Origin of the sequence: Enterococcus sp. DIV0210g (assembly GCF_050559705.1) — a bacterium.
GTDB classification, from domain to species: Bacteria; Bacillota; Bacilli; order Lactobacillales; family Enterococcaceae; genus Enterococcus_B; species Enterococcus_B faecalis_A.
Window position 1 is genome coordinate 920,687 of record NZ_CP187903.1, and the last position, 230,686, is coordinate 1,151,372.

Genomic DNA, 230,686 nt, shown 5'->3' on the forward strand with positions numbered 1-230,686 from the left:
GCAGATATGGAAGCAAAAATTATTCTAGAACCTTTTCAGCGTATTTTAAGCGGTTACCAAAAAGTGGAAGAACTTTCCGTCAATATTTCTGATTGTTCGCAATTAGCACAACAATACGCAAAATACGGGGTAGAAGGATATCGTTTAGGCAATTATGTCGGTACTGGATATCTTAATCGTTATTTAGAGTGCTCAGTTGAACGTGCACCTATGCTGATCTATAAACGAAAATACTTGATTCCGCTGCTTTTCAGACGTTCAGATACGGCATTTCGGTTATTTGAAGAATCCTATCGAATGGATGCTTTTTTTCTTTTACTGGAATGGAGCTTGAAACATCAGCCAAGCAAAGTACTTGTCGTAAAGAATCCTGAAAATAGCAAAAGGAAAGAATATGTGATCGACAGTGCCTATCTTGCTTTTCGTGTGAGTGAGATTTTGGACAGCGGCGGCTATCCGATCAGCAATTTTCAGACAATCGAACAGTTCATGGATTGGAATCGTATTTATCGGCTGATCGATAATGGCGGAATCGGCCGTCACAGCAAGGTTTTTGATCCGGAATTTCCAGAAAACCTGGAAGAATTGCGAATGATCATCGAGCTGGTCAAATTGAAGTATCCGTATACGGAACTAAGTGTTTAGCGAACAGCAATTATTTATTTTTGATAAAAAGACCGAGCGTATCAAGCGCTTGGTCTTTTCTTATGTTTCGGAAAATTTACAGTAAAAAAACCGGCTAGTATTATCTAGCCGGTCAAATGATTTATTTCAATTTGCTTGGTTCTAATTGCTGCCAATCTTTACTATAGAAAGAACTATCCATCTTGTAAGTGCTTGGCTTTTGCTCATCTTCAAGGAATGGTCTGATTGCTTGATCAGCAGCCAACCAGCCTCTCCAACCTAAATGGATCGCATCTTCCATGAAATAATCAGTGTCAGCTTGGTCAGTAAAATCAGCAATATGATTGAACCCTTGACTATTTAATTGGTATTTTATCTTCTTAGCAAACTCTTGCATCATTGGATGAGATAGTTTCGTATAGTTATGCCATTTTCCATTAACAGGTGGAATGATAAACAATGCTTCTGAATGATTTTTTGCCAGTTGATCCAAAATTAATTGGAAATCAGAAAACTCTGGTGAAAAACGATAATCTTGGTTTTTATCGGAATCTTTCAATTTCTCTAATCGACTCTTGAGTCCGTTATAGTAGCTGTTTTTCAAACCATAGGAATTATTGCTTGTTTCTTTTTTACCGATTTCATTTGCTAACTGTATCAGCGTTTTTTCTTGGTATTCATTTGGCAAAAGATCAACAGATTGATCAATGATTTTTTGCTTGTTTTCTATACCGATATTGCTAAAAATCTCATCCTCTCGCTTGAGCATATTCCATTGAAGTTTTTGGTAGCTCAGGCTTTTGGCAGAAGGTGAGAGACCTTTTTCTATGTTTTCTAAAATCGTTTTTAATGAAATATTGGTATTTATCTTGGGATAATCCAACAATCTTTTGGCGAAATAACGATCAGCAGAAGTGATTTTTTTCAATGAGAACAACCAGTCATAGATTTGAAGTTCAGACGAGCGTTTGTCAAAAGAATTAGCGGACAAACCATTTTTCCCAAACCATTGGGGTGAAAGAACAACGATGACTTTTTTATTTTTTAATATCTCTCCTGTTGAGCCCATCATCATTGAGAGGATCAATGATTGTGTTCCAGGGGCGCCAAGTAAGAATGGCGTGTAGCCGCGTTGATATTTTTCAGCTAAAGGAGTAGGGTGCAAAGGGCTGATCCTGCTCAATTCACTCGAGCCGAAAAAGGGAACATATTCTTTTTCGGCCAAAGCTCGATTCTTGATTACATCCCCTTCAAGCACACTTTCTGACATTGAAGCTGAAGCACGTTTGATGACTTCAGGATTGTAAGTGTCTAGACGGTAAGGAGATGTAAAAAAGACAGCGAGCAGACCGAAAGCGACAACGATTGGTCCAAAAATCGCGAAAAGTTTCTTTTTCATAACTTAACCTTTCAGAGTTGCTACTTGTTCAATGATTTTATCAGGCGTACCCCATTCCTCTCTGTCAAATTCAGAAACTGGGACTTGGACGTCTAATTGTCCATCTAGTTCAACAAATAATTCGACAGAAGCTAAAGAATCAAGAAGTCCTTCATCAAATAAGTGGATATCTCTGTTATTTCTTACTTCATCTGTTCCTGTGATTTCTTCTAAAATAGTTAAAATTTGTTCTTCCATGTGTAATCTCTCCTTAATTTTTATATGATTAGTTGATTAATTTGTAAAAAAAAGTTTGTCTAAAAATCCTGAAAAAATCAGGAGGCTGAAACAGACAGCTTGGAATGTAAAGAAGATTGCCAAGCCATGGGTAAATTTATTTGAAGGTAATTGTTTTTTATGTTTTTTCTTGAAGCGCAGCCAAGCATCAGTGAAACAAATCAAGCAAGCATGATAAAGACCATATGCGATGTAATACCATGTCAATCCATGCCAGACACCCATTAAAAGAAATAGAGCGAAATAACCGATATTCGACGCAACAACTTTACTTTTGAATATCTTTTTCTTTATCAAGAAAAACATCAAACGCATATAGACGTAATCGCGGAACCAGAAGGACAATGACATATGCCAGCGATTCCAAAATTCTTTGATGTTCCAAGATAAAAATGGTTTGTTGAAATTGATTGGTGTTTCATACCCCATCAGATAACTCGTACCGATAGCAAACAAACTATATCCCGCAAAATCAAAAAACAAGTACAGACTATAGACATACATATAACCAACCAATGACCAAGAGATTCCGCCATGCTGCAGTGACATCTCTTGGAGTACTGGAAGCAGTAGTTGACCAAGATGATAACCAATAATAAATTTGTACAAGAAACCTATAAAAATATTTTGGATTCCTTTACCTAGTAAAACGACATATTTGTCAGGATCAGGAGGCGTCAATTGGTCTGCTTCAAATCTTCGGTACCGATCAATCGGACCGGAAGAAATCGTTGGGAAAAACAGCAGAAATTGAATATAGCGGAAGGGTTGATACGATTTGATCAATCCATCTTTTATTTCAATCAGCATTTGCACTGCTTTAAATGTTAAGTAGGAAATACCTAAAAAACCAATGAGTGAAGCTTTATCTTTGTCAAAGAAAGGCATCACTTTCACTAGGATCAAAGGAGCAATTGCTAAAATAACAGCTAAAAAGTAGTAGATTGACTGATTTTTCCTTTGCCGAAGAATGAAATAGAGCCACACAAGCGCTGTTTGCCAAAGGATATAAGCAATGAGTGTTACACCTTGTATCCAATAGGTTCCGCCAAAACTAATGAATAAAAAGAATAAGGTGACTGCTGTTTGATATAAAGGCAATCTTTTTCCACGAATCAATAAAGACAAAACGATTGGGGAAAGTGCCATGGCTAAAAGTAAAAAATAAAACGGTTCTGCATAAGGGATCATGTGAGGGATCGTCATGCAAGGTTCACCTCAGCTAATAGTTTTTTACGATCGATTTTTCCATTTACTGTCTGAGGCAAAAATTCAACATAATGGAATTTTTGAGGAATCATATAGTCCATGACGAAATGTGCAAGTTCTTCTTTGATCGATTTCGTTAATTTAAAATCAGGTTGCATCAGACTATCTTCTAATACAATAAAGGCGACTAGCTGCTGGACTTTTGTCCCTTGGTATTTTGGTATGACAACGGCTTGTTTGATGCGTGTATCTTTTAAGAGATTGTGCTGGATATCTCCAAGTTCGATCCGATAACCATGCAGTTTGATTTGCTGATCGATCCGTCCGTCATAGAATAAAAGACCATCTTTTGACAGGCTTCCTGCATCGCCTGTACGGTAGCTTGTCAATCCCTCTTTTTCAAAGAAAGCTGCGGCTGTTTTTTCTGGATTATTCAAATATCCTTTTGATACGCTTGGACCTGAAATAATGATTTCGCCAATTTCACCGAAAGGAACAGGCTTGTTATCTTGGATGATCGAAACAGTTGTGTCCTCTTTTACATAGCCAATTGGTAGTTTTTCATATTTTTCCAATAATTGCTGGTCAATTCGAATGCTTGAAATAGCTACGGTTGCTTCAGTAGGGCCATAAGTATTATAGATATTTGCATGAGGGAATCGTTTTAATAGATTCTCAGCAGTTTTTTTCGTAAGTTCTTCTCCGCAGAATAAGAAAGTTTTTAAACCTGGTACATGTTCTTCATCAAATGTCGGTTCCATCAAACAAATATCAATAAAAGAAGGGGTGGATACCCAGACATTTAAGTTTAATTTTGGCAATACAGAAAATAACTCTCGGAAATTTTGTACTGTTGCTTTTTCTAAAGGTTTCAGTACACCGCCAGAAACAAGTGCTGGATAGAGAGAAAAAACAGAAAGGTCGAAAGAAAAGGGGGCTTGTGCTAAAAAGTGCATGCCTGTTTCGATATCAAATTCAGTTAATACCCATTGAATAAAACTTATTAAATTATCATGGCTGATTTGTACTCCTTTTGGTGCGCCGGTCGTTCCTGAAGTAAAGATGATATAAAAGTTATCGGTACCGCTTACCATGTTTCGGGGAGAAAAAGCTGTTTTTTGTTTACTGATGGATTGTAATTCTTCTTTTGTCATAACAGGTATCGAATGTGTATTTTCTAAGCCGTCAGCAACACTGATGATCATCGCAGGTTTTGCAACATCAATGATTGATTCGATTCGTTCTTTCGGTGTATTTGCTTCGATAGGGAGATAGGCATGACCAGCTTTTACAGAGCCTAAAAATGCCACGATCATTTCGAATTCCAAATTGCCAAAAACAGCAATCGGTCCTTCATTTAGTTCTTCTAAGTAAAAGGCAAGTGCATCGGATGCCTGTTTTAATTCACCGAAAGTATAAGTTTCGTTATTTTGATAAGCGACACGATCTGGGTCAGTGACTCCCCAATAGTCGATTGCGTCGATGATTGATTTCATTTTCATAATATTCCTCCTAAAATTCATTGTAGATAAATGTTCCTCCCTGAATATTTTTGTAGTGGTATAAGTAAATCAAGAATAGCAGTACCGCACTATAAAAAATTGTTCGGGAGATAAACGTTCCCCAATCATTCAAAAACATCTTGGATAGCCATTTTTTCATTAAAATCCCCCTTGATTTGTTTTTGTATAAGTTATTTAATTATAGGTTTTAATAACGTTTGTAAATATTATAATAATTATTCGATTTTGACTAGTATGTTACATCGATGCGTTCCTGTCGTATTATCAAAACCGCCAAAAAAACATGATGAACTATGATTGATAAAACGATAAAAGAGATAAAAAAGAAGGGTTGATACCAAACCAACAAGAACGATTCGGAAAATAAATTTTTTCATCAAACGCCTCCTTAAATAACTGATTATTCTATAAAAATATTTCTCAATAATGTTCTAAATAACGTTTACATATTTTTTGATGAATGCTGATTTATGAATAGTATAATTAAGAAAAATAAGAGCAGTTAACAAATCAACCGCTTTCGTTGATTCTCCTATTTATATAAAAAACTGAGTGAGCGGCGGCTGCCCCTTACTCAGTTTTATGTTGTTTTTAATGAACGATGGTTTAAGCTTCTTCTAATTCGTCTGCTGTTACCCATTTATGATCTTTGACTGCATCATCGCCATTTGTTGGTGTGTAGTCGACCATGTACGCTGTTTCTGTTACAGCGTCTTCAATTGTTGCTTCTGCGCCTTTCATACCTTCCATATGATCCGCTTTTAATTTAACTTTGTCGCCTTTTTTCAAATCAGTTTGATCTGTGTCTAATTCTTCTTGAACGACCCATTTGTGGTTTTCAACTTTTTCACCGGTTGTTGTTGATTCATAGGTTACTTCATACAGTGTTGTTTCATATGCTCCTGTGACAGTTGCTTCTGCGCCATCCATACCTTCCATGTGATCTGTTTTTAGGATTACTTCGGAGCCTACTGGATATTTAGGATCTGTACTTTCCACCATGCTGTCGATCACGCTTGTTTCAGAAGCGCTTTCTGTACTTTCCTCAGAAGAAGTACTTTTATCTGTGCTTTCTGAGCTGCTTGATTCTACAGTTGTAGATGATGATGCTTCAGTTGTAGATGAATCTGTTTTTTCTTTTGCCTCTCCGCATGCACCTAAAAGTAATGCAGCACCTACGCCAAGACCGATTAATAAACTTGTTTTTTTCATTGTGATCCTCCTAATAATGTTTTTTTGTGAAGCTGTATATGTCGTTCACTGGCATAATAATAACCAAGATATCGAAAATTGAAAATCGAAAAGGCTTGGAAATTCATTTTAAAAAAACTGCTTATTTAATTGTTTCATATATATCATTTAATTTTATTGTTGATTTATCAAGGCTTATTTCTGTTTTTCTTGTTTTTTTGTTCTAAATGAAAAAAATAAAATAACTTTGAGGTTTTTTGTCTATTGAAGTTTTTCATAACGGAGGAAGATGGGCGTTGCGAAAGGTTTTACATTTGACTGTTGGATGTGTTGTTATTTTTTGGGAGGGTGAAATCTTATTTATGGAGGAGAATGAAATAAAAAACTGCCGCTGATTACCGTTGCAGTGCCTATTTTTTTAGGATAAGTAACATTGATTGTCATTTTATAGGGTTGTGATAAACTTTAAAAAACTTAAAAATCACTGCTGTTATAAACAGTGGATCTTGATGAACAAAAAGAAACCGTGGTAAGGAGGAACGTAAATGAAATCGTTTGCTGAAATCATTAGTAAAGGTTTGCTGATGCTGCTTGTATTTATCGTTATCAATTTAGCAACGATCTTGTTAGTTGTAGATGAAAATGAATGGAATATGTCAAAAAGAACTTCCGAAACGATATATATAAGCAACGAGAATGAAAAAATCGATAATGGCACAAAAATAGTAAAGAAAATCAACCATTTACTTTCTGTACAAATCAACCATCTACTGCACAAATTAGATCAGCTGCATATTATAAGTATGATCAAAGAATTTATGGGGATAATCGTCCAAAAATCGGTTTTTGATTTGACAGTTCCTCGAATAATCATCCGTTGAACAAGCTGAAGCAGACAAAATATAGAAAAAACAAGAGAGACTGAATCATTGTCCTCGTATTATAAAGGTGGGAAATTTTACTATGACACATACATTTGTTTATGCACATCCAATCAAATCTTATATTTTTAGACATTTAAAACTTTCACTCGAGCAATTTTGTGAGCGCTATAATTATAATCCGGAAATAATTATTAATTGGATTTCTTATGGGCAAAGAATCGAGTCTCTGCCTGCATCCTTTCTCTATGATTTATCTAACGCAGCGCAATCAAATATGTCTGATGTTTATCATGATCTCCTGATACTTCAAGATGATTATGATTACTTTACGAGTATGTATGGTTAGATTAAGGAGAATAAAAAGTGACGAAATCAAGAATAGAAGCTTTTACAGATGCTGTTGTGGCAATTATTTTAACTGTTACAGTACTGGACATCAAAATTCCCGATTTTGCCGGGTTACAATCTTTGCTGGAAATCAGAAGTACATTATTAGCCTATGCGGTCAGCTTTATTTTTATTTCAGTCATTTGGGTCAATCATCACCGAGTGTTCCAAATGACAGAACAAATAAATTATCGGGTAGTTTGGGCAAATATTTTTTGGCTCTTTTGGCTGACTCTTTGTCCTTCAGTGACAAGCTGGGTCGGTCGAAATCCAAATGCTTTTTGGCCAGAAATGAGCTATATCGTTGTGTATACGATGTGGAGCTTTTCTTTTTCGATACTGTTATACCAAGTAAAGAAAGCAAATCCGCCAGAATCTCATGTAGTCAAAGTTCTTTCCCAGGATCGCAGAAGCGTTTTATCAATCTTTATTAATTTGAGTTTGATCCTAGGTGTTTTTTTTATTCCGATTATCGGACTGTTTGGCCGTTTTATAGTTTCTGGAATATGGATTTTTTCCTATAAGAAAGCGGCAGACTATTACCAACGTGTATTTTCGAAACGATGAAACCGTCGTTCGATTGATAGTTAAATTATTGAAGAGGTGAGAAGATGGAAAAAAGTATCATGTATGACAAAGAAAATGGATTATTGCTGGATCTCTATGGAAGTGAAAATGCAAAAGCCGCTATTATCTTGATTCACGGGGGTGGTTGGTTTCGCGGGGATAAAAAGCCAGAAAAACCATTAGCAGAAAAATTAGCCAAGGAAGATTTCTTGGTTGTTGTTCCCAATTACCGTTTAGCACCTAAGGATATTTTCCCAGCAGCTAAAGAAGATGTTCTAAAGGTATTTGAATGGTTAAATGCAAGCTCGTATCGCTTTAATGAAAAGATAGCCGCAATAGGTGCTTCAGCAGGAGGAAACTTGGCTGTTGAATTAGCCTTGGAAAAAGGAATACCTGCAGCTTCTTGGTCTGGGATCATCGATTTGTATGATTGGATGGAGGAGCATCAACAAGTAGTGCCTGTTATGAATCAGGAAAGAAATCCTAAACAAACGAATGGCAGCGACATTGATCAAACAGGCAAAAACGATGCTTTTTATAAGTGGTTTATATTAAATTACGTTGACCAGAATCTAGAACTTTTAAAGCAAGCAGATCCATTACAACGTGTCTCTGAAAAAAGCGGTCCGCTCTTTTTAGCAAATTCTATCCAGGAATTCGTTCCTTTAAGCGGTGTTTATCATTTGCAGCAAAAACTTGCAGAATACGGTGTCTCTAGTGAAGTAAAGCTGCTTGAAGGGAAAAGACATGGAATAGGTTATGTTGATGAGGTGTACCAAACGACCTTGATATTTTTACAAAGATACTTATAAATCAATTATTGTTAGAGTTTTTTCTAGTCAAAAAGCACTTGCCATTTTAGATTGCTAAATGGCAAGTGCTTTTTGTTGTCAGTTTAATGATATAGACTTATTGAATATGCTGTTTAAAGAAAATCAGATACTGTAGAAAGAATGGAACTCTTTTTGATACAATCCAGCAATCAATTGGGCTTTCCTAAACTTCACTTTTCGCACACTGCGAGGTAAAAATCGTCGGAATTCTTCTTCATTGTAGCCAACTTGAAGAGCATTTTCAGCCACAATGAGAGGTCGTCGGATCAAACTAGGATAGACTTCCATTAGTTGAAGCAACTGGAACATAGAAAGCTCATCGATATCTACGTTCAATTTTTGGAAAACTTTCGAACGAATCGAAATGATATCATCTGTACCATTTTCAGCCACCGCTAAAATCGCTTTCAATTCATTTTTGTTCAGAGGTTCTGCGAAAATATTTCGTTCTTCAAATGGGATATCATGCGCATTTAGCCATGCTCGAGCTTTTCTGCAAGTAGTACAGCTGGGGGAAACATATAAGACTAACAATGTATATCACTCCAATTCTAATCAGTAATCGGTTGTTTGGTTTTTTGACCAATCAAAAGTTTAAGCGTTTTTATAATAGCGGAACTAGAAGAAAAGTAGGTATAACGTAAAGATACTCATATCAAAAATGTAATGGATAATATAACTTACCCAGATATTTTTTGTTCTGACATAAGCGTTTGTTAGAACGACACGAGTTAAAGATGTATTGATAATTCCTTGTACAACTCCTCCATAAGTCCAAGTATGAGCCATACCAAAAATGGTCGAAGACAACACAACAGCGATAAGAGTGGTCCATGAATCATTTAATTTTAGGTATTTTCCTAAACTAACAAGTGCTAAGAATGGTACGATCGCAATAAGTTCTTCGCCCATAAGCTGGAAGATGCTTTCAAATCCATGGATAAAAAATGTCGATACATCATGAGTAAGTGCAGGATTAGCAGTAGACGTCACGGAAGAACCAAAAAGAAGAGCATTAACGATAGCAGCTACCCAAGCTAAGATGGTAAAAACAACAATTATCTTTGCATCTTTCCAAGTCAGTTTCTTGAATAAAAGCTTCCAATTGTCTTTTGCTGCCCACTCAAGTCCGCCAATATTGATCAATAGATAAAGCATTCCTCCTAAAACCGAGAATTCCGGCCAATGTTTTTTAACTGCCTCTAAAAAGGAGCCGTGTAAAAGCAGTTCTAACATGTCACTATAGAAAAAGGTAAGGAAAAAGAAGGAGAAGAGAGTGATGGAAATTAGTTTGAACCATGCAAATAAATCAAAAGAAGATTTCTCACCGTAAGTGTATGGATAATGTAAATCATAATTTTTTTTGAACATTTAAAACACCTCTATTTTATTTTTTACGTTGCTAGCTAAACGTTAGTAGAATGTTATATTGTATTAAAAATTCTGTCAATGAATAACGACTTTGTTATTTTTGAGGCGGTATATCCATATTTATAGTAAACTAATCCCAATAAAATAACTGGAATTATGTGCTGTTTTACCCTTGGTTCTACTATATGTGGCTTTTTAAAAAATAACATTTTGGAAAACGTATATTTCTTGCGCTTTTTTTATGGTGTTTTTTTAATAAATCAATTTGCTTGGTGCAAACGGCGGTATAAGTTATACTTTCCTAAATTATCTAGTAAGTATAAGGAGGCAAGTGCAGACATGAAATTTATTGAAAATTTTTTATTTAAGAGAAAAAAAAGGAAAATAAAGTTTATTGGGGAAAATGTACGGATTTCTAGTGATGCTTTGCTTGAAAATCCCGAATCGATTCGATTTGAAAGCGATACCTACTTAGGTCCAGATGCCAAAATATTAGGCAAAGGAAGTCTTTCGATTGGCTCGGGAACAGTTATCGGACACGCATTCACTTGCTATACGACAAGATATAATTATGAATCGAATTTGCTGCCTTATGATTTCAATGAGCGCTACGAAACAATTACTATCGGAAAAAATGTTTGGATCGGGGGCAATGTGACCATCGTGAAAGGCGTAACGATTGGTGAAGGCGCGGTGATTGGTGCTGGTAGTGTGATCACAAAGGATATTCCAGAGTGTGCGGTAGCAGTCGGAAACCCTGCACAAATCATAAAATATAGAAACCAGCAAAATTATTGCCGAAACAGAGATTCAGGGAATGTCTATCTGAAAATCAAGAGCATCAAATAAAACTAAAAAAGAAAGCCTATCAAGCGGGCTTTCTTTTTTAGTTGAGTACCTAGGCAAAATAGAAAAACAATAGATGGTCGACCATAATATAGCATATAATATAATCAAAACTAATGAGATGAAATGAGGTGTTAAATTTGGAAAATGATACACTTAAATCAATGTTGTTGCATAAAAAGAATATCTTAGTAATTGGGCCTGGCGGAGCAGGAAAATCTACTTTGGCTTCAAAAATAGCGCAGTATTTAAAAATCCAAGTATACCATTTGGATAAAATATATTGGGAGGCTGGTTGGAAGGCAATAAGCAAACAAAAATTTGAAGCTGAGGTAGATAAAATAATGAAATCGCCAACTCCTTGCATCATTGATGGAGACTATTCTTTTAATTTGGAGAAGAGATTAAAACATGCTGATTTGATTATATGGCTCGATATTCCCTTATACATATGTATTTTTAATATTATAAAAAGACGTTTGAAGAATATCAATCGATCCCGTCCAGATGTGACAGAAGGATGTAAAGAGAGATTATCTTTATCTTTCTTCATTTATACATTAAAGTACAAACAACGATCTGGTCAAAAGACAAAAAAATTAATTGATGAACGATACAATAAAGAGCTTATTATGTTCAATAAATACAAAGACGTAAAAAAAATAAAGTTGTAGGAAACTTAAATATGGAAACGAACAAATCAGCAGAACACAGATTGAATCACCAGTTGTTTGTTCATCCTTACTATTATATAATAAAAAAACAACATTTCGTTATTTATTGTTTAAGTAAGCGCTTGTTCTAAGGTGAACACATCATCAAATTTATAGAAAAGAAAATGATATTTTATGAAAAAAAAGCTGCCGCTAATACTTTTACTGGTTATCTTACTATCAGGTATTCTTATCTGGGGTGTTTTACCAAAAATGAAACAAGAGAAGCAGAACGTCATCAAGACAACGATTATTGATAAGAATGGAAAACAACTAAAACCTGTTCCTATTACAGAGATTTCAGGAGAACTGGGGAAATGACAGAATGAAAGAAGAAAGTATAACAAGGTGGGACAGCAGATACATCATTGGATTATTTCTTGTACTGTTTAGTTTAAAAGGGTTTGGAGAATTTGTTTTGACAGGAAGTCATTCATTTACGCTCGAGGAAGTTATTTTTAGGGCACCGTTTATTCTTGTCGTCATGAATGAATCGTTGAGAATGTGGAATGTCCAGAAACCATTCCGTTTTCTTTTTGTCGTTTTTCTGATGGATTATTTACTAAAAGAAGTACTTGATCTTTCAGGAATCGAAAAAATCACTCTTACAGTAATCCCGTATCTTGGTACTTTGAGTACTCTTTTTATCGCGCTCTCTATGATGGATTTGTATTATAAGCGTGACAATAAAATCATGTAAATCTTTCTGTTTTTATTTCGGAAAAATGTTATTATTAATTATAGAAAACGCTTTCTTGGTGGAGCTGGAACGAATTATTGCAGCAATAAAAAAACATAATATATAGGAGGAAAATTTTATGGAAAGTCAAACACCTAAAGCAGTAAAAGCAGAAATGGCAAGTACGATCTTAAAAATCGAATTTGACAATGGACAAACAAAATATCTAAGATCCAATTTAAACAAAGTACTTACTGAGTCCTTTTCATTGAAGAAAGGAACCAAAAGAAATATGTTATTGACACCTCATGCTGTATGGCTGGGTGCAAATGTAGAAATAAAAAAAGATGGAACAGTCGTGGTTAATGATACAGATGAATATTCACCAGAAGAATTGTGGAATAACAGTAAAAATCATATACATGAATTGTGATTTTATAAAAATTTTGAGGAGCCATCAACTTGATAACAAATAACCGATTTATCAAATATATAACAAAAAATTGGGAAGTAAAAACTTTGAATCTGTTTGATTCCTTCCTTATTTATATAAGTGTAATTGGTATGACAGTGAGTTTACTGACTATTATATTCCCCGATTTTTACAATTATTATACCAATGCTGTCAATTTATTTTCGATTGGTCTGATCATGGTGTTTGCTGGGCTGGGAGAAGCAATAAAATCTAAATTTGGCAAACGCCTTTTTTTGTTGTTTGGCAGCATTTGGGTCATCTATCTTTGTTTATATTATTTTACAGGTTTCCACAATCCAGCTTGGGGGAATTAGGGTTTTTATTAAGGAAAATGAATGCCATTTAAGCAATGTATAACATTCCCTATGAAAATAGGCTTTAGTCACCTACATTAGGGTGACTAAAGTCTGTTTTCTATTTTTCACACATTTATGTATACGCATACAAAAATGTGTTGTGTTTCAAATGAAGGTGTGGTATTCTCCTAATTGAACCGGTTCAATTTTAAAAAATAAGGAGATATATCAATGAGTTTTGTAGACAAATTATCTGAAAAGCTATTGCCGCTCGTTTCAAAAATGAATAGTCAACGTCATTTATTAGCTATTCGGGACAGCTTTATCATCACTATGCCGTTAGTAATGGCAGCCTCGATCATGGTGCTGCTCAATGCGCTGATTTTTTCAAATGCAGCTGTACAGAGAATTGTTGATCTTAGTTCTCTTGCTGATTTAGCTTCAATTGTGAATAACGGAACAATGAGTATTTTGTCAGTAGTCGTTTGTTATAACATTGGTTGGAATCTAGCGAGTCATTATATTCGTTCAGGGGAAATGACTGATCCTTCGTTTAGCGCAGTCCATGCAGGCGTATTGAGTGTAGCGGTCTTATTTATTTTGATGCCTGTCCAAAGCATGGTCACGTTGGCTGACGGAAGCACAGCAGAAGTTACAGGAGTTTTTATGCAAAGCCTAACATCTTCTTCAGGATTAGCTACAGCTATGATCGCTTCTGTCCTAGGTACTGAGTTATTTATGAAATTAGCGAAAATCAAAAAAATCAAGATAAAAATGCCTGACGGAGTGCCGCCAGCAGTTGCAACTTCTTTTAATTCATTGATACCAGAAACAGCAGTTATTCTATTATTCGCTCTTTTTGTTTTTGCACTGGATAAATTAGCTGGCTTGGATTTCCCTAGTCTTATCGAACTAGCGATCCAAACCCCATTGAAAGCATTTGTGTTATCTGTTCCAGGTATTTTGTTCTTGCAGTTTTTCTCTGATTTTCTTTGGGTTTTCGGTATGCATGGTTCAAGTATCTTAGCTCCGATCAGACAAGCACCATTATTGCAATCGATCCAAGAAAATATGGATGCTTTTTCAGCCGGAAAAGAGATTCCTAATATTATTACAGAGCCGTTTACAAATGCTTTTGGTCTGATTGGCGGCGGCGGTTGTATCTTACCGCTTGTCATTGCTATCTTATGGGTTTCTAGAAGACAGGATCAGCGTCAAATCGCAAAATTTGGTTTAACGACTTGCTTCTTCAATATCACGGAGCCTGTGATGTTCGGTCTGCCCGTAGTAATGAACCCGATTTACATGATTCCATGCGCATTGATCCCCTCTATCAATTTGATCATTGCCTATTTTGCAACAAGTATCGGTTTAATTGATAAAACAGTGGCAGCAGCACCTTGGATCACGCCGCCTGTATTCCAATCATTCATTGCAACTGGCGGAGACATCAAAGCAGCTGTTTTGACCGTATTACTGATTATTTTAGATGTGTTCCTATTTATTCCTTTTGTCATCGCGACAAATAAAGTGAAACGTGAAGGAGTGACAGAACTTGGTTAACTATCCATACCAAGATCCAACGAAAACGATCCGCCAGCGTGTGACTGATTTGTTGAGCCGCTTAAGCTTGAGCGAAAAAGTGGGACAAGTAAATCAACACCTGTATGGCTGGGAATGCTATCAGCAGAAAGATAATGAGATCCGCTTGACGGAAAAATTTAAAGAACATGTGAAATGGGGAGGCGGTCTGGGCGCACTTTATGGATTATTCCGAGCCGATCCATGGTCAAAAGTCGATTATTCAAATGGAATACCGGAAGAAGAAAGCTGGAAAATAGCAAATGAAGTCCAAGCATATGTCATCCAGCAATCTCGCTGGGGTATCCCAGCGCTGCTTGTTGAAGAATGTCCCCATGGCCACCAAGCGCTCAATAGTATTTCTTATCCTACGAATATTGGGCGAGGCAGTACGTTTGATACAGAATTGATCAAACGAACAAGTCGTTTGATGGCAAAAGAAATGGCGGCAAAAGGTGTTCACTTAGCGTTGGTTTCCACACTTGATTTACTTAAAGATCCACGCTGGGGACGATCAGAAGAATGTTTTGGCGAAGATCCAATCCTTAGTGCGCGGATGAGTGAAGCAATCATCGAAGGGTTTCAAGGAACGTTGATTTCTGATGAAGCAGATTTTTGGGATCAAAGTGTAATCGAGATCAAAAAAAAACCAGATCAGATTGGTGTGGTCTTGAAACATTGTATCGCACAAGGAGAAGCTTTAGGCGGGCATAATTCCGGAACCGTACCAATTGGCAGACGTGAATTTTCTGAAGTTTATACACCGCTTTTACGCAGTGCACGTAATGCTGCTGGAGTAATGGCTGCTTACAATGATATCGACGGTGTTCCTTGTCATGTCGATCAACAGTTATTAGAAATCCAGCTGCGAGAAGAAAATGGCTTCAAAGGAGTAGTCATGGCAGACGGTGTTGCATTAGATCGGTTACGAGATGTTTATTCGGAACAAACAGAAGCTGCCGCACAAGCTTTATCTGCCGGAGTAGATCTTAGTTTGTGGGACAACACCTATACGATGATCGAAGAAGGAATCCTTGATGGAACAGTCGATGAAAAGATGCTAGATAAAGCAGTAAGCAGAGTACTTGCTGTCAAATTTTTACTTGGTCTTTTTGAAAATCCCTTTATCCAGATGGACACAGAAAAAAGAAACCACGTGTTAGAAGAATCAAGAAAACTAAACGAAGAAGTCGCTCAAGAAAGTTTGGTTCTTTTGCAGAACAATGGGATTTTACCACTAGCAGCTGACGGTAAAAAAATTGCTGTCATCGGACCAAATGCAGACAATATCTATCATTTGTTAGGTGATTATTCTGCGCCGCAAACAAAAGAGCAGCAGCAAAAAACGATTTTGCAAGAAATAAAACACGTCATGTCAGACTCAGAAATTCTTTACGCAGAGGGCTGTGAAGTCAGAAATGAATTCCAGCAAGAAGCAAAAATCAAAGAAGCGCTTGATTGCGCAAAAAAAGCGGATATCGTCATTATGGTATTGGGCGGTTCGAGTGCACGAAATTTTGATATGACTTTTTTACGAAATGGTGCTGTTTCTTCAAAAGGGATCAATATGGATTCCGGCGAGAATGTGGATGTTGCTTCGCTTACACTAGGCGGATATCAAGAGCATCTATTAAAGAAAATCTCTAAGTTAGGAAAACCAATAGTCAGCATTCTGATCCAAGGACGTCCCTATGATTTAACAGTAGTCAAAGAAGTATCAGATGCTGTATTAGTTGGCTGGTTTCCAGGACAAGAAGGCGGTCGGGCAATTGCCAAAATATTGATTGGTCAAAGTAATCCTAGTGGTCGATTGAGTATCAGTTATCCGAAAAACAGCCAACAATTACCCGTTTATTATTATCAGCGAGATGCCTCGATCAATACAGATTATTATGATCAAAGCGGTCAGCCGCTTTATCCGTTTGGCACTGGCTTAAGCTACACAGAATTTGTTTATGAAAACCTTCAATGTCAAAGAGATATTGACAATCTGCTGGTATCCGTTAAAGTTAAAAATAGAGGGCGTATTGCCGGAAAAGTAAGTACACTTCTGTTTGTCAAACTTCTAGGCGGTTCTGTGATCCAGCGCAAAAAACTATTAAAGGATTTTTGCAAAGTTCAGCTTGAACCAGGTGAAGAAAAAACACTTACTTTTACTTTGTCACCAGAAGATTTCCAATATATAGGTGCAGATAATCACTGGCATTATGCGAAAAAAACAAAAATTATGGTTGAGGATCTGAGAACAGAAATCGATCTTGATTGGTAGGAGTAGAGGATTATGGCATCAATAAGAGACGTAGCAGAGTTAGCAGGAGTTTCTACAGGAACTGTTTCGCGTTATTTGAATGGGCAGCGCTTGAAGCAATCAAATATGGAAAAAATCGCTTCAGCCATCCAAGAATTAGACTATAAAGAAAATATCATCGCGAAAGGCTTAAAAAACAATCGTAGTTTTTCATTAGGCTTACTGATGAACAGCATCTCCAGCAGATTTGGTTCAGAAGTGGTATCGGGGATAGAAAAAGTAGCAGAAAAAAATGGCTATAGCATCTTGCTTAGTGGTTTTTCTGAAAATCCTCAACAAAATGATGAAAAAATCGACCATTTACTAAAACATGCAGTTGATGGTTTGATCGTTTTTTTATCCGGCGAAGAAAAAGCGGATGCAATGAAATTGACACAGATCCATGTTCCTATTGTTTCTTTAAATAGTCCCGATATCGCGACTGTTGCGGATACTCTTTTATTGAATGACCGCCAAAGTGTTTTTGAAGCAATCACGCAGTTTATCAAAGAGAAGCACAAAAAAATTGGGTATATTTCTGCGCCAACAATTGATTATACAGCGCAAGAAAGGCTTTTAGGTGCGGAAGAAGCGGTAAGCGGAACCAATGTTGAATTGAAAGTAGTCGTTGGAAACTACACGAGACAAAGCGGATATCGAGCCGCAGAAGAATTATTGGACTGGGGAGCAACAGCGATTTTTGTCAGCAATTATAATATGTCGATCGGTACATTAGAATGTTTCAATCAAAGAAGGCTGTTGATTGGACAAGATATTTCTTTTGGCCACTATGATTATTTGTCAAAAGAAGAACAAAGTATGCTGCCTCAAATCACCATTAATCCACCCGCAGAAATAATGGGTGAAAAAGCAGCGCAACTGCTGTTAGAAAGAATCAAAGGATCTGAAAATGGTTCTGATTCACAGAAACAAGTGATTTTGCTGGAAAATCAAGTACTAGGAATAACGAAAGGGGAAAAATAAATGAACTATCAATTTCCAAAAGATTTCTGGTGGGGATCTGCTGCAAGCGGGCCGCAGACAGAAGGACGCGTTGAAGGTGACGGCAAAGGAGAGAACATCTTTGATTACTGGTATGCTAAAGAACCGGAAAAGTTTTTTGATCAAGTAGGTCCAGATAAGGCATCTGAAGTTTATCAAAAATACAAAGAAGATGTTCAGCTGATGGTGCAAACAGGTCACAATACATTTCGAACATCTATCCAATGGAGCCGATTGATCCCTGATGGTACAGGGGAAATCAATTCCAAAGCAGTGGCTTTTTATCATGACTATTTTGATGAATTGATCAAAAATGGTATCGAACCTTTTGTTAATCTGTATCATTTCGACATGCCTATGCCTTTGCAAGAAAAAGGCGGCTGGTTGGCTCGCGAAACAGTAGATGCGTACGTAAACTATGCGAAGACCTGTTTTGAATTGTTTGGCGGGAAAATCAAAAAATGGTTTACTCATAATGAACCAATCGTACCAGTTGAAGCAGGCTATTTGTATCAACTTCATTACCCAGAAGAAAGCAACATGAAACATGCCGTTCAAGTCGGGTATCATGAGGCACTAGCTTCTGCTTTAGCGGTCAAAACGTATCGAGAATTGGAACAAACAGGGCAGATCGGGATCATCTTGAACCTAACGCCAAGTTACCCAAGAGATGAAAAGAATCCAGCAGATGTCAAAGCAGCAAAAATCGCTGATGCGTTCTTTAATCGTTCGTTCCTAGATCCAGCAGTCAAAGGTATTTTTCCAGAAGAATTAGTCGAGATTCTGAAAGAGTTAACACTGCTGCCAGAAATGCAAGAAGGCGATCTGGAACTAATCAAAAACAATACGATCGATCTATTAGGAATCAACTATTATCAACCACGGCGGATCATGGCGAAAGAGACACCGATCGACGAGGCAGCTTCGCCAATGCCAGAAGATTATTTTGATATTTATGATATGCCGAATAAGAAAATGAATCCTTATCGAGGCTGGGAAATCTATGAAAAAGGGATTTATGATATTTTGATCAATGTACGGGACAATTACGGCAATCTTCCTTGTTTTATTTCTGAAAATGGGATGGGTGTAGAAGACGAGAGCCGCTTCTTAAAAGAAGATGGGATGATCCACGACGATTATCGAATCGAATTTGTCAGTGAGCATTTAAAATATGTCCATCAAGCGATACAAGAAGGCTCAAGTTGTTTAGGCTATCATATGTGGACATGCATGGACAATTGGTCATGGACGAACGCTTATAAAAATCGCTATGGGTTTATTTCCGTCGATTTGGCAAATGATAGAAAGCGGACAATCAAAAAATCAGGACACTGGTTCAAAAATGTTTCCGCAAATAATGGGTTTTGAGTGGGGAAAAACCTTATAATAAATAGCACTAAATCAGTATTTTCACGTTAATTAGGAATTTAGTAAAAGAACACATGCGAAACCTACTTAAGTAGGTTTCGTATGTGTTTTTATAGTATCAGTCACTTCATATTTTTGTTTATCGAAATCCTTATCATATTTAGCAGTATATATTGCTAAATTTACAACATCTTTTTTATGAATAGTCAAAAGGAGCTCATTGATTTTCAAAAAAGAAAGATATATATATCTTTCTATTCCAAGGACAGTACTCCCTGTTCAGTTTCTAAATGGATTAAACAAGTCTGAGGGGAGTCTTATTGATGAATATATAGAATAGGAATTGAATATTTATTTATAGACATTGTAGAAATAGAAAACTATAAAATAAATGGACAGTATTTCAAAGATACAATTATTTAAGAGCATTATTGCCAAACAAGTTATTCTTGGAAGCGGGTACATGTTATAATGAAACTAATATTAAGTTAATTGATTATTTGGTACTCTCGGGCATTAAGGGAAGTTTATAGAAAATAGAGAACCTATTTTTTATTACTAAGTAATCGATTTCAGAAGGAGGGATTTTTATGACATATTATTTGAAGAATTGTCAATGCATAAAAAAAATGGAGGATTTGAACAAATACCTCCATCATTAGGAGGAAGAGAAAAATAGATACTTTAAGACAAGATATTTTATCATTATTGAGAGAAAAAAATTTTTGTAGGTACTTGTTAGTGACCACATTATTGATGGCGGCTAGTAACATTCTTCAATTTGCATTATCGATATTTACATTAAGAGAAACAGGATCAGTGTTGATTTTTTCTACAGCACTTTCAGTAACGATTTTTCCCCGACTGGTTTTTACCCCTATTTCTGGAGTGATGGGAGATAGATTTAGGCGTAGTCGAATTATGGCACTAGCATGCTTTCTTTCAGGAATCACTAGTATATTGATTTGTTTCCTATATATTAATCAGATTGTTTCTTCAGTTTTTTTTATTTTTAGTCTGATTGTCAGCTTTGAAATATTTGAGATTTTCTTTTCAGCTGCCAGCGCTGCGATGTTACCACAAATTTTCGATAACGTGGAAGCACTTGGAAAAGCAAATACACTTGCATCGATTGATGATGAATTACTTGAATTGCTTTCTCCAGTCATTGGCGGGTTCATTTACGGGCTATTTACTTTAACACACATCGTTTTTTTCATATCGGTCCTGTTGTTATCAGGAGCTTTAATTTGTTTAACTATTGATGTAGAGAATCCAATAGAATCTATAAAGACAGAATCTTTTAGGGCAGCCTTTACAAATGGAGTGAAATACATCGGATCAAAAAAGCAGCTGTTATATCTTATTTTGGTTTGTGCAACTTCTAACTTTGTGATAGTACCAAGCTTCAGTATAAGTATTATTTATGTTTTTAACAATATATTGCTTACAGAGACCACATTGATAGGTATCTATATGAGCCTGATATCTGGTACGGGTTTATTGACCTCTGTTCTTCTAATAAAGTTTTACCCTAAGAAAAATGGATTGTTTATCATCACTTTAACTAGTATATCAACTGCTTTATTGTTTATTATTCTCTCGGCGGTTTTCGTTTTACAGCTGACTGAGTTCATGAATGTTATTACTGTTATAACATTTAGTTTTATTATATCGTCCAGTACGATTTTTAATATTATTCTTGTAACATATGTTCAATCGGCTACTGATAAAAAATATTTGAGCAGAACCATAACGATAATAAACTTCTTTGCTACACTTTCTATTCCTTTTGGTCAACTATTGTTTGGTTTTCTGATTAGACACTTTTCTATAACTTACACATTCTTATTAAGCTGTTTTATTTTTGTGTTCGCAGCACTCCTTACATTTAAAACTTATCAGATGGAGGTATCAGACAGTGGAGAAAATTGAAAAAGCACAGATAATATTCCAAGCCCAAGATATTTCTAAGGTAATGTTAAGTACTGGAGAGATAACAACTGCTAAATTATCAGGAAAGTTTCGCCATCAGACACAAAATTATAGTAAGTATCCTGTTGTAGGTGATTATGTTAAAGGGAAGTTGTTCGAGGATTTACTTATTATTGAATCAATTTTAGAGCGAAAAAGTTTTTTACAGCGGAAAGTCTCTGGTAATAGAGTAGAGGAACAAGGGATAGCAGCAAATATTGATCAGGTATTTATAATAACTAGTTTGAACGAAGAATTCAATCTTTCAAGACTAGATCGTTACGTCACGATTGTTTGGGATAGTGGAGCGTTACCAATAATTCTTTTAACAAAAAAAGATTTAATTACTAAAAAAGAGTTAGCAAAAATCGAAGGTAACCTAAAAAAGCATTTTAGCGGCATACCAGTATTTACGGCGACGATGTTTGAAGAAATAGGCATAGAATTGAAAGAGTACTTTGCACCATCAACAATAAGCGCATTTATAGGGTCTTCTGGAGTGGGAAAATCAACATTGATCAATAAACTACTAGCAAGTTATGAATCAACTACTAGCACTATAAGAGAAAAAGATGGAAAGGGGAGACATACAACAACCAACCGACAATTATTTTATCTGGAAAATGGAGCCATGATCATAGATACTCCTGGAATGAGAGAAGTTGGTATTGAAACCGTAAAAGCTAGTTCTTTAGAGCATCAGTTCGAAGAAATATCCATATTAGCAAAAAAGTGCCGCTTGTCAGACTGCAAACATTTATCAGAACCAGGATGTATGGTAAAAAAATCGATCAATGATGGCACCCTAGATGTTTCAATCTTTGTAAGTTATAAAAAGATGTTAAAAGAACTCACTTATTTAAAAGAGAAAGAAAAGTATCAAGAGATTCAGCTAAAGAAAAAGATGACGAAAAAGTAAATTTTTTTGTATTGTGAGGAAGAATAATGAAAATTTTATTTATAAATTTAAATGGAATACCTCCATATTCAAAATTTATATTAACAAGTATAGAGAATTAAACAAAAATCCATTTACTAAAGAAAAAACCTCTGTTTGTAAAAATTACAAACAGAGGTTTCAGTCTGTAGACACTTCCATATGTTCTCTAACATGGAAGTGTTTTTTTTATGGAGCAGCTGCTTCGTCAAGTTTCATTGACTAGGTAGCTGCTTCATACTTTATACTGAAGAAAATGACTTACTGATTGTATAAAGGGGAGAACGTTCGTTGGAAGATAGAGTTTTTATCGCATTGATTTTTTTGCAATATATTGTTTTTGATTTTTATATAAGCAGAAATTTTTTACATTATAGATACAAGCTGATTTTTTCCTTATCCTTGATCATTTTTGGTATGCTGTCATGGCAATTTGCAAATTTAGCTGGCGTTTTTATTTTGATTGCTATCAGTTTGAACTTCTGTTTGCTTGTCTGTTCTCTGAAAAAATATCTCTTCTCTTTTATCTATATATTAGGGATGTATTTTTTCATTCAAATGAATGTTGCTTGTATGCTCAGTCTATCTAGTTTTTTTAGTCAAATAGAAACTGTGAGAAATCCTTTTTTACTGTTGATCAGTCTGCAAATACTCTTGCTCTTCCTATATTTTGCTGGGATTTTAGGAATAAAAAAATGGTACAACAAAAATAAAATAAGTTTATTTATCTATGACAGAAGATTTACAAGAAAACAGTTCATTTTCTTTGGTGGATTTCTTTTTAGTTTGATCGTCTATTTCCAATTGATGTACTCGGTGTTGCATCAAGGGTTCTTTTGGCTTTTATTCATCGTCTTATTGATGAAAGGCATCCTTTTCTTTGGTATTTTTTTCTTTCTGAAATATTCGGCGGCATATTATAAAGATGTTTTCAATATCATAAATTTTTACGAAAAGAAATTAGAAAGAATCAATGAACTGGAAGATTTTAAACATGATTATGAAGGGATTTTATTTACATTGGCAGTGTTGTTAGAAAAAGGGGATACGGAAGGCGCAGTAGAACAGCTTTTGAAAATCAAAGACTATTCTAAAGATATTATTTTCTCAAAAAATAATACGGAAGAGTTAACGAAGGTCAGAAGTATGTCGGTCAAGAGTGTGCTTTTGATTGAAGTAAATAGAGCAAGAAATATGGGGATCAAAGTCAAATTATCTATTCATACAGAAATCAACGAACTGCCTATGAATCCTTTAGATTTGGCTAGGTGTCTCAAAATTCTTCTAGATAATGCAATTGAAGCAAGTATAGAAACAAAGAATCCGTTTATCGATTTAACAATCAACAAGCAAACAGATACTTATCAAATTTTAGTCAAAAACAATTATACTCGCACTGTGCTGCTGGATAATCTAGGCAAGCGGGGGATTACATCAAAAGAAGGACATTACGGATTGGGGCTCAGTAATTTACATCGAATCGCTCAAGAATATAAAAATTTGTCCTATACGATTTTTCAAGAGGAGACTATTTTTACAGTATTACTTTGTTTAAAAGAATAGGGGGAAGCTTGTTTTTATAGGATCTGTTCCAGTGCTTCTTCTATTTTTTTCATTACTTTGTGTCCAAAGTAAATTTCAGAGCCATTCTTAAATATAATGATTCCTAACTTTCGATTAAGTGCCTTTATCTGTCGCAAATTTAAGATATATGAGCGTAAAAACAAAAAATATCGAGGGAATTTAAGTTTTTTTATATCTGAAAAACTTTCATTTATCAAAAAATCTTGAGAGGTCGTTTGGAGGTATACTCGAAAACGATCCTCTTTTATTGTCTGTATGTAATTGATATAGGGTAAGGCGAATACCTGCTTTTCATTTTGTATTGAAAGAAGCAATATTTCTTCTGCATTGATTTGCAAAGTAAAAAACAGCTTTTTCAATGTAACATGGATTTTTTTGCGTACCTCAGCTAAATTGCTGTTTTTATGGATATAGTCAAATGGGATGATATTACGAGTAACGATAGCCATGCTTTGGTCTGTGTAATTAGTGATAAAAATGATTTTACAAAATGGATTTGCACGTCTAAGCCATTCGGCAATATCGATTCCTGTATATTGATTTTTTAAATTTATATCAATAAAAAAGATGTCAACATCTGTTATATCAAGCGCAGGAATCGCTTTTATAAATGAATTTATAGAGTTTATAGGTACGATTTCTGCAGAAATACCAGAATGTTGGATAAATTCGCTGATTGTTTCTTCGATAAATTTCTGGTGTAATAATTGATCTTCTATAATGTAAATTCTTTGCATCCTTTACCTCCAAATAAATTTTCCTATGAAACTAGTAAATGAAGTTTAACAAAGACTTGAATAATTTTATAGACTTATGACATTAAAATAACGTCAAAGGATGAAATCGCTACGTAAAAGAAATGAAAATAAAACGAAGATAAGACACAATGAGTCATGGGGGATAGATTAATAATATATAAAAGAGAAAGGAGAATATAGCTTATAAATAAGGAATATATGTAAAGGTAGAACGTTGGAGAAATCAAAAATATCTGAGAACTATTTTGCGAATGAATTTTTTTATGGGAGGAAAAAGGATTTTGAGATGTATAAAATAACTAATAATATTTATCTCGAAGAAAAAGGTTACGGCGTACTGATCATTGACCACTTAAAAAGTCCTTTTTTAAAGTATACGTTGAAAAATGGACGCCCAGTTTTAAATGAAAAGATTTATTTTGTTCATCCAGGAGCAGATAAAGTCAAAGTCAAAGAACTTAGTAAGCAATCACCTATGTTCATCCAAGTTTCGAAAGAGTTAAACAATCTTGTAGAAGATAAAAGGGGAGGAAGAAATGAATAAAAAGTTGGCAAAAAAATTTTTTACATTATCGTTGGTCGGGATTTCTTTATTAAATGCACAGGCACTGACTGCCTTTGCTGAAGATGTACAAAAAAATGACGGTACATTAGTGATGAATGATGCAACAAATCGTATTGAGGGATTGAATGCTTCTCATATGTGGTCAAATGATGGGGGAAACAATTGGACACGGGGAAGAGAAGGGCAATTATTCAGAGGAACCCAAGAAGTACGTGTAGCGGCATTTGATCAAATTGTCGTTGACAGTCCAGTATGGCAAGTAAGAAGTTATCCAGGAGGCGCAACTGTCATTTATAACGGCAGCGTTTGGCGCAATGCGTATTGGGCGGAGCCTTCAGATAGACCAGGCAGTGCTTCTGTTTGGCAAAAAGTAAAAGATTTGCCAACGCCTTCAAATATTTTTAATTTTAATCGTTTTACTGGCGAAGAAGCAGAACGATTGCAAAAAGAAGAAGCGCAACGAATTCAAAATGAGAAGAAAGTAATTGGTTATTTCTCAAACTGGCACGGATACAAAACAGACTATGAACCAGATAAACCAGACTATAATTATAGTCAAGGGATCATTGATGGAAAAGGATACGATCCAGTCGATGTTCCTTTTGATAAAATTACTCATGTGAATTATGCTTTTATGGTTATTGATCAAAACGGTGAATTGGTTTCAAACGATCCTTGGGCTGACTTTGATGATTCTCATGAAGGCGGGGGCAGAAACTACATCAATCAGATTACTCAATTAGCGGAAGAAAATGATGTTGCAGCAATGGTTTCGATTGGCGGTTGGACGAATTCAGTCGATGATCATGGGTTTGATCATGCCACAGCTACGCCGGAACGGATGGATCGTTTTACTACTCAGTTAGTTGATTTTATGCTGGACTATCATTTTGATGGGATCGATATCGACTGGGAATATCCAGAGAATGATGAACAAAAAGAAAAATTTGTGGCTCTGATCAAACAGCTGCGTGAAAAGATGACTGCAGCAGGTAAAGAAAATGACATCTACTATCAGTTAAGTATTGCAGTAACTGCAAATCACGAAAAAATGGAATTTATCGCACCAGAGATTACGAATGATTACGTTGATAACTTCAATGTAATGACATATGATTTCCGAGGCGGATTTGATAATCAGACAGGGCATCAATCCCCGCTGTATCCAAAAGCAAGTGATACAGATCAGAAATTCAATATCTCAGCAGCCATGGAAGAATACCATAAAGTTTACGGTATCCCTAAACATAAGTTGATGGTTGGTATGAGTTATTACTCAAGAGGCTTTGCTAATGTTGATGTAGCAGGAATTGGTGTACCAAGTCAAGGTGCTGCAAATGGCGGCAGCTGGGATGACCCTGAACAATTAGCCGGGTTGAAACCATGGTGGCAATTAAAAGAATTCGAAGCACAAGCGAAAGATCCAAATGTTGAAAACTTGTCTTACCATTGGGATGACGAAGCAGAAGCTCCGTTTATCTATGATTCAGAAAAGAGAGAGTTGTTCACTTACGATAATATTGCAAGTATTTCTAGAAAAGTGAACTATACAATTGATGAAGGTTATGGCGGAGCGATTATTTGGGAATTAGCACATGATACGCCAGATACTGCTGAATTAACTTCTTTGGTTGAAAATGTTCTTACAGGTACTCATGTAGACGGCGGTGAGGAAACAGAATCCGTTAAACAAAGTTTCGTGATTGGTGGTCAAGCTGTGGCTGCTCATGGTTCATCTCATCGATCAGGGTTTCCGCGGGTAGTACTAGAAGTACAAGACAGAAAAGCTTCATTAGTAAAACATTCTGACTATCAATTCCATTGGAGCCACTGGGCGAATCAACGATATGCTTCAATCAAAATCTCTGATCCTGCAGGTAAAGTGCTGTTTAATGAATCTTGGAATGCTAATCAGTCTGTAGTGGGGAATGGTCGTTACACATTCGGTACTTTTGCCCAATACGAGGTGCCAGAAGGAAGTACTATAGAAATTTATCATGCAGAAGGACCGTGGCACAGATTTTGGACGACTGATGATAGGGAATTAAAAACAAAATTAGGAAATAACAACTATACTTATATCTATACGATGAAAAATAATAAGTTAGAATTAACTTCTGCTAAATAGTTGAGTTTATATCAGTAAACTGATCATCTATGAATACTTACTTCATAGATGATCAGTTTTTTTAAAAGAAAGAGGGGGAAATTAATGAAGAAAATTTTTTCAATATTCATACTATTGTTTGTCGTTGGTATTCCTGTAACGGTAGAGGCCCATTATCATCCAGCCTATTTACGTTCCATTTCAGAGTTTCATTCTAGAAAACCAAATTGGATGTCAGAACTAAAGGACGATACGAGGTTATCACAGTTATCTATTCCAGGTACGCATAACAGCATGTCTAATGGTCCAGGAGGAGATATCGTTCAGAATCAAGGTTTATCATTGAGTGAACAATTAGAAGTAGGTATCCGTTTTATTGATATGCGTGTAGCTGCAAGACCAAATTGGCTTACGATCCATCATGGATTTGTTTTTCTAGCCAGATTTGAAGATGCTTTGAATACGTTGCGGACATTTCTTCAAAGGAATCCTAGTGAAACAATTTATATGAGGCTAAAACAAGAATACACCAGTGTCAATGATGCAGAGCTTAATCGTTTAGTAAATATATATATTAATGATCCTAATTATAGAAATATGTTTTACCTAGAAAACAATTCAAATCCTACTTTAAAAGAAACACGTGGGAAAATCGTTATTTTTCGTAATTTTGCCGGCTCTTCTTTGGGGATAAGCTATCCGGCTAACTTTGTGATACAAGATAACTACCATCTAAATACTAATTGGGATTTATATGATAAATGGCTGAGTGTAAAAGACCATTTAAATCGAGCACATACAGATAACGGTAACAGGATTTTTATCAACTATTTATCAGGATCAGGTGGCTCTTTCCCTTATTTTGTAGCTAGCGGCCATAGCAGCCCGGGAACCCATGCAGGTAGACTTGCAACGGGTATGACTCATCCGGGATGGGCAGGTTCTGTTCCAGATTTTCCAAGAATCGATTGGTTTTTAGGAATCGCAACGATTGCTTTTGAGGGTACAAATATATTAACTTCTGACTATATTAGGAATCAAAAACTAAGACATACTGGAATTGTTGCTGCTGACTTTCCTGGAGAAGCATTGATCAATCATGTGATTCAACTCAATGAACGTCATATAAATAAACAGTCTTTTTCAATTGGTGGAGATGCACAAGCAACAAATCCCTCTGGTTTTGCCAGGGTTACTGTAGAAGTAAGGGGGAGAAAAATTTTATTAGTAAAGAATTCTGATTATCAATTTCATGGAAGTGGATGGAACAATCAAAGATATGCGTCTGTTAGAGTTAATGACCCATCTGGAAGAGTATTATTTAACCAAATGTGGAATGGAAACGGTACAGTTCTAGGTAATGGCCCTCGAACATATGGAACATTTGCACAGTATGTATTATCTGAAGGAAGCACAGTTGAAATCTATCATGCAGAAGGACCATGGCATAGGTTTAGAACAAGTAATGATAGCGAATTGAAAACAAAACTTGGAAACAATAACTATACGTATAGCTATATACTAAGAAACGGAAAACTAGAATTACTATCTGCAAAATAAGCAGGAAATAAAGGAATTAGATCGATAAATTTCACTAGGATTTTTTTATAATTAAAAAGCATGACAAGTTTTCCATAATAAAAAGAATATAAAACATCAATAAGCCAACTGCTTCGGATCAAATAATTGGATGCAGTTGGCTGAATTTGTGTACAAAGAATTTCAATTTATAAGCCAACTCCGCATTTTTGGAAGTGTAAATGATTCTTTCTATTACGACTCAAATAAAAACCAGCATTTGTAATAATCGATTACTTTTCCTGTTTCTGATTTTCCTGAAGAAAGATATTGAGCAATACAAGTAGTATCTGCAGGGAAATTTGCTTGTTTTAAGAGCAGCTCTAAATTATTGTTTTGATAATTTAAGTTATCCACCTCAAGTAATCCGCCAAAAATGATTTTCTGTTTTTTTTTCTCAAATAATAAGTGATTACTTAATTTTTTGTCTACAATTATCCCCTCTTGATAAGCCTGTTCATTCCCTTGGAAAAATAAGACAAAATTTGTTGGACTTGTGGAATATTGACTAACATGTTCCATATAACTAAAGCTAAGTTGTTCTACATATGAAAAATTCATTGGAAAAGATACAGAAGCTGGATTTTTTTGCAATTGGACCAGCTCTTCTAAACTTTGCTTTTTGTGTTCAAGAAATTTCTTTTGTCTTGTTATTTTATTCAGTTCATCCATTAAATTTTGTTCTGATTTTATCAATGCTTCATAAGTGATTTCAGGCTTTTGATGTAAAATCGATTTTAATTTTTTTATTGGGATGTTCAGATTCCGATAAAAAACAATATCCAATAAATCGAGCAAGGTACGACTGTCAATGACTCGATAATTGTTGTCTTGATTGCGGTTAAAATTTAGTAATCCTTCACGTTCCCAATAACGAATAGTTGATTTTTTTAACTTTGTCAATTTTAAAACATCTTTGATATGAAATGTTTTCTTATCCATAGTATTCCCCCTTTGAAAAAATAGTTTAATAGCTAATATCTAAAAAGTACATAAAAACTTTTGACTGGGCACTTGGTGCATGCCTTACAATAACTAATGTCAAAGGGGGGATGAAAATGAAAGGAAGAAGAAATAAAAATAAGCTGTATGTCAAATTATGTATTTTAGCTTTTTTTCTTTTAGCCATTGAAAAAATTTATCATGTACCAGTTTTTGGAGATTCCAGCGCACCGTTCTCAGTCCGGAGTTTAAAAGAAGACGGGTCAGTAAATGAACAAGGCTATTATATCTTTGAAGGAAATCCAAATGAAGAAGAATCTATTACGATTGAAATAATAAATAACACCAATGAATCATTAAAGATCGGAGTAGAAGCAATTCCTGCTCAAACAAATCAAAATGGGATTACCTCGTTCATAAGTAAAGAAAATCTTGATGAAACACTGGAATTTCCTTTTGACACATTAGTAGAAAATAAAAAAGAAGCAATTGCGCTTAATGCAGGGGAATCAAAAAAATATACAACAAAAATCAATTATCCAACAAAAGAATGGGGAGGCGAGATCCTTGGAGGGTTTCGATTTTATCAAGAAAAAGCACTTCAAGATCAACAAGTCACACATCAATTTGCTTATACAGTCGAGGTGTTGTTACGTCAAAAAAATATAGAACTACCTGTTAACGAATTAATAGCCCGAAACGCTAGAATGGATCAGCGAAATTATAGAAATGTGGTTGAGATAAATTTACAAAATAAACAACCTATATCTATTCGATCCATGGAAATCAATTCGAAATTATATTATCAGGATGAAAAAGATCCAATCATTCAGTATGAAAAAGAAAATTTAAGAATGGCGCCAAATTCAAACTTTGATTTTGGGATACCCACTTTTTCTCAGCCAGTTCGTGCAGGGAATTATCGCGTTGAGTTAACAGTGAGAGCTGATACAGAAACCTACCATTTTGTAGAAAATTTTCACATCAGTTCTTCTGTTGCAAATTCACTGAATCAAACAGCTCTGGATATAGAATTACCGACACCTTGGTTGACCTACTTATCGATAGGAATCGGGATAGTCTTGATATGTTTGATTTTGTACTTGCTTCTAAAAAATAAATTTAAAGGGGGTGAGGAGAAAGAAAATAATTCAATGGCAACAAAATAAAATTGACTTTTATTAAAGGGAGAGAAAACGATGAAAAAAACAAACTTACTATTTGCAGCTAGTTTATTGGGAATCATGAGTTTAGGACAGGCGATGAATGTATTTGCAGCTGATTACGATGGGGCAACCAAAGCAACAACTGAAGGTTCAGTAACGATTGGCGCACCAGATCCAGACCAACCCGAGATTGTCGATCCGGAAAATCCAGAAAAACCAATCGAACCGCCAACGCCGCCGAATCCAAATCCAGGAGATTTAAAAATCAATTTTGTTGCAGATTTTGATTTTGGCGATATTGAACATACGAATTTAGCAATTAACCAAAATGCTCAGTTGATCGATGTTCGAGTAGATGGCCAGACGGAAAAACGAGTACCATTTATTTCGATTGAAGATCGCCGAGGTTTAGCTAGACAAGGATGGGAACTAAGAGCTTCACAACCTAGTCAATTTATTAATGAAGATGGTAAAGAATTAGATGGCGCAGAGATTTCGATTCAAAATATGCATTATGCAAACACAAATAATACACCACAAATCCCTAATTCAAGGGTGGTGTTGAATAGTAGTGAGCAGGTTATTTCTACAGCGAATGCTACTCAAGGGGCAGGTACTTGGTCATTGGCTTTGGGAAGCCCTCATGGAGATAGCACAACAGATGGTGTCAGCCTTCACATTCCTGCAAACACAATTAAATCAGATAAAACATATTCGACTTCCATCGTTTGGGAACTAGTTGCAGATCCAGGCGCAACGCCAACACCCTAATAGACCACAGAGATAGAGGAGATGACCAATGAAGAAGCTGATTACATTTTTAGGAATAGTGTGCATGCTGAGTCAAGCCATATCTCCTTCTATATATATGGTGTATGCTGAAAGTTTCTTAGAAGACAAAGATACCGAACCTGTTTCAGAATTAGAAGATACAGCAGACACTGATTCTTTGCCAGAAAATACAGTTTTGTCTGAAAATATTTCTGAAAAAGAAGATAAAAATGATTCTCCTTCTGTATCCCAAAGTGAAGAAAATTCGGGTAATTCTGAAAGTAAAAGTGAGGAATCAGCTGGCAGCACTGAGAAGACAACTGAAACTGATATAAAAGATATTCTACAAAATGAAAGTATACTACAGAGTTTCTCTGCTCCGCCTTCAGGGGGACCAGGACCAAACGATACAGTGATCACAGGAGGAGGGGTTATTATGGCTGCTCCGGGAAGACTGCGGCTATGGGACGGTGCGGGTAATTCAGCTTCACCCAACGCTCAAGCTTGGCGATCGGCATGGACGATCTGGACTGATAATGTGACCAACAGAGTAGTGTATCGTATAGGAGATTCGTGGGATCCTTTCCTGCCATTTAGGGACGCTGTTAGTCGTTCCGGAGCTGCAGCCGAGATTGTTAACAATAGAAGCCGACACATAGGTCATTTGGTAGGAATAGATAAATGGGTACTTACATCAGGCTATTCATGGATGGAACATACTTTTCCTCTACATTATCGAATTACTGAATTTCCAGAAGACGATATTGTGAATACATCGCCTGAAAGAGCAAGATTTACCGTTCGAGTTACAGATGAACAAGCACCTCATGGCTGGATTGATCTATATGGACGTGTTCAAGTACGATGGCCAGAAGGAAATAATAATGCTATTTATATGGGAGCAACACAAGGTTCAGGTGGCGTGTTTCTATATAATCCACAAACACGACAGATAGAATTCAAACGACATGAACGAAATTCTAATACTATGTCATCGAATGCTGCTGAAACATTCTATACGTTTTCGGTAAGACGACCAGATGCAGCCCAGTCAATAGAAAATATCAACTCGATTTTTTCATTTACTGCTAATGGTAGAGACACATTAGATGCTTTACGCACAAGATATAATTCAGCATCTAAACCAGCTTTTGCATATGGTGACGTAGTTGAAGTATTCCATGCACAACCGAATAGAGTCGGCACTCTTTCAAGCGGAAATGTACAAGGGTTAGGCTCTGTCGCGGATTCACGTGATGGAAATAGAGGCTATCTTGAACTAACAAGTTCAGGTTATAGACAATTGACTTTTAACCGAGCAACACCACGTCAAACAACAATAAGTACAAACACAACGAATGCACAATTAGATGCTAGTCTAGCAAATTACTTAGATATGAATCGTGCTGCTGGTGCGCAAATTGAACGGTTTATTACGTATCCTGATCGATCTAGAGCAGGTACAAGTACTGGTGTTATTCGTGTTCGTCAACAGTTGTCAACTGGAAACTTTGTCTATAGAGATTATCAGGTGCCATTTAATGTGCAGGATGGGATTCAAGCAGATATCACCCATCAGAATTTATTCGTAGGTGAAACATTTGATATTAATAAATCTATATCAAATGTCCGTTATAGGGGCACAACATTAAATAGTAATCAATATACCCTTGATTTTCAACTGGGAACAGTTTTAGATGTAGCTGGTACAAGGAATCTATCGGTGAAAATCACGCATACTGCTAGTGGAGAGTCTGCTGATTTCAGCGTACCAATAACGCTAAGATGGGGTAATACCGTTATGTTTAGAGGTGTTGATGATCGTGCTGGAGGCGCGCTTGCTTATGTTCCATCCGAACGACGATTAGGAATGACACGAGGAAGCTACGAAGTTCTTGCTCCTACACATCCTAACTTTCCAGATGAATACTTCAATATTTCTTTGTTGCGTAATTCGACTAATCGTCAAAACTTAACAGAATTACCTGAATATTATAAGTTTTCTTCACCAGGTACGTGGACTGCTGAACAAAATAAACAGAATTTCGGTAATCGCACGATAAATTACGGAGATATCTTGAAAGTGTATCATGCAGAAGCCCAAGGCCGGTTAAGAATCTTCAACAATGAAACAGAAGGCTCATTATCACATAAAGACAACGTTGCTTACCTAGAATTAACACCAGCAGGATACCGTCAAGTACTGCTTGATCGAGTGACACCACGGACAGGAACGATTAGTCGTCGAATGACTGACAGTCAATTGGACCAACAAGCGGCAACTTATTTAAATCTAGCAGATGCGTCAAACGTCGAGATAGTTGGATTTACTAGATATCCAGATCGATCAAGACTAGGGCAAACGACAGGGACAATTCAAGTTCAAGAAAAATTAAGTAATGGTAATTATGTTCAAATGTCCTATGACGTACCGTTTACTGTTCATCAAGGATTAGAAGCCGCTCCTGTGGCACAAACTTTAATTCTAGGAGAATCTCTTGATTTAGAAAAAGCAGTAGGTGAGGTAAAGTATAATAACGCTGTTTTAGCAAGGGATGCCTATGAATTAGAGTATGATCCTGGACTAGACCTCGATGTAGCAGGCAGTAGGAATACAACAGTAACAATCATTCATAAAGCGACAGGAGAGCGAATCCAAGTGAATGTGCCCGTTACAATTAGATGGGGTAATACCATCATGTTCCGAGGGATTGGCGACCGTTCAGGGGGAGCACTTGCATATGTTCCATCAGAGCGACGATTAAGGATGACGAGAGGAAGTTATGAAGGTCTTGCTTCTACACATCCTAATTTTCCAAATGAATACTTTAATATCTCGTTATTGCGTAATTCAGCCAATCATCAAAACTTAACAGAATTATCTGAATATTATAAGTTCTCCTCGCCAGGTACGTGGACTGCTGAACAAAATCGCCAGGGATTCGGTAATCGGACAATTATCTATGGTGATATTCTGAAAGTCTATCATGCGGAAGCACGTACTCGACTAAGAATTTTTAATAATGAAACAGAAGGTGCCTTGTCTCACAGCAATAATATTGCTTACTTGGAATTGACGCCTACAGGTTACCGACAAGTATTGATCGATCGAGTAACGTCACGTGCAGGAACAATTAGTCGGAATATGACTGATGCTCAGTTAGACCAACAAGCCGCATCTTATCTAAATTTGAGTAACGCACCAAATGTCGAAGTCGTCGGGTTCACTAGATATCCAGATCGATCGACAGTAGGGCAGACAACAGGGACAATCCAGGTTCAAGAAAAGTTAAGCAATGGCAACTATGTTCAAATGACGTATGATGTTCCGTTTACTGTGACGGCTGGTTTAGAAGCATCCGCTGTTACACAAACGTTAAACTTAGGACAAATACTTGATTCAAGCCAAGTAGTCAAAGACGTTAAATATAATGGCCAAGCCTTATCTAATAATGACTTTGAAGTAAAGATCAGCGAAAATGGAATCATGAATTTGGTTGGTAGTCGTACGCTTAATGCATCCATCACCCATAAAGCAACGACGGAGACTATTGAAGTGGAAATTCCTGTAACTATTCAATGGGGGAATACGCTGATTTTGAAAGGGACAGGTCGACATGAAAGTCTAGGGATTTCATTAGTAAGAACTGGCAATCAACTACAATTGGTTGGAACAAAGGGTTCAGAAGACAGAAATCTTCAGCTTCACACAGGGGTTTTCTTAGATGCTGCTTATTTGAAAATAGGCTTGATTTCAGGGCAACAAAATATAGAACTGAATTTACCAAACTATCAGAGAAACTTTACGTATTATGGACGAGACTATAAGTTTGATATCATAGATGATTTCGGTGTAAATGCTGTTCAAGTTGGAGATGTTGTAGAGGTATATCATCAAGAATCGTTGAGTGCTGGCAGAATGATCAGTTTGTACACCAATAGTGTTGAAGAGGATATTCACTCAGGCAATCGATTGGTAAATCAAACCACTTATTATGAGACAACAAATGATGGATTGAGATTGTTGTTTATCAATCAATTAACTCCTAAAAACACAACGATCTCACAAACGATGAGGGACCAACAATTGGACGCAGCAGCAGAAACATATCTTGAATTTGGTAATGCTAAAAATATCGAAGTTGTCGGGTTTACTAGATATCCAGACCGATCAAGACAAGGACAATCGCTAGGAACAATCCAAGTTCAAGAGAAATTAAGTAATGGCAACTATATTCAAATGACGTATGACGTTCCATTTACTGTGACGGCTGGTTTAGAAGCATCCGCTGTTGCACAAACATTAAACCTAGGAGAAACACTTGATCCAATCCAAGTAGTCAAAGACGTTAAATATAATGGGCAAACCTTATCTAATAATGACTTTGAAGTAAAAATCAGCGAAAAAGGGATCATGGATTTAGTTGGTAGTCGTACGCTTAATGCATCCATCACACATAAAGCAACGACGGAGACTATTGAAGTGGAAATTCCTGTAACTATTCAATGGGGGAATACGCTGCTTTTGAAAGGGACAAGTCGTCACGAAAGTTTAGGACTTTCATTAATAAGAGCTGGCAATCAACTACAATTGATTGGAACAAAGGGTTCAGAAGACAGAAATCTTCAACTTCATACGGGTCTCTTTTTAGACACTGCTTATTTGAAAATAGGTTTGATTTCAGGGCAGCAAAATATAGCACTGAATTTACCAAACTATCAGAGAAACTTTACGTATTATGGACGAGACTACAAGTTTGATATTGTAAATGATTTCGGTGTAAATACGGTTCAAGTAGGAGATGTTGTAGAGGTATACCATCAAGAATCGATAAGTGCTGGCAGAATGATCAGTTTGTATACAGATGGCGTTGAAGCAGATATTCATCCAACCAATCGATTGATAAATCCAACAACTTATTACGAGACAACAAATGATGGATTGAGATTGTTGTTTATTAATCAACTAAGCTCTAAAAATACAACGATCTCGCAAACGATGAGTGACCAACAATTGGACGCAGCAGCAGAAACTTATCTTGAATTTGGTAATGCTAAAAATGTCGAAGTTGTCGGATTTACTAGATATCCAGACCGATCAAGACAAGGGCAATCGCTAGGAACCATCCAAGTTCAAGAGAAATTAAGCAATGGCAACTATATTCAAATGACTTATGATGTACTATTTACCGTTCATCAAGGGTTAGAAGCCGCTCCTGTGGCACAATCTTTAACTTTAGGAGAATCTCTTGATTTAGAAAAAGCAGTGGGCGAAGTGAAGTACAATAACACTGTTTTGGCAAGGGATGCCTATGAGTTAGAGTATAATCCTGGACAAGATCTTGATGTACCAGGAAGCAGAAAAACGACAGTAACAGTCGTTCATAAAGCTTCTGATGAAAGAATTCAAGTGCAGATCCCTGTGACGATCACGTGGGGAGAAACACTTCTTTTTAGAGGGCATGCGGATCGTTCTGCAGGTGCCTTAGCCTATTTACCTGGGGAAAATAAATTGGTAGCTCGACGTGGCGATTATATTGCCGTGGCACCAATTCATCCTAGTTTTCCAAACTTATATTACTCATTAGCAGTATTGAGAAATACGGATTCAAAACAAGCACTTAATGAGTTGAATACAGTTACTAGTTATGAAGCTGCTGGAAACAGAAATGTAAACGATCATGTCCGTGATATTGGAACGATTTCCATTACACATGGAGATATTCTAAAGGTTTATCACGAAGAACCAAATTTCCGATTAAGGATTTTCAATAATGAAGTAGAAGGTGCGTTGTCTCACAGAAACAATATTGCTTACCTAGAATTAACGCCCACAGGTTACCGTCAAGTATTGCTTGATCGAGTAACACCTCGGACAGGGACGATCAGTCGAAACATGACCGATAAGCAGTTAGACCAGCAAGCGGCAACTTATCTGAATCTAACAGGTGCACCAAATGTCGAAGTCGTTGGATTCACTAGTTACCCAGATCGATCAAAACTAGGTCAAACGACAGGTACGATCCAGGTCCAAGAAAAATTAAGTAATGGTAAGTATGTCCAAATGTCCTATGACGTATCTTTTACAGTAGAAGGTACACGTGAGATAACAAATGTCTCCAATTTTGAATTTGGTACTATCAGAAAAAGCAACCGCCGCCAAGTAGTTACAGCTTTGAATGAAAAAGAGACGCCGCTGGGATTACAATTATCTGATTATATTGGTACAAGTAACTGGTCGCTTCAGGCATATCAAAGTTCTCCATTTCAAAATGCTAATGGAAATGAATTAAGAGGTGCAGAAATCAGTCTTAAAAATATCGTCAGTCAAAGTGATCAAGCTGCCAATCTTCATACACAAACCGAAGTAAACTTGAATACTCAACCTATAGAAATTGCAAACTATATAGTGAATAATTCAGCTGGGAACCATCCAGTAGGAAACACAACCATTTTATTTGGAACGGAAAATACATCTGGTGTGGAGCTTCAGGTGCCGAATTCATTAGAGGCAAGCGAAGATACCTATAGGACAACGATCAATTGGGAGCTAGTAGCAGATCCAAGTCAGGGAGTGAACTAACGTGAAGAAAAATATTAAGAAAAACGGCATTCTGCTTATGCTTGTTATGTTGTTCGTTTTTTTCACACCACAAAAGATGGATGCTGATACGATTAGCATGGGAGAAACATATGAAAACAATGTGACTGTGCGATTTATCCCTTCAAAAACTGATGTACTGCCTAAAACAGGTGAGCTAAGAATGGATCATCTAAAAAAAGCTGGATTCGTGCTTCTTCTATTAGTGTTTATTGGAATAAAAGATAAGCACACAAAGAAAAGCGAATGATTTTTTAAATAATAAAATAGTTTTTGAATGACCCTGCCTATCGTTTTACTAATAGGCAGGGTCATATTAATGATGAGTGACTTATCACAAAGCAAATCTTATTTCAATTAGGGTTAAACTATTGGAATATTGTAGGTCATGCACTTTTGCAATTGATAAGGTAAAGAATATAAGATACGCTTTTGTTCAAAAGAATACTGGAATACAAGATACATAGTGAATATCAGCTGAACTGTTTTATTTATGAATAAAATTCTTGATTTAAGTACTGCAATAGGGTGCCCCAAAAAAGAGTTTTTACAAAATAGTTTCAGTAAATTTATCAGATGCAGTTCATTAAAGCTGCTTAAAAAGGTGAGAAATTATGAAAAAAGAATGCGATGTAAAAATAGGTTCCAACGTTGAATGTAAAGCTGTAGGATTTTCTTTGCCTATTACAGGTACAGTAAAATATATTTATAATAATACTGCTGCTGTCTTTGTAGATAAAGTACAACCTGCAGATCAATCTCTAGCAAGTGAAAAGCACTATATGGCCCTTGCTTTAATTAAAGATATTCATATTATTTGAATCATCAAATAAATTATATAATGAGTAGGAGAGTACGAAAAAGTAAGGGAATCAAGACTAAAAATTGAAGAATCCGAACCCAATTTTATAAAATAAAAGAAGGTTTTGTTATTTTTAAATTTCTTTGATGACTTTCTTAGAGAGCTATGCTACTCTATTATTCTTTTTACTAAATAATATTTTTTGGTACCGATTATTGGAACATCTTCTAGTTCACCAAAGATTTTATAGCCTTGTTTCAAATAGAAATCTACCGCTTGGTAAGCTTTTGTCGTAAGAGTAATCGTTTTGATATTCTCTCTCATTGCCTGTTCTTCCATTGCTTTTATTAGTTTCGAACCAATTCCTGCTTTTTGATATACTTCTTGTACACCTAATAATGAAATATGCAGCGTATCATATTGTCGTTTACCAATAATTCCTCCTGCTAATTGATCATTTTCCCACGCACTAAAGGCCAATATTCTATTTGTTTCCTCCGATGAATGATTGTTAAATTGTCTTTCATGTTGTTGACGAAAAATTTCTTCTAAAAAAGGTAACAAGTCTGCTTTACTGCTTTGTTCTATCTTCATATTTTCCTTCCTTTCTAAACTTCCTATCTATCATCCACACTACAAAAAAGGCACCTGTTTGTCAAAATAACAAACAGGTGTCTTTTGTATGATCTTAAATCACCTTTTTAGTATAAGTCAATGGATCGATTCGCTGCAGCAATGGACTTTCATCATAAGTAGTCATCAAAGTCAATTCATGCATGGCGCGCGTACACATCGTATATAAAATCAATTGATCTTGCGAAGTATGGAAGTTTTCTTGATCCACGCCCCATAAAAAGACGCGGTCAAATTCTAATCCTTTCGCTAAGAAGGCTGGCAAGATAACGATTGAACGTTTCATGAAATCTTCTTCATCAACGATCAATTGGATCTCTTGCTGCGCCTGCTCGGAAAGCTGTTGGTACAACTGCTGGCATTCTTCTTGTGTTTTAGCGATGATCGCTGTTCGCCAGAAGCGTGCAGATTCTTTGGTCTCTGCAAAGGTTTTTTCCAACCAAGCCAATTGATCAGCAGTGTTTTCTGATTGGATCACTGTTGGAAGACCGCCTTTTCGGGCTGTAGTATCTACTTGATCTTCTTTTGAAAGAAAATGGTTCGCAAAATCAGTGATTTCCTTAGTTGAACGATAGCTGGTCGTCAATTGGAATCGTTTCGTTGTCTGATCTTCAAACAAGAGATCCAAACAACCAATGATTGTTTCATTCCCAAAGACATTTTGATTCAAGTCGCCGCAGAAAGTGAGGGATGCATTTGGGTAAATCGCTTGAAGAAGTGCTGCTTGAGCAGGTGCGAAATCTTGCATCTCATCAATAAAAATATACCGTGCTTTTTGTTGGACAGAAACAGGGTAGATCTTACGCATCAGCAAGAAGTAAAGAACAGCATCTTCTTGGTGAAGTTCTTTTTCCCGTAAATTATCACGAATCTCAAGTAAGTGATTTTCCCACATTTCTTTCGTTATTCCATGGCGTTTGCGGATTTCTTGAGGGATCGTCTGCAGAAAATGCAAATATTGTTTAGAAAGGTTCACAAATTGATAATGCATGATCCCTTGATGCAAGCGGCGGAATCTCTTCTGAACGATTCGTTTCGCTAATTTTTTCCGTAATGCTTTTTCTTTCTGCTCTGTATAATCCAAGTTTGGGTCACTGGCATAAAGTTCTTGCAGTTGTTCTTCTGCTTCGTCTTTGACCCATTGCTGGCGCATTTCATCTTTTTGCAGACCGCCGATTTTTTTCAGCAATTTGGTTTGCAGAAGAGACAATCTTTGATGGAGCGGCAGCAGCTGGTTGGTATCCTGATAATATTTGCGGATCATTTCTTTTGATAAAATCGTCCGGCCATTGATTTTCATTTCGCGGAACAGCGGACCAAAAGAAGTGATGGAACGTACATAAGGATCAATTTGATCAACAGCAGAAAGACCAGCTTTCATTTGTTGGATCGGATCTTTTTCGCCAGATAAAAATCCTTGTTCCTGTTTGGTTTCTTCAATAAGTGAAAAACGAGGCAGCAATTGTTCCGCAAACTGACGGAACGTAAATGTCGGCACACCGCTTTCGCCTAAGGAAGGCAGCACAGTTGAAATATAATCAGAAAACAAATGGTTAGGTGAGAAGAGCAAGACATCTTTTGAATCTAGCCATTTTCGGTGATGGTACAGCAGAAAAGCGATACGTTGAAGCAACGCCGATGTTTTTCCGCTGCCGGCGATTCCTTCAATCAAAAGGACTTTGCTGCTGGTTTCTCGAATGATCTCATTTTGTGCTTTTTGGATCGTGGAGACGATATTTTTCATATGGGCACTAGAAGCATCATCAAGGATCTCCAACAAGAAATCATCATTGATCACTTCAGACGTATCGACCATTGAAAGGATTTCGCCCTCTTGGATTTTGAATTGGCGTTTTAGCAACAAATCGACGTCGATTTTATCGACAGATGTTTCGTAATAAGCTTTTCCAAGCTCTCCTTCATAATAAAGATTGGCAATCGGCGCACGCCAGTCGATCACAATCGTTTCTTCCGTAGTATCACGTAAAGAGGCGATGCCGAGATAAAGGGTTTCGGGTTCTGTTTCTTCTTGGAAATCGATTCGGGCAAAATATGGGTTGCCTTCCATGACACCCAATGACTGGAGTCTTTTTTCTTGGGAAGCAGCAGTTTGGTATTTCAACAGTAATTCTTGTTCATGCTGACGGTATTCTACAGCTGATTCATAAAAGGATTCATTGCTTCCGCCACGAATCTTCTTTTCAGAGATTTCTTTTAGCTGGTGATTCATTTTATTGGATAACTCAGCTTTTTGCTGAGAAAGAATCTGTTGTTCTTGTCGAATGATTTTGATAGTTTCAGCAACATGGAGTTGTTCTTTTTTTCTTTCGTCCACGGGTGGGCCTCCTTAAAAAATGTGACATAAAATTATAGCACAAAAATGCTGAGATTTGTTAGCGGGAGGTGCCTTTATGTTACACTAGTTAAAAAGGAGAAAACAAGATGCGTACAGAAGAGGAAATGACAGCGCTTATCTTAAAAGTTGCGAAAAGTTTAAATGTCAAAGCCGCAGCAATCTCCGGTTCACGAATGGACCCAGAAGCAACCAAAGATCAATTCCAAGATTATGATATCGTTTATATTGTCGAAAACCTCAATGAGTTATTAGCAGATCGGCGCTGGATCGATCAATTTGGCGAACGAATGATCATGCAGACACCAGAAGAGATGTTGCTGTTTCCGCCGACATTGGGCCAGCGATTTACATTTTTGATGCAGTTTATGGATGGGACGAGGATCGACTTGATGCTTTGCCCGCTGATGGCAGCCAAAGAATTAGAACGAGAACCGCTGCTGACGCCGATATATGATCCAGATGGGTTGTTTAAACAATTGACGATTCCTTCATCAAAAGTATTTTGGGTGCAAAAACCAAATGAAAAATTATTCCAAGACAGCTGCAATGAATTTTGGTGGGTATCAACTTATGTTGTAAAAGGGATTGCCAGACAGGAACTGATTTATGCAGCGGATCATCTTTATGAAAATTGCTTTGCAGAACTGTTGCGTATGCTGAGCTGGGGAGTAGGAGAGCAAGACGGCTATCAAATCAGTACAGGGAAAAACTATAAATATTTGACAAAATTCCTGAAACCAGAAATCACAGAACGATTACTTGCGCTTTTAGATTTTTCTTCTTTGGAAAAATGTGCGCACGCGCTCCAAGGATGTCAGGAACTTTTTTCTCAAACAGCACAAGCTTATGCAGCAGAACGCGGTTTTTTCTATGATAAAGATACAGAGAAAAAGGTGCGTCAGTATACAAAAAATAATTTGGAGGTGAAATAAATGTCCATCGAACGATTTTGGCAAGAATGCTGCCAGCAAACAGGGATCGAAGAAAACTACAGCGATGCCTGGGCATTTGGGAACACACCAAAACAGGCCGATGAATTGTTAGAATTAGTCTTGGCGGGAAAGAAAACAGCCACAAGTTCTGCTAAAGAATTATATGAAAGAGACAATGAACCTTTTCCAACTGCTGGTGAATACAGCATTTTGCTAGATGGCAAAGAGGAACCAAAAGCAGTGATCCTCACCACGAAGATCGAAGAATATCCTTTTGATGAAGTACCTGCTGCGTTTGCTTATCGTGAAGGAGAAGGCGACCGAAGCCTTGCGTATTGGCGAAAAGTCCATGAGCAGTTTTTCAAAGAAGAATATCAGAAAGCTGGTCTAACTTTTCATGAAAAGATCCCTTGTTTATGTGAAACGTTTGAATTGATCTACTACAAGGAATAAAAGAACATTTTGCGTTCATAGACGCTTTGAAGTATACTGTTTTTGAATCAGGAAGTTAGTAAAAAATACTTCTAGATAAATGAAGGAGACGAGTAATATGCCATTTGTACACGTAGAATTAGTTGAAGGACGTTCAGCTGACCAACTAGAAAATATGATGAAAGATATCACAGACGCAGTCCATAAAAACACTGGTGCACCAAAAGAACATATCCATGTTATTGTCAACGAAATGAAAAAAGGAACATACGGCGTAAACGGGGAATGGAAAAAATAAGTTTGATTTCCCCCTTGCATTTTTTGGTTATAAGTGGTTAAATAAACACATAATTGATTGATGAGAAAGACACCTGAATTTGAGAGTCTTCTTTTAGAGAGGGAATGCGCGGCTGAAACGTTCCTAGAAGAAAACCAAAGGATGACCACTTTTTCCAACCTTTGTCGAAACAAAGGCGGTCGTTCCGTTATCACGCTCAAGGAACACACTTGTGTTTGAAATTAGGTGGAACCACGAACTTTTCGTCCTAGTATCTTTATTTTATAAAGATGCTGGGACTTTTTTGTTTTTGGCCGTGCCTGCTCATCAAAATCAAAAAGGAGGATATTATATGTTAAAAATTACTTTTCCAGACGGCGCTATCAAAGAATTCGAGTCTGGCGTAACAACGCTTGTTATTGCTGAAAGCATCTCTAAAAGCTTGGCTAAAAAAGCTTTGGCCGGAAAATTCAATGGACAATTGATCGATTTAGTTCGTCCAATCGAAGAAGACGGAAAAATCGAAATCATCACACCTGATCACGAAGATGCATTAGGTCTTGTACGTCACTCATCTGCACACTTGATGGCCCAAGCAATGCGCAGACTATATCCAAATATCCATTTTGGTGTAGGTCCTGCCATCGATTCCGGTTTTTATTATGATACAGATAACGGCGAACATCCTGTAACTGCAGAAGATCTGCCAGCAATCGAAGCTGAAATGATGAAAATCGTTAAAGAAAATCTGCCAATCGAACGCAGAGTCCTTTCAAAAAAAGAAGCATTAGAAGTTTTTGCAGATGATCCTTACAAAGTTGAATTGATCCAAGAATTACCTGAAGACGAAATCATCACTGCCTACCAACAAGGCGAGTTCATCGACTTGTGCCGTGGACCGCACGTGCCTTCAACAGGTCGTATCCAAGTCTTCAAGTTATTATCTGTCGCAGGTGCTTACTGGCGCGGAAATTCTGACAATCATATGATGCAGCGTGTATACGGAACAGCATTCTTTGATAAAAAAGACTTGAAAGAATTCATCCGTATGCGTGAAGAAGCAAAAGAACGCGACCACCGCAAACTAGGAAAAGAACTAGACTTGTTCATGGTTTCTCCTGAAGTTGGTTCTGGATTGCCGTTCTGGCTGCCAAAAGGTGCAACGATCCGCAGAACAATCGAACGTTATATCATAGACAAAGAAGTAAGTCTTGGCTACCAACACGTCTATACACCGATCATGGCAAATGTGGAACTTTATAAAACATCTGGTCACTGGGATCATTACCATGAAGACATGTTCCCGCCAATGGATATGGGCGACGGCGAAATGCTTGTTTTACGTCCAATGAACTGCCCACACCATATGATGGTCTATAAAAATGATATCCATTCTTACCGTGAATTGCCAATCCGAATCGCTGAATTAGGTATGATGCACCGTTATGAAAAATCTGGCGCACTTTCTGGTTTGCAGCGTGTACGTGAAATGACATTGAACGATGGACACACATTTGTTCGTCCAGACCAAATCAAAGACGAATTCAAACGTACATTAGAATTGATGGTTGCCGTTTATGCAGACTTCAATATCACTGATTATCGTTTCCGTTTAAGCTATCGCGACCCTCAAAATACAGATAAATATTTTGATGACGATGCAATGTGGGAAAAAGCACAGACAATGCTGAAAGCTGCGATGGATGAATTAGAATTAGATTACTTCGAAGCAGAAGGCGAAGCTGCTTTCTACGGACCTAAATTAGATGTCCAAGTAAAAACAGCTCTAGGAATTGAAGAAACATTGTCAACGATCCAATTAGACTTCTTGCTGCCAGAACGTTTTGATTTAACTTATGTTGGTGAAGATGGTGAAAACTCTCATCGTCCAGTCGTTATCCATAGAGGGATCGTTTCAACAATGGAACGTTTCGTTGCTTACTTAACAGAAGTTTATAAAGGCGCATTCCCAACTTGGTTAGCACCGATCCAAGCAACAATCATCCCAGTCTCTGTTGACGCACACAGCGATTACGCATATGAAATCAAAGAACGCCTTCAAATGAAAGGTTTGCGTGTTGAAGTAGACGACAGAAATGAAAAAATGGGTTATAAGATCCGTGCATCTCAAACACAAAAAATCCCTTATCAAATCGTTGTTGGGGACAAAGAGGTAGACGATGCAACAGTAAATATCCGTCGATACGGCAGCAAAGAAACAGCTGTCGAAGAGTTGAACCTATTTGTTGATTCGATTGCTGCAGAAGTACAAAATATGAGCCGTTCATAAGCATAACAAGTAAATTCATGTTGCTTATAATATAGAAGAAAGAGATCCGCAGATGATGTTCTGCGGGTCTCTTCTTTTGTTTCAAATAAAGAAAAAACAACTAAGATTTTGACATTCAGTCTTTGATGCTCAGTTATTTTTTGAAAAAATCCCCCGCAAGATATGGTATACTGTTTGAGATAGATTTAAAAAAATGGATGGTGGCTTATGAGTGTAGCAGGACGTATCGAAAGCATGATGGAAGAATACTCTTCAGCAGAAAAAAAACTTGCAGCTTATATAATTGATAATTTAGAGAAAATCCCTACGATGACCGCTATCGATTTGGCGAAAGCTGCAGGTTCCAGCGCGCCGACAGTGGTCCGTTTTTCAAAAAAAATTGGTTTTCAAAGCTTGACGGATTTCAAAATAACGATCTCTACAGAATTGCAAGCAGGACTCAATGATGGATTTAGTGATATTGACCCAAATGAAGCTTTTTACTCGATCAAAAACAAGTTAGGAAAAAATGCGCAGGTAGCAATCAGTGAAACGGTCGACCTTTTGGAAGAAGAAAAAATCCAAGAAGTGATCAAAGCACTGGATCAAGTAGAAGTCATTTATTCTTATGGTGTAGGAGCATCAGCACTAGTTGTAGAAGATATCTTGCATAAATGGTCGCGTGTCGGCAAACAAGTCGTGTTTGAAAAAGATATCCATGTGCTGCTTCCTCAATTGGTCAGCAATGAAAAAGCATGCGTGCTGTGGCTGGTGTCTAATTCAGGTAAAAGCAGTGATGTCGTTGCACTAGCAGACTTGGCAAAACAGTTAGGGATAACCGTTATCGCTTTGACACAATTAGGGACAAATCCTCTGAGTAAATCAGCAGACATCGTTGTCCAGACTTCTCGACCAAAAGAAATCACCAATCGAAGCGCAGCAACCAATTCATTGCTGGCTCAATTTGCAACGATCGATATTATTTTTTATTTTTATATGGCCCAGAATGAAGAATTGACGCAAAAAGTGTCTACGACCAGAAAAGCGATCCAAAAATATATCAAACAGATTTACAAATGAATACATGCACAAAGGCGGTAAAAATTTGTTGGAGTTTTCCACAAAAAGAAACTTGGTAAATGTGTTCCACGAAATTAGAAAACATTATTTTCAAAAATACGTTAATTTTTATATGTTTTTTAATTTGAATGTTAAGCATCATTCTATGTTCTGTGAAACAAATTATTTATTTTATCTTGATTTTATATAAAGAATTTCTTGCCAAATCGATTTTCGCTTTTTAATTCTTGCGATTTTCGGTAAAATGGAACACGAATGTAGAGATGCGGAAGGATAGGAATGATGAAGGATTTTATGAAAAAAATGATGAATAAGTCATGGTTCGACAAACTGAAAAAGAGCGGGCAGGAACCAAAGAACAAACCATATAGACGCTCACATGTTCCTTTTCGATTGAACTTTCTTTTTTTCATTATATTTGCACTATTTGTGTCATTGATTGCGCGACTAGGGTATTTGCAGATCATTGACGGAGAGAAGATGGAAGCAAAAGTAACATCGTCTTCTGTGATCACCGTTCAAGAACGGACACCGCGGGGAATGATCTATGATGCAAGCGGGACAGCGCTGGTAAAAAATAAGGCAAATCAAGCGATCACGTTTACTCGCGGCTCGCAAATGTCTTCTTCTGACCTGTTGAAAGTGGCCAACAAGCTGAATGAGCTGATCGATGTGCCTGTCGATGATAATTTGACGACACGTGATAAAAAAGATTTCTGGTTAGCGGACAAAGACAATTTAGAAAAAGCAACAGAACGCTTATCTGCTAAAGAAAAGCAGCTGGGTACAAGTGAACAATATCAAGCAACTGTTGATAAAGTAACGGACGAAGAGATCCAATTCAACGAAAGTCAGTTGAAAGCAGCGACAATCTTCAAACGAATGAATGCTGCTTCTGATCTGAATACGATCTATGTCAAAAATAGCGATGTCTCAGATAAAGAATTGGCAATCGTCGCAGAGCGTGCCTCTGAACTTCCAGGAGTTTCTACTGGAACAGACTGGACCCGAGAATATAACGCTGCAGATTCACTGAAAAGTATCTTAGGAAGCGTGACAACAGAAAAACAAGGTCTGCCTGCTGAACGTGCCGAAGAATTATTAGCGCAAGGATATGCAAGAAACGACCGAGTGGGACAAAGTTATTTAGAAGAACAATATGAAAGTGTCCTTCAAGGAACAAAAACACAATATGAAGTGAAACTTGATAATAAAGGAAACGTCTCAAGTCAAAGAGAGATTTTTGCTGGAGAAAAAGGTTCGAACTTGAAACTTTCGATCAATGCAGAATTCCAAACAAAAGTAGACGAGATCTTGCAACGGAATTTCCAAACATTGATCAACAGCGGCAAAGCCAAATATTCTCCTGGCGCTTATGCAGTTGCTATGAACCCAAAAACAGGTGAAGTCCTTGCGATGGCTGGATTTAGCCATGACCAAGGATCAGGTGAACTGCAAGAGAATACTTTAGGTACGATCACCAGTGCATTTACTCCTGGTTCTGTTGTTAAAGCAGGAACATTGGCAGCTGGTTGGGCAACAGGTGCAATCACCGGCGACCAAGTGCTGGTCGATGAACCGATCCGTCTGCAAGGTGCTTCAGAAAAGAGTTCTGTTTTTAATAGAAGCGGCCAAGTCTCATTGGATGTTGTCAAAGCGTTGGAACTATCTTCCAATACGTATATGATCAAAGTTGCTTTAAAAATGTTAGGACTTGAATATACGCCAGGAATGGGATTACCAGGTTTAAGTGAACAAGAAACAGCCTATGCAGAATTGCGTAAGTCATTCAACGAATTTGGTCTTGGCGCTATCACAGGCATCGATTTGCCAAATGAAGTGCAAGGGATCGCTCGTCCTGTTGACTACATGCAAAAATTCAATAAAGATAACGGAAAAGAATGGTATACATCAGGAAACTTTACCGATTTGGCCTTTGGACAGTTCGATACCTATACGCCGATCCAATTAGCACAATATGCGGCTACAGTAGCCAATGGCGGAAAACGAATCCAGCCCCATTTAGTCACAGGGATCTATGGAAATGACGAAAATGGAAATCTAGGCGAGTTGAAAAAATCAATCGAACCAAAAGTACTCGATGAAGTAAACATCTCTCCTGAAAATATGGCATTGATCCGCGAAGGGTTCCACCAAGCGGTTCATGGAACAGATGCCTATACAACTGCTAAAGGACTAGCCAGCGCGAAAATGGACGTGTCTGCTAAAACAGGGACAGCCGAAACTGTGGCAGAAGGACATCCTGATATTGCGACAGTAAACAGCAATATCGTGGCTTATGGGCCAACAGAAGATCCAGAAATCGCAATCAGTGTGGTATTGCCAAACTTAACAGACGAAAAAGACCACATGAACGTAACGATCGCTAAAGAGATTTTAGATGCTTACTATGATATGTTCATGGCAAACAGATAATCAAAAAGACCGCTGTATCAGCTTAAGCTGGTGCAGTGGTCTTTTTGTGTGAAACTATCAAGATTTTTCAAGTGTGCCGTCTTTTTTGTAGACTTTTAAAGTCGATTGTTTGTTTTCGGCGATTTCTTTTCCTCGTTCAACGGCTTCTTTTTTTGTATCGAAATGCTGACTTGCTTGTTTGGCACCTTCAGAAATGACGATCCAGTGGTCATTTTCGAATTTGACATCGACATCTGCATCCATCAATTTTCCAGCACGAGGATTTTCTTGATGTTTGTCATGTTTTGTAGGATTTTTTTCTTCAGAAAATTTCTTTTTTTCTGCTTCTGACGCATTGCTTACCCATTCTTTCGCTTGCTTCATAGCAATCGGGATAGCGCGATCATCAGGATAGTCCTCATCTAATAAGGCATTGGCGATGTCGATTGCTTTTTTTCGGGTCAATTTATCCATATTTTTCATTGAAGCAGGGTAGTCATTCATGTTCCATGGCATTGGCAGCATCCTCCTTGATTTCAATATTGAAGTGTTTCAAAAGTTCAAGTGATTCTTGTTGTTTTGTGTTAGCAGCAACAAGTGTCGGGTCGATGTAGATATCGGCCTCTGGAAATACGCTTTGCAAGCCTAAAGCATTCGAAAGCACACACAGATTCGTTTCCACACCAGCTAACTGAATCTTTTTTTCTTCTTTTTTGTCCGCAAAAAATTCTTCTTTAATTCGAATCAGCTTTTCAGGGGGAATGGTAAAGTAATATTTTTTGATTCGGGTATCAGATGTGTCCATTCCCAGACCATAGATCAGTTGAAATTCCAATGCGTTCTCTTCCTCGGTATCTTTATAATCGACTGGGATATCTTGAGTAAAAAGAACGAATTCATTTTTTTCATGTGCTTTTGCGACCCGTTGAGCGATTTTTGGTACAAGTTCCTCTGCCCCTGAAACGAATTGATTGCTCTCGGGATCAAGTATATGGTTTTGCATATCAACAACAACAAGCACGATATCACCTCCTGAATATAAGTGTAAGCCCATTCTGAAAAAAAGAAAAATAATATGAATAACTGATGTATTTCAGCTGGAAAAGGAGAGTCGGGTTGTCCATTTTTTCGTCAAGTAAAAATACTTAACAAAATCGGCAAAAAGGGTAGCATTCTCAGAAAAATCATGGTAAGATAATGAAGTCTGAGAGTCATCTTGGAGAATTCTAGTAATTGGGGAGGGAAAAACATGCGCGTAAACATCACTTTAGAATGTACTTCTTGTAAAGAACAAAACTATCTAACAAGCAAAAACAAACGTAACAACCCTGATCGTTTGGAAAAGAAAAAATATTGCCCACGCGAACGCAAAGTTACTTTGCACCGCGAAAAAAAATAAGCTTACTGCATAAGTTCCCATCCTTTGGTATTCCAATGGCTGGGGCTTTTTTTGTTTTAAAAAAAGAAAGTCCTGTTGGTTTTTATATGAAAAAACTGTTAGTATTCATAACATAAAAGAGTTGGAGAGGGCGAGTAGATATGTTTATTTCGATGTGGGCACAAGATAAAAATGGATTGATCGGCAAAGACGGCTTGCTGCCTTGGCGATTGCAAGATGATATGCGTTTTTTTAGAGAACATACCATGAATAGGATCTTGGTGATGGGAAGAAAAACATATGAAGGGATGGGCGAGTTAAGCAAACCGTACCGAAAAATCATTGTTTTAACAACGAGAAAAGACTTGCCGGTAAAAGAGAATGCCCAAGTTATGCATTCTATTGATGAGCTTTTAGCATTCAGCAAAACCGTGGATGAAGATATTTATATTTCGGGCGGCGGGGATATTTTTCGGGCGTTATTACCACAAACAGGAATCATTTGGCGGACATTGATCGATGAGGAATTTACCGGAGATACCTATATTGGAGAAATCGATTTTTCAGGATTTGAATTAGTCGAAGAACGCGAAGGAAAAATAGATGAAGAAAATCTGTATCCGCATCGTTTCCAAAAATGGGTTCGGACTTCTTTAACCGAATAAAAACTTGAAGAACACAAAAGAGGACGGAACAAAATGCCATCCTCTTTTGTGTTTTTCTTTAATATTCAAGTCATAATACTTGGTTCACGACCTCTATCCAAACGGTGCTCACGAGCTAGCTTCTTCGGTGATAAGCTTTTCTACTGTAAAATATAAAAAGCTATTTTTCAGTAGAAAAGAATCTTATCACTTGAAGCTGAACAGCTCGTTTACGACCTCTTAGTAAACGGTGTTCACAAAGCTGACTTTCGGTATTAATTCAAAAATCCGCAAAACATAAAAAGCTGTTTCGCGGATTTCTTCGTTAATACTCAAGTCATAACGCTTTGCTCACGACCTCTTTTTAAACGGTGTTCAAATGACTGCTCCTGCGGAATTAAGTCTGATAAATTAAAAATATGGAGAGCTATTTCTAATTTACCATTCTTAATTCTTGGAGCAGGACGTCATTTTCACGACCTCTCTATAAACGGTGTTCACTCAGCTGCTTCTCGGCACTAAGTCAAATTTTCGCAAAAGTCTGGGAAGCGACTTTCGAAAAATTCTCCTTACTGCTCAAAGCAAAACGCTGAGTTCACGACCTCTTTGGCTACAAATTCTCCTTGATATCCTCAATCATTTTCTTGCTGGCAATTGGTCCATTATACAACCAGCTTGATTCTGGTCCGAATTCCAACACATGATTTTCCTTGACTGCTTTTAGATTTTGCCAGACAGGCTCGTTGAACATGGCTGCATCTTTGTCGCTGTTGACTAAAATGATATAGTCCGCATCTAATTCTGCTAATTTTTCTGATGAAACAGCGGACCAGTCTGAAGTGGCGCTTTGTGTTATTTCATTAACTAATGCAGGTGTTTCAAATTTTAAATCGCCGTAAACGATACGGCCGCTTGAACGGTTTTCGCTGACCATAAAGGCTGAATTATTTGTTACCCATAAGATAGCTGCGCTTTTTCCGTCGATTTTATCTGCTAATTCCTCGCGGGTCTCTTTTGCGAAAGAATTGTAATCGCTGATGATCTCTTTTGCTTGATCTTCTTTATCTAACGCTTTGCCGATGTCTGTCAATTGTTCTTCCCAAGTGACGTCATTTCCATTTTTCACTACATATGTAGGGGCGATCTTGCTGTATTGTTCATATTTTCCTCCTTCAACCGTAGCAGATGAAGAAATCAATAATAAATCTGGTTCAAAACTCAATACTTTTTCATAAGGAAGGTCATAAGAAATCGTTGGGACACCTTCCAATTTATCTTGTAAATAGTGCTGGATCGAACCGCTGCCGACTGTCCATTGCGCAACAGGTTTTTCGTCTAAAGCAACAAGATAGTCTTCAAGATAGCTGCCGATAATACGTTTAGGATGATCAGGTATCTCTACTTTATTTCCCAATGTGTCAGTTACCGTATGTGTGCCTTGATCTTCTTTTGCTGTATTCGATGAAGAGCAGGCGCTTAATGCGGTGATCAAGAAAAGTGTACCAAAAAGTGCTGCTAATTTTGCTTGGATTTTCATAGTTTTCCTCCTGTGTGTTGAGAATGATTCTCAATAATCATTATTCCTGAGATAGCAAGCAGTGTCAATGCTTTTTTGTATAGTCATCTTTGTAAAAGAGAACGTTTTAAGTTTTGTCTCATGGAAATCAAAGTAAGACTTGACGAAAGCACAAAGCAAAGCGATAATTGAGAATGATTTTCAGTAAAAGGATGGTTGAGATGACAAAATTAAAAGCGGAAAGTATTGCTGCCGGATATCCAAATAAAAAAATCATAGAGCATTTGTCGGTCAAGATACCAGAAGGCAAGATCACTAGCCTGATTGGTCCAAACGGCAGCGGGAAATCAACATTGCTGAAAAGTTTTACCCGTTTGCTCCCAGTAACAAAAGGAAATGTATCTGTTGATGATCGGCCGATTGCTTCTTATCACCCTAAAGAGTTAGCGAAAAAAATCGCATTGCTGGCGCAGAGCAGCGAGTCGCCTTTAGGAATGACAGTAGAAGAGGTCGTCTCATATGGAAGATATCCCTATCAAAAACCTTTCCACGGCATCGATGAGCAAGATATCGCAGCAGTCGATTGGGCGTTAGAAGCAACAGGACTAAAAGCTTTCCGTTCAAGAGAATTAGCGACGTTATCTGGCGGTCAAGCACAACGAGTTTGGATTGCCATGGCATTAGCACAAGAAACGGATATCCTTATTTTAGATGAACCAACTACTTTTTTAGACCCGGCTCATCAGTTAGAGATCCTGCATTTGTTATCTGAAATCAACCAAATGAAACAAACAACGATTTTGATGTCTATCCATGACATCAATCATGCTTCTCGATTTTCGGACTATTTATTGGGTTTGAAAGAGGGAGAATTGATAGTTGAAGGGACACCAAAAGAAGTGATAACCAAACATTGGATGAAAGAGTTGTTTGAGATCGATGCGCAAATCACATTTTTGCCTGAATCTGAAAAACCGATTTTTTTGACGTATGATCTGCTGAAGAAACAGGAGGCAGAAGGATGAAAAAAATGTCAAAACCTGCTTTTCTGGTTCTATTGATTTGTTTATTGTTTCTCCTTTTTGGACTTGCTTTATTTTATGGAGCTGCATCTGTCAGCTGGTCTGATTTTTGGCAATCATTCATTCATTTTGAGTCAGGAAAACAAACCCATCAAATCATCCGAAATATCCGCTTGCCGCGTGTGCTGGGAGCTTTCGTGGTCGGCAGCAGTTTTGCACTGAGCGGCGCTTTGATGCAAGGGGTGACGAAAAATCCGCTTGCCGATTCGGGATTGCTAGGAATCAATGCTGGCGCTTCATTAGCGATGGCGCTTTGTTTTTCTTTTTGGCATACGGCTTCTTCGTTTATCGTGTTTTTGTGTTCGCTAGCGGGTTCTTTGCTTGTTACGCTGCTGGTGTTTGGATTTTTGCGTTTTTCAAGAGTGGGCTTGAATCCTGTCCAGCTCGTTTTAGCTGGGGTAGCAATTAGTTCATTTTTTACTGCGGTAAGCCAAGCGTTGGCTCAACTTTTCAATTTGCAGCAAGATCTTGCGTTTTGGTTTGTTGGCGGAGCAGCGAATATCACTTGGCAGCAGCTTCGTTTAATCCTTCCATTTTATGCAGCAGCAGTCTTGCTGTCTATGACTTTAGGGAAACAGATTTCTTTAGTGAATCTTAGTGAAGCACATGCTCTTGCATTAGGTGGACATCCGAACCGTACGCGTTTGGCGGCTTTTGGGATCGTGGCCGTTTTAGCTGCGATCGCTGTTTCTTTGGTCGGGCCTGTGGCTTTTATCGGTTTGATGGTACCGCATATCGTCCGTGGAGCAATTGGTACAGATTATCGTTTTGTCTTGCCGGCGTCTTTTCTTTTCGGCGGCGGTCTAGTGATGTTAGCAGATTTTATTGCTCGGATGATCAATCCTCCTTTTGAAACGCCATTTGGTTTAGTTATTGCCTTGATTGGCGTACCGTTTCTATTGAACCAAGTAAGGAGGGAACAGCTGTGAAAGTTGTCAAACCAATTGTTTTGTTATTTGCGGCATTGATTCTAGCAACAGCTGTCGTGAGTTTGATGGTGGGCACGCCTTTTTTATCAGGGAATCAATTGATCCAGGTGATAACAGGGGCAGGAAAACCGGTGGAGCAGCTTATTGTTTCTGAATTTCGGATGCCTCGTTTGCTGATCAGTTTGATTGCTGGTGCGTGTTTGGGTGTTTCCGGGTATCTGCTGCAAGGCGTGACAAGAAATGAGTTGGCCGATTCAAGTATTTTGGGCATCAATGCAGGGGCTGGATTTTTTGTTATGCTGTATCTGGGCTTTTTTTCACAAAATATCAATGCGCTTCTTTTGCCGTTTATCGCGTTTATGGGTGGTATCCTGGCTTCTGCTCTTGTTTATTTGACGGCTCGAAAGCATAGCGGACAAGTAGGGATGAATCGTTTGTTGTTAGCAGGCATCGCAGTTAATGCAGGTCTTTCAGCTTTAACGCTATTGTGTACGATCCAACTCTCTAAAGAAAATTATGGTTTCGTCAATGCTTGGCTGGCAGGGTCGATCTGGGGCTCTAGCTGGTCAAATGTTTGGTCGCTAATCCCTTGGGTAGTGGTACTTTTGCCGATTGCGTTTTTATACAATCGTAAAATACCGGTACTTTCTTTTGGTCAAGAACGTGCGCAAAGTTTAGGGATCAATGTACCAAGAAGCCAAAAAATACTATTAGCAGCGGCAGTCGCATTAGCTTGTGGAAGTGTGGCAGTTGCAGGAAGTCTTTCGTTTGTCGGGCTGCTTTCGCCTCACGCTGCCAAACTGATCGTCAAAAAAGAGAACAGCTGGACCTGTCTTATCAGCGCATTGATTGGCGCGCTGCTCGTCAATGCTGCGGATATCGGTGCTCGCTTGCTTATGCCGAGCGGCGAAATACCAACGGGGATCTTGATTGCATTAATCGGAGCGCCTTACTTTTTATATTTGTTGTTTGCGCGGCAAAAAAATATTTTTCATTAAAAATTACTGGGATAATAGCTGGAAAGGTTATTGTTCCAGTTTTGTTCTGTTATAATGAGAAAAGCAATTGCTATTTTACTGCTTTTCGGCTAACATCTAACCGGGGAAGAAAGGTGATTGTTTGGAGAAAGAGATTTTACGGGAAAAGGGTATACTTTCTTTGAAAAGTCTAGCTCTTGAGAAAAATAAAAAACAAAAAGAAGAACAAATCTATCAAAAATTGTTTGCTAGCACTATCTGGAAAAATGCTGAAGTCATTGGCATCACATTGTCTGGACCGTTCGAACTAAACACGCACCCAATCATCGAAAAAGCCTTTGAAGAAGGAAAAAAAGTTGCGGCACCGAAAACATTGCCGCAACGGCAGATGGAATTCTTCTTGATCGAAAAAGATTCGGAGTTCACAGTCTCTGCGTTTGGTGTGAAAGAACCGCCAGAAACAACGCATGTTCGTCCAGAAGAAATCGAACTGCTGATTGTTCCTGGAGTTATTTATTCCGAAAAGGGATTTCGTATCGGTTTTGGCGGCGGTTATTATGACCGCTATTTGAAAAGGTATCCAGGGAAAACGTGCAGCTTGGTTTTTCAAGAACAGTTATGCGAAGCATGGGAACCAGAAGTATTCGATATCGCTGTCCAGCAACTATTTATTGATGGGATATAGGAGGGATCTATGAACTATCAGCAGAAGATGCAGCTGAGACGCTGGCTGCATAAACCGCTCTGGACATACATTTTCTTAGGTATCCAGACCGTTGTTTTTTTATTAGCTTATTTAGTGCCGAATCTGCAGATTGAATCTGCAGGCGGGATGTTTGGACCGCTTGTCGTGTTTTATCATGAATATTGGCGGTTTATCACACCGATTTTCATCCATTTCGGATTGATGCACTTTGCCGTAAATTCTGTGATGCTTTATTTTATGGGCGAGCAGATGGAAAATGTGTACGGTCATTGGCGATTTTTCTTGATTTATATGCTTAGCGGAATCATGGGGAATATGGCAAGTTTTGCAATGAACCAGCCTGGTGTATTATCCGCCGGGGCAAGCACTTCATTATTTGGGCTTTTTGGTGCGATTTTTGCCTTAGCGCTCAATTTCCGCAATACGCCTTCAATCACGATGATGGCCAGACAGTTTTTGATGTTCATTGGGCTGAGCTTAGTATTTAGCTTGTTTGATTCGACGATCGATATCTGGGGGCACATTGGAGGAGTCGTTGGCGGTTTACTATTAGGGAACATAGTGGGCGTTGCTAACCGAAATGAACGTTATTCGGTACATCAGCGGATCATTTCCGCATTGATTTTTATTTTTATTGCTGTAATTTGTCTTTTATTGGGTTTAAAAAAATATGGTTTGCTTGTATAATATGAAGGAAGTGCTTAGAGATGGAAAGCTTGTATGATGTACAACAGCTATTTAAAAAATTTGGCATCTACATCTATGTAGGCGCACGTATTTATGACATTGAACTTATGATGATCGAGTTGAAGAATATTTACGACGGGCGCTTGATCGACCATGATACATACATGAATGCGTGGCGTATCTTAAAAAGAGAGCACCGAATCGAAGAAAGCCGAAAGAAAGGAAACATATGATGGATAAAAAAATTATTGGGATTGATTTAGGTGGAACAACAGCGAAATTCGCTATCTTGACTCCTGAAGGGGAGATTCAGCAAAAATGGAGTATCGATACCAATATTTTGGAAGATGGGAAACATATCGTACCTGAAATCATTGAATCGATCAACCACCGCATGAATCTATATAATATGAAAGCAGAAGACTTTATTGGTATCGGCATGGGAACTCCCGGAAGTGTCGACAGCGAAAAAGGAACGGTAGTCGGTGCCTACAATTTGAACTGGACAGAAGTACAGCCAGTGAAAAGACAAATCGAAAAAGGTACAGGAATCAAATTTGCTATCGATAATGATGCAAACGTCGCAGCGCTAGGCGAACGCTGGAAAGGTGCTGGCGAAAACGAACCAGATGTCGTCTTCATCACTTTAGGTACAGGAGTCGGCGGCGGGATCGTTGCTGCTGGAAACTTGATCCATGGCGTAGCTGGAAGCGGCGGCGAAGTCGGTCACATCACAGTAGATCCAAATGGTTTTGAATGTACATGCGGCAAACGCGGCTGTCTAGAAACAGTATCTAGTGCAACCGGTGTCGTACGTCTAGGCAGACATCTAGCAGAAGAATATGCTGGAAACTCAAAACTAAAAGCTATGCTGGACAACGGCGAAGAAGTAACAAGTAAAGATATCTTTGAATTAGCAGAAGACGGCGACGACTTTGCGTTGATGGTCGTAGACCGTGTATGTTTCTACTTGGGATTAGCTTGTGCGAACTTAGGAAACACATTGAACCCGTCAAGTGTTGTTTTAGGCGGCGGTGTTTCTGCTGCGGGTGAATTCTTGCGCAGCCGAGTAGAAAAATACTTCAAGGAATTTACTTTCCCTCAAGTTAGAAATTCAACAAAAGTCAAATTAGCTCAATTAGGCAACGAAGCAGGAGTTATCGGTGCAGCTTCATTGGCTTTGAAATTTGCTTAAAAAAGGAGTAAAGCACGTATGTTATTTTGGATCAATATCGTTTTAATAGTGATCTTGTTAGCTATTGGAGGAAATGAACTGTATTTGCGTATCATGGCGAAACGCTCTGCGACGACTTTGGAAGAAGAAGAATTCCGTGAAGGTATGCGTAAAGCGCAAGTAATCGACGTTCGCGAAAAAGATGCGTTTGATGCTAGTCATATCCTGGGAGCGCGCAATATTCCTTACACAGTATTGAAAGAATCACTGGTTTCATTAAGAAAAGACAAACCTGTCTACATTTACGATCAACGAAAAAGTATCAGTATCCGTGCAGCAAACAGACTACGCAAAGCAGGCTTCAAAGATCTTTATATCTTAAAAGGCGGCTTTGACGGCTGGTCTGGAAAAATAAAACATAAAAATTAAATAATCGTTTTTTAGAAAAACTTTTGTTTGCAGAAGCGTCTGGGATTTGTCAAAATCCCAGACTTTTTTGCGTTCATTCGCAGAATCAGCGTTCAAAACGCTTTTCCGAGCCATATCCATTGCCGGTTCCTTTGTTTCCTTGATAAAATTAGGATTAAAACAAGGGGAAGTGAGGAAAAGAGATGTTGAAACTAAAAAGAGCCTACGTGCCAGCAGAAAAAGCAGACGGTTACCGAATATTGATTGATCGTTTATGGGCAAGAGGTATTTCAAAAGAAGAGGCGCATGTCGATCTTTGGCTGAAAGAAGTTGCGCCAAGTAAAGAATTGCGGCAATGGTTCAATCATCAGCCTGACCGCTTTCCGAGTTTTGAAGAAAAATACCAGGCAGAATTGAAAAATAACGATGAAGCCAAAAAAGCCCTTGCACATTTGGAAGAACTCGTTCAGGAAAAACAAACTGTCACACTTGTTTATGGGGCAAAAGATGAAGTCCATAATCATGCAGTTGTCTTAAAAAAAATATTGCTTAAAGAAGGTTGCTTATGAAAATCGGTATTATTGGCGCGGGCCCACGCGGTTTAAGCATGGCAGAACGTCTTTTGCATAACGCAGAAAATGAAAAGATAGAAGTAGTTATTTTTGATCCGAACGGTCCCGGCGGAAAAGTCTGGCGTACAGATCAGCCGCTTGCTTTATTGATGAACTCTGTCTCTCAGCAAGTCACTTTATTCACAGATGAGACACTTTCTAGCGGAGGGAAAGTATTTAATGGACCCAATCTCTATGAATGGAGCCAAACAGAAGCCCATCGTTTTGTTCGTGAAAATCCGCATAAGAATCAAGGCTTTTTTCTAAAAGAAGCCAGCCATTTGACGCCAGATGAACAATCGACCCGTTGTTTTTACGGAATGTATCAAGAGTGGTTTTTTAAGGAGCTGCTGCAGGGATTTCCCGAACAGCTTCAATTGATTAAAGAATTGGTCCTCAAAGCGGAAGAATCAGAAAATGGGTTTGATTTGATTACAGAAATACAAACTGTCCATGTCGATCAGCTGATTATCGCAAGCGGACATAGCCAAAATGAATTGACTGGCGAAGAAAAAGAACTGGCGCTTCATGCGGAAAAAACGGGCTTGTTTTACCAGCCGCCAACGAATCCAGCCGATGTGTCTATCCGTGAGATCCCAGCAGGAGAACCTGTTATTTTACGAGGATTAGGGTTAAGTTTCTTTGACTATGTGGGCTTATTTACAAAAGAGCGGGAAGGACATTTTACGGAAGAAAATGGCCGTTATGTCTATCATCCTTCAGGCAAAGAACCCATCGTGTACTGTGGTTCCCGCAAAGGTCTGCCGTATTATCCAAGAGGCAAAAATCAAAAACAAGGCGGCGCATCAGCTTGGCCAAAATGTATCACTAAAGAAAATCTTGAAAAGCTCCACAGCGAAGGAAAACTGACCGGAACGCTTTTCTTTGACCTTTTGAAAAAAGATGTCGAATTGTTTTACTATAAAAAACTGATTGATGAAAAAGGGTTTGCTATTGATCGCAAAAAATTTGAAAAAGACTATCTTACAAAAGAACAGGAAAGTGTCCTAGATGATTACCCTGAATTGAAAAAATTTCGCTGGTCATGGGATAAAGCAGAAAATCCCGAAAAGTATTTTGGACAAGATTTTACAGCAGAAAGCCGAAAGTTCATTGACTGGCAAATCCAAGAAGCAGAAAAAGGGAATTGTACAGGTGCATTTACTTCTGCACTAGATGCGCTGAAAGATTGGCGCGACCCGATTCGACAAGTGATGGAATGGGGAGATTTTTCAGCGAAAGAATACAAAGAGCTATTGTGGGGCTGGTTTACCCACATGAATACGTTTTTGACGATCGGTCCGCCGATTTCTCGTACGAAAGAGCTGGCTGCGCTGATTGATGCGGGGATTTTCCGTCTGCTTCCGCCAAACTTTACCATTGAAAAAGGAAAGCAGTTTACTGCTGTCAAAGAAGAAGCAATTGTTTCCAGTAATTATTTGATCGAAGCAAGGTTGCCTTCCACGAATCTTACACTCTCTGAAAATCCTTTGCTGAAAAATCTTTACCAGCATCGTAAAGTTCGTCCGTATACCTTTGCCGACGAAACAGCGTCCTTCAAATCTGAAGCATTGGAAGTTGACCGCTTAACTTCACAAGTCGTCGATGCTAGCGGACACCGCTATACGAATCTTTATTGTTTCGGTATCCCAGTTGAAGGCGTCGATTGGCTGACCGCCGCGGCTGCCAGACCGTATACAGATCCATGGAATCTAAGACAAGCGGATAAAATCGCCCAAGAAGTTTTAGGAAAATAATTCTTTATATAGTAAAGAAAACTCGAAAATGAGTTATAACTTGTTATAATCAAATGAGCGTACGATGATTTGTGAGCGTCATCCAGAAAGCTCGTGGTCTAACAAAAACATTTCCAAAAATGTATGAAGAAGTTTCCCAAATATTTGGCATGGAAGAAACATATCGAATAGTAATTGGAAAGAGCTACGCGATCTTTTATCGAATCAACGAGGAGAAAAAAACAATATATGTAGGGCCGATATTTTTACAGAAACAAATGAAGTTAGATTTTTAGTATAGATATTCCGCCAGTTGATTTAAAATGATCCATAAAAAGCAGAAGAAAAATAAATGTAACTATGATTCTATGAGCATAAATAAGTAATAGATGTATTGGTACAAAACCAGACAAAAGGACCAGCTTCCTCTTTCTTAAGAGGTTAAGCTGATCCTTTTGTCTGGTTTTGTTTTAATGTGTTGCACCGTATTAACGGGCAACACGTTTGCGCATTGCTTTTTTACGATTTTCTTCAATCATAGATTCTTTTTCGTCGATTGGATCAATGACTGTTTTTTTAACGGAAGCCGCTAAACCAGCGACAGCTGCTGCAGTTGCCAAAGTACCTAGTAATAAACCGGACATAAATTTTTTCATTTGTTCCACCTCGTTTGTTTGATTATATATCTATTATGAAACAAAACCTTTAAAAACGCTAGCTATACGATTATATGAAAAAGCTTTCAAAAACACTTGAATTTATTTAGTAAATATTTTATTATATATTTACTAAAACGATTACTTAGAATTTTTTCAAAACTAAAAATGTTCACATCAGATTTTGTCTGTTTTTGAAACCGAATACGAAGATAATTAGGTGAAAAAGTACGTAAACAACCAATAAAACAGCCGGATTTCCTGTTTTGCCGTTTGATTTTTTGTTACAATCGTAAGGCAGGTTTATTCTAATTGATAGGAAAATAAAAAGGGGTGCAAGAGATGACAATATTGGTTTTAGGCGGAGCTGGCTATATCGGTTCCCACGCAGTTGACCAGCTGATCAGCCGCGGATATGAAGTAGCTGTTGTCGATAACTTATTGACAGGACACAGAGAAGCCATTCACAGCAAGGCTCGTTTCTATGAAGGAGATGTGCGCGACAAAGCGTTTTTGCGGAGTGTCTTCCAACAAGAAGCAATTGAAGGTGTGCTCCATTTTGCTGCAAGTTCTTTAGTCGGAGAGTCAGTAGAAAAGCCATTGAAATACTTCAATAATAATGTTTACGGAATGCAGATCTTATTAGAAGTAATGAAAGAATTTGATGTAAAAAATATCGTCTTTTCTTCTACTGCGGCAACTTATGGTGAGCCAGAAGAGTCGCCGATCAGAGAAACAACACCAACAAATCCGAAGAATCCATATGGCGAAAGCAAATTGATGATGGAAAAAATGATGAAATGGTGTGACAATGCATACGGTATGCGTTATGTTGCCCTTCGTTATTTCAATGTAGCAGGAGCTAAATCTGATGCTTCGATTGGAGAAGATCATGATCCAGAAACACATTTAGTGCCAATCATCTTGCAAGTAGCGTTAGGTCAACGTGAAGCATTAGCTATTTTTGGTGATGACTATGATACACCGGACGGCACATGCGTCAGAGACTATGTACATGTTGAAGATCTGATTGCTGCACACATCTTGGCATTGGAATATTTAAAGGCTGGAAACGAAAGCAATGTCTTCAATCTTGGCAGCAACAACGGCTACTCCGTAAAAGAAATGCTGGAAGCTGCGCGTAAAGTAACGCAAAAAGAGATTCCGGCAAAAGTCGCACCGCGAAGAGCGGGCGATCCAAGTACTTTGGTTGCTTCAAGCGAGAAAGCCAAAGAAATCCTTGGTTGGGAGCCAAATTATACAACAATCGAAGCGATTATTCAGACTGCTTGGGATTGGCATGTCAGCCATCCAAACGGTTATGGGGAGGAAACAAAATGACACTCAGTCAAGCAATTTGCGATTTTGCGACATTAGCTATCGAAGCTGGCGGCTGGATGGAAATGGACCGCATCTATATACAAAATCGACTGTTGAGCATGATCGGGGAAGAAGCATTAGAAGAAACACAGCCGCGTAAAGTCACAACAGCTTCTGTTGACTTGCTGGATCAGCTGATTGCTGCAGCAAAAGAAAACCAAGTGATTTCGGATCTTCCAGCAGAAAAAGAAATGCTTGAAGCACAATTGATGGACTTTTTGACACCGCCGCCGTCTGTCGTAAATGCTTTTTTTGCCCAACATTATTCAAAAAGCCCAGAAGAAGCGACCGATTATTTCTTTAATCTAAGCAAGCAAAACGACTATATAAAAACACGCGCTATTGCGAAAAACATCCAATTTCCTGCAGCTACAGAATACGGAGATCTAGAAATCACGATCAATCTGTCGAAACCAGAAAAAGATCCAAAACAGATCGCTGCGGAAAGAGAAGCGGAAAAAGTCGATTATCCAAAATGTATGCTGTGCATGGAAAATGAAGGCTACAAAGGTCGTTTGAATTATCCGGCTCGCACCAATCACCGGATCATTCGGATGAATCTGGACGGCGAAAGCTGGGGCTTCCAGTATTCGCCATATGCATATTATGAAGAACATTCGATCATTTTATCTGAAGAACACCGTCCGATGAAAATCAATAAAGAGACCTTCCAGCGTTTGTTAAGGATCACTGAAGTTCTGCCTCATTATTTTGTCGGATCAAATGCAGATTTGCCGATCGTCGGCGGTTCGATTTTATCTCACGACCATTATCAAGCGGGCAGACATGAATTTCCGATGGCCAAAGCACCAATCGAGCGCTTATTCAAATTGAATGACTATCCATTAGTCAATGCCGGCGTCGTAAAATGGCCCATGTCTGTGATCCGACTACAGTCACCAGATAAAGAATTGCTGACAGAAGCTGCGAACAGTGTGTTGGAAAAATGGCAAAACTATTCGGATGACACTGTGGAAGTTCGTGCGTTTTCAGAAGACGGAACACCGCATCACACAATCACACCAATCGCGCGTCATCGCGAAGGCTACTTTGAATTAGATTTAGTGTTGCGTGACAATAATACGTCTGAAGAACATCCAGATGGTATTTTTCATCCGCACCGTGATGTCCAACACATCAAAAAAGAAAATATCGGGTTGATCGAAGTCATGGGATTGGCTATTTTGCCGCCGCGATTGAAAGAAGAATTAAAAGAAGTAGAACACCATCTTTTAAATCAGGAAAACCACATCGCAGATTATCATCGTGAGTGGGCAGATCAGCTGAAACAAGAAAATGAAACAATCACTGAAGAAAATGCAGAAGCGATCGTCCAAACAGCTGTCGGAAATGTATTTTCAAGAGTCCTTGAAGATGCGGGTGTTTTCAAACGTGATCAAAAAGGACAAGAAGCGTTCGAACGGTTCACACAAACACTGTAAAGACTGGGGGAGAGACCATGGCTACGATCAAAGATATTGCAAACTTGGCAGGGGTTTCTCCTGCAACTGTTTCCCGTGTGCTGAATTATGACTCAGGACTTTCAGTCGGTCAAGAAACAAAGAAAAAAATATTTGAAGCTGCAGAAATGTTGAATTATACCAAACACCATAAAAATCAATTGGGGGACAAGCAGATCCTGCGTCTGATCCAGTGGTACAACGAAGAAGAAGAGCTGGAAGACCTTTACTATCTTGCTATCCGTCTGGGCATCGAAAAAAAAGCTCAGGAACTTGGGGCTGTTTTATTGAAAGAAACACTAGAGACAATGAGCAGCCAAGAAGCAGACGGGACGATTGCTTTAGGAAAGTTTGATGCAGAACAACTAGAGTCATTGAAGCAGACACAAAAAAATCTGCTGCTTGTCGATTCAGATGGAACGATGCTTGGAGTGGATTCGCTTGTCGTTGATTTTTATGCCAGTGTCAAAATGGTCGTAGAGTTTTTCTTGAAGAAAAAAAGAACGGACATCGTTTTTCTGGCTGGGAAAGAATACACGAAACAAAGCCGAAAAAAAGTGCCGGATCCTCGTCTTTCGGCTTTTGAATCAATCATGGCCGAAAAAAAACTTGCAGCATCTGTGATCGAAGCTGATTTTTCTGTCGATGCAGGCTATCAAGCAGTCCAGAAATTTCTGCAACAGTCAAAAAACGTTCCCAATGCGCTTTTTTGTGCAAATGATGCGTTGGCAATCGGTGCTTTGCGCGCCATACAAGAAGCAGGGATCAGTGTGCCGAAAGAGCTGTTTGTGGTCGGGTTCAATGATATCAGCGTGGCAAAATATGTAACACCTGCGCTGACCTCTGTCAAAGTTTATACAGAATGGCTGGGGGAAACAGCAGTAGAGACAGTGGTCGGTTTAGCGAAGACAGAAGCACCTGTAGCTAAAAAAATAATTGTTGGAACAACCCTTGAAATCAGAGAATCCGCAAAATAGACTGTTCCTACTAATCCAAGAATTAAAAGAGGCTGATCAATAGGATCAGACCTCTTTTTTCTGTTTGGATTCTAAGTCTGTTTCCTCCCTTTCTTTGCAGAAAAAATGTGCTACAATAGACAAATAGCAGCAGAGAGGAAGATACATATGATTACTTTAGGAATCGATACAGCCAACCAAACATTAGCGGTGGGTGTTGTTGAAGGAAAGACGGTTTTGGGGCAGATCCAAACAAATATCAAAAAAAACCACAGTACAACGCTTATGCCGGCGATTGACCAATTATTCAGCGACCTTCAGTTAACACCGGATCAAATCGATCGTATTGCTGTATCAGATGGTCCTGGTTCTTATACTGGTTTAAGGATTGGCGTGACGACAGCCAAAACTTTAGCAGATACATTGAACAAAGAATTGACAGGGATATCCAGCTTGAAAACAATTGCGGCAAATTGCACAGGGGTCGAGGAAATCATTGTTCCTTTGTTTGATGCCCGCAGAAAAAACGTCTATGCTGGCGCTTATCGTTTTAAAGAAGGAAAACTGGTCTCAGTGATCGAAGATACGCATATCGCATTGACTGATTTGTTTGCTCGCTTGAAGGAAATGGACGCTGTTTTTTATTTTGTCGGAAGCGACTGCCAAAAATTTGAAGCAGAGATCCGCGAGAATTTTCCGGAAAGCACCATCAACCAAGTGCCTCTTTGGGATATTCCAAGCGGAGCAGTTTTGGCGCAATTAGGTGCAGAAGCTGAACCTGTCCAAAACATCCAAGATTTTCTGCCGCGTTACTTGAAGCTTGTTGAAGCAGAGGAAAAATGGTTGGAAACACACCAGCCAGGAGCAGAAAGTTATGTTGAGAAGATTTAAAGACTTGACCAAAAGTTTTTTTAAAGAGAGAAGTGTATTTAGACAGAAAACGCTGAAGCGAGGGGATCGTGTTTATCTCTTGCGTCAGCTGGATACTTCGGATATCAAGGAGCTGCTGGCACTTGAAAGGGCGGTTTACTTTGGTGAACTTCCTTGGACTAAAAGCGCCTTTTTATCGGAACTTCGCTCGCCTTTTACGAATCTATACTTGGGTATTGAAGAAAATGGGAAATTGATCGGTTTCTCTGGTGCAAGAGTACTGGGAACGGATTGTCACGTGACGAATATTGCTGTTTTACCATCGCATCAGCGTTTAGGTCTGGGGTCAGTCCTGATTGACGAAATCGAAAACTTTGCTATAATGAATCGCTGTGAGACACTGTCTTTAGAAGTGCGAGTCAGCAATAAAGATGCACAGCGCCTTTATCGTAAGCTTGGTTTTCAATCACGTACAATCAAAAAAGGATACTACACAGAAAAAAACGAAGATGCTGTAGACATGATAAAAAGGATAAAAGATGCATAAACAAATGATTTGCAAAAAGAATGATTTTATTCAGGAACAACTAGCAGAAAGACTTTGGGAAATCTGCGAAGAAGCCTATACTTACGGCTCGCCGTGGACAAAAGAACAGTTTTTGTCAGATTTGGCGCAGCCGCACACGGATTATCTCGTGCTTGCAGAAAATACAGAAGTCCTTGGTTTTTTAGGCTATACAAAAGTTTATGATGAAATCGAGATCACGAATATCGCAGTAGCAAAAGCCGTACAAGGACAAGGTCATGCACGCACATTGCTGCAATTTTTGATCAATGAAGAAAAACGTAAAGAAGCAGTTCAATTATTTTTAGAAGTACGTACCTCAAATGAAGCAGCACAAAATCTGTATCGTTCTGAAAAATTTCGAGTATTAGGTGTTCGGAAAAATTATTATCAGAAACCGGCAGAAGATGCTGTGATCATGAGTGTACTGTTAAAAACGGAGACGATGAAATGAATGAAGTATTGATTCTAGCTATAGAATCCAGTTGTGATGAAACAAGTGTCGCAGTAGTAAAAAACGGCACAGAGATCTTATCGAATATCGTTGCTTCTCAAATCAACAGCCACAAACGTTTTGGCGGTGTGGTTCCTGAGATTGCCAGCCGCCATCATGTGGAACAGATTACTTTATGTATTAATGATGCATTGGATGAAGCAGGCGTTGCAAAAGAAGAACTGACAGCAGTAGCAGTCACTTATGGACCAGGGTTAGTCGGATCTCTGCTGATCGGTATCTCAGCAGCGAAAGCTTTTGCTTGGGCAAATGACCTGCCGCTGATCCCAGTAAACCATATGGCTGGTCATATTTATGCGGCGCGGTTTGTTGAACCTTTCCGCTTCCCATTGATGGCTTTGCTTGTCAGCGGAGGGCATACAGAACTTGTTTATATGGAAGAAGACGGTTCTTATGAAATCATCGGCGAAACACGAGATGATGCAGCAGGAGAAGCATATGACAAAGTTGGCCGTGTTTTGGGATTAAGCTACCCAAGCGGAAAAGAAATCGACGAGTTGGCGCATCAAGGTGCAGATAAGTATGATTTCCCACGGGCGATGATCCACGAAGACAATTTTGACTTTAGTTTTAGCGGATTGAAAAGCGCCTTTATCAATTTAGTCCATAATGCGGAACAGCGGGGCGAAGAGCTGGACAAAAAAGATCTAGCTGCCAGTTTCCAAGCGAGCGTTGTTGATGTACTGACAACAAAAACGATCCGTGCCTGTGAAAAATACCCCGTCAAACAGCTGATCGTAGCTGGCGGTGTTGCAGCCAACCAAGGATTGCGGACAACGCTTGACGAAAAATTGAAAGCCGTTCTGCCAGATGTGGAATTGGTGATTCCACCGCTGCGTCTATGCGGAGATAATGCAGCGATGATTGGTGCTGCTGGTTTTGTCGAATGGCAAAAACAACATCTCGCAGGTTACCAGCTGAATGCAGTACCAAGTTTGATATTGAAAAAAGAATTTAATCTATGATGTAAAAGAAAAGGCAGACACGATTCATCGTGTCTGCCTTTTCTGTTTCTAACGATTAGCGTATAGCAGGTGTTACAGCTTCTTTGCAGAAGATAAAATGCTTTTTATTATAGGTCAGTAAGCCTGAATCTTTCAGCTGTTTGATCACTTGCCCAGCTGTTTCTCTGGTTGTTCCGCTGTTGACGGCAAGTTCTTTCAATGTGATCGGATAAGGGATACAAGTATGTCCGTCCTCCGTTTCTTCACCCAGTTCTTCTTTTAAAATAAATAAGTTCTGTTTTACTCGATCAAAGGCACTGGATGTCAAACCAATCTGAATCCTTAATTCATGCATTTCGACCACTTTTGACAATTTATGGACCAGATACAGCAGCTGTGCAGGATTTTTCTTTGTCAGCTTTTCATAGTAGGAAACAGGAAGATAGAATGTTTCGATATCGGTCATCGCTTGCGCAGTATAAGCATAAGTTTCTGATTCGAATATGCCGGCTAGAGGGAAAAGGTTGTTTGGATTTACATAGTCATAATAGTAGTAAGTGGCACTTTCGTCATACCTTTCTAAGCGAATCAAACCTTTCGTCAACAAGTAGAGCCGACTGCGGTCATCTCCTTCATCAAAAAGTATTTGTCCCTTCTTATAAGAACGAATCACTGCATGTTCTTTGATAAGTTGGAACTCTTCATCTGTAAAATGTGCGAAATCCGGTTGATATCGGAGTTTGGAAAAATGGAAATCAAGTTTGTTTACACGCATCAGAAAATTCCTCTCCTTAGAATATCTATACCTCTATTGTTGCGTTTTTTTTGTTATTTGTAAAGGATAAACCCTAAGAAAACAACCGCCATATTTTTCATTAAAAAACTGTTATTTTGTTATATTACATAAATATATAACTATTCTTAAGAGAATAAGGGCTATTGCTTGACAAAAATGTATATTTAACGATAATAGCTTATAAAGTAAACGCTGACAACCTTGTTTTTACTTTGGTTTTTGCAATATACAAAAAATTTTTTTTCTTGAATAAATATTTTTTTGGGAGTGTATTTCAAGTGAAAAAATGAATAAAAGCTAATAAAATTTAGAAAAACGATTAATTATTTAATTGTAGTTTATTAATGTGAAGAATCTCTCTTTTTAGATGAGATGAAATTACGAAAGGGGTTTCAAAAAGAAGTTATTCTATGTATGTAATCAAAACGAAGGAGGCAACAACGACATGGAAAAACCTATTCACGTATTTTCTGAGATAGGAAAATTAAAAACGGTTTTACTGAAAAGACCTGGACAAGAAGTAGAGAACTTGACACCAGATATTATGGAGCGCCTTTTATTCGACGATATCCCATATCTTCCAATTGCTCAAGAAGAACATGACTTCTTTGCAAAAACATTGCAAGACCAGGGAGTAGAAACACTATATTTGGAAAAATTAGCTGCTGAAGCAATCGACGCAGGCAACGTAAAAGAAGAATTCTTGAACAGAATGCTGGATGAATCACACGTTGTTTCAAATGCTGTCAGAGATGGGCTTCATGAATATCTTTTAGCAATGGATACGCAAGCAATGGTTGATAAAATCATGGCTGGTGTTCGTACAAAAGAAATCGACGTTCGCTCGAAACATCTTTATGATCTTTCGGCAGATGACGAATATCCATTCTATATGGACCCAATGCCAAACTTATACTTTACAAGAGACCCTTCCGCATCAATCGGAAATGGTATGACTGTCAACCACATGACATTTACAGCACGTCAAAGAGAATCGATGTTTACAGAATATATCTTAAAACATCATCCTCGTTTTGCGAACAAAGGTGTCGAAGTTTGGTTGGACCGCAACGAAAATGAACACATCGAAGGCGGAGATGAATTAGTCTTAAGCGACAAAGTAGTAGCTGTAGGGATTTCTCAACGTACAAATGCAAAAGCATTGGAAACAATGGCTCGCCGTTTGTTCGCAAAAAATTCTGGCTTCGAAAAAGTCTTGGCAATCAAAATCCCAAACAACCGCGCAATGATGCATTTGGATACTGTATTTACAATGGTCGATCATGATAAATTTACGATCCACCCAGCTATCCAAAGCAAAGACGGCAAAATGGACGTTTACACGATCACACCAGACGGAGACGATATCAAAATCACTCATTCTGATGATCTGCATGGTACATTGAAAGATGCATTAGGATTAGACGATTTAGTATTGATCCCAACTGGTAACGGAGATGCAATCGTAGCACCGCGTGAACAATGGAATGATGGTTCAAACACACTAGCAATCGCACCTGGTGTCGTTGTTACGTACAACCGTAACTACGTATCGAACGAATTGCTGCGCAGCTACGGTATCAAAGTATTGGAAATCAACTCAAGTGAATTGTCTCGCGGTCGTGGCGGCCCACGCTGCATGAGCCAACCGCTTGTACGTGAAGATCTTAAATAAGACCATCAAAGAATATCTTCGGCAGCAGTCAAAACTGTCAACTGCTGCCGGGATTTCCTCTTTCAATTTAAATAAAACAAACTAAAGGAGAATGTTTAACATGAAAGAATCTGTATTCCAAGGAAGAAGCTTATTAGCAGAAAAAGATTTTACAAAAGAAGAATTACAATATTTGATCGATTTTTCTGAACACTTGAAAGATTTGAAAAAACGCGGTATCCCTCATCACTATTTAGAAGGAAAAAATATCGCGCTTTTATTTGAAAAAACATCTACTCGTACTCGTGCAGCATTTACAACTGCCGCAATCGATCTAGGTGCACACCCAGAATACCTAGGAGCAAATGATATCCAATTAGGTAAAAAAGAATCAACTGAAGATACTGCGAAAGTTTTAGGCCGTATGTTCGACGGAATCGAATTCCGCGGATTCAGTCAAAAAATGGTCGAAGAATTAGCTGAATTCTCTGGCGTTCCAGTATGGAATGGTCTAACAGACGAATGGCATCCAACACAAATGATCGCTGACTTCTTAACAATCCAAGAAAACTTTGGAACAGTAGAAGACATCACTGTTGCATACTGCGGAGACGGCCGTAACAACATGGCAAACTCTTTATTAGTAACAGGTGCGATCTTAGGTGCAAACATGCGTATCGTAGCGCCAAAAGAATTACAGCCAGAAGATGAAATCGTGAAAATTGCAGAAGGTTTTGCTGAAAAATCAGGTGCAAAATTGATGATCACTGATGATGTTGACAAAGGTGTTGACGGCGCAGACGTTCTTTACTCAGACGTTTGGGTATCAATGGGTGAAGAAGACAAATTTGAAGAACGTATCAAATTGTTGAAACCTTACCAAATCAACATGGAAATGATTGAAAAAACACACAATACAGATCGCTTGATCTTCTTGCACTGCTTGCCAGCATTCCATGATACAAACACTGTTTACGGTGAACAAATGAAAGAACGCTTCGGCATCACAGAAATGGAAGTAACTGACGAAGTATTCCGCAGCAAATATGCGCGTCAATTCGACCAAGCAGAAAACCGTATGCACTCAATCAAAGCAATCATGGCAGCTACTCTAGGAAACTTGTTCATCCCTCGCGTATAAGAGAAGAGAACTTGTCTTTAAAAGAGTTAGCAAGCAAAACATGATATGTTTATAAAGTTGTGTAAAACCAGCTTTTATGAACCCAAACAATTGATCAAAAAGTGAGGCTGGCTGACGAATGTCCCAGCCTCAACTTATTCAAACGACAGAGAGGAAGAATGGAATGGCAAATCGAAAAGTTGTAGTCGCACTTGGCGGCAATGCGATTTTATCTACTGATGCAAGCGCAAAAGCACAACAAGATGCCTTGCGTGAAACAGCAAAATACCTTGTGAAATTCATTGAACAAGGAGATGAGCTGATCATCTCTCACGGAAACGGACCTCAAGTAGGAAACCTATTGATCCAGCAGCGCGCTGCGGATTCTGAAAAAACACCAGCAATGCCATTAGATACATGTGTAGCAATGACAGAAGGATCAATCGGCTATTGGCTTCAAAATGCAATGGGCGAAGTATTGAAAGAAAAAGGAATCGAAAAAGATGTCGTTTCTCTTGTGACACAAGTAATCGTTGATGAAAACGACCCATCTTTCAAAAATCCAAGCAAACCTGTTGGCCCATTTTACACGGAAGAAGAAGCAAAAGAACAAATGGCAGCAGATCCGACTGCAACCTTCAAAGAAGATGCAGGACGCGGCTGGCGTAAAGTAGTTGCTTCGCCAAAACCAGTCACGATCAAAGAAGCAAGAGTCATTGAAAAATTAGTGAATGAAGGCGTTATCACTGTTTCTGTCGGCGGCGGCGGTATCCCAGTCGTTGAAACGCCTACTGGATTAGAAGGAAGAGAAGCAGTTATCGACAAAGACTTTGCTTCAGAAAAATTAGCAGAAATCATCGAAGCAGACCTTCTGATCGTATTGACAGGTGTTGATAATGTTTATGTAAACTATCAAAAACCAGACCAGAAAAAACTAGAGGTTGTTCCCGTTTCAGAAATGAAACAATATATCGAGGAAAACCAATTTGCACCAGGAAGTATGCTTCCTAAAGTTGAAGCGGCAATTTCGTTTGTCGAAGCACGACCAAACGCAAAAGCGATCATCACTTCTTTAGAAAACATTGAGAATCTTTTAGCTTCTGAAGAAGGAACGATCATCGTCGCTGATTAATTTTGCTAAGTCTTTCGTGGCTCACGAAATGATTTATGGATTGCTTTGCTTAGATGGAGTTTCTTCTCCTTTAGACCATCTAAGCAAAGTTTTTTTCAGAATAACTAAAAACCGGTAGCCAAGCGTTTTGTTTTCTGCTATAATTTTAGCCAGTTTAATACATTCATTTGATGAACAAGAGAGTACTTGTAGTTTTGTTTTTCTAGCGAGTCCGGGAAGGTGGAAGCCGGGCCAAACAGCTATAGGGAACCGCACTTGGAGAATTCTGCCTAGCAGACGGCTATCTACCGTTATCAGAGCGAGCAGGTCTTTTTTAGACAATTGGAGTGGTACCGCGGGTTATCTCGTCTCTAGTGATCAATACGATCATTGGGGGCTTTTTTTGTTTTATCAATGACTATTCAGGAGGAAAAAGGATGAATAATAAAGAAATCGTAGCAAAAGCTATTTTTGATGTTGTCAAAGAAGATTTGACATTGGAACAAGTAGCGCAATTATTGGAAAATCCAAAATCAGCTGACCATGGGGACGTAGCTTTCCCAGCATTTTCATTAGCAAAAATCTATCGCAAAGCACCACAGCAGATCGCTGCTGATTTAGCAGAAAAAATCGATGCTGCAAATTTTGAAAAAATCGAAGTAGTAGGACCATACTTGAACTTCTTTATGGACAAAGGCGCAGTCAGCCAAGCAGTCTTAGCAACTGTGGTCAAAGAAAAAGAACATTACGGCGACAGCACGATCGGAAATCATGGGAAATTACCAATTGATATGTCTTCACCAAATATCGCAAAACCAATCTCAATGGGTCACTTGCGTTCAACAGTTATTGGGAATTCGATTGGTTTCATCATGGAAAAAATCGGTTATGAACCAATCCGCATCAATCACTTAGGCGACTGGGGAACACAATTTGGTAAATTGATCGTTGCTTATAAAAAATGGGGTTCAGAAGAAGCAGTTAAAGCTGAACCAATCAACGAATTATTACGTCTTTATGTAAAATTCCACGATGAAGCAGAAACACAACCAGAATTGAATGACGAAGCACGTTCATGGTTCAAACGTCTTGAAGAAGGCGATGAAGAAGCAATCAGCTTGTGGCAATGGTTCCGCGATGAATCAATGAAAGAATTCAACAAGATCTATGACTTGTTAGAAGTTCGTTTCGATTCATTGAATGGTGAAGCATTCTACAACGATAAAATGGACGAAATCGTAACGATGCTGGAAGAAAAACACTTGTTGAACGAAGACAAAGGTGCAGAAATCGTTGACCTTTCAGAATACGATTTGAACCCAGCACTAATCAAAAAATCAGATGGTGCAACACTTTACATCACTCGAGATCTAGCTGCAGCACTTTACCGCAAACGCACATATGATTTCGCACAATCTTTATACGTCGTAGGGAACGAACAAAGCTACCACTTCAAACAATTAAAAGCTGTATTGAAAGAAATGGGCTTTGACTGGTCAGACGATATGCACCACATCCCATTTGGTTTGATCACACAAGGTGGTAAAAAATTATCCACACGTAAAGGGAAAATCGTTCTTTTAGAAGAAGTCTTGAACGAAGCAATCGAATCAGCAAAAGAACAAATCAGTGAGAAAAATCCTGATTTGGAAAACAAAGATGTCGTAGCAAAACAAGTCGGCGTCGGCGCTGTTATTTTCCATGATTTGAAAAATGATCGTCTAAACACATTTGACTTCAATTTAGAAGAAGTCGTTCGTTTTGAAGGCGAAACGGGACCATACGTACAATATACACATGCACGTGCCATGAGCTTGTTGGCAAAAGCAGACTTTGTTCCTTCAGAGTCAACTGCTTACCCATTGAATGATGAAGCAAGCTGGGAAGTAATCAAATTGATCCAAAAATATCCAGAAACAATTCTTCAAGCGGGAGAAAAATACGAACCATCAATCATTGCAAAACATGCAATCAAATTAGCGCAAGCATTCAACAAATACTATGCGCACACAAAAATCCTTGTAGAAGACGATCAAAAAGAAGCGCGCCTTGCATTGGTCTATGCAGTAGCGGTGTTGCTGAAAGAAGATTTGCGTCTGTTAGGATTGCATGCGCCAGATAAAATGTAAGAAAAGAGGTTGTTCGCAAAGCGTTTTGATCCGAGTATTAAGACTCTTTTATCAGAGAAAATGGCTTTTCACATTTTTTCTGATAAAAGCTTAATGCCGAGGATCAGCTTTGCGAACACCGTTTTAGAGAGGTCGTGAAAGAACCGTTCAGCTCCGAGCATTAAAGAAGAATTTCGTAAAATAGCTTCTCATATTTTGCGAAATTTTGAGTTAATGCCGAAGGAGTTGGTTCTTGAACACCGTTTGAGTAGAGGTTGTGAAAAAGCTGTTCAGCTCCAAGCGCCAAGTAGGTACTGTTCGACAGCGAATCAATTCTTTCTTCGTGTCTTACAGCAATAAGACTCTTTTCCCTCGCAAAATAGCTTTCTATATTTTGGGGATAAGAAGTTTAATACTGAGAGGCAGTTGTAAACAACCCTCAACTAAAAGGACAGGAAATCATCATTTCCTGTCCTTTTTTGTATTTGCACTAAAAAAAGTGCAAAAACTTTGTATTGAGGCAAATCCAAAATCACTTTATAGTAAGTTGTGTAAGGGGATACAATATGATGAGACTAACAAAAAGAGAAATACAATTATTACTTAAACTGCTGGATAGTGAACAAAGCTGCACAACGAAAGAATTAGCAGAAACTTTTCAAGTAAGTATTCGAACGATCAAATATGATCTGGATTCGATCCGACTTTGGCTGAAACCAAAAAAAATCAACCTTTGCGCTCAACGAAACAAAGGATTTTGGTTTGAGATCTCAAAAGAAGAACGAGCCAAGCTGAAACATGAATTACTGGAAAAATGGCGTTTTGAAGTTTATCCATCTGCGAATAAACGAATCGAACAAATCGTTTTGCACTTGTTGCTGACAGAAGGTGTGACAACGATTGCTCAATTAGCTGACCAGCTGGAAGTATCAAAAAACACGATTATTTCTGACTTGGAAAAAGTGAGACATTTTGTCAAAAGTCATCATTTATCGCTGAAAAGTCAAAGCGGCCAAGGGATATGGTTAGAAGGAGAGGAGAAACAATGCCGTTTTCTGATGGATCATCTTTTGCACCAAAATTTAACGGAATATGATATTTATCAAATCATGGATTCATTGAATTTTCCAGACAAAACGCTGCTGTCTATTGGGGCAAATTCGTCCTTTTATGAAATCTATCAAGTTGTCGTCCAAAAAGCTGCCCAGATCATGGAAAAAAACAAGCCTCCATTCGACTACACAGAACTATTGGCGCTTACTTTTCGCATGACGATCGCTATTTGCCGTTTGCGGATCAATTCTTCCATTGGTTCATTTTCTGTGATGAAAGAAAAACAAGATGTTTTGAAAGGAACGAATCTGCCTTTTCAGCTGATGAAAACTGTTTTTACTCACTTCGGTTTTCCGCTTTTAAAAGATGAGTATGACTATCTTTGTACGGATCTGACAAAAGAAACGCAACAGCAGGATATTTTGAAGCTGACAAAGAATTTGATCCAAACTGTTTCTACCGATTTAGGCATTCCTTTTTCAGAAGACGAGCAGTTGAAGCTGAATCTGTTTGCCCATTTGTCACTGTATACAGTACGCGTACATCATTATATGAATGAATACAATCCTTTTACCGAAGAAATCAAACAACGTCATCCACAATTATTTGAAGCAATTCGTAAAGCAAGCGGCAGCTGTTTGAAACAAACTTATTATTTGGTCAATGACTCATTTATCTCTTATATCGCCTTGCATTTTCTGGTTTCTATCGAAAAAAGACAAACAACGAAAGGAACAGTGAAAGTTGTCTATGTTTGTTCAACCGGTTTGGGCGTGACTAGTTTGATCCAAAAGAAATTTTCTGAAGAAATTCCGCAAATCGAAATCGTTCGTTTTGCCTCGGTCTTAAATGCAGATCAAGTTATTGCTGAATATTTGCCGGATATCGTCATCAGTATTTTTCCATTAGAAGAAAAAAATGGTTGTCCGGTAGTCAAAGTAAATGCGATCCCGACAGAAAAAGACATCAAGAAAATCAAGGAACTTTCTGCAATAAAGCAGCCGACCAGAAAGAAAAAGACAACAATCCCGCTTATTTCAGAAACAAATGCGGCGGAGCTGAGTTGCGAGATTATTATGAAAGGCTATCTCGTATATGAAGGACTGACAACTATTTTTGGTCAGCAGTTATCAGAAGAATACAAGGAAGCATTTCTGTTTCATCTTTTGCTGATGATTCATCGGCTCTTCTTTGATCAGCAATATCAGTTAGAAGGAGCGAATAATTTCGAAAGAAAAGTCGATCCTTTATTGATCCAAAAAGTTGAACGATTTTTTGAGGAAAACGGCTTGCCGATAAACCAAGCAGAGTTGTCGGCGCTTTTCAACTATATCCAAATTGACTAAGAGAGGTAGAAAAATGTCTGTGGCAGAAAAAAAACAGGAAATGATAGCAAAAAGTCTTTACCCAGAAGAATTGGATAAACTTATTTGTTATACCGAAACACTGCTGGAAAAAGAAGCTGTTTTTCCTACAGAACTGCAGTGGCAGATTTTAATGAACCACCTAAATGAAATGATTGTCAGAAAAAAACAAGCTGACCTGATTTCTGCTATCGATATGTCTGTTTTTTCGGAGATATCTCAGTGCTCATTAGTGTTGGCAGAACGAATAGCCAAACAGATAGGTGATTTGCCAAAAGCAGAGATCTATGTATTATCCATCCATTTTGAAAATGCAAACCAATAATTATTTTAAAAGGAGGAAACAAAATGATAACGGTTGTTATTGCGGATCGTTTAGGAAAAGGACAAAAGGTAGCAGAAGGTGTAGAAAGCGCAGGAGGACAAGCGTTTGTTGTTCCGGGAATGGGCGCAGATATGCGCTTGGGGGATGTCATGCAGGAAAAAAATGCTGATTTAGGTATCTCATTTTGCGGAAGCGGAGGTGCAGGGGCACTTACAGCAGCAACGAAATATGGTTATTCAGAACGCCATGGCATGCGCTCGATCGAGGAAGGGATCACAGCGATTGAAGATGGGAAAAAGGTGCTAGGATTCGGCTTCATGGATCAGGCAGAATTAGGGAAACGGCTGACAGAAGCTTATCGAAAAAAATATGGTGAGGAAGAGTGACGGTGAGTGAAGTAATAAAATGCAGACAAGCGGTCATGTTAGAGGGAAAAGGAAAAACAAAACAAGCAGCGTTTGCGGATGCCCTGAACAAAGTATCAAAAAGTGTGTGTGAAGAGCAAAAGGTTGTTTTGAGAATCGAACCTCTAGATATCCAAATTCTTTCTGCTGAAAAAAACCAGTACGACGAGCGTTTCCTCTTTTTCTTTATGCCGAGAAAGCGGGTAGAGTATTGTGTGACTCTTAAAATAGAAGTGGAGATTTTGCTGATTGAAGCAGAGGAAGTCGTTTTTAAAGAAAAAAATAGGAAATCACCAGATACGATCCAGTTGCCGTTTTTGAGCAGAAGGCAGTTTTGAGCAAAGGAGAAAAAAGATGGGGATTATTTTGTTGAAATCATTGATTATCGGCGGTTTGTTAGGTTTTTCAGCGGGAATGGGCGCCGCCAGGATGTTTCATGCGCCAAAAACGCAAGGGTTAGGAGCTTTTCGGACATTAGGCGAAATGAATGCCTGTGAAGGTGACCCGGCTTCACATTTTTCATTCGGCTTAGGCTTTTTCTTCAACGCATGGGCCTCAGCTGTCGGCGCCGGGGCATTTACCCAAGATGTCACGCATCGAATCATTCCAAACTGGGCAGCAGCATCCTTGCTGATCAAAAATAAATCTTTAGAAAAAACGATGCATGATCCGAGAAAAATGGGGCTTTCTGGTGCATTGATCGGCGCAGTTTCAGTTGCTTTTCTAAATACGACCGCAGCGGCGATACCAGAGTCGCTTCAAGTTACAGCAGTTGCTGTATTAGTACCTGCGGCCACGATCTTGATCAATACGGTCATGCCGGTCTTATTTTGGCTGGCAGCCATCGATGCAGGCAAACGTTCTGGTTTTTGGGGGACATTGTTTGGTGCAGTTGCTCAAATGATTATGGGAAATGCTGTTCCAGGTGTGGTATTAGGGATTTTAGTAGGAAAAGGAGTCGATGACCAAGGATGGACGAGAATCACAAAAATCATTATGGTTTCTGCTGTCCTGCTGTTTGTTTTCAGCGGCTTCTTCCGAGGATTTGACTTGGAACTCTTAGATAGTTTCCATTTGGATATACCAGATTGGCTGCAGCAGCTTCATGATGTATTTACTGTGAAATAAGGAGGAGCGTATATGGAAATAAAAAAAGAAAATACATTTTGGCTCGCTGACTGGTCGTTTCCGATTCTGGTGGGATTGATGTCTGCGGCAGTTTTTGCTGGAACGCATATGTATGTTGCGTATGGTGTAGGAGCATTCAATGAAGTATCTATCGTTGCTATGCTGAAAGCAGGTCTAGATGGTGATTCTTACGGCGCGGCGGCAGCATTCGGTGCAAGTTTTCTCTTTGCACGCATTTTGGAAGGTTCGCTCGTAGGTATTCTTGATTTAGGCGGATCGATATTGACGGGTGTAGGGATCGGTGTCCCGGCGATCCTGCTTTCTATGGGGATTGATGCACCAATCAATAACTTCGTATTAGCGCTGATGACTGGAGCGGTTTTGGGTCTGGCAATCGGCGGTATCATTATTTTGATTCGGAAAGTAACGATCAATCAATCCAATTCGACATTTGGCGCCGATATTATGATGGGTGCCGGTAATCAATCTGGCCGTTTTTTAGGCCCGTTGATTATTTTAAGTGCGGCTACAGCTTCTATTCCTATTGGGATCGGTGCAACGATTGGCGCTGTTATATTTTATAAATGGGAAAAGCCGATCGCAGGCGGGGCAATCTTAGGAGCAATGATCTTTGGTGCCTTTTTCCCAGTCGCTGTTTAAAAAACAAACCATCAACACCTTGCTAAAGAATTTTTGCATGTTCATGCAGCTTCTTTAGCAAGGTGTTGATGGTTTCTGTGTAAAAAATGCTCACAATCGCTCTAAACTATGTTCTTTGAAATACTGCTCGATTTTCTCCGCATCTTCTTCATTCTTAGAAATAACGATGACGGTATCGAAACCGGCAATCGTACTGACCATATGCGGCGGATGGATATCATCAAGGACGGAAGCGAAAAGATGTGCGTTATCTGGCAACGTATTGACGATCGTAAGAAAATGCACACGTTCTACGCTTAAAACGATATCTTCGATCATACGAATCAATCGTTTTTCCTCTTCATTTTTTGTCTCGCCATCTTCTTGTTCACCATGAAACAGCATGAAGCGGGAAAGTCCGTGTTCATCTGGCGACTTGACGATCTTCAGGTCTCGGATGTCGCGGGAAATCGTTGCTTGAGTTGCTGTTACGCCATAACTTTCTAATTTTTTCAAAAGGTCTTCTTGTGTCCGGATGGGGGATTCTTCGATGATTTGTTTGATAAGTAAATGCCGCTCTGCTTTGCGCATATGCTTTCTCCTTTGTATTAAAAGATTCCATCAACATCATAACAAAAATCGCCCAACTTGCCCATACCTCTAAAAAATTAATGAAAAACCGCAAAATCTGCTTGCTTCCAATAAAACCCAGCGCTATGATTCTGCTAGCGGTAAAATAAAAAACAGAAAGCGTGAATCTATGAAAAAACTGCTCATTCTAGTAGGAAGTCTTGTATTTCTGTGCCTTCTTTTCACAACACCGGTAGCAGCTGTCGCAGGAGGACATGGCGGAGGCAGTTCACACGGCGGTAGTTCCCGCGGCGGTTCTTCGTTCGGTGGATCGACTGGCGGCGGAAGCTCCTATCGTTCAAGTACAAATTACAGTAGTTATGGAAGCAGCGGAGCATGGATAAGAGGTGGGAGATCTTCGTATTTCGAGATTTTTCTTTTTGGAGGAATCCCTTTATTCATCTATCTAAGAAGAAAAAATGGGGAGCGTAAACAAAGAGTCCTTGCCAAAGAAGAACTGTTTCAAGCAATCCCAGGAACAGACAAAGAAAAGAAACAGTTATTGGCACACATTGAAACCAGCTTTATGCAGATCCAATGGGCATGGGATCATGAAAATCCTGAAGAAGCACGAGCGTTCAGTACAGAAAGACTGCTTGAAGAACACAAGCGTGTCATCGAAAAAAATCAAGCAGACGGTTTGGTCAACCGAGTCGAAAAACTACATATTGAAAGTTTGGAGAACTACCGGGCAATCGGCGACAACAGCTTTTCGATCCATATCGACTTTACTTGTTTGGATTATATGATCGACCGCCAACGAAATTCTCTTGTCTCAGGCAGTAAACATAAGAAGCAGCTGTTTGCGCAAACGTGGTATTTTGACTATGATCCTGAAAGCAAGACGTGGAAAGCCGACTTTATCCAGCCGATTTATTTAAATTAAGAAATTTCTTCTGCATGCTCATCTTGAAGAAGCAGTAATTTACGTAGCGGAATAAAAAGAAAGAACAGGAGGGACTGAACCTTACTGTTCTTTTTTCTTTGTTTTACGTGCAAGAATCTTCTTCTCTCTTTGTCTAGCTCTTTCTTCTATCCATATAGCAGGCTCAATGCCATACTTTATCCAGTCATTGGATTCTTGTTTGTACTGTCTTACTTTTTCAAGAGGTAATTCTACTTCTATAATATCCTCAATATGTGACACTCTAAGAGCAATCATCATTGCAAATAAGTGAGAAATATTTATAACTCTATTGTTCTGTTTGTTGTTCACGTAGTCAGTAAGAGTTCCGTTACGTATCCCTGTCATTTTAGCAAGATCAGAGTTTATTAGTCTGCGCTCCTCTAACAGTTCTTTCAGTTTGTATCTGATTGTAATGTCCTCAGATAGTACTATTTTACGCAAGATTTCATTGGATGAACCTGCAAAATCCTCTTCACTTGTAAACTTAATTGCCATAATACTTTCAACCTCCTGTTTGAAATAATCTTAGCAGTATTCCGTAAAAAAAGTAAATACAATTTTTTGAAAAACTGTCCAGTTTTCTGGTGAATAGCACAATAGACCTTATGTAAGGACAAAACAAATTACAGGAGGTAGCGTAGATGGACATGAAAGACTTAGTAGCATTAGTAGAAGTATGGGCAAAGGATAAAGGTTTGGATGAAGCTGATCCTAAAGCGCAGTACTTAAAAGTTTCAGAAGAATGCGGTGAAATTGCTGCAGCACTTGCATGCAGTGATGAGAAAGAGTTGAAATATGCAATTGGAGACACAATGGTTATGCTGATTATCCTTGCATTGCAGAAGGGTTTATCAGCAGAAGAGTGTCTGGAAAAGGCAAAATCTATTGAATTAACAAGTAGACTGAATTCACTTCTCATTGGGATATCACCTGAGATGAAAACAGATCCAAGGTACTATATCCATGTAGAATATGAGGACAGTGCTACGGGATTTTCTTACGTCAACTACAGTACTAGAAGTGGTAAATATCTATTTTCCGGGGGCTTTTCAACAGATGTCTATCAGACGCAGTTCACACAAGCAGAGATTGATGCGTCACCTTTCCTTAAGAAGCTAGAAGGATTCAAAGTATTAGTACAAGAATAAAGATCAGAGCCAGAGTGACCTAACAGTTATTCTGGTTCATTTCTGTTTGAATAACAGTAATGTACTGATTTGAACTGCCTAGAAACAAGTAGAAATACACAGGAAATTGGCAGTAATTTCCACTTTTTTCTTGTAAAACAGAATATCATAGTGTATTATGTTCTGAGTGGGAGAACTTAGTAGGTTTAACCACACAAATCCACATTCTCGTTGGATTGTCAGTAGGTGCTTTCTTTGTGAAAGTTTGCTGGCAAGCTGAAGACAAGAAGAGGAAAACAAACAACCAAACTGGAGGAAACAACAAAATGGCAGTAATCTCAATGAAACAATTGCTAGAAGCCGGCGTACACTTTGGTCACCAAACTCGTCGCTGGAACCCAAAAATGAAGAAATATATCTTCACAGAAAGAAACGGCATCTACATCATCGACTTGCAAAAAACTGTTAAGTTAGTAGACGCAGCTTACGATTACATGAAAAACATGGCTGAAGAAGGCGGTGTTGCATTGTTCGTAGGTACAAAAAAACAAGCACAAGAAGCTATCAAAGAAGAAGCTACTCGCGCTGGTCAATACTACGTTAACCATCGTTGGTTAGGCGGAACATTGACAAACTGGGATACAATCCAAAAACGTATCAGCCGCTTGAAACAAATCAACGCTATGGAAGAAGATGGAACTTTTGAAGTTCTGCCTAAAAAAGAAGTTGTGGGCTTGAACAAAGAACGCGAACGTCTTGAAAAATTCCTAGGCGGTATCGCTGATATGCCAAGAATCCCAGACGTAATGTACATCGTTGACCCTCGTAAAGAGCGTATCGCAGTACAAGAAGCGCATAAATTAAACATCCCAATCGTCGCAATGGTAGATACAAACTGCGATCCAGACGAAATCGATGTTGTTATCCCTTCAAATGACGATGCAATCCGCGCCGTTAAATTGATCACTTCAAAAATGGCAGATGCATTTATCGAAGGAAACCAAGGTGAAGATCAAGTAGTTGAAGGCGACTTCGCTGCTGAAAACGAAGGAAACGAAACTTCAATCGAAGAAATCGTTGACGTTGTTGAAGGCGACAATACTGCTGAATAATAACGAATGATGGGGCTGTTTCAAAGGCTAGGCGACAAGCCTCACTCTCCTTTGAAACAGCTTTTTTTAAAACAAGAACACTACTAGGAGGAAGTAGAAATGGCAGACGTAACAGCTAAAATGGTAAAAGAACTACGCGAAATGACTGGCGTAGGAATGATGGATGCTAAAAAAGCATTGGTTGAAGTAGAAGGCGACATGGAGAAAGCTGTTGATCTTTTACGTGAAAAAGGTATGGCTAAAGCAGCGAAGAAAAATGATCGTATCGCAGCAGAAGGTCTAGCATCAGTAGCTGTAAAAGGAAATGCTGCAGCAATCGTTGAAGTAAACTCAGAAACAGACTTCGTTTCTAAAAACGAAATGTTCCAAGACCTAGTAAAAGAAATCGCTGAACTTATCGCAGACAACAAACCTGCTGATATGGAAGAAGCAATGAAAATCAAAACAGAAAAAGGTACAATCGAATCTGACTTGATCGAAGCAACACAAGTTATCGGAGAAAAAATCAGCTTCCGTCGTTTTGAAGTTGTTGAAAAAGACGACAACGCTGCATTTGGCGGATACTTGCACATGGGCGGACGTATCGCTGTATTGACTGTTTTAGAAGGCACAACTGATGAAACTGTTGCCCGCGACGTTGCAATGCACGTAGCAGCAATCAACCCTCGTTATGTTGACGAAACACAAATCCCAGAAGCAGAATTAGAACACGAAAGAACAGTTCTAACTGAACAAGCATTGAACGAAGGCAAACCAGCAAACATCGTGGACAAAATGGTTGAAGGACGCTTGAAAAAATTCAAAGCAGAAATCGCTTTGGTTGACCAACCATTCGTTAAAGATCCAGATATGACTGTTGAAAAATTTGTTTCTTCTAAAGGTGCAACTGTGAAAACATTCGTACGTTTCGAAGTCGGCGAAGGTATCGAAAAACGTGAAGATAACTTTGTTGAAGAAGTAATGAACCAAGTGAAAAAATAATTCTGTTATACAGACAGATGGACAAAACGATCATTGACAGCAATAGCAGATTTATTCGATCATCTTTCATGGATGATGATTGAAAAGAGCATGCTGATGGATGTCGCAGATCGGCGATGTTTATTTGTAATGAAGGGCTAGGACGAAAAGCAAAACTGCTTTTTGTCCCCGCCCCTTTTTTTAAGCAAATGACAGAAAGTTTCATCCATTTTATGGCGAAATGAGTTGGATATGGTAAAATAGCAATAGAAAACATTGGAGGAATTAGCATGGTCACACCGAAATATCAACGTGTAGTTTTAAAATTGAGCGGAGAAGCTTTGGCTGGGAATGAAGGTTTTGGTATCAAACCGCCCGTAATCAAAGAAATCATCGAAGAAATCAAAGAAGTACATGAACTAGGCGTTGAAATGGCGATCGTTGTCGGCGGAGGAAATATCTGGCGCGGACAGATCGGCGCGCAAATGGGCATGGAACGCGCTCAGGCTGATTACATGGGGATGCTGGCTACAGTTATGAATGCTTTAGCACTTCAAGATACATTGGAGAATGTAGGAGTTCCAACACGTGTACAAACTTCGATGGAGATGCGCCAAATCGCAGAGCCTTACATCAGACGTAAAGCAGAACGTCATTTAGAAAAAGGCCGTATCGTGATTTTTGCAGGCGGAACAGGAAATCCTTATTTCTCAACGGATACAACAGCTGCATTACGAGCTGCAGAAATAGGAGCAGATGTTATCCTAATGGCAAAAAATAACGTAGATGGCGTTTACTCTGCAGATCCTAAAGTCGATGAGAGTGCAATCAAATTTGAAGAATTGACACACTTAGAAGTTATCGCTAAAGGTTTGCAAGTAATGGATTCTACAGCAAGCTCTCTAAGCATGGACAATGATATTCCTTTAGTCGTATTCAACTTGAATGAACATGGAAATATCCGCCGGGCAATTTTAGGCGAAAATATCGGAACAACTGTAAGGGGGAAATAAAATGGCAGACGCAATTATGACAGAAGCAAAAGAAAAAATGCAGAAAGCAGCACAAAATTTACAACGTGAACTTGGTCAGATCCGTGCTGGACGTGCAAATGCAAGTCTATTAGACCGCATCTCTGTAAACTATTACGGAGCACCAACACCAATCAACCAGCTTGCTTCTATCCAAATCCCAGAAGCACGTGTATTGATGATCACACCTTTTGACAAAAGTATTCTTCAAGAAATCGAGAAAGCAATCATGGCGAGCGATATCGGTATCAGCCCAGCGAATGACGGAAACGTGATCCGCTTAGTGATTCCTCAATTAACAGAAGAACGCCGTAAAGAATTAGCAAAAGACGTGAAAAAAGAAGCTGAAAATGCTAAAATCGCTGTTCGAAACATCCGTCGCGATGCGATCGATGACTACAAAAAACAACAAAAAAATGGCGACATCACTGAAGATGATCTGCGCGGACTAGAAAAACAAGTGCAAACATTGACAGATGACAGCATCAAAGAAATCGATAAAATCGCTGCTGATAAAGAACAAGAACTTCTTGAAGTTTGATGATGCAAAAGCGCGGAACTCTTTTTGAAAAAAGATAAAGGCGTAAGCCGAGCAGTTTCCCGCAAATGCTAAAAGCCTGGCTGAATGAATCTATGATCGATTTATTTAGCCGGGCTTTTCTTTTTTTGGTAAAAAATACAAGAAAAGATAAAAAAGCAGCAGATACCATAGGCAACAAAAAGAGATATTGCTATAATAGATACGTGTCAATTTTAAGCATAGGAGGAAAAAGAATGCTACGTTTTTTTCCGCAAAAAAATAAATATATCCAAGAAAAAAGCGAATTTGAATTCGAGCCGAACGGTGAGATACCGAAACACATTGCCGTTATCATGGATGGTAACGGACGTTGGGCACAAAATCGGCGTTTGCCAAGAGTTGCCGGTCATAAAGAAGGAATGGAAACAGTCAAGAAAGTAACCAAGAAAGCTTCACGTCTTGGGGTTAAAGTATTGACGCTTTATGCCTTCTCAACAGAAAACTGGAAACGTCCGCAAGATGAAGTCAGCTTTTTGATGCAGCTTCCTGTCGATTTTTTTGATACCTTCGTTCCTGAATTGATCGAAGAAAATGTAAAAGTCAATGTGATGGGTTATCAAGAATTTTTACCAGAACATACACAAGATGCAGTCAAACGAGCAATCGAGCAGACGAAAGAAAATACAGGTATGGTGCTGAACTTCGCACTGAATTACGGCAGTCGAGCAGAAATCGTTACGGCTGTTCAAGAAATCGCTGAGAAAGCTGCGGCAAAAGAACTTGAGCCAGAAGCAATCGACGAAGCAGTGATTGCAGATCATTTGATGACTCGTTTCTTGCCTGCGGAACTTCGAGATCCTGAACTAGTGATCCGAACAAGCGGCGAAGAACGCATCAGCAATTTTTTGTTGTGGCAGATTGCTTACAGCGAATTATACTTTACCAAAGCATTGTGGCCTGATTTTGACGGCAATCATCTGGAAACGGCGATTGCTTCCTATCAAAACCGTGATCGACGTTTTGGCGGAGTAAAAAAAGTGAATAAGGAGGATCAAAAATGAAACAACGGGTAATCACAGCGGTTGTAGCGCTTATTTTATTCATTCCCATCCTCTGGGTCGGCGGGATCGCCGTAGAATTAGTAGCGGCTTTGTTGGCGGTAGTAGGAGTCTATGAACTTTTCCGAATGAAAGGTTTGACATTACTGAGTTTTGAAGGGATCTTATCGGCGATTGGCGCAGTTTTTCTTGTCTTGCCTAAAGAACGATGGTTTTTCTTTTTACCGGAAAATACAGATACGTTCATGCTGTTTTATTTGATCGTCATGATTTTATTGGGAACGTCAGTGATTTCAAAAAATACGTATACGATCGATGAAGCAGGATTCCCTGTACTAGTCAGCTTATATGTAGGAATGGGCTTCCAAAATTTTGTCAATGCACGGACGGAAGGTCTTGTTGTGCTGCTTTTCGGACTTTTTATCGTCTGGGCAACAGATATCGGGGCGTATATGGTTGGACGCCGATTTGGTCAAAGAAAATTATGGCCGGAGATTTCTCCAAATAAAACGATTGAAGGAGCTTTAGGCGGAATCGCTAGTGCGGTCGTTGTCGCTCTGCTTTATTTGATCCTTTATCCCGGGAAAGAATTCTTCAACCATGGAACAATCGTCATGCTTTTATTGACAATTATCTTTTCGATTGTTGGACAATTCGGCGATTTAGTCGAATCTGCATTCAAACGTCATTATGATGTCAAAGATTCTGGAAATATTTTGCCAGGACACGGCGGTATTTTGGATCGTTTTGACAGCATGCTGTTTGTTTTTCCGATCATGCACTTGTTTGGTGTTTTTTAAAAAATCTTCCTGTGTTTTTTATATTTGCGCAAGCCGATATAGAAGATACAGGTTTTTTAATACCAAGCTGTTCAGAGTGGTTTGAAAGCAGGACGGTTTTTTCAATAAACGAAAAAAATAGAAACTGAGGCAAAGTGTTATATTTATTGCGGACTTTTGTCAGCTTTCCGGCAGCATGCTCTTGGTCTCTTAGTCAGTCTATGTTAAAATTATAGTGTTTTAACTTTCCTGAATAAAATCTTCGAATAAACTATTTAAAATGAAGGAGAACATCTATGAAAACAATCCTAACGTTTATCATCGTATTTGGTATCTTGGTGATTGTGCATGAGTTCGGCCACTTTTTCTTTGCAAAACGATCGGGGATCCTTGTCCGGGAATTTGCTATCGGGATGGGTCCGAAAATCTATGGACATCAAGCAAAAGATGGGACTACATATACTTTGCGGCTGTTGCCGATCGGCGGATATGTACGTATGGCCAGAAATGGAGACGATGATACAGAACTTGCCCCAGGGATGCCGTTATCTCTTTCGTTTGATGAAGCGGGTGTCGTCCAAAAAATCAATCTCAGCAAAAAAGTCCAGCTTGCAAACAGTGTACCGATCGAGCTCGTCAGCTATGATTTAGAAGATGAACTAACGATCACAGGCTTTGTCAATGGCGATGATACCGAATCAGTGACGTATTCAGTGAATCATGATGCGACAGTGATCGAAGCTGATGGTACGGAAATCCGTATTGCCCCGAGAGATGTGCAATTCCAATCTGCAAAATTATGGCAAAGAATGCTGACGAACTTCGCAGGGCCGATGAACAATTTCATCCTAGCGATTCTTTTATTCATTGTTCTTTCCTTTATGCAAGGCGGTGTCCCAGTAACGGATACGAATCAAATCGGTGAAGTACAGCCGGACAGTGCAGCAGCACAAGCGGGTTTGGAAAAAGGCGATCAAATCACAAGTATCGATGGTGAACCTGTGCATACATGGACAGAATTAACGACGAAAATCACCGAGAATCCAGGCAAAAAATTGACTTTGGATGTGAAACGAGGAGAAACGACAAGAGAAGTAGAAGTTACGCCTAAAACAATCGAATCAAACGGCCAAAAAGCTGGACAACTAGGGATCCAAGTCCCGATGCGTACAGGCGCTATGGATAAAATCACAGGCGGCGTGACACGTGCGTTCAGCAGTTCGATGGAAATCTTCAAAGCACTAGGCTCTTTATTTACAGGATTCAGTCTTGATAAACTAGGTGGGCCAGTGATGATCTTCCAGCTTTCTTCACAAGCAGCAAATCAAGGATTGACTACTGTCATCAGCTTGATGGCTTTGCTTTCAATGAATTTAGGGATCATCAATCTGCTTCCGATTCCTGCTTTAGACGGCGGAAAACTTGTATTGAATGTGATTGAAGGTATCCGCGGAAAACCGCTAAGCCAAGAAAAAGAAGGCATCTTGACACTTGTCGGATTTGGCTTCTTGATGTTATTGATGGTTCTAGTAACATGGAACGATATCCAACGTTTCTTTTTTTAAAATGGGTTGACATATAGGGTATAATTACAAAAGTGAATAATTTGTGGAAGAGGAGTCCAGAAAATGAGACAATCAAAAATGCTGATCCCAACATTACGGGAAGTACCAAATGATGCAGAAGTATTAAGTCATCAAATCTTGCTGCGTGCGGGGTATATCCGCCAAGTTTCAGCAGGTATCTATTCTTACTTGCCATTAGCAAACCGGGTATTAGAAAAATTAAAAACGATCATGCGGGAAGAATTCGAAAAAATCGGTGCAGTAGAAATGCTGATGCCAGCAATCTTGCCAGCAGAACTTTGGAAAGAGTCTGGACGTTATGAAACTTACGGACCAAATCTATACCGTTTGAAAGACCGTAACGACCGCGACATGATCTTGGGACCTACACATGAAGAAACATTTACAGAATTGATCCGTGATGAAATCAGTTCTTATAAAAAATTGCCATTGAATCTATATCAGATCCAAGCAAAATACCGCGACGAAAAACGTCCTCGTTTCGGCTTGCTTCGCGGACGGGAATTTATCATGAAAGATGCGTATTCTTTCCATGCTTCAGAAGAAAGTTTGGATGAAACATATAAAGATTACGAACAAGCATATACAGAGATTTTCAAACGCTGCGGACTTGAATTCCGTGCGATCATTGGTGATGGCGGAGCAATGGGCGGAAAAGATTCAAAAGAATTCATGGCCATCTCAGAAATCGGTGAAGATACGATTTGTTATTCAACAGAAAGCGACTATGCAGCCAATCTAGAAATGGCAACAAGTTATTATACGCCTAAAAAATCACATGAAACACAACTTGAATTAGAGAAGAAAGAAACACCAGATGTGAAAACGATCGAAGAAGTAGCAGCATTCTTTGAAGTCGATCCTCAAAAAATCATCAAATCTGTTTTGTTTATCGCAGACAATGAGCCTGTGTTGGTTCTAGTACGCGGCGACCATGAAGTGAACGATGTGAAATTGAAAAACTTCTTAGGTGCAGACTTCTTAGAAGAAGCAAGCGAAGAAGATGCACAAAAATACCTAGGCGCAGACTTCGGTTCTGTAGGTCCAATCGGTTTATCTGAAAAAGTACGTTTATATGCAGACCGCCATGTCCAAGACTTAGCAAATGCAGTAGCTGGTGCCAATGAAACTGGGTTCCATTATGTGAATGTCAATCCAGAAAGAGATTTTGAAGTAGCTGCTTATGAAGACTTGCGCTTTGTCCAAGAAGGCGACCCTTCACCAGATAACATCGGTGTTCTTGAATTTAAAAAAGGGATCGAAATCGGTCATATCTTTAAATTAGGTACACGTTACAGCGAATCAATGGGCGCAACTGTCCTAGACGAAAACGGCCGTGAAAAATTAGTGATCATGGGCTGTTACGGTATTGGTGTCAGTCGTCTGCTTTCAGCAATCGTTGAACAAAATGCAGACGAAAACGGCATCAACTGGCCAACAGGAATCGCACCATTTGATCTTCACGTTGTTCAAATGAATGTCAAAGATGAATATCAAACAAACTTGACAAAAGAAGTAGAACAAACAATGATGGCTGCAGGTTACGAAGTCTTAGTCGACGACCGTAATGAACGTGCCGGTGTGAAATTTGCAGATTCCGATCTAATCGGCTGCCCAATCAGAATCACGATTGGTAAAAAAGCAGTAGACGGCATCGTCGAAGTCAAAATCAAAAAGACAGGCGAAATGCTGGAAGTCCGTAAAGAAGAATTAGCAAATACATTGCCGATCCTATTTAACCAAGGAAAATAAGCAAGAGACCGGAACGAGTCTGCGTTCCGGTTTCTTTTTTATTGGCCAACACAGAAAGAGAAACCTCTTTCGCGATTTTTTAATGAAAAACGATCCAAAAACGAGTATACTAAAAGATACTGAAAAAGAATTTATCCCAGGATAAAATCAGAAAGGGCGTATTTTTTTGTCTGAAAAACGAGAGTTATTTGAAAAACTGCTGGATCAGATCCAGTTAGAAGAAGCAGAAAAAACTCATCCGTTGATCGCTGGCGGCGAACTAGGCGAAGTCATCGTGCATCGGAAATCTCGTTTATGGGAATTCACACTGCATGTTGCCAACATCTTGCCGCTGATGCTTTATCGTTCACTCCATCAGCATTTGGAGTTAGCGTTTAAAGAAATCGCACAAATCAAACTCAATGTGATCGCACAAGATCAAAATTTTGATGAACAACTGCTGCAGGATTATTGGAGCCAAGCACTTCAAAACCAACAATGTGATACACCATTAGCGCAAAAAGTCTTGAAAACACAAGTCCCGATCATTCAAGACCGAAAAATCATTTTGCCGGTAGACAGCGCAGCAACGATCGATTATTTGAAACAGCAATATCTTCCTTTAGTGGAAAAGCTGTTTGTGAGTTATGGATTTCCTAAATTCCACATCGAACCAGAAGTAGACGAGCAGCAAGCCAAACGTGTACTGGAATTGTTTGAGGAAAGAAAACAGGAACAAGCAGAAGCCTTTATGAAACAAGCGGCCGAGAGCCTGATCATCCATGAACAAAAGAAAAAAGAGAAGAAAGAACAAGCACCTGCACTTGAAGGCCCAATCCAATTGGGCAGAAATATCCCTAACGATGAACCAGTTACTCCAATGGCGAATATCTTAGAAGAAGAACGCAGAGTGACAATCGAAGGGTATGTTTTTGACAAAGAAGTGCGGGAATTACGTTCCAAACGTAAAATCCTGACATTGAAAATCACAGATTATACCTCCTCTTTCATTGTCAAAAAATTCTCGAATGGTGAAAAAGATGAACAAATCTTTGAAGCAATCAGCAAAGGCAGCTGGATGAAAGTCCGCGGAAGCATCCAAGAAGATACGTTCGTGAGAGATTTAGTCATGAACGCGCAAGATTTGATGGAAGTCAAACACGCGCCAAGAAAAGACTATGCCCCAGAAGGTGAAAAACGCGTTGAGCTTCATCTGCACAGCAATATGAGTACGATGGATGCGACAAACAGTGTTTCTGATCTAGTCGCACAGGCTGGAAAATGGGGACATCGTGCCATTGCTATCACAGACCATGGCGGTGCCCAATCGTTTCCAGAAGCGCATAGCGCTGGGAAAAAAGCCGGCGTCAAGATCCTTTACGGCGTCGAAGCCAATGTGGTAGATGATGGTGTACCAATTGCTTACAATGACGCGCACGAAAGTTTGACGGATGCTACGTATGTCGTATTCGACGTGGAAACAACAGGTTTGTCTGCTGTTTACGATACGATCATCGAGCTAGCGGCTGTCAAGATGTATAAAGGAAATGTCATTGAATCCTTTGATGAGTTTATTGATCCCGGCCATCCTTTGTCACGGACAACTGTTGATTTGACTGGGATCACCGATGAGATGGTCCGAGGCTCAAAATCAGAAGAAGAAGTTTTGCGCCTGTTCTTGGAGTTTTCAAAAGACTCGATACTGGTTGCCCATAATGCGGCATTTGATATGGGTTTCTTGAATACAAGTTATGCAAGATATGGTATTCCAGAAGCAGACAATCCAGTTATTGATACTCTTGAATTAGCTCGTTATTTGTATCCGCAATTCAAACGTTTTGGTTTAGGCGTCCTGTCTAAAAAATTCGGTGTCAGCTTAGAACAGCATCACCGGGCGATTTTTGATGCGGAAGCTACAGGGCATCTTGCCTGGATTTTCGTCAAAGAAGCAATGGAAAATCATGAAATGCTTTATCATGATCATCTGAATGCGCATATCGGAGAAGGAGATTCCTACAAACGGGCGCGTCCTTTCCATGTAACTATTTTGGCAAAAAATCAAGCCGGGCTGAAAGATCTTTTCAAATTGATTTCTTTATCCAATGTGAAATACTTTGAAAGAGTACCGCGGATCCCACGTTCGCAATTAAGCAAAATGCGGGAAAATCTGCTGATTGGTTCAGCCTGCGAAAAAGGCGAGATTTTTGAAGCAATGATGCAAAAAGGAGTAGAAGAAGCCGAAAAACGAGCAAAATTCTACGATTACATCGAAGTGATGCCAAAAGCTGTTTATGCGCCGTTATTAGAACAAGAATTGGTCAAAAACGAGCGTGACTTGGAAGAAATCATCCGTAATCTTGTCGAAATCGGCAAGAAGCAAGACAAACTGGTCGTAGCAACCGGGAATGTCCATTATTTGAATGAAGAAGACGGCATTTATCGAAAAATACTCATCAATTCGATGGGCGGAGCAAATCCTTTGAACCGCCATTCATTACCGGATGTCCATTTCCGTACAACGGATGAGATGTTGACAGCTTTTGCTTTTTTAGGCGAAGAAACAGCGAAAGAACTCGTTGTTGAAAACACTAATAAAATCGCGGACATCTGTGAAGAAGTCGTACCAGTCAAAGATGAGTTGTATACGCCGAAAATCCCAGGTTCCGAAGATGAAATCACAAAATTGAGTTATGATCGCGCGAAAGAATTATACGGCGATCCTTTACCTGAGATCATCGAAAAAAGACTGGAAAAAGAATTGAATTCGATCAATGGGAATGGGTTTTCCGTGATTTATTTGATTTCACAAAAACTGGTGCATAAAAGCAATCAGGATGGTTACCTTGTTGGTTCTCGGGGATCAGTAGGTTCCAGCTTTGTGGCAACGATGACCGGGATCACAGAGGTTAATCCTCTTGCGCCTCATTATTATTGTCCCGAGTGCCAATACTCCGAATTTTTTGAAGACGGAACGTATGGATCAGGATTTGATATGCCAGAAAAACAATGTCCAAAATGCGGTGCCCGCTTGAAAAAAGACGGCCATGACATTCCTTTTGAAACATTCTTAGGATTCCATGGCGACAAAGTACCCGATATCGATTTGAACTTTTCTGGTGATTACCAAGCAGAGGCCCATAACTACACGAAAGTCCTATTTGGTGAAGAATATGTTTATCGTGCGGGAACAATCGGTACGGTGGCAGACAAGACGGCCTATGGATTTGTTAAAGGATATGAAAGAGATCATAACCTTCAGTTCCGCAGTGCAGAAGTCGATCGTTTAGCAAAAGGTGCAACTGGTGTCAAACGTACAACTGGGCAGCATCCCGGCGGTATTATCGTTATTCCTGACTACATGGATGTATATGATTTTACGCCGATCCAATTTCCAGCAGATGATCAAAATTCAGAATGGAAAACGACGCACTTTGATTTCCACTCGATCCACGATAATGTATTGAAACTTGATATCCTAGGACACGATGATCCTACGGTGATTCGGATGTTGCAGGATTTATCAGGAATTGACCCGCAAACGATCCCGACAGATGATCCAGAAGTGATGCGGATTTTTGCTGGACCAGATGTTTTAGGTGTGACACCAGACCAGATTTATTCCAAAACTGGGACATTAGGGATTCCAGAATTTGGTACACGGTTTGTACGGGGAATGTTGGAAGAGACACATCCTACGACATTTGCTGAATTACTGCAGATCTCAGGTCTGTCTCACGGTACTGACGTATGGTTAGGCAATGCCGAAGAATTGATTCGACGCGGCGATGCGACACTGGCAGAAGTAATCGGTTGTCGTGACGATATCATGGTTTATTTGATCCATGCCGGTCTAGACAGCGGGATGGCGTTCAAAATCATGGAAACGGTGCGTAAGGGATTATGGAACAAGATCCCTGAAGAACTGCGTGAAACATACTTGACTGCGATGAAAGAAAACAATGTACCAGATTGGTATATCGACTCATGTTCGAAAATTAAGTATATGTTCCCGAAAGCCCATGCGGCAGCCTATGTATTGATGGCCTTGCGGGTGGCTTATTTCAAAGTGTATTATCCAATCCTTTATTACTGTGCATACTTCTCTGTTCGGGCAGACGACTTTGATCTTGTGGCAATGTGCAAAGGAAAAGACGCAGTCAAACAAGCAATGAAAGAAATCACAGACAAAGGTCTAGAAGCTTCAACAAAAGAAAAAAACCAGCTGACCGTTTTAGAGTTAGCAAATGAGATGCTGGAACGCGGTTTATCATTCGGAATGATCGATTTGTACAAATCCGATGCCGTCAATTTCGTGATCGATGGCGATACACTGATTGCACCATTCCGTGCGGTACCTAGTTTGGGTCTGAACGTAGCCAAACAAATCGTGGAAGCCCGAAAAGACGGTCCATTCTTGTCAAAAGAAGACTTGGCTACACGAGGAAAAGTGTCTAAAACACTGATTGAATACATGAATGACAACGGTGTATTGAAAGATCTTCCTGATGAGAACCAGCTTTCATTGTTCGACATGCTTTAAGCCGAAAAATAGAAAATGGGAGCATAACCATATGTTGCCGGATACTGTTTGTTTTTCGTTCTCCGAACAAGCGCAGCCTGAAACTTGAAACAGCTGCCATGCCTTATTTTTCAAGTCAGACCATTACTTGAACCTTTTGTATATCTGTGTTATAATTTGTTATGGTAATGATACTAATTGTGAGTGAGCGGATTTTTCGCTCACTCTTTTTAATGGAATTACGGATACAACTCTTAAGGAGGGAAATATGTGAGTAGTGTCGTTGAAACAGTGACAGAAATGGTCACACCGATTTTAGAGGAACAAAACTTCGAACTTGTTGAAGTGGAATTCGTGAAAGAAGGAAAAAGCTGGTTTTTACGAGTATTCATTGATAAAGAAGGCGGAATCGATATCGAGGAATGTGCCTTCGTCAGTGAGAAACTTAGCGAAAAATTAGACGCTGCCGATCCAGATCCTATTCCGCAGGCTTATTTTTTAGAGGTTTCATCTCCCGGCGCAGAACGTCCGCTGAAAAAAGAAGCAGATTATGAAAAAGCACTCGGTGACTATATCCATGTTTCTTTGTATCAGCCAATTGACGGCGAAAAACAATATGAAGGATTTTTACAGTCATTCGATAAAGAACAATTGACATTGAAGATTCGTATAAAAACACGGGAGAAAGAATTGACTTTCGACCGCAAGAATATTGCGAAAGCCCGCTTAGCTATTCAATTTTAATCACGGAAGGAATCAGAAAAATGAGTAAAGAAATGTTGAACGCGTTGGATGCCTTAGAAGCTGAAAAAGGTATCTCAAAGGAAATCGTGATCGACGCTTTGGAAGCTGCTCTCGTTTCTGCCTATAAACGTCATTACGGACAGGCACAAAACGTGGAAGTCGAATTTGATCAGAAAAAAGGAAACATCCATGTCTACGCAGTGAAAGAAGTTACGGAAGAAGTAATGGATTCGCAGTTAGAAGTCTCATTGAAAGATGCACTGCTAATCAACCCAGCATATGAGATGGGCGATAAGATCCGTTTTGAAGTAACACCAAAAGACTTTGGACGAATCGCTGCCCAAACAGCAAAACAAGTTATCATGCAACGTGTTCGTGAAGCAGAACGCAATATCATTTACGATGAGTTCAGCGCTTATGAAAAAGACATCATGCAAGGAATCGTCGAACGCCAAGACAAACGTTATATCTATGTGAACCTTGGAAAAATCGAAGCAGTTTTGTCAAAACAAGACCAAATGCCAAACGAATTCTACCAACCGCATGACCGCATCAAAGTCTATGTTTCAAGAGTAGAGAACACATCAAAAGGGCCGCAAGTTTTTGTAAGCCGCAGCCATCCAGATCTATTGCGTCGTTTATTCGAACAAGAAGTACCTGAAGTTTACGATGGTATCGTTGAGATCGTAAGTGTTGCTCGTGAAGCCGGCGACCGTTCAAAAGTGGCTGTCCGCTCAAATGATGCAAATATCGATGCAGTCGGCACATGTGTCGGACCAAAAGGACAACGTGTCCAAGCAATCGTCAATGAATTAAAAGGCGAAAACATGGATATCGTTGAATGGAATGAAGATCCAGCTGTCTTCATCACAAATGCTTTGAACCCAGCACAAGTCTTAGATGTTATCTTTGACGAACAAAATCCAAAAGCCTGCACAGTCGTTGTGCCGGATTACCAATTGTCTCTAGCAATCGGCAAACGCGGACAAAATGCTCGTCTAGCCGCAAAATTGACAAACCACAAAATCGACATCAAATCAGAATCAGACATGGAAGAATTCTATGCGAACAAGCAAAATGAAGCAGAAGTATCAGAAGTATCAGAAGTATCAGAAGAAGAAAGCCATGATGAAGCAATCATTACCTCTGATTTGACAGCTGATGAATATGAAACAATTGCTTTTGAAGATAACAAAGAGGAAACAGAAACAAATACAGATCAAGAAGCTTAATGGAGCAAGGAGGCAAAGAGATGAAAAAAAGGAAGATCCCTTTACGCAAATCTGTGGTTTCAGGTGAAATGAAGCCCAAAAAAGAGATGATTCGAATCACCCGTTCAAAAGAAGGGGAAGTTTCGATCGATCCGACTGGAAAGATGCCTGGACGAGGAGCGTATCTCGCTTTAGAGCCTGAAGAAGTCCAGCAAGCTTGGGATAAAAAGATTCTGGATCGTGTACTAGAAACCACACTGACAGATGAATTTTATCAAGAACTGTTAGAGTATGTGAGCCATCAAAAAGCTCGGAAAGAACTGTTCAACCAATGAATGAAGCCAACCGGTCAAAAGCCATGAATCTTTTAGGTCTAGCAATGCGAGCTGGCAAGCTCGTAACAGGCGAAGAGCTGACAGTAGCAGACATCCGCAAAAGCAAAACCAAATGTGTATTCGTTGCTGCAGATGCCAGCGAGAATACTCGGAAAAAAATAAAAGACAAAAGCTCCTACTATCAAGTCCCTTGCTACGATCTGTTTTCACAAATGGAACTCGCGCAAGCATTAGGCAAACCAAGGAAAGTCGTTGGGGTACTAGACAACGGATTTGCCAAGAAGATGAAGGAGTTAATTGAAGGTTAGGAAGGTGATTGCATGGGAAAAAAGAGAATCTATGAACTAGCAAAAGAACTCAATAAATCCAGTAAAGAAATCGTTGATCAAGCACAGCACCTAGGTATTGATGCCAAAAATCATATGGGTTCTCTTACAGGAGACGATGAGAAGAAGCTGCGCCAAGCTTTTGACAACAAAGCTGTTCAGAAACAAAACACTCAAAAGCCAAGCCAAAAACCAGTCAACCAGATAAAACCAGAGCATCAAAACACACAACAGAATAAAAAAAGCCGCAACTATCAAGAGCAGAAACGCGGTCAAGGGAGCGGTCAAGTGAACAAAGGAAAAAATCAAACACAAAACAATCAAGGGAAAACAACCCAAAGTAAAAATAATCAGCCAAACAAAAACACCCAAGCAAATAAACCAGCCAACAAGCCGGCGAATAAACCTGCAAACAAACCTGCCCAATCAAACAAAACAGGTCAAACTGCCCAAACTGGACAAGCAGGACAAAACAACCGCAGCAATCAATCTGGCGGTTCAAACAACCAAAAACGTAATAATAACAATCGTGGGAACTTCAACAATAACAACCGCAACAGATACAACAAAAAAGGGAAAAAAGGCAAACAGCAAACATCAAATAAACCTGCTGTACCGCCACGTAAATTCCGTGAACTACCTGATGTATTAGAATATACAGAAGGCATGAACGTTGCGGAAATCGCGAAAAAAATCCACCGCGAGCCAGCTGAGATCATCAAAAAACTCTTCATGCTTGGCGTAATGGTCAACCAAAACCAAGCATTGGATAAAGATACGATCGAGATCCTTGCAACAGACTACGGTATGGAAGCACAAGAAAAAGTACAAATCGACATTGCAGATATCGACAAATTCTTTGAAGCTGCAGAAGTTGATCCAGATAAATTGGTTTCTCGTCCGCCGGTTGTCACAATCATGGGACACGTCGACCACGGGAAAACAACATTGTTGGATACACTGCGTCATTCACGTGTAACAAGCGGAGAAGCTGGCGGAATCACTCAGCATATCGGTGCTTACCAAATCGACATCGATGGCAAACCAATCACTTTCTTAGATACACCAGGACATGCGGCCTTTACAAGTATGCGTGCCCGTGGAGCAAGTATCACAGATATCACGATTTTAGTTGTTGCCGCTGATGACGGTGTAATGCCTCAGACAATTGAAGCGATCAACCATGCGAAAGCAGCCAATGTTCCAATTATCGTTGCTGTTAATAAAATCGATAAACCAGGTGCAAACCCACAACATGTGATGCAAGAATTAAGTGAATACGAATTGATTCCAGAAGCATGGGGCGGAGAAACGATTTTTGTTGAGATCTCAGCGAAATTCGGCCAAAACATCGAAGAATTGCTTGAAATGATCCTATTAGTCGCAGAAGTAGAAGATCTAAAAGCAGATCCAACACAACGCGCAATCGGAACAGTTATCGAAGCACGTCTTGATAAAGGGAAAGGACCTGTGTCAACATTGCTTGTCCAAGAAGGAACATTGCATGTTGGTGACCCAATCGTTGTCGGTAATACGTATGGACGTGTCCGTGTAATGACAAACGATCTTGGCCGCCGCGATAAAGAAGCAGGACCAGCAACGCCAGTAGAAATCACTGGTTTGAACGATGTCCCTCAAGCAGGTGACCGTTTCGTAGTCTTCGAAGACGAAAAAACAGCACGTGCAGCAGGTGAAGAACGTGCAAAACGTGCGTTATTGGAAAATCGTGCTGCAAGCAGCCGTGTTACATTGGACAACTTGTTTGAAAGCTTGAAAGAAGGCGAGTTGAAAGAAGTCAACGTCATCATCAAAGCCGACGTTCAAGGTTCAGCAGAAGCATTAGCTGCTTCACTTAAGAAAATCGAAGTTGAAGGCGTGCGTGTGAAAATCGTCCATTCAGCTGTAGGTGCAATCAATGAAAGTGACGTAACACTTGCAGCAGCAAGTAATGCGATCATCATCGGATTTAACGTACGTCCTACACCTCAAGCAAAAGCGCAAGCAGAAGCTGAAGAAGTAGACATTCGTTTACACCGTATCATCTACAAAGCAATCGATGAAATCGAAACAGCGATGAAAGGAATGCTTGACCCAGAATACGAAGAAAAAATCACTGGTCAAATGATCGTACGTGAAACATTCAAAGTATCCAAAGTCGGCACAATCGCTGGTGCGTATGTAACAGAAGGCTATATCCGCAGAGACAGCGGTGTCCGTGTGATCCGTGACGGTATCGTTATCTATGAAGGCCAATTGGCAAGCTTGAAACGTTTCAAAGATGACGTGAAAGAAGTCAAAATGGGTTATGAATGCGGTGCTATGATCGAAAAATTCAATGACATCAAAGTTGACGATATCATTGAAGGCTTCGTGATGGAAGAAATCAAAAAAGACTAATATCTAAGGGAGGTTCCTCGATATGGCAAATTATCGCGACCGTCGAGTTGGTCAAGAAATCTTAAAAGAAGTCAATGCGATCCTGCGTAAAAAAGTAAGAGATCCTCGTGTGCAAGATGTAACGATCACTGATGTACATGTGACCGGCGATCTTCAACAAGCAACGATCTATTACAGCATCCTTTCTGACTTAGCGTCTGAAAAGAAAAAAGCGCAAGAAGGATTGGATAAAGCAAGCGGATTGATTCGCCGCGAATTAGGAAGTAAATTAAGTCTCTACAAGACACCTGAATTGACTTTCGAATTAGACGAGTCAGTCGGATATGGCAATCATATCGATGAATTGCTTCGCGACTTGAACAAAGACTAATCAAAAAGACTAATCAAAAAAGACTGCAACCCCTGTGAAAGCGGGGGATGTGGTCTTTTTTTGTTTTATTAAAATTTCTGTTAAAATTAGATATTTCAAAATTATTTATTCCGAAAAGTGGAAGAATAAGCAATAAAAAAACAGAAAACCTTATCAAACAGATAAAGCACTCTGTTCTTTTATACATTGCAAGTTGTTTAGCGGTAAATCATCCGCCGTAACACTTGGAGCAAGGAGTCAGACCACGAGCTAAAGCTTCGTCTAAAGTAGCTGGGGTATAAGTACCATTGCCGCATTTGTGTGTATGATATTTCGAACCAGTTGGCGTAACGTAAACAGTCTGTTCATTGTTTTGCTGTTCTAATTGCGCTTGTTCTTGTGCTAGCTGTGCTTCTGCCGCTTGTCTCGCTTGCTCTTGTGCAGCCGCTTCTTGCTGTCGTTGTGCCTCTGCTGCTTCATTCGCAGTAATTGTCGCGTTGATAGAGGCTAACCTGTTTGACAAATCTTGATTGCTTTCTGGCAGAGCTTGGACAGCGCTAGCTGCAACATTGTAGTTTTCTCTGGTAGGTGCTGCTTCCGCTTGTTGGACTGCCTGATTTGCTTCCGCTTTTTTTTGATTAATCTCAGCTTGTTTTTGTTCTTCTTCTTTTTGGCGGCTTTCCTCAAGTGCTTGCTGCTTTTCTTGTGCTTCTTTTTCTTGGCTTGCTGTTTCAGAGGTATCTGTGGACTCAATCGTAGTTTCTGTTGTTTCCGAAATCGTTGTTGTTGATTGAGAAGTGCTGTCTGCTGATTCAGCGGTTGAAGAAGCAGAACCGCATGCACTTAAAAGCAAACCAGCTGCCATCATCAATACCAATAATCTTTTCTTCATCTAAATTTCCTCCTCGGGTAAAAAGACAACGTTTTCATAAAGTAGTTTTCAATTATCTTTTTACTTGTTATAATAAAGTCGTAAAAAATGACTGCCGAGGAAACTTGGAAAAAAGACCTGTGTGGCTGCACAGGTCTTTTGTTTTACCAGAAAACGATTTATTTTTATTATATACTATCCGAGTTAAAAAAGCTTTTAATCTACATATTACTTCTTTATTTCACAGAACCCGAAGTAATCCCCTCGACATAATATTTTTGCATATAGATAAAGAGCAGAGTGATCGGGATCGCAATCAGGACACAGCCGGCAGTGAAGGCCATAAAGTAGGTATTCGCTGTCGATTTAGTCATCATCGAATATAACCCGATCGCAACAGTGTAATTTTTAACACTATCTCCCATGATGATCCGAGCAAAAATAAAATCCATCCACGGCACCATAAAAGCGATCATAGCAGTATAAACGATGATTGGTTTAGACAAAGGCAGCGTGATTTTCGTAAAAATCTGCCATTTGTTTGCGCCATCAAGCATAGCCGATTCATCTAACGCTAAAGGAATCGTGTCAAAGAATCCTTTTGCTACATAAAACGTAAGAGCTGCACCGGCAGAATAGACCAGTATCAATGCTAATAATGTTTGAGTAAGATCTAAGGCTTTTAGAATATAATAGATAGCGATCATACTCATAAAACCAGGAAACATATTTAAAACCAAAGCAAGTTTCAAGAAAGGCTGACGCAATTTGAAACGCAGGCGAGAAAGTGCATAAGCCATTGCAATCGTGATGAATGTCGATAAAAGACAAGTGACGACTGCAACAAAAAGGGTGTTAAAAAACCAGCGGACAAATGGATAACTGCCGGAAGCATCTGTCAAAAGTTTCGTATAATTATCTAATGTAAAACTTTTTGGGATGATGTAAGGAACAAACGCGCCGCCTTCCTCACGAAAACTTGTCAAAATAATCCAAAAAATCGGAAATAGCCAAATGATCGACAGAACGATCAAAATCGCGTAAATCAAAAGCTGTGTTTGTTTTTTACCATTGCGATAACTTTTCTTTTTTGTTGTTTCCATCTATTGCACCCCCTTGTAAGAATTCGTTCGAGTATAAGCAGCCAAACTAAAGATCGCTGATAGGATAAAGATCAAGATACCGATTACAGATGCTAGGTTGTAGTCCATTTTATTGACTGTCAGATTATATAACCAAGTAACTAATAGGTCAGTAGAACCTGCACCATAAAAGTTTGAATTTGTCGGTCCGCCGCCAGTTAAAAGGAAAATCACATTGAAATTATTGATATTTCCGATAAATTGCTGGATCAATGCAGGTGTCATCACAAATAAAATCTGCGGAAAAGTAATCGCGCGAAAGATTTGGAATTTGCTAGCGCCGTCGATTTCCGCTGCTTCGATTTGGTCACGATCCAAATTTTGGATAATCCCTGTAGAAACCAGCATAGTAGCAGGGATGCCGATCCACATATTGACAAAGATAACAGTGATTTTTGCATAAAGAGGATCAGTCAGGAAAGGAATTGCCCGCTCGATCCAGCCCCAATTTTCCAGCAACGTGTTGACTGGCCCAGCGTCATTCAGCAAATTACGCATGATAAGCAGTGAAACGAACTGCGGAACAGCCATCGTGATAACGAAAATCGTCCGCCACACTTTTTTGTATTTGATGCCTTTTGCGTTGATCAATAATGCAAGAATAATACCAAATAAGAAACAAGTAAGTGTCGCGAAAATCGCCCATGTTAATGTCCAGCCTAATACTGGAAAGAAAGTAGAAGCCATGTTTCCGGTGATCACATTTGCAAAGTTGCTGAAACCAACCCAAGTAAAAAGATTTTTCGGCGGCAAATGCTGATGATCATAATTTGTAAAAGCAATCGAAATCATGTACAAAAGAGGCAGGATAGTAAAGAATAACACACCTAAAAGCGGAATCGTCATCAACGTTGTATGGAACCGTTCATTGACTAAACTGACAAGATCATCTTTGAGTGTAGGGATCTTTGTACCTGCTTGTTTCAATTCGTAGATATTTCGTGCGCTTTTAAGATTGATTACATATAAAACAATTAGCAGAATACATACTAAAATAGCGGCAATCCCAAACAAAAGGATCAGCATGGAATTATCGCCAGCTTGAAGAATATCGATTCCCAGCGCTTCATCATAGATCAATCCTTGTTTATTTGTACCAAGCGTTTGGAGCATGGATAAGGCATGATAGCCGTTAATGACGAACCAAGTAATAAAACCGATTTGGGCACCTAAAAAAATCAGTCCTTTTACGATTTGTTTGTTGGCTAGGTTCGCTGCACCCATGATCAAAAAAGATAGTTTTTCAGGAATGCCGCCTTTTTTGAATAATTCTCTAAATGTGATGTGGTGTCTATCGTTTCGTTTGAACATCTGTCTTCACCTTACTTTCATTTTAAAAAAGAAAACACTGCTGTTTTTTAAACCCTTGTTCTCATCAGAATGAGATATGCTGAATCTAAGTAAAAAGTGTGTGGGGCTGTTCCAAGCCCCGCACACCATTTTTGCAAAATCAAACATTGTACTTTTGCTAAGAAAAGCTCAAAACAGCTTCCTTATTTAGAGATATCTTGGACAAGTTTATCTAAGCGGTCTGCATAATCAGAAGCTGGGATATTGCCTTTATAAACATCATTGATCACAGCATCCATTTGCGGCCAGAAAGAAACCATTTCCGGTAATTTAGGCATTACGACAGAGTGATCAGAATCAGACATTTCAATAACAGCTTGTGCAACTTCATCTGACTGTACTTTATCCGATTCTTGTACTTCTTTGTTTGAAGGGACAACACCGTTTTCTTCAAATTGGACTTCTTGTGTTTCTTTGTTACTTAAAAATTCAGCTAACGCCATCGCAGCTAGCGGCGATTTTGTTTGTTGGTTAACACCGTAAACTCTAACTCCTAAGAAAGCTTTCATTTGTTTTGCGCCGCTGCCGAAGTCGATGGTTGGATAAGCAGCTGCACCCATATTTTCTCCAAGTGCTTTTTCGACATCATTTTTTGACCAAGGTCCTGACAAGAAAGCATCTGTTTGACCAGATTGCAAGTTAGATAATGCGGACTCATTGGATTGGATAACGCCAGAATTTTCACGTTGTTTTGCGATCCATTCTAGAACTTGGACACCGTTTTCGTTATTGAAGTTTGTTCCTTGCAAATCCTCGCCATTTTCGCCGTATAAGACATCGCCGTTACTCATGAAAAGAGGAGTGAAGATATAGTTTGCACCTTCTTCCGCGAAGTTTGTGCCTAGTTTTCCTTTAGAAGTTAAGGTTTCCCAAGATTTGATATCGTCTTCTGAAAGGGTCGATTTATTGTAGTAAAGAACTTGTGATTCAACACCATAAGGATAGCCGTAAATACGATCTTTCCAAGTAACAGCTTCAACAGAGGTATCGACATTTTCTTCTTTGATCGTTTCGACTTGTTTTGTTCCGATTGGATAAAGAAGTCCGGCTTCAGCCATTTGACCAATTTGATCATGCGGCATCATAAAAACATCTGCTGCTTTTTCCGGATCTTTTGAAACATCTGCTTTTGCATCAGCAGAAGAACCGGCTTTCACTGTTACTTTTACGTCTGGATACTTTTCTTCAAATTTTTCGACTTGTCCTTTGATCGTTTCCATATGTTCAGTATCTATCCAAAGGTTCAAATCTCCTTTGACTTCCGCTGATGAACTTGTAGAAGGCTCCGCAGCACTGTCATTTTCGCTGCTGCCGCAAGCTGCAAAGGCTAGGGCGGTCATACCTAACACTCCGCCGCTGATAATCAATCTTTTCCAATTTGTTTTCATTTCTTTTCCTCCTAGAAATATAATGATTCCGCTTACATGTATATTATGCAACCGATTGCGCAAATAGTCAACGATGTTTTGTTCTGCTTTTATTTTTATAACAAAGATCTGTAGTATAGAAAGGACAAAAAAGTTAAAAAGACTATATTGTACTAGTCATTTTGGATGGGCTAAAAGTGGGCAGAAATAAGGTTTGTTCGTTGAAATAGAAACATCTAATGTAGAGTAAGAAAATAACAAAACTTTTTTCTTATATAAAGATTGCAGCACGTACTTTTTCTCTCTTTTAAAGAGACCATGAGAATCAGGGAGAGAAATGGTTTATACCAATAGCAAAGCATTTGATGATTTTTGTTGGTATTTTTTCAAAGTTTCTTTTATTTATAAAATGTAAAGCAACCGGTTGCGAAAAATGTGTTGAAAACGGTTTTTTGTTGTGCCATAATGAACACGACTTGACTATAAAGAAAAGAGGTTTGAGAAAAATGATTATTTCAGCAATCTATCATCGTCCAGACAGCGAATACGCTTATTTGTATAAAAAAGATTTGATGCATGTGCGTATACGAACAGCAAAAGGAGATGTGGTACAAGCTGCTTTGATCCATGGTGATCCGTATACTATTCATCAAGAGAATTGGTTTGAAAAAGCAACGGAAATGAAAAAATATCTATCTACTGAACTTCATGATTACTGGATCATAGAGCTTACTGAGCCGTTTCGTCGGATGGCATATGGTTTTCGTTTAACTGGGGAAGACGGTACAACTATTTTTTATGGCGATCGAGGAGTGTTTCCAGATGAACAGATGTATTTGGAAATGGCTAATAATTATTTCCGTGTTCCTTATTTTCATGAAATTGATCGTTTTAAGGCGCCAAAATGGGTAAAACAAACGATTTGGTATCAGATTTTTCCTGAACGATTTGCGAATGGCGACCCTGAAAATGATCCAGAAGATACCTTGGCGTGGGGATCAAAGAATCCAGACAGACAAGATTTTTTCGGCGGAGATCTTCAAGGTGTGCTTGATCATTTAGATCATTTTACTGACCTTGGTATCAATGGCTTATATTTTTGTCCGGTTTTTACAGCAACTTCCAACCACAAATATGACACAATCGATTATTTCGACATTGATCCGGCTTTTGGCGATAAAGAATTATTCAAGAAACTTGTCACAGAATGTCATAAAAAAGGAATCAAAGTGATGCTTGATGCAGTCTTTAATCACATGGGCGACTTTTCACCTCAATGGCTGGATGTCGTAGAAAACGGAGCCGATTCTCCTTACGCCGAATGGTTCCATATCCATGAATTTCCTGTTTCTTATAAAGAAGGAAAAGATTTTGAAGAAGCACAAAATATTACGTATGATGTGTTTGCCTTTACGCCTCACATGCCTAAATTGAATACAGCCAATCCAGAAGTACAAGAATACTTGTTGTCGATTGCTCGTTATTGGATTGAAGAATTTGATATCGATGCTTGGCGTTTAGATGTAGCGAACGAAGTAGACCATCATTTTTGGAAGAAATTCCGCCAAGTGTGTGATGAAACGAAAAAAGATTTTTATATTTTAGGAGAAATCTGGCATTCTTCTCAAAGCTGGCTTCAAGGAGACGAATTTAATGCAGTCATGAATTATGCCTATACAGATGCAATCATGGAGTATTTTGTTAAAGGAAAAATAACGATGGAAAAAATGATCTCGGAAATCAATAGTCAATTGATGATGTATCGAGATCAAACTAACCAGATGCAATTCAATGTCCTGGATTCTCATGACACGCCTCGCTTGCTGACAGAAGCAAAAGACGATAAAGTGTTAGTACAGCAAGTGTTAGCGTTTGCGTATCTGCAGCCGGGAGTGCCATGTATCTATTATGGAGATGAATTTGGGATGACAGGGGGAATGGACCCGGACTGCCGTAAATGTATGGTATGGGAACCAGAACAACAAGATCAAGAACTCTACAGCTATTTCAAACGATTGAACAACTTCAGAAAAAAATATCAAGAAATCTTATCTGAAGGTCAAGTTGAATGGCAAACAGCGGAAGAAAAAAACGGCTTGATTATCTTTACACGAAAAACATCTGTCGGACAAGTAACAGGATACTTCAACACAGGAAAAGAAAATCAGTCGATTAAAATCGAAGGAACCATTCAACTTAAAAGTTTTGTGCAAAAACAAGGAGAGAACATCGAGTTAGCACCAAAAGGATTTGTGATTGCAAGTGTGGAAAAAAGTGAGGAGCAGGGGTGAGTTCTTATATGGACTCAAAGCAAAGCGCTGAGTTTACAACCTTAATAAACGGTGTTCACAGCATTGCTTCTTCGGAATTAAGTTCAAAAAAGCGAAAAACATGAAAAGCTGTTTTTACTTTTTTGTCCTTAATTCTTGAAGCAGAACATGCTGTTCACAACCTCTAAAAACGGTGTTCAAGAACCAACTCCTTCGGCATTAACTCGAAATTTCGTAAAACATGAGAAGCTATTTTACGAAATTCCTCTTTAATGCTCGGAGCTGAACGGTTCTTTCACAACCTCTACAGAAAGGAGTTTATTCTTTGAAAAAACTTTGGTGGCAAGACATTGTCGTTTATCAAATCTACCCTCGCAGTTTTATGGACACAAATGATGATGGTATTGGTGATTTGCGAGGGATTATTGAAAAATTAGATTATTTAGAAAAACTTGGTATTGGCGCAATTTGGCTTTCCCCAGTTTATGAATCGCCGAATGACGACAACGGATATGATATTTCTGATTATGAATCAATCATGGCTGAATTCGGAACGATGGCAGACATGGAGGAACTTATTGACGAAGCGAAGAAAAGAGACATTGCGATTATTATGGATTTGGTGGTAAACCATACATCGGATGAACATCAGTGGTTTATTGAAGCAAAAAAAGGAAAAGACCAGCCGTTTCGTGACTATTACGTCTGGGCAGATCCTCAGCCTGATGGTTCGGCACCAAATAACTTAACTTCGATTTTTTCCGGTCCTGCATGGGAATACGATGAAACAAGCGGTCAATATTACTTGCATCTTTTTAGTAAAAAACAGCCGGATCTGAATTGGGCGAATGAAGAAGTACGACAAGCAGTCTATAAAATGATGAATTTTTGGATCGATAAAGGGATTGGCGGTTTCCGCATGGATGTCATCGATTTGATTGGCAAGATCCCGTCCGAAAAAATAACAGGTAATGGTCCAAAACTCCATGAATATCTGCAAGAAATGAATCAAGCAACATTTGGCGAAAAAAATCTTCTGACCGTAGGCGAAACATGGGGCGCATCTCCAGAACATGCCAAGCTGTATTCGAATCCGAAACGTCAAGAATTAAGCATGGTATTTCAATTTGAGCATGTCGGTTTAGATGAAGAACCAGGGAAAAGCAAATGGGATCTAAGGAAATTATCCTTGCGGGAATTGAAAGAAGTTTTTAAAAAATGGCAAGTAGAATTGGCGGATGAAGGATGGAATTCTTTGTTTTGGAATAACCATGATTTGCCAAGAATCATTTCACGTTGGGGCAATGACCACGAATACCGCGTACAAAGCGGAAAATTATTGGCTATTTTATTGCATATGATGAAAGGGACGCCTTATATTTATCAGGGAGAAGAAATCGGCATGATCAATCCAGTCGTTTATGATATCAGCGAAGTGACAGACATCGAAAGCCGCAATTTTTATGCAGAACGTTTGGCGCAAGGATGGGAACCTGAACAATTGATCGAGGCCATCAATACCAAAGGCAGAGACAACGGACGGACACCGATGCAATGGTCAGATGAAGAACAAGCCGGGTTTACTAAAGGAACACCTTGGATCACTGTTCATCCAGATTACAAAGAAATCAACGTCAAAGCCGCTTTGGAAGATCCAAATTCACTATTTTATACGTACCAAAAATTGATCCAATTGCGTAAGGAAAACCAAATCATGGTGTGGGGAACATTTGAATTATTGGAAACAGAAGAGGAAATTTTTGCCTTTTATCGGAAGTATGAAGGCGAAACATGGCTGATCGTCAATAATTTTTCTAACGAAGCTCGTGCATTCTCTTTACCAGAAAAGAAACCAGCAGAAACAATTATCCAAAATTATCCAGGAAACATCACGACGCTAAAAGAACGTGTGCTGCAGCCGTGGGAATCCTTTGTTGTGAAAGTGGTGGAACGATGAAAAAAACATGGTGGGAAAATGTCGTAGGTTATCAGATTTATCCTCGAAGTTTTAAAGACACAAATGGAGATGGTATCGGGGATCTCAAAGGTGTTATAGAAAAATTACCTTATCTGAAAGAATTAGGTATCGATTTTATTTGGCTGAATCCAGTTTATCCGTCACCAAATGTAGATAACGGATACGACATCTCAGATTATCAAGATATCCAAGAAGAATTTGGAACACTAGCTGATTTTAAAGAATTATTGAAAAAAGCACATGATTCTGGCATCAAAATCATCATGGATTTGGTGGTGAACCATACCAGCGATCAACATCCGTGGTTTATTGAAAGCCGCAAATCAAAAGATAATCCATACAGAGACTATTATCATTGGCATGATGCTGAAGCAGATCGTCCGCCTAATGAGTGGCAAAGCTTTTTTGGCGGCTCGGCTTGGACGTTTGACGAAAAAACAAAGCAGTCTTATCTCCATGCATTTGCGCCCGAACAACCTGATTTAAATTGGAAAAATCCTAAAGTAAGAGAAGAAATCCACCAAATGATCCGCTGGTGGCTGGATATGGGGATCGACGGTTTTCGTTTAGATGCAATCAGTCATATCCAAAAAGAACCCTGGGAATTTCGAATTGAAGATAATCCATGGGCGCCCTTTATGAATGTTGAAGGAATTGAAGAATATATGCTGGAATTACGCGATATTTTCAATGAATATCCTATTATGACAGTCGGAGAAGCAAGTGGCGTATCCAGCAATAAAGCCTCGGCTTGGACATGTCCAGGTGAAAAAGGCTACATCGATATGATTTTTGAATTGGAACATCAAGTAAAGGAAGGCAAACCAGGAGAGGAACGAATCAATCTTTTAGGATTTAAAACAGTGCTTGCACGTTGGCAAAAAGATTTGGAAACCAATGGCTGGAATGCCCTTTACGTTGAAAATCATGATAATCCGCGGATCAACTCGATTTTAGGAAATGAAACGGCAAAATCAGCGAAAGCAATTGGGCTTATTTACTTCTTCTTAAAAGGAACACCATTTATTTATCAAGGACAAGAGCTCGGAATGACGAACTACCCCTTTACTTCTATTGATGAAGTGGATGCAAGTGATTCGCACAACCGGTATGAAATTCTTTTGAAAGAAGGCCATTCGAAAGAAGAAGCTTTAGCGCGTGTGACACATTGGACGCGAGATCATTCCCGGACGCCGATGCAATGGACAGCGGAAAAAACAGGCGGATTCACAACTGGAAAACCATGGTTGACAATCAATCCAAATACAGCAGAAATAAATGCTGAAGCGCAGAAAAAAGAAGCAGATTCTGTGTGGCATTTTTATCAGGAAATGATCAAGATAAGAAAACAGGAATCCGCTTTTGCTCATGGGACATTTGATTTGATACTTGGAGATGACCCTGATATTTTTGCGTATTTACGCCGTTATGAAAATCAAGTATTCCTAGTACTAGCGAATATCAGCGGAAAAGAACGAAAAATTGTCCTGCATGAAGAATCGGTAAAGCAGGATTGGCAACTTATCCTAAGCAATACGGGATCAAAAACCATCGCTAAGAAAATGACGCTTGCTCCGTATGATGCCTTGTTATTCAAGGCTGTTTCAGCGACCCGCCAGGAAACTCCGAAACAGTCTTGTTAATCCAATAGACAAAACAAGAGAATTGTCTTTTCAACCTTGCAGTTTGATTCGATTGACTTTATGATAAAGTTTAAAAGTGTATAGTTGATCGAATCAAAAGCAGCGCGTGGAAAGGAAGAAACAGATGAAGATTTTAGTCATTGGAAGTGTATCGACTGATTTTGTCGTAACAACAACGGTTAAGCCAAAGCAAGGAGAAACAGTATTCGGAGAAGCGTTCGAAACTTCTTTTGGCGGAAAAGGGGCAAATCAGGCAGTCGCTGCAAGCCGATTAGATGCGAAAGTGGAAATGGCAGGATGTGTGGGACCTGATCTTTTTGGGGAAGAAATCATCGAAAACCTTCAAGCAAATAGTGTAGATACATCGAATATAGCAGTTGTTCCCCAAGCAGTTTCTGGTTCTGCTCATATCACGCTGCATCAAGGAGATAACAGTATCGTTGTTATTCCAGGAGCCAATAATGAAATGACGTTAGAACGGGTTTCAGCAATCAAAGAAAATATTCTGTCGTCTGATTTTGTCATTATTCAAAATGAAATTCCGCAAGAAACAAATGAAGCAATTATCGAATGGTGTTGGGAAAAGAAGATCCCGCTTTTGTATAACCCAGCGCCTGCGCGGGAAATCCGAGAAGAACTTCTGGCTAAAACTACTTATTTCACACCAAATGAGCATGAGTTTGAAGCGCTGTTTCCTAATCAGCGCCGTCAAGATATCTTGAAAAAATACCCAAATCAGCTCATCATTACTTTAGGAGCAGAAGGAGCTGTTTTTCATAATGGCGAAAAAGAAGTACTGGTTCCTGCGTATCAAGTAACACCAGTCGATACGACAGGTGCAGGTGATACGTTCAATGGTGCTTTAGCAGCCAAGTTATTGGAAGGAGCAAAGCTGGAAGCTGCTATCCGTTTTGCAAATCAAGCTGCGGCCATTTCGGTCCAAGGGTTTGGTGCCCAAGGCGGGATGCCGACAAGAGAACAAGTGAGAAGATTTTTCGGATCAATGTAAGAAACATCCGCGAAAGAGAAAAATTTCGCGGTTTTTTTGTATATAGACATAAACCTTAGTCAAATGAACTGAAATGCTTATTAGGTTTCAATTAGAAGCATCTGCGCTAGAATAAGAGTAAGAATGAAAAGGAGTGTTATATATGGATTATTCTAGTAAAGAATACTTTGATAAAATGACTGCTTGGTGGCGTGCTGCCAATTATCTTTCTGTCGGACAACTTTATCTTAAAGATAACCCCTTGCTGAAACGTACATTGAAACCAGAAGATGTCAAAAAACATCCAATCGGTCACTGGGGAACGATTCCTGGACAAAACTTTATTTATGTCCATTTGAACCGAGTCATCAATAAATATGATTTGAACATGTTTTATATCGAAGGTCCAGGACATGGCGGACAAGTCATGGTCTCAAATGCTTATCTAGACGGAAGTTATACCGAGATTTATCCAGAAGTTACCGAAGATGAGACAGGGATGCAAAAATTATTCAAACGATTCTCATTTCCTGGAGGCATTGCTTCCCATGCAGCACCAGAAACACCAGGTTCTATCCATGAAGGCGGAGAACTTGGCTATTCACTTTCACACGGTGTCGGAGCGGTCTTAGATAATCCAGAAGTTATTTCTGCTGTCGTGATTGGCGATGGTGAAGCAGAAACAGGTCCTTTAGCCGGCAGCTGGTTCTCAAATGTTTTTATCAACCCAGTAACCGATGGCGCTGTTTTGCCGATCCTTCATTTAAATGGTGCAAAAATAGCCAATCCAACGATTTTGGCACGTAAATCAGATGAAGAATTGACTAATTACTTTAACGGACTTGGCTGGGAACCTTTCTTTATTGAAGGAAATGACCCAGAAAAATTAAATCCTGTTATGGCTGAAAAAATGGATCAAGCAATCGAGAAAATCAAATCGATCCAAAAAGAAGCTCGTATGAAATCAGCAGCAGAAGCAGTGATGCCGAAGTGGCCGGTATTGATCGTACGCACGCCAAAAGGATGGACAGGACCAGAAGAATGGGATGGGGAACCAATCGAAGGCACCTTCAGAGCACACCAAGTACCAATTCCTGTAGACCAAGAACATATGGATCACGCAGATGCTTTACTTCGTTGGTTAAAATCCTATGAACCAGAGAAATTATTTGATGAACAAGGCCGTCTTTTAGAAGAAATCAGACAAATCGCGCCAACTGGTGACCAAAGAATGGCAAAAAATCCTATTACTAACGGCGGGATCAATCCGAAACCGCTGATTTTGCCAGAGTGGAAATACCATGCGCTGCAATTTGAAAGACCAGGATCAGTAACAGCAGAAGACATGACGGAGCTTGGCAAATTCGTTCGCGACATTATCGAGAAAAATTCAGAGAACTTCCGCATATTCGGTCCCGATGAAACAAAATCAAATCGATTGAATCAAGTCTTCAAAGCGACAAATCGTCAATGGATGGAAAAAATCGAGCCAGAAAATGACGAATGGCTTTCACCTTCTGGACGCGTCATTGACAGTCAGCTATCGGAACACCAAGATGAAGGATTCTTGGAAGGCTATGTTTTGACTGGACGTCATGGATTCTTTGCAAGTTATGAATCATTCTTGCGGGTCGTTGATTCTATGTTGACCCAGCACTTCAAATGGATGCGGAAATCACACGATCTTTCTTGGCGTAACGAATATCCTTCATTGAATCTCATTGCCAGCTCGACCGTTTTCCAACAAGATCACAATGGATATACCCATCAAGATCCAGGGATATTGACACATTTGGCAGAAAAAAAGGCGGAATTTATTCGTGAATATTTGCCAGCAGACGCAAATACATTGCTCGCAGTCATGGATAAAGCATTCCGCTCGTCAGAAAAAATCAATTTGATTATCTCTTCCAAACATCCCCGGGCTCAATTTTACTCAGCGGAAGAAGCAGAAATCTTAGTAAATGAGGGTTTGAAGATCATTGACTGGGCTTCGACAGCAAAAGATGAGGAACCTGAGTTGGTGATTGCCGCTGCAGGAACAGAATCCAACTTAGAAGCATTAGCTGCTGTTACTTTGTTGTTAGAAGAATTCCCAGACATAAAAATCCGCTTTATTAATGTCGTAGATTTATTGAAATTGCGCCATCCAAGTCAAGATCCTCGCGGGTTGAGCGATGAAGAATTTGATCGATATTTTACCAAAGATAAACCGATCTTGTTTGCTTTCCACGGGTATGAAACACTGGTCCGTACGATTTTCTTTGATCGTCATAACCACGATTTGATGATCCATGGCTACAAAGAAAACGGAGATATCACGACACCATTTGATATGCGCGTAGTGAATGAACTCGACCGTTACCATTTGGCAAAAGATGCAGCTTTAAAAATCAAAGGTGCACAAGCAGAAAAATTTGCAGAAAAAATGGATCAAAAATTACAAGAACACCATGATTATATCCGTGAAAATGGTATTGATCTGCCAGAAGTATTGGATTGGGAATGGAAAAATCTTGATCAATAAAACGATAAAATGGACCTTGCAAAACGAAAAATGTTTTGTGAGGATGTATACTAAAAAAGCAGAATTTTTTACGTTGATTAAGAAACTGAAAAAAACAACAGAAAAGACTGGAAGAAAATCCAGTCTTTTCTGTTGTTTTGGGGAAGTGAAAAACGATCTATTTTATTTACCTGTGAGCCACCCAAAAATCCAATCAAAGGGTGCAAAGAAAAGATCTTCCATAATTACCCCTCCTTATGCAAAGTAGAATAACACGTATTCGATTTACGTAACGATGAATTTTGTTACGTTTTGATGTCCAACATGCTAAAAACATTTCTCAAGAAGGAAAAAGCAAGTTATAGGAAGACAAAAATAGCAGGATCTTATTGGGCTGTGTTATAATGGTTCAGTTAAAAAGAATAGAAATGAGGAACAATGAATGGAAGGTCTACTGCCTTTATGGAAAGAGCGGGGCATGACAAGCCACGACTGTGTTTTTAAATTAAGAAAAATCGTACATACAAAAAAAATCGGGCATGGAGGTACTCTTGATCCCGACGTTGACGGCGTGTTACCGATCTGCATCGGAAAAGCAACAAAAGTCATCGAATATTTGATGGATTCTGGGAAAATCTATGAAGGCGAGATCACATTAGGCTACAGCACGACAACAGAAGACAAATCCGGTGAGACTGTAGAAGAAAAAGCTGTTGCTTCACCTTTGTCCGAAGAAATGATCGACGAAGCAATGCAAAGTTTTGTCGGAGAAATCACCCAGATTCCGCCAATGTATTCCGCAGTAAAAGTCAACGGTAAACGTTTGTATGAATACGCGCGCAATAATGAAGAAGTCGAGCGGCCAAAACGAAAAGCGATGATCTATGAATTCAATCGGACAAGTGAACCGATTTGGAATCAAGAAAAAGGAACCATGTCTTGGCGTTTCCAAGTCGTTTGCGGCAAAGGAACCTATGTCCGCACATTGGCTGTCGATACGGGCGCAAAACTAGGCTATCCCGCCCACATGTCAGATTTGACACGAACAGCGAGTGCCGGTATGTCAAAGGAACAAGCGTTGACATTGCAGCAAGTCCAAGAATACATGGATAATGGGACATTAGAAGAACATCTTTTGCCGATAGAACAGGGCGTGGCTCGTTTCCCAAGAGTCGATATCGATAAACCGACATGGGAAAAAGTCAAAAACGGGATGCGTTTGGATTATACAGTGTTTGGTTTGGAACAAATGCCAGAAGAGGAAATCGCATTATTTTATCAAGAAAAAGTAGTCAGCATCTATCAGCCAAATCCTAAAGAAAAAAATAAACTGAAACCAAGTAAAGTTTTAAGAACCGAGGTTTAATCATGAAAATCATAAAAATCAGACATCCATATGATAAAAAAGATATCCCAGAAGACGATGTTGTTTTAGTGTTAGGTTTTTTTGACGGTGTACATCGCGGTCATCAAGAAGTTGTCTCAATTGGACGAAAAGCAGCCGACGAAAAAGGACTAAAACTTGCAGTAATGACATTCAATCAGCACCCGTCTATCGTATTCAAAAAAATCAATCCTGATCATGTGAAATATTTGACGACTTTGGAACAAAAAGAAGAAAAGATGGCGCGTCTAGGTGTTGATTATCTGTATGAGGTCGATTTTACTTCTGCTTTTGCCAGCCTGCACCCACAAGAATTCGTTGATCAATATATCGTTGATTTACATGCCAAAGTTGCTGTCTCAGGCTTTGATTATACGTATGGACCAAAAGAAATCGCAGATGTGGCACACTTGCCTGAATATGCGAAAGATCGGTTTGAGATCATCACCGTCGAAAAGAAAGCAGCAGAAGGCGAAAAAATCAGTTCCACAAGAATCCGTCACGCATTGGATGAAGCCGATATGGAAGAAGTCACAGAACTCATGGGTTGTGTTTATGAAATCGAAGGTGTCGTCGTCCACGGGGATGCTCGAGGGCGTCTGCTTGGATTCCCGACAGCAAATGTCAAAGTCAAGAACACAACACATCTGCCGAAAGAAGGCGTGTATACTTCTGAGATCAAAGTTGGGGAAAAATGGTACCCAGCTATGGGATCTATTGGGCATAATGATACGTTTGGCGAAGGCAGAGAGCTGACAGTTGAATTGTATATTTTGGACTTCCATCAAGATATCTATGGCGAACATGTTGCTGTGCGTTGGAACCATTTTTTGAGAGAACAAGAGAAATTTGAAAGTGTCGAAGCATTGATTGCTCAATTGAAGCAAGACGAAAAAGAGACAGCAGCATATTTCGAGAACAAACAGTCTTAAGAAATCGTTCATTGCTGAGTAAAATTTCAAAGCACGAAACAATAAAAAAACTGATTATTCAGAGCCGCTCTTAAAGTTCAGATGACTTTTAAGAGAACGCTTAGGAATAATCAGTTTTTTGTTATTTGAAATAGCCGGGATTCTTTTCAACAACCATTTCTTGTTCTGAAAGCATCATATGGAGATGGACAGATGTTAGAAAATCTGCTTCTTCGGTATTTTTTGAAACTAATGCTTGGAAGAGTTGGTGGTGCTGAGCCAAAATCGTGTCCCAACGCAAGCCCTCTGTTTTGATCCGAAGCCAGCGGAACCGTTCCAAATGTGTATTGTTATGTTCCAGCCAACGCCAAACTTCTTTTCTTCCAGCAATCTCAAAGCATGTAGCATGGAATAAATTGTCTGTATGGAAAAAAGCACGTTCGTCTTTTTTTGAAACAGCTTTTTCTTGTTCTTCGATGATCGTCCGCAGCACAGTCTCAAGACGCGGATCCATTTTTGCGCAGCATTCCATCATGATTTTTCGTTCCAGCTGTTCCCTGACGAAGCGGGCATTTTTAGCCGAAACAAGATCGACTTGAGAAACGTAGGTCCCGCTTTGCGGAATCGTGTAAACAAGTTCCTGCTGTCTTAATTGGATCAAGGATTCTCTAATCGGTGTCCGTCCAATATGAAGCATATCTTCTAATGATTTTTCAGAAATCTTTTTGCCAGGTTCCAAGTCAGCGTAAATGATTTTTTTTCGTATGGCTTGATAGGCTTGTTCCTGCAAACTGTTTGCCGTCAAGAAATCTACTCCTTCCAACTGTTGTTCAATTCATTATAGCAGAAAAAAACACCACTTAACTAATATATTAGAAAACGGGCTGTTTATTCTAATATAGCTGATGTTATCGAAAATATTCGTTGACAAGCTGATTATACCTACATATAATACAAGTGGAAAAGTGAATCTGATATATCAGTTAGAGGAGGGAAAGACATGATTGATTTAAAGAACTGGCAAGATTCTGTCGATGAACTTAAACATCACCAAGTGGTATTACCAGTATTTGATACAACTTCTGTCAGAAATCAAGGCAAGAAAGCACCGGTTTGGCTCCATTTCGGCGGCGGTAATCTGTATCGAGGTTTTCATGCAGAAATCGCCCAGAGTCTCGCAGATAAAAAAGAATTGCGGGCAGGGGTCGTCGTTTGCGAAACGTTTGACGAGGAAGTGATTGAAAAAGGATGCCAAGCATTTGATAACCAATTTTTGGAAATCATTATGAAAGAAGACGGTACCTTAGAAAAACGATTGAATGTCATTACTGCAGAAAGTTTATATTGTCATCCAAATAATCAAGAAGAATATGAGAAAGCAGCGGCTCATTTCAAAAATCCTTCTTTGCAGTTCGCCACATTCACAATCACTGAAAAAGGCTATGCACTGAAAAACCAAGCAGGTATCTACTTCGATCAAGTAGCAAAAGATATTGCAAACGGACCTGAAAAATCAGCCCACACGATCAGCATTGTAACAGCTTTGCTTTACCAGCGCTTTTTAGCGGGAAAATTACCTATCGCGATGGTTTCGACTGATAACTTTTCACAAAATGGTAAGCGCTTTAAAAATGTGGTGCTGGAAATTGCTGAACAATGGGAGAAAAACGGCTTTGTCGAATCGGCTTTCCTCGATTATTTAAAAAACGATGATTACGTTAGTTTTCCTTGGAGCATGATTGATCGTATCACGCCAAATCCGTCGAACGAAATCAGCACGTTCCTAGAAAAAGAAGGCTTTGCCGACATGCAAGTGATCCATACAGCGAAACACACAAACATCGCACCTTTTGCAAATACAGAAACGACTCATTATCTAGTTATCGAAGACACGTTTCCAAATGGCCGTCCTGATTTGGCGGCAGCTAGTGTGATTTTGACAAATCAAGAAACCGTGGAGAAAGCAGATACGATGAAAGTTGCCGCTTGCTTAAATCCACTGCATACAGCACTTGCAATCTTCGGCTGTTTGTTGGGGCACACGTCGATTGCTGAAGAAATGAAGGACCCTGATTTATCGAATTTGGTAAAAGAAATCGGCTATGGAGAAGGATTGCCAGTTGTTGAAGATCCAGGAATCCTTGATCCAAGAAAGTTCATCGATGAAGTAATCAATAAACGATTTCCAAATGTTTATATTCCTGACACGCCGCAACGCATCGCAACAGATACGTCACAAAAATTAGCAATCCGTTTTGGTGGAACGATTCAAGCCTATATGGAAAATCCAGAAAAACAAACCAGTGAGTTGATTTTTATTCCTTTGACAATTGCCGCTTGGCTTCGCTATCTCATTGGAAAAGATGACCAAGGAAAGACGTTTGAATTGAGTCCAGATCCTTTGACTGAACCATTGCAAAAAATGTTAGAAGGAATAAAGCTGGGAGAAGATGATCCGCAAAAAATCCATGAAGCAGCCGCGCCGATTTTGTCAAATCCAGCTATTTTTTCTGTAGATCTTTATCAAGCAGGGATCGGGGAACAGATCGAAAAGGATTTTTGTAGTCTGCTTGCTGAAAAAAATGCAGTCCGGGAAACATTACGTTCTTATTTAAGTGAACACGGGAGGATAACAAACAATGGAAATGACATTTAGATGGTATGGTTCGCAAGAAGAAAAAATAACTTTACAGGAGATTCGGCAAATCCCAGCAATGAAAGGGATCGTTGGCACATTGATGGATATATCGGTTGGCGAAGTTTGGCCTAAATCACGTATCCAATCTTTAAAAGAAGAAATCGAAAAAGCAGGTTTGACATTAAAAGTGATTGAAAGTGTCAATATCCATGATGATATCAAAATCGGTTTGCCGACAAGAGACCGCTATATTGAAAACTATATCGAAACGATTCGGAACTTAGCTGCATTTGGTATCGAAGTGATTTGTTATAATTTCATGCCAGTATTTGATTGGGTCAAATCTGATCTTGATTACCGGCTGGCCGATGGTTCATCGACATTGGCATTTATTGCAGAAGATATTCCTGAAGATCCAGAAGTCATCATCAAAAAAATCGAAAATTCCAGCAGTAAATTTACATTGCCTGGATGGGAGCCAGAACGCCTAGCGCATGTAAAAGAATTACTTGCCGCTTATAAAGATGTCGATGAAGAAAAACTGCGTGAAAACCTTGCTTATTTCCTAAAAGCTGTAATTCCAGTTTGTGAGGAAGTGGGTATAAAAATGGCGATCCACCCAGATGATCCGCCATACTCGATTTTTGGCTTGCCTCGGATCATCAAAAACAGAGAAGATTTGGACTGGCTGTGCAATGTAGCAGACAGCCCAGCGAATGGAATCACGTTATGTACTGGAAGTATTGCGGAAGAACCAGGAAATGATGTCTATGCGATTTTAGCTGAATTTTGTGCGCGTGACCGTATCCCGTTTGCTCATGTACGAAATATCAAATTTTTAGAAGGAAAAAATTTCTATGAAGCGCCGCATAAATCAGAAGAGGGTTCCCTTGATATGTACAAAATAATCAAGGCAATGTATGACAATGGTTTTGACGGCTATATCCGTCCAGATCACGGCCGAATGATTTGGGGAGAAACAGGACGTCCAGGCTATGGTCTTTATGATCGGGCGTTAGGTGCTGTTTATTTGAATGGTTTATGGGAAGCATTGGAAAAAAACAGCCCGCGTTAAGAAACGCAGGCATAAAAAAAACCGAAATGATCCCCCAAAAAAAGAATAAAGATTCTTTGATCATTTCGATTATTCAACGGACATTTCCGTTAATAATATGGTAGCAATGAAGGGGAGATAAAGCGAATAATTGAACCGAAAACAAACGCTTCCTTGAGTTGCTGAAAAAGTTGCTCCAAACAAAAACCGTCTAAGATTTTTGCAGTTTCGTAAAATCTTAGACGGTTATTTTATTTAAATATCAATCTTCAAAACCGCAAAGCGTATATCCTTGGTCGATTGCCTGCTGCAATGTCATTGGTTGGATCTGATTAGCAGTCCGGAGTCCACGGCAGCTGCTGTCATAATGATATCTTCTCCCGGATTGCGGAGCGACATAAACAACTTGCGTCTGTTGATCACTTGGTGGAGCTGCTTGCTGTGCGGCTGCTTGCTCTGCTTGACGTTGTGCTTCCGCCTGCTGCGCAGCTTCAGCTTGTCTTTGCGCTTCTGCTTGTTGTGCTGCTTGTCTTTCTGCCTCTGCTTGTTGCGCAGCTGCTTGTTCTTGCTGTGTGATAGCTGATTCAACGGCACTTAAGCGACTGTTCAATCCATCGTTTGCTTCCGACAGACCAGCAACTGCTGCTTTAGCTGTATCGTAGGCAGCTCGAGTTTTCTGTGATTCAGCTTGAGAGACAAGACCATCTGCTTCTGCTAGCTGTTGTGCTTTTTCTTCGGCTTCTTTTTTCTCTTGTTCTTGTCGCGCCTTTTCTTCGGCTTCTTTTTTCTCTTTTTCCTGTTGTGCTTTTTCTTCGGCTTCTTTTCTTTCTTTTTCTTGCTGCTCTTTCAACTCAGCTTCTTTTTTCTTTTGCGCTTCCTCTTTGGTATCTTCTGTTTTCTGATTCGTGGTAGCAACAGTTTGGCTCTGTTCTGCTGAAGTGCTGGTTTCAGGCATCAGTGAACCGCCAGCAGCAAACAGCATGAGCCCTGCACCCATGAAGATAAGTCCTTTTTTAACAGAACGCTTTTTAAAGGCATAAACGACACAATACCCAATCCCAACAAAGAAAGCGATCATCCCTAATAACGCTATAAATACACCCAACTATACTCCTCCTTGGAAATCAAAATTTGATAGGAAAAAACAATGAAAAATGTCAAGATTGCTTTTTTTTAAAATAAAAGATATTATTCACAATCTTCTTGTTTTATCTATCTAAAAGTCATTTCCTACCATAAATAAGTGTAGCATAAAGCAATCAATATCTATAAATGTTTTTCAATATTCCTTTATTTATAATAAAAAACGGATGTATTCTTTGAAAAGTGAACAGTTATGATGCCAAAACGATATATTTTTACTAAATTCCCCATAAATTCATTTTTTCACTTATAATAAACAAAATGAAGTCAGCAAAGAAAATCTCCCCCACGAGACATGTCGCTTTGCTGGCTTCTTTTTGCTGTCATGCGAACGTATCAGTTGGTACAAAAAATGAAAACATTTATAATGAAAGTGAAGTTGTGAAAAAAGCTGCTTAGTTTCGCAGCCTATTTTTTTCCATAAATAATCCAGAAAAAAAGAAGTAATTATTAGGGAAAAAGATTTGATGCTGAAAACCAGTTTTTACACGCTGTTTATTTTGTTTTATAACGTCTGGGTGAATGTCATCCAGTAAATAGGAAGGAAAAAATATGCAAAATTTTATGGAACTTATTCGTGACCGAAAAGAAGAATTGATTACTGCGGTCATCCAACATATCTCAATCTCGCTGATTGCATTGCTGATAGCGATCCTGATCGCGGTACCATTAGCGATTTGGGTAGTATCACATAAAAAAATGGCAGAGATCTTGCTACAGACGACAGGCGTACTTCAAACGATTCCTTCATTGGCATTGTTAGGTTTACTGATTCCATTTGTCGGTATCGGAACAGTCCCAGCATTGATTGCGCTAGTTATCTATGCGCTGCTGCCTATTTTTCAAAATACGTATATCGGCTTATCAGAAATCAATCCTTCGATTGAAGAAGCAGCGATTGCTTTTGGGATGTCCAGAATGCGGCGTTTGATCAAAGTTGAGCTTCCGATTGCTTTGCCAGTTATTATTTCTGGTATTCGGACCGCTCTTGTCTTGATTATAGGAACGGCAACTCTTGCGGCGCTGATTGGTGCAGGAGGATTGGGTACGTTTATTTTGTTAGGAATTGATCGAAACAGCCCTATGCTGACATTGCTTGGCGCCATTAGTTCTGCGTTGTTAGCCATTATTTTCAGCAGTTTGATTCGATTGCTCCAAATGGTGAAGCCTAGATATACGATTGCTGGATTAGCAGCGTTTATCCTGCTTTTAGGCGGTTTGTCTCTTTACCGCTCAGGTGTATTTAAAGAAGAACCCATCACGATTGCTGGAAAATTAGGAGCAGAACCAGATATCTTGATCAATATGTACAAAGAATTGATTGAGGAAGAGGACCCAGATGCGACTGTCGAATTGAAAACGAACTTTGGTAAGACAAGCTTTCTGTTCAATGCGCTTACTCACGGACAAGTCGATATTTACCCGGAATTTACTGGGACAGTGTTAGAAAGTTTGGTCGATGTACCGGAAGCGGATAAAAACCAGGATCTCGATGAAGATGGAACGTATGAGCAAGCGAAAAAATTGTTGAGCGAACAAGATCAGCTTGCTTTCTTAAAACCAATGGCTTACCAAAATACCTATGCTCTGGCAGTGAAACGTACGTTTGCAGAAGAACATCAGCTTGAAACGATCTCGGATCTAGCAAAAATCAAAGACCAGATCAAAGCAGGCTTTACACTTGAATTTATTGACCGAAATGATGGATACAAAGGAATCCAAAAAGAATATCAGCTTGATTTCCCTAGTGTCCAAAGTATGGAGCCAAGTTTGCGGTACCAAGCAATCAACAATGGCGATATCAATTTGATCGATGCCTATTCGACAGACAGCGAACTCAAACAATATGATCTGGTTGCTTTGAAAGATGATCGCGGATTATTCCCGCCGTATCAAGGAGCGCCATTGATGTCTGAAACCTTTGCAGCAGAACATCCAGAAGTGGTTCGTGCCTTGAATCGATTGGCTGGAAAAGTGACCGAAGAGCAGATGATCGATATGAATTACCAAGTGAATGTAGAAAAGAAAGATCCTTCTGATGTTGCCCGTGCATTTTTGAAGAACGAAGGGTTGATTGGGGGATAAAAAAGTGACGAATATTATTGAATTTAAAAATGTCGGAAAAAAATATGACCAGAAAATGGTTATCGAAAATTTAGACCTCGCTATCAAAACAGGAGAAATCTTCGTCTTGGTCGGGCCTTCAGGAAGCGGAAAAACGAGCACATTGAAAATGATCAATGGTTTATCTGTACCAACAGAAGGAAATGTTTATTTCAAAGGAACCCGTATCAAAGATTACAACTTGCAAAAAATGCGTTGGCAAATGGGCTACGTGCTCCAGCAAATCGCACTTTTCCCAACGATGACTGTGAAGCAGAATATCGAAGTGATCCCTGAGATGCTTGGTTGGAAAAAGAACAAACGGGAAGAAGCTGTTGATCGGCTGCTGACGATCGTCGGTCTTGATCCTGAACAGTACAGGGATCGTATGCCGAAAGAATTATCGGGCGGAGAACAGCAGCGTATCGGTATCTTACGAGCTATTGCGGCCTCTCCCGAAGTTATTTTGATGGATGAGCCATTCAGTGCGCTAGATCCGCTTTCTCGCACATCGCTGCAAGACTTAGTTTTAGAATTGCACCAACAGTTGGGAACGACCATTGTTTTTGTTACCCATAATATGGAAGAAGCAATTAAATTAGGCAGTCGGATCGGTGTGATGAAAGACGGGAAATTACTTCAAGCAGATACCCCAGAAAAAGTTTTGACCGCACCAAAAAGCGAATTCATCAAGCGTTTCTTTGAAGAAACAAGTAAAAAAGAACCACTGATCGAAGAAATGATTTTAAATGGTTTTTATACAAAAGATACGGACGAAACAAGCGGACCGGAAATAACCATTGGCGCAGTTTTATCGGATCTTTATTCACTTTTAGCTGAAGCGCCTGAAGTAAAGGTAGTAAAAAACCAAGAAGTTATTGGCAAAATATCGAGACAAGATGTCTTTGCTTTTTTAAGCAATAAGGAGGAAAAAGAATGAAAAAATATGACGTGATCGTTATCGGTTCTGGTGTGGCGGGTATCAGTGCAGCTTATGGATTAAAAGAAGCTGGAAAAAATGTTTTGATCATTGAAGAAAATCTTTGGGGCGGGACTTGTCCAAATCGAGGCTGTGATCCTAAGAAAGTATTGTTAAGCGGGGTAGAAGCACGTGACCGTGTCAATCAATTGGCAGGCAAAGGATTCAAAGAAATGCCGCCAGCAGATTGGCAAGAATTACAAAAATTCAAACGTACATTCACCGATCCTGTTCCAGAAGAAAGAAAAGAAGGGTTAGCAGCGGCAGGGATCGACTTTTTGTCAGGTACTGCTCGGTTTGCAGATGAAAAAACGATCGAGATTTTAGACGAACGAATCACGGCTGATCATTTTGTACTTGCTACCGGTCAGCGCCCATCGATTTTACCAATTAAAGGAAAAGAATACATGCAGACAAGTACCGATTTTCTTTCACTAGATCAATTACCAGACAAAGTTGTTTTTGTTGGCGGCGGGTATATTGCGTTTGAACTGGCATCTATCGCCAATGGAGCAGGGGCAGAAGTAACAATCATCCATCACAATTCAAGACCTTTGAAAGCTTTTGACGCAGATTTAGTGGATGAAGCAGTAGAAGAAATGAAAAAACGCGGGATTCGATTTGCCTTTGATACAGATTTGCAAAAAATCGAAAAAACAGCAGAAGGCTACCATTTGATTGCAGAAAATTTCGATGAGACAGTGGGTGCCGTCTTCTGTGCAACTGGACGTATCCCAAATATCGAATCTCTTGACCTGGAAAAAGCAGGTGTCCAAGCAGACAAACATGGTATTGCTGTTAATGAGTATTTACAAACATCGAATCCAGCTATTTTTGCTTGCGGGGATATCATCAGCCGAAAAATCCCTAAATTAACGCCAGTAGCAACATTTGAAGGAAATCACGTAGTACGCAATATTGCAGAAGAAAACATGACACCAATCAGTTATCCATCTATTCCGACGATTGTTTACGCAAGTCCTAAAATCGCCTCCGTTGGAATAACACCAGCAGAAGCTGAAAAACAAGACCTGAAAGTTGTTGCACAAGATCTTACATCTTGGTTCAGCTATAGCCGCTTAAATGAACCAACAGCAAAAGTAAAACTTGTTTATAACGAAGAAAACTTGTTAGTGGGTGCTTGTACACTGAGCGGCCAAGCAGATGAATTGATCAACTTTTTATCAATCGCTATCGACAAAAAAATCTCAAATAAAGAGATCAGCCGCTATATCATGGGCTATCCGACGATTGCGAGCGATTTAAGCTATCTTTTATAAAAAAATACAAAAACCGAATCTGGTTATAAAAAAGCAAGACTCTGGCAAAAATCGCCAGAGTCTTTTTTGTTGTCTCAAGAATAACATTAATGATTTTATTTGTTATTTTTTGCGGGAAGTCAACAGTTTCATTTTTTTCTTTTTTAAGAAATAATCGGTTGCGGATTGTTGATATAGAGCCTCGCTTTTTGGATTTTGAGTTGTTATGATAAAAATAGAACTCGAATGAAAATCAGAATAACGTATTATTTAAATTTCCTAATATAAGGTAAAAAATGGATGGAAAAGCCAGCAAGGAGGTGGAACAGGTGACAAATTGTTTAGACAGCAGATTAAATAGGCAATTGAATATCCTAGAAATATTATGGCAGGGACGCTGGCTGACAGGAAGCGAATTGGCAGAGAAAACAGGCAGTTCGGAAAAAACGATTCGAACTGATATTGCGATGATCAATGGTTATCTTTCGCCGATGTCTATTGAAACATCACTTAAATGGGGCTACTTTTTGAAAAAAGACCGCTCCTTGCCGAAATCACATCTCTATTCTTCTATTTTAAAAGAGAGTCCAGAATATACATTGCTTGAACTTCTTTTTTTCTCACCAGGGATCACTCGGCCGGAATTGTGTGACCAGCTGTATATTTCCGAGACACAATTGGGCAGATGGCTGACAAAACTCAATCGCTATTTGCAGCCGTATGACTTTCAAATCAGTACCGATTTAACATATAAAGGAGAGGAGCAAAGAATTCGAGATTTTTTTGCTTGTTTCTTGAATGAAAAATATGGAGCAGCTGAACAGCGTTTCGACTCTCTAAAAACCGATTTGATCGATCAGTTGATAAAAAATTTCTTGAAAGAAACAGCTATTTTATCCTTTATCCATAACAAACAGCACCTTTTTATAGGAAAGCTGAAATTTCAGCTTTTGGCACGAATCGAAAGAATCAGACAGAGACATGAGGTGCAAAAACCATTGATCGTTTTTGATTTTTCATCTTTGCTGGTGTCAGATAAATTTTATGAACGATTTTATCGTACTTTTGGTATCGGTTTGACTAATGATGTTTTGTACCAGCTCTTTTATGAATTTTTTTCTCCGCTGACACTTATAGCTGCACCGCAAAATGATCGATATTCCGACCTTGAACAGTTGCGAGCGCTGATTGAAACGGCAATTAGGACGATTGAAGAAAGCTATCATATAAAAGCGGAACACAGCAGCCAGCTTGTGCAAGATATCTATCTTAGTTTAGTACAGACCAGTTTTCCGACACATATTCTTCATCATAAAAAGAAAGAATTTTTTGAAGCTTTCGTGGTGGATGATCCTGAATTGGCCGCTTTTTTGGAAAATCAGTTCACCGAGATTTGCGGCAGACTCCCTTTAACGAAAAGCCAGCGGGAAGAAAACGCATACCAAGGAATTTTTGAACTGCTGACTGCTTGGCGAGATCTTAAGAGGAATGTGAAGAATCCTGGGATGGTCGTTTCAGCCGTGCTGTTTCTAGACACTACCTATGAGCACATGTGTATGTTTAAAGAAGAAATCGAGATGCACTTTCGTAATAAAATCAAGGTGGACTTGGTTTCGCCGCGGGATCAATTAAAAGAATACTCTTTTGAAAAGTACGACTGCATCTTAACAGATATCTTGTTTGAAACAGAAGGGAATGTGCCGATTATCGGAATCGCTGATTATTTGGATGAAGAGACGATCACCAAACTTCTGGGCGTTATTCATCAGAAAAGAGAAATGATACAAAAAAAGCAGCGGATTTTGTCCTTTAGCATAGATATGACCGATCAGCAAAAATTACCGTTTGAAAGGTAAAAGTTGGTTGGTGTTCCTATGTTTTCGACTGATAGTATTGTATTGAGGGGAAATGCAAGGGGGTGAAATGTGTAAACATGGATTGATGTTTCTCTTTTGTTATGGCTTGAGAGTGAAGCAATGGCTTACTTCAAGAGATAACAAGCTTTAAGAACTAGTATATAGAGAAGGAAAAGTCCATCACCTTCATGATTAATACATATTAATAATGAAGTTTTTCCTGCTAAGCAAGTCTTGAGCTTGAGATTTTATAATCGGTTTCTTTAGTTAAAGAAGCCATCGATTACTGTACTTACAAAATATATTGTTTTAATTGGAAAGAGGAGAGAATAGTTATGTTGAAAAAATTACTTATCAGTTCATTAGTTTTAAGCGGTATCGCGGTGGCGCCGACAGCTGTCAGTGCTTGGACCCCAGGTGTTCCAGATCCTAATACGCCAATTAAAAACGTTGAGCGTGAAGACTCAGCTGACATCGAAGTAAGCGGCTGGATCGGCGAATGGGATGACACTGACATTGAAGGACCTGGACCGATCGATCCGGAAGATCCTTCGAATGTCAACGTTACGATCCCTGTCAGAGTATTTTTTGCAAATAGTGTAGACGAAGACGGAAATCCAGTACCGGAAATCATTTCGCCGCTATATACGATCAGCAACAACTCGCAAACACATGCATTGAGTGTTTCTATCGATGAGTTTTCTTTAACGAATAATGTACCGATCCGTCAGCACTTGTCGATCGTTCCGACGCGAGAAGCAGGTGTTACATTGCAGACAAGATCAGATTCGTTTTTGAATTCTAGACATTTTTTTACAAACGTACAAAGCAATACGGCAAAAACATTCTCATTCGAAGGGCAGATCGACCGTGCATCATTCCCAGCTTTGGGAACACCGGCATTACGTCCTACTTATAATTTGAAATTCCATTTTGCTGCCGTTTAAATAAACACAAAATGAAAACAACGCTGCGGCTGCATGTTTGAAAGACGATTTTCTCTCCTGTTCTGATGCTGTCAGATAGGCTTTGGGGCAAATCGACAAGAAGCATGCTGCCGCAGCAGTATTATTGATGAAAGTGGAGAGTTGGATGGATAAGTCAAACACAACAAAGAAAAAACGAAAATTGATGTGGTTCGTTCTTTTGATCTTCGCCGCGGTTGCAGGATACTTTATTTTTCAATCGTTGGAAGAACCGCCAAGAGTCATCAGCGGATTGCCTGATATCGATCAAAATTTAGAAGCAATGACTGATGAAGAGACACTTGCTTTGATGCAGGATGAGGTAGATCAAAACAATATCCAGGTAAATCTGAAACATGAGATCCAAGTCACAGAAGATGGAGTGGCACGAATCGATGTACTCAATCAGCCGACGAATGCCTACAATGTTCAAGTTGATTACATATTAAAAGATGGGAATCGGAGAGTCTTTCGTTCAGGATTGATTCCGCCGAACAACCAACTGCTTGAAGCAGAATTGACAGAGGAATTAGAAGCAGGTGAACACGAGGTAACGATTTACTACAAGATTTTTGATGAGGATCAAGAAATCAATACAGCGACATTTGATGGTGTGTTCTTAGTTGGTGATTAGATTTTTCTAGTCATCAATTAAGAAGTTTTTATGGGTAGTACATAACATTGATATACATAGAATAAGAATTGTTTATTAAAAAACTTACATAAAAAGGAGAACGCTGTCATGAATAAACATTTGATAAGATTTAGTATTTTTTTCTCGTTGTTGTTTGGTGTATTAGCAGGAAGTTCTCAAGTGCATGCAGGATTTAATAATCGAGATTGGACAAACAGCCGTGGGAACAGCAGAAACTGGATGGCAGGACTCCGTGATGATGTCAGAATGTCCCAACTCTCTATTCCAGGAACACATAATTCTGGGGCAGATCACGGGATTCCTCAAGTTCGAACACAGTCTACAAGCATTGCTCGTCAATTGAACAATGGTCATAGACTTTTGGATATACGTGTGCGGGAAACAAATGGTGTATTTGCTATCCATCATGGAGCAGTCTACTTAGGACAGATGTATGGAGATGTACTGAATACAGTAGGGAATTTTTTGCGGGCAAATCCAAATGAAGTCGTATACATGCGCTTGAAACAAGAACATAGTGCGGTATCAGATGCAGTATTTAATCGTGTGCTAAATGAACGATATTTGAACGATCCTAGATGGCGAGATTTTTTCTATTATGCAAATGGCAATAACAACCCAACCTTGGGGCAGACACGCGGGAAAATCGTCATTTTACGAAACTTTTTAGGGAATAGCGTAGGTATCCCTTATCCTGCAGCTTTTAATATCCAAGATAATTGGAATGTTAGTAGGTTTGGTGTTAAACGGCAGGCAATCCACGGACAAATGATCAACTCCAGAAACAGCTTAGGAGAGAATGGCATTACTTATATCAACTTTACAAGTGCTGCGCATGTGTTGACTCCACCTATCAGTTTTGCTCGAGAATTAAATGGAGTTGTTCTTAATCATATGATTCAACGATATAGAGGGCATATGGGGATGGTTGTCACTGATTTTGCAAATGAAGCATTTGTCAACTCGATTATTGATTTAAATCAACGTTTACGGGTAGGCGCCAATATGAACGCACTATTCAATGGTTATCGCGTGTCGATTCAAAGTGTGATGGATCCTTGGCAAGTTGTAGATTGGCGTCAACAAAGTTCAAATAATAATGCTGCTATGTTCCGTAATCTAGGTAGGAGGAACCAAAAATGGTATTTGGATCATATAGCTGGAACTAATAGATATCGAATCACTAGTGATGCAGATGGGAATCGTCGTTTAGCAGTTACTGGAAATAATGTAGTAGTTTCTAATCTTACCAATGAATCTGCACAATGGGAAATAGTCAGGAACGGCTGGCATACGAATGGTACGGTAGTCTTCCTTAGAAATGTAGCAAATGGAAATGTATTAGATATTGAAGAATCAGTCCTGCCCTACGGTAACTTAATCACCCATCCTCAAAAAAATACGAATAATAATAATCAACGATTTATCTTGCACATTGAAGGAAGAAGATAAGTAAAAAAAGACCTCGCTATCGATAGATAACGAGGTCTTGATGTTTTATTTTAAAAAGGCTTAGTACCAGCCGTTTGCCATCCAGAAAGCTTGCGCTGCTTCCCAAGAGCCGTAACGAGAGGTAACATATTGATCAGCAACACGTTCTTGGTTTGCTGCAGAGTAGTCGCCATTTAGGTAAGAAGAGTCTAATTGGTAACGACCAACGTAGCGTCCGTTAGTTGCTGTGTAAGAACCGCTTGATTCTTTTTGTGCGATCCATTCTTTCGCAGAGTTTGTAGTGCTTGCTGTAGCAGTAGTTTCTGTAGCAGCTGCTGCAGTCTCTGTCGTCGTTGTTGTTTCAACAGTTTGAGCTGTTTGAGTTTGTGTTGTTTGTTCCGTTTGTACTGTTTCAGTTTGTTGTACAGGTGCTGCTTGTTGTGTTTGCGCTTGAGCAGGAGCTGCTTGCGCTGTGTCACCTGTAGGAATTGTCAATTGTTCGCCTACGTAGATCATGTTGACATTTCCGATTGAATTTTTTTCAGCGATTTGTTGGACTAATTCATTGCTGCCAGCAAATTTGTTTGAGATTGTAGATAATGTATCGCCTGATTGTACTGTGTAAGTTGTATCAGCGAATGCAGAAGTTCCTAACATAAATGCCGCACCAGCAGCCAAAGTTGTTCCAAGTAGTAAAGTTTTAAGTGATTTCATGAATGATCTCCCTTTAAAAAAGTTTTTGTCTTTCTTTCAACGATGCCTACTTTAACACGTGAGAATATTTCATGGGTGAAGGTTAGATGACAGTTCGTAACAAAATGAAGTGTTTTATGACAAACTTATTAACGGACGTATTTTGAAATTGCTGGAAAGTGCATAGAAATAGGAAAAGTACCTTTTTTGTAAAGGTGAAAGATAACCACTGAAACTATCAATTTTTATTTTCAATTGCTTTATCTTTTCTTAATATTTATAGAGAAACCCTTGTAAATACTGACTTTTGGATAAAAAAATTATTTTTACAGTATATAACTTAGTTGAAGGTTGCTGGAAAAATAAATCGATTTGTTTCTGAGAAAGATAGTCGATCATAGAAAAAATACGTTATTTAAGGCCTGTGATTTTTCTTTTCAATCTTGACACTAATTCAAAATATCGATATTATTAATTTGTTATTTCTTTTTAAAAAAGCAGACGTGATGGAACGGCAGACATGCAAGATTGAGGGTCTTGTGAGCGTATGCTCGTGTGGGTTCAAATCCCATCGTCTGCATCAAAAAACATCTTAAAATGATGTGATAAAAGTGGAAAAACCCGGTTATCCGGGTTTTTCCACTTTTATGTTTTATAAATAGAAGATTTTGTATTCAGTGCTTTTTAGAAAGAATATTCATTGAATGTTGTTACTATCTTATTGTACAATTTTTCAACATTCAGCATACCGTAATCTTTTTTCGAAATAGCAATAACTGGTGTTTGGGGAAATTTTTGTTCGATCTCCTTTTTTGCATAGGCAAAAGTAGGGGTTAACAAAATGAGATCAGCTTGATCACCATATTGATTTATTTTATTTGAATCCTGCGTTTCTATTGAAATATGCTGTCCATTTTTCTCCATAAGCAGTGCAAGCTTTCTATTTAACGCTTGCGTTTGTAAAAGACCCTCATCTGTAACAAAGCTGAAGACGATATCAAAAATAATTACTTTTTTCATTTGCTGACGTCCTTTCACTCTAGAAAAAATAAGCTTTTCTTTTTCAGTATATAATAAAGCGGTTTCTTTATGGAGGATAAACAGAAAAAATATAAAAATATTCTTTTATCCAGCAGAACGTGTCAATTTTCTTATACCTTCACGGAAATTTACAGAATTCGGTGGTATATTTTTTTAGAATAGAGTATTATATGGAATAATCAAGTATCTTGAAGATAAACAACAGAAATTTTCAACTTTTTGAAATGAGGGATCGGCTAATGAAGAGTTTTGAAAAATCCAATAAATTAGAGGGCGTAAGTTACGATGTTCGCGGCCCTGTTTTAGAAGAAGCAGATCGAATGCAAGAAGAAGGAATCAGTATTTTAAAATTGAATACTGGTAATCCCGCGCCTTTTGGTTTTGAAGCACCAAATGAAGTGGTACGCGATTTGATCATGAATGTCCGAGAATCAGAAGGCTATTCTGATTCAAAAGGTATTTTTTCTGCCCGTAAAGCAATTCAGCAATACTGCCAATTGAAAAAATTTCCAGATGTTTCACTAAACGACATCTATACAGGAAATGGTGTGAGTGAATTGATCAGCATCTGTATGCAAGGATTATTGAACAACGACGACGAAGTCCTTGTCCCAATGCCTGATTATCCGCTATGGACTGCCTCTGTTTCTTTGGCTGGCGGTACTCCTGTTCATTATATCTGCGATGAACAAGCGGAATGGTATCCAGATATTGATGATATCAAGTCAAAAATCACAAGCCGAACCAAAGCAATCGTTATCATCAATCCAAATAACCCAACTGGTGCACTTTATCCAAAAGAAGTTTTGGAAGAAATCGTAGAAGTAGCTCGTCAATATGACTTGATCATTTATTCAGATGAAATCTATGATCGGTTAGTCATGGATGGTTTGGAACATATCCCGATCGCTACGTTAGCGCCTGACCGTTTTGTCGTAACGTTGAGCGGTCTGTCAAAATCCCATCGTGTTGCTGGTTTTAGAGTAGGCTGGATGGTCTTGAGCGGGGATAAATCCCGAGTGCAAGGCTATATCGAAGGTTTAAACATGTTGGCATCGATGCGTTTGTGTTCAAATGTCTTATCGCAGCAAGTCATCCAAACAGCGCTAGGCGGCTATCAAAGTTCCGATGAGCTTTTGCTTCCAGGCGGACGTATTTATGAACAAAGAGAATATATCTATAATGCAATCAATGATATCCCAGGACTTTCAGCAGTCAAACCAAAAGCGGCGTTTTATATTTTTCCGAAAATCGATACCAAACGTTTCAATATTTTAGATGATGAAAAATTTGTCTTGGATTTCTTGCATGAACATCATGTATTATTAGTTCACGGCGGCGGCTTCAACTGGCACCAGCCGGATCATTTCAGAATTGTTTACTTACCAAAAATGGATGATTTGAAATTGATGACAAATAAAATGCGCCAATTTTTATCGACGTATAAACAAAGGTAAGCATTCAAAAGCAGAACAATACTTTTTTGTTATTGTTCGTTTAAAATCAGGAGCGTCTGGATCTAATCCAGTCCTCCTTCTTTTTTTGCGAAAATAACATTGCAATATAAAGCAGGAGTTTCTTGAAGTTTCTAAATCAGTAAAGTAAAATATTACATAATGCGAATTTGCATATTTTGGGAGGCTTACTATGAAAACGTTCATCGATTCATTTGGAACGATCATTAAAACGATTCGAAAAGAACGACAAATGACGCAAAAGATGCTGTCGCAAGATATTTGTTCTCAAAGTGTTCTTAGCCGGATCGAAAATAATGAAGAGTTGCCCAATGTTGTAGTAATGGCACAGATTTGTCAGCGTTTGGGCGTGACGATCGATCAAGTCATGTCTTTATCGAATAAGGATATCCGAGGGAGTTTGAAACAGTTTGATCTGTTGGCATATTATTTCCGCAAGCGAGATTATCGAAAGTTGGAACAATTGCTGAAAGAACCGGAGATCATTGACAATCTTTTTTTGGAATCAGATTATCAGCGTTATTATTACTATTTGGGCACTTGCGAATTCGAATTATATGAAAATCTTTCTGATGCAATCTGTTATTTGAAACAAGCACTATCTTATTCTAGCCACATTGATAAGATATATGCTTCTGATATCGAGATCCAGCTGATCAGTTGTATCGGCAAAATTTACGGCGCAGCTGGAAAAACGGGAGAAGCTCGTTATTATCTTAATCGAAGCACGCAGCTTTTTGAACAGTTTGCTGAAGAACGTACAACAATCGAACTAACACAGATTTTTTTCAATCATGCCGCTTTTTTACTGGGGCAAGAAGAACATGAAGAAGCACTGGCTCAAATCGATCAAGGAATCCAATGGGCACAAGAGAAAAACAGCTATTATTATTTAGACGATTTATTTTTACTGAAAAGTCATGTTTTTGACCAGAAAGGTGACCAATCGAAAGCTGATTTTTACTTTGAATTGGCTCAATCTGTTCAACGGATCTCAAAAAATTCATAAATGGTGTATACCATTCTTGACTTCTTTAAAAAATAAGAGTACCTTAGGGATAGAAAAACCAAAGGAGCGAATAAAATGAAAACTTTTATCTACGCAGACAAATTCTTCTTAAAATCAGGAGTGAAAGAAGCAGGTTATCTTGAAGTCACAGACGGACTGTTTGGCGACTATTCAAAAGAACTTCCTGATAAAAAAGCAAAAGTAATCGATCAAACCGGTAAATGGATCGCGCCTGGCTTAGTTGACACGCATATCCATGGTTTTATGAATCACGATGTAATGGATAATGACGCAGAAGGTATCAAAGTAATGTCTGAAGGTCTTCTTTCTTGTGGTGTTACTTCATTCTTGCCTACAACATTAACTTCAAGTAAAGAACGCTTGAAAGATGTGGCTGAAACAATCGGAAAAGTACACCATGAGGTAACTGGTGCGAAAATCAAAGGAATCTACTTTGAAGGACCATTCTTCACTGAAGAACACAAAGGCGCACAAAACCCAAGCTACTTTGGCGATCCTGACTTGGACACTTTCAATGAATGGCAAGAAGCTTCAGGCGGTATCATCAAAAAAATCGCTCTTGCTCCAGAAAGAAATAACGTTCAAGAGTTTGTTAAACAAGTGACAGATGAAGGTGTTGTTGTAGCTCTAGGACACAGTAATGCAACATTGGAAGAAGCACAAGGAGCTGTTGAAGCAGGAGCAAGCGTTTTTGTTCATGCATTTAACGGGATGCGCGGATTGAATCACCGTGAACCAGGAATGGTCGGCGCACTTCTTTCATTACAACATGTCTATTCTGAATTGATTTGCGACGGACATCACGTTCATCCAAATGCTGCAGAAATCTTGATGGAAAAAGCTGGACACGAACATGTAGCATTGATCACTGACTGTATGATGGCTGGCGGAATGCCTGACGGAAACTACAATCTAGGAGAATTCCCAGTAGTAGTGAAAGACGGAACAGCTCGTCTAGAATCTGGAAACCTTGCAGGAAGTATTTTACGTCTGAAAGAAGCAATCAAAAACGTTGTTGACTGGGGAATCGCAACACCAGAACAAGCAGTTATGATGGCAAGCCTTGTACCAGCAATCAGCTGTAAAATCGACGACAGCTGCGGAATGATCGCAAAAGGCCGTGATGCAGACTTTATCGTATTGAACCCTGATATGACTTTAGAAGCAACTTATTTAGATGGAGTGGAACGTTACCACGCATAAATCTAAGCTTTAAAATATCTTGTAATAAAAAAGAGATCAGCAGAAATCTGCGGGTCTCTTTTTGTGTTATTTTTAGATATAACGCGGCAAGATCTCTTTTACTCGCTGCAATCCTGTCTCTAGAATCTCTAGTTCATTGGAAGAAAGGGCAAGTCTGATAAAAGGATCTGTTTGTTTTTGCGTAGTGAAACGATCAGAATGATAGACACGAACGCCGTGCTGCAAAAAATCTTCTTCAATACGAGTATGTGTGAATTCGCTTCGAACAGGAATATTTCGATAGTACGGTAAAGGATTCGAAGGACGCGGCAGTTCAAAGAGTTGATCGAATAATTGATTGGCTTCTTCCGTCAAAAATGCTTTCTTCTCTAAGATTTGTTGAGAAACAGGAGACTGTAAAAGCTGCGTGATCACTTCTGTATCAAAGCTGGATGTTTTTACGTTGATATTGAAAAGACTGCGTTGAATCAACTGGCGCACCTTTTTTGGGAAAACTAAATAAGCAACCCGCAATCCAGAACAAAGGAATTTTGTCATCCCCGCCAAGTAAAGTGTTTGTTCAGGAAGAAATGCTTGAAAAGGAGGAATGACTTTTTGTTGATGATAAGTCGTTAAAAAAGAATGGATGTCGTCTTCAATGATCCATAAACCTTCTTTTTCAAAGACAGCAGCTAATTCTTTTCTTCGTTCTAAACTGATTTGAAAACCAATGGGATTGTTGCAAGAAGTCATGACAAAAACACCTTGGATGTCTTTTTTTCGGCACTCGCTCAAAAGAAAATCAGGCAGCATTCCTTCTTCGTCATAATCGATCGGCACTAATTCAATATGAAGCAAGGCAGCCAATTCGATAAAATTAGCGTAAGTATAGCGATCAATCGCGATTCGAGAGCCAGGAGCGAAAAGGGCAGTCAGCGCAAGAGCAAGACCATTTTGGACCCCAGAAACGACAGCAATCATTTCTTCTGTCGCAAATACACCTTGTGTTTTCAGCCATTTCGCTGCAATACTAAGCTGAAAAGCAGTGCCGGATGGTTCCTGATAGCCCAAAAGCCCAGGCATGTTCGGCATTTGACTGACCATGTTCAAGAAAGGAAGGACAAGTTGATTGCACTCCTCAAACGAACTAACTAAACCTAAGTCAATGATATGACCTGCAACGCCTTCCGTGGAAATCGTGATGGAATCCAGCGCATTTTGAGAAATATAGGTTCCGCTGCCGACATTGGTATACAGCAGTCCTTGTTCGATCCCGTATTTATAGGCTTGGCCAACAGTTGTAAAGTTGATATCAAGATAATCCGCTAGTTCTCTTTGGGAGGGCAGGCGGATATTTTTTTGTAATTTACCAGCTAAGATATCTTCTTCTAATTGCTGGATCAGTGATTTGTAAATAGGACGTGTCAATTTAGTTTTATCAGGCCGCCAAGTCAGCGGATAGTTTTCATAAGAATTGATTGGCATGAAATCCCTCCTAAAAATTATAACCCATACAATTATATCATTGAATGATTGGTTTTGTGAGTATAAGATAACCCTATTGGAGGGAAGTACAATGAAAATCATACCATTTGATGAAGTTATCGAACATTTGTCCTTCGAGCAGGCAATCCAGACAATGAAAGCTTGTTTTTTTGATTATCAAAAAGGACTGATTTCTCAGACACCAAGAAAAGTTGAGATTTTGCCAGATGGAGCAAATCAGAATATTTTTGCGATGATGCCGGCTTATTTAGGAAAAGAGCGAGTATTTGGTGCAAAAATGATTACTGCTTTTCCAGAAAATCGACGATATGGACTGCCTTCGCATCTAGGAGAAATCCTCTTATTCGATTCAAGAACAGGACAACCACAAGCTTTGATCGATGCAAATGCAGTGACTTGGATCCGTACAGCAGCAGTGAGTGCACTAGCGACAGATTATCTGGCAAAGAAAGAAGCACAAAAATTGGCCTTGATCGGTGCTGGGCAGCAAGCTGTCTCTCACTTTGAAGCAATCCGCTGCGTAAGAGAACTGAAAACTGTATTTATTTATGACATCAATCAAGAAAATGCAGAGAAGCTGGCCAAACAATTAGGAAAAAAACATCCTTTTGTGACGTTTACAGCTTGCCTGTCTGTGAAGGAAGCTGTTGCTCAGGCAGATATTATTTGTACACTAACACCAAGTAAAGAGGCCTTTCTAAAGAAAGAATGGGTACAACCCGGCACACATATCAACGCAATTGGTACATTTACACCAGATACACGTGAAATCACTACGGAGTTGATGTGCGGCAGCGCTATTTATGTTGACGATTATGAAGCTGTACTGAATGAAAGCGGGGACCTCTTGATTCCTATGAATGAAGGACGTTTGTCGGAAGAGGATATTCGCGGGTCTTTAGGCGAATTAGTTGCAAAACAAACGCGAGGCCAGCAATTGCCAGGTCGGCAAACTCCAGAAGAAATCACGTTATTTGATGCTGTAGGTTTAGCTGTAGAAGATCTCTGCTGCGCAGAATCGATTTGGAACAAAGTGAAAGGAAGATAAAAAATGATCTATTATGTTGTAGATGCGTTTACTGATACATTATTTGGCGGAAATCCGGCTGCTGTTTTTGTCATGGATAAATGGCTCGACACAGAATTGATGCAAAAAATAGCGATTGAAAATAATCTGTCCGAAACAGCTTTTGTCGTAAAAGATGGCGAATCTTATGATCTTCGCTGGTTTACACCAGAAAGAGAAATTGATTTATGCGGTCATGCGACGTTAGCAGCTGCATTTGTCTTGTTTAACTATTACGGCGTTTCTGAGAAAACAATCCAATTTTTATCACAAAGCGGCGCCTTGTTTGTGACCAAAAAAGAAGACGTTTATTTTATGGATTTTCCAAGTATTTTACCAGAAAAAACAGCGATCCTTCCTGAGTACGAAGCAGCTATCGGTGCGGAGATCAAGGAAGCATATCTTGCACGAGATTTATTTTTCGTATTGAAAGATGAAAAAACAGTTGCTGAATTAAAGCCAGATTTTACTCAACTGAAGCATTTTGAAAAAGGAGTAGGCGTGATCGTCACAGCAGAAGGAACGAAAGAAGATTTTGTATCGCGTACCTTTTTTCCAAAACTAACGATTGATGAAGATCCTGTTTGCGGTTCCGCACATTCAAATCTTATTCCTTACTGGGGGCAAAGAATGAAGAAAAACAGCATGGATGCAAAACAATTATCTGCTCGCGGCGGACTTTTGAGATGTGAACTTAAGGAAGACCGTGTCATCATTGGTGGGAAAGCTGTTTTGTATGCAAAGGGAGAAGCCTTTATTTAAGCATTTCCTTCTATTATATAGATACACGAATTGTTATTCTTTAAAAAAACAGAATCGCGAGATGACTTTTTCAGCAGAGAAGCACCCCTGAAAAACAGCCATGTCGCGATTTTTTATTGTTGAGCGGAAGAAACAAATTTTTTTCGACAGATGCACAACTTTTTAGAAAAGCGCTACCAAACAAAAGAAAAACGGATTTAATTTTACTATAATTCTCTTTGTTTGTAATGTCTATTTTCTGAAAATTAATCAAATTTTTCATGAAAAGGAGGAGCTCATAAAACATATCGTTAAATCGAATGTTCTTGTTTCAACTGTAGACAACATGTAAATCAGCAAAAAGAGTACCTAAAAGCAAATTGAAAAGTAAGGTGAAATTTTGTGAAAAAAAAGAAAACAGTTCTCAGCAATTGGTTCATGCTTATTCTTTTGCTGGGGTCTTATCTGCAATTCCTTTTAAATGTTCCAGCAATCGTACGCGCAGATAACACTTCGGGATCTACGCAGACACTGATTGACACGGAAGGATTCAAAGCAGAAGCTGAAACACAAGAGGTCAAAGATGGCGTACAATTGACCATCCATTATCAAAAAAAGGCTTCAGAAATACCGGAAAGAATAAAGATCAATGTCCAGGCAGATGAAAAAAATCTGACAGCAGCGGACTTGCAAAACACGCCAAAAGAAAAAATGGAAGATGCTGAAAAACAAGAATGGATTCAAACAGCAGCATTTTCTGCAGAAGAAAGTCAAGATGAACTTGTTTTTCTTCTACCTGAAACAAGCACGAAGGTAACAGCACAGTTTCAAGTCGACCAACAAGAAGACAGCACTATCAAAGCAGATATTTTGGATAATAAAACAGCAGAACCAATCGAAATCCAGCTGCCTGTAACAGAAACTGCTGATTCTGCGGGATCTTCAACAACGAGCAATACAAGTACAAATGAGGCAGCAAGTGAAAGTCAAACTGCTGATTCAAGCACAACTTCGGTGGAAAAGACAAGTACAGAAACCACTGCGTCATCAGATTCATCCCAAGCAGAGGAAACAACGGAAGAAAGTTCTTCAGGAAAAATACCAGTACAAAGAGCAAGTGGTGAACCAAATGACGATATCCAAGAGCCGACAGGAAGTGCCATTTCAGCAATTGGTTTAAAACTTTCGACGACCAGCTTTGCTAACTTGAAAATAAATGTCGATAACAAAGACGGCGTAAACAGTTATATTCGTTCAAAAGCAAATCAACTGCCAAGTGGACAAAACTACGACCAAAATGATCAAAATTCGATGATGAATTATGCGAATGGATTGTATGAACCCGGAAGTTCAGCAAGAGTGGTTGTTTTTGATCATCAGCCAAGCGGTGATTTGAAGTCAGTGATCAAAGCTGATTATGACACTGTCGGAACAGTAGTCAGTCCATCTGGTGAAGCTATCCCGGTTGGTGCATATGTCGAAGTCAGCAACTTGCATCTGCGCAGTTCAGATTGGGGCAACGGCTGGAACCAAGCCAGTGCAGTAGGTATCGATTTTTCTAATAACTTTTATTCAGGTATCTCACTAGCGAATATCAAATATTTTGATTGGAAAGTTATTTTTTATGACACAGAAACACATCAGCCCATCGATTTTGAAACAGTTGATGACAATTATGCCCAATTAACGTTTACTTCATTGAATCCTGGCGAGTTTGTAAATAAATTTTCAACTGCAGATAACAATCCAGCTGAAACACCGATCGAAGACGAAGATGGCGATTCTTTTGTTGAACCGACTTACTTTAATGATGACACCGCAGTCCCTGGCGGAAAAGACGGATCAAATCATTTTTCTTGGCCGCAAAGCGGAGACAAGAGTCAAAAAGGACATTTTGGTTATACCGCTCATACGTGGGGAGATTACAACGATGGCGCACCAACAGATGAAGAAAACGATGAATGGAATGACCATATCGGTTCTTCAACATTCGGCAGAGGAGCTGTTGGTTACAAATTATCAGGAACGACTCACGAATTTACGCGTGGTACGTATAGTCAAAATCCAGCGACTTGGTTAGCGAATGCCAGCGGAAGTGTAAGTTTTATTATTCCTACAAATCCGCCGTTATTCAATGTAAAAAAAGTCAGCAGTCAAGCTGTAGCTGGCGGCGGGAGCGAGACTCCTGAATATAGCCGTCAAAGCGAAAAACCATCTGCGGATGACCCAGACTATCAAGAGAAATTAAAAGCATTCAAAGCGACAAAAGAGTATCAAGATTTTGCAGCTTCGTGGGTTCCGGATGCAGCAAGTATCAATGAACAAAATGTGAATGAACAAGCTGAGGAAAATCAGCCAATTTATTATTATGTCAGTCAAGGTCTCTACAGTCTGGTTGGGGATGCAATCATCAAGCCAAGCAAAATCACTTTTGAAGATACCTTGCCAGAAGGAACCAATCCGAAAGATGTCAAACTGTATGATACAAATGGTAAAGAAATCGATGTAGCAGACAAAACGATCAGCGGACGAAAAGTAACGATGACGATCAATGCAAAAGAAATCAACAACATCCAATTTGCCAGAGGATACATCACCGTGCGGATCGAAGCAGATTTGACAGAAAAACCTGAAACACTCGATGCAAAAAAAATCATGGATAACTCTGGTACCTTCAAAATGATGGACAGCAAAGACAGAGTCAAATACGACGAGACGACCAATATCGTGACTGTGGAAGAGACTCCGCCAAAACCAGCCGAGATCCCCATCAGTTTGGTTAAGAAAAGCAACATTGAAGGAATGGATCTTGAAGGTGCTGAATTTGAACTGTTGAAAGACGGAAAAGTCGTGGCAACAGCCGTTACGGATTCAAATGGTCAAGTCGATTTTCTAGCGGATGGACAACCGTATCAACTGACTGAAGGAGAATATTCGATCAAAGAAACCAAAGCGATCCCTGGTCATAAACGTGATGAAAAAGAACATACTTTTTCACTCGATAAAAATCTGGAAATTACTTCTGAAGATGGTTCGGTGACAAAACAAGACGACAAATTAGTTTTTACTGATACCAACTATTGGAAAAAAACAGATTTGACCTTCAAGAAAACAGATAATGAAGGAAATCCGTTAGCAGGGGCAGTCTTCCGCTTAACTGGTGAAAACTTGGACAGCGGCGAAATTACTACGGATGCAGACGGGATTCTTTCTTTCAAAGACTTGGATCTGCAGCCATCTGGAACCTATACCTTAGAAGAAATCAAAGCGCCAGCCGGTTATTTCCTTCCTGAAAATCCAACGTGGACATTAACACTGACGGAAGATGGACGCAAAGCAACACTGAAAAGCAATGAAGAAAATACAGAATATTCCGATACACAGCATATCGTTTTTAACGATGAAGGCAATAATCGCTTTGATTTTGAAAAAACGCCAATAACGAATGAAAAACAAACCGTTCGTCTTTCTGTTTTCAAAGAAGACTCCGTGACGAAAAAACGGTTAAAAGGAGCTGTCTTCACGTTAAGCTCAGCTTCAGGTACAACAGAGCAGACGACAGACGATTCTGGACTTGCGGTGTTTGATGATTTATCCACGGATCAAACCTATACATTAAAAGAAACACAAGCGCCAGACGGCTACATTCTTTCTCAACAGACCTATACAGTATCCTTTGATCAAGAGTCAGGAAACTGGATTATCCATGACGGTGAAAAAGAAACAAAGATCCCTTCTGGAAGTGACAAGGAACTTTCTCTATCAATAACAGTGACGAATGAAGCGAAAACACCGCTGCCGCATACAGGGGGTATTGGAAAAGGAATTTTCATGATCATTGGTTTCTTGCTGGTCAGCGGAGCAGCTCTTTGGTTTTATAAAGCAAGAACGAAACAGGAGGTAGCTTAGATGCTGAAAAAATTATTCACTTCTTTTTTACTAGCCAGTTGCTTCGCTGCTTTGATGATCCACAGTTCTTCTCCAGCTGAAGCTGATACAAATGGTTCAGGAAACGTAACTTTTACATTACACAAATTACTGTTCAAAAACGGCGAAGTTCCTGATGAAGTCTTAAATGATGGGTCCAGCAATCCGTTTGCTGACCAAACATTGTTGAAAGATTACGAAGGCCTAAATGGAGCAGCGTTTAGTGTTTATGATGTGACGTCCGAATTTTATCAAAAAAAAGCAGCAGGTCTTTCAACAGAAAAAGCACAGCAGGAATTAGCTGCTCTTCATCCAGAAAACGCATTGGATGAGCAGACGACGGCCACAGAAGGAACTGAAGACGGGATTGCGCATTTTACTTTGCCTGCAAATGAAGCGACTGGTAAAAGACGTCCGAAAGTTTATCTTTTCTTAGAGACAGCTTTACCAGAAAATGTTCAAGCAGCTGCAAAACCAATGGTCGTTGTTTTGCCGATAACGGATATGAACCAACAGCCAATGTCGGCAATCGACCTTTATCCAAAAAATGAAGAGATAACGTATCAAGATCCGCCTTTCAAAAAAGAAATCATTGGTTCATCAAACACAGAATATGGCGGCGAGATAACGTACCAGCTGACGACTGAAATACCTGCTGATGTTTGGAGCTACGAGAATTACCGCATTCAAGATGAAGCAGATCCTGCGTTATGGATGGAGCCGGAAAGTTTGAAAGTCCAAGTTGTAGGCGACGATACACTCTCTGATTTTTATCAAATTTCTGAAATGAAGGATCATGGATTTTCTCTTTCTTTTGATGGAAAAAAATTACGTTATTCGGTTGGAAAAACAATGAAAATCACTTATAAGATGCGCTTAGCAACTGATAGTTCACAAACAGCTTTTGATAATCAAGCCATTTTATATCCAGATACTCATGAAGAAATAAAAGATGACGCAGAGATTACTACTGGTCAAAAATCATTTGTAAAAGTTGACTTAGCAGACGGAAACCAAAAGCTACAAGGCGCCGCTTTTGTCATCAAAAATGACCAAGGCCAATATCTGGAACGCCAAAATGGAGAAAACCACTGGCAGAACATAGCACCTGCCGATTTTTCTGCCGTTCAAAATCAGCTGTTTACACTTCATTCTGATCAGCAAGGTCTGTTTTCAATCAACGGTTTAGCCTATGGTCAGTATCAGCTTGTCGAAATCAAAGCACCTGACAATTATTATCTAAGTCAAAAACCATTTGATTTCACAGTCGATGAAGCAAGTACCAGCACGACTTTATCAATAATGAACCAAAAAATGACACATACTTGGTCAGATAAAGTTTATAAAAAAGTCATTGGACGGTATCCAAAAACCAATGACGAAAACAATTATTTATGGATGATTATCGGACTACTGCTGATTTTAGTAGGAAGTTTCGTTTATATAATCAAGAACAAACACAAAAAATATTAAAAAAGGAAGTAAAAAAATGAATAAGAAATCTGCTATCCAAGTAGTATTCGGCTGGTTGCTAGCACTAATGATCGTATTAGGTGTAGGCAGCGCAATGCAAACAGTCAAAGTTTCTGCAGAAGGAAACGACACACAGAAAGTCACATTGCATAAATACGCATTTGAAACAGCACCATCTCCTGACTTGATCTTGAATGATGGTTCTGATCAAAGCAGTATTGCAACAGAAAATGGCGGTAAACCACTTCAAGGCATCGAATTTACTGCCTATGATGTCACTCAGTTATATACTGATTTGCGTCAAGCAGGTAAATCTGTAGATGAAGCTTTCGCTGAACTTGGTCAAAAACAAGTATCAGATCTAGGTGAGAAAACAACATCATTTGCTGCAACAGATAACAATGGTTTAACTTCAGCAAACTTACCTGTTACTTCAACTGTCAAATTAAGCGACGGTACTGAAAAAGAAGAAAATGCAGTCTACGTCATTGTTGAAAACCATGACAACGGAGATGTTGTAGCGGCAGCAAATCTAGTGGTTTCATTACCTTTTTATGAAGAAGATGGAACAACGCCTTTAAGCGAAGTAAACTTATTTCCAAAAAACACATTGAACCTAACTGATTTTGACTTTGTCAAAGAAGGTGTCAAAGAAGATGATTCGATTGCACCTCTTGCAAATGCAAAATTTGTATTGAAAGACCAAGATGGAAACTATTTAAACAAAGAATTGGCAAATGATGTTTTGCCTACTTTTGATGTAACGACAGCAACAGATGCCAATGCAGCAGTCTTCACTTCGGATGCAGATGGTAAAGTATCAACAAAAGAACTTTTCTCTCAAGGATTAGCTTTGCCGAACGGTACGTATACATTTGAAGAAATCGGAAGCGATGGAAATGCCATTCCAGCAGATGGAACAACCGTAGATGATTACCATGCGTCAAGCCATGCAGCAAATGCAATTACTTTTACTGTAGAAAATGGACAAATCACAAAAACAAGCAGTTTTGATAAAAACGAAGACCCATCAAGTGAAGCAAAAGTTTACAACTATCAAGTTCCTTCTCCTAAAAAAGAAGCAAATGATACAGATGTCGATGACAACCAAGCATTCAGTTTTACAGTTAAACAATTGATTCCAGACGATATCGACACATACACAGAATTTGCCTTAGTCGATACACCAGACGCACAATTAGAAATGTTATCTGATGATGAACTTTCTACGATCACAGCATCTATCGTCTCAGAAAATGGCGATGAGATCACTGCTTTAGAAACAAAAGCAGCTGCTGAAACACCAGGATTTAGTTTTGATTTCACTTCAAATGTAAATGATATGGCTGCTATCAAAGCGAATGCTGGAAACTATATTACATTTACTTACAAAATGAAATTAAAACCTGGTACAAAACCTGAAGTTGACGTAAACAATGAAATCGACTTTGACAACAATCATCATACGAAACATGACAATGAAACAGTTGATACTTACGGGAAAAAATTTGTGAAAAAAGATGCCTATGACGACAGCAAAACATTAGCTGGAGCAGAATTTTTAGTTCTTAACGAGAAAAAAGATGAGTACCGTACAATCAACGATACTTGGGCTAAATATGATGGAACATCTGTCCCAGAAGATGCAAAAATCTTAACTTCTGATGAAAATGGTGCTTTTGAAGTTATCGGTTTGGCAACTGGAAATTACAACTTGAAAGAAGTTAAAGCACCTGCAGATTATCAATTACCAGCACAACCATACACAGAATTCAAAGTAACAGAAACAAGCTACAGCGACGCACAACAAGTATTGACAGTCGTGAATACACAAAAAGGTATCTTACCTCATACTGGGGGCATCGGTATCTTTGCCTACGTACTTGGCGGACTTGCAATCATTGGTATTGCTGTTTTCTACTTCAAGAAACGCGATCATTTGAACGCATAAAATAGTACGAAAATAGAGTAAATAAATATAAGAGGCTGGCTGACGAATGTCCCAGCCTCTTTTAAAAAATAGATACAAACAGTAAAAAGAAGGGTGAAGCATGACCAAAAAAACAAAAAGCCGGAAAATGCGGCGTTTGCTGGATACACTGATGGTCCTACTTTTAGTCATTGGTGCAGGAATCTTTCTTTATCCATTTGTCCAAGATACCTTGAACGATTTTCTTGACCAGCAGCTGATTACTTACTATCAAGGAAAGGCCAATCAAGAAAACCATCAAGCGAGTGAAAAAGCAAAACAAGAAATGGAAAAGAAAAACAAAGAGTTGGCTGAAAAAGGCAACAATCCTGGTATGAGCGGCTTTGATCAAGCAGTGAACCAGGACAAAAAAGTAAAAAAGAAAAGTGTCGATTATTATAAAAAGCATACAATTGCTGTAATCCGTATCCCAAAAATCTCTGTGGATCTGCCGGTTTTTGACGAAACAAATGATTTTACCTTGCAAAAAGGAGCAGCTTTGCTCGAGGGAACGAGTTATCCAGTTGGGGGAAAAAGCACGCATTCCGTTATTTCCGCCCATCGCGGTTTGCCAGAAGCAACATTGTTCACTGATTTGCCGAAATTAAAAGTCAATGACCAGTTTTATATAGATATCAATGATGAACGCCATGCGTATCAAATCGAAAAAATCCAAGTAATCGAACCGACAGATACACAAACGATGGTCATCCAGCCTGGGCGTGATTTGATTACACTAATGACTTGTACGCCTTATATGGTTAATACACAGCGTTTATTAGTGACAGGTCACCGAATCCCATATAACGCCAAGAAAATGGATAAAAAGATCGAGAACAGCAGCTGGTGGAAAAAACATAAATTATTGCTGTTGATTGTTGGCGGGATTTTAGTTTTACTGGCGGCAGGCTGGGCTATTTATCGCCGTATCTTAGCTGCTCGAATCGCAAGTCGTAGAATCGATTTACGTTTTTATGCTATGGATGAAAAAAATCAACCGATGACTGGACAAGTTTTCTCGTTGATGAATGCTCGCGGAAAAAAACAAATGCGGCGAGATGGAAAACCAATTGATTTGACGACTGATCAATCTGGTTTGGCAGAAATCAAGCAGCTTAAAGGCGGAAAATATTGGTTGATACCAAAAGAAATGGACAAACAAGCAGCTGTACGAATCTTGTTGAAATCGCCGAAAGAAACACATTTCCACTTTATTTTCCGTAAAAAGTTCAATGGACAAGTAGAGATAAAAGACGATGAAATCTATTTGGTCTACCCGAAAATAGATCTAGAAAAAGAGAAGAAAAGTCATTAGGTCTTGCTGAAGAAATACACCCTGACTTTTTGTATCCTATAATTTATACTCCCAGAGACAAAAAACGACTTTATTTTTGTCTCTGGGATTTTTTGCGAAATCCGCAAAAAAATAAGATTGATAAGGTTTCGATAAATAGCGTCATTTTTACCTATACAGTTCTTTGAAGTGTTGGTATGATAGAAGAAGAGAGAGTAGGAGGTGTGGTCATGTTAGGGGGAATTCCGTACGAAACGATTTATTGGTATACATTGCTGATTTGTGCTGGACTTGCATTGCTTCTAGTTATTTTTGGCGATGTTCTGGACTTTGATGGAGCGCTTGACCCAATGCTGGTTGTTCCCTGGTTAGCTTTTACAAGTTTATTCGGCTACTTAGGAGAACATTTTACAGAGTTTTCATCAACGATTATTTTAGTGGTTAGTGTTATTATTTCGACGATCCTGGTTTTTTTATTGAATTTTTATGTGCTGATGCCGTTGAAGCATGCTGAATCAACCCTGTCTTCTTCAGAAAAAGATTTGGAAGGCCGAGTTGCTCTAGTCTTGACGCCGATTCCTGTAAGCGGGATGGGAGAAGTCCAATTAAAGAATGTAACCGGTTCAATCAGCCGACCAGCGTGTTTTTATTCTCCTCAAGAGACTGCAGCCGAACGCGGTACAGAAGTTTTGATCATCGAAGTGAATGAACGTATTTGTTATGTTGTACCTTACAAAGGAATATTAAAAGGATAGGAAGGAAGAAAGATATGATACCAAGTGCTTTGATACCTATAGGAATAGTTGTATTGATTTTATTGATGCTGCTGATCGTTTTTGTTTCAAAATATCAAACTGCAAAACCCGATGAGGCATTGATCATCAGCGGAAGTTATTTAGGAAAGAAGAATGTCCATGCTGACGAAAGCAATAACAAAATCAAAATCGTCAGAGGAGGCGGGGCGTTCGTATTGCCAGTCTTCCAACGGTCGAATCGAATCAGTCTTTTGTCAAGCAAACTGGATGTCTCTACGCCAGAAGTGTACACGGAGCAAGGTGTTCCAGTCATGTGTGATGGCACATCGATCATCAAAATCGGTTCATCCGTTGAAGAAATCGCGACTGCAGCTGAACAATTTTTAGGGAAAACACGTGAAGAATTAGAGAATGAAGCACGAGAAGTTTTAGAAGGGCATCTTCGTTCGATCTTAGGTTCGATGACAGTCGAAGAGATTTACCAAAACCGTGATAAATTTAGTCAAAGTGTCCAAGAAGTTGCTTCTGTCGATTTAGCTAAAATGGGCCTGATTATTGTTTCCTTTACAATCAAAGAAGTTCGAGACAAAAACGGCTACTTGGATTCGCTAGGTAAACCGCGGATCGCCCAAGTCAAACGAGATGCAGAAATCGCCGAAGCGGAAGCATTGAAGGAAACACGGATCAAAAAAGCAGAAGCTGAAAAAGAATCGCAAGCAGCTGAACTTCAACGACAAACAGAAATTGCGGAATCATTGAAAGAAAAAGAATTGAAACTGGCAGCTTACAAACAAGAACAAGATGTAGCCAAAGCGAAAGCGGACCAAGCTTATAATCTTGAAAGTGCTCGGGCACAACAACAGGTCGTTGAACAAGAGATGGAAGTCAAAGTCGTTGAACGACAAAAACAAATTGAATTAGAAGAAAAAGAAATCATCCGCAGAGAAAAACAATATGATTCTGAAGTGAAGAAAAAAGCAGATGCGGACCGTTATGCAAAAGAACAAGAAGCATTAGCTCAAAAAGCGAAAGAAGTAGCTGATGCCGAAGCAGAACGATTCCGTGTCGAAGCATTAGCTGAAGCAGAAGCTAACAAAACACGACTTTCTGGTCAAGCAGAATCTGAATCTATCTTGGCAAAAGGTCGAGCAGAAGCAGAAGCAAAACAAAAAATCGCCGATGCATTCAAAGAATATGGCGAAGCTGCTGTTTTAAGCATGGTGATCGAAATGCTGCCGCAATTGATGAAAGAAGCAGCACAACCACTGGGAAATATCGAAAAAATCTCTGTCGTCGATACAGGCAGCGGTTCTGGCAGCAATGGCGGAGCAAACCGCGTGTCGAATTACGCGACCAATCTATTAACGACAACACAAGAAACACTAAAAGAAACAACTGGTTTAGACATCAAACAATTGATTGAAAATCTAGCAACAGGAAGTACGTCGAAACCGACCGAAGTTTCGCCATCTGTTTCACCGGAACCCGAATATCCAAGTGAAGCCGATATGGAAGAATAAATAACAAAAGGGCCGCAGCTTTTGCTGCAGCCCTTTTTATTCTTTTGAGATAAGAGGTGATGATACATTGCAGAAAAAATATTGAGCTTATAGTTCTGCAAAGTTGGCTTTCAGATCCGTTAAAACATGGAAAGCTGTTTTACGAAATTCTTCTTTAATGCTCGGAGCGAAGCAGTTCTTTCACAACCTCTTCTCCGAATGCACTTGCGCAAACTCCGCCTTGATTTCGATAAAACTTCTGAAAGATTGCAGAAACTGGAACAACTCTGCCCGATCTTCAAACTCAGAACGATGGACAGGAAGCGGCATCTCACGATAACGTTTGTATACGTCATCGATCCGCGCTAAAATTGCTGCGCCATCATTTGCTTCTGCGAACGTTTCTGCTGTGAAAGCCAGCAGCTCGCTGATATATTTCCCATAGAGACCTGGTTCTTTGATGCGTTGGAGATTGCCCAGCATATTTTTTAAAACATTGATTTGAGCCCGCCGCATCGAGAAATAAGTCTCATAGTAAACATTACTTTTCAACCAGTAATTTTCTTGGTATTTTTGCGCTTCTGATTGGCTGTTCCGCACATAGACCAGCAGTTCTTCGCAATGTCCGCGAATCGTTCCTTTTTTCTCTGTCGATAAGGCAAAAGCCATTTCCTGCAAAATATCCCGGAACTTTTCTTCAATGATTTCCTGATTTTCAAGTAACTGTTTTCTTTTATCAGGCATATAGATGTTTGCTATCAATGCGAAACCTACACCAAGAACCATTAGACCCGCTTCATTGCCAATCAGCGGCCAGTTCATAGTTTGGGCACTTAAATAATGGGTGACTAAAACAGAATTGACGACGATTCCTTCTGTTAATTTCAGCTGAGCAGCGATAGGGATGAAAACGAGCAAAAAGAGCCCAAATCCTAACGTTGTATAGCCAGCCAAAGAAAAACTGATAAATGCTGCAATTGTTGCTAAAATAAACGCAGCTAAACGATAGACACCAACCATCAAGGAAGAACGTCTTGTATTTCCAACACTCAAAACAGCTATAATACCGGCTGAAGGCCAGTAAAGAAGTGAAAGCTCGCTTGCAACGAGCATTGCTAAGAGTGCGCTGATAACTGTTTTGATTGTACGCATACCGATTCGCACATACTTCTCCTCCTTTTTTAGGATTATACTAAACTTTACTAAAAACTAGCAATATTTATCGACTTTAGTTATGATATTAAAAAGGATGAAAGGGGATTTTTATGCAAATAGGCCGTTTTCGCTTAGGAATGCGAACCTTTAAAAGCGCATTTTCGGTTTTTTTATGTATTTTATTTTTTCATATTTTTCAACGCGGTACGCCCATGATCGCTGCTTTATCAGCGGTATTTTCTTTAAGACAAGATCTCACATCAACAGTTTCTTTCGGCAGGTCAAGAATCATCGGAAATACTTTAGGCGGCTTATTAGCGGTTATTTATTTCCTTATTTTAGAACACTTCCATAACGATTTTATGGTCGAATTGATCGTATTGCCGATTTTAGTCCTGGTTGCAATCGTTGTTTCTGACGGCATTGGAAATAACGCGGGTATCATCGCTTCGATTGCGGCGCTGCTTTTGATCACGTTGAGTATTCCGCAAGGGGAGTCGGTATTATATACGGTCCAGCGAGTATTTGACACCTTTATCGGGACATTTATCGCCGTTGGTATCAATTTCGTCGTACGGCCGCCGGAAGATGAAAAGAAAGAAGAACTGGCAGAAGATATTGCTGTTTTGCAAGAGAAAGAAGCCAAACTGAAAGAAGAATTGGGCGAAGTCCAAAAACAGATCGATGAACGAAATGGGAAATAAAGAGCTACATATCAAGGATTGCAGAATGTGATTTTTTAGTACACTTTCTATACAAAAATAACATAAAAAAGAAGCCGTTTTTCAAAAACAGCTTCTTTGTTTTTATTCTTTTTAAGCGTTCCTATCGGCTTGCCAAAGCTGATGCATCTTATCTAAAATGGTAATAACATCTTTCGTTAAGAAAAGCGAACGGTTCGGCAATTCTCCCTCGATCATTTTGACTATATTTGCTGCTTCATAGTTTAGTGCTTCTTGGCTGCTTCCGCTTTCGATCATTTCTTTCGTGCCATCTGTATAGATGATCTCAGCTTTGTCAGCACGAGGATAATCAGTGATCGTTATATAGCCGTTCTCAAAAGCTGCAATTCCGACTTTTGGCATTTTTGCTTGGAAAGTCAATGTGACAGAGGCCATTTCATTTTCTGTATTGCGCAAAATCGTCACAGATTGTTCATCTACACCTGTCTCGAAAGGCAGCATATTCGAAGCAATCACTTCTGGCTGCGAAGTCATGAAAAAGCGTGCAAATGAGACAGCATAAGTTCCGATATCCAATAACGCACCGCCGGCTAATTCAGGATTGAAGAAACGGTTGGTCGGATCTGGTTCTTTGTAACTGCCGAATGGTGCTTGGATCATTTTTAATTTGCCAAGTTTTCCAGAGTCAATCAATGAACGCAAGCTTTGATAAAGAGGCATATTGAAAATCGTCATGGCTTCTGCCAAAATCAGCCCGTTTTGTTCAGCTGTTTTCATAACTTCTGCCAGCTCGGCTTCATCCATCGTGATCGCTTTTTCGCATAAAACATGTTTGCCGGCGTTCAGCGCTTTCAAAATATGTTCTTTGTGTTGACGATTAGGAACAGACACGTAGATAATATCGATTTCTGAATCAGCTAGCATTTCCTCATAACTTCCGTAAGCTTTAGGGATACGATAGCTTTCTGCAAATTTTTGCGCTTTTTCCAGCGTTCTGGAGGCAACAGCGGTAAGAGAACTTGATGCTTGATCAAAACTGCTGGCAAATTCATGCGCGATACTCCCAAGGCCGATGATCCCCCATTGGTAATTCTTCATATAGACACTCTCCTTAAAAACAATTGATTACACCGTTAGTATAACAAATAAGCAGGTCAACTTTAGAAAGGAAGCTTTAAATCGTTAAAAAAATTGAAAAATGGACGTTGAAAGATGATTTTTACCTAGAACTTAAGTAGAATAAAAAGAAAGGAGGGATAGCTGTGCATCAAGTATATATCGATCTTATAATGAATGTTATTTTGGAACAGTTTGAGACTGAACAAAAATTTTTGACGGACTATCTTCTGGTAAATGAGGAAGAATGGAATCACTGGAAAAAAGGTGAAGGAAACTTGACCCCTGAAGCCATGCAAAAAGTGAAAAATCTTTTCAGCGATTATGAATGGATGCTTGTACAGAAAATGCTGCGCCAAACAATCATTTTTCCTGAAAAACGGACGACGGCGGTGGCAGAGTATAAGCAAACCAAAACAAAGATTGCGCAAAAATGGCTGACAAGCGGAGCTGGAACAGCAGAAATCTTGCCTTTAGAAGGAAATCAGCCTGTGAATTACCTTGACTTAAAAGTCAGTATTCAATATGATAAATGGGGTTATGACGATATTTTGAATTTCCGGCTGCCGGCAATCGTCCAGCAGCAGATCGAAGGAGAAAAAGTGGAGCTTTTAGATTGGGTGAACAACAATCTGGAAGAAACATATGTCCAATGATTTTTCTGGGATCGTAAAGAAAAGATGAGAGGTTTTATAAGTGAACAAAATTTTGGGAATCGCTTCTGTGGTCATCATGATCGGCGCGATGGGATATCTTGTAGTGAATGAATTTTCCTCAAGCGCAGAGGTAGACGCAGTGCGAGCAACGGACACAAAGCAATCAGAAACAACAGCAAAAAAAGATTCTTCAGAAGCAAGTACGACTGAATCAACCAAAGAAAAAGAATCAGATCTGCCAGATGTCTCACCAGATGATTGGCAGCTGGTATTAGTTGGACCAGATCATAAACTGGAAAAAGAAATCGATGAATCGACACAATTGGTTTCTCTGGACAACGGCTATTTGATCGACAAACGAGTGGAAGCAGATTACAAAGCATTTGCAAATGCAGCATCAGAAGCTGGTTTTCCTTTAGCTATGGTTTCTGCGTATCGTTCTGTTTCTTCACAACAAGAAGTCTTTACTCAGCACGTCCAAGAAGTGATGGCGCAAAAAGGTGTGACAGAAGAAGAAGCAACAACAGAAACAAAATTGACGATGACAGAGCCGGGCTACAGCGAGCATCATACAGGATTAGCTGTCGATGTTGTCGATCAAGACTGGTATAACAATTATACTTCGACAGTCCTAGATGCAAGTTACGGCGATCAGCCTGGTGCAAAATGGATTGCAGAAAATGCACCGAAATATGGGTTCATCGTGCGTTATCCAAATGGTCGGGAAGATATTACAAAAATCACCTATGAACCATGGCATCTGCGCTATGTCGGAAAAGAAAGTGCAAAATACATCACGGAACATGATTTGACGTTGGAAGAGTATCTAGACAAGTTGAAGAAGTGAGGAAGTGAATGAAGTTATAAAAAAGTACAAACGAAGAAAAGCGAAAGGTGCACGAAAGCTGGCGATTTTAGCTGGTGTCTTTCTGATCCTGCTCGCATTTGTTTTTTCATTGCGAAGTTTGATCAGTTCGCCGATCCAAGATCAAGAAGCGCAAGAACAGTTGTCGCATCAAGCATTTATTGACAAGTTGGTGCCGCATGCACAAGAATTACAGGCAGGATATGGTGTTTTGCCTAGTATCATTTTAGGACAAGCCATCTTGGAATCTGATTGGGGAAACAGTACTTTAGCCAGCAAATACAATAATTTGTTCGGTATCAAAGCTTACGGCAGTCAGAATAAAGTCAACCTTGAGACAAAAGAGTTCGTTAACGAAGAGTGGATCACGATCCAAGGTGATTTCAGAGTGTATGATTCTTGGGAAGATTCGATGAATGACCATACACAGCTTTTTGTCCAAGGAGTCGATTGGAATCCCGCATTATATGAACGTGTACTGACGGCTGCAAATTATCAAGAAGCAGCACAAGCGTTGCAAGATGCAGGTTACGCAACAGATCCGACCTATGCACAAAAAATCATACATGTAATCGAGACCTATCAGCTGGATAAATATGACCAGCGCAGTTAAAAGAAGGGCGTGAGGCAATGGCAGATCAATTTGTTCCAGAAATCATGACTGAATTAAGACGGGATATCGTGAGAGTTCCGGAAGTCATCTCAGAAGCGAGCGGGATCAAATTCTTTGGGAAAAAGATCCGCTCGATCATTTTTACGACAGATATCGCTATCGTGCGGAATACAAATGCAGATGCAGTGATTGCTGTCTATCCTTTCACACCGCATCCTGCCATTACGAAAAGCATCATTGAAGCTGCGGATATCCCTGTATTCTCCGGAGTGGGGGGCGGTTTGACGCAAGGTGCACGCTCTACGTATATGAGTATGTTTGCAGAAGCGCAAGGATCGCTAGGCGTGGTTTTAAATGCACCTACACCAGTCGATACTGTTCGGGAAGTCTGTCAAGTGGTAGATATACCAGTCATCAGCACTGTAGCTTCCAAGTATGCAGAAATCGGTGAAAAATTAGAGGCTGGCGTATCGGTCATCAATATCAGTGCGGGAAAAGAAACAGCAGAAACTGTTCGTTATTTCAGAGAAAAGTATCCTGAGCTTCCAATTATTGCAACAGGCGGTTCAGAAGAAAAAACGATTCTGGAGACGATCAAAGCTGGTGCAAATGCCATCACTTACACGCCGCCAAGCAATGGTGAACTTTTCAGCAGAAAGATGGAAAAGTATCGGGAAGCAGAAAAGAAGAATAAGAAGAAAATCTGATAAAAGTATTTTCTCAGAAAAAAGCAGAAGCCGGATGAAAAATCCGGCTTCTTTTTGTCTAAACCAAATTTTTCGAAATTTAGTCAGACGTCAATGTAAAAAAGTTTTGTTTTTTTATGCAGTTTTCCTTATTAAAAGGAGCGGTTTTTTGAGCTTGTTATTAAATTATTTTTTTGCTGGATTTCCTTGATTTATCAAAGCGCTTTCTATAAAATGAAAACGAATAGAAACTAAAAAAAAGGCACCCTCCAGCATAGTAAGCAGCTAAGCTGGAGGGCCTTGAAAAGTCAGCGGTAACTGACCAATCAAGTTGCCATAGTCAATGCTTGTGCATCAACGTGTATATTGTACCTAATTTTATACAGAATTACTAGCTGTTTTTGTATGTTTTTTAGGAGAATTTGCAGGTTGGCGCATGCTTATTTCGCTATGTCAAGGATATTGGACAGTTGTCTGATATCCTTTTTCTTTTTGCGTAAATATTCGAATAGGCCCCTCAGTCAATGCATGTGCAGGAAGACATTTCGCAAAAAGAAAACCAGCTCTGTCCGATCATCTGGCAAAAAGTGTTGGCATTTCTCATCCTAGGCAGAGAAAGCGCAAGCCTTTAGTTTTTATTCCTATGCATAAAAGTGTATAGCTGCAAACAACAAATTTATCCGTCTGCAGATGACGGTTTCGATCTGCTGTGCAGAAGGACTGCTTTCCTTACTGCCTGTGTATATTGCAACGGGCAATCCTATTCAGCAAAAGGAGAAAGAGTATGAAACGCAAACAAACACTTCTATTTTTACTAGCAGTATTAACGATTTTTTTAGTTGGGTGCCGCAGCGGAGATGACGGCAAAGTCACATTGAATATGGCTTGGTGGGGATCACAGGTGAGACATGATGCGACGGTCCAAGTGATCGAACTTTTTGAACAAGAAAATCCGCATATCTCAATCGAATTTGAATTTTATGACTATGAAGGTTATTACACGAAATTAGGAACTTTGGCAGCATCTGATGATATTTGGGATGTTTTTCAGCTGGATAATCAGTTTCCTCAATACATCAATCAAATCGAGCTGTTAGATGATTATGTTGCAGATGGTTTGATCGATATATCGAATACAGACGACACATATTTGGCAACAACGACATATGATGGTCAGCTTGTCGGGATTTCTGCAGGTGTGAATTCTTTTGCGATTGCTTATAACAAAGCGATATTCGACCAGTTAGGCATTCCTGAACCAGAAACGGACTGGACGTGGGAGGAATTTGAAGACATCAGTACCCAGATCGTTGATGGATTAGGAATCTATGCAATCTCGCGTTTCGAAGATTTTATCCCTGGTGCAATCTTGCAAGTAGCACAAGAAGAAAAAGGGTTGAATTTTTATGATAAAGAGAGTTTATCGCAACGACTCGGATTTGATGATCCAACTCTTTTGACCAATTATTTCGCTATGAGGAAAAATCTAGTAGACATAGGGGCATATCCGCTGCCGGGAGAAATCGATGTCAATATCGATCTGGCTTTTCAAGCGGTCAGAGATGGCAGAGCGGCAATGGTCTTTATTGCAAGCAATCAGCTTTCTGATTTGATGTCTGGGGCTCCGGAAGAAGCAGAGATCAAACTGATCAATCCGCCGAGAAGAAGAGCAGATGGCGAAGCTGGGCTGCCCGTCCGTTCTTCCCAAATGTTCAGTATCGCAGAAAACTCTGCTCATAAGGAAGAGGCGGCAAAGTTCATTGATTTTATCACCAATAATGAAGAAGCAAATCTGATTTTAAATGGGGAAAGAGGCGTGCCGATCATGAGTCATATCCGTGAGCGTTTAGCTGAAACCGGTGAACCGGCAATTATGGGGACGTTCCAATATCTTGAGACTGTGTCGGAATTAGACAATGGCGCAGTGAATGTCTTTGACAGCGCCTTGAATCCTGAAATCCAAAATCAGTATAATCTGCTGATCGAAAGAGTGATTTTTGAAGAGCTGACACCAGCAGAAGCAGCGGAAAGCATCTTTACCTTTGCTTCGGATCTTTTAGAATGAGGTGGCGGCAGTTATGGAAAAATTGAAAAAATGGATGAACAAAGATAACGTTGTCGGATATACATTTGCGGCACCTTTCATTATTGGTTTTTTACTGATCACGGTTATTCCGATGATGTTGTCGATTTATTATTCTTTCACAGATTACAGACTAGGAAATCCAGCCAACTGGATTGGTTTCGATAATTATATCCGAATGTTCCAAGATGAACGTTTTATTAATTCTATCAAGGTCACGTTTATTTTTGTATTGATTTCTGTACCTGTAAGATTGATTTTTGGTTTGCTGATCGCCTACTTGCTGACACGAGAAATCAAGGGAACGACTTTTTTCCGATCGCTTTATTATATCCCAAGTTTGATTGGCGGCAGTATCTCTGTTGCGCTTGTTTGGAAAGAATTATTTTCTAGGAATGGGCTGATCAACCTCCTTTTGGAACGGCTAGGAGTTGAACCCCTTGCTTGGTTTGGTGATCAGCGGTTAGTTATGATTCCTTTAGTTTTGATGTCTGCCTGGCAATTCGGTTCTGCCATGATTATTTTTGCCGCAGGAATCAAAGAAATCCCGGCTTCTTACTATGAGGCAGCGAAAATCGATGGTGCGAATCGACTTCATCTGTTTTTCAAAATAACCTTGCCGCTTTTGTCGCCGATTATTCTCTATAATCTAGTGATGCAGACGATTGCAGGTTTTATGACGTTTACGCAAGCGTTTATCATCACACAAGGCGGTCCAAATGATGCAACGAATTTTTACGCACTTTATGTTTACAATCAAGCGTTCTCCTTCAATTCGATGGGGTATGCAAGTGCGATTTCCTGGGTGATGCTTCTGATTATGGGAGCAGTCACGTTTCTTATCTTCAAATCATCTAAAAAGTGGGTAGTCGTGTAATGGCAGGAGGCAAGCAATGAAAAAAAGAATAGGAAAAGCAGCACAGTATACATTTATTTTAGTGTTAGGTTTTGTAATGATCTATCCGGTATTGTGGATGATCGCAGGTTCCTTCAAAACAGATAATGAGATTTTGAGCGGTTCTCTGAGCTTGATACCAGAATTCTTTCAGTGGGAAAATTATGCAGAAGGCTGGGCTGGTTTCGCTGGTATCTCTTTTTTCACCTTTTTTAAAAATTCATTTATTATCGCGTCGATTTCAACAGTTGCAACAGTGCTGAGTTCTGCATGTATCGCCTATGCATTATCGCGCATCGAGTTCAAAGGCCGCCGATTCTGGTTTGTTGTAATGCTCATTACGCTGATGATCCCGGCACAAGTTATTTTGATTCCTCAGTTTATCATTTATAACCAGCTGAATTTGGTAGGGACATATGTACCATTGATTTTGCCGCATTTTTTTGGACAAGCATTTTTTATCTATCAAATCATGCAATTTATGGTAGGAATCCCAAAAGAATTAGATGAATCTGCGATTATTGACGGCTGCAGCAAGTATACGGTATTTACAAAAATCATCTTTCCTTTGCTGAAGCCAGCTGTCATCACTACGATCATTATCCAATTTTATTGGAAATGGGATGATTTTATGGGACCGCTGATTTATTTGAATCGTCCGCGAAGCTACACAGTTTCTATTGCAATCAAGCTTTTTGCAGATGCGGGTTCCAGTACTTCTTATGCGAGCATGTTCGCAATGTCGACTTTATCGCTTTTACCAGTTTTCTTGATTTTTTTATTCTTTAATAAATATCTGGTACAAGGAATCAGTACAAGCGGCCTGAAAGATTAGGAGTTGTTCAGATGAAAGACAAGATGATCGAAGACATGCTTTTATATAAAATCACTGATCACATCAGCCGAATTTTTGTATCCAGTCTCTTGGGAAATGGTTTGTTCATGCTGCTTACACTAATACAAATGCCAGGACGAACGATGCCTATTTTGACTATTGGACTGTTATACTTTTGTTCACTTCTTATAAGTTCCTATTTGATCATCGTCTATCTTTCAGAGGAGAGACATCTGCTGTCAAAAGAAGGAGTCAAGAAATGGCTGATGATCCATTTGTTCGCGTGCATCGGTATTTTGATCTTAGTTGCTAATCTGTACTACTTTCTGCTGGTTCAGCGGCAATTCGTTTTTTTGCCGACACTGCTGTTTTTTGCACTTGTTTTGCTACATGTGTATCTAGGAACGCTTTTTGATTTATATGAAAAAAATGACGAAAAGCTGATCGTTTTGTTGAAAAGAAATGCTTGGTTTTTAGTGAAACAAAGAAAAATCGTTTTATGGTATCTCGTAATGCTGCTGGTTTTTTTCGGGATAGAACAAATCGATAGCTGGCTTTTGATTTTGTTCTATCCTGGAATACCGTTCGTTTTAACAGCACATATCAAGACAAAGGAGGCAGAAGGATGAAAAAGAGATATGTACAAGTCGGTGTCGGTGGGAGAGCTCGGTTTTTTTATGAGGCAATCGCTTCGATCTATAGTCAAACGAGTGAAATCGTTGGTTTTTGCGACATTTCCCAAACAAGGATGGATTATGCAAATAGGATCCTTTCTGAAACATACGGACAAGAAAAAGTGCCTGCATATAAATATACAGAATTTGAGAAGATGCTGGACGAACTTGAACCTGATTGTGTGATCGTGACCACAGTTGACCGCTCCCACCATGACTATATTATTCGTTCGATGGAAAAAGGATGTGACGTTATCTGCGAAAAACCACTGACGATCGATGAAGAAAAAGCGCAAGAAATCCTTGATGTGCAAAAGAAAACAGGGAAATCACTGCGAGTGACCTTCAATTATCGATATGCACCGCACAATACGAAAATCAAAGAATTGATCCATAATGATGTTATCGGAGAGGTGTTCTCGATCCATTTTGAATGGTTATTGAATACCCAGCACGGTGCGGATTACTTCAGAAGATGGCATCGTAATAAATACAACAGCGGCGGATTATTAGTCCATAAATCGACGCATCATTTCGATTTAGTCAATTTTTGGCTGAGCAGTCAGCCAAAAACCGTTTTTGCCTTTGGTGATTTGAATTTTTATGGTATGCAAAATGCAGAAAAAAGAGGCGTCGAAGAATTTTACAGCCGGAGTTTGGAAAATCCAGATGCTGAAAAAGATCCTTTTTCTATTGATTTAGAATCAAATGAAGAACTGCGGGAAATGTATCTGAAAGCAGAAAAAGACAGTGGATATATTAGAGATCGAAGTGTTTTTTCTGATGATATATCGATTGAAGATACATTAGGCGTAACGGTGAAATATGATTCTGGTACGATTTTGACCTATTCACTGAACGCCTACATGCCATGGGAAGGATTCAATGTTTCATTGAACGGCAGCAAAGGGCGAATCGAAATGAAAATCGTTGAAAAATCTTACATTAATGCAGGTGGCGAACAGGAGGATGAAGGCGCGTTGGTCAAACAAACGATCCAAGTCCACCCAATGTTTGCGGAGCCGTATGAAATCGAGCTGGAAGAGGGCAAAGGAGGTCATGGCGGCGGTGATCCGCTATTGCTGGATGATTTGTTCGGAATTGCTTCTTTTGACGAATGGAACCGTGCAGCCACTCATATCGATGGCGTGATGTCGATTTTGACAGGAATTGCAGCGAACCGCTCGATTGCTTCGGGTCAGGCGATACACGTCAAAGAACTGCTGCGGTAAATAAGTAAAGCATATTTATCCTTAGAAAAATAAACGCACGATCTGAAAGTCAAAATAGTGCAGATGAAGAAGAGAGAGGGGAATGAAACCCTCTCTCTTTTTTCTTTGATCCAGAAAAACCGAACGATTTCTCCGTAAAAAACGAACAAAACAAAGAATAAAATAAAAAACATTAGATTTTGGGAAAAAATTTCTGCAAATGTGTTGTCGATTTCAGAAAGTAATGTTAGACTAACCTCAATATTTGCTGAAAGCAGTCAAATAGAATGGTTAGCGGGAATCATCGTTAACCGGTTTACGTAAAGTTACATAAGATAAAAACTACTTATATATTGTCGTAATATGGTCGACAGTCTCTACCTGATGCCGTGAACATCGGACTATAAGTAAAAAAGGATCGCCTTTTTTACTTTGGATAGGTAAAAAGGTGTTTTTTTCTTTATTTAAGATAACAAGATTATCTAGTTGGGAAACAAGATAATTGGACTTTTTCTAAAAGAGTCGTTATTGTTTAGTTAATCATTACATGAAAAGGGGTAAATAAAAGTGAAAGAATTAGTAGAACGAATCCAGAAAGACGGCCGCGTGCTGGGCGAAGGAGTCTTAAAAGTCGATAGTTTCGTCACTCACCAAGTGGATCCTTTCTTGATGGAAAAAATGGGTCAGACATTTGCAGAAGTTTTCAAAGATCAAGGAATCACTAAAGTCGTGACGATCGAAGCTTCTGGAATCGCACCAGCTTTATTTGCTGCTAAAGAATTAGATGTACCAATGATCTTTGCCCGCAAAGCGAAAAGTTTGACGATGGATGAAGAATTACTGACAGCTTCTGTTTATTCATTCACCAAACAAGTGACTAGCACAATCTCAATCTCAAGAAAATTCCTATCAAAAGAAGACAAAGTATTGATCATTGACGACTTTTTGGCAAACGGACAAGCTGCTAAAGGATTGATCGAACTATGCCAACAAGCTGGAGCAAGCGTTGAAGGTATTGGGATCGTCATCGAAAAATCTTTCCAAGATGGACGCCAATTATTAGAAGATATGGGCTTGAAAGTCGTTTCCTTAGCTCGTATCGCTTCATTGACAAATGGTCAAGTTGAGTTTTTGAAGGAGGACGCGTAAGGTGGAGAACGAAACACAAAACGGCAAAGCCGCAGTCCTAGGTCTTCAGCATTTACTTGCGATGTATGCCGGAGCTGTTGCGGTTCCTTTATTGATTGGTACTGGATTAGGTTTTAATCAAGAACAAATGACGTATCTTATTTCGATCGACATTTTCATGTGCGGATTGGCTACATTATTGCAGCTGACAGTCAATCGATTTTTCGGTATTGGTCTTCCAGTCGTTTTGGGCTGTGCGATCCAAGCAGTAGCTCCTTTGATTTTGATTGGTTCAGATAAAGGTGTTGGAGCAATTTACGGCTCAATCATTGCTTCAGGTATTTTCGTTGTATTGATTGCCGGTTTCTTTTCAAAAATCAAAAAACTTTTTCCTCCTCTTGTCACAGGTACGGTGATTACAGTTATTGGTTTGACACTGATTCCTGTATCAATTGAAAAAATGGGCGGAGGCAGTGCAGCTGATCCATCTTTTGGAGATTCAACAAACTTGTTATTAGCATTTATTACGATTGCTTTGATTATCGGTGTACAGATTTTTGCTAAAGGATTTATGCGTTCGATTGCTGTATTGATCGGCTTGGCTGGCGGCAGTATTTTAGCTGGCTTGATGGGCGAGATCGATTTTACTGCGATTGGACATGCACCAGTTTTTCACGTTCCGCAACCTTTCTATTTTGGAATGCCGACTTTTGACGTTTGGTCGATCCTATTGATGATCATCATTTCAATCATTAGTATGGTCGAATCAACAGGTGTTTACTTTGCACTTGGCGACATTACTGGACAAAATGTTGGTGAAGAAGAATTGAAACGCGGCTATCGTGCAGAAGGACTTGCCGTTATTCTTGGCGGTATTTTCAATACATTCCCATACACTGGGTTTTCACAAAATGTTGGTCTTGTTCAATTATCAGGTATCAAAACAAGAAAACCAATTTACTTTTCAGCTTTCTTCTTGATTATCTTAGGTTTATTCCCTAAAATCGGCGCAATCGCTCAAGTCATTCCTGAACCTGTATTAGGCGGCGGGATGCTAGTGATGTTTGGGATGGTTGCAATCCAAGGTATCCGGATGTTATCAAAAGTCAATTTCGAAAATGATAAAAACTTACTGATTATTGCTGTTTCGATCGCTTTTGGTCTGGGATTCAATATCATGCCTGAACTATTCAGCAAATTGCCTGAAACAGTTCAAATGTTTACCGGAAACGGCATCGTTATGAGCAGTATCACAGCGATCGTCTTGAATCTGATGTTCAATGGTCTGAAAGAAGACGAAGAAATCATCAAAGAAGCGTTAAGCAAATAGGTTGATAAATAGTCAAAAAGCAAGAAAATTATTTCAGAAAAAGGTTGGATGCTTTTGCTTCCAGCCTTTTTTATTTCTTTTACGGAAAAATACGAACGATAAATATTATTGTTTGTTTAATATTCGATTTTTGTTTGACGTCAAAAAAGCACCTTGTTAAAATAAAGACGTAGAAAACGAGAGGAGAAAACAATGTCTGAAAAAGTTTCAGTGATTATGGGGAGTATCTCAGATTGGGATACGATGAAATTTGCTTGCGAGATTTTAGAAGAATTAGAGATTCCATATGAGAAAAAAGTTGTTTCTGCGCATCGTACACCAGATCTGATGTTCCAACATGCAGAAGAAGCAAGAGGAAGAGGCATCAAAGTGATTATTGCTGGTGCAGGAGGAGCGGCTCATCTTCCTGGGATGGTCGCAGCAAAAACGACATTACCAGTGATTGGTGTTCCTGTCCAATCACGAACATTAAATGGATTAGATTCTCTGCTTTCAATCGTACAAATGCCTGGAGGAGTCCCAGTTGCAACCACAGCGATCGGAAAAGCTGGTGCAATTAACGCTGGACTACTTGCGGCGCAGATGCTTTCAATGTATGATTTAGAGATAGAAGCTAAATTAGCCAAAAGGCGTTCAATGATGGCTGAAACTGTTAAGGAAAGTAGTGATCAACTTGGTTAAACCATTATTGCCAGGAGCGACGATCGGTATCGTCGGCGGCGGACAATTAGGCCGGATGATGGCGATCAGTGCAAAAGAAATGGGATTTAAAGTAGGAGTACTTGATCCAGTAGATGATTGCCCAGCTGCACAAGTAGCAGATTGGCATATTGAAGGAAATTATGACGATATGTTTGCTTTAGAAGAGCTGGCGCGTCGTACAGAAGTGATTACTTATGAATTCGAGAATGTCAGCGTAGAAGCGCTGAATGGTATTTTATCGCGAGCGGACGTACCTCAGGGGACAGATTTGCTGGCTATTACCCAAGATCGCTTATTAGAAAAATCATTTTTAGAATCCAATAATATCGTGATTGCTCCTTATTCAACGATTGTTAGTCCAACCGATATCCAAGATGCAATCGACGGTATCGGCTATCCTTGTGTTTTGAAGACAACAAGAGGCGGATACGATGGGAAAGGCCAATATGTTTTATACAGCCGAGCGGACTTAGCGCCATCAATGGATCTGCTTCGCGAAGGAACTTGCGTACTAGAAGCTTGGGTACCGTTTGAGAAAGAAATCTCTATCATGGTAGCAGGAAATGGACAAGGAGAATATACAACGTTCCCTGTAGTAGAAAATGTTCACCGCAACAATATCCTTCATGAAACGATCGCACCTGCGAGAATCTCTGCCGATGTTATCGAAGAAGCAGAACGAATCGCGAAAGTCATTGCGGAAGCTGTGGATCTTTCCGGTGTGTTGGCAGTTGAGATGTTCCTGACAAAAGCAGGCGGATTGTACGTCAATGAATTAGCACCACGTCCTCATAATTCGGGTCATTACTCGATCGAAGCTTGTTCTATGAGCCAATTTGATGCACATATTCGCGGAATCTGCGGCTGGCCATTGCCGAAAAAAGTCCGTCTTCTGAGCGATGCGGTCATGGTCAATATCTTAGGTGAAGATTTAAGAGACAGCCGTGAATTGATTAGTGAAAAGCCAGATTGGCAATTCCATTTTTATGGAAAAAGCCAAGCAAAAAAAGGCCGCAAAATGGGACATATCACTATTTTGACTGAAAATGTCTATGAGACTTTGGAAGAAATCTACCAAACAGATATTTGGGATTAAAGGAGAAAAACAAACATGTTAGAACGTTATACACGTCCAGAGATGGGAAATATCTGGACAGAAGAAAATAAATACCAAGCGTGGCTTGAAGTGGAGATTTTAGCAGATGAAGCTTGGGCTGAATTAGGAGAAATCCCAAAAGAAGACGTGAAGAAAATCCGCGAAAATGCTTCTTTTGATATCGAACGTATTTTAGAAATCGAAAAATCAACACGTCATGACGTCGTTGCATTTACGCGTGCAGTTTCTGAAACACTTGGTGAAGAACGCAAATGGGTCCACTATGGTTTGACAAGTACAGACGTCGTGGATACTGCTTACGGTTATTTGATCAAACAAGCGAACGACATTCTAAGAGGCGATTTGAAACGTTTCACTGAGATCATCGGCGAAAAAGCAAAAGAACACAAATATACTGTAATGATGGGCAGAACGCATGGTGTCCACGCAGAGCCAACGACATTTGGGTTGAAATTAGCGACTTGGTATTCTGAGATGAAACGAAATATCGAACGTTTTGAACATGCAGCAAAAGGTGTAGAAGCAGGGAAAATCTCTGGTGCTGTGGGAACTTTTGCCAACATTCCTCCGTATATCGAAGAATATGTTTGTGACAAATTAGGTATCCGCGCGCAAGAAGTGTCGACCCAAGTCCTTCCTCGTGATTTGCACGCAGAATATTTTGCAACAATGGCATTGATTGCAACAAGTATTGAACGCTTTGCTACTGAAATCAGAGGATTGCAAAAATCGGAAACAAGAGAAGTAGAAGAATTTTTTGCAAAAGGACAAAAAGGCTCTTCTGCAATGCCGCATAAAAGAAATCCAATCGGTTCAGAAAACATGTCTGGTCTAGCACGTGTAATCCGCGGCCATATGATAACAGCTTATGAAAATGTCTCTTTATGGCATGAACGTGATATCTCTCATTCTTCAGCGGAAAGAATCATTTTGCCAGACACAACGATTTTATTGAACTATATGTTGAATCGTTTTGGCAATATCGTTAAAAACCTAACAGTCTTCCCTGAAAACATGAAACGTAATATGCAAGCAACATACGGCTTGATCTATAGCCAACGTGTGATGCTGAAATTGATCGATAAAGGGATGACAAGAGAAGAAGCGTATGATCTTGTGCAACCGAAAACGGCTTATGCTTGGGATAACCAAACAGATTTCCGTCCATTGCTTGAAGAGGATACAGCAGTAACATCTGTTTTATCAAAAGAAGATTTAGATGATGCATTTGATTATAATCATCACCTGAAAAATGTCGATACGATTTTCAATCGTGTGGGACTTGGAGAATAATTTTTTCTAAATCAATAAAAAAAGGAAACGACCGCTGAGAAGCGGCCGTTTTTTTGTCTATCCGTTAGTGATTTTGGATTAAAGTAAGCCAAACAAATCAATGAATAATTAGGAATGCTTTTCGGCAACAAAAAAACCATCCGTTGGTTTTACGGATGGGTTAGGTTACGCATAAATTGGGTGAACAGGTTGAGAAGTGAAATAAGAAGAATCTAAAAAATTCAACATTTTCTCAACGAAATCAAAATTGAATTCTTGATCATCAAAAATGATTTGGATTCGATATTGGTTCTTGAACAATTTTTGTTCATGGATTTGATGGATCTTCAGCTCATGATTGGTCTGTGTAAGGTAATGCAATGTTCGTTTCCGGCATTCAGTATAACGTTTTGCCGCACGTTTCCATTTGCGGAAAGTATAGAAGCTGGTGTTTTTATTGCATTGATAGACCTCTTTGATTGCTAGAAGATCGTTATATAAACAAGCGCGCTCTTCCATGCTGAGTTCTTCTAAAAATTGTTGAGCTGTCTGTGCCGTATCGTTCATTGACGAATGCCTCCTTTAGCTATCGGGCTGTTATATGTACTATACCACTAACTTTTGTCTGTGTAAACGCTTTGTATTTCTAAAAATAGAAAAATGTGAAACACGAACGTTTGTGAAAATTTTATTATAATCGTAAAGAATTGTGTTGCTAAAAAAAAGAGTGATTGGTAAAATCAAAAGTGAAAAGACGAATGAATCGAAGGTCATCCATCTAAATGTAAGTGATTAAGGAGAGGTTTGCGTGAAAAAAGGGCAATTGCTGTATGAAGGGAAAGCAAAAAAACTATATGCGACAGATGAAGAGCAGGTAATCTGGGCAGAGTATCTGGATCAGGCAACCGCATTGAATGGTGCGCGGAAAGATGAAATCAAAGGAAAAGGTGAACTAAATAATCAAATCACTAGTGAAATCTTCCTCTATCTGTCAGATAAAGGGATAGAGAACCACTTTATCGAAAAGTTGTCTAAAACCGAACAATTAATCAAAAAAGTGGAAGTTATTCCCTTAGAAGTGGTGGTACGAAATCTTGCTGCAGGAAGTTTCTCTAAACGCTTAGGCATCACAGAAGGAACCGTTCTTCCTGAGCCGATTCTTGAATTTTACTATAAAGAGGATGCGCTAGATGATCCATTTATCAATGAAGCGCATATTGCTTTTCTGAAAATCGCTGCGCCGGAAGAAATCCGCTTGATCAAAGAAGCAGCTGAAAAAGTCAACCAAGAACTGATCCGTTTATTCCAGCAAATTGGTCTGGAACTTGTTGATTTCAAAATTGAATTCGGCAGACAAGCAGATGGAACGATCTTACTTGCTGACGAGATTTCCCCAGATACTTGCCGTTTATGGGAGAAAGAATCCGGCGCATCGATGGATAAAGATAATTACCGGAAACAACTAGGAGATCTTGTCCCAGTTTATCGTGAAGTATTGCAGCGTTTAACAAAAATCTCAGTATAAAGGAGCTTACCGCAAATGTATTTTGTCAAAATCTATGTGACTTATAAAGATTCAGTGTTAGACCCTCAAGGAGAAGCTGTCAAGCATGCCGTCCACAAAATGGGCTATCAAACGATCAATGATGTGAGAATCGGAAAATACTTTGAATTGAAAGTAGCGAAAACGGACGAACCAGTTGAAGAAGTAATCGAACAAATCTGTGATCGATTATTGGCGAATGTGAATATGGAGACATATCGTTACGAAATCGAAACATTGGAGGAAGTATAAGATGAAATTTGCGGTCATTGTTTTCCCAGGATCAAATTGTGATAGAGATATGCTTTGGGCAATCGAAGAAGTGATGGGCGCACAAGCAGAATATGTTCGTCATGATGAAGATTCATTGGAAGAATTTGACGGCGTATTACTGCCGGGAGGTTTCTCTTACGGGGATTACTTGCGATGCGGCGCTATTGCTCGTTTTTCAAAAATCATGGACGAAGTGATTCGTTTTGCAGAAGAAGGCAGACCTGTTTTTGGTACCTGCAACGGCTTTCAGATTTTAACAGAAGCCGGCTTGCTGCCAGGTGTTTTGCGCCGGAATGATTCGCTTCATTTTATTTGTAAAACTGTGCCTCTTCAAGTAAAGAATAATCAAACGGCTTTTACTTCGGAATACCAAGAAAATGAGATCATCCACTTGCCAGTTGCGCACGGTGAAGGAAATTACTACTGTGATGAAGAAACGCTTCAAGAGCTGAAAGAAAACAATCAAATCGTGTTCAGCTATGCAGAAGAAAATATCAACGGCAGTGTCGAAAAAATTGCTGGGATCACGAATAAAGCAGGAAACGTCCTGGGCATGATGCCGCATCCGGAAAGAGCGATGGAAGAATTGCTTGGGTCAGAAGACGGCATACGCTTCTTTGCTTCGATGCTGAAAAACTTTGGAAAGGTAGTCAACTAAAATGATGAATACGATGATCGAACCAACAGCCGCAGAAATCAAACAAAAAAAGATCTATGCTGAATGGGGATTAACCGATGAAGAATACCGCATGATCGAAGAAGATATTTTAGGAAGAATGCCGAATTACACAGAAACGGGTCTTTTTTCTGTTATGTGGAGCGAGCATTGTTCGTATAAAAATTCGAAACCTGTTTTGCGCAAATTCCCAACTACTGGCCCGCAAGTACTTCAAGGTCCAGGTGAAGGAGCCGGTATCGTGGATATTGGCGATGGGCAAGCGGTCGTTTTCAAGGCAGAAAGCCACAACCATCCATCTGCAGTAGAGCCTTATGAAGGGGCTGCGACAGGAGTTGGCGGGATCATTCGAGATATTTTCAGTATGGGCGCTCGACCAATTGCACTTTTGGATTCATTAAGATTTGGCGAACTGAATCAGCCGCGGACAAAATACCTATTTGAAGAAGTTGTAGCTGGAATCGGCGGTTATGGAAACTGTATCGGTATCCCAACGGTCGGCGGAGAGATTGCATTTGATCCTTGTTATGAAGGAAATCCCTTAGTCAATGCGATGTGTGTAGGTTTGATTGAACACAAAGATATCCAAAAAGGCCAGGCAAAAGGTGTGGGTAATTCAATCATGTATGTTGGCGCGAAAACAGGACGCGACGGCATTCACGGTGCCACCTTTGCCTCAGAGGAATTCAACGAGGAAGAAGAGCAGCAGCGTTCTGCTGTCCAAGTCGGCGATCCGTTTATGGAAAAATTATTGCTGGAAGCTTGTTTGGAATTGATTTTAGACCATTCGGAAATCTTAATCGGTATTCAAGATATGGGGGCAGCTGGGCTGGTTTCTTCCAGTTCAGAAATGGCTTCGAAAGCTGGTTCGGGTTTGATTTTATATCTGGATGATGTACCGCAGCGGGAAACAGGTATGACACCATATGAGATGATGTTGTCAGAATCGCAAGAAAGAATGCTGATCTGCGTGAAGCAAGGATGCGAAGAAGAAGTCAAAGAATTATTTGCCAAATACGAACTTGATGCTGTAACGATTGGAAAGGTAACTGATGATGGACAGTATCGTTTGTATCACCGAGGAACAGAAGTAGCAAATATCCCGGTTGATGCACTGGCAGAGGAAGCGCCTGTTTACCACAAAGAAAAAGCAGAGCCGGAAAGAATCAAAGAGTTCCAAAACATGGAAAACTTTACACCTGAAATCAATGATTTTACAGAAACATTTAAAAATCTGCTGCAGCAGCCGACGATTGCGTCGAAAAAATCAGTGTATGAAACATACGATTCCCAAGTGCAGACAAATACAGTCGTTTGTCCTGGAAGTGATGCAGCAGTTGTTCGCATCCGAAAAACAAACAAAGCATTAGCGATGACTACAGATTGTAATGCACGTTATCTGTATCTTGATCCTGAAGTTGGCGGACAAATTGCCGTTGCAGAAGCTGCACGAAACATCGTTGCTAGCGGCGGGAAACCTTTAGCAATCACAGATTGTTTGAATTATGGTTCTCCAGATAAACCAGAAGGATTCTGGGAGCTTTGGACATCTGCGGACGGTATTGCAAAAGCTTGCGAAGTACTTGATACACCTGTTATTTCTGGGAATGTTTCTTTGTATAACGAAACAGACGGGAAAAGCATTTACCCAACACCAATGATCGGGATGGTCGGACTGATCGAGGATCTTGCCCACATCACAACGCAAGAATTCAAACAAGCAGATGATCTTATTTATGTCATCGGCGAAACGAAAGCTGATTTCAATGGCAGCGAATTGCAGAAGATGATGAACGGAAAAATCGAAGGACGATTGATGGACTTTGATTTAACAACTGAAAAAAGAAATCAAGAAATCGTGTTGGAGGCAATCAAAGCAGGTGTGATCCAAAGCGCCCATGACTGTGCGGAAGGCGGTTTGGCCATTGCAGCAGCAGAATCAGCGTTCAAAAATGAGTTAGGGGCAGAAATCCAAACAGATTTTCCAACTGAATGGCTGTTTGCTGAAACGCAATCAAGATTTGTTGTCTCTGTTCGCCCAGAAAACCAAGCAGTATTTGAGAAAATCGCCGGCCAGCAAGCTGTTTACATTGGAAAAGTGAAAGAGGAAGCTTCTCTGATCCTGCGTGGTGAAGGTGGAAGCATCGAGTGCGCAACTCACGAAGCGAAAAAACTTTGGGAGGAAGCTATTCCATGTCTTATGAAGTGAAAAGTTTGAACGAGGAATGCGGGATTTTCGGCGTTTGGGGCCATCCGGAAGCAGCCAGTGTGACGTACTTTGGTCTGCACAGTTTGCAGCATCGTGGTCAAGAAGGTGCGGGAATCGTTTCGAACGATGGAGGCAAACTTTTAGGCTATAGAGACCTCGGGCTGTTATCTGAAGTTTTTAAAGATGAACGAAAATTACAAGGTTTATCAGGAAATGCAGCGATTGGGCACGTCCGTTATGCAACAGCTGGAAACGGCAGCGTAGATAATATCCAGCCATTTTTGTTCAAATTTTATGATTGGTCCGTCGGGTTGGCGCATAACGGCAACCTGACAAATGCCAAAACATTGCGAAGAGAATTAGAGAAAGACGGCGCAATCTTCCATTCCAATTCTGATACGGAGATTTTGATGCATCTGATTCGCAAAAGTGAGGAAAAAACATTTCTTGAACAGCTGAAATCAGCACTTAACCAAGTAAAAGGCGGTTTTGCATATCTGCTGATGACAGAAGATGCAATGGTAGCTGCACTTGATCCAAATGGGTTCAGACCTTTGGCAATCGGACAAATGAAAAACGGCGCTTATGTAGTTGCTTCTGAAACCTGCGCGCTGGAAGTAATTGGTGCAGAATTCGTCCGTGACGTCCGCCCGGGAGAAATCGTGATCATCAATGACGAAGGAATGACGATCACCCAATATACGACAGAAACACAGTTATCGATCTGTTCGATGGAATATATCTATTTTGCACGACCAGATTCAAATATTGCTGGTGTCAATGTACATACAGCTAGAAAAAATATGGGCAAACGACTGGCGGAAGAAGCGCCAATCGAAGCGGACATGGTAGTAGGAGTTCCAAATTCTTCACTTTCAGCAGCAAGCGGGTATGCCGAAGCAAGCGGGATACCGTATGAGATTGGACTAGTAAAAAACCAGTACATCGCGCGGACATTTATCCAACCGACCCAAGAGTTGCGAGAGCAAGGTGTTCGAATGAAGCTTTCAGCTGTGCGCGGTGTCGTTGAAGGAAAAAAAGTCATCATGGTCGATGATTCGATCGTTCGCGGAACGACTAGTCGAAGAATCGTTAATCTTCTGAAAGAAGCTGGGGCAAAAGAAGTGCATGTCAGAATCGCTTCGCCGCCATTGAAATATCCTTGTTTTTATGGAATCGATATCCAAACAAGAAAAGAACTGATTGCTGCAAATCATGATATTGAAGAGATTCGTCAGTGTATCGGAGCAGATTCACTTAGTTTCCTCAGCGAAGATGGTTTGATCCAAGCGATTGGGTTAAAAGAAGATGCACCGTATTCTGGCTTGTGTATGGCTTATTTCAATGGGGATTATCCAACACCTCTCTATGATTACGAAGAGAAGTACCGAGCATCATTAAAAGAAAAAACTTCATTTTTCTAAAAGGAGAATCAGGAATGGCAAATGCGTATACCAATGCCGGCGTTGATGTAGAAGCTGGTTACGAAGTAGTAGAAAGAATCAAAAAACACGTAAAGAGAACAGAACGTTTAGGTGTTATGGGTGCACTTGGCGGTTTCGGCGGCTGCTTTGATCTTTCTTCGCTAAATGTACAAGAACCTGTTCTTGTTTCAGGAACAGACGGTGTTGGCACAAAATTGATGGTAGCAATCGGCGCAAACAAACATGAGACGATCGGTATCGATTGTGTCGCGATGTGTGTCAACGATATTTTAGCGCAAGGAGCAGAACCGCTTTATTTCCTTGATTACATCGCTACTGGAAAAAACCATCCGGAGCAGCTGGAAAAAGTTGTCGCCGGCGTTTCGGAAGGTTGCGTACAAGCTGGAGCTGCACTGATTGGCGGAGAAACAGCAGAAATGCCTGGGATGTACGGCGAAAATGACTATGATCTGGCAGGTTTCGCTGTCGGGATAGCTGAAAAAGCACGCTTGATCACAGGCGAAAATATCCAAGCTGGTGATGTGTTGATTGGACTTCCTTCAAGCGGTATCCATTCAAACGGCTACTCTCTTGTACGAAAAATCTTTTTTGAGGATCATCAATTGACGAACGAGAGCAGATTACCAGGATTTGAAGAAAATCTGGCAGAAGTCCTTTTGACACCTACGAGAATCTATACAAACGCGCTGCTTCCGCTAATCAAAGAAAATGCAATCAAAGGAGCTGCGCATATCACGGGCGGCGGTTTTGTTGAAAATATCCCGCGAATGCTGCCAGAAGGTTTGGCAGCGCAGATTGAAAAAGGAACCTGGCCTGTTTTGCCGATTTTCGAACAATTGGAAAAATATGGCGAGATCCCAGAAATGGAAATGTACGAGATTTTTAATATGGGTATCGGTATGGTTTTGGCGGTGGCGAAAGAAAAAGCAGAAAAAATCATTGAGCAATTAGCAGAAAACGATGAAAAAGCATACAATATCGGTCAAGTAATCGAAAAAACTTCTGCGAGCGTCGTCATTACTGGAGGCATTCGATGAAGATAGCTGTTTTTGCTTCGGGCAGCGGAAGCAACTTCCAAGTTTTAGCAGAAACGATTCAGAACAGCGAGCTTCCGGCGTCAATCGAATTGCTTTTTTGTGATCAGCCAGCTGCGTTTGTTTTGGAACGAGCGTCGAGATTGGGTATCGAGAAGCTGCAATTTTCACCAAAAGATTTTGTAAATAAGTCTGCCTATGAACAAGAACTTCTTACGTGTTTACGTGAAAAAGAAATCGATTTGATTCTTCTGGCTGGTTATATGCGGATCATTGGACCAAATCTGCTTTCAGCATACGAAAAACGAATCATCAATATCCATCCGTCTCTTTTGCCGGCGTTTCCTGGATTGCACGGTATAAGAGATGCTTATGAAGCCGGTGTGGCAGAAACAGGTGTGACAGTGCATTATATCGATGCGGGAGTCGACACAGGACCAATCATTCGCCAGAAAAAAGTAGCGATTTTGCCAGAAGATACATTAGCGAGTTTAGAAGAAAAAATCCATGCAGCAGAACACCAGATCTATCCAGAAGTCATCACAGAAATAATAACTAATTGGGGGCATATAAAGTGACACGAGCATTGATCAGCGTATCAGATAAAACAGGAGTCGAAACGTTTGCGAAAGGACTTTCGGATAAAGGAATCGAAATCATCTCAACCGGCGGAACAAAAAAAGCGTTAGAAGAAGCAGGTATTTCTGTTCTTTCGATCGAAGAAGTCACAGGATTTCCTGAAATGATGGACGGCCGAGTAAAAACACTGCATCCGAACGTCCATGGCGGTTTACTAGGCAGACGAGACCTTCAAAGTCATGTTGAAGCGATGGAAGAAGCAGGTATCCAACCAATCGATTATGTTTGTGTGAATTTATATCCATTTAAAGAAACAATCAAAAAGCCGGATGTCTCTACGGAAGAAGCTATTGAAAATATCGACATCGGCGGACCAAGTATGTTGAGAAGTGCAGCAAAAAACTATGCGTCAGTCACTGTAGTCACTGATCCTGCTGACTATGAACAAGTTCTGGAGGAAATCGATCAATTTGGCAAAACGCAAGCTGAGACAAGACAAAAATTAGCCGCGAAAGTGTTCCGTCACACAGCTGCCTATGATGCGCTGATTGCAGAGTATATGACTGGATTATCAGGAGAACAATGGACCGAGCAACTGACGATGACTTTCGAACATAAACAAAATCTTCGTTACGGCGAAAACAATCATCAACTCGCTGGTTTTTACCAAACACCGATTCCAGCGCCGTATTCGATTGCTTGTGCGAAACAGTTACATGGAAAAGAACTTTCCTACAATAATATCCGCGATGCTGATGCTGCTTTGCGGATCGCTAGAGAATACGATGAACCAACTGTTGTAGCGTTGAAACATATGAACCCGTGCGGAATCGGTACAGCAGATTCTATTGAAAAAGCTTGGGACTATGCTTATGAAGCTGATCCTGTATCGATCTTTGGCGGCATCATCGTTTTGAATCGCGAGGTAGACCAGCAGACAGCAGAAAAAATGCACAAATTATTTTTAGAAATCATTATCGCACCTTCTTACACACCAGAAGCTCTTTTGATTCTTCAAGGTAAGAAAAATGTCCGGCTGCTGGAATTGGATTTCAGCCAAAAAAACCAAGATCGTTCACCAGAATTTGTTTCGGTATTAGGCGGCGTGCTGGTTCAGGAACAAGATCAAATCAATGAAGATCCGGAAAACTGGACAGTTGTAACGGAAAAACAGCCAACTGAGGAAGAAAGAAAAGCACTTGAATTTGCTTGGAAAGCAGTAAAACATGTGAAATCCAATGCTATCGTCATCGCCAATGCTTCGCAGACTTTAGGTGTGGGTGCTGGTCAAATGAACCGTGTGGGATCAGTAAAAATCGCGATGGAGCAAGCGCAAGATCGTTTAGATGGTGCTGTATTAGCGAGTGATGCCTTCTTCCCAATGTCGGATTCTGTCGAATATGCGGCGCAGCACGGGATCAAAGCAATCATCCAGCCAGGCGGAAGTATCAAAGATCAGGACTCCATCGATATGGCGAATCGATACGGAATCGCTATGATTTTTACAGCAGTACGTCATTTCAGACATTGATCAAAGGAGAAAGAAAATGAAACTTTTGATAATTGGTTCAGGCGGAAGAGAACACGCAATAGGAAAAAAACTGCTTGAAAGCTCACTAGTCGCAGCTGTTTATTGTGCCCCTGGAAATCCAGGTATGAAGAAAACAGGTATCCAAACAGTAAATATCGCAGAAACAAACCACGAAGAATTGATTGCTTTTGCTAAAAATGAAGGAATCACATGGACGTTTGTTGGTCCTGAAGTTCCTTTGCTGAATGGGATCGTAGATGATTTTTCAGCAGCGGGATTAAAGATTTTCGGTCCTAAAAAGAAAGCAGCGCTAATCGAAGGATCGAAAAGTTTTGCCAAAAAATTGATGGAAAAATATCAGATTCCGACAGCGGCTTCTGAAACATTTACCGATTATGAAAAAGCACGACACTACATTGAGAAAAAAGGCGCGCCGATCGTCATCAAAGCAGATGGATTGGCCGCTGGTAAAGGTGTAGTCGTGGCAATGGATAAAGAAACGGCAATGAATGCAGCAAAAGAAATGCTGGAAGACCAAAAATTCGGCAAAAGCGGAAGCAGGATCGTTGTTGAAGAATTTTTGACAGGTGAAGAATTTTCTCTATTAGCTTTTGTTCGCGGCGAAGCGGTCTATCCGATGGTCATCGCTCAAGACCACAAGCGGGCGTTTGACGGTGACAAAGGACCAAATACTGGCGGTATGGGTGCCTATTCTCCCGTACCGCAGATTTCTGAAGCTGTTGTAAATCAAGCGGTTGAAACCGTCCTAAAACCTGCAGCGCGCGGACTGGCAGCGGAAGGTCGTTCGTTTACTGGTGTTTTATATGCCGGATTGATTGCTACGAAGACAGGACCAAAAGTGATCGAATTCAATGCGCGTTTCGGAGATCCGGAAACACAAGTCGTTTTAGCAAGACTGACCAGCGATTTGGCACAAATCATTACAGATTTACTCGAAGAAAAAGAGCCCGAAATTACTTGGGATGACAACTTTCATGTGGGTGTCGTTGCTGCCGCAAAAGGCTATCCTGGCGATTATCAAAGAAATATGGTTTTGCCTGATTTTTCTGACCTTGAACATGCAGATGTCTATTATGCAGGTGTCGCAGAAAAAGACGGACAGCTGGTTAGCGCGGGCGGGCGGATCTTTTTGATCGAAGCACAAGGGACGACGCTTGGAGAAGCGCAGGAGAAAGCATATCAGGTCTTGATGGAACACGAGATGCAGCATATTTTTTACCGAAAAGATATTGGAGAAAAAGGACTGTTGCGTCAGAGAAAAAGTGAACAGAGTTTAGTAAGATAAAAGCAGAAGGCTGGATTTTTCCAGCCTTTTTTGTTTCGAAAAGAGCAGAACGTCTAAAAAAACAGCTGTTTTGTAAAGCCTTTTCATAAAATATGTGCTACACTTTTATTTGATAGGACTATCAAGGAGGAATCACGATGAAAAAAGTAACATTAGGCACGACCAATCAAGAAGTTTCTTCAGTTATTCTTGGCTGCATGAGAATCAATAATGCAAAAGACCCAGTAGCTGTGATCGAAACAGCTGTCGAAAACGGAATCGACTTTTTCGACCATGCGGATATCTACAGCGGCGGCGAATGCGAGACGATTTTTGCTGAAGCATTGGCGAAAAGCAGTGTCAAAAGAGAAGATATCTTTTTACAGACGAAATGCGGGATCGTTCCAGGAAAAATGTTCGATTTCTCAAAAAAACATATCATCGAATCCGTGGAAGGCAGCTTGAAACGTCTGGGAACGGATCATGTTGATGCCTTGCTGCTGCACCGTCCAGATACATTGGTGGAACCTGAAGAAGTAGCAGAAGCCTTCGACGAATTGGAAAAATCAGGAAAAGTTCGTTATTTTGGTGTCAGCAACCAAAAACCAATGCAGATCGAATTGCTGAAAAAAACAGTAAAACAGCCGCTTGTGGCAAATCAGCTGCAATTTGGTTTAAAACACACTGGGATGATCGATCAAGGAATCCACGTGAACATGACAGATACAGCGAGTGTCGATCATGACGGCAGCGTGCTGGATTATTCCCGTTTGAATGATATGACGATCCAAGCGTGGTCGCCTTATCAATACGGATTTTTTGAAGGTGTGTTCATCGGAAATGAAAAATTCCCTGAACTAAATGAAAAATTGACCGAAATGGCTGAAAAATACCAAACGACACCAACAGGCTTGGCTTCAGCATGGATTTTGCGTCATCCTGCGAACATGCAAGTGATTGCCGGAACGATGAACACCGGCCGGATCAAAGAGATCGCGCAAGCAGCTTCGATCGTTCTTTCTCGCGAAGATTGGTATGAACTTTACCGCGCAGCAGGAAATATTTTGCCTTAAATCTTAAAAAGAACCTAAAAGCGAACAATTTCTTTAAAACATTAACAAATTCCTCTTGATTTTTTGCGATAATTAAGGTAAATTACTTAGGGCGCCGAAAAAAGCACCCAAAAACAAATTAATGTTCGTGTTTTGCTGAATATTAACGCCAGGAGGACAATTTGATGAAAGTATTTGACTACGAAGATATTCAATTAATCCCAAATAAATGTATCGTGAACAGCCGTTCGGAATGTGATACAACGGTGACTTTAGGTAACCATTCATTTAAAATGCCCGTCGTCCCTGCAAATATGCAAACGATTATCGATGACACGATTGCAGAATTTTTAGCTGAAAACGGCTATTTCTATATCATGCACCGTTTTGATGAAGCAGCACGTATTCCGTTTATCGAAAAAATGAAAAAACGCGGATTGATCACATCTATTAGTGTAGGAGTGAAGGACACAGAATATACTTTTGTCGAAGAGCTGGCAGAAAAAAATCTAGTCCCTGACTATATCACGATCGATATCGCTCATGGACATTCAAATTCCGTGATCAACATGATCCAACATATCAAAAAACACTTGCCGGATACATTCGTGATCGCCGGAAACGTTGGTACGCCAGAAGCAGTCCGTGAATTGGAAAATGCTGGGGCAGACGCAACAAAAGTCGGCATCGGACCTGGTAAAGTATGTATCACAAAAATCAAAACTGGTTTCGGTACAGGCGGCTGGCAGCTAGCTGCATTACGCTGGTGTGCAAAAGCAGCCCGTAAACCAATCATCGCAGACGGCGGGATCCGTACACCCGGAGATGTAGCAAAATCTGTTCGTTTTGGTGCGACGATGGTTATGATCGGTTCTTTATTTGCCGGACATGAAGAATCACCAGGCGAAACAAAAGTAGAAAACGGCGTCGTTTATAAAGAATACTTTGGTTCTGCTTCTGAATTCCAAAAAGGCGAAAAGAAAAATGTTGAAGGGAAAAAAATCTGGATCCAACACAAAGGTTCATTGAAAGACACGTTGATCGAGATGCAGCAAGATCTTCAATCTTCTATTTCTTATGCTGGCGGACGCGACTTAGAAGCAATTCGCAAGGTAGACTATGTTATCGTGAAAAACTCTATTTTCAATGGAGATACAATCTAATCCAACACAAGAAGCTGGCGCGTCCAGCTTCTTTTTTTATTCCACCGAAGTTCCAGACTGAAAAAAGAGAAATTTGCTATAATAAGAAAAACAATAAAACGCTGGAACGAAGCAGAAAGGACAAGATATGTGGGAACCGATTGAAAAGGGAAAAGGCCCTGCCTACAAACAAATGATGGAACAGGTCATCCAGCAGATTGAAAAAGGAAACCTTGATCCAGGACAAAAATTACCGCCGGAGCGCAAATTTGCTGAAGCATTTCAGGTCAATCGTTCAACAGCTGTCCGGACTTTTGAAGAATTGAAGGCAAGAGGGATCTTAGAAAGCAGACAAGGCAGCGGCTGGTATATCAACCAGCGATTATGGGAAAATACAGCGGCTTCAAGAGTTGATTGGCGGCAGCTTTTTTCGCAAAAATACGAACAAAAACAAGATCGCTACAGCCAAAAAATCTTAGAAGCAAAAAAAGCAGATGCGGCTTTTATTGATCTTTATACTGGAGAGATGCCGCATGGGATTTTGCCGAAGTTCCATTTCCCGGAACTTTCGTGGGAAATGATTTTTGAACAAGAGGCAGCTATCAGTACCTTGGGCTATTTGCCTTTAAGAGAGCGCGTCAAAAACTATTTGGCGAAGGGTCAAGATTTATCTATTGATCAGCTGATGATCACAGCAGGGGGACAACAGGCGATTTTCCTTATTTTGCAAACGCTGCTTTCTGCTGGCGATGCCATTGCGGTAGAGTCGCCCTCCTTTTTTTATCAGAATCCTTTATTCGAGGCAGCGGGTATTCGGTTGTTTGGCATACCGATGGACCAAGAAGGGATGAAACTTGATTATTTGGAGAAAGCGATCATGAAACACAAAATCAAAATGGTGATGGTCAATCCAAATTTTCAAAATCCTACAGCTGTCGTCATGAGTGAACAGCGGAGAAGAGCGTTGATCGACTTGTGCCGAAAACACAGACTTCCGATTGTTGAAGATGATGTTTTTTCAGAATTGGATTTAACGAACGACCCCGTTTTGCCGCTGCGTGTCCTTGATCCGGAAAATGTCCTATACATTGGTTCTTTATCCCGTGTTTTAGGAAAAACGACAAAGATAGGCTGGATCACAGCACCTCGATCATTAGTTTCGAAGTTAGCTTCTGCTCAGGAGATGATGGAACTTTCTCTGGGGATTCTTCCGCAATTGGCAGCAGCTAGTTTGTTCGAAGAAGATTTCGCACAAAAAGTAGAAGAAATCAGAAAAATCCTTTTAATTAAGAAAAAACAGCTCCTTCAATGGGAGAAAACACAGGCGTTCTTCCAAGTCCAGCCGATTCCCGGAGGTTATTATGCTTGGCTAACTTGGAATGGGAAAAAGATGGATAAAATAGTTGCCGAACAAGCGCTGAAATTTGGATTAGGCGTAGCGCCGGGCTATTTATTCGGACAATCTGAAGGGATGAGGATCAATTTCAGCCGCTTAGAAAAAGAACTTTTGCCTGCTTTTTCTGAAAAGATGACACAGTTATCTGAACTGCTGTATTCTTGACTGGAAATAGCATAAAAGAACGATTTTGGACAAAATATCTATAGGCGAAGGCAAAAGAAACCAATACAGAACATTGGTTTCTTTTGCTTTTTTGCTGTTGTAATAAATAAATGACGCACCCGAAAAAAGCTGCTTATCCATTGTGTAGAAAATCACGAGAAAAATATAGTAAGCGGATTTTTTTATTTGTGTATAACAATGAGAAGTATTTAACAGACCTGTGCTATATTTTTGACAAAACGAGAATCTTATGGATGAAAAAGCTGATATAAACCGTTTTCTTATTTGTGACTATATTCACTAACGCTGTCATATCAACGAATAACGCATGAAATTTTTCTCGTGAAATTTTATGCTTTTAGCTTGTATTTCTCTTGAATACATGATAATTTATAAATGAAGCCGGTTAAATAGTGATACAGATTCGATTACTGTTTCAGTGGCAGAGTTGAAGAGAATTTCGGATAAATGAGAGAGGAATGTGTGATAAATGGCTAACAAGAAAACACCAATCGACTTCCAAGCGCTGCTAGATGAAGTCAATGCAGAATTCCCAGTATATCAAGCACTTGATCAAGATGGGAAAGTAGTAAACAAGGATTTAGTACCTGATTTGTCAGATGATGAATTAGTTGAATTGATGACTCATATGGTATGGTCACGTGTATTAGACCAACGTTCAACTGCATTGAACCGCCAAGGACGCTTAGGATTTTTCGCCCCAACAGCTGGACAAGAAGCAAGTCAGCTTGCAAGTCAATTTGCTTTTGAGAAAGAAGATGTACTTCTTCCTGGATATCGTGATGTGCCTCAGCTTGTTCAACATGGTTTACCTTTAACGCAAGCATTTTTATGGTCTAGAGGACATGTTGCCGGAAACTTCTATCCTGAAGAATTGAAAGCTCTACCACCGCAAATCATTATTGGTGCACAATACATCCAAGCTGCTGGTGTAGCTTTAGGATTGAAAAAACGCAATAAAAAGAATGTTGTGTTTACTTATACAGGTGATGGCGGTTCTTCCCAAGGAGATTTCTACGAAGCAATCAACTTTGCCGGTGCGTATCATGCGAACGCTGTATTTTATATCCAAAACAATGGATTTGCGATCTCTACACCAAGAGAAAAACAAACAGCAGCGAAAACATTAGCACAAAAAGCTGTCGCAGCAGGAATCCCTGGTATCCAAGTAGACGGCATGGATCCATTAGCAGTTTATACAGTATCTAAAATGGCAAGAGAATGGGCAGCAAACGGAAATGGTCCGGTATTGATCGAGACCCTTACTTACCGTTATGGTCCACATACATTATCTGGGGATGACCCAACCCGTTACCGTTCAAAAGACCTTGATGGCGAATGGCAGCAAAAAGATCCATTGATCCGTTTCCGTAAATATTTGGAAGAAAAAGGATTATGGTCTGAAGCAAAAGAAGAAGAAGTGATTGAAAAAACAAAAGAAGAAATCAAAGAAGCAATTGCTGAAGCAGATAAAGTGCCAAAACAAAAAGTTTCTGATTTCTTGAGAAATATGTTTGAAGTCCCACCACAAAGCATTAAAGAACAAATTGCAATTTATGAAGCGAAGGAGTCGAAATAATCATGGCACAAAAAACAATGATTCAAGCAATCACAGATGCCTTAGCACTTGAACTAGAACAAGACGAAAACGTATTGATTTTCGGTGAAGACGTTGGTAATAACGGCGGAGTGTTCCGTGCAACTGAAGGATTGCAAGAAAAATTCGGCGAAGACCGTGTGTTTGACACTCCTTTAGCTGAGTCAGGGATTGCAGGACTTTCATTTGGTTTAGCATTAGAAGGTTTCCGTCCAGTTCCTGAAATCCAATTTTTCGGTTTTATTTTTGAAGCAATGGATGAAGTAGTCGCACAAATGGCGCGTACACGTTACCGTATGGGCGGTACACGTAATTTGCCGATCACGATCCGTTCACCATTTGGCGGCGGTGTTCACACACCTGAATTGCACTCAGATAACTTGGAAGGATTGATTGCTCAATCTCCTGGTATCCGTGTCGTTATTCCGTCAAACCCATATGATGCAAAAGGATTACTGATTTCATCGATCCGCAGCAACGATCCTGTTGTTTTCTTAGAGCATATGAAATTATACCGTTCATTCCGTGAAGAAGTGCCAGATGAAGCATATGAAGTTCCTTTAGATAAAGCCGCTGTTACTCGCGAAGGGAAAGACGTTTCGATTATCACTTATGGTGCGATGGTCAGAGAAGCAGTCAAAGCTGCTGAAAATCTTGAAAAAGAAAACATCTCAGCAGAAATCATCGATCTTCGTACAGTTGCTCCATTAGATGTTGACACAATCATCAAATCTGTTGAAAAAACAGGCCGTGTCGTAGTCGTACAAGAAGCACAAAAACAAGCAGGTGTCGGCGCACAAGTCGTTTCTGAAATCTCAGAACGCGCGATTCTTTCATTGGAAGCACCAATTGGACGCGTATCCGCACCAGATACAGTCTTCCCATTTGGTCAAGCAGAAAACATCTGGCTGCCAAATGCTTCTGACATCGAAGCGAAAGCAAAAGAAATCGTAAAATTCTAAGAAGGGAAGAAAGATAACGATGGCATATCAATTTAAATTACCAGATATCGGCGAAGGAATCGCAGAAGGCGAAATCGTCAAATGGTTTGTAAAAGCAGGAGATACGATCAACGAAGACGATACGCTGCTTGAAGTACAAAATGACAAGTCAGTGGAAGAAATCCCATCACCAGTTACCGGAACAGTGAAAAAAGTTGTTGTTCCAGAAGGTACTGTCGCGAATGTCGGCGATGTATTAGTGGAAATCGATGCACCTGGACATGAAGACAATGAAGAAAGCGGAAGCGAAGGTGTTGCAGCACAAGAACAAACACCTGAACAGCCAGCAGCAGAACCAGCTAAAGAAGCAAGTGGTTCAGAAGGCGGCGTCTTCCAATTCAAATTACCAGATATCGGCGAAGGAATCGCAGAAGGCGAAATCGTCAAATGGTTTGTGAAATCTGGCGATACAATCAATGAAGATGATACTTTACTTGAAGTGCAAAACGACAAGTCAGTGGAAGAAATCCCATCACCAGTTACCGGAACAGTGAAAAACATCGTTGTTCCAGAAGGTACTGTGGCAAATGTCGGTGACGTATTGGTTGAGATCGATGCACCTGGACACAACAGCGCACCAAGTTCTTCAGCGGCTCCTGCAGCTTCAGCAGAAGAAGCTGTTTCAGAACAACCGCAAGCATCAGCAGAAGAAGCAAAAGGAGACAGCAAACATGTTTTAGCTATGCCTTCTGTTCGTCAATATGCTCGTGAAAAAGACGTAGATATTACAAAAGTTTCTGCTACAGGAAAAGGCGGCAGAGTCTTGAAAGAAGATATCGATCAATACGTTTCAGGTGGGGCTCAACCAGCGGCAGCTGCAGAAGCAAAACCTGCTGAACAAGCAGCAGCTCAAACAGAAGCACCAGCAAGTCAACCAGCTGCTGAACCAAAAGCGTTCAAATCAACACAAGCAGAACGCGAAACAAGAGAAGCGTTGACACCAACACGTAAAGCAATCGCCAAAGCAATGGTCAACAGCAAACACACTGCTCCTCACGTAACATTATATGATGAAGTAGAAGTTTCAAAACTTTGGGATCACCGCAAGAAATTCAAAGATGTTGCTGCTGAAAACGGCACAAAACTTACATTCTTGCCATATATCGTCAAAGCTTTGGTTTCAACAGTCAAAAAATTCCCTGTGCTTAACGCATCAATCGACGACAAAGCACAAGAAATCGTTTATAAACATTACTACAATATCGGTATCGCAACTGACACCGATCATGGTTTGTTCGTACCAAATATCAAAGATGCGAATACAAAGAGCATGTTTACGATCGCAGATGAGATCAATGAGAAAGCTGGACTTGCGCATGAAGGCAAACTAGCTGCTCAAGACATGAGAGAAGGTTCAATTACGATCACGAATATCGGTTCAGTAGGCGGCGGCTGGTTCACACCAGTTATCAACCATCCTGAAGTTGCTATCCTTGGGGTTGGAACAATCGCTCAACAACCTGTTGTCAACGCAGAAGGTGAAATCGTCGTAGGCCGAGTAATCAAACTTTCATTGAGCTTCGACCACCGAATCGTTGACGGCGCGACTGCGCAAAAAGCAATGAATAACATCAAACGCTTATTAGCAGATCCAGAATTATTATTGATGGAAGGATGAGTAAGAAATGGTAGTAGGAGATTTCGCCATTGAATTAGATACAGTTGTAATTGGCGCAGGACCTGGCGGCTATGTAGCCGCGATCCGTGCTGCTGAAATGGGTCAAAAAGTAGCAATCATCGAACGGGAATATATCGGCGGCGTTTGTTTGAACGTCGGCTGTATCCCTTCAAAAGCATTGATTGCTGCAGGTCATCATTATCAAGAAGCTTTGGACTCATCCACTTTTGGCGTGACAACAGAGAACGTAACACTTGATTTTGGCAAAACACAAGAATGGAAACAAAACGAAGTCGTAAACAAACTGACTTCTGGCGTCGGCTATTTGTTGAAAAAACACAAAGTAGAAACAATTGAAGGTGAAGCATTTTTCGTAGATGACCATACATTACGTGTGATCCATCCTGATTCTGCTCAAACATATTCCTTCAATAATGCCATCGTAGCGACAGGTTCTCGTCCAATCGAGATCCCTGGATTCAAATTTGGCGGACGTGTGTTAGATTCAACTGGCGGTTTGTCATTAAAAGAAGTTCCTAAAAAATTCGTTATCATCGGCGGTGGTATCATCGGTGCTGAACTAGGCGGCGCTTACGCAAACCTTGGTTCAGAAGTAACGATCATTGAAGGTACACCTTCAATCTTACCGACTTTTGAAAAAGACATGGTCAAACTTGTTCTTGATGATTTCGGTAAAAAAGGAATCAATATCGTCACTTCTGCTATGGCAAAAGAAGCCGTTGATAACGGTGACAGTGTGACTGTGAAGTATGAAGTAGACGGCAAAGAAGAATCAGTGACAGCAGATTACGTGATGGTCACTGTTGGACGCCGACCAAACACAGACGATCTTGGTTTGGAACAAGCAGGTGTCGAAGTTGGCGAACGCGGATTGATCACTGTTGACGAACAAGGCCGTACAAATGTGAAAAATATCTTTGCAATCGGCGACATCGTTCCAGGTGCTGCACTTGCCCATAAAGCAAGCTATGAAGCGAAAATCGCTGCAGAAGCAATCTCAGGTAAAAAAGTTGCCGTAGACTATCGTGCAATGCCGTCTGTTGCCTTTACTGATCCAGAATTAGCAACTGTCGGTATGACGATCGCTGAAGCCAAAGAAGCAGGAATCGAAGCGAAATCTTACAAATTCCCATTCTCTGGTAACGGTCGTGCTTTATCTCTTGCGAAAACAGAAGGCTTCATCCGTTTGGTAACAACAGTAGAAGACAATGTGATCATCGGTGCGCAAATCGGCGGAATCGGCGCAAGCGACATGGTTTCCGAACTAGCGCTAGCCATTGAATCTGGTATGAATGCAGAAGATATCGCATTGACGATCCATCCTCATCCATCGTTAGGTGAAATCGTGATGGACGCTTCTGAATTAGCATTAGGTTTGCCGATCCATATTTGATTTCTTGTATTCTAAAAGAAGCTGGCGACGAAAAGTCCCAGCTTCTTTTTTATGGAAAAATCCAACTGTTTTTGTAAGATGATCATTTTGTATACTATAAAATTATTATGTAAACCGATGGCGAGAACTCATTTTGAAACCACAAGCGTCCATCCTTTGTTTTGCCTAATCTGCTGTGGTAAACTAAGCGAGTAAACCAAGACAGGAGAGGTTTTTTATGCAAGAATATCAATATCCATTAGATTTAGATTGGACAACAGACGAAATGGTCATTGTGATGAATATGTGGGAAAGTTTAGAAAAAGCCAATGAAAAAGGAATCGATAATGCCGCATTTCTTGAAACATACCGACTTTTCAAAACTGTGGTCAAATCGATCGGAGAAGAAAAACGGTTAGGGAAAGAATTTGAAAGAGTCTCTGGTTATTCGCTTTATCGAACGGTTCAAAAAGCAAAAGAAAATCAGCGGAAAATACTGAATATGAAGGGATAGAACGAAGATGGAACCAATCTTTTCAGAAATCAAACAATGGCTGACAGAAGCAGGAGAAATCATCAAACAAACAAGTCGGGAAACCATGCAAGTCTCTGAAAAAACAAACAGAAAAGACTTAGTCACAAATATCGATCAAGAAATCCAGCGTTTTTTGATCGAAAAAATCCATGTTTTTGACCCAGAAGCAAAAATCTTAGCCGAAGAAGACGGCTTCAGCGAACTAACAGACTTCAGCGGCACAGTTTTTATTATCGATCCTATTGACGGCACATTGAATTTTGTTATGGAAGGCGAAAATTTCTGTATCATGCTGGCTGTCTATGAAGATGGCAAAGGAAAAGCTGGATTTATTTATGATGTGATGAGAGGTGAAATGTATTGGGGCGGGCCTTCTGTGGGTGTCTTTAAAAATGAAACCGAACTTTCAGCGCCTGAAAACAAATCGTTGAATGAAGGTTTGCTTGGCATCAATGGGTATCTTTACGGCCATGACCGCTACAATATCCGGACAATCGGCGACACCAGTATCGGCATCCGTATTACTGGCTGTGCGGGTTTGGAGATGATAGCGATGATCAAAGGGAACCATGTGGGCTATATCTCTAATCTAAGCCCTTGGGATTACGCTGCAGGCTGTATTCTCCTTGATAACTTTGGGATGCGCCACAGCGGCTTCTCAGGAGAAGAACTTCAATTTTCCGGACGAGAATATTTCTTAGCTGGAACACCAAAAGCATATGAAGAAATGCAGCGGCTGTTAAATTATTAATAGCCGTTTTTTCATCTTCAAAGTTAAAAAAGTATTAATTAGTGAATTTTCTCGAAAAAATGAAAACATTTCACTATATTTCATGAAAAAAGTCTGTTATAATTAGCAGTCGAGTAAATTGCCCTGTCATAACTAAATGATTAAAAGGAGTTAGTTACATTGAATTATAGAAACGATATTCGTAACGTAGCAATCATCGCCCACGTTGACCATGGTAAAACAACATTGGTGGATGAATTATTGAAACAGTCAGATACATTGGATGCCCACACACAATTACAAGAACGTGCGATGGATTCAAATGCTTTGGAAAAAGAACGCGGAATCACGATCTTGGCTAAAAATACAGCCGTAGATTATAAAGGTACACGCATCAACATCATGGACACACCAGGACATGCCGATTTCGGTGGTGAAGTGGAACGTATCATGAAAATGGTAGACGGTGTATTACTTGTCGTAGATGCTTACGAAGGTACAATGCCGCAAACACGTTTTGTATTGAAAAAAGCGTTGGAACAACATTTAACACCAATCGTTGTCGTAAACAAAATCGACAAACCATCTGCTCGTCCTGAACACGTGGTAGATGAAGTATTGGAATTATTTATCGAATTAGGAGCAGACGACGATCAATTAGATTTCCCAGTGATCTACGCTTCTGCTTTGAACGGAACATCTAGCGAATCAGATGATCCAAGTGAACAACAACCAACAATGGCACCTATTTTCGACATGATCGTTGACAAGATCCCTGCACCAGTGGACAACAGCGACGAACCATTGCAATTCCAAGTTTCATTGCTTGATTACAATGACTATGTAGGACGTATCGGTATCGGTCGTGTCTTCAGAGGAACAATCAAAGTTGGCGACCAAGTTTCCTTGATCAAACTTGACGGTTCTGTTAAAAAATTCCGTGTCACAAAACTATTTGGTTTCTTTGGCTTGAAACGTTTAGAGATCCAAGAAGCAAAAGCCGGCGACTTGATTGCTGTATCAGGGATGGAAGACATTTTCGTTGGTGAAACAGTAACACCTGTTGACCATCAAGATGCTTTGCCAGTACTGCACATCGATGAACCAACATTGCAAATGACATTCTTAGTAAACAATTCACCATTTGCTGGACGCGAAGGTAAATTTGTGACAGCGAGAAAAATCGAAGAACGATTGATGGCAGAATTGCAAACAGACGTTTCTTTACGTGTTGAACCAACAAACTCACCAGATGCTTGGACAGTTTCAGGTCGTGGTGAATTGCATTTGTCTATCTTGATCGAAAACATGCGTCGTGAAGGCTATGAATTACAAGTTTCACGTCCAGAAGTTATTGAAAGAATCGTTGACGGTGTGAAATGCGAACCATTCGAACGTGTACAAATCGATACACCGGAAGAATACATGGGAAGCGTCATCGAGTCATTAAGTATGCGTAAAGGTGAAATGCAAGATATGGTCCACACAGGAAACGGACAAATCCGTTTGACATTCTTAGCGCCTGCCCGCGGCTTGATCGGTTATACTACAGAATTCTTGTCAATGACACGTGGTTACGGCATCATGAACCACACATTTGACCAATACTTGCCTATGATCGCTGGCCAAATCGGCGGACGTCACCAAGGCGCACTTGTTTCTATCGATACAGGTAAAGCAACAACATACTCAATCATGAGTATCGAAGAACGCGGAACTGTCTTTGTTGAACCAGGTACAGAAGTCTATGAAGGTATGATCGTCGGCGAAAACAGCCGTGACAATGACTTGACTGTCAACATCACAAAAGCAAAACAAATGACTAACGTTCGTTCTGCTACAAAAGACCAAACTTCTGTTATCAAAAAACCAAAACAATTGACATTAGAAGAATCACTTGAGTTCTTGAATTCTGATGAATATTGCGAAGTAACGCCTGAAAGCATCCGTTTGAGAAAACAAATCTTGAACAAAAATGCGCGTGAAAAAGCAACGAAAAAGAAAAACGTCTAATTTTACAGCTCAAAATTTTGCTTAATTGAACAGATGAGAAGGACGGGCCCAGAAATGGACCCGTTCTTTTTTTTCTTGATAGCAGGATTGGTATTTTTCATCAACCGTTTTTTGAAAAAATCACAAATCCGGCTTTGCAAAAATTTTATAGGTGACTCTAAGGGGAAAGGTTTGCGATTTTTGAACACATTTTGATCCTCATTTTTGTGGAAAAGCCAAAAATAATTTGAGAGAAAATCCGAATATTACTGATAAAGACTTTTAAAAGACTTTTTGTAGACTTTGTTAATGTTTCATAAACGTAAAAAGTTTCACGAAAATAGATTTGTTCCTACTAGCAATAAAGAGTAAAATGATGAAAGAGGTGAGGAAGTTGAACGAACTGTTGAAACAATATTTTGGATATGACGATTTTCGCCCCGGACAGAAAGAAATCCTTGAAAAGATTGCTGCTGGCGAAGATGTATTGGGAATTATGCCCACTGGCAGCGGGAAATCTATTTGTTATCAGCTGCCGGCTGTTTTTTTAGATGGTTTGACGATTGTTGTCTCACCATTGATTTCCTTGATGAAAGATCAAGTTGACGCAGCAAATCAATTAGGAATAGCTGCGACATTTATCAACAGCTCACTGACTTCTTTTGAGACGGCGCAACGTTTCCAAGGAATTGCGCAAAAACAGTATAAGCTGTTGTATGTGGCGCCAGAACGTTTTATCATGCCAGACTTTATCCAAGCCGTTACACGCTGGAATGTGTCGCTGATAGCCATTGATGAAGCGCATTGTATCTCACAATGGGGCCATGATTTTCGTCCGAGTTATCTTCAGCTTGGGGCCGTATTAAACGAATTAGATCGTCCGCCGCTAGTTGCATTGACTGCTACAGCGACGATCAATGTAGCAAATGATATCAAGAAATTACTTGCTATTCCTTCAGAAAATCACATCCAGACGGGTTTTGCACGAGAAAATTTGAATTTTCAAGTGGTCAAAGATCAGAAAAAAGAGCAGTATCTGATGGAATATCTGAAAATGAATGCCGGTCAATCGGGGATCATCTATGCGGCGACACGTAAAGAAGTCGATCGTTTGTACAATTTGCTGGGGAAATTAGGTTTTCCTGCTGGGCGTTATCATGGTGGTTTGTCTGAAAAGGAGCGGACACAGATGCAGGAAGACTTCCTTTTTGACCGCAAACCGTTGATCGTTGCGACAAATGCATTTGGTATGGGGATCAATAAAAGCAATGTCCGTTTCGTCATCCACTATCAAATCCCGGGAACGTTGGAAGCTTATTATCAAGAAGCAGGGCGAGCCGGAAGAGATGGTTTGACCAGTGACGCGATCTTGCTGTTTGCACCGCAAGATATCCAGCTGCAGAAATTTTTTATCCAGCAATCGCAGCGGGAAGAGGACCAAAAAATCAAAGAATACCAAAAGCTGAAAGCGATGATCGAATATGTCCATATTGAAAACTGCCTGCAACAATACATCATGGACTATTTTGGCGAAAAAGGAACACCTTGCCAGCATTGCGGCAATTGTTTAGATGATCGTCAATTGATCGATGCGACAGTGGATGCACAAATGGTTCTTTCGTGTTTGAAGCGAATGGGCGAAAGCTATGGAAAACAGCTGTTGGCAAAAGTATTAGCGGGTTCCAAAGAGAAAAAAGTCAAAGAATTCCGGTTCGACCAGCTTTCGACATACGGTTTGTTGAAAAAATGGCCGCAAAAAGAAATCCTGCAATTCATCGATTATTTGATTTCCAGCGGCTATTTAGCTGCCAAAAACGGCGAATATCCTGTCCTGTTTTTGACAGATGCGGGTGTGCAAGTGCTGAAAGGCGAGCTGAAAGTTTACCGTAAAGAACCAAAACAAGTCCAAAGGCTCGCAGAAGACGATGAGCTGTTTGAAGCTTTGCGCGCGTTGCGGACAGATCTTGCTTCTGATGTAGGAGTTCCTCCGTATGTCGTTTTTTCCGATTCGACATTGAAAGAGATGAGCCAGATCAAGCCAAAAAATCGTTTGGAATTTCTTCAGATCAAAGGTGTCGGACAAAATAAATTAGACAAATACGGCGAAGCATTTATGGCGCTCTTGAATGTGGAAAAATAAGTCCTATTTCCCATTCCTAAAAAATAAAGAAAATCACCCGATTCCTTTGAGTTTTTCACCCGATGCAAAAACAAATATGCTATAATAATTAAATTAGAATGGGGGTTAGACTACGATGGATTCTCTATCAAAAGAATTCGCATTAGAGGTATTGAACCAAGACGCGGAACGAATCAAATTATTGATCCGCAATCAAAAAAACAGTCTATGTATTTCGCAATGCAAAGCATTTGAAGAAGTAGTAGACACACAGATGTACGGCTTCTCCCGTCAAGTCGGTTTTGCTATTCGATTAGGAATTATCGGAAAGCACGAGGGCCAGCTTCTTTTAAGCGAGTTGGAACGAGAGCTGAACCAGCTGTACAATGATGTCTACCAAGAAAACTATGATAAAAAAGAAATCGGCAAGGAGGAATAAACTTGCCTAAGAAAGTTAAAAAAAGGCATTTTTTAGACTATAGCATCTTGATCCCATATTTGATTTTATGTGTGTTGGGCTTGATCATGGTCTACAGTTCATCTTCATATCTTTTATTGGAAAATGGGGCGAACCCCACTTCCTCAGTCATCAACCAAACTATCTTCTGGGTGCTGAGTCTGATTGCAATCGGGCTTTTGTACAAGATGAAGATCGACGTGTTGAAAAACCAGCAGCTGATCATGATCGCTTTTGCAGTTCTGACGGTTCTGCTGCTCATCGTCCTTTTCTTCGGGAAAGAAAGAAACGGAGCGAAAGGTTGGCTTGAAATCGCTGGATTCTCGCTTCAGCCAGCCGAGTATCTGAAAATCATCGCTATCTGGTATATGGCTTATATTTTGTCAAAACGCCAGCATGCGATCCAAACTGATTTTTTTGGTTCTGTCAATGGACCATTGATCATGATTTTTGCTTTGACAGCGATTGTTGCTATTTTGCCCGATTTCGGGAATGCGGCAGTCATCTTTTTGATTGTTCTCGTCATGCTTCTTGCCAGCGGGGTCAATTACTTTTATACCTTGATCGTCGGGTTCGGAGGTGTCGGAGTCAGTGCCTTCGTGATTTGGCTGATCAATGTAACACATGGGAAGATCCTTCCAGAACGTTTGCAGTATATCTATAACCGTTTTGCAATCTATCAGAATCCTTTTGTCGATGAATTAGACAAAGGACATCAGCTGGTCAATGGCTACTATGCTTTCTTCAACGGTGGTCTTTTCGGCAGAGGGTTAGGAAATAGTATCCAGAAAAAAGGATTTCTGCAAGAAGCACAAACCGACTTTATCTTTTCGATCGTGGTCGAAGAATTAGGTGTGATCATGGCGATCTTGATTTTAGCTTTGCTGTTTTTCATGATCGTACGCATCTTTTTGGTAGGTATCCGCTCCACTAATCCATTCAACTCGTTGATGTGTATTGGTATTGGTGCGATGTTCATGATCCAAGTATTTATCAACTTAGGCGGTGTCACTGGTATTATTCCTTTGACAGGGATCACCTTCCCATTTCTAAGTCAGGGCGGGTCCAGTCTGCTGATGCTGTCCGTCTGTGTAGGCTTTGTCCTGAATATCAGTGCGGATGAAAAAAGAAAAAGTTTTGGAATAAAATAATAAAGATGTAGGAGTGGTACGATGGAGAAAGTTTTAGTTGCTAACCGAGGGGAGATCGCGGTACGTGTATTTCGTGCCTGTACAGAATTAGGAATTAAAACCGTCGGAATCTATGCAGAAGAAGATGAGTATTCTGTCCATCGCTTTAAAGCAGATGAGGCATACTTGGTTGGTAAAGGAAAAAAACCGATCGATGCATACCTAGACATTGAAGGGATTATTGAAATCGCAAAAGAATGCGGCGCTGATGCTATCCATCCGGGTTATGGATTTTTATCAGAAAACTTGACTTTTGCCCGCCGATGCGAAGAAGAAAACTTAATATTTATCGGTCCTAAACTACATCATCTGGATATTTTCGGAGATAAAATCAAAGCAAAAACAGCGGCGATCGAAGCTGGGATTGCTTCAATCCCAGGAACAGACGGTCCAGTAGAATCTATCGATGAAGTACTAGAATTTGCTGATACACACGGTTATCCAATCATGATCAAAGCAGCGCTAGGCGGAGGCGGACGCGGCATGCGTGTGGCTCATGACGAAAACAGTGCGCGTGAAGGCTACGACCGTGCGAAAAGTGAAGCAAAAGCGGCTTTCGGAAGTGATGAAGTCTATGTTGAGAAATATATCGCAAATCCGAAACATATCGAAGTGCAGATCTTAGGCGACCAGCATGGAAATATCATCCATCTTTTCGAACGTGACTGTTCGGTTCAGCGCCGTCACCAAAAAGTCGTTGAAGTCGCACCATGTGTTTCAATGTCAGAAGAACAGCGCCAAGAAATCTGTCAAGCTGCTGTCAAATTGATGAAACACGTGGGCTATGTCAATGCGGGAACGGTGGAATTTTTGGTGGAAGGCGATCATTTTTATTTCATCGAAGTCAACCCTCGTGTCCAAGTAGAACATACGATCACAGAGCTGATTACAGATGTAGATATCGTTACCACACAGATTTTGATTGCGCAAGGAAAAGACCTGCACAAAGAAATCGGATTGCCTGAACAAGATAAGATCATGCTGAAAGGTTCTGCGATCCAATGTCGTGTTACCACAGAAGATCCTTTGAATAATTTCTTGCCTGATACAGGTAAAATCGACACATACCGCTCACCAGGCGGATTCGGTGTTCGTCTTGATGTCGGAAATGCTTATGCCGGATATGTCGTTACTCCTTATTTCGATTCCTTGCTAGTAAAAGTCTGCTCATTTGGTGCGGACTTTGATACAGCTCTTTTGAAAATGGAACGCTCATTGAAGGAATTTCGGATTCGCGGCGTGAAAACAAATATCCCATTCATGCTGAATGTTGTGACACACCCTGAATTCCAATCAGGAGAAGCAAAAACAACGTTCATCGACAATACACCTAACTTATTCAAATTCCCAAGACTGCGTGATCGAGGCAACAAAACGATGAAATACATCGGAGAGATCACAGTCAATGGATTCCCAGGGGTCGAAAAATCAGAAAAACCATTCTATGAAGAGCCAAGAATGCCGGAAGATTTGGACTTGCGTTCTTATCGAACAGCTAAAAATATCTTGGATGAACAAGGTGCTGATGCAGTAACGGATTGGATCAAGTCTCAAGAAAATCTTCTTTTGACGGATACGACTTTCCGTGATGCGCATCAAAGTCTTTTAGCAACACGGGTCCGAACACAAGACCTTAAAAAAATCGCTCGTTTGACTGGTGACGGACTTCCTGAACTATTTTCAAGCGAGATGTGGGGTGGAGCGACTTTTGACGTTGCGTATCGTTTCTTAAACGAAGATCCTTGGAAACGACTAAGAAAAATCCGTTCTCTAATGCCAAATACACTTTTACAAATGCTTTTCCGCGGCTCAAATGCTGTAGGTTATTCAAACTATCCAGACAATGTGTTAGTTGAATTTGTAAAGGAAGCAGCGGCACAAGGAATCGATGTATTTCGGATCTTTGACAGCTTGAACTGGATTCCCCAAATGGAAAAAAGCATCCAAGCCGTACGAGATTCAGGTAAAATCGCCGAAGCAGCTATCTGCTACACTGGAGATATCAATGATCCAAGCCGTGCAAAATATAATGTCCAGTACTATAAAGACATGGCAAAAGAGTTGGAACGTTTAGGTGCCCATATTATTGCTATCAAAGATATGGCAGGCTTGCTGAAACCACAGGCGGCTTACCGTTTGATCAGCGAATTGAAAGATACAGTCGATGTTCCGATCCATCTGCATACACATGACACAAGCGGCAATGGTATTATTACTTATTCTGCGGCAACAAAAGCAGGCGTAGATATCGTCGACGTTGCAATGAGTGCGATGAGCGGGAATACCAGCCAGCCTAGCATGAGCAGTTTGTATTATGCATTGGTCAATGGTCCTCGTTTACCAGAGATCAATATCGAAAATGCCCAAAAACTGAACCATTACTGGGAAGATGTCCGTATGTATTACAAACCATTTGAAAACGGCTTGAATGCACCAGAAACAGAAGTGTATATGCACGAAATGCCAGGCGGACAATACTCAAACTTGCAGCAGCAAGCAAAAGCTGTTGGTCTTGGAAGTCGTTGGGACGATATCAAAAAAATGTATCGCACAGTCAACTTGATGTTTGGCGATATCGTAAAAGTGACACCATCTTCAAAAGTTGTCGGCGATATGGCATTGTTCATGGTCCAAAACGATTTGACAGAAGAAGACATTTACGAAAAAGGCGAAAGCTTGAGTTTCCCTGAATCGGTCGTAACCTTTTTCCAAGGGGAATTAGGACAACCAGCTGGCGGATTCCCAGAGAAATTGCAAAAAATCATTCTAAAAGGCAGAAAAGCCATCACTGAACGACCAGGCGACCTAGCAGCTCCTGTTGATTTTGAGAAAGTCAAAGCAGAATTAGCAGAAAAAATCGGCTATGAACCAAAACAAGAGGAAGTCCTAAGCTACTTGATGTATCCGCAAGTTTTCTTGGATTATCAAAAATCTTATGATCAATTTGGTGATGTTACTCTATTAGACACACCAACATTCTTCCAAGGGATTCGTTTAGGCGAAACAGTGAATGTCCAAATCGAACGAGGCAAAATCTTGATCATCCGTTTAGATGAGATCGGTGAACCAGATGATGAAGGAAATCGGGTATTGTTCTTCAACTTGAACGGACAACGCCGAGAAATCCTGATCAAAGACACATCGATCATCAGTACGGCACAAACAAAACGAAAAGCAGAACCAACAAGCCGTGAGCAAATCGGTGCAACGATGTCTGGTTCTGTCTTGGAAGTTCTGGTCAAAAAAGGCGACACAGTCAAAAAAGGCCAAACGCTTATGATCACAGAAGCTATGAAGATGGAAACAGCTGTCGAGGCACGTTTCGATGGAAAAGTGGAACGTATCTATGTAACAGCTGGCGAAACGATCACATCAGGCGATTTGCTGATTGAAGTAACGGAACAATAAAACAATGAAAGGCGGGGAGAGAATGAAACGGATTGGTTTGTTCAGCGTGATACTCTTAGGAACGATCGCAGCATTTTACATGCAGCCGGTCTTTTTCCCGCCAAAAGTTGAAGAAAAACAACCAGCAGAACAGCAATTTGAAGAAAAACAACGAACAGCGTGGAAATACCAGGAGATGAAAGCGACTGGTTTTTCCACTTACATAAATCATCCCATCGATGATTTGGAAAAAGTATTCGGCAAAGCAGCAGACAAAGCAGACAGCGGATTTGGGTTTGAGACCAGATATTATCACGATGTGTCGGGAGAATATTTTGAAGTGAATGTCGAAGGGGATAAAGTGACGGCTGTCAAATTCCTCAAAGGCAGCAATCAAATGATCGAACCATTTTCTTTTGGCATGTCGATGCAGGATCTAACAGCTTATACCACGATCTATACAAATTTTACATTTGATTATCATGGGGAAGAAGTGGGTCTCGAATTGATGGAAGAAGATATGAATTACCGGCCGCTGGTTGCTTTTGACAATGATACATTTGCAATCTTGTTTTTCGATCAAACGAGCGGAGAACTTTTTGCCGCCGTTTATCTAAACAAAGAAAGCTTATTGAAACTTCTTCCTTATCAAGTATTTGGAAGAAATCTGCCTGTGTATAAATTTGATTCATCTGCAGACTGGTCGGTGATCAATCAGAAAAAAACAGAAAAAAGTATCACCTTATTGAATTTTTTGCGCCGGAGAGACCAGCTTCCTACCTATGAGACATCTGTAGAACTGCAGCAATCGGCTTCGTCCATTCTTTCAAATTTCCTGACATCGCCAGAAGAAACATTGTCTGACGATCGAATGGCGGATTGGGAGAAAGCTTCGCAATCGATCTCAACAGCAAGAGAATTCAACTTAACGAATAACGAAATGCATGTATTGTTGGAAAATAACGATGCAGCAGATGCAGAAGGACTCTTTTCGCACCCAATCATCGATCCGGGATTTTCTTTCCTTTTTTGGTACAGCGATCCTTTTAACCATGACCGATTCATGGCCGATAATCAAGATAGTTTAAGCATTGCTTTCTCAAAAGAAAATGTGTTAGTCTTGATGAAAGAAGATCAAACGAAAGGCAGTGACAGCAGTGATTATCAATGAAAAACTTTTTCAGCTGGAAGATCAATGCCAAATAATCGTGGATCAAATCTGGGCCAGCAGTTTGATGCAAGAGTATCTAGAAAACAAAAAGCGGATGGTCGGCTGCCCGGAAGTTGAGGAATTGAAAAAACAATTCTTGGAAAAGAAAGCAGCATTTGAAAAAATCGCTGATTATGGGAAATATGCACCGGGTTTTCGGGAAAAGCAGCGCGAAGTCAGAGCGGCAAAACGGCAGCTGGATCTAAATGGAAAAGTTGCCGAATTTCGTGTCAGCGAAACAAAACTTCAAGAAATCTTAGACCAAATCGTCCAGCAGATCGCTGAGGAATTCTCCGAAGAAGTCAAAGTCGATGCAGGAAATCCATTTTTTGAAACAAAAAAACATTCTGGATGTGGAGGTAGCTGTCATGCAGGCAGATGAACAACAATTTGAACTAACAAAAAGAAGAGGGCTGATCGTGTGGGTCTATAGTTTGAAACAGCTGAAGAATCTAAAAAAATTCGGCTTGCTCCACTATGTTTCCCGCAAGATGAAATATGTCATTTTATATTTGAATGAAGAGACATTCGAGCAGACAGAAGAACGAATCAAAAAACTGCATTTTGTTCGAAATGTCCAACGCTCGTATCGTCCAGATATCGAAATGAATTTTGCAGATAAAATCGGTAAAAAAGAAGTACTTAAGAAAGAAGACGGCTTTGAAGTGGAAGAAATGAACACACAAATCCGTTTAGCTGATCACATCTGAAAGGCAAATTTTATGCCCGTCATTTTGCAAAAAGGATCTGGGACATAATGTGATTCAAGTTATGTTCATGGTCCTTTTTTCGTTTACCACTAAAAGATGAGAAGGAGAGAAATGAATGAGAGTCATTTCGGGAGAATACGGCGGACGCCGCCTAAAAGCTTTGTCAGGTGATAATACACGGCCGACAACGGACAAAGTAAAAGAATCGATTTTCAATATGATCGGACCTTATTTTGATGGAGGTGAGGTTTTAGATTTATTTTCAGGCAGCGGCGGTCTAGCTATCGAAGCAGTTTCTAGAGGATGCGAGCATGCTGTTTGTGTCGATAGAAACTTCCAAGCATTGAAAATCATCAAGGAAAACATCGCCATCACAAAAGAACCTGAAAAATTTACTGCATTGAAAATGGATGCAGATAAAGCCTTGGCTCATCTTGCTTCCGACCAGCAGAAATTTGATCTGATCTTTTTAGATCCCCCTTATGCAAAACAAAAAATCGTAGACCAGATCCAGCAGCTGATCAATCTTGGATTGACCTCTGACGAGACACGGATCATTTGCGAAACAGATCAGACCGTCGAACTGCCAGAAATAATCGACGGCTTCCAGATCAAACGCCGCCAAGTTTACGGAATCACAGCAGTTACTATCTACGGAAAAGAGGAAAAAGAATGAAAAAAGCTTTGTTCCCTGGAAGTTTCGATCCATTGACAATGGGACATTTAGATACGATAGAACGCGGTTCACGGCTTTTTGATGAATTGATCGTCGGTGTCTTTGTGAATACTTCAAAGAAGAGTTTATTTACAATTGAAGAAAAAATGGCTCTCATACAAGAAACTGTGGCTCATCTGCCAAATGTAAAGGTCATCCATCAAGAAAGCCAATTGACGGTAGAGACGGCCAAAGAATTAGGAGCAGGCTTTTTGATCAGAGGGATCCGCAGTGTCAAAGATTATGAATATGAGCGCGATATTGCCCAAATGAATCATCACCTTGATCATGAACTAGAAACGGTCTTTTTATTAGCAAGACCAGAATACAGCCATATCAGTTCAAGTATTTTAAAAGAAGTCATTTATTTTGGCGGAGATGTCAAAAAATACCTTCCGCCTGCAATCAATGAAGCTTTAGCTAGAAAGCGTGAAGCAGATGAAAAATAAACATATACTAAAAACGACTTTATTTCTTCTTTTAGGAATGCTGATCATCGGCTTCGTTGTTGTTCCGCTTCCTTACTATATTGAAGCACCTGGCGCAACCATCAACTTGAAAGAACTGATTACTGTCAATGGAAGCGAAGATAAGAGCCCTGGTTCCTTTTCATTGACTTCTGTAGGTATTCGCAGAGCAACAGGTTTTACGGCGCTCAAAGCGAAACTGACGCCCTTTGAAGACGTTATCAGCCAGAAAGAATTGACTGGAGGCGCTTCAAATGAAGAATACAACCAAATGCAGCTGTATTACATGGATTCTTCTCAAAATGCTGCTATCGAGCAAGCCTTGAAATTAGCAGGCAAGCCCTATGAAATGGAGTTTAGAGGAGTATATGTCATGGGGATCGAAAAAAATTCCAGCTTTTATGGGAAACTTTCGGTAGGCGATACTGTAACGAAAGCGGATGGAAAAAGCTTCAAGAGCACAGAAGAATTTATGGAGTATGTCCAAAGCCGGGAAGTAGGACAAGAAATGACAATCACTTTCTTGCATGGCGAAGAAGAAAAAGAAGCTTCTGGAAAACTGATCGAACTACCTACAAATAAAAAAGCTGGAATCGGCATTACGCTGACGGATCATAGCGAAATCACTTCAGATACAAAAGTCGATATAAATTCAGGTTCGATCGGCGGACCTTCAGCTGGATTGATGTTCACATTGGAAATCTATGAACAAGTTTCAGGTGAGAATATCCGTAATGACAGACAAATCGCTGGAACGGGTACAATCAACAGCAAAGGAGAAGTCGGCAGGATCGGCGGTATTGATAAAAAAGTAGCCAGTGCAGAGAAAAGCGGCGTAGAGATTTTCTTTGCACCAGATGATGAAATCGATCCTGAAGTCAAAAAAGAGAACCCAGAAATAAAATCGAATTATGAAGAAGCGAAAGAAGCAGCTGAAAAAATCGGAACGTCAATGAAGATCGTCCCCGTTAAAACGGTTCAAGATGCATTGGATTATCTAAAAGAAAATAAATAATTAAAATGGGCCCGTTTCTCTATCTCAAAGTAGTGCAGATAGAGAAACGGGCTTATTTTTTATTCGCAGAAAAATTTTTTTCGAAATTGGCGTATCTCTATGGTGAAAGGGGGAGAAATCAAATGGAAAAAATCAAAAGGATACCTAGACCTTGGTTGATTGGCAGCTGTATTTCTTTATTGATGCTTCTTTTTATGGGTTATTTTTTATGGCAAAGAACGACTGATAACGAAAATGAGATGGAAAATCTCTGGCTTTCACAACAGATAGAAGCGGCGGAAGAACCTACCACTGAAGGTATGGATGATGCACTAGACAGTAGTCCTATCCTGTACGTAGATATTAAGGGCAGTGTGCAGCAGCCAGGTATTTATCAAGTCGAAGAAGGAGATCGTTTGTATGATGTGATACAGCAAGCAGGCGGGTTGATCGAAGGGGCTGATGAACAGCAAGTGAATCTCGCCGCCAGGGTCGCGGATCAGCAGATGATCTACATCCCGCAGATTGGCGAAGAAATACCGATGCAGATGATAGAAACCGTGATGCCGCAACTATCTGCAGAAGAAACTGCAGATGGGAAGATCAATATCAATACAGCCGATGTGAATGAATTAAGAGGTCTATCTGGTATTGGCGAGAAACGAGCCCAGGATATTATTGCTTACAGAGAAGAAAATGGAAGTTTTCAAACCATAGAAGAACTTCAAGAAGTATCAGGAATCGGCGAAAAGACAGTTGAAAATCTAAGAAGTTCAGTTACAATAAAATAAAATAAGGAGTGAATGCTATGAGCAATGAACGTATACCATGGGATCAATATTTTATGGCCCAGGCGGTTTTATTATCTTTAAGAAGCACCTGCACACGTTTAGAAGTAGGAGCAACGCTAGTCAAAGAAAAAAGAATCATCGCAGGAGGCTATAACGGTGCTGTCAGCGGCGATGTCCACTGTACAGATGAAGGATGCTATGTCGTGGACGGCCACTGTCTGCGGACGATCCACGCAGAAATGAATGCATTGCTGCAATGTTCCAAACTTGGTATAGCGACAGAAGGAGCAGAGATCTATGTCACTCATTTTCCTTGTTTGGCTTGTACCAAAGCACTCCTTCAATCAGGAATCAAAAAAATCAATTATCTGCATGATTATCGAAACGATACGTATGCATTGGCACTCATCGAACAGTTAGGTGCCTCTGTCCATAAAGTAACGCTGGATTCTCAAAACTTTTCGAAACTTCAAAAAGAACTGACAGGCGAACATGTATGAGCTGTTTGAACGGACACGGAATCGGTTGATTTTTCCTGCCGCTGCTGCTGGTTTGTCCAGCTTGTTTTATTACGCGGAACACTGGCAGCCGCGAGCAGTATTTTTTGGTCTCTTTCTTTGGCTGTGTCTAAGGAGCAGCGGCGCAACGGCTTTACTCTGTATTTGCTGCAGTCTCCTTGTTTTCTTTTCTTGCTGGATCAAAGAAGTTCCTATGATCGACACAGAAGCTGCCCAAGCTGAATTCCAAGTTTACGCTGATACGATCAAAGTGAATGGGGACTTGATCACCTTTGATGCGCGTTTACTGGAACAAAATAACCAGAAAATCCGCGGAAGCTACCAAGTCTCCTCGGAAGAAGAGCGGGCAGCATTTCTCAGCTGGCGAAAAGAAACACTTTTTGTCCGTGCTTCGGGGGAATTCTATTTAGCAGAGCCGCTGAGAAACAGCTATGGATTTGATCAGGAAAAGCATTATCGAAATCAGCGGATCGCGGCGCAATTTCGGATCGCAGAGCTGAAAGACGTTCGATTTCAGAATTCTCTTTTTTCTTTTTTTCATCGTTTTCGCGGGAGACAAATCACAAGAATCCAAGAAAACTTTCCTCATAAAACAGCGGTTTATCTTAATGCGCTGCTTTTCGGCTATCGAGACCATACCTTTGAAGATTCCCAGCAAGTTTTCAGAGATACGGGTTTGCTGCATCTTTTTAGTCTTTCCGGGATGCATGTGCAGATTTATTTAGGCTGGATCTATTACTTGTTTCGCCGATCAGGTTGGGCGATTTCGCAAAGTGTCTTTCCTCTTTGTTTGCTAGCCTATAGCTATACTTTGCTTGCAGGGAGCGGTATTTCTGTTTTGCGGGCAGGTATTTTGTTTTCGCTGCGGCTTTTGATCAAAGCGGCAGGGCTGCATTTCTCCGAATTAGACCTTTTTGCTGTGACTTTGTGGATTTGTCTCATCATCGAGCCGCTCGTCTTGCTTCAAGTCGGCGGTCAACTTAGTTTTGCTATCACTTTTCTTCTAACATTCCTTTCTTCAAAACCTGACTTTTTGTCTAAACTCCACCACGCATTTCTCTTGAACATAGCAACCATGCCCTTGATTACGTGGCACTTTTTTGAATGGCCGCTGATCGGCAGTTTTCTGACACTGTTGTTTGTTCCGGTTTTTGCTTACTTGCTTTTACCGCTTCTTTTTGTTCTCTTTTTCTTCCAAGAATGGCTGCCAGCAGCTATTGTTTCAACGGTTGAAAAAGGCTTAGGTTATTTTGAAGCATTTTTACGACTTTTCCGTTTTTCTGTACAAGTAGTTGGACGTTTTCCCATTTGGATCTGTGCTGCCGCAATCATCAGTCTGCTGCTGATTACACATATTTATCAGAAAAAACCTTTCAAAGCGGGCTTTTTTTCTTTGGGTATACCGCTCTTTTTTTTCGCCAGCCGACACTTTCAAATGGAAGCATCGATCACTTTTATTGATGTTGGACAAGGCGACAGTATTTTTCTGAAAGCACCTGGCGGCCGAGAGACGATATTGATTGATACAGGAGGGAGGATCGATTTTTCTCCGCAAGATTGGCGCAGACGGCATACAGTTCCTCCTTCTGATCGTAATGTCGTTCCTTTTTTGAAAGGGCAGGGAATCAGCAAGATCGACAAATTGATTTTGACGCATGATGATACAGATCATACAGGTGAGCTGTCTAATTTAGCGAAACATTTCCAGATTGAAACGATTTATATTGGCTGGGGGGCGGCAGCTTCTGAATCCGTGCGTGAAATGCTTCATTTTTTGGCTTTGCAAGGGACGACAATCAAAGAATTGAGGCAAGGTGATCGGTTAACGGGGTATTTTGATTTGCATATTTTATATCCAGAGAAAAAGGCACAAGGAAAAAACGAAGACTCTATTGCTATCTGGCTGCAACAAGCACAAACTTCTTTTCTGCTGCTAGGCGATTTATATAAAGAATCTGAACTTGCGATTTTAAAAAGTTACCCTGGATTATCCGCTGATGTAGTGAAATTGGGACATCATGGCAGCAGGACCTCCAGTCATCCGATTTTTATTGAGGCATTAGAGGCAGCGGAAGGAATCGTTTCCAGCGGTCGAAACAATTCTTTTGGTCATCCCCATCAAGAAGTATTAGACGTTTTGGAAGAAAACCAAGTAGAAGTGCTGCGCACAGATGAATCGGGTATGATTCGTTATCGTTGGCATCCGCTGTTTTTCTCTCAAGGAAAACGTGAAGAAATGATAGACTAGCTTTTCTTCTCATGTTAGGATAAATGGGAAAGCGGTGAGGAAAAGTGAGTATACAAGCAGAACTTCAAAAAATACGTAAAGACAACTTGCAGCCTTGTTACCTTGTCTTAGGCACAGAGAAATTCTTGCAAAACCAAGTAAGAGATGAGATCTTGAAAAAAATCAAAATCGACAATGCAGATGATTTGAACTTTTTAAGCTTTGATATGGAGATGACTAGTTTAGAGGAAGTCGTTGCAGAAGCTGAAACATTGCCGTTTTTTGGTGATCAGCGATTGGTTTTTGTTGAAAATCCCTATTTTTTAACAGCAGAGAAAGTCAATAACGGGATAGAACAGAATACGGATCTTTTTGTGCAATATTTGAATAATCCTTTAGAGTCAACGATATTGGTCGTCTTTGCGCCTTATGAAAAACTGGATGAACGTAAGAAAGTTACGAAGCAGTTGAAAAAAGCAGCTGTATTGATCGATGTCAAACAATTGAGTGAGAATGAAGTGAGACAATATCTGATCCATACGTTAGAAAATTCCCCAGTTGAAATGGATAAACGAGCGATTGATCTCTTTTTGCGTTTAACAGACTTAGATTTGTCGAAAATGATGGGAGAGATTCAAAAATTACTGCTTTTTGGGAAAACAACAGGGAAAATAACTGTTCATGATGTCGAATCTCTTGTACCGAAAACGCTGGAACACAATATTTTCGATATGACGGAATATGTTCTCTCAGGCAAAACAGAGCCGGCTTTGCGTCTCTATGAAGATTTGATTCTTCAAGGAGAAGAGACCATCAAAATCAATGCTATTTTATTGGCTCAGCTGCGTTTGCTTTTGCAGACAAAGTTCTTGATGAAAATTGGTTATCAGCAGGCAAATATTGCTGATACCTTAAAAGTGCATCCTTATCGGGTGAAGCTGGCAATGCAGCAAGTGAAGAAGTTTCGTGAGGAATTACTGATCTATCTTTTTGATCAGTTGGTAGAAAATGATTATCAAATCAAATCAGGACAAATGGATAAAGAATTGCTGTTTCAATTATTTGTGTTGAAAGCAGGAGAGTTGATCCATTCGTAAAACAAAAAAAATCGGCATTAGCCGATTTTTTTATTTAGCAATTTTTTTGCTTAAACGAGATTTATCGCGATTTGCTTTGTTTTTGTGGATAAGACCTTTTGTTTCAGCCATATCTACAGCTTTAACAGCTTCTTGATATAATGCATCTACGTTGTCAGCACCTGAAGCTACAGCATCTTCAAATTTTTTGATAGCAGTACGCATAGCACTTGTTTGAGATGAATTTTTAATATTAGCGTTTTCGCTTGTACGAGCACGTTTGATTGCAGATTCAATGTTTGGCATTTGTTTCACCTCCGATAATTTAGGTTCTTATGCGTGTTACCGCATAATTCAACATTCATTATTATACCTAAACAACGCACGCTTTGCAATAACATTGACAAGTTTTTTTCCTTAACAGGAAGAAAAGAATTCGCACAGTTTCAAAAAATCTGGGAAACTGCGGAAAGAAGAAAAGCAGAGCTGCCGCTATGACTGCCCTGCTTTTTCGTAACCGAATAGGTATATGAAGTTGTAAAAAACAAAATTTGAATGGGATTGTTTAGTACTTCATCATTATATAACAAATAGAACCGTTTGCAAAGGTTTTTTGTAAAGGGATTCTATAAAATGTCAGCGTTTTTGCCGAAAACGGTTAGCTTCGGGAAAAAATAAAGAGTATCTATTTGTTTTCCGAAAATATACGTATTATTTCTGATAGTTTCTGAAAATAAAGCTTACAGCTGAAAATCATTCGGTTTTTAGAAAAGAGGGCAGACATATTAGGTAAAATAAGTTTTATAACATGAGTTATGTCTAGTGGCTAATCAGGTGTACCGACGATTTTGATATATTCGTCGATATTTTTGATGATCATTTTTTTGATAACCAATTGATTTCGGCGATTCCATTTGCCGCTGACTTCCAAAATATATTTATTTAAAGGGAGTCTCAAGATATATTTTGCTAAATAACGATCTTTTAATAACCCATTGATGACTTTATCTTCTGTTTGCAGATTGATTCCTGTCAGCATCATGGGCTGCTCCTGCAGTACATAAGTATCGATTAAAAGGCCTTCGAAAGTTTCCATAGTTTTCTTTCCTTTCTGCTAGAGGTTCTTTATTCAACATCCCTGCTGGCAAATCAATGAGGAGAAAGTTCCCATTGTCTGCGAGATAAATAGCTTAGGGCTGTTTGCCGAACCATATTCTGAAGAGTTCATGAAAGTACAGATTTCTTTACTCTACCGGTAAGTATATCAAAAAAAATTGTTAATCCAAAGTAAAACAAAAAAAGACAGCAAGATTGCTGTCCGAAGCTGCGATCAAAAATTGAATTGAAAAACATCTTGGATCAAGTTAGGGAACAATAGGTAAGATAGTCCAATGATCAAGAGAACCGCAAGAACAAACCATCCGATACTGCCTAAAAAGAACTTGAATTTTTCCATGTCGAATTCACCTCATCTATAGTATACCATGTATTATAGCAATTGTTTTATTAAGTTTTTATCAAAAGACCTCGACTTAAAAAAGAAAAAATAAAAGAATGCAAAAAACAGTCGCAGGCTTTATTTACCAAAGGAAAACAATTGAAGAATACAATAAGTGATTCCTGAAGCAATCACGGGACCAGCTGCGATTCCTTTTAAGAAAACCACACCTAAGATCGTTCCAAATACTAAAGCTACAGTGATTTGCGGATCTGTTGCAATCAAACCAACACCTTTTGATGAAAGTACTGCTACAAGTCCTCCGCAGAAGACGGCTACCCAGCCAATCGGAGACTTGAATGCTTCTGCTAAATCCTTCAGCCCGATATCGCCTGTTGCAATAGGAATCAAAATCGTGACCGTGATGATCGTTACACCGATATTAATTCCTTTTGCGTGAATCCAGGGGAAAACCGTTTTAGCAAACGGAAAGAGCTTCAAAACCAAAACGAACAAAGTAGCTATCAGCAAGCTTTGGTTTTTTGCAGCAAAAGCAATAAGTAAAATCAAACCTAAAAATATCCAGCTTTCCATTTCATGGACACCTCCTTTTCATACTCATTCATCATAACATGAGGAGAGGAGGCATAGAAGAAAAATCCAAAAAGCCGAGAGATCAAGCATCGATATCGATTGTTTGTTTCGTTTCTTTTGCAGCACGAGGATTTGGCACTGCATCAATGCCGCGCAATAAGCGCAACCCATTCAATATAACAAGGATCGTACTGCCTTCGTGACCAACGACGCCAATCGGCAAGTTCAATATTTGGATAAAATTCGAAAGAACCAGCAGACAGATTACTGATACTGAAAAAATAATGTTTTGTTTGATGATTTTTCGTAATTTAAGCGACAATTTGTGACTGTAGACGAGTTTAGAAAGATCATTTTTTACTAAGACCAGATCCGCTACGTCCATCGCGATATCGGTTCCTTTGCCCATAGCGATGCCGATGGAAGCCGCTGCAAGTGCCGGCGCATCATTGACGCCATCTCCAACCATGGCATTGACAGAAACTTCTGCTCGTTTTTCTTTGATCAATTCTGTTTTTTCTTCAGGAGTGCAGCCAGCATGATAATTTGTAATGCCGATTTGCTGTGCGATTGCTTTTGCAGTACCTGGATGGTCGCCGGTAATCATACTTGTTTGGACGCCATGTTCTTCAAAATAAGCAATGACTTCCTGTGCATTTTCTTTTGGCACATCCAACAAACCAAGAATAGCAGTCAGCTGGTCATCTCTTGATAAGTAGATCACCGTTTTTCCTTGTTCTTCCAAAAGTGCGATTTTTTCTTTGACTTCAGGCGCAACATCCATCGTTTCTGGATCATACGCATGTTTTCCAACTTTCCAAGTCGATTGCTGATAAGTCGTCAGCAATCCTGAACCTGTAACTTCTTGGATATCTAAGTCATGAAGAGGGGCCGGCAAAGAAAGATCAAAGGCTTGGACGATTGCTTGCGCTAATGGATGAGTCGTTTTGCTTTCCATCGCGACCAGCATCAAACGGGCGAGTTCTTCATCTTGTAAAAACATCGTATCAGTAACGATCGGTTTTCCTTTCGTCAATGTCCCAGTTTTATCAAAGGCCACCGCTTTTAATTCAGCCAGCTGTTCAAGGTGGATTCCTCCTTTGATCAAGATACCGTTTTTCGCAGCGTTAGAGAGAGCTGCCAAAGTAGCCGGTGTTGCAGAAGCTACCAATGCACAAGGGGAGGCAACAACTAGCAGGACCATTCCTCGATAAAAACTTTCTTGCAGACTCCAAGAAAAGATAAAATAGCAGACAAGCATCATCAACGGCACAGCAACTAATACACATTTGACATACGTATTTTCGATTCTTTCAATAAAAGAAGCGGTTTTTGTCGGTATATTTTGAGCTTCTTCAATCAATTGGATAATCTTTGAAAAAATCGTCTCATCGTTGTTTTTTGAAACTTCCAAGTCAAAAGGATCACCAACATTCAGAGTACCACCGAAAACTTCTTCGCCAAAAATCTTTTCAACGGGAATCGACTCGCCGCTGATAGCTGATTCATCTATTGCTGCTCGCGCATTTTGCAAAAAACCATCGATAGGCAAGCTTTGTCCTTTTGCGACAAAAATCCGGTCACCAATGGCTAAATCTTCAACAGGAATTGTTTCTTTTTCACCATTTGGCAAGTAGCGTTGGGCTGTTTTGGGTTGTAATTTCATCAATGAAGTTAGTTCTTTGCGACTTTTGTTCATCGTATACGTTTCTAATGCACCGCTTAGACAAAAAATAAATGTCAAGATCGCCCCTTCGCGGTAATCGCCGATCAAACAGGCACCAATTGCTGCTAAAGCCATCAAAAGATCGACATTGAATGTTCGATGAGTAAATAGTTCGATCAATCCTTCTTTGGTTTGGGCATAGCCGCCGAACAAAATAGCTAGAAGATAAAAAATCGGATAGACCGAGGAAGAAGCTTGTTCAAAAATAATTCCTAATACAATAAAAACGAAACAAAGAATCGGTGGTAAAAGTATCATGCTTTTTAACCGTTCCATCATAAATCCCTCCTTTTCAAATTCACTATAGCACATCGAATTTTGAAAAGATAACGAAATCCGCTAGTTGAAAACGATAATAGTTATCAATGAAAAAAAGGAAGATGAAACAAAAAAACTGGAAAAAGTCCTTTAAGACTATTTTTTCCAGTTCCTTTTTATTAAGAAAAAATTACATTGCAATAAACCAATAACCAATCAAAATCACACCTAAAACGATTCGATACCAGCCGAAGACAGTAAAGTCATTTCGTTTCAAGTAATTCATCAAGAATTTGATGGCAAAGATCGAAACAATAAAGGAGACAACCGTTCCGACAAGTAAAATCATCGTTTCTTCAAATCTGAAAGAATTTCCTTCAGCTAAAAATTTGACGATCTTCATCCCGCTGGCACCGAACATCACTGGGATCCCTAAGAAAAAGGAAAACTCAGTAGCGACGAAACGAGAAGCACCAATCAAGATTGCACCCAAAATCGTTGCACCAGAACGAGATGTCCCAGGAATTAAAGCAAGAACTTGGAATAACCCGACGATCAATGCTGCTTGATAGGTGAAGTCATTCAATGAAGTCCATCTTGGCTTACGATCTTTGTTGTATTTTTCAACAACAATAAAGGCAATACCATAAACGATCAGCATAATTGCGACAGGTAAAAATTTATGGAAGTTTGCTTCCAACCAGTCGTCAAGAGGCAAACCAAGAATAACAGCCGGCAAACAAGCAACAACAACTTTGAACCATAACGTCCAAGTGTCGCTTTTCTCGATTTTTGATTTTGTTGGCGAAAATGGATTCAATTTATGGAAATATAAGACGACCACTGCCAAAATGGCTCCTAATTGGATCACGACATTGAACATGGACATGAACTGTGAACTTACATCTAATTTAATGAATTCGTCCGCTAAGATCAAATGTCCCGTACTGCTGATAGGCAGCCATTCCGTGATTCCTTCAATAATCCCTAAAAGTACTGCTTTGATAATATTAGCAAAAAACATAATTCCCTTCCTTCCCAAATGAGATACAAGTTTTAGTATAACGTTATTTTATGAGAAAACCAAACAGTTTTATAAAGTTAAGAAAAAATTGAGAATTTGTTTTTCTCGTGTTTGTAAAAAAACAGAGAGAATAAAAAGCAGGCTTGGATTTCAAATCCAAGCCTGCCAAAATCAAAAGAAAAGAGGGAAGAGCAGAATCTTATAAATAAGATTCTTTGGTACGCTGTTTTCCTTTTTCGATATAACTCATATCATTGATCTCATTGATCGTAAAATGTCCGTTTTCGTAAGTCAATTTTGTGACACCGCCATTTTGCAAGCCAGCTCGTACGGGTTGCTTTTCATCGATCAGATTCAGCAGAAAGGCGATCGTCAAACCATGAGAGACCACGAGGACGTTGCCGCCGCCTTGTTTTTCACAATGATGGGCGATATCTTCGAAGCCGTTCCAGACACGCTCTCTTAGTGCATCATAGGTTTCAGCCCAGCCAGCTGTATCCAAATCATAAACAGCGTTTGCGATATCCTTGAAAGTCACGTTTGTAATGATCATTTCGTCATAAGTATGAAAATTCAATACACGAGGGATCACGCCCCACATCTCGGTGTCATAACCGCCTTCCAGAGAACCAAAACACCATTCGCGAATCCGCTGATCGATAGAATAAGGGATTTCACGTCCATTTTTGTGTTCACTCAAGATGATTCGAGCAGTCTCGATTGCTCGACCGCTGTCACTGGAATAAGCGAGAGAAAAGTCAACATCTTTTAACCCTTGTCCAGCGTAATGGATACCTTCGCGGCCTTGTTTTGTCAAGGGTGTATCACACCATCCTTGAACGCGTTCGATCGTATTGAACATCGTTTTTCCGTGTCTGACGATATAAAGTGTTGTTGCTGTCATATTCATTCCTCCTTACTGATTCTGTTGGTGCATTAATGATTAAAAAAAGGATTCGTCCTTTTTTCATGCTCGATCGTGGTTGATTCTCCATGACCAGGATAAACGGCAAATTCATTTGGCAAAGTAAACAGCTGAGTGGTGATACTTTCTAAAAGCTGTTCTAAATTACCAGTCGGAAGATCCGTTCGCCCAATACTGCCTCTAAACAAAGCGTCGCCGCTGATCACAAAGTCATCAAAAACGAAGCTTACGCTGCCAATCGAATGTCCCGGAGTGGGAACGACGGTGAAGCGCATATTTCCTAAAAGGTATTCTTTTTCTTCAAACTCATATTCTGCTGGGGAAACAAGAATATCAGGCATGTCTGCATGTCTCATCAAACCAGAAAGATTCATTACGGGATCGCTTAACCATGCTTGTTCTTTAGGGCTGACATAAACAGGGATCTGATAGTGTTTCCGTAATGCTTCAACCGCTCCAATATGGTCATAATGCGTGTGTGTCAATAATATAGCTGTCGGTTGCTGTTTTGTACGTGTAATCTCTTGGATAAGAAATTCTTCATCTGCTCCAGGGTCAACGATCAATAATGCTTCATCGTTATAGACTAAATAGCAATTTTCTTCAATTGCACCAGTTTTAAGTTGTTCAATCTGCATGGGTAACGTCCTCCAATAGTTCTTTCTTCCAGTATACTCTAACTTTACAAGGTTTATAAACAAAATCAACTTATTTGAATGTTCAGAATATATGAAAAGTATTTAGAGATTTTAAACAGAAGAATAGGAGATTCTCATGACGCTTTAATTGCTGCCTGTTAAATTGTACCTATCCAAAAATCCAATTTCTAAATCCTGTTGATATAGTAGTCGTAAGAAGGTTGTTTTAAACAACTGACTCCTGCGTCCTACCCTATTCCAGAAGGCTGTGATAAAAACGATTGTTTTTATCCAGCCTCCTTTTTTGTTCCGTTGATTTCAGGTTTTGCGGAATTTCGATTTTTCAGGTACTCTTAGAAGACAAAGGGGATATGCGTAGTGAAACAAACAAAAATCTCAGTCCGAAATCTGGTGGAATTTATTTTACGCCGCGGCAGTATCGATAACCGCAAAAAAAGCAGCCACACTGCGTTAGAAGGCGCAAAAATCCATCGCAGACTTCAAAAAGAAGCCGGAGAAGAGTATCAAAAAGAAGTCTATCTGAAAACGGAAGTAGACTTAGAAGAATTGACACTGATCGTTGAAGGCAGAGCAGACGGTGTTTTCCAAAAAGAAGAGATGTATTATATCGACGAGATCAAAACTTCCGAGATTCGTTTTGAAGATTTAGATGAAAGCCAAGTAGAACTGTTTTTCCATCAAGCACGTGTTTACGGCTATTTGTATAGTTTGGCAAATGATTTGTCAGAAATCACCCTCCAACTCACTTATTTTCAGACAACAGAAGAGCTGATTACGCGTAAAACAGAATATCAAACAAGACAACAGCTCGATGCGTTTTTCCAAGACTTAGTCGCTGCGTATAAAGAATGGGTCATTTTTAAAGAAAATTGGCGAACAGTTCGGAATGCTTCATTGATGGCATTGAAATTTCCTCATGACCAATACCGCAAAGGACAAAGAGAATTGGCAGTTGCGGCATATAAAACGATCCGAACCAAACAGAAGTTGTTCATCGAAGCACCAACTGGTATCGGCAAAACGGTATCAACGCTTTTTCCAGCGCTGAAAGCAGTCGGCGAGGAAGAAGGGGAGCGGATTTTTTATTTGACTGCTAAAACGATTACTCGACAAGTAGCGCAAGATGCACTCACTGCTTTTGCTGAAGTAGGCGGTGAAACAAAAAGTGTGACATTGACTGCCAAAGATAAAATCTGTTTTTTGGATGAAACGACGTGCAATCCAGATCAATGCCAATATGCTAATGGTTATTATGATCGAATCAATGAAGGATTATGGGATCTTTTGAACCATGAAAACCATATAACAAGAGAAGTTATCGAAACATATGCCAAAAAACACACGTTATGTCCGTTTGAACTTTCCTTAGATGTTAGTTTGTGGTGTGACGTGATCATTGGTGACTATAATTATCTGTTTGATCCAACAGTCTATTTGCGCCGTTTTTTTGAAGGAGAAAAAAATGAAGATCACTTATTCCTGATCGATGAAGCGCATAACCTTGTTAGTCGCTCAAGAGCTATGTATTCTGCAGAACTTTCCTATGAAAAAACAAAGCAGATCAAGAAGCTGATCCCGACAGAGTTCAAAAAACTCCGCCGCGGTATCAATAAACTAATCAAAGAATTCAAAAAAATAGAAGACATTGCTATCGGAGACAACTGGGAATACCATCATCAAAAAGCACCAGCAGAATCATTGACGAAAGCAGGCTTCTTGCTAAGTGAAAAAATCCAAGAATGGCTGGCAGAATTTCCCGAACATCCGCTCCAAGAACAAATGCTTCCTTATTACTTTGAATTGAGCCATTTTCTTAAAATCAGTGAATTTTACGATGATCATTATGAAACGACCATCGAAAGAACGTATCGAGACATGATTGTTAAAGCGTTCTGTATCGATCCAAGTCTGTTTTTAGAAAATTCTTTGGATAAAGGCCGAAGCAGCTTATTGTTTTCTGCGAGCTTCTCTCCATTATCTTATTATCAAGATGTATTAGGCGGAAAAGAAAGTTTAGCTTATCGCTTACCTAGTCCATTTCCAGTTGAAAATCAAAAAATATTGATCACCTCTTATTTGGAAACGACCTATAAAAAACGCGAACAAAGTCTGCCTAAACTAGTAGAGACAATTCATCAATTTGTCCAAAGCAAAGTCGGTAATTATTTTGTATTTTTCCCTTCGTATCATTATTTGGATTTAGCAGCGGAGCAGTTTAAAGAAAATCATCCTGAAATTGAAGTTGTTATCCAAGACAGTGTAATGAATGAAGAGGAACGAGAAGCATTTCTTGAAAGATTTCAGGAAAATCCTGAGAAAACATTGGTTGGGTTTTGTGTATTAGGCGGGATTTTTTCAGAAGGAATCGATTTGAAAGGGTCGCGTTTAATTGGCAGTATGATCGTAGGCGTCGGTTTGCCGCAAATCAATCATGAACAAGAACTGATCAAGGAATATTATGATGAAAAAGAAAATCTAGGTTTTGCGTATGCGTATCAGCTCCCTGGAATGAATAAAGTGCTGCAAGCAGCTGGCCGAGTGATTCGAGATGAGTCGGACAGAGGGGTAGTTGTTTTAGCAGATCGGCGTTTCCAATCGCCGCAATATCAACATCTGTTTCCTGAACATTGGCGTACGGCAGAAAATGTAACTTCAGTCCAGCAACTGACAAAAAAACTGGAAACATTTTGGTCAGATATGCCTTAACAAGGCGGTTTTTGCTAAAATTCTTCTCATTTGTTGCAGAAGTGTTTTATTTTTGCAAATAACCTGTTATTCTTACATTGAATTTACAGAAAAGGGAGAGGTGCTTGTGAGTAGGGTCATGACAGCTTATCAAAAAAATGAAGTTCTTAAAAAAATTGCGGTTATTTTCCTTACCGGGATCACGGCTGCTGTTGCATTGAATTATTTTCTGATTCCAGCTAATGTGTTTTCGGCCGGGATGAACGGAGTCGCCCAAATCATTTCCTCACTGATTTACGAATGGTTCCACTTTAAGACGGATACCGGGGTCTTTATCTTTATTTTGAATATTCCTGTTTTTATTCTTGGTTTTGTTAAATTAGGTAAAAGGTCAACGATCCTAAGCTTTATCAATGTCTTAGTTGTATCTGTGATGACAACGGTGATTCCTACTGGACAAGTGACAGATAATATCTTGATGAATGCTTTAGTAGGGGGCGTGCTGTTGGGTGTCGGTGTTGCTTTTTCCTTGAAAATGGGTTTCACTACCGGCGGGATGGATATTATTTCATTGGTTCTTTCACAAACGACAGGAAAGACAGTAGGAAATTATATGTTTATGCTGAATGGATTGATCGTCGTGGTCGCAGGTATTCTATTCAATTGGGAAAGTGCCCTGTACACCATCATCTCGATCTATGCCATGACCCAAGTTGTTGATACGATCCACACAAGCCATCAAAAAGTGACAGCAATGATCGTGACTGTCAAACCAGATGAGATCGCTTATGCATTATCAGAAAAACTTGTTCGTGGAATGACACTGCTTCCTTCTATCGGCGGCTATTCAAAACAAGAAGGCAAAATGATCATGATGGTCATCACTCGTTATGAATTATATGATTTAGAACAAGTGGTTCGTGAAATCGATGAGAATGCGTTCGTCAATATCACACCTACGCAATCTGTCTTCGGCCGTTTTGCTAATGAACAAGAGCAAAATATGTTCCGATCCACCGGTGTTTTTCCAGAAATAAAAACAACCAGTGTCAAGAAAATGAAAAATACAAGTAAAAAAGAGAGCGGCAAGAAGTAAGCATCAAACAGCTGCAAAATTCGTTATTTTACCAGAAAGTGCAAAGATCCTGACCAATGGATTTCTGCACTTTTTTTGCAGCTGGGAAAGGCGTATTCCCTTCAAGAACCATTTACAAATTCTCTGAAAAAGAGTATGATGAAAAAAAATATGAAGGAGTGGCATGTATGAGCGAAGCAAACCAAGCCTCTGCCCAAGAAATCGAAGGAATCAAAGAACAGATCCTTGCAGCATTAGAAACAGTAATCGACCCTGAATTAGGCATCGACATCGTCAATTTAGGTTTAATATATGATGTAGAATTCAATCCAGAAAACGGAGACACAGTCATCAAAATGACCCTAACAACTATGGGCTGCCCGTTAGCAGATATCCTAACCGATTCTATCCATGATGCACTAAAAGAAGTACCAGAAGTGAACGGAATAGAAGTCAAATTAGTTTGGTATCCAGCATGGACGACCGATAAAATGAGCCGTTATGCACGGATTGCGTTGGGTATTCGATAAGGATTTTCGTTGATTTAACAGCGTTTCTCACTCATTTAGTATGTAGTCTAAGCCGATTTTTCGGACTTCGGATACCAGATAAAATGTGGGTATTTTCGATACGGATAACATATCCAATGAGGAAATAAATTCTGAACTCTTTTATTAACTTTTAAAAAAGTTGATAAGGGAGTTTTTTATTGTGCAAAATTTTAAGTTAGATGAACTACTAGAAGAAATGTTATTCAATGAAAAAGCCAGAGGAATCTCACAAAAAACGATAAAGAAGCATCAGAAGTTTTTGAAACTATTCTTTGAATTTCTGAAAAAAGAGCAGATATATTTTCTTGAAGACGTGACACCAAAAAGCATTCGGCAATTCATGTTGATGAAATTAGAAGAGGGATGTGCTGAAACGTATGTGAATAGCCATCTAAGAAGCATCAGAGCGTATTTTAAGTATTGCGTAGATGAAGATTATATCCGATATGATAGAAACCCCTGTATGCGTGTTAAATGGGTAAAAGAGCGTAAGGTAATTATTCAGACATTTAATGATATGGAAATCAAAAAAATGCTGAAATTAGCAAAGAAGTTAACCTATTTTAAACCTCAGAAAATGGATAAGCAACACACTGGTTATCAAACAAAATTCACGAATCAAAGAGATTATTTGCTCTTACTAATTCTTGTAGATACAGGACTAAGGATTAATGAGGTTATGAACTTAAAAGATGTTCACATTACTAATAAAGAGTTATTTGTTGATAATGGGAAAGGCAAAAAAGATAGGATTGTCCATTGCTCACCGTTGATTTACAAAGAATATATAAAATATAAGCGAGTAGCAAATTCCTTTTTTGAATATAACGAAATAGAGAATGTAGACAACTATGTATTTTTGACGAGAGAAGGCAAACAATACAACTATATCTTAGCTGAACGTGCCATATTAAAAATTGGGAGTCAATGTCAGATTAGGAAGTCTATCCGGGTAAGCCCACACAGCTTTAGACATTATTTTGCTCAAAAGCTGGTTCGTAATGGAACAGATATTTATAGAATTCAGAAGCTATTGGGACATGCGTCAATAAAGACAACTGAAGTATATCTGAGAAGTTTGAATATTGAAGATGAAATTAGTAAAGCTGTGGATTTTTCACCGCTGCAGACAATTTAGACGAACTATTTAGTTTGCTGAGTAATATTTTATAAGATAGTTAGACAAAATAATTATCATTTCACATTCTGAAAATGATATTATGTAAGCAATAAATAATGGAGGAAGAAAAAAATGAAAATTATAACTAATAAAAATTGTAACAATTCACCAAAAAATAAATTTATTGAAACTTATTCAATTAACTTACTATTAAAGAACTTATCAGAATTGAAAGCAGATTCTACAAAACACATCTCTATAATTTTGCCTGATGGGATGGAAATCAATGATTTAGTGGATATAGAGAAATGGAGTATAGAAGCAGAGACTATAACTTCTGTTGCATCTGCTTCGCATGGAAAGCAAGCTTTCTTTTTGGCATTATTGACTAACAAAAATAGAGAGAATTATATTACGATTTATTACGAATTTAAAACACACAAGGCAAATAAAATGGAGAAAATAATATTATTTGAAGGGCATATGTTGAATAGGCTACCGTAATATTTAATTATATACCACTCTGAAAGCCAAAAATGGTATTTCCTACGTTCTACAAATTTGCAACCTCCAGAACATGATGCTATAAAGGACCCTAGCAGGGATACTTTTGTAATTTCTATCCATCATAAATCCTATTCTATCAATGGCTAGGATTGTGATTTAGTAAAGATGGATAGATTTATATTATGAGAGATAGAAAGTATCCATAAATCATTCATTATGGAGGGAGGAAAATGCCACAAAAAATTATTAACGTAAAACCAATTAAAGAGAAAGAGGTATTGAAAAATTTCTCGAATGAATTATTGAAAAATAAACATGGGCAAAGAGATTATACAATTTTCGTGTTTGGGATTTTTACAGGATTGCGTATTTCAGATATATTGAATCTGAAAGTTAGTGACGTAAAAGGAAAGTTGAAAGCTGATATTGTAGAAAAAAAGACAGGGAAGAAAAGAACACTGAATCTAATGCAATTGACCAATCAAATTATTAAATACCTAAACGAGGAACATGATGGGGAAAGTGAATGGTTGTTTCCATCACCTAGAGATAATACGAAGCATCTGGCAAGCCATCAGTATTACAAAATCATGCAAAAAACTGCTGAATCGCTCGATTTAGATTATATTGGTACGCATACATTAAGAAAAACCTTTGGGTATACCTATTATCAGAAAACAAAGGATTTAGCGAGCCTAATGAAGATTTTAAATCATAGTTCACAAAGCATCACTTTAAAATACATTGGAATAGAGGAAGAAGAACTTCAGTCGAGTTTAGATAATTTTAATCCGTTTCGATAATTCATTTATATTATCAAAACAAAAAGCACAATCAATTAAGACTGTGCTTCTTTTTTTCATTCTTTTTCGCAATAGTATTATATTGTATTCTATTTTCACTGCTTTTTGTATAGAGTGCTTCTAATGCCTTATATTTTTCTTTGTCATTTGAAAAAGTTAGTTGTTTAGAAGATTTAAAATAATTAGATAAGTAAAAAATGAATTCAAATAAACTATCAACTTTATATAAAATCCATTTGAGTTGTTCATTTTTCGTATAGAAAAAGAAACAATCTTCACTTTGAATATAGAGTAAGATATCATCTCGAATAAATTCTGTATTATTTTTCACTCGATACATATTGAAATCTTTCAATTTTTCTCTAATAATAGGCAGTTGTTGTTTAGTAGGAATTGCAATAACATCTAAACTATCTAAAGAATAAGTAGGAATTAGTTGATTCTTTTCGTAAATACTAGAAAATTGAATAGGTATTTCAACATGATGGTGATTTATAAATTTCGAGAACAACTCTTTGTTTTCATTCGATAAGCATTGATTAAATAGCTGAAAAGCTTGGGGTTTTTGACTAAAATTTTTATGGTTGTATATTTTTTTGACTGCACTATGAAAAGAAGCAGTCACTTGTTTTTGTTGATTATTTATTGATATTTTATTGGTTCTAAATCCCAGTGCTAACATTTTTTGTAAGGCATCAGCTTGTAAGTCTAAGTGATTTAAATTGTCTAAATCGAACTTCTTAGAATAATAAAAGTACTTAGATAACTTCTTTTTAGAAATCCATTTATGCTTTTCTAACGTGCTTAAACGTGCTTCTAAGCTGATTCTGTTGCATTGTAGTAGTTTTTCTAAGGTGGATTCATAAATCCCATTAGATGCTATAATTAGGTGTAATAATTCATCACCATCAATTGCTCTTTTGTTGACAATATATTTTTTCAAATTCACTCCCTCCAATAATTTTTTTACATATTTTTTCAGTGATTTTCATTCTCAAAAGTATCCATTTTTACATAGTCAAGAAAGGTTGAAATACTCCAATTTTATGACCCTTACACAGCAGGGAATCTCTCGTTCAAATTTTAGAAAAATTTTTAGGTTGCTACTGTTTTGAAAAATTCACGGAGGTTTCCATTCAAAATTTTAAAAATCTTATCAAAAATGACCGAGTTTTCAAAAAGTTCTCACGAGAGTTTTCGAAAAGTTCTCATCCACAAAATCAAAAAAGCACTTTATGTAGGGTTGATACAGGGATAATGTAGGGTATGGAAATTGCGAATGTAGGGATAATGTAAGGATAGAAAATCAAGAGAAAAAATCGAGAAATTTCTTCTAAGTATCCATCTCGTAATTATCCATTTTTAATTTACTCTATATCTAAATTATACCATCCTGAAACTGATGATGGAAATTTGAACAACGGTTGACAAACTACATGGAGCATATAAAAATTTGAATAGAAAATCTCTGATAATTTTAGTGGAATATACTATTCCATGAATAATTTAAGAGAAAAAAATTCTCAGCCAAGTAAGCTGAGAATCTATTGTTATTCCCAATTGTAAAACCAATCTTCACTATGCTAGGTTTTAGTTTAACTAACTCTATAGATGATAACATGTCAACTAATAGTTAAGCATTTGTTCCATTGTAATAGCCACTAATCAATTTAATAGCATGCGGATTAATTCCTGATATATTTTCTTCTGAAGAACCATCACTCATTTCTACAGAACCTCGAATTACTTTTTCTATTTTTGAATGGCTGAATGCACTATCTTGGATATAATTTACATGGGATACATCTAACTCTCCACTAAATATTGAGTACGCAAATGAAGATTTTCCAATAACAGCCAGAGAGTTAGGTAAGTTTAATAGTCCACTAAATGTTGACTTGTAAAAAGCATATTCACCAACAAAAGTTATACTTTCAGGTAATATCAACTCTCCAGTGAACATCGATGAATGAAAGGAACTCTCACCAATATAATTTAAACTACTAGGTAGTTTTAATGACCCGCTAAATTCAGCATCCTCAAAAGAACCACTGCCATGTTTTGAAATATTTGTAATTTTCATACCATCGATTGTATCGGGTATTTCTAAACTACCAATCATATCGGGAGAGCCATAGGTATAATTATTATCAGATGTACTAGATTTATCTATTGATAAGGTACCGTCACTTAATTTCTCTACTTGAATCCAAATCTCTGTTTCATTTTTTTTAGGATTTGATTCACGTATTTTAGCATATAAATATTCTCCATCTTCTCTGGATGAGTCAACATTTATAGGACATTCTTTTTTGAAAGAACAATTTGCTTGCTCTAGACCATCTGTAAATATAGTAGATAAGCTTGGTTTTAATGTATCTCTAAATAATAAATAACTAATAAATATGAATATCCCGAAAATTACTACTGCCACGATTACGAATAATCCTTGACTTGTTCCATTTGTCATTTAAATATAACATCTCCTGTTTTTATTATTGAACTTTGACATTTGCTATAATCGTAAACGTCGTTCCTTTTGTATCTGTAACAATCATTTTTTGCGAAATTGGATTGTCTTTTGTAACCATAGATTCTCCAAATCCTTTGTATCCGATATAAATACCATAAGAAAACTTGAAAACACCACTATTTTTTAAAATGTTTTCAACAGTATCCATTTTTTTATCATCAGTTACATCTAGTATTCCCACACCTTCAATTTCTATTTTAGAAATTCCATATTTAGCTGTAAGAGAAGGTAGAAACATAAATTCTCCTATATCTTCTGAATAAGTTCTATTAATGGTATAACCAGAGTCAGATAAGTTTGAAATTTTAATAGCTCCTCCAGTTGAGGTATCTCCTGAATTTTCGATATCTTCACCAGTAACTAAGCCAGAAGTAGTTGCTACACCGATAGTGCCAACTCGTTTATTATTAATAGAATCTTCATTTGGACCAAAAATGGCAAAGTCTAAATCACCAAATGGATTATCTGGCGTGATATTTGAAGTATCAGAGCCATCACCATTTTCATTACTATCAGAACATTTATTATTATTTCCCAATCCAGTTTTCTGTGTGGCTTGATTAATAGAATCACAGTATATTTTTGCTAAGCTTGGCTTCATAGTGTCTCTAAATAATAAATAACTTATAAATACAAATATTCCAAATATAACTATTGCTATGATTACGAATAAGGATTCGTTTAGAGGTGGTTACTCAACAATCAGTGAATATGTTTCAAGTTTAATTACGAATGACTTATCACCGCAAGATTTTGCCTATTTAGTAACAAAAGTGAGAGGAAATGTTCCAAGAAAAGTAGAAATTTTAAATGCAACACCTTTTGAAGGGCAATATTCTGCAATACTAAAAAAAGGCTATTTCGCTAGAGGAAATTATGACTTTAGAAGAACAGGGTATGTAGTCCCAGAAGATTTTGGCTTACCAACATACAGTCCAATGAGTTTATATATGCGAACGTATAGTGTTTCTGAGAGTGAAGAAGAAGCTTTAGCAGTAGATATATCAGAATGGAATCAACAAATTATAGATGACAAAGAAACGTATGAAAAAGACTCTGACATGATATTCTTTGATAAAAAGATTCAAAAGGTAGGAAAAATTGAAAATGCTCTATTTACTTTTCGTATAAATGATGAGTTAGGGCAATTGTTGGAAATTACAACAGATGATGCAGATGAATAGTTTAGCAAAGAAAAAATATGTTATTCATAATGTGAAAAGCACTTTCTTCAAGGCAAATGTAACGATTTCTAAATTGGTTGTAAATGGAATAGCTAATCAATTATATGATGAGTTTACCAAGTGTTCAAAAAGCGAGCAGGAACGTTTGTTATTATCTGATGAGCTTGTGAAGTTACTTTGGGATAAATATATGGATAAAATTAATAAAGAAATGTTGGAGGAGATGTGAGTAAAATCATGTCTCTTTTTTTCTCAAAATTATCATCAAAATAGACTTAAAAAACAACCCTTAAAAAACCCTTATTTATCATATGACGCAATAAGGCTCTGTGTCGTAGCTAATGGTAATTTATTTCTATTTATTGATATATAGAATATATGTTGCGTTTTATTTTTAATAATGTTAAAATAACTTTAAATAAATTGATATTTTTGGAAGGGTGAATTTTTTGGAATGGTTTTTTGACTTAGAAATTGAGGAGCAAATATTCATAAAAAAATTCTTATTAGCATCAGGTTCTTTAAAACAGTTAGCAAAAGAATATGAAGTTAGTTATCCAACAGTAAGGATAAGAATGGATAGATTAATTGAAAAGATAAAACTTTTTGATGGAAAGCAAGAAGATTCTTTTGAAATATCCATTATGCAACTAGTTATTAATGAAAAGATAAGCTTAGACATAGCAAAAGAAATTATAAGAAAACATAAGGAGAGTATAGATGAGTAATTTAATAGAAATTCTAATAATTATTGGTGTCATTGCGTTTCAAACGCTAAGCGGATATATAGGAAATAAATATATGGGAGCAATTTTACCAGTTATTTTCAGTGGTATAGTTATATATATCATTGTAGTAGGTGATTTAAATCTATCTATGAGAAATGTATTGATGCCTATCATTGGTTTGGTTTCCTTGATTTGTATCTATGAAGGTGGTAAAGAATCAAAGAAAAAAAAGACACTAAAAGAACTGGAAAAAATGAAAGCTAAGGATATTTCAAACAAGTAAAATAAGATAAAAATTATCTCAAAATATTAGATAAAAACCACTTAAAAATCGACCCTTTAAAAAGCCAGTAAAATCAAGGGTTCTATGATTGTTGACAGAATTAATAGATTGTTGTTAAATCAACGTTTTAAAGCACTATTTTAAAAAAAATATCTCTTAAATGACACGAAAAAATTTTTATGGGGAATTACCCACTAAAATGAAGCTGAGAGGTGTTTTTTAGTATGTAGAAATGCGAATAAGTAAGAAAAACATTGATAAATCAAGAGCTTGCAGAAGATGAAACACGAGTACTATCTAATGTGAAATTTTTGACAGAAGGAATTGATGTTCCTAATTTAGATGCAGTTATATTTTTAGCACCTAAAAAATCACAAGTAGATATTGTCCAAGCAGTTGGTCGAATCATGCGGAAATTTAAAGATAAAGAGTATGGTTACATTATTCTACCTATTGTAATACCAGAAGGGACAACCCCCGAATCAATTTTGGATAACAATAAAAAATATGAAGCAGTTTGGCAAATTTTAAATGCGTTACGTTCAGTGGATGAACGTTTTTCAGCTATGATTAATAAATTAGAGTTAAATAGAAAAAAACCAAAAAATATGGATGTTATTGGTATAGGCGAAGCACCTTCAGATGAAGATGTAGAAAACTCTTCAAAAGGCAATGATAATGAACACTCCTCTTATCAAACTTCTTTAGAGTTAGATTGGGGAGAAATCGAGAACGCTATTTATGCAAAAGTTGTCAAAAAGGTAGGAGATAGAAGATACCTTGAAGATTGGTCTGAAGATGTTGCGAAAATAGCACAACGTCATATTGAACAAATAACCATTATGATTAAAGATAAAAACTCTAAAACCGCTATTGAATTTGATAAGTTTCTAAAGAGTTTACAACATAATATCAATGAAAGTATTGATGAAAAACAAGCAATTGAAATGTTAGCCCAACACTTAATTACTGCTCCTATTTTTGAAGCTCTTTTTGGCGAATATAGCTTTGTAAATAACAATCCTATATCAGAAGCAATGAATAAAATTGTAGAAGAGTTGTCAAGATTTGGTGGGTTTAATAAAGAGCAAGATGAATTAAAAGAGTTTTATGATTCTGTAAAGCTACGTGCTGAAGGCATTGATAATGCAGAAGCAAAACAAAAAATCATTATCACTTTATATGATAAATTCTTCTCTAAAGGATTTAAAGAAACTACGCAACGGTTAGGTATAGTCTTTACTCCTGTGGAAGTGGTTGATTTCATTGTTAAATCAGTCGATGATGTGTTGAAAAAACACTTTGGAAAAGCTATTGAAGATGAAGGGGTTCATATTTTAGACCCATTTACAGGAACAGGTACTTTTATTGTTCGGACTTTACACTATCTAAAAGATAAGTTAGCAAATGGAAAAATAACTTTAGCTGATATTACGAGGAAATATACGCAAGAATTACATGCAAATGAAATTGTGTTATTAAGTTACTATATTGCAGCGATTAATATCGAATCAACTTTTGCAGAGATGAATCATGCAGAATATAAACCTTTTGAAGGAATTGTATTGACTGATACGTTTGAATCAACGGAACAAGAAGATACGTTAGATGACTCTTTCTTTGGAACAAATGATGAACGGTTGAAACGTCAGCAAGAAGTTCCGATAACAGCAATAGTAGGTAATCCACCTTATTCAATTGGACAATCTAACGCGAATGATAATAATAAAAATATAAAGTATATAAATTTAAATAAACGTATAGAGGAAACATATAGTAAATATTCTAATGCTAATTTAAATAAAGGATTATACGATTCTTATATACAAGCTATCCGATGGGCTTCTGACCGTTTAGGAGATTCAGGAGTAATTGGCTTTATAACTCCAAATTCCATTATAGATAAAGGAAGTTTTGATGGGTTTAGAAAGACATTGTATGAAGAATTTAATCACATATATTCAATCAATCTAAGAGGAGCAATAAAAGGAAAGGTTGGAGTAGATGCTACAAAAGAGGGACAAAGTGTTTTTAATATACTAATTGGAACTGCAATAACTATTTTAGTGAAAGATGATTCTGAAAGTCATTCAATTAACTATTTTGACATTGGAGATTTTTTAAATAGAAATAAGAAGTTGAAAAAAATTTCAGAGCTTAAGTCGATAAAAAATATTTCTTGGACTACAGTTTACCCTGATGAAAATAATGATTGGATTAATCAACGAGATGAAAAATACGCGAATTATCCAAAAATGGCAGGAGAAATTTTTGAAGATTGGGCAGTAGGAATCAGCACGAATAGAGATGCGTGGGTAATTAGTTTTAGCAAAGAAAATTTAGTCGATAATGTTCAGCGAATGATTAAACAATATGAAACTGAACGTAATAATTTGAAATTAAATAATTCAACTACAGATATTGATAGAGATAGTAGTAAAATTAAATGGTCGTCTGGTTTAATTGATAAACTAAATAAGCAGGTTGAAATTGATTTTAACAACAATCGTATCCAATTAATACAATACAGACCTTTTACTAAAAAATTTATTTATTATGAAAATAATTTAGTTGAAAGACCGGGAAAATACCGCAATTGGCAAAAAGGAAATCCTATAATTTTTATTACCGGTAAAGGTTCACGGAGAGAATTTTCCACTGCAATGATAAATTTAATACCTAGTTTAGATTTAATAGAGAAAGGACAAGGTTTCTATCAATGGCACTTAAATGAAGGGAATCTTCTTTCTGAAAAAAGTGATAATGTGAATGACACAAAGCTTGGATTGTCAACTACAGATACTTTTTACTATGTATATGGATTACTTCATTCTAAAGAATATCGAGAAAATTATGCAAGTGATTTACAGAAAGAACTTCCTCGTATTCCAAAAGTCAAAGAAAAAGAAAAGTATGTAGAAATTGGTAAAAAATTAGCTGATTTACACTTAAATTATGAAGATGTTCCTGCATATGACGGTGTAAATATAGTCTTTAAGTCAGATAATCCAAGTTTTAAAGTGAAGAAGATGAAACATCCTAAACGTGGACAACTAGATACCATCATTTTTAATGAAGATATTGTTATAACAGATATTCCTGAACGTGCATATGAATATGTTGTAAATGGAAAGCCTGCTATTGAATGGATTATTGACCAATATCAAGTGAAAAAAGATAAAAAATCTGGGATAGTGGATGACCCTAACGAGTTTTCAGAAAATCCAAGATATATATTTAATCTGTTGTTATCTATTATTAATGTCTCTATGCAAACAATGGATTTAGTAGAAAGTTTACCGCCATTGGAGATAATTGACTAAAGTTTAAATAGTTACAATAAGAAGCCTTTATTTAGGCTTTTTATTGTGTTTGAAAATATTTGATAGAAGAATGGAGTAGATAAGTTTGAATATCCAGAAAGCACTAATCGAGCTAACGATAAATGGAGTAGTTACTTGTAAACAACTTGCTGATTTTTATGATATGTTTCATGAAAATAAAGAATTTAAGGATGCAGTTGATTTTCTAAGTGGAAGTATCCATATTGATATGGGACAACTAAAGGACGAATTGTATGCTTCTGAAGATTCCCACCAATTAGGAGTTGTAGAATATATGCGAAAATATTATCCTTCAGCAATCTTATTGATAAATTTAATTCCTAAAGATAAGAGAAGATTCGTTCATTGAAATTTATCAATTTTAACCTGTATCTTTGTTATAAAAAGGTGAATAAGTAGTGATAATTTTGGGTTATTTTTATGGAGATATAGCTAAACATATTTTTAATGTTGAATTGTTTATTTTTTAAAAAAATTTTACTGGACTACAGATAAGATGCGTAAAAAAGTCCTCATTGAGTATGTAGTCCAAGCCATTTAAAGGGACAATTCAACTATTTTTTGAGGTATAATATACCTGTAAAAGTTAATAAAAAGAACAGAATTTTGGCTTCTAACATGCACTGGAATCGAGGAGATACTATCGCTTTAACGCAGGAAAAAGCGATAGAAATGCTGATATAACAGCACTTGACCTTAACAACTATGGGCTGCCCGTTAGCAGATATCCTAACCGATTCTATCCATGATGCACTAAAAGAAGTACCAGAAGTGAACGGAATAGAAGTCAAATTAGTTTGGTATCCAGCATGGACCACCGACAAAATGAGCCGATATGCACGGATTGCGTTGGGTATTCGCTAGAGATTAATCGAAAGACTAAAACGATTTTTTTGACTTTAGATGTATACACGATTAAGAAAATATAAACTCTTTTATTAGCTTTTATAAAAAGTTAGTAAAGGAGTTTTTTTGTTTTTTAGAAATTTATGATAGCTGATCTATTAGATAAAATGTTGTTTATTGAAAAAATGATATATTTTTTGCTAAAAATGTTGAAGAGATATCAAAATATTTTATCTCTTTTTTGAATGGT

General features: G+C 39.2%; 206 protein-coding genes, 1 tRNA gene, 4 pseudogenes and 1 riboswitch. Of the genes and pseudogenes, 167 read left to right on the forward strand and 44 right to left on the reverse strand.

Features of this window, described 5'->3' with window-relative positions; all coding sequences use genetic code 11:
• Positions 1-6 precede the first annotated feature (6 nt).
• Positions 7-645 carry a hypothetical protein gene (locus IGI64_RS04550; RefSeq protein WP_016624027.1) on the forward strand — a complete coding sequence of 213 codons (639 nt, stop codon included), beginning with the start codon at positions 7-9 and terminating at the stop codon, positions 643-645.
• 121 nt (positions 646-766) lie between these two features.
• Here the strand turns inward: IGI64_RS04550 and dltD are convergent, their stop codons facing one another.
• From dltD to IGI64_RS04585, 7 genes are all read right to left on the reverse strand, one after another.
• A complete protein-coding gene (dltD, locus tag IGI64_RS04555) occupies positions 767-2,023 on the reverse strand; it encodes a D-alanyl-lipoteichoic acid biosynthesis protein DltD (RefSeq protein WP_429939607.1) in 1,257 nt (418 codons plus the stop codon).
• Positions 2,024-2,026: 3 nt separating this feature from the next.
• Complete coding sequence (gene dltC, locus IGI64_RS04560) at positions 2,027-2,260, reverse strand: D-alanine--poly(phosphoribitol) ligase subunit DltC (RefSeq protein WP_429939608.1); 234 nt, start codon at positions 2,258-2,260, stop codon at positions 2,027-2,029.
• Positions 2,261-2,296: 36 nt separating this feature from the next.
• Positions 2,297-3,505: a D-alanyl-lipoteichoic acid biosynthesis protein DltB gene (gene dltB / locus IGI64_RS04565; protein ID WP_429939609.1), complete on the reverse strand. Its 1,209-nt coding sequence runs from the start codon at positions 3,503-3,505 to the stop codon at positions 2,297-2,299.
• Positions 3,502-5,010, reverse strand: coding sequence for a D-alanine--poly(phosphoribitol) ligase subunit DltA (gene dltA / locus IGI64_RS04570; RefSeq protein WP_429939610.1), 1,509 nt, complete (start codon positions 5,008-5,010; stop codon positions 3,502-3,504). Before dltA ends, dltB begins: the two co-directional genes overlap by 4 nt.
• A gap of 10 nt (positions 5,011-5,020) precedes the next feature.
• Positions 5,021-5,170 (reverse strand): teichoic acid D-Ala incorporation-associated protein DltX, encoded by a 150-nt coding sequence (locus IGI64_RS04575; RefSeq protein WP_016624021.1) that lies wholly within the window; start codon positions 5,168-5,170, stop codon positions 5,021-5,023.
• 76 nt (positions 5,171-5,246) lie between these two features.
• Positions 5,247-5,408: a hypothetical protein gene (locus IGI64_RS04580; protein WP_429939611.1), complete on the reverse strand. Its 162-nt coding sequence runs from the start codon at positions 5,406-5,408 to the stop codon at positions 5,247-5,249.
• Between the two features lie 229 nt (positions 5,409-5,637).
• Positions 5,638-6,243 (reverse strand): YdhK family protein, encoded by a 606-nt coding sequence (locus tag IGI64_RS04585; RefSeq protein ID WP_429939612.1) that lies wholly within the window; start codon positions 6,241-6,243, stop codon positions 5,638-5,640.
• 524 nt (positions 6,244-6,767) lie between these two features.
• On the opposite strand from IGI64_RS04585, the gene IGI64_RS04590 reads away from it, so the two are divergent.
• From IGI64_RS04590 to IGI64_RS04600, 3 genes are all read left to right on the forward strand, one after another.
• Entirely contained in the window at positions 6,768-7,103 is a 336-nt protein-coding gene (locus tag IGI64_RS04590; RefSeq protein ID WP_429939613.1) for a hypothetical protein, read from the forward strand.
• A gap of 366 nt (positions 7,104-7,469) precedes the next feature.
• Positions 7,470-8,060 (forward strand): TMEM175 family protein, encoded by a 591-nt coding sequence (locus IGI64_RS04595; protein ID WP_429939614.1) that lies wholly within the window; start codon positions 7,470-7,472, stop codon positions 8,058-8,060.
• A 44-nt stretch (positions 8,061-8,104) separates the two neighbouring features.
• On the forward strand, positions 8,105-8,872 hold the full coding sequence (locus IGI64_RS04600; RefSeq protein ID WP_429939615.1) for an alpha/beta hydrolase: 768 nt from the start codon (positions 8,105-8,107) through the stop codon (positions 8,870-8,872).
• Between the two features lie 123 nt (positions 8,873-8,995).
• Here the strand turns inward: IGI64_RS04600 and spx are convergent, their stop codons facing one another.
• Positions 8,996-9,427, reverse strand: coding sequence for a transcriptional regulator Spx (gene spx, locus IGI64_RS04605; protein WP_016624012.1), 432 nt, complete (start codon positions 9,425-9,427; stop codon positions 8,996-8,998).
• Between the two features lie 84 nt (positions 9,428-9,511).
• A complete protein-coding gene (locus IGI64_RS04610) occupies positions 9,512-10,051 on the reverse strand; it encodes a CPBP family glutamic-type intramembrane protease (protein ID WP_430596476.1) in 540 nt (179 codons plus the stop codon).
• Between the two features lie 552 nt (positions 10,052-10,603).
• Between IGI64_RS04610 and IGI64_RS04615 the strand changes: the two genes are divergently transcribed.
• The 10 genes from IGI64_RS04615 to IGI64_RS04660 all read left to right on the forward strand — a co-directional run bounded on the left by IGI64_RS04615 (position 10,604) and on the right by IGI64_RS04660 (position 19,514).
• Positions 10,604-11,113: an acyltransferase gene (locus IGI64_RS04615; RefSeq protein WP_429939617.1), complete on the forward strand. Its 510-nt coding sequence runs from the start codon at positions 10,604-10,606 to the stop codon at positions 11,111-11,113.
• 137 nt (positions 11,114-11,250) lie between these two features.
• Positions 11,251-11,784, forward strand: coding sequence for an AAA family ATPase (locus IGI64_RS04620; RefSeq protein WP_429939618.1), 534 nt, complete (start codon positions 11,251-11,253; stop codon positions 11,782-11,784).
• Between the two features lie 174 nt (positions 11,785-11,958).
• Positions 11,959-12,144, forward strand: coding sequence for a hypothetical protein (locus tag IGI64_RS04625; RefSeq protein ID WP_429939619.1), 186 nt, complete (start codon positions 11,959-11,961; stop codon positions 12,142-12,144).
• 4 nt (positions 12,145-12,148) lie between these two features.
• Positions 12,149-12,523 (forward strand): hypothetical protein, encoded by a 375-nt coding sequence (locus IGI64_RS04630; RefSeq protein WP_429939620.1) that lies wholly within the window; start codon positions 12,149-12,151, stop codon positions 12,521-12,523.
• 118 nt (positions 12,524-12,641) lie between these two features.
• Positions 12,642-12,935 (forward strand): hypothetical protein, encoded by a 294-nt coding sequence (locus tag IGI64_RS04635; protein WP_429939621.1) that lies wholly within the window; start codon positions 12,642-12,644, stop codon positions 12,933-12,935.
• 131 nt (positions 12,936-13,066) lie between these two features.
• Positions 13,067-13,291, forward strand: a complete 225-nt coding sequence (locus IGI64_RS04640) for a hypothetical protein (protein ID WP_429939622.1) — start codon at positions 13,067-13,069, stop codon at positions 13,289-13,291.
• 213 nt (positions 13,292-13,504) lie between these two features.
• The gene (locus IGI64_RS04645; protein WP_429939623.1) at positions 13,505-14,836 is read left to right on the forward strand and encodes a PTS sugar transporter subunit IIC; all 1,332 of its coding nucleotides are present in this window, start codon (positions 13,505-13,507) and stop codon (positions 14,834-14,836) included.
• A complete protein-coding gene (locus tag IGI64_RS04650) occupies positions 14,829-17,123 on the forward strand; it encodes a glycoside hydrolase family 3 C-terminal domain-containing protein (RefSeq protein ID WP_429939624.1) in 2,295 nt (764 codons plus the stop codon). Before IGI64_RS04645 ends, IGI64_RS04650 begins: the two co-directional genes overlap by 8 nt.
• 12 nt (positions 17,124-17,135) lie before the next feature.
• Positions 17,136-18,125 carry a LacI family DNA-binding transcriptional regulator gene (locus IGI64_RS04655; RefSeq protein WP_429939625.1) on the forward strand — a complete coding sequence of 330 codons (990 nt, stop codon included), beginning with the start codon at positions 17,136-17,138 and terminating at the stop codon, positions 18,123-18,125.
• Positions 18,126-19,514, forward strand: a complete 1,389-nt coding sequence (locus tag IGI64_RS04660) for a glycoside hydrolase family 1 protein (protein ID WP_429939626.1) — start codon at positions 18,126-18,128, stop codon at positions 19,512-19,514. It begins immediately after the preceding gene.
• Positions 19,515-19,601: 87 nt separating this feature from the next.
• On the opposite strand, the pseudogene IGI64_RS04665 reads toward IGI64_RS04660, so the two are convergent.
• Positions 19,602-19,748 (reverse strand): annotated as a pseudogene (locus tag IGI64_RS04665) (type II toxin-antitoxin system death-on-curing family toxin); the annotation flags it as partial.
• A gap of 507 nt (positions 19,749-20,255) precedes the next feature.
• On the opposite strand from IGI64_RS04665, the gene IGI64_RS04670 reads away from it, so the two are divergent.
• The 3 genes from IGI64_RS04670 to IGI64_RS04680 all read left to right on the forward strand — a co-directional run bounded on the left by IGI64_RS04670 (position 20,256) and on the right by IGI64_RS04680 (position 23,988).
• Positions 20,256-21,449, forward strand: a complete 1,194-nt coding sequence (locus IGI64_RS04670; protein ID WP_429939627.1) for an MFS transporter — start codon at positions 20,256-20,258, stop codon at positions 21,447-21,449.
• Positions 21,436-22,407 carry a ribosome small subunit-dependent GTPase A gene (gene rsgA, locus IGI64_RS04675; protein ID WP_429939628.1) on the forward strand — a complete coding sequence of 324 codons (972 nt, stop codon included), beginning with the start codon at positions 21,436-21,438 and terminating at the stop codon, positions 22,405-22,407. Before IGI64_RS04670 ends, rsgA begins: the two co-directional genes overlap by 14 nt.
• Positions 22,408-22,716: 309 nt before the next feature.
• A complete protein-coding gene (locus IGI64_RS04680) occupies positions 22,717-23,988 on the forward strand; it encodes a sensor histidine kinase (RefSeq protein ID WP_429939629.1) in 1,272 nt (423 codons plus the stop codon).
• Positions 23,989-24,002: 14 nt separating this feature from the next.
• On the opposite strand, the gene IGI64_RS04685 is transcribed toward IGI64_RS04680, so the two are convergent.
• Positions 24,003-24,746, reverse strand: a complete 744-nt coding sequence (locus IGI64_RS04685; protein WP_429939630.1) for a LytR/AlgR family response regulator transcription factor — start codon at positions 24,744-24,746, stop codon at positions 24,003-24,005.
• 307 nt (positions 24,747-25,053) lie between these two features.
• Between IGI64_RS04685 and IGI64_RS04690 the strand changes: the two genes are divergently transcribed.
• The 3 genes from IGI64_RS04690 to IGI64_RS04700 all read left to right on the forward strand — a co-directional run bounded on the left by IGI64_RS04690 (position 25,054) and on the right by IGI64_RS04700 (position 28,999).
• Positions 25,054-25,311 (forward strand): hypothetical protein, encoded by a 258-nt coding sequence (locus IGI64_RS04690; protein ID WP_034862467.1) that lies wholly within the window; start codon positions 25,054-25,056, stop codon positions 25,309-25,311.
• Positions 25,304-27,460 (forward strand): glycosyl hydrolase family 18 protein, encoded by a 2,157-nt coding sequence (locus IGI64_RS04695; protein ID WP_429939631.1) that lies wholly within the window; start codon positions 25,304-25,306, stop codon positions 27,458-27,460. The genes IGI64_RS04690 and IGI64_RS04695 overlap by 8 nt, the downstream gene beginning before the upstream one ends.
• 84 nt (positions 27,461-27,544) lie before the next feature.
• The gene (locus IGI64_RS04700) at positions 27,545-28,999 is read left to right on the forward strand and encodes a phosphatidylinositol-specific phospholipase C domain-containing protein (protein WP_429939632.1); all 1,455 of its coding nucleotides are present in this window, start codon (positions 27,545-27,547) and stop codon (positions 28,997-28,999) included.
• Between the two features lie 213 nt (positions 29,000-29,212).
• Here IGI64_RS04700 and IGI64_RS04705 read toward each other — a convergent pair whose 3' ends face one another.
• Positions 29,213-29,959 (reverse strand): MerR family transcriptional regulator, encoded by a 747-nt coding sequence (locus tag IGI64_RS04705; RefSeq protein ID WP_429939633.1) that lies wholly within the window; start codon positions 29,957-29,959, stop codon positions 29,213-29,215.
• 116 nt (positions 29,960-30,075) lie between these two features.
• Here IGI64_RS04705 and IGI64_RS04710 point away from each other — a divergent pair, with 116 nt between their 5' ends.
• The 5 genes from IGI64_RS04710 (at position 30,076) to IGI64_RS04730 (ending at position 39,318) form a co-directional block, all read left to right on the forward strand.
• On the forward strand, positions 30,076-31,128 hold the full coding sequence (locus tag IGI64_RS04710; RefSeq protein ID WP_429939634.1) for a WxL protein host-binding domain-containing protein: 1,053 nt from the start codon (positions 30,076-30,078) through the stop codon (positions 31,126-31,128).
• 30 nt (positions 31,129-31,158) lie between these two features.
• Positions 31,159-31,896: a WxL domain-containing protein gene (locus tag IGI64_RS04715; protein WP_429939635.1), complete on the forward strand. Its 738-nt coding sequence runs from the start codon at positions 31,159-31,161 to the stop codon at positions 31,894-31,896.
• A gap of 28 nt (positions 31,897-31,924) precedes the next feature.
• Complete coding sequence (locus tag IGI64_RS04720) at positions 31,925-38,479, forward strand: WxL domain-containing protein (RefSeq protein WP_429939636.1); 6,555 nt, start codon at positions 31,925-31,927, stop codon at positions 38,477-38,479.
• Position 38,480: 1 nt separating this feature from the next.
• Entirely contained in the window at positions 38,481-38,747 is a 267-nt protein-coding gene (locus IGI64_RS04725; RefSeq protein WP_429939637.1) for a hypothetical protein, read from the forward strand.
• Positions 38,748-39,111: 364 nt separating this feature from the next.
• Positions 39,112-39,318 carry a hypothetical protein gene (locus IGI64_RS04730; RefSeq protein WP_429939638.1) on the forward strand — a complete coding sequence of 69 codons (207 nt, stop codon included), beginning with the start codon at positions 39,112-39,114 and terminating at the stop codon, positions 39,316-39,318.
• 149 nt (positions 39,319-39,467) lie between these two features.
• Here the strand turns inward: IGI64_RS04730 and IGI64_RS04735 are convergent, their stop codons facing one another.
• Positions 39,468-39,893, reverse strand: a complete 426-nt coding sequence (locus tag IGI64_RS04735) for a GNAT family N-acetyltransferase (protein WP_429939639.1) — start codon at positions 39,891-39,893, stop codon at positions 39,468-39,470.
• 94 nt (positions 39,894-39,987) lie between these two features.
• Entirely contained in the window at positions 39,988-42,267 is a 2,280-nt protein-coding gene (gene helD, locus IGI64_RS04740) for an RNA polymerase recycling motor HelD (RefSeq protein WP_429939640.1), read from the reverse strand.
• 107 nt (positions 42,268-42,374) lie between these two features.
• Here helD and IGI64_RS04745 point away from each other — a divergent pair, with 107 nt between their 5' ends.
• The 6 genes from IGI64_RS04745 to IGI64_RS04770 all read left to right on the forward strand — a co-directional run bounded on the left by IGI64_RS04745 (position 42,375) and on the right by IGI64_RS04770 (position 49,714).
• The gene (locus IGI64_RS04745) at positions 42,375-43,220 is read left to right on the forward strand and encodes an aminoglycoside 6-adenylyltransferase (RefSeq protein WP_429939641.1); all 846 of its coding nucleotides are present in this window, start codon (positions 42,375-42,377) and stop codon (positions 43,218-43,220) included.
• Positions 43,221-43,673 carry an ASCH domain-containing protein gene (locus IGI64_RS04750; RefSeq protein ID WP_429939642.1) on the forward strand — a complete coding sequence of 151 codons (453 nt, stop codon included), beginning with the start codon at positions 43,221-43,223 and terminating at the stop codon, positions 43,671-43,673.
• A 97-nt stretch (positions 43,674-43,770) separates the two neighbouring features.
• Positions 43,771-43,950: a 2-hydroxymuconate tautomerase gene (locus IGI64_RS04755; protein ID WP_034863082.1), complete on the forward strand. Its 180-nt coding sequence runs from the start codon at positions 43,771-43,773 to the stop codon at positions 43,948-43,950.
• Positions 43,951-44,281: 331 nt separating this feature from the next.
• Positions 44,282-46,219 carry a threonine--tRNA ligase gene (gene thrS, locus IGI64_RS04760; protein ID WP_429939643.1) on the forward strand — a complete coding sequence of 646 codons (1,938 nt, stop codon included), beginning with the start codon at positions 44,282-44,284 and terminating at the stop codon, positions 46,217-46,219.
• Positions 46,220-46,426: 207 nt separating this feature from the next.
• Positions 46,427-47,278, forward strand: a complete 852-nt coding sequence (locus IGI64_RS04765; protein ID WP_016625450.1) for a MurR/RpiR family transcriptional regulator — start codon at positions 46,427-46,429, stop codon at positions 47,276-47,278.
• A gap of 279 nt (positions 47,279-47,557) precedes the next feature.
• Positions 47,558-49,714, forward strand: a complete 2,157-nt coding sequence (locus IGI64_RS04770; RefSeq protein WP_429939644.1) for a peptidoglycan D,D-transpeptidase FtsI family protein — start codon at positions 47,558-47,560, stop codon at positions 49,712-49,714.
• 57 nt (positions 49,715-49,771) lie between these two features.
• Here the strand turns inward: IGI64_RS04770 and IGI64_RS04775 are convergent, their stop codons facing one another.
• On the reverse strand, positions 49,772-50,209 hold the full coding sequence (locus tag IGI64_RS04775) for a DUF2188 domain-containing protein (RefSeq protein ID WP_034863078.1): 438 nt from the start codon (positions 50,207-50,209) through the stop codon (positions 49,772-49,774).
• Positions 50,190-50,714: an isochorismatase family protein gene (locus IGI64_RS04780; protein WP_429939645.1), complete on the reverse strand. Its 525-nt coding sequence runs from the start codon at positions 50,712-50,714 to the stop codon at positions 50,190-50,192. Before IGI64_RS04780 ends, IGI64_RS04775 begins: the two co-directional genes overlap by 20 nt.
• A gap of 228 nt (positions 50,715-50,942) precedes the next feature.
• On the opposite strand from IGI64_RS04780, the gene rpmG reads away from it, so the two are divergent.
• Positions 50,943-51,092 carry a 50S ribosomal protein L33 gene (gene rpmG, locus IGI64_RS04785; protein ID WP_016625446.1) on the forward strand — a complete coding sequence of 50 codons (150 nt, stop codon included), beginning with the start codon at positions 50,943-50,945 and terminating at the stop codon, positions 51,090-51,092.
• A gap of 140 nt (positions 51,093-51,232) precedes the next feature.
• Positions 51,233-51,736, forward strand: a complete 504-nt coding sequence (locus IGI64_RS04790) for a dihydrofolate reductase (RefSeq protein ID WP_429939646.1) — start codon at positions 51,233-51,235, stop codon at positions 51,734-51,736.
• A 589-nt stretch (positions 51,737-52,325) separates the two neighbouring features.
• Here IGI64_RS04790 and IGI64_RS04795 read toward each other — a convergent pair.
• Complete coding sequence (locus IGI64_RS04795; protein WP_429939647.1) at positions 52,326-53,252, reverse strand: iron-hydroxamate ABC transporter substrate-binding protein; 927 nt, start codon at positions 53,250-53,252, stop codon at positions 52,326-52,328.
• 200 nt (positions 53,253-53,452) lie between these two features.
• On the opposite strand from IGI64_RS04795, the gene IGI64_RS04800 reads away from it, so the two are divergent.
• The 11 genes and pseudogenes from IGI64_RS04800 to IGI64_RS04850 all read left to right on the forward strand — a co-directional run.
• Positions 53,453-54,256, forward strand: coding sequence for an ABC transporter ATP-binding protein (locus tag IGI64_RS04800; protein WP_429939648.1), 804 nt, complete (start codon positions 53,453-53,455; stop codon positions 54,254-54,256).
• Positions 54,253-55,242, forward strand: coding sequence for a FecCD family ABC transporter permease (locus IGI64_RS04805; protein ID WP_429939649.1), 990 nt, complete (start codon positions 54,253-54,255; stop codon positions 55,240-55,242). Before IGI64_RS04800 ends, IGI64_RS04805 begins: the two co-directional genes overlap by 4 nt.
• On the forward strand, positions 55,239-56,240 hold the full coding sequence (locus tag IGI64_RS04810) for a FecCD family ABC transporter permease (protein ID WP_429939651.1): 1,002 nt from the start codon (positions 55,239-55,241) through the stop codon (positions 56,238-56,240). The genes IGI64_RS04805 and IGI64_RS04810 overlap by 4 nt, the downstream gene beginning before the upstream one ends.
• Positions 56,241-56,361: 121 nt before the next feature.
• Positions 56,362-56,904, forward strand: a complete 543-nt coding sequence (locus IGI64_RS04815; protein ID WP_429939653.1) for a 5-formyltetrahydrofolate cyclo-ligase — start codon at positions 56,362-56,364, stop codon at positions 56,902-56,904.
• A gap of 9 nt (positions 56,905-56,913) precedes the next feature.
• Positions 56,914-57,612 carry a rhomboid family intramembrane serine protease gene (locus IGI64_RS04820; RefSeq protein WP_016625439.1) on the forward strand — a complete coding sequence of 233 codons (699 nt, stop codon included), beginning with the start codon at positions 56,914-56,916 and terminating at the stop codon, positions 57,610-57,612.
• Positions 57,613-57,632: 20 nt separating this feature from the next.
• Positions 57,633-57,845, forward strand: a complete 213-nt coding sequence (locus IGI64_RS04825; protein WP_016625438.1) for a YqgQ family protein — start codon at positions 57,633-57,635, stop codon at positions 57,843-57,845.
• Positions 57,845-58,807 (forward strand): ROK family glucokinase, encoded by a 963-nt coding sequence (locus IGI64_RS04830; protein WP_034863069.1) that lies wholly within the window; start codon positions 57,845-57,847, stop codon positions 58,805-58,807. Before IGI64_RS04825 ends, IGI64_RS04830 begins: the two co-directional genes overlap by 1 nt.
• Positions 58,808-58,825: 18 nt before the next feature.
• Positions 58,826-59,215, forward strand: coding sequence for a rhodanese-like domain-containing protein (locus IGI64_RS04835; protein ID WP_016625436.1), 390 nt, complete (start codon positions 58,826-58,828; stop codon positions 59,213-59,215).
• 182 nt (positions 59,216-59,397) lie between these two features.
• Positions 59,398-59,763, forward strand: coding sequence for a DUF488 domain-containing protein (locus tag IGI64_RS04840; protein ID WP_429939656.1), 366 nt, complete (start codon positions 59,398-59,400; stop codon positions 59,761-59,763).
• Positions 59,760-61,562: an FAD/NAD(P)-binding protein gene (locus IGI64_RS04845; RefSeq protein WP_429939658.1), complete on the forward strand. Its 1,803-nt coding sequence runs from the start codon at positions 59,760-59,762 to the stop codon at positions 61,560-61,562. The genes IGI64_RS04840 and IGI64_RS04845 overlap by 4 nt, the downstream gene beginning before the upstream one ends.
• A gap of 68 nt (positions 61,563-61,630) precedes the next feature.
• Positions 61,631-61,837: pseudogene (locus IGI64_RS04850) on the forward strand (type II toxin-antitoxin system RelE/ParE family toxin); the annotation flags it as partial.
• Between the two features lie 192 nt (positions 61,838-62,029).
• Here the strand turns inward: IGI64_RS04850 and IGI64_RS04855 are convergent.
• Entirely contained in the window at positions 62,030-62,197 is a 168-nt protein-coding gene (locus tag IGI64_RS04855; RefSeq protein ID WP_016625432.1) for a DUF3042 family protein, read from the reverse strand.
• Positions 62,198-62,539: 342 nt separating this feature from the next.
• Between IGI64_RS04855 and galE the strand changes: the two genes are divergently transcribed.
• The 7 genes from galE to tsaD all read left to right on the forward strand — a co-directional run bounded on the left by galE (position 62,540) and on the right by tsaD (position 68,907).
• Positions 62,540-63,538: a UDP-glucose 4-epimerase GalE gene (galE, locus tag IGI64_RS04860; RefSeq protein WP_016625431.1), complete on the forward strand. Its 999-nt coding sequence runs from the start codon at positions 62,540-62,542 to the stop codon at positions 63,536-63,538.
• Entirely contained in the window at positions 63,535-65,019 is a 1,485-nt protein-coding gene (gene galT / locus IGI64_RS04865; protein ID WP_429939660.1) for a UDP-glucose--hexose-1-phosphate uridylyltransferase, read from the forward strand. The genes galE and galT overlap by 4 nt, the downstream gene beginning before the upstream one ends.
• Before the next feature lie 17 nt (positions 65,020-65,036).
• The gene (locus tag IGI64_RS04870) at positions 65,037-66,014 is read left to right on the forward strand and encodes a LacI family DNA-binding transcriptional regulator (RefSeq protein WP_429939661.1); all 978 of its coding nucleotides are present in this window, start codon (positions 65,037-65,039) and stop codon (positions 66,012-66,014) included.
• 147 nt (positions 66,015-66,161) lie between these two features.
• Positions 66,162-66,884 carry a tRNA (adenosine(37)-N6)-threonylcarbamoyltransferase complex dimerization subunit type 1 TsaB gene (tsaB, locus tag IGI64_RS04875; RefSeq protein ID WP_429939663.1) on the forward strand — a complete coding sequence of 241 codons (723 nt, stop codon included), beginning with the start codon at positions 66,162-66,164 and terminating at the stop codon, positions 66,882-66,884.
• Positions 66,868-67,410, forward strand: a complete 543-nt coding sequence (gene rimI, locus IGI64_RS04880) for a ribosomal protein S18-alanine N-acetyltransferase (protein ID WP_429939665.1) — start codon at positions 66,868-66,870, stop codon at positions 67,408-67,410. Before tsaB ends, rimI (IGI64_RS04880) begins: the two co-directional genes overlap by 17 nt.
• Before the next feature lie 4 nt (positions 67,411-67,414).
• Positions 67,415-67,882 carry a ribosomal protein S18-alanine N-acetyltransferase gene (gene rimI, locus IGI64_RS04885; RefSeq protein ID WP_429940754.1) on the forward strand — a complete coding sequence of 156 codons (468 nt, stop codon included), beginning with the start codon at positions 67,415-67,417 and terminating at the stop codon, positions 67,880-67,882.
• Positions 67,879-68,907 (forward strand): tRNA (adenosine(37)-N6)-threonylcarbamoyltransferase complex transferase subunit TsaD, encoded by a 1,029-nt coding sequence (gene tsaD, locus IGI64_RS04890; RefSeq protein ID WP_429939666.1) that lies wholly within the window; start codon positions 67,879-67,881, stop codon positions 68,905-68,907. The genes rimI (IGI64_RS04885) and tsaD overlap by 4 nt, the downstream gene beginning before the upstream one ends.
• 55 nt (positions 68,908-68,962) lie before the next feature.
• Here tsaD and IGI64_RS04895 read toward each other — a convergent pair whose 3' ends face one another.
• The gene (locus IGI64_RS04895) at positions 68,963-69,661 is read right to left on the reverse strand and encodes a Crp/Fnr family transcriptional regulator (protein ID WP_016625424.1); all 699 of its coding nucleotides are present in this window, start codon (positions 69,659-69,661) and stop codon (positions 68,963-68,965) included.
• A gap of 466 nt (positions 69,662-70,127) precedes the next feature.
• Between IGI64_RS04895 and arcA the strand changes: the two genes are divergently transcribed.
• The 10 genes from arcA (at position 70,128) to IGI64_RS04945 (ending at position 80,609) form a co-directional block, all read left to right on the forward strand.
• The gene (gene arcA, locus IGI64_RS04900) at positions 70,128-71,357 is read left to right on the forward strand and encodes an arginine deiminase (protein ID WP_016625422.1); all 1,230 of its coding nucleotides are present in this window, start codon (positions 70,128-70,130) and stop codon (positions 71,355-71,357) included.
• 100 nt (positions 71,358-71,457) lie between these two features.
• Entirely contained in the window at positions 71,458-72,477 is a 1,020-nt protein-coding gene (gene argF, locus IGI64_RS04905; protein ID WP_034863061.1) for an ornithine carbamoyltransferase, read from the forward strand.
• Between the two features lie 163 nt (positions 72,478-72,640).
• Positions 72,641-73,588 carry a carbamate kinase gene (arcC, locus tag IGI64_RS04910; protein ID WP_034863058.1) on the forward strand — a complete coding sequence of 316 codons (948 nt, stop codon included), beginning with the start codon at positions 72,641-72,643 and terminating at the stop codon, positions 73,586-73,588.
• A 416-nt stretch (positions 73,589-74,004) separates the two neighbouring features.
• On the forward strand, positions 74,005-75,696 hold the full coding sequence (gene argS / locus IGI64_RS04915) for an arginine--tRNA ligase (protein WP_016625419.1): 1,692 nt from the start codon (positions 74,005-74,007) through the stop codon (positions 75,694-75,696).
• Between the two features lie 545 nt (positions 75,697-76,241).
• On the forward strand, positions 76,242-78,074 hold the full coding sequence (locus IGI64_RS04920; protein WP_429939670.1) for a BglG family transcription antiterminator: 1,833 nt from the start codon (positions 76,242-76,244) through the stop codon (positions 78,072-78,074).
• Between the two features lie 13 nt (positions 78,075-78,087).
• Positions 78,088-78,417 carry a PRD domain-containing protein gene (locus tag IGI64_RS04925; protein ID WP_429939672.1) on the forward strand — a complete coding sequence of 110 codons (330 nt, stop codon included), beginning with the start codon at positions 78,088-78,090 and terminating at the stop codon, positions 78,415-78,417.
• A 23-nt stretch (positions 78,418-78,440) separates the two neighbouring features.
• Positions 78,441-78,803 (forward strand): SFCGS family glycine-rich protein, encoded by a 363-nt coding sequence (locus tag IGI64_RS04930; RefSeq protein ID WP_016625416.1) that lies wholly within the window; start codon positions 78,441-78,443, stop codon positions 78,801-78,803.
• 2 nt (positions 78,804-78,805) lie between these two features.
• Positions 78,806-79,159: a DUF4312 family protein gene (locus tag IGI64_RS04935; RefSeq protein WP_429939673.1), complete on the forward strand. Its 354-nt coding sequence runs from the start codon at positions 78,806-78,808 to the stop codon at positions 79,157-79,159.
• Between the two features lie 16 nt (positions 79,160-79,175).
• Positions 79,176-79,949 (forward strand): DUF4311 domain-containing protein, encoded by a 774-nt coding sequence (locus IGI64_RS04940; RefSeq protein ID WP_429939675.1) that lies wholly within the window; start codon positions 79,176-79,178, stop codon positions 79,947-79,949.
• 12 nt (positions 79,950-79,961) lie between these two features.
• Complete coding sequence (locus IGI64_RS04945) at positions 79,962-80,609, forward strand: DUF4310 family protein (protein ID WP_429939677.1); 648 nt, start codon at positions 79,962-79,964, stop codon at positions 80,607-80,609.
• Between the two features lie 90 nt (positions 80,610-80,699).
• Here IGI64_RS04945 and IGI64_RS04950 read toward each other — a convergent pair whose 3' ends face one another.
• A complete protein-coding gene (locus IGI64_RS04950; RefSeq protein WP_016625412.1) occupies positions 80,700-81,179 on the reverse strand; it encodes an arginine repressor in 480 nt (159 codons plus the stop codon).
• A 169-nt stretch (positions 81,180-81,348) separates the two neighbouring features.
• On the opposite strand from IGI64_RS04950, the gene IGI64_RS04955 reads away from it, so the two are divergent.
• Positions 81,349-82,104 carry a TIM44-like domain-containing protein gene (locus IGI64_RS04955; RefSeq protein ID WP_429939678.1) on the forward strand — a complete coding sequence of 252 codons (756 nt, stop codon included), beginning with the start codon at positions 81,349-81,351 and terminating at the stop codon, positions 82,102-82,104.
• A gap of 81 nt (positions 82,105-82,185) precedes the next feature.
• On the opposite strand, the gene IGI64_RS04960 is transcribed toward IGI64_RS04955, so the two are convergent.
• Positions 82,186-82,620, reverse strand: a complete 435-nt coding sequence (locus IGI64_RS04960; protein WP_429939680.1) for a helix-turn-helix domain-containing protein — start codon at positions 82,618-82,620, stop codon at positions 82,186-82,188.
• Positions 82,621-82,766: 146 nt separating this feature from the next.
• Here IGI64_RS04960 and IGI64_RS04965 point away from each other — a divergent pair, with 146 nt between their 5' ends.
• From IGI64_RS04965 to rbfA, 16 genes are all read left to right on the forward strand, one after another.
• On the forward strand, positions 82,767-83,273 hold the full coding sequence (locus tag IGI64_RS04965) for a MazG-like family protein (RefSeq protein WP_429939681.1): 507 nt from the start codon (positions 82,767-82,769) through the stop codon (positions 83,271-83,273).
• 305 nt (positions 83,274-83,578) lie between these two features.
• Entirely contained in the window at positions 83,579-84,364 is a 786-nt protein-coding gene (gene rpsB, locus IGI64_RS04970; protein WP_034863150.1) for a 30S ribosomal protein S2, read from the forward strand.
• A 99-nt stretch (positions 84,365-84,463) separates the two neighbouring features.
• A complete protein-coding gene (gene tsf / locus IGI64_RS04975) occupies positions 84,464-85,345 on the forward strand; it encodes a translation elongation factor Ts (protein ID WP_429939683.1) in 882 nt (293 codons plus the stop codon).
• A gap of 269 nt (positions 85,346-85,614) precedes the next feature.
• Positions 85,615-86,337: a UMP kinase gene (pyrH, locus tag IGI64_RS04980; RefSeq protein WP_016625407.1), complete on the forward strand. Its 723-nt coding sequence runs from the start codon at positions 85,615-85,617 to the stop codon at positions 86,335-86,337.
• Position 86,338: 1 nt separating this feature from the next.
• Positions 86,339-86,896: a ribosome recycling factor gene (frr, locus tag IGI64_RS04985; RefSeq protein ID WP_016625405.1), complete on the forward strand. Its 558-nt coding sequence runs from the start codon at positions 86,339-86,341 to the stop codon at positions 86,894-86,896.
• Between the two features lie 233 nt (positions 86,897-87,129).
• Positions 87,130-87,936 (forward strand): isoprenyl transferase, encoded by an 807-nt coding sequence (locus tag IGI64_RS04990; RefSeq protein WP_429939685.1) that lies wholly within the window; start codon positions 87,130-87,132, stop codon positions 87,934-87,936.
• Positions 87,933-88,733 (forward strand): phosphatidate cytidylyltransferase, encoded by an 801-nt coding sequence (locus tag IGI64_RS04995; protein WP_016625403.1) that lies wholly within the window; start codon positions 87,933-87,935, stop codon positions 88,731-88,733. The genes IGI64_RS04990 and IGI64_RS04995 overlap by 4 nt, the downstream gene beginning before the upstream one ends.
• Positions 88,734-89,008: 275 nt before the next feature.
• On the forward strand, positions 89,009-90,277 hold the full coding sequence (gene rseP / locus IGI64_RS05000) for an RIP metalloprotease RseP (RefSeq protein ID WP_429939686.1): 1,269 nt from the start codon (positions 89,009-89,011) through the stop codon (positions 90,275-90,277).
• 63 nt (positions 90,278-90,340) lie between these two features.
• The gene (locus IGI64_RS05005; protein WP_429939688.1) at positions 90,341-92,050 is read left to right on the forward strand and encodes a proline--tRNA ligase; all 1,710 of its coding nucleotides are present in this window, start codon (positions 90,341-90,343) and stop codon (positions 92,048-92,050) included.
• 166 nt (positions 92,051-92,216) lie between these two features.
• On the forward strand, positions 92,217-96,569 hold the full coding sequence (locus IGI64_RS05010; protein ID WP_429939690.1) for a PolC-type DNA polymerase III: 4,353 nt from the start codon (positions 92,217-92,219) through the stop codon (positions 96,567-96,569).
• Between the two features lie 249 nt (positions 96,570-96,818).
• Positions 96,819-97,292, forward strand: coding sequence for a ribosome maturation factor RimP (rimP, locus tag IGI64_RS05015; protein ID WP_016625399.1), 474 nt, complete (start codon positions 96,819-96,821; stop codon positions 97,290-97,292).
• A 20-nt stretch (positions 97,293-97,312) separates the two neighbouring features.
• A complete protein-coding gene (gene nusA / locus IGI64_RS05020; protein WP_429939691.1) occupies positions 97,313-98,524 on the forward strand; it encodes a transcription termination factor NusA in 1,212 nt (403 codons plus the stop codon).
• A gap of 20 nt (positions 98,525-98,544) precedes the next feature.
• Entirely contained in the window at positions 98,545-98,838 is a 294-nt protein-coding gene (gene rnpM / locus IGI64_RS05025; protein ID WP_034863148.1) for an RNase P modulator RnpM, read from the forward strand.
• Positions 98,835-99,146 (forward strand): YlxQ-related RNA-binding protein, encoded by a 312-nt coding sequence (locus IGI64_RS05030; RefSeq protein WP_016625396.1) that lies wholly within the window; start codon positions 98,835-98,837, stop codon positions 99,144-99,146. The genes rnpM and IGI64_RS05030 overlap by 4 nt, the downstream gene beginning before the upstream one ends.
• 12 nt (positions 99,147-99,158) lie before the next feature.
• Positions 99,159-101,561 carry a translation initiation factor IF-2 gene (gene infB / locus IGI64_RS05035; RefSeq protein ID WP_429939694.1) on the forward strand — a complete coding sequence of 801 codons (2,403 nt, stop codon included), beginning with the start codon at positions 99,159-99,161 and terminating at the stop codon, positions 101,559-101,561.
• Positions 101,562-101,583: 22 nt separating this feature from the next.
• The gene (rbfA, locus tag IGI64_RS05040) at positions 101,584-101,931 is read left to right on the forward strand and encodes a 30S ribosome-binding factor RbfA (RefSeq protein ID WP_016625394.1); all 348 of its coding nucleotides are present in this window, start codon (positions 101,584-101,586) and stop codon (positions 101,929-101,931) included.
• A gap of 208 nt (positions 101,932-102,139) precedes the next feature.
• Here the strand turns inward: rbfA and IGI64_RS05045 are convergent, their stop codons facing one another.
• The 4 genes from IGI64_RS05045 to IGI64_RS05060 form a co-directional block, all read right to left on the reverse strand.
• Positions 102,140-102,802 carry a hypothetical protein gene (locus IGI64_RS05045; protein WP_429939696.1) on the reverse strand — a complete coding sequence of 221 codons (663 nt, stop codon included), beginning with the start codon at positions 102,800-102,802 and terminating at the stop codon, positions 102,140-102,142.
• Positions 102,803-103,017: 215 nt separating this feature from the next.
• Positions 103,018-103,884: a sugar ABC transporter permease gene (locus IGI64_RS05050; protein ID WP_016625391.1), complete on the reverse strand. Its 867-nt coding sequence runs from the start codon at positions 103,882-103,884 to the stop codon at positions 103,018-103,020.
• Positions 103,885-105,234 carry a carbohydrate ABC transporter permease gene (locus IGI64_RS05055; protein ID WP_429939698.1) on the reverse strand — a complete coding sequence of 450 codons (1,350 nt, stop codon included), beginning with the start codon at positions 105,232-105,234 and terminating at the stop codon, positions 103,885-103,887. It abuts the gene before it with no gap.
• 182 nt (positions 105,235-105,416) lie between these two features.
• The gene (locus IGI64_RS05060; protein ID WP_429939700.1) at positions 105,417-106,661 is read right to left on the reverse strand and encodes an extracellular solute-binding protein; all 1,245 of its coding nucleotides are present in this window, start codon (positions 106,659-106,661) and stop codon (positions 105,417-105,419) included.
• Positions 106,662-107,146: 485 nt separating this feature from the next.
• Between IGI64_RS05060 and IGI64_RS05065 the strand changes: the two genes are divergently transcribed.
• The 7 genes from IGI64_RS05065 (at position 107,147) to ribF (ending at position 118,341) form a co-directional block, all read left to right on the forward strand.
• Positions 107,147-108,931, forward strand: a complete 1,785-nt coding sequence (locus IGI64_RS05065; protein ID WP_429939702.1) for a glycoside hydrolase family 13 protein — start codon at positions 107,147-107,149, stop codon at positions 108,929-108,931.
• A 361-nt stretch (positions 108,932-109,292) separates the two neighbouring features.
• Positions 109,293-110,867, forward strand: coding sequence for a glycoside hydrolase family 13 protein (locus IGI64_RS05070; RefSeq protein ID WP_429940755.1), 1,575 nt, complete (start codon positions 109,293-109,295; stop codon positions 110,865-110,867).
• Entirely contained in the window at positions 110,864-112,531 is a 1,668-nt protein-coding gene (locus IGI64_RS05075; protein WP_429939704.1) for a glycoside hydrolase family 13 protein, read from the forward strand. Before IGI64_RS05070 ends, IGI64_RS05075 begins: the two co-directional genes overlap by 4 nt.
• A 124-nt stretch (positions 112,532-112,655) precedes the next feature.
• Entirely contained in the window at positions 112,656-113,540 is an 885-nt protein-coding gene (gene rbsK, locus IGI64_RS05080; protein ID WP_429939706.1) for a ribokinase, read from the forward strand.
• 142 nt (positions 113,541-113,682) lie between these two features.
• The gene (locus IGI64_RS05085; RefSeq protein ID WP_429939708.1) at positions 113,683-116,046 is read left to right on the forward strand and encodes a phosphoketolase family protein; all 2,364 of its coding nucleotides are present in this window, start codon (positions 113,683-113,685) and stop codon (positions 116,044-116,046) included.
• A gap of 421 nt (positions 116,047-116,467) precedes the next feature.
• Positions 116,468-117,391 (forward strand): tRNA pseudouridine(55) synthase TruB, encoded by a 924-nt coding sequence (truB, locus tag IGI64_RS05090; protein WP_429939710.1) that lies wholly within the window; start codon positions 116,468-116,470, stop codon positions 117,389-117,391.
• A 2-nt stretch (positions 117,392-117,393) separates the two neighbouring features.
• On the forward strand, positions 117,394-118,341 hold the full coding sequence (gene ribF, locus IGI64_RS05095) for a riboflavin biosynthesis protein RibF (protein ID WP_429939712.1): 948 nt from the start codon (positions 117,394-117,396) through the stop codon (positions 118,339-118,341).
• A gap of 121 nt (positions 118,342-118,462) precedes the next feature.
• Here ribF and IGI64_RS05100 read toward each other — a convergent pair whose 3' ends face one another.
• On the reverse strand, positions 118,463-119,125 hold the full coding sequence (locus IGI64_RS05100) for a GntR family transcriptional regulator (protein ID WP_429939713.1): 663 nt from the start codon (positions 119,123-119,125) through the stop codon (positions 118,463-118,465).
• Positions 119,126-119,320: 195 nt separating this feature from the next.
• Here IGI64_RS05100 and IGI64_RS05105 point away from each other — a divergent pair, with 195 nt between their 5' ends.
• Together IGI64_RS05105 and uxuA are read left to right on the forward strand one after the other, a co-directional pair.
• A complete protein-coding gene (locus tag IGI64_RS05105) occupies positions 119,321-120,976 on the forward strand; it encodes a mannitol dehydrogenase family protein (RefSeq protein ID WP_429939715.1) in 1,656 nt (551 codons plus the stop codon).
• Positions 120,960-122,033, forward strand: coding sequence for a mannonate dehydratase (uxuA, locus tag IGI64_RS05110; RefSeq protein WP_429939717.1), 1,074 nt, complete (start codon positions 120,960-120,962; stop codon positions 122,031-122,033). Before IGI64_RS05105 ends, uxuA begins: the two co-directional genes overlap by 17 nt.
• 241 nt (positions 122,034-122,274) lie before the next feature.
• Here uxuA and IGI64_RS05115 read toward each other — a convergent pair whose 3' ends face one another.
• Positions 122,275-123,117, reverse strand: coding sequence for a hypothetical protein (locus IGI64_RS05115; RefSeq protein WP_430596477.1), 843 nt, complete (start codon positions 123,115-123,117; stop codon positions 122,275-122,277).
• A gap of 590 nt (positions 123,118-123,707) precedes the next feature.
• Here IGI64_RS05115 and IGI64_RS05120 point away from each other — a divergent pair.
• The 7 genes from IGI64_RS05120 to IGI64_RS05150 all read left to right on the forward strand — a co-directional run bounded on the left by IGI64_RS05120 (position 123,708) and on the right by IGI64_RS05150 (position 132,424).
• Entirely contained in the window at positions 123,708-125,240 is a 1,533-nt protein-coding gene (locus tag IGI64_RS05120) for an ABC transporter permease/substrate-binding protein (protein WP_429939720.1), read from the forward strand.
• 4 nt (positions 125,241-125,244) lie between these two features.
• Positions 125,245-126,198, forward strand: coding sequence for an ABC transporter ATP-binding protein (locus tag IGI64_RS05125; RefSeq protein ID WP_429939722.1), 954 nt, complete (start codon positions 125,245-125,247; stop codon positions 126,196-126,198).
• Entirely contained in the window at positions 126,195-127,517 is a 1,323-nt protein-coding gene (locus tag IGI64_RS05130; protein WP_429939724.1) for a dihydrolipoyl dehydrogenase family protein, read from the forward strand. The genes IGI64_RS05125 and IGI64_RS05130 overlap by 4 nt, the downstream gene beginning before the upstream one ends.
• A gap of 308 nt (positions 127,518-127,825) precedes the next feature.
• Positions 127,826-129,352, forward strand: a complete 1,527-nt coding sequence (locus IGI64_RS05135) for a helix-turn-helix domain-containing protein (RefSeq protein ID WP_430596478.1) — start codon at positions 127,826-127,828, stop codon at positions 129,350-129,352.
• A 335-nt stretch (positions 129,353-129,687) separates the two neighbouring features.
• Positions 129,688-130,299: a hypothetical protein gene (locus IGI64_RS05140; RefSeq protein ID WP_429939726.1), complete on the forward strand. Its 612-nt coding sequence runs from the start codon at positions 129,688-129,690 to the stop codon at positions 130,297-130,299.
• A gap of 145 nt (positions 130,300-130,444) precedes the next feature.
• Positions 130,445-130,951 carry a hypothetical protein gene (locus IGI64_RS05145; RefSeq protein ID WP_429939727.1) on the forward strand — a complete coding sequence of 169 codons (507 nt, stop codon included), beginning with the start codon at positions 130,445-130,447 and terminating at the stop codon, positions 130,949-130,951.
• 108 nt (positions 130,952-131,059) lie between these two features.
• A complete protein-coding gene (locus tag IGI64_RS05150) occupies positions 131,060-132,424 on the forward strand; it encodes a phosphatidylinositol-specific phospholipase C domain-containing protein (protein ID WP_429939728.1) in 1,365 nt (454 codons plus the stop codon).
• Between the two features lie 60 nt (positions 132,425-132,484).
• Here IGI64_RS05150 and IGI64_RS05155 read toward each other — a convergent pair whose 3' ends face one another.
• On the reverse strand, positions 132,485-133,117 hold the full coding sequence (locus IGI64_RS05155; protein WP_429939729.1) for a LysM peptidoglycan-binding domain-containing protein: 633 nt from the start codon (positions 133,115-133,117) through the stop codon (positions 132,485-132,487).
• Between the two features lie 476 nt (positions 133,118-133,593).
• Between IGI64_RS05155 and IGI64_RS05160 the strand changes: the two genes are divergently transcribed.
• A tRNA-Leu gene (locus tag IGI64_RS05160) sits at positions 133,594-133,676 on the forward strand.
• Positions 133,677-133,780: 104 nt separating this feature from the next.
• Here the strand turns inward: IGI64_RS05160 and IGI64_RS05165 are convergent.
• Positions 133,781-134,116, reverse strand: coding sequence for a hypothetical protein (locus tag IGI64_RS05165; RefSeq protein ID WP_429939730.1), 336 nt, complete (start codon positions 134,114-134,116; stop codon positions 133,781-133,783).
• Positions 134,117-134,376: 260 nt separating this feature from the next.
• Here IGI64_RS05165 and IGI64_RS05170 point away from each other — a divergent pair, with 260 nt between their 5' ends.
• From IGI64_RS05170 to nagA, 3 genes are all read left to right on the forward strand, one after another.
• Positions 134,377-135,594, forward strand: coding sequence for a pyridoxal phosphate-dependent aminotransferase (locus IGI64_RS05170; protein ID WP_429939731.1), 1,218 nt, complete (start codon positions 134,377-134,379; stop codon positions 135,592-135,594).
• Between the two features lie 190 nt (positions 135,595-135,784).
• The gene (locus tag IGI64_RS05175; protein ID WP_016625363.1) at positions 135,785-136,621 is read left to right on the forward strand and encodes a helix-turn-helix domain-containing protein; all 837 of its coding nucleotides are present in this window, start codon (positions 135,785-135,787) and stop codon (positions 136,619-136,621) included.
• Positions 136,622-136,696: 75 nt separating this feature from the next.
• Positions 136,697-137,845, forward strand: coding sequence for an N-acetylglucosamine-6-phosphate deacetylase (gene nagA, locus IGI64_RS05180; RefSeq protein WP_429939732.1), 1,149 nt, complete (start codon positions 136,697-136,699; stop codon positions 137,843-137,845).
• 72 nt (positions 137,846-137,917) lie between these two features.
• Here nagA and IGI64_RS05185 read toward each other — a convergent pair whose 3' ends face one another.
• The gene (locus IGI64_RS05185; RefSeq protein WP_429939733.1) at positions 137,918-139,309 is read right to left on the reverse strand and encodes a PLP-dependent aminotransferase family protein; all 1,392 of its coding nucleotides are present in this window, start codon (positions 139,307-139,309) and stop codon (positions 137,918-137,920) included.
• Positions 139,310-139,400: 91 nt separating this feature from the next.
• Here IGI64_RS05185 and IGI64_RS05190 point away from each other — a divergent pair, with 91 nt between their 5' ends.
• From IGI64_RS05190 to IGI64_RS05225, 8 genes are all read left to right on the forward strand, one after another.
• Complete coding sequence (locus IGI64_RS05190) at positions 139,401-140,378, forward strand: ornithine cyclodeaminase family protein (RefSeq protein ID WP_429939734.1); 978 nt, start codon at positions 139,401-139,403, stop codon at positions 140,376-140,378.
• 3 nt (positions 140,379-140,381) lie between these two features.
• The gene (locus IGI64_RS05195) at positions 140,382-141,158 is read left to right on the forward strand and encodes a PhzF family phenazine biosynthesis protein (protein ID WP_429939735.1); all 777 of its coding nucleotides are present in this window, start codon (positions 140,382-140,384) and stop codon (positions 141,156-141,158) included.
• 381 nt (positions 141,159-141,539) lie between these two features.
• Positions 141,540-145,046 carry a SpaA isopeptide-forming pilin-related protein gene (locus IGI64_RS05200; protein WP_429939736.1) on the forward strand — a complete coding sequence of 1,169 codons (3,507 nt, stop codon included), beginning with the start codon at positions 141,540-141,542 and terminating at the stop codon, positions 145,044-145,046.
• Positions 145,047-146,537, forward strand: coding sequence for a SpaH/EbpB family LPXTG-anchored major pilin (locus tag IGI64_RS05205; protein WP_429939738.1), 1,491 nt, complete (start codon positions 145,047-145,049; stop codon positions 146,535-146,537).
• Positions 146,538-146,553: 16 nt separating this feature from the next.
• Positions 146,554-148,488 carry a SpaH/EbpB family LPXTG-anchored major pilin gene (locus tag IGI64_RS05210; protein ID WP_429939740.1) on the forward strand — a complete coding sequence of 645 codons (1,935 nt, stop codon included), beginning with the start codon at positions 146,554-146,556 and terminating at the stop codon, positions 148,486-148,488.
• A 100-nt stretch (positions 148,489-148,588) separates the two neighbouring features.
• The gene (locus IGI64_RS05215; RefSeq protein ID WP_429939741.1) at positions 148,589-149,821 is read left to right on the forward strand and encodes a class C sortase; all 1,233 of its coding nucleotides are present in this window, start codon (positions 148,589-148,591) and stop codon (positions 149,819-149,821) included.
• 209 nt (positions 149,822-150,030) lie between these two features.
• On the forward strand, positions 150,031-150,555 hold the full coding sequence (locus IGI64_RS05220) for an NfeD family protein (protein WP_034863034.1): 525 nt from the start codon (positions 150,031-150,033) through the stop codon (positions 150,553-150,555).
• A gap of 14 nt (positions 150,556-150,569) precedes the next feature.
• Positions 150,570-152,075, forward strand: coding sequence for a flotillin family protein (locus IGI64_RS05225; protein WP_429939743.1), 1,506 nt, complete (start codon positions 150,570-150,572; stop codon positions 152,073-152,075).
• 180 nt (positions 152,076-152,255) lie between these two features.
• Here IGI64_RS05225 and IGI64_RS05230 read toward each other — a convergent pair whose 3' ends face one another.
• The gene (locus tag IGI64_RS05230) at positions 152,256-153,218 is read right to left on the reverse strand and encodes an aromatic acid exporter family protein (protein WP_034863029.1); all 963 of its coding nucleotides are present in this window, start codon (positions 153,216-153,218) and stop codon (positions 152,256-152,258) included.
• A 101-nt stretch (positions 153,219-153,319) separates the two neighbouring features.
• Between IGI64_RS05230 and IGI64_RS05235 the strand changes: the two genes are divergently transcribed.
• Entirely contained in the window at positions 153,320-153,913 is a 594-nt protein-coding gene (locus IGI64_RS05235) for an FUSC family protein (RefSeq protein ID WP_034863027.1), read from the forward strand.
• A gap of 111 nt (positions 153,914-154,024) precedes the next feature.
• Here the strand turns inward: IGI64_RS05235 and IGI64_RS05240 are convergent, their stop codons facing one another.
• The gene (locus tag IGI64_RS05240) at positions 154,025-154,990 is read right to left on the reverse strand and encodes a Gfo/Idh/MocA family protein (protein ID WP_429939746.1); all 966 of its coding nucleotides are present in this window, start codon (positions 154,988-154,990) and stop codon (positions 154,025-154,027) included.
• Positions 154,991-155,154: 164 nt separating this feature from the next.
• On the opposite strand from IGI64_RS05240, the gene IGI64_RS05245 reads away from it, so the two are divergent.
• The 14 genes from IGI64_RS05245 (at position 155,155) to purB (ending at position 169,096) form a co-directional block, all read left to right on the forward strand.
• Positions 155,155-155,664, forward strand: coding sequence for a hypothetical protein (locus IGI64_RS05245; protein WP_034863025.1), 510 nt, complete (start codon positions 155,155-155,157; stop codon positions 155,662-155,664).
• A 40-nt stretch (positions 155,665-155,704) separates the two neighbouring features.
• Positions 155,705-156,511 (forward strand): M15 family metallopeptidase, encoded by an 807-nt coding sequence (locus IGI64_RS05250; RefSeq protein WP_429939748.1) that lies wholly within the window; start codon positions 155,705-155,707, stop codon positions 156,509-156,511.
• A gap of 4 nt (positions 156,512-156,515) precedes the next feature.
• Positions 156,516-157,142, forward strand: a complete 627-nt coding sequence (locus tag IGI64_RS05255) for a glycoside hydrolase family 73 protein (protein WP_016625346.1) — start codon at positions 156,516-156,518, stop codon at positions 157,140-157,142.
• 17 nt (positions 157,143-157,159) lie between these two features.
• Positions 157,160-157,849: a hypothetical protein gene (locus tag IGI64_RS05260; RefSeq protein ID WP_016625345.1), complete on the forward strand. Its 690-nt coding sequence runs from the start codon at positions 157,160-157,162 to the stop codon at positions 157,847-157,849.
• Between the two features lie 763 nt (positions 157,850-158,612).
• Positions 158,613-159,893, forward strand: a complete 1,281-nt coding sequence (locus IGI64_RS05265) for an ABC transporter substrate-binding protein (RefSeq protein ID WP_429939751.1) — start codon at positions 158,613-158,615, stop codon at positions 159,891-159,893.
• A 13-nt stretch (positions 159,894-159,906) separates the two neighbouring features.
• A complete protein-coding gene (locus IGI64_RS05270; protein WP_429939753.1) occupies positions 159,907-160,788 on the forward strand; it encodes a carbohydrate ABC transporter permease in 882 nt (293 codons plus the stop codon).
• A gap of 16 nt (positions 160,789-160,804) precedes the next feature.
• The gene (locus IGI64_RS05275) at positions 160,805-161,641 is read left to right on the forward strand and encodes a carbohydrate ABC transporter permease (RefSeq protein ID WP_016625340.1); all 837 of its coding nucleotides are present in this window, start codon (positions 160,805-160,807) and stop codon (positions 161,639-161,641) included.
• Between the two features lie 11 nt (positions 161,642-161,652).
• Positions 161,653-162,270: a hypothetical protein gene (locus IGI64_RS05280; RefSeq protein WP_429939755.1), complete on the forward strand. Its 618-nt coding sequence runs from the start codon at positions 161,653-161,655 to the stop codon at positions 162,268-162,270.
• On the forward strand, positions 162,267-163,547 hold the full coding sequence (locus IGI64_RS05285) for a Gfo/Idh/MocA family protein (RefSeq protein WP_429939756.1): 1,281 nt from the start codon (positions 162,267-162,269) through the stop codon (positions 163,545-163,547). The genes IGI64_RS05280 and IGI64_RS05285 overlap by 4 nt, the downstream gene beginning before the upstream one ends.
• A gap of 305 nt (positions 163,548-163,852) precedes the next feature.
• A riboswitch (purine riboswitch) is annotated at positions 163,853-163,950 on the forward strand.
• Between the two features lie 143 nt (positions 163,951-164,093).
• Positions 164,094-164,675: a xanthine phosphoribosyltransferase gene (locus IGI64_RS05290; RefSeq protein ID WP_016625337.1), complete on the forward strand. Its 582-nt coding sequence runs from the start codon at positions 164,094-164,096 to the stop codon at positions 164,673-164,675.
• A gap of 1 nt (position 164,676) precedes the next feature.
• Complete coding sequence (locus IGI64_RS05295) at positions 164,677-165,984, forward strand: nucleobase:cation symporter-2 family protein (RefSeq protein WP_016625336.1); 1,308 nt, start codon at positions 164,677-164,679, stop codon at positions 165,982-165,984.
• A 192-nt stretch (positions 165,985-166,176) separates the two neighbouring features.
• Complete coding sequence (purE, locus tag IGI64_RS05300; RefSeq protein ID WP_429939758.1) at positions 166,177-166,665, forward strand: 5-(carboxyamino)imidazole ribonucleotide mutase; 489 nt, start codon at positions 166,177-166,179, stop codon at positions 166,663-166,665.
• Complete coding sequence (purK, locus tag IGI64_RS05305) at positions 166,658-167,782, forward strand: 5-(carboxyamino)imidazole ribonucleotide synthase (protein WP_080120497.1); 1,125 nt, start codon at positions 166,658-166,660, stop codon at positions 167,780-167,782. Before purE ends, purK begins: the two co-directional genes overlap by 8 nt.
• Positions 167,783-167,797: 15 nt before the next feature.
• Positions 167,798-169,096 (forward strand): adenylosuccinate lyase, encoded by a 1,299-nt coding sequence (gene purB, locus IGI64_RS05310; protein WP_016625332.1) that lies wholly within the window; start codon positions 167,798-167,800, stop codon positions 169,094-169,096.
• A 165-nt stretch (positions 169,097-169,261) separates the two neighbouring features.
• Here purB and IGI64_RS05315 read toward each other — a convergent pair whose 3' ends face one another.
• Positions 169,262-169,642 carry a hypothetical protein gene (locus IGI64_RS05315; RefSeq protein WP_429939761.1) on the reverse strand — a complete coding sequence of 127 codons (381 nt, stop codon included), beginning with the start codon at positions 169,640-169,642 and terminating at the stop codon, positions 169,262-169,264.
• 241 nt (positions 169,643-169,883) lie between these two features.
• On the opposite strand from IGI64_RS05315, the gene purC reads away from it, so the two are divergent.
• From purC to holA, 33 genes are all read left to right on the forward strand, one after another.
• Positions 169,884-170,600 carry a phosphoribosylaminoimidazolesuccinocarboxamide synthase gene (purC, locus tag IGI64_RS05320; protein WP_430596479.1) on the forward strand — a complete coding sequence of 239 codons (717 nt, stop codon included), beginning with the start codon at positions 169,884-169,886 and terminating at the stop codon, positions 170,598-170,600.
• Positions 170,601-170,615: 15 nt separating this feature from the next.
• Positions 170,616-170,870 carry a phosphoribosylformylglycinamidine synthase subunit PurS gene (purS, locus tag IGI64_RS05325; RefSeq protein ID WP_429939764.1) on the forward strand — a complete coding sequence of 85 codons (255 nt, stop codon included), beginning with the start codon at positions 170,616-170,618 and terminating at the stop codon, positions 170,868-170,870.
• Between the two features lies 1 nt (position 170,871).
• Complete coding sequence (gene purQ / locus IGI64_RS05330) at positions 170,872-171,549, forward strand: phosphoribosylformylglycinamidine synthase subunit PurQ (protein ID WP_429939765.1); 678 nt, start codon at positions 170,872-170,874, stop codon at positions 171,547-171,549.
• Between the two features lie 4 nt (positions 171,550-171,553).
• Positions 171,554-173,776, forward strand: coding sequence for a phosphoribosylformylglycinamidine synthase subunit PurL (gene purL / locus IGI64_RS05335; protein ID WP_429940756.1), 2,223 nt, complete (start codon positions 171,554-171,556; stop codon positions 173,774-173,776).
• A complete protein-coding gene (purF, locus tag IGI64_RS05340; RefSeq protein WP_429939767.1) occupies positions 173,761-175,200 on the forward strand; it encodes an amidophosphoribosyltransferase in 1,440 nt (479 codons plus the stop codon). Before purL ends, purF begins: the two co-directional genes overlap by 16 nt.
• A 14-nt stretch (positions 175,201-175,214) precedes the next feature.
• Complete coding sequence (gene purM / locus IGI64_RS05345; protein WP_429939769.1) at positions 175,215-176,258, forward strand: phosphoribosylformylglycinamidine cyclo-ligase; 1,044 nt, start codon at positions 175,215-175,217, stop codon at positions 176,256-176,258.
• Positions 176,255-176,833 carry a phosphoribosylglycinamide formyltransferase gene (purN, locus tag IGI64_RS05350; protein ID WP_429939770.1) on the forward strand — a complete coding sequence of 193 codons (579 nt, stop codon included), beginning with the start codon at positions 176,255-176,257 and terminating at the stop codon, positions 176,831-176,833. The genes purM and purN overlap by 4 nt, the downstream gene beginning before the upstream one ends.
• Positions 176,830-178,365 (forward strand): bifunctional phosphoribosylaminoimidazolecarboxamide formyltransferase/IMP cyclohydrolase, encoded by a 1,536-nt coding sequence (gene purH, locus IGI64_RS05355; RefSeq protein WP_429939772.1) that lies wholly within the window; start codon positions 176,830-176,832, stop codon positions 178,363-178,365. The genes purN and purH overlap by 4 nt, the downstream gene beginning before the upstream one ends.
• Before the next feature lie 16 nt (positions 178,366-178,381).
• Positions 178,382-179,671: a phosphoribosylamine--glycine ligase gene (gene purD / locus IGI64_RS05360; protein WP_429939774.1), complete on the forward strand. Its 1,290-nt coding sequence runs from the start codon at positions 178,382-178,384 to the stop codon at positions 179,669-179,671.
• 137 nt (positions 179,672-179,808) lie between these two features.
• Positions 179,809-180,723: an aldo/keto reductase gene (locus tag IGI64_RS05365; RefSeq protein WP_429939775.1), complete on the forward strand. Its 915-nt coding sequence runs from the start codon at positions 179,809-179,811 to the stop codon at positions 180,721-180,723.
• Between the two features lie 164 nt (positions 180,724-180,887).
• Positions 180,888-181,865 (forward strand): GMP reductase, encoded by a 978-nt coding sequence (gene guaC, locus IGI64_RS05370; RefSeq protein ID WP_429939777.1) that lies wholly within the window; start codon positions 180,888-180,890, stop codon positions 181,863-181,865.
• Positions 181,866-181,992: 127 nt separating this feature from the next.
• A complete protein-coding gene (locus IGI64_RS05375; RefSeq protein WP_429939778.1) occupies positions 181,993-183,405 on the forward strand; it encodes a PLP-dependent aminotransferase family protein in 1,413 nt (470 codons plus the stop codon).
• Positions 183,406-183,895: 490 nt separating this feature from the next.
• Positions 183,896-185,005 (forward strand): pyruvate dehydrogenase (acetyl-transferring) E1 component subunit alpha, encoded by a 1,110-nt coding sequence (pdhA, locus tag IGI64_RS05380; protein ID WP_016625315.1) that lies wholly within the window; start codon positions 183,896-183,898, stop codon positions 185,003-185,005.
• 2 nt (positions 185,006-185,007) lie between these two features.
• Complete coding sequence (locus IGI64_RS05385) at positions 185,008-185,985, forward strand: alpha-ketoacid dehydrogenase subunit beta (protein WP_016625314.1); 978 nt, start codon at positions 185,008-185,010, stop codon at positions 185,983-185,985.
• Positions 185,986-186,004: 19 nt separating this feature from the next.
• Positions 186,005-187,642: a dihydrolipoyllysine-residue acetyltransferase gene (locus tag IGI64_RS05390; RefSeq protein WP_429939779.1), complete on the forward strand. Its 1,638-nt coding sequence runs from the start codon at positions 186,005-186,007 to the stop codon at positions 187,640-187,642.
• Between the two features lie 7 nt (positions 187,643-187,649).
• A complete protein-coding gene (lpdA, locus tag IGI64_RS05395; RefSeq protein ID WP_016625312.1) occupies positions 187,650-189,056 on the forward strand; it encodes a dihydrolipoyl dehydrogenase in 1,407 nt (468 codons plus the stop codon).
• A gap of 217 nt (positions 189,057-189,273) precedes the next feature.
• Positions 189,274-189,549: a UPF0223 family protein gene (locus tag IGI64_RS05400; RefSeq protein WP_016625310.1), complete on the forward strand. Its 276-nt coding sequence runs from the start codon at positions 189,274-189,276 to the stop codon at positions 189,547-189,549.
• Positions 189,550-189,556: 7 nt separating this feature from the next.
• Entirely contained in the window at positions 189,557-190,321 is a 765-nt protein-coding gene (locus IGI64_RS05405) for an inositol monophosphatase family protein (protein WP_429939780.1), read from the forward strand.
• A 159-nt stretch (positions 190,322-190,480) separates the two neighbouring features.
• Entirely contained in the window at positions 190,481-192,313 is a 1,833-nt protein-coding gene (gene typA, locus IGI64_RS05410; RefSeq protein WP_016625308.1) for a translational GTPase TypA, read from the forward strand.
• A 373-nt stretch (positions 192,314-192,686) separates the two neighbouring features.
• The gene (recQ, locus tag IGI64_RS05415) at positions 192,687-194,432 is read left to right on the forward strand and encodes a DNA helicase RecQ (protein ID WP_429939781.1); all 1,746 of its coding nucleotides are present in this window, start codon (positions 192,687-192,689) and stop codon (positions 194,430-194,432) included.
• Between the two features lie 115 nt (positions 194,433-194,547).
• Entirely contained in the window at positions 194,548-194,850 is a 303-nt protein-coding gene (locus tag IGI64_RS05420) for a DUF1507 family protein (RefSeq protein WP_016625306.1), read from the forward strand.
• A gap of 2 nt (positions 194,851-194,852) precedes the next feature.
• Positions 194,853-196,019: an FtsW/RodA/SpoVE family cell cycle protein gene (locus IGI64_RS05425; protein ID WP_429939782.1), complete on the forward strand. Its 1,167-nt coding sequence runs from the start codon at positions 194,853-194,855 to the stop codon at positions 196,017-196,019.
• 21 nt (positions 196,020-196,040) lie between these two features.
• Entirely contained in the window at positions 196,041-199,466 is a 3,426-nt protein-coding gene (locus tag IGI64_RS05430; RefSeq protein ID WP_429939783.1) for a pyruvate carboxylase, read from the forward strand.
• 22 nt (positions 199,467-199,488) lie between these two features.
• Entirely contained in the window at positions 199,489-200,616 is a 1,128-nt protein-coding gene (locus tag IGI64_RS05435) for a CAP-associated domain-containing protein (protein WP_429939784.1), read from the forward strand.
• Entirely contained in the window at positions 200,603-201,037 is a 435-nt protein-coding gene (locus tag IGI64_RS05440; RefSeq protein ID WP_429939785.1) for a YlbF family regulator, read from the forward strand. Before IGI64_RS05435 ends, IGI64_RS05440 begins: the two co-directional genes overlap by 14 nt.
• Entirely contained in the window at positions 201,024-201,365 is a 342-nt protein-coding gene (locus IGI64_RS05445) for a YlbG family protein (RefSeq protein ID WP_016625301.1), read from the forward strand. The genes IGI64_RS05440 and IGI64_RS05445 overlap by 14 nt, the downstream gene beginning before the upstream one ends.
• 115 nt (positions 201,366-201,480) lie before the next feature.
• Positions 201,481-202,041, forward strand: a complete 561-nt coding sequence (rsmD, locus tag IGI64_RS05450) for a 16S rRNA (guanine(966)-N(2))-methyltransferase RsmD (RefSeq protein ID WP_016625300.1) — start codon at positions 201,481-201,483, stop codon at positions 202,039-202,041.
• The gene (coaD, locus tag IGI64_RS05455) at positions 202,038-202,529 is read left to right on the forward strand and encodes a pantetheine-phosphate adenylyltransferase (protein WP_016625299.1); all 492 of its coding nucleotides are present in this window, start codon (positions 202,038-202,040) and stop codon (positions 202,527-202,529) included. Before rsmD ends, coaD begins: the two co-directional genes overlap by 4 nt.
• Positions 202,519-203,562 (forward strand): SepM family pheromone-processing serine protease, encoded by a 1,044-nt coding sequence (locus IGI64_RS05460; RefSeq protein ID WP_016625298.1) that lies wholly within the window; start codon positions 202,519-202,521, stop codon positions 203,560-203,562. The genes coaD and IGI64_RS05460 overlap by 11 nt, the downstream gene beginning before the upstream one ends.
• A gap of 122 nt (positions 203,563-203,684) precedes the next feature.
• Positions 203,685-204,332, forward strand: a complete 648-nt coding sequence (locus tag IGI64_RS05465; RefSeq protein WP_429939786.1) for a helix-hairpin-helix domain-containing protein — start codon at positions 203,685-203,687, stop codon at positions 204,330-204,332.
• Between the two features lie 17 nt (positions 204,333-204,349).
• The gene (locus tag IGI64_RS05470) at positions 204,350-204,832 is read left to right on the forward strand and encodes a ComE operon protein 2 (RefSeq protein ID WP_016625296.1); all 483 of its coding nucleotides are present in this window, start codon (positions 204,350-204,352) and stop codon (positions 204,830-204,832) included.
• Positions 204,825-207,098, forward strand: coding sequence for a DNA internalization-related competence protein ComEC/Rec2 (locus IGI64_RS05475; protein WP_429939787.1), 2,274 nt, complete (start codon positions 204,825-204,827; stop codon positions 207,096-207,098). Before IGI64_RS05470 ends, IGI64_RS05475 begins: the two co-directional genes overlap by 8 nt.
• A gap of 44 nt (positions 207,099-207,142) precedes the next feature.
• Positions 207,143-208,174, forward strand: coding sequence for a DNA polymerase III subunit delta (gene holA / locus IGI64_RS05480; protein ID WP_429939788.1), 1,032 nt, complete (start codon positions 207,143-207,145; stop codon positions 208,172-208,174).
• 30 nt (positions 208,175-208,204) lie between these two features.
• On the opposite strand, the gene rpsT is transcribed toward holA, so the two are convergent.
• From rpsT to IGI64_RS05520, 8 genes are all read right to left on the reverse strand, one after another.
• On the reverse strand, positions 208,205-208,459 hold the full coding sequence (gene rpsT / locus IGI64_RS05485; protein WP_016625292.1) for a 30S ribosomal protein S20: 255 nt from the start codon (positions 208,457-208,459) through the stop codon (positions 208,205-208,207).
• 520 nt (positions 208,460-208,979) lie between these two features.
• Positions 208,980-209,249 carry a hypothetical protein gene (locus IGI64_RS05490; RefSeq protein WP_016625290.1) on the reverse strand — a complete coding sequence of 90 codons (270 nt, stop codon included), beginning with the start codon at positions 209,247-209,249 and terminating at the stop codon, positions 208,980-208,982.
• A gap of 234 nt (positions 209,250-209,483) precedes the next feature.
• Positions 209,484-209,609 (reverse strand): hypothetical protein, encoded by a 126-nt coding sequence (locus tag IGI64_RS05495; protein ID WP_016625289.1) that lies wholly within the window; start codon positions 209,607-209,609, stop codon positions 209,484-209,486.
• Positions 209,610-209,729: 120 nt separating this feature from the next.
• On the reverse strand, positions 209,730-210,185 hold the full coding sequence (locus IGI64_RS05500; RefSeq protein WP_016625288.1) for a DUF441 domain-containing protein: 456 nt from the start codon (positions 210,183-210,185) through the stop codon (positions 209,730-209,732).
• 82 nt (positions 210,186-210,267) lie between these two features.
• Positions 210,268-212,187: a heavy metal translocating P-type ATPase gene (locus tag IGI64_RS05505; protein WP_429939789.1), complete on the reverse strand. Its 1,920-nt coding sequence runs from the start codon at positions 212,185-212,187 to the stop codon at positions 210,268-210,270.
• Between the two features lie 172 nt (positions 212,188-212,359).
• Positions 212,360-213,193, reverse strand: a complete 834-nt coding sequence (locus IGI64_RS05510; RefSeq protein ID WP_016625286.1) for an undecaprenyl-diphosphate phosphatase — start codon at positions 213,191-213,193, stop codon at positions 212,360-212,362.
• A gap of 199 nt (positions 213,194-213,392) precedes the next feature.
• A complete protein-coding gene (locus tag IGI64_RS05515) occupies positions 213,393-214,097 on the reverse strand; it encodes a histidine phosphatase family protein (RefSeq protein ID WP_429939790.1) in 705 nt (234 codons plus the stop codon).
• A gap of 32 nt (positions 214,098-214,129) precedes the next feature.
• Complete coding sequence (locus tag IGI64_RS05520; RefSeq protein WP_016625284.1) at positions 214,130-214,756, reverse strand: MBL fold metallo-hydrolase; 627 nt, start codon at positions 214,754-214,756, stop codon at positions 214,130-214,132.
• Between the two features lie 378 nt (positions 214,757-215,134).
• On the opposite strand from IGI64_RS05520, the gene IGI64_RS05525 reads away from it, so the two are divergent.
• The 6 genes from IGI64_RS05525 to IGI64_RS05550 all read left to right on the forward strand — a co-directional run bounded on the left by IGI64_RS05525 (position 215,135) and on the right by IGI64_RS05550 (position 221,518).
• A complete protein-coding gene (locus IGI64_RS05525; protein ID WP_429939791.1) occupies positions 215,135-217,483 on the forward strand; it encodes an ATP-dependent DNA helicase in 2,349 nt (782 codons plus the stop codon).
• Between the two features lie 100 nt (positions 217,484-217,583).
• Positions 217,584-218,558: a YitT family protein gene (locus IGI64_RS05530; RefSeq protein ID WP_429939792.1), complete on the forward strand. Its 975-nt coding sequence runs from the start codon at positions 217,584-217,586 to the stop codon at positions 218,556-218,558.
• A 167-nt stretch (positions 218,559-218,725) separates the two neighbouring features.
• The gene (locus IGI64_RS05535) at positions 218,726-219,067 is read left to right on the forward strand and encodes a metal-sulfur cluster assembly factor (protein ID WP_034863004.1); all 342 of its coding nucleotides are present in this window, start codon (positions 218,726-218,728) and stop codon (positions 219,065-219,067) included.
• A 181-nt stretch (positions 219,068-219,248) separates the two neighbouring features.
• Positions 219,249-220,226: a tyrosine-type recombinase/integrase gene (locus IGI64_RS05540; protein WP_429939793.1), complete on the forward strand. Its 978-nt coding sequence runs from the start codon at positions 219,249-219,251 to the stop codon at positions 220,224-220,226.
• A 114-nt stretch (positions 220,227-220,340) separates the two neighbouring features.
• On the forward strand, positions 220,341-220,712 hold the full coding sequence (locus IGI64_RS05545; protein ID WP_429939794.1) for a hypothetical protein: 372 nt from the start codon (positions 220,341-220,343) through the stop codon (positions 220,710-220,712).
• A gap of 233 nt (positions 220,713-220,945) precedes the next feature.
• Entirely contained in the window at positions 220,946-221,518 is a 573-nt protein-coding gene (locus IGI64_RS05550; RefSeq protein ID WP_429939795.1) for a tyrosine-type recombinase/integrase, read from the forward strand.
• Positions 221,519-221,549: 31 nt separating this feature from the next.
• On the opposite strand, the gene IGI64_RS05555 is transcribed toward IGI64_RS05550, so the two are convergent.
• From IGI64_RS05555 to IGI64_RS05565, 3 genes are all read right to left on the reverse strand, one after another.
• On the reverse strand, positions 221,550-222,461 hold the full coding sequence (locus IGI64_RS05555) for a hypothetical protein (protein ID WP_429939796.1): 912 nt from the start codon (positions 222,459-222,461) through the stop codon (positions 221,550-221,552).
• Between the two features lie 690 nt (positions 222,462-223,151).
• Positions 223,152-223,988, reverse strand: a complete 837-nt coding sequence (locus IGI64_RS05560; RefSeq protein WP_429939797.1) for a leucine-rich repeat protein — start codon at positions 223,986-223,988, stop codon at positions 223,152-223,154.
• Between the two features lie 25 nt (positions 223,989-224,013).
• Positions 224,014-224,652, reverse strand: coding sequence for a hypothetical protein (locus IGI64_RS05565; protein ID WP_430596480.1), 639 nt, complete (start codon positions 224,650-224,652; stop codon positions 224,014-224,016).
• 58 nt (positions 224,653-224,710) lie between these two features.
• Here IGI64_RS05565 and IGI64_RS05570 point away from each other — a divergent pair, with 58 nt between their 5' ends.
• The 7 genes and pseudogenes from IGI64_RS05570 to IGI64_RS05600 all read left to right on the forward strand — a co-directional run.
• A complete protein-coding gene (locus IGI64_RS05570) occupies positions 224,711-225,235 on the forward strand; it encodes a hypothetical protein (protein WP_429939799.1) in 525 nt (174 codons plus the stop codon).
• On the forward strand, positions 225,228-225,464 hold the full coding sequence (locus IGI64_RS05575) for a hypothetical protein (protein ID WP_429939800.1): 237 nt from the start codon (positions 225,228-225,230) through the stop codon (positions 225,462-225,464). The genes IGI64_RS05570 and IGI64_RS05575 overlap by 8 nt, the downstream gene beginning before the upstream one ends.
• A gap of 220 nt (positions 225,465-225,684) precedes the next feature.
• A complete protein-coding gene (locus IGI64_RS05580) occupies positions 225,685-225,963 on the forward strand; it encodes a DUF2089 family protein (RefSeq protein WP_428266207.1) in 279 nt (92 codons plus the stop codon).
• Positions 225,956-226,246: a hypothetical protein gene (locus IGI64_RS05585; protein WP_428266205.1), complete on the forward strand. Its 291-nt coding sequence runs from the start codon at positions 225,956-225,958 to the stop codon at positions 226,244-226,246. Before IGI64_RS05580 ends, IGI64_RS05585 begins: the two co-directional genes overlap by 8 nt.
• A 269-nt stretch (positions 226,247-226,515) precedes the next feature.
• Positions 226,516-229,569 (forward strand): annotated as a pseudogene (locus tag IGI64_RS05590) (type ISP restriction/modification enzyme); the annotation flags it as partial.
• Between the two features lie 85 nt (positions 229,570-229,654).
• Positions 229,655-229,939, forward strand: coding sequence for a hypothetical protein (locus IGI64_RS05595; RefSeq protein ID WP_113817211.1), 285 nt, complete (start codon positions 229,655-229,657; stop codon positions 229,937-229,939).
• 341 nt (positions 229,940-230,280) lie between these two features.
• Positions 230,281-230,454, forward strand: a pseudogene (locus IGI64_RS05600) (metal-sulfur cluster assembly factor); the annotation flags it as partial.
• Between the last annotated feature and the right edge of the window lie 232 nt (positions 230,455-230,686).

Bases quoted from the DNA above. Each gene is read 5' to 3' on its own strand.
- IGI64_RS05260 (WP_016625345.1), top strand. From the start codon at position 157,160: ATGGCAGATCAATTTGTTCCAGAAATCATGACTGAATTAAGACGGGAT.
- rnpM (WP_034863148.1), top strand. From the start codon at position 98,545: ATGAAAAAAAGGAAGATCCCTTTACGCAAATCTGTGGTTTCAGGTGAA.
- IGI64_RS04705 (WP_429939633.1), bottom strand. From the start codon at position 29,959: ATGGATAAGAAAACATTTCATATCAAAGATGTTTTAAAATTGACAAAG.
- IGI64_RS04770 (WP_429939644.1), top strand. From the start codon at position 47,558: ATGATGAAGGATTTTATGAAAAAAATGATGAATAAGTCATGGTTCGAC.
- galT (WP_429939660.1), top strand. From the start codon at position 63,535: ATGACACTCAGTCAAGCAATTTGCGATTTTGCGACATTAGCTATCGAA.
- IGI64_RS04690 (WP_034862467.1), top strand. From the start codon at position 25,054: ATGTATAAAATAACTAATAATATTTATCTCGAAGAAAAAGGTTACGGC.
- IGI64_RS05550 (WP_429939795.1), top strand. From the start codon at position 220,946: ATGCCACAAAAAATTATTAACGTAAAACCAATTAAAGAGAAAGAGGTA.
- IGI64_RS04615 (WP_429939617.1), top strand. From the start codon at position 10,604: ATGAAATTTATTGAAAATTTTTTATTTAAGAGAAAAAAAAGGAAAATA.
- IGI64_RS05465 (WP_429939786.1), top strand. From the start codon at position 203,685: ATGGAAAAAATCAAAAGGATACCTAGACCTTGGTTGATTGGCAGCTGT.
- infB (WP_429939694.1), top strand. From the start codon at position 99,159: ATGGGAAAAAAGAGAATCTATGAACTAGCAAAAGAACTCAATAAATCC.
- IGI64_RS05105 (WP_429939715.1), top strand. From the start codon at position 119,321: ATGATTGATTTAAAGAACTGGCAAGATTCTGTCGATGAACTTAAACAT.
- IGI64_RS05420 (WP_016625306.1), top strand. From the start codon at position 194,548: ATGGATTCTCTATCAAAAGAATTCGCATTAGAGGTATTGAACCAAGAC.
- IGI64_RS04995 (WP_016625403.1), top strand. From the start codon at position 87,933: ATGAAACAACGGGTAATCACAGCGGTTGTAGCGCTTATTTTATTCATT.
- IGI64_RS04685 (WP_429939630.1), bottom strand. From the start codon at position 24,746: ATGCAAAGAATTTACATTATAGAAGATCAATTATTACACCAGAAATTT.
- IGI64_RS04600 (WP_429939615.1), top strand. From the start codon at position 8,105: ATGGAAAAAAGTATCATGTATGACAAAGAAAATGGATTATTGCTGGAT.
- IGI64_RS04730 (WP_429939638.1), top strand. From the start codon at position 39,112: ATGAAAAAAGAATGCGATGTAAAAATAGGTTCCAACGTTGAATGTAAA.
- purF (WP_429939767.1), top strand. From the start codon at position 173,761: ATGTCTTATGAAGTGAAAAGTTTGAACGAGGAATGCGGGATTTTCGGC.
- IGI64_RS04750 (WP_429939642.1), top strand. From the start codon at position 43,221: ATGTCCATCGAACGATTTTGGCAAGAATGCTGCCAGCAAACAGGGATC.
- IGI64_RS04845 (WP_429939658.1), top strand. From the start codon at position 59,760: ATGAAAATCGGTATTATTGGCGCGGGCCCACGCGGTTTAAGCATGGCA.
- IGI64_RS04940 (WP_429939675.1), top strand. From the start codon at position 79,176: ATGGGGATTATTTTGTTGAAATCATTGATTATCGGCGGTTTGTTAGGT.
- coaD (WP_016625299.1), top strand. From the start codon at position 202,038: ATGAAAAAAGCTTTGTTCCCTGGAAGTTTCGATCCATTGACAATGGGA.
- purE (WP_429939758.1), top strand. From the start codon at position 166,177: ATGTCTGAAAAAGTTTCAGTGATTATGGGGAGTATCTCAGATTGGGAT.
- truB (WP_429939710.1), top strand. From the start codon at position 116,468: ATGGAAGGTCTACTGCCTTTATGGAAAGAGCGGGGCATGACAAGCCAC.
- IGI64_RS05280 (WP_429939755.1), top strand. From the start codon at position 161,653: ATGAAAGACAAGATGATCGAAGACATGCTTTTATATAAAATCACTGAT.
- IGI64_RS04645 (WP_429939623.1), top strand. From the start codon at position 13,505: ATGAGTTTTGTAGACAAATTATCTGAAAAGCTATTGCCGCTCGTTTCA.
- rbfA (WP_016625394.1), top strand. From the start codon at position 101,584: ATGGCAAATTATCGCGACCGTCGAGTTGGTCAAGAAATCTTAAAAGAA.
- IGI64_RS05045 (WP_429939696.1), bottom strand. From the start codon at position 102,802: ATGAAGAAAAGATTATTGGTATTGATGATGGCAGCTGGTTTGCTTTTA.
- ribF (WP_429939712.1), top strand. From the start codon at position 117,394: ATGAAAATCATAAAAATCAGACATCCATATGATAAAAAAGATATCCCA.
- IGI64_RS05270 (WP_429939753.1), top strand. From the start codon at position 159,907: ATGGAAAAATTGAAAAAATGGATGAACAAAGATAACGTTGTCGGATAT.
- argS (WP_016625419.1), top strand. From the start codon at position 74,005: ATGAATAATAAAGAAATCGTAGCAAAAGCTATTTTTGATGTTGTCAAA.
- rpsB (WP_034863150.1), top strand. From the start codon at position 83,579: ATGGCAGTAATCTCAATGAAACAATTGCTAGAAGCCGGCGTACACTTT.
- IGI64_RS04960 (WP_429939680.1), bottom strand. From the start codon at position 82,620: ATGGCAATTAAGTTTACAAGTGAAGAGGATTTTGCAGGTTCATCCAAT.
- IGI64_RS04830 (WP_034863069.1), top strand. From the start codon at position 57,845: ATGGATAAAAAAATTATTGGGATTGATTTAGGTGGAACAACAGCGAAA.
- rimI (WP_429940754.1), top strand. From the start codon at position 67,415: ATGATTTGCAAAAAGAATGATTTTATTCAGGAACAACTAGCAGAAAGA.
- IGI64_RS04575 (WP_016624021.1), bottom strand. From the start codon at position 5,170: ATGAAAAAATGGCTATCCAAGATGTTTTTGAATGATTGGGGAACGTTT.
- rimI (WP_429939665.1), top strand. From the start codon at position 66,868: ATGTTGAGAAGATTTAAAGACTTGACCAAAAGTTTTTTTAAAGAGAGA.
- IGI64_RS04965 (WP_429939681.1), top strand. From the start codon at position 82,767: ATGGACATGAAAGACTTAGTAGCATTAGTAGAAGTATGGGCAAAGGAT.
- IGI64_RS04835 (WP_016625436.1), top strand. From the start codon at position 58,826: ATGTTATTTTGGATCAATATCGTTTTAATAGTGATCTTGTTAGCTATT.
- IGI64_RS05205 (WP_429939738.1), top strand. From the start codon at position 145,047: ATGCTGAAAAAATTATTCACTTCTTTTTTACTAGCCAGTTGCTTCGCT.
- IGI64_RS05185 (WP_429939733.1), bottom strand. From the start codon at position 139,309: ATGCCAATCAATTCTTATGAAAACTATCCGCTGACTTGGCGGCCTGAT.
- thrS (WP_429939643.1), top strand. From the start codon at position 44,282: ATGTTAAAAATTACTTTTCCAGACGGCGCTATCAAAGAATTCGAGTCT.
- rbsK (WP_429939706.1), top strand. From the start codon at position 112,656: ATGAAGATTTTAGTCATTGGAAGTGTATCGACTGATTTTGTCGTAACA.
- IGI64_RS05570 (WP_429939799.1), top strand. From the start codon at position 224,711: ATGATTACGAATAAGGATTCGTTTAGAGGTGGTTACTCAACAATCAGT.
- IGI64_RS04930 (WP_016625416.1), top strand. From the start codon at position 78,441: ATGATAACGGTTGTTATTGCGGATCGTTTAGGAAAAGGACAAAAGGTA.
- IGI64_RS04805 (WP_429939649.1), top strand. From the start codon at position 54,253: ATGAAAAAAATGTCAAAACCTGCTTTTCTGGTTCTATTGATTTGTTTA.
- rseP (WP_429939686.1), top strand. From the start codon at position 89,009: ATGAAAACAATCCTAACGTTTATCATCGTATTTGGTATCTTGGTGATT.
- IGI64_RS05145 (WP_429939727.1), top strand. From the start codon at position 130,445: ATGGATAAGTCAAACACAACAAAGAAAAAACGAAAATTGATGTGGTTC.
- IGI64_RS05165 (WP_429939730.1), bottom strand. From the start codon at position 134,116: ATGAAAAAAGTAATTATTTTTGATATCGTCTTCAGCTTTGTTACAGAT.
- rpsT (WP_016625292.1), bottom strand. From the start codon at position 208,459: ATGCCAAACATTGAATCTGCAATCAAACGTGCTCGTACAAGCGAAAAC.
- IGI64_RS05430 (WP_429939783.1), top strand. From the start codon at position 196,041: ATGGAGAAAGTTTTAGTTGCTAACCGAGGGGAGATCGCGGTACGTGTA.
- IGI64_RS05070 (WP_429940755.1), top strand. From the start codon at position 109,293: ATGGACACAAATGATGATGGTATTGGTGATTTGCGAGGGATTATTGAA.
- argF (WP_034863061.1), top strand. From the start codon at position 71,458: ATGAAAGAATCTGTATTCCAAGGAAGAAGCTTATTAGCAGAAAAAGAT.
- IGI64_RS05085 (WP_429939708.1), top strand. From the start codon at position 113,683: ATGGATTATTCTAGTAAAGAATACTTTGATAAAATGACTGCTTGGTGG.
- rpmG (WP_016625446.1), top strand. From the start codon at position 50,943: ATGCGCGTAAACATCACTTTAGAATGTACTTCTTGTAAAGAACAAAAC.
- IGI64_RS05490 (WP_016625290.1), bottom strand. From the start codon at position 209,249: ATGGAAACTTTCGAAGGCCTTTTAATCGATACTTATGTACTGCAGGAG.
- IGI64_RS04920 (WP_429939670.1), top strand. From the start codon at position 76,242: ATGATGAGACTAACAAAAAGAGAAATACAATTATTACTTAAACTGCTG.
- IGI64_RS05130 (WP_429939724.1), top strand. From the start codon at position 126,195: ATGAAAAAATATGACGTGATCGTTATCGGTTCTGGTGTGGCGGGTATC.
- IGI64_RS05120 (WP_429939720.1), top strand. From the start codon at position 123,708: ATGCAAAATTTTATGGAACTTATTCGTGACCGAAAAGAAGAATTGATT.
- IGI64_RS05275 (WP_016625340.1), top strand. From the start codon at position 160,805: ATGAAAAAAAGAATAGGAAAAGCAGCACAGTATACATTTATTTTAGTG.
- IGI64_RS05445 (WP_016625301.1), top strand. From the start codon at position 201,024: ATGCAGGCAGATGAACAACAATTTGAACTAACAAAAAGAAGAGGGCTG.
- IGI64_RS05005 (WP_429939688.1), top strand. From the start codon at position 90,341: ATGAGACAATCAAAAATGCTGATCCCAACATTACGGGAAGTACCAAAT.
- IGI64_RS05365 (WP_429939775.1), top strand. From the start codon at position 179,809: ATGAAAAAAGTAACATTAGGCACGACCAATCAAGAAGTTTCTTCAGTT.
- nagA (WP_429939732.1), top strand. From the start codon at position 136,697: ATGAAAACTTTTATCTACGCAGACAAATTCTTCTTAAAATCAGGAGTG.
- IGI64_RS05545 (WP_429939794.1), top strand. From the start codon at position 220,341: ATGAAAATTATAACTAATAAAAATTGTAACAATTCACCAAAAAATAAA.
- IGI64_RS04800 (WP_429939648.1), top strand. From the start codon at position 53,453: ATGACAAAATTAAAAGCGGAAAGTATTGCTGCCGGATATCCAAATAAA.
- IGI64_RS05390 (WP_429939779.1), top strand. From the start codon at position 186,005: ATGGCATATCAATTTAAATTACCAGATATCGGCGAAGGAATCGCAGAA.
- IGI64_RS05385 (WP_016625314.1), top strand. From the start codon at position 185,008: ATGGCACAAAAAACAATGATTCAAGCAATCACAGATGCCTTAGCACTT.
- purB (WP_016625332.1), top strand. From the start codon at position 167,798: ATGTTAGAACGTTATACACGTCCAGAGATGGGAAATATCTGGACAGAA.
- IGI64_RS04625 (WP_429939619.1), top strand. From the start codon at position 11,959: ATGAAAAAAAAGCTGCCGCTAATACTTTTACTGGTTATCTTACTATCA.
- IGI64_RS04955 (WP_429939678.1), top strand. From the start codon at position 81,349: ATGAAAAAACTGCTCATTCTAGTAGGAAGTCTTGTATTTCTGTGCCTT.
- IGI64_RS04755 (WP_034863082.1), top strand. From the start codon at position 43,771: ATGCCATTTGTACACGTAGAATTAGTTGAAGGACGTTCAGCTGACCAA.
- IGI64_RS05520 (WP_016625284.1), bottom strand. From the start codon at position 214,756: ATGCAGATTGAACAACTTAAAACTGGTGCAATTGAAGAAAATTGCTAT.
- IGI64_RS05140 (WP_429939726.1), top strand. From the start codon at position 129,688: ATGTTGAAAAAATTACTTATCAGTTCATTAGTTTTAAGCGGTATCGCG.
- IGI64_RS04720 (WP_429939636.1), top strand. From the start codon at position 31,925: ATGAAGAAGCTGATTACATTTTTAGGAATAGTGTGCATGCTGAGTCAA.
- dltA (WP_429939610.1), bottom strand. From the start codon at position 5,010: ATGAAAATGAAATCAATCATCGACGCAATCGACTATTGGGGAGTCACT.
- IGI64_RS04765 (WP_016625450.1), top strand. From the start codon at position 46,427: ATGAGTGTAGCAGGACGTATCGAAAGCATGATGGAAGAATACTCTTCA.
- IGI64_RS04925 (WP_429939672.1), top strand. From the start codon at position 78,088: ATGTCTGTGGCAGAAAAAAAACAGGAAATGATAGCAAAAAGTCTTTAC.
- IGI64_RS05030 (WP_016625396.1), top strand. From the start codon at position 98,835: ATGAATGAAGCCAACCGGTCAAAAGCCATGAATCTTTTAGGTCTAGCA.
- IGI64_RS04945 (WP_429939677.1), top strand. From the start codon at position 79,962: ATGGAAATAAAAAAAGAAAATACATTTTGGCTCGCTGACTGGTCGTTT.
- IGI64_RS04775 (WP_034863078.1), bottom strand. From the start codon at position 50,209: ATGCCATGGAACATGAATGACTACCCTGCTTCAATGAAAAATATGGAT.
- IGI64_RS05050 (WP_016625391.1), bottom strand. From the start codon at position 103,884: ATGGAAACAACAAAAAAGAAAAGTTATCGCAATGGTAAAAAACAAACA.
- IGI64_RS04745 (WP_429939641.1), top strand. From the start codon at position 42,375: ATGCGTACAGAAGAGGAAATGACAGCGCTTATCTTAAAAGTTGCGAAA.
- IGI64_RS05235 (WP_034863027.1), top strand. From the start codon at position 153,320: ATGCAAATAGGCCGTTTTCGCTTAGGAATGCGAACCTTTAAAAGCGCA.
- IGI64_RS05510 (WP_016625286.1), bottom strand. From the start codon at position 213,193: ATGTTTTTTGCTAATATTATCAAAGCAGTACTTTTAGGGATTATTGAA.
- IGI64_RS05315 (WP_429939761.1), bottom strand. From the start codon at position 169,642: ATGAACGATACGGCACAGACAGCTCAACAATTTTTAGAAGAACTCAGC.
- IGI64_RS04870 (WP_429939661.1), top strand. From the start codon at position 65,037: ATGGCTACGATCAAAGATATTGCAAACTTGGCAGGGGTTTCTCCTGCA.
- IGI64_RS05190 (WP_429939734.1), top strand. From the start codon at position 139,401: ATGAAAATCATACCATTTGATGAAGTTATCGAACATTTGTCCTTCGAG.
- IGI64_RS05150 (WP_429939728.1), top strand. From the start codon at position 131,060: ATGAATAAACATTTGATAAGATTTAGTATTTTTTTCTCGTTGTTGTTT.
- IGI64_RS04630 (WP_429939620.1), top strand. From the start codon at position 12,149: ATGAAAGAAGAAAGTATAACAAGGTGGGACAGCAGATACATCATTGGA.
- IGI64_RS05220 (WP_034863034.1), top strand. From the start codon at position 150,031: ATGTTAGGGGGAATTCCGTACGAAACGATTTATTGGTATACATTGCTG.
- IGI64_RS05065 (WP_429939702.1), top strand. From the start codon at position 107,147: ATGATTATTTCAGCAATCTATCATCGTCCAGACAGCGAATACGCTTAT.
- IGI64_RS05470 (WP_016625296.1), top strand. From the start codon at position 204,350: ATGAGCAATGAACGTATACCATGGGATCAATATTTTATGGCCCAGGCG.
- IGI64_RS04950 (WP_016625412.1), bottom strand. From the start codon at position 81,179: ATGCGCAAAGCAGAGCGGCATTTACTTATCAAACAAATCATCGAAGAA.
- tsaD (WP_429939666.1), top strand. From the start codon at position 67,879: ATGAATGAAGTATTGATTCTAGCTATAGAATCCAGTTGTGATGAAACA.
- IGI64_RS04635 (WP_429939621.1), top strand. From the start codon at position 12,642: ATGGAAAGTCAAACACCTAAAGCAGTAAAAGCAGAAATGGCAAGTACG.
- IGI64_RS05060 (WP_429939700.1), bottom strand. From the start codon at position 106,661: ATGAAAACAAATTGGAAAAGATTGATTATCAGCGGCGGAGTGTTAGGT.
- IGI64_RS05170 (WP_429939731.1), top strand. From the start codon at position 134,377: ATGAAGAGTTTTGAAAAATCCAATAAATTAGAGGGCGTAAGTTACGAT.
- IGI64_RS04855 (WP_016625432.1), bottom strand. From the start codon at position 62,197: ATGAAAAAATTTATGTCCGGTTTATTACTAGGTACTTTGGCAACTGCA.
- tsf (WP_429939683.1), top strand. From the start codon at position 84,464: ATGGCAGACGTAACAGCTAAAATGGTAAAAGAACTACGCGAAATGACT.
- IGI64_RS05055 (WP_429939698.1), bottom strand. From the start codon at position 105,234: ATGTTCAAACGAAACGATAGACACCACATCACATTTAGAGAATTATTC.
- IGI64_RS04795 (WP_429939647.1), bottom strand. From the start codon at position 53,252: ATGAAAATCCAAGCAAAATTAGCAGCACTTTTTGGTACACTTTTCTTG.
- IGI64_RS05475 (WP_429939787.1), top strand. From the start codon at position 204,825: ATGTATGAGCTGTTTGAACGGACACGGAATCGGTTGATTTTTCCTGCC.
- IGI64_RS04695 (WP_429939631.1), top strand. From the start codon at position 25,304: ATGAATAAAAAGTTGGCAAAAAAATTTTTTACATTATCGTTGGTCGGG.
- IGI64_RS04590 (WP_429939613.1), top strand. From the start codon at position 6,768: ATGAAATCGTTTGCTGAAATCATTAGTAAAGGTTTGCTGATGCTGCTT.
- IGI64_RS04895 (WP_016625424.1), bottom strand. From the start codon at position 69,661: ATGCGTGTAAACAAACTTGATTTCCATTTTTCCAAACTCCGATATCAA.
- IGI64_RS04640 (WP_429939622.1), top strand. From the start codon at position 13,067: ATGACAGTGAGTTTACTGACTATTATATTCCCCGATTTTTACAATTAT.
- IGI64_RS05285 (WP_429939756.1), top strand. From the start codon at position 162,267: ATGAAAAAGAGATATGTACAAGTCGGTGTCGGTGGGAGAGCTCGGTTT.
- guaC (WP_429939777.1), top strand. From the start codon at position 180,888: ATGAAAGTATTTGACTACGAAGATATTCAATTAATCCCAAATAAATGT.
- IGI64_RS04790 (WP_429939646.1), top strand. From the start codon at position 51,233: ATGTTTATTTCGATGTGGGCACAAGATAAAAATGGATTGATCGGCAAA.
- pyrH (WP_016625407.1), top strand. From the start codon at position 85,615: ATGGTCACACCGAAATATCAACGTGTAGTTTTAAAATTGAGCGGAGAA.
- IGI64_RS05075 (WP_429939704.1), top strand. From the start codon at position 110,864: ATGAAAAAAACATGGTGGGAAAATGTCGTAGGTTATCAGATTTATCCT.
- IGI64_RS05515 (WP_429939790.1), bottom strand. From the start codon at position 214,097: ATGACAGCAACAACACTTTATATCGTCAGACACGGAAAAACGATGTTC.
- purS (WP_429939764.1), top strand. From the start codon at position 170,616: ATGTATTTTGTCAAAATCTATGTGACTTATAAAGATTCAGTGTTAGAC.
- IGI64_RS04550 (WP_016624027.1), top strand. From the start codon at position 7: ATGGAAGCAAAAATTATTCTAGAACCTTTTCAGCGTATTTTAAGCGGT.
- IGI64_RS05460 (WP_016625298.1), top strand. From the start codon at position 202,519: ATGAAAAATAAACATATACTAAAAACGACTTTATTTCTTCTTTTAGGA.
- IGI64_RS04820 (WP_016625439.1), top strand. From the start codon at position 56,914: ATGAACTATCAGCAGAAGATGCAGCTGAGACGCTGGCTGCATAAACCG.
- IGI64_RS05240 (WP_429939746.1), bottom strand. From the start codon at position 154,990: ATGAAGAATTACCAATGGGGGATCATCGGCCTTGGGAGTATCGCGCAT.
- purM (WP_429939769.1), top strand. From the start codon at position 175,215: ATGGCAAATGCGTATACCAATGCCGGCGTTGATGTAGAAGCTGGTTAC.
- rsmD (WP_016625300.1), top strand. From the start codon at position 201,481: ATGAGAGTCATTTCGGGAGAATACGGCGGACGCCGCCTAAAAGCTTTG.
- IGI64_RS05585 (WP_428266205.1), top strand. From the start codon at position 225,956: ATGAGTAATTTAATAGAAATTCTAATAATTATTGGTGTCATTGCGTTT.
- IGI64_RS05215 (WP_429939741.1), top strand. From the start codon at position 148,589: ATGACCAAAAAAACAAAAAGCCGGAAAATGCGGCGTTTGCTGGATACA.
- nusA (WP_429939691.1), top strand. From the start codon at position 97,313: ATGAGTAAAGAAATGTTGAACGCGTTGGATGCCTTAGAAGCTGAAAAA.
- IGI64_RS04825 (WP_016625438.1), top strand. From the start codon at position 57,633: ATGGAAAGCTTGTATGATGTACAACAGCTATTTAAAAAATTTGGCATC.
- arcC (WP_034863058.1), top strand. From the start codon at position 72,641: ATGGCAAATCGAAAAGTTGTAGTCGCACTTGGCGGCAATGCGATTTTA.
- tsaB (WP_429939663.1), top strand. From the start codon at position 66,162: ATGATTACTTTAGGAATCGATACAGCCAACCAAACATTAGCGGTGGGT.
- IGI64_RS05210 (WP_429939740.1), top strand. From the start codon at position 146,554: ATGAATAAGAAATCTGCTATCCAAGTAGTATTCGGCTGGTTGCTAGCA.
- IGI64_RS04990 (WP_429939685.1), top strand. From the start codon at position 87,130: ATGCTACGTTTTTTTCCGCAAAAAAATAAATATATCCAAGAAAAAAGC.
- IGI64_RS04710 (WP_429939634.1), top strand. From the start codon at position 30,076: ATGAAAGGAAGAAGAAATAAAAATAAGCTGTATGTCAAATTATGTATT.
- IGI64_RS05500 (WP_016625288.1), bottom strand. From the start codon at position 210,185: ATGGAAAGCTGGATATTTTTAGGTTTGATTTTACTTATTGCTTTTGCT.
- IGI64_RS05225 (WP_429939743.1), top strand. From the start codon at position 150,570: ATGATACCAAGTGCTTTGATACCTATAGGAATAGTTGTATTGATTTTA.
- dltC (WP_429939608.1), bottom strand. From the start codon at position 2,260: ATGGAAGAACAAATTTTAACTATTTTAGAAGAAATCACAGGAACAGAT.
- IGI64_RS04735 (WP_429939639.1), bottom strand. From the start codon at position 39,893: ATGAAGATAGAACAAAGCAGTAAAGCAGACTTGTTACCTTTTTTAGAA.
- arcA (WP_016625422.1), top strand. From the start codon at position 70,128: ATGGAAAAACCTATTCACGTATTTTCTGAGATAGGAAAATTAAAAACG.
- IGI64_RS05495 (WP_016625289.1), bottom strand. From the start codon at position 209,609: ATGGAAAAATTCAAGTTCTTTTTAGGCAGTATCGGATGGTTTGTTCTT.
- IGI64_RS04700 (WP_429939632.1), top strand. From the start codon at position 27,545: ATGAAGAAAATTTTTTCAATATTCATACTATTGTTTGTCGTTGGTATT.
- IGI64_RS04840 (WP_429939656.1), top strand. From the start codon at position 59,398: ATGTTGAAACTAAAAAGAGCCTACGTGCCAGCAGAAAAAGCAGACGGT.
- IGI64_RS04610 (WP_430596476.1), bottom strand. From the start codon at position 10,051: ATGCTTTATCTATTGATCAATATTGGCGGACTTGAGTGGGCAGCAAAA.
- IGI64_RS05155 (WP_429939729.1), bottom strand. From the start codon at position 133,117: ATGAAATCACTTAAAACTTTACTACTTGGAACAACTTTGGCTGCTGGT.
- IGI64_RS05195 (WP_429939735.1), top strand. From the start codon at position 140,382: ATGATCTATTATGTTGTAGATGCGTTTACTGATACATTATTTGGCGGA.
- purD (WP_429939774.1), top strand. From the start codon at position 178,382: ATGAAACTTTTGATAATTGGTTCAGGCGGAAGAGAACACGCAATAGGA.
- IGI64_RS04580 (WP_429939611.1), bottom strand. From the start codon at position 5,408: ATGAAAAAATTTATTTTCCGAATCGTTCTTGTTGGTTTGGTATCAACC.
- purL (WP_429940756.1), top strand. From the start codon at position 171,554: ATGAATACGATGATCGAACCAACAGCCGCAGAAATCAAACAAAAAAAG.
- IGI64_RS04715 (WP_429939635.1), top strand. From the start codon at position 31,159: ATGAAAAAAACAAACTTACTATTTGCAGCTAGTTTATTGGGAATCATG.
- IGI64_RS05560 (WP_429939797.1), bottom strand. From the start codon at position 223,988: ATGACAAATGGAACAAGTCAAGGATTATTCGTAATCGTGGCAGTAGTA.
- IGI64_RS04585 (WP_429939612.1), bottom strand. From the start codon at position 6,243: ATGAAAAAAACAAGTTTATTAATCGGTCTTGGCGTAGGTGCTGCATTA.
- IGI64_RS05175 (WP_016625363.1), top strand. From the start codon at position 135,785: ATGAAAACGTTCATCGATTCATTTGGAACGATCATTAAAACGATTCGA.
- lpdA (WP_016625312.1), top strand. From the start codon at position 187,650: ATGGTAGTAGGAGATTTCGCCATTGAATTAGATACAGTTGTAATTGGC.
- purN (WP_429939770.1), top strand. From the start codon at position 176,255: ATGAAGATAGCTGTTTTTGCTTCGGGCAGCGGAAGCAACTTCCAAGTT.
- IGI64_RS04655 (WP_429939625.1), top strand. From the start codon at position 17,136: ATGGCATCAATAAGAGACGTAGCAGAGTTAGCAGGAGTTTCTACAGGA.
- frr (WP_016625405.1), top strand. From the start codon at position 86,339: ATGGCAGACGCAATTATGACAGAAGCAAAAGAAAAAATGCAGAAAGCA.
- IGI64_RS05505 (WP_429939789.1), bottom strand. From the start codon at position 212,187: ATGGAACGGTTAAAAAGCATGATACTTTTACCACCGATTCTTTGTTTC.
- uxuA (WP_429939717.1), top strand. From the start codon at position 120,960: ATGGAAATGACATTTAGATGGTATGGTTCGCAAGAAGAAAAAATAACT.
- dltD (WP_429939607.1), bottom strand. From the start codon at position 2,023: ATGAAAAAGAAACTTTTCGCGATTTTTGGACCAATCGTTGTCGCTTTC.
- pdhA (WP_016625315.1), top strand. From the start codon at position 183,896: ATGGCTAACAAGAAAACACCAATCGACTTCCAAGCGCTGCTAGATGAA.
- purQ (WP_429939765.1), top strand. From the start codon at position 170,872: ATGAAATTTGCGGTCATTGTTTTCCCAGGATCAAATTGTGATAGAGAT.
- IGI64_RS05565 (WP_430596480.1), bottom strand. From the start codon at position 224,652: ATGAAGCCAAGCTTAGCAAAAATATACTGTGATTCTATTAATCAAGCC.
- IGI64_RS05405 (WP_429939780.1), top strand. From the start codon at position 189,557: ATGGAACCAATCTTTTCAGAAATCAAACAATGGCTGACAGAAGCAGGA.
- IGI64_RS05535 (WP_034863004.1), top strand. From the start codon at position 218,726: ATGAGCGAAGCAAACCAAGCCTCTGCCCAAGAAATCGAAGGAATCAAA.
- galE (WP_016625431.1), top strand. From the start codon at position 62,540: ATGACAATATTGGTTTTAGGCGGAGCTGGCTATATCGGTTCCCACGCA.
- IGI64_RS05375 (WP_429939778.1), top strand. From the start codon at position 181,993: ATGTGGGAACCGATTGAAAAGGGAAAAGGCCCTGCCTACAAACAAATG.
- IGI64_RS05265 (WP_429939751.1), top strand. From the start codon at position 158,613: ATGAAACGCAAACAAACACTTCTATTTTTACTAGCAGTATTAACGATT.
- dltB (WP_429939609.1), bottom strand. From the start codon at position 3,505: ATGACGATCCCTCACATGATCCCTTATGCAGAACCGTTTTATTTTTTA.
- IGI64_RS05575 (WP_429939800.1), top strand. From the start codon at position 225,228: ATGAATAGTTTAGCAAAGAAAAAATATGTTATTCATAATGTGAAAAGC.
- IGI64_RS05400 (WP_016625310.1), top strand. From the start codon at position 189,274: ATGCAAGAATATCAATATCCATTAGATTTAGATTGGACAACAGACGAA.
- IGI64_RS04660 (WP_429939626.1), top strand. From the start codon at position 18,126: ATGAACTATCAATTTCCAAAAGATTTCTGGTGGGGATCTGCTGCAAGC.
- IGI64_RS05435 (WP_429939784.1), top strand. From the start codon at position 199,489: ATGAAACGGATTGGTTTGTTCAGCGTGATACTCTTAGGAACGATCGCA.